Genomic DNA, 230686 nt, shown 5'->3' on the forward strand with positions numbered 1-230686 from the left:
TTTATTTAGCTGATTCAACGTCGATATCATCCAGCGTGCATTCCCCGCGACACAGTGCATGAAATTTTCTGGCATCAAGTCCCGCCTGGCGAGCCATAGATTTCAGCAGATCACGCGAGAAAGGCGCGTGATGCTTATCGACAGTAACCACCCATTTATTTGAATCCGTTTTTCTGATCCACTGCTCATGGGATGAACCGGTTTTGGGTTTCAACACAAATCCCATTAAACCCAGACCGAAAATCACCTCTTTATAAGTTAATGGGGAGAGCTTCTTCCTGAAAAACCCCATTGCTTGCGACTCTATGTGACAGTTTCACAGGGTTCGCGAAACAATTTACCGGGACCCGTATTGGCGCTAAAAAAGTTTCTAACCCCAATTTTCAGGTATTTAAACCACATCGAGGCAGGTGCCTTACGTTTAAGCAGGTGTTCTGTAAAAGCAGGCTCAGCATACGCCTCGGACAGGTAATCTTTGATTTGTTCTTCCAGCTTAGCCATCGCATCCTGCATCGTGTCGCCCTGTGCCGCTAACGACAGATCCAGACAAGCGGCAACAAAAACCCCACCTTCCTGATATGCCATGCAGCGAAGCGTTTTCTTCATGATTCCTCCTTTAACCAAGCGTGTCTCCTCCGGTTAACCGAACTCTACGACATCCTTAATAAAGATAAATCACGGGATCTGTTTTTTTCGGGAAAGCTCGCAAACGTCGCCGAGGCGTAAATTAAAAAGGGTATCCCGCGGATACCCTTCTCTCTGCTCACTACCCTGTCAGAAGCGGTAATCCATCGCCACAAAGTAACGACGACCATCTTCGTTATAGCTGTAATCTTCGCGGCTGAGATCTTTATCGCCGAGATTCAGCACGCCGGTACGCAGCTTAACGTTCCTGGTGGCCTGCCAGGCCGCGCCCGCGTTCCAGATCACGTAGCCGCCGGTGGCGGTGGTGGCTGTCGTGGTGGCGCGTTGCTCGCCGGTATAGTTACCCGATACATAGAACGACCAGTCTTCCAGCGGCGTCCAGTCCAGGGTGCCGTTGGCGGTATGGAACGGCAGCGATGACAGCGGCTTATTGCCACCGCCGCTCAGATCGCGCCCGTCGTTATAGGTATAGTTCAGGGTCAGTTTCCACTGGTCGTTGAACGGCACTTTCAGCTCGGTTTCCACGCCGCGGATCCGCGCTTTGTTGACGTTGTAATAGCGGAAAATCGGTTCGCCGTCGCTATTGAACCCCACAAAGTTGCTGTAGCTCGGCGCCAGCGTACGGCTTTGGGTGCGGTCGATATTGATCATGTCGTCAATATCGTTCTGGAAAGTGGTAACGCTGGCGGTTACGCCTTCCAGCCACCCTTCTTCCCCGGCGTAGTACAGGCCGAGCTCATAGCTTTCGCTGGTTTCCGGCTTCAGATCCGGGCTGCCGACGATTTCGCACGCGCCGCGGCAGGAGCCGGTGGTCCAGTCCGGGCTCAGTTGCAGCAGCGAAGGCGCTTTAAACGCGGTAGACCAGCCGCCCTTCACTGTCAGGGTGTCGGTGGCGTTGTACACCAGATAGGCGCGCGGGCTCCAGTGGTCGCCGTAGGTTTCGTGATCGTCCATACGCAGACCGGCGGTCAGCGCCAGCGGGTCGATAATCCGCCATTCGTCTTCCAGGAACAGCGCGTACTGATTGGCAGAGGTTTCGCTGCTGTTGCCGCCCGTCAGGTTGACCGGATCTTTCAGTTTGTCATGGCGGTATTCGCCGCCGAAGGTCACCAGCTGGTTGATCGCGCCAATCGGCAGCACGTATTTACCGTCCAGCGTGTTGCTTTCAGAGGTAATGGTGCCGGTGCTGGCAGGATCTTTGTTATCGAGTTTTTCGCCGTAGAAGCGCAGCTCGCTGTTGCCCAAATCCCAGCGTCCGTTGTGGCCGATGGCGTAAGTTTCGCGCTCGAGACGGTCTTTGGCGAGGGAATCGGAGTCACGATCCTGGCGGTCGCGGCCATAAGAGAAGTCGATGTCATGATTCTCGTTCGGCGTCCAGTTAAACTCCACATTGGCGTCGCGGCTGGTGAAGCCTTCAATACGCGGCGTTTCGCCCGTGCTGGTGGGTTGCTGGTCGTCTTTTTCACGCTTCGACAGGCTGCCATACACTTTCACGCCCAGCACGTCGTCAATCAGCGGGCCGCTGGTGAAGAACTGGCCGTTGTAAGTGTCGCCGCGATCGCGGTGCTCCTGGATAGTGGTGTCTACGGTGACGGAGCCATGCCAGCTTTTGCCGACTTTACGGGTAATGATATTTACCACGCCGCCCAGCGCATCGGAACCGTACAGCGAGGACATCGGGCCGCGCACCACTTCGATACGCTCAATGGCGTCTACCGGGATCCAGTTCAGGTCGAAATCGTTATGACGGAACACCGCGTTACGCGAGTTCACCCGCTTGCCGTCAACCAGGATCAGCGTATAGCTGCTGCTCAGGCCGCGAATGCTGACGCCCTGGCGGTTATCGCCTTCATTGGTCAACTGTACGCCCGGCACTTCTTTCAGCACCTCTTTGAGGTTCTGAACCGGTTTACGCTGCAAATCTTGTTGGGTGATCACGCTAATACTGGCAGGCGCATCTTTGAGGTTTTGTTCGGTAGACGATGCGGTCACAACCATCGTGTCTTCCGGATTGTCAGCCGCCATAACGGGCAAGGCCAGAGTCAACGCGGATGCGCACAGTCCGCCCCTGACCAAAGGATTCAACCTAAACATTCCTTATCTCCATGAGGTGAAATACAACAAATTCATCTCATCGCTCACACCGCTGCGCCCCCGCATCGAGGCGGGTAGCTTTTTACGCGGCTAACCATAAATCAAACGAGAATGCTTATCAATTAAATTGTTAAAATTTGTTGTTAAATGGAAAAATTATGGAGAAAGGGTAAGCAGGTTAGACGGGAGAAAAAGAAAAAGGCGCGGGAGCCGCGCCTTTAAGGGATTATTTTTTAAAGCGATCCGGGAATTCCATCTCGCTGTACTTCACGAAGTGCGAGCCCTTCACCAGCTTGTAGCCGAACCAGATAACCAGGAACAGCGGGATCCCGATATAGGTCGCCGCTACGCCGCCCCAGTCGATGGTGTCTGACAGGAAGGCTTCATAGTTCTGGCCGAGGGTAATGATCAGACACAGCACGAAGGCGAAGATCGGCCCCAGCGGGAAGAACCCGGAGCGGTACGGCAGATCGTTGATATCGTGCCCCTGCATCACGTAACCGCGACGGAAGCGATAGTGGCTAATGGCGATACCCAGCCAGGCGATAAAGCCGGTCATCCCGGAGGTATTCAGCAGCCACAGGTACACGGTCTGGTTGCCGAACATTGAGGTCAGGAAACACAGGCCGGCAATCACGGTGGTGGCATACAGCGCGTTACGCGGTACGCCGCCACGGGACAGCTTCGCGAAAATACGCGGCGCTTTGCCGTCGCAGGCCAGGGTGTACAGCATACGGGTTGAGGCGTACATGCCGGAGTTGCCCGCCGACAACACCGCCGTCAGGATCACCGCGTTCATAATTGCCGCCGCAGAGAGCAGGCCCGCGTGTTCAAACACCAGAGTGAACGGGCTGACGCTGATGTCTTTGACATCGTTACGCAACAGGCTCGGATCGGTGTACGGAATAATCAGGCTGATGATAAGGATTGCAAACACATAGAACAGCAGAATACGCCAGAACACCTGACGCACCGCGCGCGGAATGTTTTTCTCCGGGTTCTCAGATTCGCCCGCTGCAATGCCGATAAGCTCGGTGCCCTGGAAGGAGAAACCGACGATCATCGCCACGCCGATCATCGCGGCAAATCCGCCCGCGAACGGCGCTTCACCTACGGTCCAGTTGCTCCAGCCCGCCGGTTGCGCGCCCTGGAAGATGCCGAGGATCATCAGGATGCCGACGATGATAAACACAATCACGGTGGTCACTTTGATCAGCGAGAACCAGTATTCGGTTTCACCGAAACCGCGCACCGAAATATAATTAATCAGGAACATGATGGCGAGGAACAGGGCGCTCCAGATCCAGCCGGGAGTATCCGGGAACCAGTACGTCATCACCAGCTGGGCGGCCACCAGGTCAACGGCGATGGTCACCGCCCAGTTGTACCAGTAGTTCCAGCCCAGCGCGAAGCCGAAGCCCTCTTCCACGTACTTCTGGCCATAAGTCGCAAAGGAACCGGAAACCGGCATATAGGCGGCCAGTTCGCCGAGGCTGGTCATCAGGAAATAGACCATCAGGCCGATCAGAATATAAGAAAGCAGCGCGCCGCCGGGGCCCGCCTGGGAAATGGTCGCGCCAGAGGCGACAAAAAGCCCGGTGCCGATTGAGCCGCCAATGGCGATCATGGTCAGATGTCTCGCCTTTAATTCACGGCGTAAGCCAGGCGCTTGTGTGGTTTTCGTTTCGCTAACCATATAAAAATAATGCCCATCCATAAAATGAGGCGCGATTGTAGCAGAGCGTTTCCGGTTATCGTGGCAGAAAATCGCGGTTATAAGAGACCTTCATGATCCGGGGAGGATTATAAGTAAAGCCGTCAGGCAGGGATCGGCAAGACGGCTGTTCGGCGCTACGGCCCGCAATAGCCAATAAAGCGCTGCAACGCCCGGGACAGGTGCTTTTGCCGGTGATGGATGCGGTACAGCGTGCGCACCGGGCGGGAGAGCGGCAGTTCCAGTTCCACCAGCGTCCCTGCCGCCAACTGTTCGGCAATCACCCGGCGCGACAGGCAGCTAATGCCCAGACCGTGGCGTACCGCGTGTTTAATGGCTTCGGAATTGCCCAGCTCCATCTCAAGGTGGAAACGCGGCAGATGGGACAGCAATAAATAGTCGACGATTTCCCGGGTGCCGGAACCGCGCTCACGCAGGATCCAGGGCGCGGCCGCCAGGTTTTCCAGGGTTACCGGGCCGTTGACCAGCGCATTATCCGGCGCGGCAAAGACCACCAGTTCGTCATCCAGCCAGGGCTCGGTGACGATTTCCGCCATATGGCACGGCCCTTCGATAAACCCGACGTCGGCGCGAAAATCGATAATCGCGTTCACCACGTCCTGGGTATTCCCCACGCTCAGCTCCAGCGGCAGATCGGGGAAATCGCGGCGATAACGGGCGATGATCTCCGGCAGAATGTAGTTGCCGATGGTGCTACTGGCGTAAACCCGGATTGCGCCGTTGTCATTGCGGAACAGCTGTTCGATCTCCCCTGCCTGTTCCAGCAGCGCCACCACCCGCGGATAGAGCAGCCGGCCATGCTCATTGACCACCAGCCGCTTACCGACGCGGTCAAAAAACTGTACGCCGAGCTGGCCTTCCAGATCGGTGAGCGCCGCGCTGACGGCGGATTGCGATAACGCCAGCATTTGCGAGGCCTGGGTTGTTGAACCGCTTTTCAGCACTTCAGCAAAGACTTCTAACTGACGCAATGTGATATGCATAATGGTTCCTTTTCGGCAGCAGTGCCTCTGCTTACCACTTATAAAGATTGATTATAAATATATAATCAATTTTATTTTTAAGCTACCGCGCCGTAATCTTTTCCCGGACAAAGGAGAAGGTTATGGCAGAAATTACCTTACAGACTCATCGCCACACAATATGGCATTTCATCCCCGGCCTGGCGCTGTGCGCAGGCCTCACCGGCTTCGCCCTGTGGGCAGGCTCGATTCCCGCCGTTGCAGGCGCAGGTTTTAGCGCCCTGACGTTGGCAATTCTCGCGGGTATGGTGGTCGGCAACACCCTGTATCCGAAGATCTGGCAGCAGTGCGACGGCGGCGTATTATTCGCCAAACAGCATTTGTTGCGCCTGGGCATTATTCTTTATGGCTTCCGCCTGACATTTTCGCAAATTGCTGAAGTGGGCGTCAGCGGCATCGCGATAGATATTCTGACCCTGAGCAGCACCTTCTTGCTGGCCTGCTTCCTGGGCCAGAAAATCTTTGGGCTGGATCGCCAGACCAGTTGGCTTATCGGCGCGGGCAGCAGCATTTGCGGCGCGGCGGCAATCCTGGCGACCGAGCCGGTGATCAAAGCCGAGCCCAGCAAAGTCACGGTGGCGGTGGCAACAGTGGTGATATTCGGCACCCTGGCGATTTTTATCTATCCACTGATGTACCCGCTGCTGGCACACTGGTTCAGCCCGGAAAACTACGGGATTTTTATCGGCTCGACGATGCATGAAGTGGCCCAGGTGGTGGCGGCCGGTCACGCCATCAGCCCGGACGCGGAAAACAGCGCGGTCATCGCCAAAATGTTGCGCGTGATGATGCTGGCGCCGTTTTTGATCTTCCTGGCGGCGCGCGTCAAACAGCTGGCCCCGGCGGGTAGCGCCAAAACCGGCAAAATCACTATTCCGTGGTTTGCGGTGCTGTTTATCCTGGTGGCGATTTTTAACTCCTTCCACCTGTTGCCGGATGCGCTGGTACAGGCGTTGATTACCCTGGATACGGTACTGCTGGCGATGGCGATGGCGGCGCTCGGGCTTACCACCCATGTCAGCGCCCTGAAAAAGGCCGGAGCCAAACCGCTGGTGATGGCGCTGATGCTGTTCGGCTGGCTGATTATCGGCGGCGGCGCGATTAATCTGGCGGTGCACCATCTGCTGTAACCGGCGCTTTCCACACCGCAGCGGCTGTGATAAAAAGCGTGCTTTGCAGGTAACGCAGGAGAAAAAGATGAAATACATAGGCGCGCATGTCAGCGCATCCGGCGGCGTGGAGCAGGCCGTGACCCGCGCGGTAGAGATTGGCGCGAACGCTTTCGCCCTGTTTACCAAGAACCAGCGCCAGTGGCGCGCGGCACCGCTAAGCGGCGAAACCATCGATAATTTCAAGGCCGCCTGCGAACAGCACAATTTCAAGCCGGGGCAGATCCTGCCGCACGACAGTTACCTGATCAACCTCGGCCACCCGGTGGATGAGGCGCTGGAAAAGTCCCGCGACGCCTTTATCGACGAGATGGCGCGCTGCCAGCAGTTGGGTTTATCTCTGCTGAATTTCCATCCGGGTAGCCATCTCAAGCAAATTAGCGAAGAGGCCTGCCTGGCGCGCATCGCCGAATCTATCAATATCGCGCTGGCGAAAACCGAGGGCGTGACGGCGGTGATTGAGAATACCGCCGGACAGGGCAGCAACCTGGGGTTCCGCTTCGAGCATCTGGCGGCGATTATTGACGGCGTGGAAGATAAAACGCGCGTCGGGGTGTGCATTGATACCTGTCACGCCTTTGCGGCGGGCTACGATTTGCGTAGCGAAGCGGATTGCGAAAACACCTTTGCTGAATTCGAGCGCATCGTCGGGTTTAAGTACCTGCGCGGCATGCACCTGAACGACGCCAAAAGCGCCTTTGCCAGCCGGGTGGACCGCCATAACAGCCTCGGCGAAGGCAATATCGGCCACACGCCGTTTAGCTGGCTGATGCGCGATGCGCGCTTCGACGGTATCCCGCTGATCCTGGAAACCATTAACCCGGATATCTGGGCGCAAGAGATCGCCTGGCTGCGGGCGCAGCAGCACGAAGCCGTGGCTGTCTGAGCCGCTATCAAACGCAAAAAGGGCAGGTTCTCACCTGCCCTTTTCTCTTTCTCACTGCGCCGCTTACGCGGTTTTGGTGTTCAGCTCGGCTTCCGGACGTTTCAGGAAGGCATACGCCAGACCTGCCAACAGCGTACCGGCAACAATCGCCAGCAGATAACCCAGAACCGGGGTGATCGCACCCGGGATCAGCAGTACGAACAGGCCGCCGTGCGGCGCCATCAGTTTCGCGCCGATCGCCATGGAGATGGCCCCCGTCACCGCGCCGCCGACGATACAGCAAGGCAGAACGCGCATCGGGTCGCGGGCCGCGAACGGAATCGCCCCTTCAGAGATAAAGCACAGGCCGAGAACCAGCGCCGCTTTACCGCCTTCCTGCTGACCCTTGTCGAATTTACGACGGGCAACCATGGTCGCCAGCCCCATCGCCAGCGGCGGCACCATACCGGCTGCCATAATCGCCGCCATCGGCGCATAGGTTTGGGTACTCAGCAGACCGACGCCGAACGCATAAGCCGCTTTGTTCACCGGCCCGCCCATATCGGTACACATCATACCGCCGAGGATTGCGCCCAGCAAAACCGCGTTAGCCGTTCCCATGGTTTGCAGCCAGTGGGTCAGGCCCGCCAGGATGCCCGCAACCGGTTTGCCGATCAGGTAGATCATCGCCAGGCCAACCACCAGGCTGGAGAGCAGCGGAATAATCAGGATCGGCTTCAGCGCCTCCATGCTCGGCGGCAGCTTCAGCTTCGTGCTGATGGCTTTCGCCACGTAGCCCGCCAGGAAACCCGCCAGAATACCGCCGATGAAACCGGAACCGGTGCTCACCGCCAGCATGCCGCCAATCAGGCCCGGCGTCAGGCCCGGACGATCCGCGATGGAAAATGCAATGTAACCTGCCAGTACCGGCACCATCAGCGCAAACGCTGAACCGCCGCCGATCTGCATCAGCGCCGCTGCCAGGGTATCCGGGGTTTTAAAGGCTTCGATACCGAACGCGAAGGAGAGCGCGATACACAAGCCGCCCGCCACAACCATCGGCAGCATATAAGAGACGCCGGTCAGCAGGTGACGATACGCGCCTGCGCTCTGTTTTTTGCCTTCCTGAGAAGAAGCCGAAGCCGCCTGTTGGGCTTCATACGGTTTGGCTTCTGCCACCGCTTTGTCCAGCTCCTGGGCGGTTTTCTTCAGCGCCAGACCGGTAGAAGTGCGGTACATCGGTAACCCGGCGAATTTCGCCAGATCCACTTCGATATCCGCCGCCACAATCACCAGATCCGCCTGGGCGATCTCTTCCGGCGTGATGGCGTTGCCCGCGCCCACAGAGCCGCGAGTTTCAACCTTCACCCACCAGCCGCGTTTTTTGGCTTCGGTTTCAATGGCTTCAGCCGCCATAAAGGTGTGCGCCACGCCGGTCGGGCAGGCGGTGACGGCAACGATGCGTTTCGGGCCTTTCGCCAGGCTGGCCTGGGCTGGCGCTGCCGCCGCCACCGGCGCGCTGTACGGCGCGGCTTTGCCTTTGGCTTCGCTCAGGAACAGTTCCGGATGCAGCACGGCGCGATCGATATCGCCCAGATACACCTTTTTACCGTTCAGCGCGGTGTCAGCAGGGATTGCGTTGCCGACCACAATAGCCAGTTCCGCGTCGTTCGGGTTATCGATAATTTCCAGGTGCGCTTTGCGAGCCGCCGTGCCAAGCAGGGTTTTCGCCATGTATGCACGGGCCTGCCCGAGGCTGGGATCAATTATCAGCAGCGTTTTCATTATGTCTCTCCTGCTGTCAGTTAAAGGGTTGGAGGTCGACGCGCGCCATCATTGCGGCCAACTGGGGTCTGTCGGTGATACCGACGTTGCTCTGGCTTACGGCCAGCGCCGCCACGGCGGTTGCCAGACGTAATGTGTGTTCGCTGGATTCACGCATCAGCAGCCCGTAAATCAGGCCGCCCACCATGGAATCCCCGGCGCCTACCGTGCTGACGACTTCGCAAGACGGCGGTTTGGCGATCCATTCGCCGGAGGCGTTAACCCACAGCGCCCCTTCCGCACCCAGAGAAATCACCACGTGGGCGATACCCTGCTCGCGCAGCGCGTGAGCGGCGTCGATCACATCTTTCATTTCCGGCAGCTTTTTACCGGCCCAGATTTCCAGCTCGCGACGGTTGGGTTTGACCAGCCACGGCGACGCCTTGAGGCCAGCCACCAGCGCTTCGCGGCTGCTGTCGAAAATAATGCACGGGCACTGGCTGCGCAGTTTGGTCATCCAGTCGGTGAACGCTTCCGGGCTGACGCCGGACGGCAAACTGCCGCTGACGCAAACCATATCGAACTGGCCCAGCCAGCTCAGGGAATCATTCACAAAACGCTCCCAGTCGGCAGGGGTCACTTCAAAGCCCGAGAAGTTGAAATCGGTGACTTCGCCGTCTTTCTCGGTGAGTTTGACGTTGATACGGGTGCGACCCTGAACCACCTGGAAACGGTTGGCGATGCCCAGCTCGCTGAACAGTTGCTGAAAGCCGTCCTGGTTGTCTTTACCCAGGAACCCGCCCACGGTGACGTCGATACCTAAATCTTTGAGCACTTTGGCGACGTTAATCCCTTTACCCGCCGCATGCAGGCCGGTAGTACGTACCAGGTTTACTTCGCCGCGCTCGATGTCTGCGCAGTAGCCGACCAGGTCATAGGCCGGGTTGAGGGTAATGGTGGCGACACGTCTGCTCATGCTGCGCCCTCCCCAAGACCGGCGGCGATGGCGTCGCCAATCGCTTTCAGCGCCTGTTCAGCATCTTCGCCCTGGGCGGTGAAGCGCAGACGGTGGCCCTGCTTCACGCCCAGCGCTACCACTTTCATCAGGCTGCGGCCGTTTGCCGGTTTGCCGCTACCGTCGAGGTTGGTAACGGTAATCTCGCTGTTAAATTGTTTAACGGTGTTCACCAGAACGGTGCCAGGACGGGCATGCAGACCGTGCTCGTTACGTACCACGAACTCCGCGCTCAGCACGTCGTCCAGCGGCGCGTCGTCGCTGGTCAGCAGCGCCAGCAGGGTTGCGCCATCGGCTTTCACCAGACGGTCGGCTTTCTGGTTGATAATCAAATCGCTTACACGCTTCAGCACATTAACCGGCTGGCTGTCCGCCATAGCGACGGTCAACAGCATCGCCACGCTCTGCCCGTCGAACTCAAACGGCGTCGCGCTGCGGCTGACGGCGATGGCGCTCGTCAGGTTGCCTTCCGCGCTGTCGTTCAACCAGATGCCGTGGCCGAGATTGAGTGGGGTATCGTTGATAACATTGCTGACAAAGCGGCTGTCTACCGCGCCAACCGCTTTCAGGCGGCCCGCGTTCAGCGCCTGGAGCGTGGTCAAATCAGCGGCGACGACGTCGAGTTGCACGGTATCGTTATCCAGTTTCAATGAGGCCTGCTGTTTTTCACCCATCAGCAGAGCACGCAACTCTTCCGCGCTGGAGGCATTTTTCAGCTGTTCAGCCACGTCGTCATCGCTCAGCACGTGGGTAAGCTGACGCAGTAAACCCAGGTGCTCATCGGAGCTGGCGGCGATGCCGATGGCGACATACGCGGTCTGCCCTTCGCCCCACGCAATCCCCTGCGGGAACTGAAACACTTTGACGCCGGTTTTCAGCACCTGATCGCGCGTATCCGTGGTGCCGTGAGGAATGGCGATACCATTGCCTAAATAGGTGGACGTTTGCAGTTCACGGGCCAACATACCGTTGACGTAGCCGTCAGCCACGTTGCCGGCCTGCGCCAGCGCGGCCGCAACCTGGCGGATCGCCTCGTCTTTGCTCCCGGCGCTGGCGCCAGGGTGTATATCTTGCACAGATAACTGGAACATAACTCTCCTCGCTCGCTGAAATTGAATCGTTTCAGCCATCATGAGAAAAAATGCGCCCTCTCAATGTGGCAAGCCAATAAGACGACGCTGAAACGTTTCGCGAGTGTGGAGGCATCCGGGAAAACTGGCAAGAATTGTTGTTAACCGGATGTCAGATTTTTGAGTTTCCGCACATTTCAGCGCCTGAAAACTGAACTTAGCTGAAATTATTCTGGTAAGTTCAGCAGAACTTCAGCACGGTTTCAGCAGTGAAACTGCGGTTCAAAAAAGCAAGGAATTGACCTGACACCCTGTTTATTTGCTGCCGCTGAGCGTAAACTGCGCACCTTCCTTAAACCTGAAGCTCCCACATGTCTAACAACACCACCGCACTCCCCCCACGCACGTTTGATATCACGTCCGCGTCTTTCTTAATTGTGGCCTTTTTGACCGGAATTGCTGGCGCATTGCAAACGCCGACGCTGAGCCTGTTTCTTACCACCGAAGTTCATGCGCGTCCGGCGATGGTCGGGTTCTTCTTTAGCGGCAGCGCGATTATCGGCATTATGGTGAGCCAGTTCCTGGCGGGGCGTTCAGATAAGAAAGGCGACCGTAAATCATTGATTTTCGCCTGCTGCCTGTTGGGCGCGCTCGCCAGCCTGCTGTTCGCCTGGAACCGCAACTACTTCGTGCTGCTGTTTATCGGGGTGTTCCTGAGCAGCTTTGGCTCAACGGCTAACCCGCAGATGTTCGCCCTCGCCAGAGAGCATGCCGATAAGACCGGGCGCGAAGCGGTGATGTTCAGTTCGATTCTGCGCGCCCAGGTGTCGCTGGCGTGGGTGATTGGCCCGCCGATCGCCTATGCGCTGGCGATGGGTTTCGGTTTTGATGTGATGTACATCAGCGCGGCCTTCGCCTATGTGCTGTGCGGGGCGATAGTCTGGTTTTTGCTGCCGTCGATGCGCAAATCGCCGGTGCCGGTGAGTGGCAAACTCGAAGCGCCGCGTAGCAACCGCCGTGACGCCCTGCTGCTGTTCGCCGCCTGTACCCTGATGTGGGGCACCAACAGTCTCTATATCATCAATATGCCGCTCTACATCATTAACGAGCTGCACTATCCGGAAAAACTGGCGGGGATCATGATGGGAACGGCGGCCGGGCTGGAAATCCCAACCATGCTGATTGCCGGTTACTATGCCAGACGCTGCGGCAAACGCTTCCTGATGCGCATCGCCACCGTCGCCGGGCTGCTGTTTTATATCGGCATGCTGACGTTCCACCACCCCATCGTGCTGCTGGGGATGCAATTGCTGAACGCCATCTATATTGGGATTCTGGCGGGTATCGGTATGCTCTATTTTCAGGATTTAATGCCCGGTCAGGCGGGGTCCGCCACCACGCTTTATACTAATACCACCCGCGTCGGCTGGATTATTGCCGGATCGATGGCCGGGATCATTGCTGAAATCTGGAACTACCACAGCGTGTTCTACGTTGGGCTGGCGATGATCGTGCTGACGCTGTGGTGTTTGCTGCGGATCAAGGACGTTTAAGGCGCGGTCTGCGCCTCCAGCCAGATCAGGTACTGCATCGCCTGATGGCGCGCGTCGCCGCACATCTCCCGCGATGGTTTTAACCCCGCGCATACCGCCGGGCGCAGCGGCGACAGGAAGATTTTGCAGCGCTGATGTTCATCAAGCTGCACACAAGGGGTATTGGCCGGTTTGCCCTGAGGCATACCCGGAATGGGAGTGGAAATAGAGGGCGCGGTACAGCATGCGCCGCAATCTGGGCGGCATTCCATTCGGGGCTCCGGGTCAGTATCGAGCGGCGACTTTAACAGGCTGTCGCCCCTGGCACTATGACTTTTACAGCAAATACAAATCCGCTTGCCACAATCGCAAGCCACGAGTAGTTTGACGCGATCTTTTATAAGACCCTATTAACAGGATTTTCCCAATGCCAAGAGCAAACGAAATAAAGAAAGGTATGGTTCTCAATTACAACGGCAAGTTGCTGTTGGTGAAAGACATTGATATCCAGGCGCCGAGCGCCCGTGGTGCCGCCACACTGTACAAAATGCGCTTCTCTGATGTGCGCACCGGCCTGAAAGTGGAAGAACGCTTCAAGGGCGATGATATCGTCGATACCGTCAGCCTGACCCGCCGCTTCGTGAATTTCTCCTACGTAGACGGCAACGAATACGTGTTTATGGATGCGGAAGACTACACGCCGTTTATCTTCAACAAAGAGCAGATTGAAGACGAGCTGCTGTTTATTCCTGAAGGCGGTATGCCGGATATGCAGGTGCTGACCTGGGACGAACAGCTGCTGGCGTTGGAACTGCCGCAGACGGTGGATCTGGAAATCGTCGAAACCTCTCCGGGTATTAAAGGCGCGTCCGCCAGCGCCCGCACCAAGCCCGCTACGCTGTCCACCGGTCTGGTGATTCAGGTGCCGGAATACCTGAGCAATGGCGATAAAATTCGTGTGCATATCCCTGAACGCCGCTATATGGGCCGTGCCGATTAAGCATTCCCTCAGGGGCAGCAATGCCCCTGTTTGTTACTATCCCGTTATTAAATCGATTTAGCCTGCATTTTCCTTCAAAAGTTATTATACCAATTAACCTCAGCACTTTGCCTTTCTGTTCCCATGCCCGGCGTTATTGCATGATCCCCTTCACAGTCTACAGATTATCCCGGCACACCAATTCACATTGCTGTCGTATAACTTTACACTGGTGATGTTAATTAATGGTTAATCAGGTAAAGCAAACAATGAAAAACCTCGCCACCGCAACGCTTCCAGCCGACGTGCAGACGCCGGATTACGACCGCAGCGCGCTGAAAAGCCGCATTGTGCATCTCGGCTTCGGCGCGTTTCACCGCGCGCACCAGGCGTTACTGACGGACCGGGTGCTGCGCAAAAACGGCGGCGACTGGGGGATTTGCGAAATCAGCCTGTTCAGCGGCGATACATTGATGAGCGCGCTGCGCGAGCAGGATCATCTGTTTACCGTGCTGGAAAAAGGCGCTGACGGGAATACCGCGATTGTGGTTGGCGCAGTGAACGAATGTCTGAATGCGAAGCTGGACGGCCTTGAGGCCATTATTGAGAAGTTTTGCGAGCCGCAGGTGGCGATCGTCTCCCTGACTATTACCGAGAAAGGCTACTGCATCGACCCGGCCAGCGGGCAGCTTGATGCGACCAACGAACGCATTATCCACGATCTGGAAAACCCGCATGCCCCGCACTCTGCGCCCGGCTTGCTGGTGGAAGCGCTGGCGCGACGCCAGGCGCGCGGGCTTAATCCCTTTACCGTACTGTCATGCGATAACATTCCGGAAAACGGCCACGTGGTACGCCAGGCGGTGATCGGCATGGCGCAAAAGCGCTCGCCAGCGCTGGCGGAATGGATTGCGCAACACGTTTCCTTCCCGGCCACCATGGTGGACCGCATCGTTCCCGCCGCCACGCCGGAATCGCTACAGGAGATCAGCGATATTCTGGGCGTCAACGATCCATGCGCCATCAGCGCCGAGCCGTTTATTCAGTGGGTAGTGGAAGATAATTTCGTCGCAGGCCGCCCGGAATGGGAGGCCACTGGCGTTCAGCTGGTTGATGACGTGCTGCCCTGGGAGCAGATGAAGCTGAGAATGCTCAATGGCAGCCATTCGTTCCTTGCCTGGCTGGGCTATCTGGCGGGCTATAAACATATCTCCGACTGTATGCGAGACGAGAATTTCAAAACCGCCGCCCGCAAGTTGATGCTGACTGAGCAGGCCCCGACGCTGCACATTACCGGCGTGGATTTAACCGCCTATGCCGACAGCCTGATCGCGCGCTTCAGCAATCCGGCGTTAAAGCATCAGACCTGGCAAATCGCAATGGACGGCAGTCAGAAACTGCCGCAGCGTATGCTCGACAGTATTCGCTGGCATCTGGCCAACGGCGGCGACTGGTCATTGCTGGCGCTGGGCGTGGCGGGCTGGATGCGCTACGTCAGCGGCGTGGATGACAGCGGCGCGCCGATTGATATCCGCGATCCGCTGGTAGATAAAATCCGTGCGCAGGTCGAGAAAAGCAGCGAGGACACGCGCGTGGAGGCGTTGCTCAGTCTGAAAGAGATCTTCGGTCAGGATCTGCCTGCTAATCCGGTGTTTATCCATACCCTGAAAGCGGCCTGGCAGAACCTGTGCCGCAGCGGCGCGCGCGACGCCGTAGCACGCCTGGCGCGTCGTTAATCCCTGGTTTTGGGGAGCAAATGTGCTCCCCCTCTTCTCTTTGTCCTCGTTTTTCGCCAGGATGACCGGCTACACTTTGTTATCGCTTTTTGCGATTGAGTTTCGCCAGGAGTCCGCTGTGACTAAAACCAACCTCATTACCGGCTTTCTCGGCAGCGGTAAAACCACCACCATTCTTCATCTGTTAGCCAATAAAGACCCCGCTGAGAAATGGGCGGTACTGGTGAATGAATTTGGCGAAGTGGGCATTGACGGCGCCCTGCTGGCCGATAGCGGCGCATTGTTGAAAGAGATCCCCGGCGGCTGCATGTGCTGCGTAAATGGCTTACCGATGCAGGTCGGTCTTAATACCCTGCTGCGCCAGGGTAAACCCGACCGGCTGCTGATTGAACCCACCGGGCTGGGGCATCCAAAACAGATCCTCGATATTCTGACCGCGCCGGTTTACGAGCCGTGGATTGACCTGCGCGCCACGCTGTGCCTGCTGGATGCCCGTCAGTTGCTGGAGCCGCAATACGTCGATAATGATAACTTCCGCGATCAATTGGCCTCCGCCGACATTATTATCGCCAACAAGCAGGACCGCGCCGACGCCGCCGCGCTGCAGGCGCTGGAACAGTGGCAGGAAAGCCACGCTGATAACCGTCAGATCGTGGTCGCTACCCAGGGGCGCATTGACAACGCGCTGCTTGACGCGCCGCGCCGTAACACCCGCGAATTGCCCTCCAGCCCGGAGCACAGTCACGCCCATCCCTCATCGCGTGGTTTAGCGGCATTGAATTTAGCCAGCCACCAGCGCTGGCGACGTAACCTGAACCAGGGCCAGGGCTATCATGCCTGCGGCTGGATCTTTGACAGCGAAACGGTGTTCGATACCATCGGCCTGCTGGAATGGGCGCGTCTGGCGCCGGTGGACCGGGTCAAGGGCGTGATGCGTATTCCGGAGGGGCTGGTGCGAATTAACCGCCAGGGTCTGGATTTGCATATCGAAACCCAAAACGTCGCGCCGCCGGATAGCCGCATCGAGCTGATTCACCACGATCAAGCCGACTGGAATGCCCTGCAATCAAGTTTGTTGAAGATTCGTTTAAGTTAGCCCGACTAACGTGGCCCGGGTGTAATCTGCAACTGTGATAAAGATCATGAAAACGCGTCTCCCTCTTATCGTGCTATTGAATATCGCCGGCCTTGCGCTGTTTTTTTCGTGGATGCTGCCGGTAAACCACGGATTCTGGTTTCCCATTGATTCGGGAATATTCCATTATTTCAATAGCCTGCTGGTAGAGAGTCGCGCGTTTTTATGGTTGGTGGCGATCACCAACAATCGCGCCTTTGACGGGTTTTCGCTGGTGGCGATGGGGTTGCTGATGCTGTGGTACTGGCTAAAGCAGACGCCGTATGGCCGCCGCCAGATTGTCATCATGGGTGTGGTCATGTTGCTGACGGCGGTGGTGCTGAACCAGATCGGCCAACAACTGCCGGTACAGCGTCACAGCCCGACGCTGTTTTTCACCGATATCCATCGGGTCAGCGAGTTGCTCAACATTCCCACTAAAGACGCCTCGAAAGACAGTTTCCCGGGTGATCATGGGATGATGCTGATGATCTTTTGTGGATTCATGCTGCGCTATTTCGGCGCGCGGGCCTTTGCTATTTCCCTGGTTATTTTTGTGGTTTTTTCCCTGCCGCGCATGATGATTGGCGCGCACTGGTTTACCGATATATTCGTGGGATCGTTATCCGTAATTTTAGTAGGGCTTCCATGGGTACTATTAACGCCGCTAAGCGATAAAATAATCACGCAGTTGAACTATTATTTACCGGGTAAGAATAAACAGATTCCGAATAGTCAGTAAATTGTTCAGAAAATAAACCGCCATTTGCGGCTTTAGCAAGGGCGGTTTTTTATTGCGCATCGAAATTTAGCTTAAATAGTAAACGCAAAATTTGTCATGAAAATGAAATGCTTGCTTATTTTTACCGCAGAAATGTTACGTAATTGTTTAAATATAATTTTTGTTTTTTAACATCACAAATTCTTATAAAAAATCGGATAAAAGCTCTCGCCATGGGGGTGTTGATCGGGTAATCTCGGTTTCGCTTTGTTGGCAAACGGTTAAATAGTGGCTCATGAGTAATCTTAGTGTGCGTTAATCCACATTTTTGCACATCCGGAATTGTCTCATCCCGCCTCGCTAATTAGTCTCGTCACGTTTGGCATTTTTTATAACGATATTTGTCGTTAAGGACTTCAAGGGAAAATAAACAACATGGTCACATCTCAACCGATTGTGAGATATTTCTTGCGGGTAATCCCTGCGATTGCAGTTGCGGTACTGCTCTCCGCTTGTAGCTCCACCAACACCGCAAAGAATATGCATTCTGAGACGCATGCAGTTGGCAGTAACGATAGTTTTTTACTGCAAGCCTCTCAGGATGAATTTGAACAGATGGTTCGTTCAGTCGATATCAAATCGCGCTTAATGGACCAGTACGCTAGCTGGAAAGGCGTGCGCTATCGCCTTGGCGGCAGCACCCGTAGTGGCATTGATTGCTCCGGTTTTGTGCAGCGTACCTTCCGTGAACAGTTTGGTTTAGAGCTGCCGCGTTCAACTTACGAACAGCAGGAAATGGGTAAACATATTTCCCGCAACGGCTTACGTACCGGCGATTTGGTACTGTTCCGCGCAGGCTCTACGGGGCGCCACGTGGGTATCTATATCGGGAATAACCAGTTCGTTCATGCATCAACCAGCAGCGGCGTTGTGATTTCCAGCATGGATGAGCCCTACTGGAACAAGCGCTACAATGAAGCGCGACGCGTACTGACCCGCAGTTAATCTTGTTGCCAGCTTCCCTTGGCTGTCCCAACAGATATCATTCAACAAAAAACGCTGCCCCGGCAGCGTTTTTTGTTTGCCGTACACACCGCGCTCACGCCTTTCATTAACCAGGTTATAGTGTCAGGTAACACCTCCCCCTTACGATGAGCACAGAGAGCCTCGCAGGATGAGAGCAACCCCTATCTTTGAGGGCTATCTGACGACGCCACGGAAAATGATCATGACGAGCATGATCGTCGGCGTCGTCATAGCGATGATCACGTCCGCGCTTTACGCCTTGTGGCTGCACCACAAGCGTGAACAGGGCTATGACATACTGGCGCAGGGTGTACAGCGTTACATGCGCGATTACTTCAACGATCTCGAAGCGGTTGCCGATACGCTACAGCCGCTCACCCAGTCAGAATGTAATCACGTCTCCGCCGATCTTACGTCCCGTGCGGCGTTCAATATTAACGTCCGCGCCTTCGTGCTGGTCAATAACGACACGGCCTACTGTTCATCGGCGACGGGCAGTATGTCGGAACCCATGGCGAAGCTGGCGCCGGCAATCGATACCCATCAAAAGATTGATTTAGAAATCATGCCCGGTACGCCGATGATGCCCGGCAAACCGACTATCGCTATTTGGTATCAGGATCCCGCTAACGCGCAGCGCGGGATATTCACAACGTTGAATGTCAATTTAACGCCCTATCTGCTGTTCACGTCACGCCATCGCGATGCGGCAAGCGTGGCGCTGGCAATCGGCGATAAAGCCATTAGCACGGCGTCGCCCGGCGTTCACAGCGTTGCCAGCCTGGCATCGCCGCCCCTGCGTACCGTCACCCTGGCGGATTATCCCATCAAGCTATTTATTTACGGCAGAACCTGGTCCCGGGAGGATATTGCGCTGTCAGCCCTGGCCGGGATTTTGTCTGGCGCGCTCGGCGGATGCCTGTGCGGTTACCTGCTGTATGTCCGTCAGCGCTCCGGTAAGGAGATCCTGCAAGGCATACGCCGCAATCAGTTTTATATTGTCTGGCAACCGGTGGTGGAATCCAAAAATCTCACCATGACCGGCGCGGAAGTGCTGATGCGCTGGGAACACCCTACGGCGGGCGCTATCCCGCCCGACGCGTTTATTAACTTTGCCGAAGCCCAACAGCTTATTGTGCCGCTGACCCGCCATCTGTTTAAGCTGATCGCCAAAGAGGCCCCGCTGCTGATGGGTATCCTGCCCCGGGGCGCGAAACTCGGCGTGAATATCGCGCCAGGGCATTTGCATTCGCCGGGGTTTAAAGAGGATATCCGCCAGTTCGCCGCCTCACTGCCCGACGGCCATTTCCAGGTGGTTTTTGAAATTACCGAACGGGATATGATCCAGGAGAAAGAAGCGGTGTCGCTGTTTGAATGGCTGCACCAGCAGGGATTCGAGATCGCCGTGGATGATTTCGGCACCGGCCACAGCGCGCTGATCTACCTGGAGCGCTTTACTCTGGATTACCTGAAAATCGATCGCGGTTTCGTTAACGCCATCGGCACCGAAACGGTGACCTCGCCGGTGCTGGATGCGGTGATCACCCTCGCCCGCCGGTTAAACATGACCACCGTCGCCGAGGGGGTAGAAACCTGGGAACAGACCAAATGGCTGCGCGATCGCGGGGTGAATTACCTGCAAGGATTTTTCTTTTCCCGCCCGGTACGCGTGGCCCAGCTTATCGACTGGCAGCGCCAGCGATCGGGTAAATAACCGATTCCGCGAGAATGTCGGGACATTTATTTCACAATCTCGCGCCCCTCACTTATTATTCACAGACAACAGCTTAGCCCGGCGGCAGCGCCGGGATAACTACAGGATCACGCCATCGTATGCTTGCGCGCGCACTGATTTTACTGCTTAGCCTGATAAGCAGCGTGGGATATACACAAGAAATTAAAGAAAGCTATTCGCTGGCGGTGCTGGGCGAACCGAAATACGCCGTAGATTTCACCCACTTTGACTACGTCGACCCTGCCGCGCCCAAGGGTGGCAATATCACACTTTCTACTATCGGCACCTTTGATAACTTTAACCGCTACGCCCTGCGCGGCAATGCGGCGGTGCGCACCGAAAATCTCTACGACGCGCTGTTTACCACCTCCGATGACGAGCCGGCCAGCTACTATCCGCTGATTGCCGAACGGGTACGCTATCCGGATAACTACGCCTGGGCGGAAGTCGAAATGAACCCCCGCGCCCGCTTCCACGACGGCAGCCCGATTACTGCCGAAGATGTCGCTTTCACCTTCTCAAAATTTATGACCGAAGGCGTGCCCCAGTTCCGGATTTATTACAAAGGTGCGACGGTGAAAGCCATCGCGCCGCTGACGGTGCGTATCGAACTCGCCACGCCGGGCAAAGAGAACCTGCTGGGGCTGTTTTCCCTGCCGGTGATGCCGAAAGCGTTCTGGAAAGATCATAAGCTGAGCGATCCGCTCTCCACCCCACCGCTGGCGAGCGGTCCGTATAAAATCACCGCCTGGAAAATGGGCCAGTACGTGACCTATTCGCGGGTGAAGGATTACTGGGGTGCAAATCTGCCGGTAAACCGCGGACGCTGGAACTTCGATACTATCCGCTACGACTACTACCTCGACGATAATGTGGCGTTTGAAGCGTTTAAGGCGGGCGCGTTTGATTTCCGCAGCGAAGTCAGCGCCAAAAACTGGGCCACCCGTTATATCGGCAAAAATTTCGACAATAAGTACATTGTCAAAGATGAGAAGAAAAGCGAGGCGGCCACCGATACCCGCTGGCTGGCGTTCAATATCCAACGGCCCCAGTTTGCCGACCGCCGGGTGCGCGAGGCCATCACCCTGGCGTTTGATTTTGAATGGATGAACAAAGCGCTGTTCTATAACGCATACAGCCGCGCCAACAGCTATTTCCAGAATACCGACTATGCCGCGCGCGATTATCCCAAAGCCGATGAACTGGTCTTACTGGCCCCGATGAAAGCCGACCTGCCGCCAGAGGTGTTCACCTCAATCTATCAGCCGCCGGTTTCCAAAGGCGACGGTTTCGACCGGGACAATCTGCTGAAAGCCATCGAGTTGCTGAAACAGGCAGGATGGGAGCTGAAAAACCAACAGCTGATAAACGTGAAAACCGGCCAACCGTTCAGCTTTGAGCTGCTGCTCTCCTCTGGCGGCAATAACCAGTGGGTGCTGCCGTTCCAGCATAATCTTGAACGCCTGGGCATTACGCTGAATATTCGCCAGGTGGATAACTCACAAATCACCAACCGGCTACGCACCCGGGACTACGACATGATGCCGACGCTGTGGCGCGCCATGCCGTGGCCGAGCTCCGATCTGCAAATCTCCTGGGCATCGGAATACATTGATTCCACCTATAACGCGCCCGGCGTGAAAAGCCCGGTGGTGGATAAGCTGATCGCGCAGATTATGGCGCATCAGGGCGATAAAGATAAACTGCTGCCGCTGGGCCGCGCGCTGGACCGTGTCCTCACCTGGAATTTCTATATGCTGCCCATGTGGTATATGTCCTCCGACCGTTACGCGTACTGGGATAAGTTTTCCCATCCGGCGGTAGCGCCCATCTATTCCCTGGGTTTCGATACCTGGTGGTATGACGTTAACCGGGCGGAAAAACTGCCCGCCGCGCGGCGTTAAGGAGCGACAATGGGCGCGTATCTGATTCGTCGTCTGCTGCTGATTATCCCGACCCTGTGGGCGATCATCACGATTAACTTTTTCATCGTCCAGATCGCCCCGGGCGGGCCGGTGGATCAGGCGATTTCCGCTATTCAGTTTGGCCGCGGCGGCGGGATCCCGGGCGTCAGTGGCGAAGGGGGCGGCCTGGGCCATGCCCAGGCGGGCGTGCGCAACCCTGGCGATAGCCAGTATCGCGGCGCGCGTGGGTTAGATCCGGAGATTATTGAAGAGATCACCAAACGCTACGGTTTTGATAAACCGCTGCATGAGCGCTATTTCACCATGCTGAAGGACTATGTGCGTTTCGATTTCGGCAACAGCCTGTTTCGCAGCGCCTCGGTGCTGGCGCTGATCCGCGACAGCCTGCCGGTGTCTATCACCCTTGGGCTCTGGAGCACATTAATTATTTACCTGGTGTCGATACCGTTGGGTATCCGCAAGGCGGTACGGAACGGCAGCGCGTTTGATGTCTGGAGCAGCGCGCTGATCATTGTCGGCTACGCCATTCCCGCGTTTCTGTTCGCCATCTTGCTGATTGTGCTGTTCGCGGGCGGCACCTGGTTCGATCTGTTCCCGCTGCGCGGCCTGGTATCGGCTAATTTCGACAGCCTGCCCTGGTATAAACAGATTACCGATTATCTGTGGCATATCACGCTGCCGGTGCTGGCGACGGTGATTGGCGGTTTTGCGGCGTTAACCATGCTGACCAAAAACTCCTTTCTCGATGAAATCCGCAAACAGTATGTGGTGACAGCCCGGGCCAAAGGTTTGGGCGAAAAACAGATCCTGCGCGGCCACGTGTTTCGCAACGCCATGCTGCTGGTGATCGCCGGATTTCCGGCGGCGTTTATCAGCATGTTTTTTACCGGCTCGCTGCTGATAGAAGTGATGTTTTCTCTCAACGGGCTGGGGCTGTTGGGTTATGAAGCCACCGTGTCGCGGGATTATCCGGTGATGTTCGGCACGCTGTATATTTTTACGCTAATCGGCCTGCTGCTGAATATCCTGAGCGATATCACCTATACGCTGGTCGACCCACGTATTGATTTTGAGGGACGCGGATGAGTCGCTTAAGCCCCGTAAACCAGGCGCGCTGGGCGCGATTTCGCCGCAACCGCCGGGGGTTCTGGTCGCTGTGGATTTTCGTGGTGATTTTTATATTAAGCCTGGCCTCTGAACTGATTGCCAACGACCGCCCGTTAGTGGTGCATTATCAGGATCGCTGGTTTTTCCCGGCGCTGGTTAACTACAGCGAAAGCGATTTTGGCGGCCCGCTGGCCACCCGGGCAAACTATCAGGACCCGTGGCTGGCGCAGCGCATCGAACAGCACGGCTGGGTGCTGTGGGCGCCGATCCGCTTCGGCGCGAACTCGATTAACTATGCCACCGATCTCCCCTTCCCTTCGCCACCCTCGGCGCAAAACTGGCTGGGTACCGACGCCAACGGCGGCGATGTGCTGGCGCGCATCCTTTACGGTACGCGCATCTCGATTTTGTTCGGCCTGATGCTGACTCTATGCTCCAGCGTGATTGGCGTGACGGCAGGCGCGATCCAGGGCTACTACGGCGGGAAAGTCGATCTGTGGGGGCAGCGATTTATCGAAGTCTGGTCGGGAATGCCGACGCTGTTCCTGATCATTTTGCTGTCCAGCGTGGTGCAGCCCAACTTCTGGTGGCTGCTGGCGATCACCGTGATTTTCGGCTGGATGAGCCTGGTCGGCGTGGTGCGGGCGGAGTTTCTGCGCACCCGTAACTTTGACTATATCCGTGCCGCCCAGGCGCTGGGCGTCAACGATCGGGCCATTATGTGGCGGCATATGTTGCCCAACGCCATGGTGGCGACCCTGACCTTTTTACCGTTTATTCTTTGCGGTTCGATCACCACGCTGACCTCACTGGATTTTCTTGGTTTCGGTCTGCCGCTGGGATCGCCGTCGCTCGGCGAGTTGCTGTTGCAAGGTAAGAATAACTTACAGGCCCCATGGCTTGGCATTACCGCTTTTTTCTCGCTGGCGATTTTGCTGTCACTGCTTATTTTTATCGGCGAAGCGGTGCGCGACGCCTTCGACCCCAGTAAGGTAGCGTAATATGACGTCTCCCCTGCTCTCCATCGACGGGCTTTCCATTGCCTTTCGCCAGAACAACGTTGAACGCCAGGTGGTGGATAATCTGTCGCTCAGCATCAACGCGGGCGAAACCCTGGCGCTGGTGGGCGAATCCGGTTCTGGCAAAAGCGTCACCGCCCTGTCGATTCTGCGCCTGCTGCCGACGCCGCCTGCGCTCTATCCGCAGGGCGATATTCTGTTCCAGGGGCAAACGCTGCTGCATGCCAGCGAAGCGCAGCTGCGCAAGGTGCGCGGCAATAAAATCGCCATGATTTTTCAGGAACCGATGGTGTCCCTGAACCCGCTGCACACTATCGAAAAGCAGCTATATGAAGTGCTGTCGTTGCATCGCGGGATGCGCCGTGAACCGGCGCGGGCTGAAATACTCACCTGCCTGGAACGGGTGGGGATCCGCCAGCCTGCCAGCCGGTTAAATGATTACCCACACCAGCTTTCCGGCGGCGAGCGCCAGCGGGTGATGATCGCCATGGCGCTGTTGACCCGCCCGCAGTTGCTGATCGCCGACGAGCCCACCACGGCGCTGGACGTCACCGTGCAGGCGCAAATCCTCCAGTTGTTGGATGAGCTGAAACGCGAGCTGAATATGGGCCTGCTGTTTATCACCCACAATCTGAATATCGTTAAAAGGCTGGCGGACAATGTCGCGGTGATGCAAAACGGCCAGTGCGTGGAGCAAAACGCGACGCGCCCGCTGTTCAGCCAGCCGCATCACCCTTATACCCAAAAGCTGCTGGCGTCTGAGCCGGAAGGCGATCCGGTCGCCCTCCCCGCCGACAGCCCGGTGCTGTTACGGGTAGCGGATTTACAGGTCGCGTTTCCCCTACGGCGCGGGATTTTCCGCCGCACCGTAGGGCACCACTATGCGCTGCGTCATCTGAGTTTTGAACTGCGGGCCGGTGAAAGCCTGGGGCTGGTGGGCGAATCCGGTTCCGGTAAAAGTACTACCGGCCTGGCGCTGCTGCGGCTGATCCCTTCGCTGGGTGAAATCTGGTTTGACGGGCAGCCGCTGCATCAGTGGAACCGCAAGCAGATGTTGCCGGTGCGTCATCGCATCCAGGTGGTGTTTCAGGACCCGAACTCGTCGCTCAATCCCCGTCTGGATGTACTGCAAATTATTGAAGAGGGCTTACGGGTACATCATCCGGAATTGACCGCCCAACAGCGCGAAGCCCAGGTGATGGACGTGATGCAGGAAGTGGGGCTCGACCCACAAACACGCCACCGCTATCCGGCGGAGTTTTCCGGCGGCCAGCGTCAGCGCATCGCCATTGCCCGCGCCCTGATCCTGAAGCCGGACCTGATGGTGCTGGATGAACCGACCTCATCTCTCGACAGAACCGTTCAGGCGCAAATTCTGGCGCTATTGAAATCATTGCAGGCGAAGCACCGCCTGGCCTGGCTGTTTATCAGCCACGATCTGGAAGTGGTGCGTTCGCTGTGTCATCAGGTGGTGGTGTTGAAACAGGGAGAAGTGGTCGAACAGGGGCCGTGCGGGCAGGTGTTTGCCTCGCCGGCGGCGGAATATACCCGCCAGCTGCTTACGCTGCGCTGATCCTCAGAAGGGATTCTGGCCGGAAAAGGTTTCGGCAATGGCAACGCCAAAGTTTTTCAGACGGCAGGTCGCCGCGAATTCGTCCTGCCGGTCCACGAACAGGCATGGTTCGCCCTCGCACTCCAGCACCGCGCAATCCACTTCAATATCCGTTAACGCCTGGCTTAATTTGTTCATCACCTGCCATGCGTTATCCACCGGGCTGAGCAGCTTCAGGCCCACCAGGCAATCGTCTTCGCTTTGCGCGCATTGCGGAATCGGTTCAACTTTTGAACCTGCGAAACCCGTCAGCCAACGATAGCTATTGGGCAAACGATGGACGATGGAAAGTTGTAACGTATTCATAATACTTCCCCAGCAAGAGCAAAAAATCACAATCACTTTACATACAGGTTAACACAATGTTGACGAAACGTAACATGATCAACATAGAAAACGGTTACACTGTTGCAAAAATTTCGGTTACTCATTCATCGGTAACCGTTTATTTTTGTGCGGTACTTCTCATTTCGGCGCTATATGTAACCTGTAACGCGATCTAACTCAACCTTTTTTGACTACAAAAAAATGACTTTTTAAGACCTTTACATTTACATTCGCGAAACAAATTGTACGGAGCCGGGGAATTTATTCGTTGATATGGATTAAGAAAGGGGTAGTTTTCATACCCCTGGAGTGGCAGTTAGCGGTGTCTTTTTGGACGACTGGCGTAGAGATAAAAAAGAAGCGAACAGGTCGCGCAAAACGCAATAGAGCCGATCATCGGCCAGGCGGAATTAAAGGTGAACATTGAAAGCAGCGCGCCGGTAATCGCGCCAATGCCGAAGCGAAATGTCCCCGCCAGCGATGATGCCGTCCCGGCCATATGCGGAAACTCATCCAGAATGACCGCCATGGCGTTAGAGGCCACCATTGAAATACAGCCAACAAACGCCGCCACGCCCAGCACCAGCGCCCAGAAGCCGAAGTTAAACTGCGCGCTCACCACCATCCACACCGCCATCGCAAACTGAATAAACAGCCCGGTGCGGAACATGCGCAGCGCCCCAATACGCCGTACGAAGCGGCTGTTAAATATCGTCATCACAAACAGGAACACGATATTCAGCGCGAAGTAATAACCAAAATCCTGCGGTGAAACGTGGTTAATTTCGATATAGACAAACGGCCCGGCACTCAGGAAGGAGAACATCCCGGCGAAGCTGAAGCCGCTGGCGAGCATGTAACTGAGTACGCGCTTATGGCGAAACAGCGAGGCAAAGTTCCCCACCGTGGTGCGGAAGTGGAATTTTTGCCGCCGCTCGGCTGGAAGCGTTTCCGAAATCAAAAAGAAAATCATCGCCGAGGCGATCAGCGCCGCCACCGCCAGGATCCAGAAGATAGTATGCCAGCTGAACCACACCAGCACCGCCCCGCCTACCATCGGCGCCACCAACGGCGCAATGGTGGTGACCAGCATCACGAACGACATCATGCGCGAGAACTCCTCTTTGGGATAGATATCGCGCATCAGGGCGTTAATCACCACGCTTGCCGCCGCAGCCGCCAGGCCGTGCAGAAAGCGCATGGCGATCAGCTGGTCGATAGTCTGGGAGAGCGCGCAGGCTATCGCCGCCACGGCAAACACCAGGGTTCCGCCGAGGATCACCGGCTTGCGGCCCAGGCTGTCCGCCATCGGGCCGTAAAATAGCTGCCCCACCGCAAAGCCCAGAATATAGGTGCTGAGCGTCATCTGGGCGCTGCCGGCGGGCACGCCGAACTGCTGGGAAATCACCGGCAGCGCGGGCAAATACATATCGATAGACAGCGGCATCAGCATGGCTAACAGGCCAAGAATAATGACGATCCCCATCGAGGAATTTTGTCGGGTGGTCACTCCACTCTCCTGCATTTAGCGTGACGGCAAGCCGACACTGGCAATTTCGTCGTCAGTCAGCGGGCGGTATTCGCCCGGCGCTAAATCGTCATCCAACACAATCGCGCCAATACGTTCGCGGTGCAGCTCCACCACGTGGTTGCCCACTGCGGCGAACATGCGCTTCACCTGATGGTAGCGGCCCTCGCTGATGGTCAGACGCACCTCCGTCGGGGTGATCACTTCCAGCACTGCGGGTTTGGTGAGATCTTTTTCGTTATGCAGTTGAACACCCTTTGCGAACTGGTCAGCGGTATCATCCGCGACCGGCGACTCCAGCGTCACCCGATAGGTTTTCTCGCAATGATGGCGCGGCGACGTGATACGATGGGACCACTGGCCATCATCGGTCAGCAGCACCAGACCGGTGGTATCAATATCCAGACGCCCGGCGGCATGCAGTTTGTGCGCCAGCGGTTCATCCAGGAAATAAAGAATGGTGGGATGATCCGGGTCGTCAGTGGAGCAAACGTAGCCCTGAGGCTTATTGAGCATAAAATAGCGCGGGCCGCTCTGCTGCACGAGAGAGTTGCCTTCATAGGCCACATCATGTTCGGGTTTCAGTTTGAACGCGCTGTCTTTAACCGGTTCGCCATCAACGGTCACCCGGCTGGCGCGGATCTCACGCCCGGCAATAGCGCGGCTGATGCCTAGCTGCTGGGCGATAAATTTATCAAGTCGCATTGAAGTATTTTGCCTGTTTAACGCGGTCCAGCGTTGGCTGGTAAGGAAGAAATCATTAAGACCGGTGAGTATAGCGGGCTAATGGGCCCGCTCAAGATTAAAATGATATTTCGCACGCTAATGAATTTGAAAAGCACTGAATGCTAACGCTACGTCCCTATCAGCGCGAGGCGGTAGACGCCACCCTCGCCCACTTTCGCAAATCCGCTGAACCCGCTGTGATCGTCCTGCCGACCGGCGCGGGGAAAAGCATTGTTATCGCCGAGCTGGCGCGGGTAGCGCGTGGGCGCGTGCTGGTGCTGGCCCATGTCAAAGAGCTGGTAGAGCAGAACCACGCCAAATATTGCGCGCTCGGGCTGGAGGCGGATATTTACTCCGCCGGGCTGAAGCGCAAGCAGAGCCAGGCCAAAGTGGTATTTGGCAGCGTGCAGTCGGTGGCGCGTAATCTTGAGGAATTTCAGGGGGAGTTCTCGCTGCTGATTGTCGATGAGTGCCACCGCATCAGCGACGATGACGACAGCCAGTATCAGCAGATTTTGCGCCATCTGCGCCAGAGCAACCCGCGGCTGTGCCTGTTGGGACTCACCGCCACCCCTTTCCGGCTTGGCAAAGGCTGGATTTATCAGTACCACTATCATGGCATGGTGCGCGGCGACCAGAACGCGCTGTTTCGCGACTGCATCTATGAGCTGCCGCTGCGCTACATGATTAAACACGGCTACCTCACCCCGCCGGAACGGCTGGATATGCCGGTGGTGCAGTATGACTTCAGCCGCCTTCAGCCGCAGTCGAACGGCATTTTCAGCGAGGCGGACCTGAACCTCGAACTGAAAAAACAGCGCCGCATCACCCCGCATATCATCAGCCAGATTGTCGATTTCGCCGCTACCCGCATGGGGGTGATGATTTTCGCCGCCACCGTCGAACACGCCAGGGAGATCACCGGCCTGCTGCCTGCCGGCGAGGCGGCGTTGATCACCGGCGAAACGCCCGGCCCGGAACGCGACCTGCTGATAAACGATTTCAAAGCGCGTCGCTTCCGCTATCTGGTGAATGTGTCGGTGCTGACCACCGGTTTTGATGCACCCCATGTGGATGTGATCGCCATTCTGCGCCCGACCGAGTCGGTCAGTTTGTATCAGCAGATCGTCGGGCGCGGGCTGCGGCTGTTTGAGGGCAAAAGCGACTGTTTAATCCTCGATTACGCAGGCAACCCGCACGATCTGTTTACCCCGGAAGTCGGCGCGGCGAAAAAGGGGTCGGACAATGTGCCGGTGCAGGTGTTCTGCCCGGCCTGCGGTTTCGCCAATACTTTCTGGGGGAAAACCACCCCCGACGGTACGTTGATCGAGCATTTTGGCCGCCGCTGCCAGGGTGTGCTGGAGGATGACGACGGTAACCGCGAGCAGTGCGACTATCGCTTCCGCTTTAAAAACTGCCCGCAGTGCAATGCAGAAAATGACATCGCCGCCCGGCGCTGCCATGAATGCGATACCGTGCTGGTCGACCCTGACGATATGCTGAAAGCGGCGCTGAAGCTGAAGGACGCGCTGGTGCTGCGCTGTAGCGGCATGCAACTGCAAAGCGGCAGCGATGCGAAGGGCGAGTGGCTCAAGGTCACCTATTATGATGAAGATGGCGCGGACGTAAGTGAGCGCTTCCGCCTGCATACGCCCGCCCAACGCACCGCCTTTGAGCACCTGTTTTTACGCCCTCATACCCGCACTCCCGGCATACCGCTGCGCTGGATCACGGCGGCGGATATCGCGGCGCAGCCTGCGCTGCTGCGCCATCCGGATTTTGTGGTCGCGCGGATGAAAGATCGCTTCTGGCAGGTGCGGGAGAAGGTGTTCGATTACCAGGGCCGCTACCGCCGCGCCAACGAATTACGCGGTTAACGGCGGTTTTCATTGAAGCCGGGGGCGGTTATGGCTATAATCCCGCCCGCTTTTGCATCCGCAAAGCAGATAATCTGCCTGTCGCTGGGTCGCCTGCGACAGGAATTTAACAAGAGAAAAGTTAATGTTTACTATCAACGCAGAAGTACGTAAAGAGCAGGGTAAGGGTGCGAGCCGCCGCCTGCGCGCAGCGAACAAATTCCCGGCCATCATTTATGGCGGTAACGACGCTGCTATCTCCGTCGAACTGGACCACGACCAGGTTATGAACATGCAGGCTAAGCCTGAGTTCTACAGCGAAGTGCTGACTATCGCTGTTGACGGTAAAGAAGTAAAAGTTAAAGTTCAGGCCGTACAGCGTCACGCTTACAAGCCGAAACTGCAACACATCGACTTCGTTCGCGCGTAATTGCCGGGCTGGTCTGAAGAAACGCCGCGTAATGCGGCGTTTTTTTTGGTTTCAATAAAGCGCTATTTACCGGACGTGCGACGCTGAAGCTGGTCGCGCAGATTCGGCGGGGTGCCCTTGATGGTCAGCGTGTCGGTGGCCGGATCCCAGAAAATACGCTCACCCAGCAGCATGGCATCAAAATTAATCGTCAGCCCGCCGCCGCTACCGGCATATTTGGTTAACTGGCGCAACGTGCTGCGATCCGCCGGGAAACTCTCTTCCAGCTCATAGCCCTGCTCGGCGGTAAAGGCTTCAAAACTCACTTCGCTAACGCCGGACAGCTCTTTCGACAGCGAGGCCAGTTCAATCTCTTCCCCCGCCTGCAACTGCTCGTTGCAGTAGCTGTAAACCTGCTGACGCACATTCTGGCGCTCGGCTTTATCCAGTTGCGCCTCTGCCGTATAGTCATCCACCGCCTGCAACAGGCCGCGGTTTTGCGCTTTGGCGTTGAGACCTTCGCTGGCCCCGAGGAAATCCATAAAGAAATCGGCGACCTTGCGCCCTACCCGCCCTTTCAGAAAAGTCAGATAACGGGTGGACTCCGGGTTGGTTTCCCACTCGGTGAGATCGATACGCGCCACGATGTCGGCGTGATTGATATCGAGATAATGCGTTGAGCTGATATCCAGATTTTCATTAACCCGCATGCTGCTGAGATTGTTCAGCACCGCCACCAGCAGATACTCCACCGCCAGATAACGGTAGTGGCAAAACAGCACGATGCCACCGTCGGCGAACGGGTATTTCGCCAGCTCATCGCGCAGACGCCCGGTGGCGGCGCGGCTAAACCCCAGGAAATCCTCTTCGCCCTGACGGCACAGACGCAGCGACTGCGCCAGCTCGCTCTCTTCGGTAAACAAACCGTAGGCTTTGTTTTTTGCGCTGTACACGCGATGCAGTTCCGCCATCATCTCTTCCACGGCGGCATTCGGCTCCAGCAGAGAATCCCGGAGCACCAGCTCCAGATTCTGCTCATCGCGCTTGATTAACTGGTGTATTGCAATCTGGTCGATATCCAGACTCATGATAAACTCTCCTTTTAGACCGGGCGGTATTCAACCACTGACCGACGTCCGCTGCAACTCTGATAAAAATGGGGAAATATTACCGTTGCTACGGTAATATATCGGACTTTCTCGAACTTAACTGACGTAGATTTATGCCACAACTCTCCCGCTATAGTGATGAACGCGTTGAAGCGCTGCTTACAGAAATGGTGAATGTGCTGGAAAAGCATAAGGCGCCGACCGACCTGTCCCTGATGGTGCTCGGCAATATGGTGACCAACCTTATCAATACCAGTATCAGCCCGTCCCAGCGCCAGGCGCTTGCTCACTCGTTTGCCGAGGCGCTAAAGTCTTCGGTTCGTGAAGACGACGCGCACTAAGGAACACTGTTAATACGTTATGGTGACTAACCGTCAGCGCTACCGTGAAAAAGTCTCCCAGATGATCAGCTGGGGGCACTGGTTCGCCCTGTTTAATATTCTGATGGCGATGGCTGTTGGTAGCCGCTATCTGTTTGTCGCCGACTGGCCCACCACCCTGGTGGGGCGTGTTTATTCCTATATCAGCCTGGTCGGGCACTTCAGTTTTCTGGTGTTCGCCGGCTATTTGCTGATCTTGTTCCCGCTGACCTTTATCGTGATGTCGCAGCGGTTGATGCGCTTTTTATCCGCTATTCTGGCCACCACCGGCCTGACGTTGCTGCTGATTGACAGCGAAGTGTTTACTCGCTTCCATCTACACCTCAACCCGGTGGTGTGGGAGCTGGTGATCAACCCTGACCAGAGCGAAATGGCCCGCGACTGGCAACTGATGTTTATCAGCGTGCCGGTGATTTTACTGATTGAAATGCTGTTTGCGACCTGGAGCTGGCAGAAATTGCGCAGCCTGTCGCGTCGTCGACACTACGCGCGCCCGGTAGCCATTTTCTTCTTTGTGTCGTTTATCGTTACCCATGTGGCGTATATCTGGGCCGATGCGAATTTCTACCGCCCTATTACGATGCAGCGCGCCAACCTGCCGCTCTCCTACCCGATGACCGCGCGACGCTTTCTTGAGAAGCACGGTCTGCTGGATGCGGCGGAATATCAGCGCCGCCTGGTGGAGCAAGGCAACCCGGAAGCGGTGTCGGTGCAGTATCCGCTTAGCGAGTTGCGTTACCGCGATTTAGGCGCAGGCTACAACGTCCTGTTGATTACCGTCGACGGGCTCAACTATTCACGCTTCGAACAGCAGATGCCTGCTCTGGCGCAATTCGCCGCGCAGAACGTCAACTTTACCCAGCATATGAGCTCCGGCAACGCCACCGATAACGGCATTTTTGGCCTGTTCTATGGCATCTCGCCGGCGTATATGGATGGCGTGCTGTCGGCGCGTATTCCGGCGGCGCTGATCACCGCGCTGAACCAGCAGGGCTACCAGTTGGGCCTGTTCGCTTCAGACGGTTTTAATAGTTCGCTGTACCGCCAGGCGCTGCTGTCTGATTTCTCGCTGCCTGCGGCGCAGAACCAGTCCGATGAACAAACCGCCTCGCGCTGGATCAACTGGCTGAATCAGTATGCCTCTGAGGATAACCGCTGGTTCTCCTGGGTGGCGTTGAACGGCACTAACCTGCCTGCGGATACGCAACAAAAAGATTTCGCGCGTCGCTATGGCCGTGCCGTCAGCGATGTGGATGCGCAAATCCAGCGGATTCTGGCGTCGCTGCAAAGTAAGGGCAAGCTGGAAAATACCGTCGTGATCGTCACCGCGGGCCACGGCGTGCCGTTGGGCGAGCAGCGCGATAACTTCGACTGGTCGCGCTCGCATCTGCAAGTGCCGCTGGTGGTTCACTGGCCGGGCACGCCTGCCCAACGCGTCGGCAAGCTTACCGATCACCAGGACGTGATGACGACACTGATGCAGCGTCTGCTGCACGTGCGCACCAGCGCTAATGAGTATTCCCAGGGCGAAGACCTGTTTGCGCCAACGCGTAAGAATAACTGGGTGGTTAGCGCGGATGCCCTGACGCTGGCGATTACCACGCCGGAACAGACGGTCGTGCTGGAAAACAGCGGCAAATACCAGATCTATAACCCGACGGGTGAAAAAGTGAAGGAAACCAAGCCACAGCTAGGCCTGCTGTTACAGGTGCTGACCGACGAAAAACGGTTTATCGCTAACTGATTGATTAATTATAAATCACTCGGTAAGCCTGCCCTTGCAATCAGCGTGGAAACAGGTAGTATTAGCGACCACAAATCGGCACGTAGCGCAGCCTGGTAGCGCACCGTCATGGGGTGTCGGGGGTCGGAGGTTCAAATCCTCTCGTGCCGACCAAATTATTCACCGGTAAGTTTCTTTAACGACCGGTTACCCCTTAAGAACCCGCATTCTCTCTGAGTTTGCGGGTTTTTTAATGCCTGTCGGTATCGTTATCTGCCGTTTACAGACGGCGGATTTAGCTATACGGTTAGTTATAAATCCTCTGTATAACTCAAGGCCGGATAACTATGGCAGGTTCAACCAGCCCGTTCATCCATATGCAAATCCGGATAGCCCGTTCAGCAAAAAAAGAATTTTACCTGGGCCATTTATACCAGTGAGTCTGGATTGGGCTAACTGACCTGAAAATTGCTCTTCTTAATTGGTGTGAGGAGTAGGATTAACAAACAATCCAATAAACATTATAGGGATATTCTATGCCGGTTGATGAGCATGTTAGTGAAACATCAGGAACACGAATTAGCCCCGGTGGGGTAAGGCTGGGTAATAATGGCTTATCTGCCTATAGTGAGTATAACCCTGGCGAATCGGTTTATTCACTTCTTCAAAAATATCAGAAAGTAATGAAGGGATTTCCCAGATGAGAAGGTTAATCATCGTACCTTATCTATTCCTGCTTTCAGGTTGCCCCGGCGGTATACCCGCACCCCAGCCAGGAAGTACGTTTATTAACGGAGAGCATCTCTGTTTTAGTATTGATAGAAAAGATGTATTGAATTATTACCGTATTGAATCAAATCAGGGAAAGGGATACCACGTAGTTAAATATGCCGATAATTTAAGACTTTCCTATCCTGATGATTGCATTGATATGAAGTGGGAAGCTGGATATTCGTATTCGATATCATACGGATTGAATGGTAAGAATTATGTACATAATGTTTTTATTGATAACAACGGGCAAGTGAAAGATACAGAGTATTAAATATCTTATTGGTTGCTTTTTACGCCTGCGATTTGGCACTTATACTTCCCTTAAACACGGGAGGTCACTATGTGTGGACGTTTCGCCCAGGCGCAAACGCGTGAAGCTTACCTTAGCGAGCTGGCTGAAGAATTAGAACGCGATATTCCCTACGATCCTGAACCCATTGGCCGCTATAACGTCGCGCCCGGCACTAAAGTGCTGCTGTTAAACGAGCGCGAGGCGCAACTGCATCTCGATCCCGTCCATTGGGGCTACGCGCCAGGCTGGTGGGATAAACCGCCGCTGATCAATGCGCGCGTGGAAACCGCCGCCTCCAGCCGGATGTTTAAGCCGCTATGGCAGCATGGACGGGCGATTGTTTTCGCCGACGGCTGGTTTGAATGGAAAAAAGAAGGCGATAAAAAGCAGCCGTATTTTATCTATCGTCAGGACGGCAAACCGCTGTTTTTCGCGGCCATTGGCAGCACGCCGTTTGAGCGCGGCGATGAAAATGAAGGCTTTCTGATCGTTACCGCTGCCGCGGATAAGGGCCTGATTGATATCCATGACCGTCGCCCTCTGGTTCTGACACCCGAAGCGGCGCTGGCGTGGATGAGCCAGGATATCGGCGGCACAGAAGCAGAAGCGATAGCCAAAGACGGCGCGGTTCCGGCTGGCGATTTTAGCTGGCATCCGGTGACGCGCAGCGTCGGGGATATCAGAAACCAGGGAGCGGAGTTGATCGCGCCGCTGGAGGAATAGCGCTACTTATGGCTCCAGTACGCCATAAAGTTTACGCAGGCCCGGTCGAGATGACGCTCGCCGGTGAGATAGCGGCGCAGGTTTTTCATGGTGGAGGACTCCCCGGCCACCCAGGCATAGAACGGTTTTTTACCTGCGGCGCGCTCCCAGATGTCGTCTTCCAGTAGGCTGCTGGAGGCCAGCGATTGCGCCTGGCATTGCGCGTATGCGGGTATATCTACCGCCGCTTTGACTTCATCCAGTAGCGCTTCGCCATAGCGATCGGACTCACGCGCAATCCAGTGTACGCGAGCGAAACCAAACGCGCTGACGTCGTGAATGTCGCTTTCATGCGGTACTTCGATAAACGCCTGAACCTCTGGCGGATGCGCGGATTTCGCCAGCTGTTCAAGAATGCCCATTACGGCAGGCAGCGCGGTTTCGTCAGCGATCAGCAGTGCCTGATTAAGAGTGTCAGGCGGCAGCCACTCGTAGCCGCCGCTGTCGCCGTTAAACGCCGCGTCAGGCGCAACCACCAGCAGTCGCTCGCCGGGCGTAGCGTGAGTGGCCCAGCGCGATGCCGGACCGTTTTCCCCGTGCAAAACAAATTCAACGTCCATTTCCCGCGCGTCACGGCGCAACGCCCGCAACGTATAGGTACGCATCACTGGCCGGGTCTCTTTCGGCAGAGCCAGATAATCCTGATACCAGTTATCCCCCTTCCCTAACCCCTGCCCCAACGCGCCGTTTTCGCTGAACAGCAGTTTGATGCGCTGGTCCGGCGCTTCATGCTTCATCTGCGCTATCTCGTCGCCGGTAAACACGCAGCGCAGCAGCGATGGCGTGATCTGATGACGCGATTTCAAGGTGAGGTCAAAGAGTCGATAGCTGGCGGCCATAGCAATGGATCCTTGCAGAACAGATGAGCGGGCTGTAAACCCTTCAATAAATAAGGAAATATTGATGAAGATTTGCAAGCAAATATTGCAAAAACGCTTGTCTTTGTAAATGTAATAAATATCATTATGAGAATAATTACCAATTCAAAAACGTCTGCAACTGATTGTGCTGCGTCTTTTATCGGGGCAAAGCACCTAACTTAATGGAATAACAACTAATGATTGCCAACCGCCGTACCCGCTGGGTGCTGAACCCCGTGCTGCTTGCCATGCTCTCTACCCCTGCTCTCGCTGCTGATACCCAGGACGATACCCTGGTGGTGTCCGCTAACCGCGCGCACCGCAGCGCCACCGATATGGCGCAAACCACCTGGGTGATTGAAAAGCAGGAAATCGAACAGCAGATGCAGGGCGGCAAAGAGATCAAAGAGATCCTCGCTCAGCTCATTCCGGGGATGGACGTCAGCAGCCAGGGGCGCACCAACTACGGCATGAATATGCGTGGCCGTTCGATGATGGTGATGGTAGACGGCGTGCGCCTCAATTCATCCCGTACCGACAGCCGCCAGTTGGATGCCATCGATCCGTTTAATATTGAGCGAATCGAGGTCATCTCTGGCGCAACGTCGCTGTACGGCGGCGGCAGTACCGGCGGGTTGATTAATATCGTAACCAAAAAAGGCCAGCCGGAGCAGGAAGTGGAACTGCAACTGGGCGGTAAAAGCGGTTTTAACAGCCATAACGACCACGATGAAAACGTCGCGGCGGCAGTAAGCGGCGGTAACGATAACGCATCGGGCCGCATGTCGGTTTCGTATCAGCGTTTTGGCGGCTGGTATGACGGTAACGGCGATGAAGTCATTATCGATAATACCCAGACTGGCTTACAGTATTCTGACCGTCTTGACGTCATGGGTACCGGGACGATCAATATCAGTGATACCCAGCAGCTCCAGCTCACCACGCAGTACTACAAAAGCCAGGCGGATGGCGATCACGGTCTGTATCTGGGCCGTAACTTCTCTGCCGTTACCGGCCAGGGCAATGCCTATAACGCCAGCAATCTCGATTCCGATCGTATCCCGGCCACTGAACGTCACTTAATTAACCTGCAATATTCCAACACCGATTTTTGGGGTCAGGACCTGGTAGCGCAGATTTATTACCGTGATGAATCGCTGACCTTTTATCCGTTCCCGACGCTGGGCCGTACCGGCGTCACCAGCATTGGCGCCTCCCAGCAGAAAACCGATTTTTATGGCGGCAAGCTGACGCTCAACAGCACGCTGTTTGATAGCCTGAACCTGACTTACGGCGTGGATGCTGAACATGAAGCTTTCGACGCCAACCAGCAGTTCTTCGACCTGGCGAAAGCCCAGCAGTCCGGCGGGATGACGCTGGATAACAGCTACAACGTGGGGCGCTACCCGAGCTACAGCATCACCAACCTCGCGCCGTTCCTGCAAACCAGCTATGACATTAACGACATCTTTACCCTGAGCGGCGGCGTACGCTACCAACACACTGAAAACAAAGTGGATGATTTCGTCGGCTACGCCCAGCAGCAGGCGATTGCCACTGGCGCGGCAACCTCCGCCGACGCAGTGCCAGGCGGCAAAACCGATTACAACAACTTCCTGTTTAACGCCGGTCTGCTGGCGCACCTGACCGAACGCCAGCAAACCTGGTTTAACTTCTCCCAGGGTTTTGAAATCCCGGATCTGGCGAAGTATTACGGTTCCGGCACATACCGTCTGAACAACGGTCACTACCAGTTGCTGAACAGCGTTAACGTTAACGACTCCACGCTGGACGGCATCAAAGTGAACGCCTATGAGCTTGGCTGGCGCTATACCGGGGATAATCTGCGTACCCAGTTGGCGGCCTACTATTCTCTGTCTGACAAAACGATTTCCATCAACAAAACTGATATGACCATTAATCTCGACGATGACAAACGTCGTATTTACGGTCTTGAAGGCGCAGTGGATTACTTCTTTGCCGACAGCGACTGGAGCACCGGCGCGACCTTTAACGTGATCAAGTCGGAAACCAAACAGGACGGCAAGTGGGAAAAACTCACTGTTGACGCCGCCAGCCCGTCTAAAGCCACCGCGTATGTGGGCTGGGCACCGGGTGACTGGAGCCTGCGCGTGCAGACCCAGCAAACCTTCGACCTGACCGACAGCGCCGGGAAGAAAATCGACGGTTATAACACCATTGATTTGCTGAGCAGCTATAACCTGCCGGTGGGTAAAGTGAGCTTCAGCGTCGAGAACCTGCTGGACGAAGACTACACCACCACCTGGGGGCAGCGCGCACCGGGGCTGTACAGCCCAACTTACGGTGCTGCCGATCTGTACACCTATAAGGGTCGCGGACGGACGTTTGGCGTAAATTACTCGGTACTGTTCTAAAACCCAAAGGGAGCCGCAAGGCTCCCTGGTGTTAAGCGCAGCGCTTACTGCGTCATACTCAAAATCGTGCGGATATTGCGCGCGCTGGTGGCAATAATATCAATCGCCCCGGTGCGCAAAGCGCCCATAATCGACATCGCCTTGGTGTTCTCCGACGCAATCGCAATCACGCAGGGGATCTGGCGCAGCTCTTCCACGCTCAGGCCGATAACCCGGTCGTCCATTACGGTATTAACGTGTTTTCCCTGGGCGTTGAAGAAGTCATATCCCGCGATATCCCCGGTCACGCCCTGGTGCAGGCTGGCGTCGTTAATCTCCTGGGGAGTGAACCAGCCCAGCTTGACCATATAGCTGTTCTCGTTCATATCGCCGATGCCCACCAGCGCAATGTCCGCCTTGCGGGCGCGATCGAGGGTCTCTTTAATGGTGCCGTTGCGCATCAGCGCGGCTTTCAGTTCCGGGTTTTCCACATAGGCGGGCGCGTACAGCGACTCGCTGCTGCCGCCGAATTTTTTCGCCAGCAGGCGGCTGATGTGGTCAGCGTTAATCACGTCACCGGTACGGTGCGTGCCGCCGATCCCGCAAATAAAGCGGCAATCTTTGGCCTGAATCGGGCTGGTATATTCCGCCACCGCCGCCACATTGCGGCCCTGGCCGACGGTCACCACCATATTGTCACGCAGGTTATTAGCAAGATAACCGGATACCAGGGCAGCCACCTGGCGACGCTGTTCGTCTTCATCATTATGGTCGAGGGCGATTAACGCGCGGCTTATCGGGAAGCGCTCCTGCATTTGCTTTTCAAGCTGGGTGCTGAACACCGGATGGTAGCGAACATTGATTTCAACAATGCCCTCTTCTTTGGCGCGCTTAAGCAGGCGTCCAACTTTGATGCGGGAAAAACCAAAACGATTGGCGATCTCTTCCTGAGTCACCTCATCGCAGTAGTAGGCAATAGCGATCTCGGTGAGTAGTTCAAAATCCTGGCTCTGGCTGGATTTGTCCATGCGAGGCGCGTTCTCCATTGAGGGGGAAGTGATTAATTCTCTTACGATAGCCGCAAATTGTACCAAATCTAAAACATTATGCCGAAAACTATGCTCTGCCGCGCAAATTGCGGCAGAGCCTGTTGATTAACGCTTGATGCTATCGATTTTCAGCATCCGGGCAATCACTTTATCCAGTTCCTGCTCTTCAAAGATCACTTTCCAGTCCGGCTTAACGATTTTCTCACGGCCATACTCCATGGCGATCATGCAGGCGTCGGAGAACGGGTTGGTGGCGCGGAACGCCACGGCCAGGGCAATCTGGATATGGCCATACAGCATCGCTTTCGCCGCCTCTTCCGGCACGCCGCTGTGCTTGACGGTTTCATCCAGCGCTTCTTTCATAAACGCGCCGACCATGCAGGCCACGGTTTCCACCAGCGTCGGTTCCAGGTACGCCAGCTGTTTCACCGTCACCCAGTGCACCTGCTCTACCGGGCCGTACATGCAGCTGATCACCTTGCTCAGTTCGGCTTTTTGCGCGTCGCTGCCGGTTTCATAAGAGGCCGCCACGTGTTGCACCGCCGCCACGCCGCCAAACGCATCGGCGTGCTCTTCTTTGGTGTAACGCTGGAGGAACACCGAGGGATGGCACGGGTGCGCCACCGCGTACTCAATGCCGTCGCGCTGGGCGATGAGATTTGCGTAGGCCGCCGCCGGGTCGAGGGTCAGCAGTACCGCGCCGGGTTTCATCTGCGGTACCACAGCTTCAGACACTTTACCCAGCACAATATCCGGCACCGCCAGGATCACCACATCGCTCACCGGCACCACAGACTGCGCGTCGGACAGCTCGCGACCCTTGTCAGTAACCTGTTGCTGCGCGGCAGGCGAGTTTTCGCAATAAAACACGTGATAATCGCTTTTCTGGAAATTCGCCGAAATACGCATCCCCATTTTGCCGCCCGCACCGATTACGGTAATAGTTTTCAATTCAGTAGACATGATGTGACTCCCTGGATATCGTTGAAGAATGATTGGAGGTTTGTTTATCAAGCAGATACTTCATGTTGTGTTCAGTCCAGGCCGCTTCGACGCGGCAGGAACTTTCGCCGTCGCCCTGCCAGGGCAACCAGTGCTCAATAATCTGGTTAATGCCGCGGGTTTGCGGCTCGATGTGCTGGTAAATCTCGTCGTAGCGCAGCAGGCCTTCGCCGAGCTTCGCGCCCGCAAGAGTAAAGCCCACCCAGCCGTCGCGGCGCGAGAAAGCAAAATCTTTGACGTGCCAGTTCAGCACGTACGGCGCGGTTTTCGCCACCACGTCCACTGGCGACTCCAGGCTGGCGACACAGTTAGCCGGGTCGAGGCAAATGCCGACCAGCCCCGAGTTAATCGCTTTCACCAGCGCGATGTTGTCATCGGTGGGCACCTGTTCGTAGGTTTCCAGACAGATTGCCACGCCCTGGTTTTCAAACGCCGGCAGCACGCTTTCCACGCTGCGCTGGGCTTCACTGAGCGTCGGGCGGTGGTCAGGGCTGTAGATCATGGTGCGCAACAGCGCGCAATCCAGCTCGCCCGCAATCGCCAGGTAGCGTTGCAGATGCGCAGGCGTCACGCCTTTGGTGCCCAGTTCGAGCGTGATGCCCGCCCGCGCGGCATGTTGGGCCAGGCGCGCCCGTTCGCTGGATGACCAGTCGGTGATTTGCGGGTAATCGCAAATCTGGAACACCGTCGCGCCAAGCCGCGCGCTGTCGTCGATGGCCGCAAACAGGCTCATCGGTTTTGGCGCTTTTTCTGACAGTTGCCAGAAATAAGCGTAAGTACTGAGTCCGAGTTTCATGCGTGCTCCTTATTTTCGGCGTGGGTTAACAGGGTGTGGGCTTCATCGAGGATCGCCTGCATCGCGGCGGGCTGATGGGCAAAGCGCCCCAGAAACAGCCCGTCGACATGCGGCCACAGCTGGGTCAGCAGCCCCGGCCCGGCGCTGCCGCCGTAGATGACGCGGTGGTCGCCCGGTAGCGCCAGCAGATGCGCCCGCAGCCCTGCGCACACGGCCTGAATGTATTCGGGGGAAGCCGGTTGCGGCGCGCCGATGGCCCACTGCGGCTCCCAGGCAAAAATCAAATCCCCGGTGAGGGCGTGTTGATGCAAAAATTGAATAATCTGGTCCGCTTCCTGAATCGCGAAAGCGGTGGCGCTGTCGATGGCCATTTTTTCTGGTTCGCCGATGCAGATCACCGGCGTTAAGCCATTCTCCAGCGCTAACTGGACTTTGCGGCAAATCACCGCCTCATCCTCATGAAAATGACGGCGACGTTCGGCGTGGCCGATTTCAACAAACTTCCCGCCCATCTCGCTGACCATGGCCGCGCTGGTTTCGCCAGTCCACGCGCCGGGTTCGGCAGGCGCGATATTTTGCGCCCCAACCTGCATGGCGGTGCCGTCGAACACGCGCAGCGTGCCTGCAATCGCCGGCGCCGACGGGAAGGTAAACAGCGTGGCCTGCGGGCAGGCGCTGAGCAACGGATGCTGGCGCACGATGTCCGCCACCTGGCGGCTCCAGTCGAGAGTTTGCTGATAGCCGAAATACATCTTCAGGCTCACGCCAAGCGTCAGTTTTACTGACATACCGCCCCCTCTTTTGCGTTATCCGGGACGCAGCTAAAGCAGTGGCCCACCGCCGTGACGATCATCGCCAGCGAAACCGCGCCAGCGTCGGGCGTGCCCAGACTGCGCTCCGCCAGCGGACGGGCGCGGCCCATTTTCGGCAGCAGTTGCGCGGTCTCTTTGGCGCACTGCTCGGCGTGGCGGGCAGCGTTATTCCAGGCCTGAGCCAGCGGTAAGCCTTTATTCACCTCTTCAAGCAGCGCTTCGCTAAACGGCAGCAGCACATCCACCAGGGTTTTATCGCCAGGTTTGGCTTTGCCGAAATGCATCACGCCGTGAGCGGCGTCGTTTACCGCCCGGGCAACGGCCTGCGCATCCGGGCGCTGTTGATTGCCGATGCCGGTGCCGATGGTATTTAAAATCACACCCCAGATTGCGCCGGAGGTGCCGCCAGCCTGGTCGGCCCAGGCGTCGGCGGCCTGCTGTAAAACCGTACCTGCGCCAGCGCCCAGCGCCAGGCAGCGATGGGCGCTGTCCCGCGCCGCGCGTACGCCGCGCTCCATACCGATACCGTGGTCGCCATCCCCGGCGATGGCGTCGATACGGCCTAACTCGTCCACGTTCTGGATCACCACGTCGGCCAGCGCATCCACCATCGCGACCACGCGTACGGCGGCGTCACGGGAGGCGTCAGAGGCTTCTGACACCCTGTCCTGCTGGCATTCGCCGCTGTCGCTGGCCTGCCGCGGCTGCGCGGTAAGCACCGAGCCGCGTTTAAAGGCCGGGCTGTAGGCTGGCGCCAGCCACAGCGCTTCCAGCTCTTCGGTAAACCAGGCGAGAGTCAGCGACAGCCCCGCCATATCGAAGCTGGTGACGAATTCGCCTACCTGCACATCAGCCAACACCACGCCCTGTTCACTCAAGCGCTGCTGAACGCCGTGCCACACCACGAACAGCTCTTCATATTTCACCGAGCCGAGGCCGTTAAGGATCGCCCCGACGCGTGCGCCCTTGACGCTAACGCCGGGCGGTAAATCGTTGAGCAACTGTTCCACCAGCATATCCGCCAGTTGGCTGGCCCCCGGCACCGCCATTTCGCGGATGCCCGGCTCGCCGTGGATACCCATCCCGAAGCCCATCTGTCCTTCCGGCACGGTAAACAGCGGATGTTCAGCCCCCGGCAAGGTACAGCCGGAAAACGCCACGCCGATGGTGCGGGTGCGATCGTTTGCGCGTTTGGCGATGGCAAGCACCTCCTGCAACGACGCGCCCTGTTCGGCGGCGGCGGCGGCGGCTTTAAACACCACTAAATCCCCCGCCACGCCGCGGCGTTTTTCAATCTCGTTTTGCCCGGCGCTGGTGATGTCATCGGTCACGGCGATCAGCTCGCACGGGATGCCTTCGGCAATCAGCCGTTCCCGGGCCAGGCCAAAGTGCAGCACATCGCCCGCGTAGTTACCGAATGCTAACAGTACGCCCGCGCCGTTATTGGCGGCTTTCGCCACCGAGCAAATCTGCTGGGCCGACGGCGAGGCGAACAGGTTGCCCATCGCCGCGCCGTGCGCCAGCCCCTGTCCCACCAGCCCGGCGAATGCCGGGTAGTGGCCCGAGCCGCCGCCGATGACAATCGCCACCGTCCCTGGCTGACTTTGGGTATTACGAATAACCCCGCCCGGCACCTGCCGCACGATTTCAGCGTTGGCGCTGACGAAGCCAGCCACCATCTCTTTGGCGAATTCGGAGGGATTATTAAATAGCCATGTCATATTAGTGCTCTCCTGCTCGTTTCATCTTCACATCAGCGGCGGGTTTGCTGTGGGGAATGCGGCTTAACACCAACATCATAATGGCCGACAGCAGCATAAATCCGCCGACTACCATCATCGGCACCAGATAACTGTGCGTGGCGTCATGCAGCGCGCCGGTAATGTAGCCCGCCGAGAACCCGGCCACGTTGCCGAGGGTATTGATTAACGCCACCGCCGCTGCCGCAGAGGCACCCGACAGGAACTGGGTCGGTAAGGTCCAGAAGTTCGGCAGAGCCGCGAAGATAGCGCTGGCGGTTAATGAGATCACCACCATGGTGGCTAACGGCGTTTCCATATACAGCGCGGTAGGCACGGAGATCGCGCCGACCAGGGCGGGAATGGCGATATGCCAGGTTTTGCAGCCGCGACGCGAGACATCACGCGACCAGAAGAACATCACGATAGCTGCCACCAGGTACGGCGCGCCGGTGATCAACCCTTTCTGCATCACGCCGAAGGTGACGTTAAACTGGCTCTGGAAGCCGCCGATGATGGTCGGCAGGAAGAACGCCAGCGCATACAGGCCGTACACGAAGCCGAAGTAGATCAGGCACAGCACCCAGACGCGGGCGTTGGACATCGCCGAGCGCAGGCTGTGGTTAGCGGCGCTGGATTTCTGGGCGTCTTCACGCGCCAGCTCGCTGTTAAGCCACGCTTTCTCCTGCGACGTCAGCCATTTGGCGTCGTTCGGCTTATCGATCAGATAGAACCAGGCGATGATGCCCACCACAATCGCCGGCACCGACACGCCAAGGAACATCACGCGCCAGCCTTCCAGCCCGAACAGACCGTGCTGATTGATAAACCAGGCCGCCAGCGGCGCGCCGAACACCACAGTCAGCGGCTGCGCCAGATAAAACAGCGCCAGAATTTTGCTGCGGTGACGCGCCGGAACCCAGGCGCTTAAGAAGAAGATCGCCCCGGGGAAGAAGCCCGCTTCCGCCACGCCGAGCAGCAGGCGCAGGATATACAGCCCTTCGACATTACTCACCCAGGTAAATAACAGTGAAACAATACCCCAGGAAACCATGATACGCGCCAGCCAGCGACGCGCGCCGTAGCGGTGCAGCGCCAGGTTGCTGGGCACTTCCAGCAGGATATAGCCGATAAAGAAAATCCCGGAGGCCAGGCCGAACTGCGCGACCTGGATGCCCAGGTCATCCATCATGCCGTTAGGGCCCGCAAAGGAGATGGCCGTCCTGTCGAGGAAGTTAATAAAGAACATCAGAGCAACAAATGGCACAAGACGAATCGAGATCTTACGAATGGCTGACTTTTCTACATCAGTCGCGACGTTTTGATGAGTGCTGGTCACAGTGTCTCTCCTTCCGGGTAAATCGGGTTACCGGTGGGATCAGAGGAATAAAGGTGTTGTCTATAAACCGCGATTATGGATAAGCCCCGTTCCATACCTAATGTCGTTTCCTATTCACATTTTCGCTACATGACAAATGAACATTAACAGCTCATAAGATTTGTGCATATGAGCATCAAATGAAATTGTGATCGCCCTCAAAATGTCTCTCATCAGCGGTGCGGGGGCCTTTTCACCCTAAAAATGGGTAGCAAAGGCCAATTTTCACTGTTCATATGAAAATGTATTGAACTTATGTTTAATAAAAGCTACTTTTTATCCAGACAGAATTTGTTCAGATGAATAGAAAGCGTTCATTTGAACATCAAAACTTCCCCTGTACCCTGATGTGAGGAAACCACTATGTTAACTATTGCGATTGGTGCTGATAATGCAGCGACGGAGCTGAAGAATCTGGTGAAGTCCCATTTGCAGTCGAAAGGTATTGAAGTTGTCGACTTCAGCCATGACGTTGACAACAACGCGCTGATCTACCCGGATATCGCTTTCAACCTGGCCAGCGCTATTGGCGACGGGACGTATCCGCGCGGTATTTTGCTGTGCGGCACCGGTATTGGCATGGCCATTGTCGCCAATAAAGTTCCCGGCGTGCGCGCCGCCCAGTGCCACGACACCTATTCCGCCGAACGCGCGCGTAAAAGCAACGATGCGCAGGTGATGACCCTTGGCGCACGCGTAATCGGCCCTGAGCTGGCGAAAAACATTGTTGACGTGTGGCTGGCGTCGGAATTCGAAGGCGGGCGCTCTGCGCCGAAAGTCGAAAAAATCACGTATTACGAGAATCAGGGCAAGTCTGCGTAATTACCGGCTGCCGCTTAACCTCTGTGTTCTGAAAGGATCAAGATCATGAGTCAGTTAGATGAACTCAAACGTATCACTACCGTGGTGGCGGACAGCGGCGACATCGAGGCCGTTCGCCGTTTTAAACCGCAGGACGCCACCACCAATCCGTCGCTGATCCTCAAGGCGGCGGCCATTCCTCACTATCAGCCGCTGATCGACGATGCGCTTCATTATGCCATCACACAGGGCGGCAGCCGTGAAACGCAAATCATCAACGCCAGCGACAAACTGGCGGTGAATATCGGCCTGGAGCTGCTTAAGCATGTGCCGGGCCGCGTCTCTACCGAAGTGGACGCGCGCCTCTCTTTCGACCGTGGGCTGTGCGTCGCCAAAGCGCGCAAGCTGATCCGCCTGTACCAGCAGCAGGGCATCGATAAATCACGGATTCTGATTAAGCTCGCCGCCACCTGGCAGGGCATTCGCGCCGCCGAAGAGCTGGAAAACGAAGGGATCAACTGCAACCTGACGCTGCTGTTCTCATTTGCCCAGGCCCGCGCCTGCGCCGAAGCGGGGGTGTATTTGATTTCACCGTTCGTCGGGCGGATTTACGACTGGTATCAGCAGCATCAGCCGCAGGAAAATTATCAGGCGGAAAGCGATCCGGGCGTGGTATCGGTGCGTGATATCTACCATTACTACAAAGCGCACCGTTACCCGACGGTGATTATGGGCGCCAGCTTCCGTAAAACCGAGCAGGTGCTGGCGTTAGCCGGATGCGATCGCCTGACTATTTCCCCGGCCCTGTTAAGCGAGCTGGCATCGCGGGAAGGCAAGGTGGATGTGAAACTGAGCGCCGATGTACCGGCAGAAAACCGTCCGTCGCCGATTAGCGAAGCCGAGTTTTACTGGCAGCACCACCAGGATGCCATGGCGGTGGATAAACTGGCGGAAGGCATTCGCCTGTTCGCGCAAGATCAGGAAAAGCTGGAAGCCATGCTGGCCGCGCAACTGGCGCAGCAAACAGTTGCGTCATTAGCGGAATAACGCCCAGGGCCGCCGATGCGGCCCTTTTTTACAGCAAAAACAGCGTCGCCAGTCCGAGGAAAATAAAGAACCCGCCAGTATCGGTGATCGCGGTGATCATCACGCTGGAGCCAATGGCCGGGTCGCGCCCTAAGCGGGTCATGATCATCGGGATCAGCACGCCCATGATCGCCGCCACCAGCAGGTTGAGCATCATCGCCAGGGTCATCACCCCGCCCAGCGCCCGGTCGTCATACAGCCACCAGGTGACGCCGCCCATAATGCCGCCCCATACCAGCCCGTTAATCAGCGCTACGCCAATTTCGCGCAGCATCAGGAAGTGAATATTGCCCGGCTGGATTTGCCCCAGCGCCAGGGCGCGCACAATCATGGTAATGGTCTGGTTGCCGGTGTTGCCGCCGATGCCCGCCACAATCGGCATCAGCGACGCCAGCGCCACCAGTTGCGCGATGGTGTGTTCAAATCCGTCGATCACCCTTGAGGCGATAAACGCGGTACACAGGTTGATAGCCAGCCACGCCCAGCGGTTTTTTACCGCTTTGGCTACCGGCGCGAACACATCTTCTTCGGCGCTTAAGCCCCCCATACGACGCAGATCGTTATCGGTCTCTTCGTACACCACGTCAACGATCTCATCAATGGTCAGACGGCCTATTAACCTGCCCCGCTCGTTCACCACGGCGGCGCTGACCAGGTTGTCGCGTTCGAAAATACGCGCCGCCTCTTCATCGCGAAATTCCGGCGTCAGGATCACCGGGTTGGCGTCCATCACGTCGCACACCACCGCCTGCTGCGGGTTAAGCAAAATGGTGGTCAGCTCCAGCTCGCCAATCAGCGTATTATCCCGGTTCACCACAAACAGCTTATCGGTGTTGTGCGGCATTTTGCGCAGACGGCGCAGGTAGCGCTGCACCGTCGCCAGGGTGATCTCCGGGCGCACGGTGATCACCTCGAATTCCATGATCGCGCCGACGCTGTTTTTGTCGTACATCAGCATCTGGCGCGCCCGGGCGCGTTCGCGGGCCGGGAGCGAGGCCAGCAGCCGGCCCGTCAGATTACGCGGCAGGTGTTGAGCGATATAAATCTGTTCGTCAATATCCAGGGTGCTGATGGCGGCGATCAGCGCCTGATCGCTCATCTCGTCGATCAGATCGTCCCAGACGTTATCCGAGGCTTCGAGCAGCACGTGGCCGCGCTTTTCATCGCCCACCAGCCGCCAGATGGCGTGGCGCTCTTCCGAGGGCAGCGATTCCAGGGTATCGGCGAGATCCGGCGCGGGCAGGCGCTGTACCCGCAGGGCAATGTCATCAATGGCCTCAAGCACCTGCTCGGCGTCATGATGCCCCGGCGCGAGTTTGCCAAGAATGCCCTGGGTAACCGCTTTGTCCGTCGCCAGCAGCTTGAGAATTTGCAGCCGGTCTTCGGCGCGCTGTTTTACGTTATACGGGGTGATGGAAACCATAAGTCGCGCATTCCATGAAAAGAAATATCAACAGGGCTATCCCGCCCTTCGTCTGTTTGAGTTCTGTTAAGCATAGCGGGTGCCTGGTAAATTTTACTCAACGAGGCGGGCGAGCGGATAAAAAAAACCAGCATCGGATACCCATGCTGGTTTTAACGGCTTAGCTGCCGGTACGGGCGACCGCGTCGCGGCTGGCGCTGTCGCGCTCGTCGCCGGTCAGTTCGCTCAACTGCCCGTTGCGCATTTCCAGCAACCGGTCGGCGTGGATAAAGTAGTGATCGTCATGGCTGATGGCGAAAATGGTTTTACCCATTTGCTGCATCAGCGGCAGCAGCACCTGATAAAAATCACGGCGGAAGTGCGGGTCCTGATCGGCGGCCCACTCGTCCAGCAGGATAATATCGCGCTCTTCCGCCAGCGCCAGCAGCAGCGCCACGCGCTTTTTCTGGCCTTTGGACAGCTTCAGGTTAAGGATCTTGCCGTTATCCAGCTCCAGTTTGGAGGACATTTTCAGGCGTTCCAGCCACTGCTCCACCAGTTCAGGCCTGGCGGCCTGGCCCTGGGGGCCGAGCAGTTGGTCGAACAGCCAGACGTCGGTGAACACCGCCGAGAAGTGTTTGCGGTATTCATCCATGTTGTTGGCGCTGATTGGCTGGCCATCCAGCAGGATCTCGCCGGACACCGGCTGATACAGCCCGGTAAGCAGCATCGCCAGGGTGGATTTGCCGCTGCCGTTGCCGCCGATCAGGAACAGCAATTCGCCGCGATGAATCGTCAGGTTAATCGGCCCCACGGCAAACGAGTTATCGCCGTAGCGGAATTCCACATTGCGCAGTTCCAGGGTCTGCCACGGCGCGCGCGGCTGCGGATGGGCGAATTCTGGCTGGTACGGCGCGAGATGAAACTTGTTGAGCTTATTAAACGCCACCTGGGCGGTCAGCAAAGTGGGCAGCGCCCCAACGGCCGACAGCAGCGGAGTACGCAAAAACAGCAGCGTCAGGGAAAAGGTCGCCGCCACGTTGGTATCCGCCCAGCCGAGGCTGTTCGCCATCCAGAACACCAGGCCAATCGCGCCCAGCATCATAATGTTCGACCAGTTCACCGCGCTCAGGTGGAAGGTATCTGCACGCACGATGTGGTGACGATACGCTTTGGCATCCGGCTGGTAGACCTTATCGAAGATATACTCCGCCCGCTCGCGGTTCAGGGCCAACTCTTTGCGCCCTTCCAGCACGGTCTGGTAGTTGTTGTACAGTTTATCTTCGGTTTCACGCAGGATCGCCAGATGGCGGTAAACCCGCGCCACCAGCACAAAGCCGCCCCAGATGGTGATGGCCACCCAAACAGTGGTGACGACCAGCATTTTCGGCGACAGCACCGCCAGATACCAGGCGCAACCAATCGCCAGAATGATGCCCTGCACCAGTTCCGGCAACCGCACAAAGGCGATGGTGATATTACGGATATCGCTGGTCAGCCCCGCCAGCAGCGACGCGCTGCCGAGCTGCTCTACCCGCTCCACCGGGGTATCAAGAATACGTTTGATAAATTCGCCGCGCAGACGAAAGACAAAATGGTGGCCGAGGGTGGTCAGCGCCAGTTGCGATGCCAGCGTTACCGCCATCAGCAGCAGCAACAGGCCGAGAAACTCAGGCAATACCGCCAGGGAGATATCGACGTTTTCGATTAAACGTTGGTTTATAAAGGCAATGAGGCCAATGCCCAGCGCGGCACTGGCAAGGCTCAACGCCATTACCGACAAAAAAGGCCAGCGATACTGACGCCAGACGACCAGCAGGAGTTCCATAAATAGCAGCAATCCACAGCAGAAAATCAATCAGGCATGCAGTGTAAACGGCTGGCGGACGACGGCAAGAATAATTCTTATTTTTATTCGTAATGCCCTGCGGCCCGGAAAGTTAAGTTGTAACGATAGCCGCCGGTGAGGGGATGTTCGCCATCTTTCAGCGGTTGAATGCCGTGGTAAAACAGGCGCGACGGGCCGCCCCACACCACTACGTCGCCGTGCTCCAGCATTAAGCGCTGTAACGGCGCGCTGCGGGTCAGGCCGCCGAACTGAAATACCGCCGGTAATCCCAGCGAAACAGACACTATCGGCGCCGCCAGGTTGGGTTCGTCTTTATCCTGATGCAGCGACAGTTTGGCCCCCGGCTGATAGCGGTTGATCAGGCAGGCGTCGGGCGCAAAGTCCGGGTAGCCCGCCGCGCGGGACGCCGCATCGCACAGGCGTTGAAAGCTTTCCGGCATGGCAGGCCACGGGTTACCGGTTTGCGGATCGACAGGCGCATACAGATAGCCGCGCCGGTCGGTGGTCCAGCCTAACGTGCCGCAGTTGGTCATCGCCACCGACATGGTGTAACCGCCGGGTGTGACCATATGGCGAAACGGCGACCGGGCGGTAACCTCGTGGATCGCCGCCATCAGTTGCGGGCTGTCCTGACGGGCGAAGCGACGTAGTATCACCGCGCCGGGCGCCAGCGGCTCCTGCCAGGGTTCATCTTCGGCAAACAGATCGAGCATCAGGTCTCCTTGTTGGCTTCATGTTGCAGCAGCGCGGCTTTGCGCGCCACGCCCCAGCGGTAGCCGGAAAGTTGCCCATCCTGGCGGATCACCCGGTGACAGGGCACGATAATCGCCAACCGGTTGGCTCCGCAGGCGCTGGCCACGGCGCGCACCGCGTTGGGTTTGCCCACTTTCGCCGCCAGCGTCTGGTAGCTGACGGTCTCCCCGGACGGAATGGTGCGTAGCGCTTCCCACACCTGTTGCTGAAACAGGGTCCCCTGGAAATCCAGCGGCAGGTCAAGGCAGGTTTCCGGCGCGCGAATGCAGGCCACCACCTTTTCAAGGATATCGCTAAAATCGTCCTGCGCCAGATGGCGTTCAGCCAGCGGAAACAATCCGGCCAGCTGGGCTTCAAGCTCTGCGTCGTCATCGCCTAACAGCACCGCGCAGATCCCGCGCGGGCTTTGCGCCACCAGGCAGCGTCCAACGTGGCAATCCACCATGGCATAGCGCAGGCTGAGCTGTTTACCGCCGCTGCGGTACTGTTTCGCCGTCATACCCAGCATGCCGTCGGCGTCGCGATAAAAGCTGCTGCCCGAGGCAAATCCCGCCTGATACAGCGCGGACGTGACCGCTTCACCCTGCGTTAAGGCATCGCGCAGCCGCTGATTGCGCCGGGCGGTTTGCCAGGCCCGGGGCGTCAGCCCGGTGACCGATTTGAACAGACGATGAAAATGGTACGGGCTCATGGCCATTTCCTGCGCCAGAGCCTCGAGGGTGAGGGTCTCTTCGCTGGCGTCCAGCAATTCGCAGGCTTTGCGGATAAGCTCGACGCGCTGTTGGCGCAGTGGCGCTTTATCCGGCTGGCAGCGCTTGCAGGCACGAAAGCCCGCCGCCCGGGCGGCTTCGGCGCTTTGATAAAAGCGGACATTCTGGCGCAGAGGATGGCGCGCCCGGCACGACGGACGGCAGAAAATTCCGGTGGTGATAACGCCGAACACGAACTGCTCATCGGCCTGCGCATCGCGGCTTTCCACCGCCTGCCAGCGTGCGTCGTCGGTGTGATAAGTGTGCTGTTTCATGGCTCGCTCCTCTTTAAAGGTAGCCCTACTCTGCCAGCAGGGCTGCGCCAAAAAACTCAGTTTCTTGCTTTTTAATTTTTCTGCGTCAGCAGGAAGGTTGCAAACTGCGGCGACATCCAGGTGGAAAAGCCCTTCGGCTCTTTGACAATCAGATATACCGCCAGTTTTTGCTCCAGCGCCAGCGCTTTGGCCTTTTCCGGCCCCAGCACCATCAGCCCGGTGTCCCAGCCATCGGCTTCCAGCGCCGTGGGGGCGATCACCGTGGCAGAGACCAGCGTATGCTGGATTGGATGCCCGGTGGCCGGGTCAATCACATGCGACAGGCGCTTGCCGTCCAGCTCGTAGTAGTTGCGATAGCTCCCGGCGGTACTGATGCCGTGGCCGTTAATATCCACCACCGCTGCGACGGCGTTTTCCCGGTCCGTCGGCTGCTGGATAGCCACCCGCCAGGCGCGGCCTTCGGGATTGGTGCCCCTGCTCACCAGCGCGCCGCCTACCGAAACTAAATAGCGGCTGATGCCCTCCTGCTCCATCAGACGCGCCAGATGATCGGCGGCATAACCTTCGCCGACGGTGGAGAGATCGACAAACAGATCGGGGATCGCTTTTTGCAGATACTGCGCGCCTGCCGACTGGATCACTTTAAGATGCTCAATCCCGACGCGATTCTTCGCCTGCTCGATATCGGCGTCTGACGGCGTTTTCACCGGCTGTTTGTCCGGGCCGAACCCCCATAAATTCACCAGCGGCCCCACGGTGATGTCCATTGCGCCCTGGGTTTTATGACCAATACGCAGCGCCAGCGTCACGATATCGCTCATGGCTTCGCTCACCGGCCACGGGTCGGTGCTGGCGGAATGGTTGAACTGCATCAGCGCCGAATCATTTTTCCAGGTGGAGAGCAGCCGGTCGTCGCCATCCAGCTGGGCCTGAATTTTTTCGCGCAGCGCCGCTTCGCGCGATGATTCAACGCCCGCGAGGCTCACCCGCCAGAATGTGCCCATGGTTTTGCCTTCCAGCACCACGGCCCGCTGGGCAGGTTCAGCCGATTGTTGCGCGTTATCGCATCCTGAAAGCAGCAGAACGGCGGCCACCGTTGCGATGCAAAGTCCTGATAAACGTCTCATTACTCCCCCTCTGTTGAGGCCCGCAGGTTACAACAAAATTCGCGCATTGTCGGGACGCGGGATAAAAAAAGGGAGCCCGCAGGCTCCCTTGATACAACAGGTTGGGATTAGAACTGGTAAACCAGGCCCAGCGCAACGATATCGTCAGTGGCGATACGCGCGTCACGGGTGAAGCGGTTGTCGTCCAGCAGGTTGATTTTGTAGTCAACGTAGGTGGACATGTTTTTGTTGAAGTAGTAAGTCGCGCCTACATCAACATATTTCAGCAGATCCTGATCGCCGTAGTTGTTCACGCCGTTGGAGATGTCTTTACCTTTAGACTGCAGGTAAGCCACGGACGGACGCAGGCCGAAGTCGAACTGGTACTGAGCAACCACTTCGAAGTTCTGCGCTTTGTCAGCAAAACCGTAGGCAGCCGCGCTGGAGTCACCGCCGAAACGGGTGGCGTTGTAAGTCTGGGTGTACTGCGCAGCCAGGTACAGGTTGTTGGCGTCATATTTCAGGCCGCCAGTGTAGGTTTCCGCGTGGTCGCCGTTACCGTAGATACCCGCCAGGTTGTTCTGGTCAGCAGTACGTTTGGAGGAGGACAGCGCACCACCGATACCGAAGCCAGCGCCCAGATCGTAAGTGATGGACGCGCCGTAAGCGTCGCCGTTCTGTTTCAGCACGCCACGGCCGCCAAAGTCTTCGCCGCTGACGCTGCCGTTTTTGCCCTGGTACTGCAGAGCGAAGTTCAGGCCGTCAACCAGACCGAAGAAGTCGGTGTTACGGTAGGTTGCAACGCCGTTAGCACGGGATTGCAGGAAGTTGTCGGCACCGTAGGTGTCACCGCCGAATTCCGGCAGAACGTCGGTCCAGGAGGTCACGTCGTAAACCACGCCGTAGTTACGACCGTAGTCGAAAGAGCCTGCGTCACCCACTTTCAGACCGGCGAACGCCAGACGAGTCCAGGCGTCGTTTTCGCTTTCAGAGGTGTTACCCTGAACCTGGTATTCCCACTGGCCGTAACCGGTGATCTGATCGTTAACCTGGGTTTCGCCTTTGAAGCCGAGACGAATGTAGGTCTGATCGCCGTCAGAGCCATCGTCATCAGAGAAATAGTGCAGACCGTCTACTTTGCCGTACAGGTCTAATTTGTTGCCGTCTTTGTTATAAATTTCAGCCGCATTTGCAGCACCCGCGACTAACAGCGCCGGTACCAATAAGGACAGGACTTTAACTTTCATGTTATTAACCCTCTGTTATATGCCTTTATATATGCCTTTTCTTATTACCACTGCTTACTGATTAATCCTCTAATCAGTCGGCGAACCCATTGTCCAAAACAAATCCAGATTAATCCAATGCGAATATGATACTAAAACTTTTAAGGTGTTTCATTTTGCATGATAGGTGTAACAACATGTAAAAAACAGGGAACTTTTTTTAGCACGAATAGCTAAAAATAATCGCACTGATAATCAAAAAATATCATTATTTCATAAATAACAATGATTTACTATAAAATGATTTTTACCGCACTGAATGATAAAACCTTTTTCACTTTCATCTCTAAAATAGATATCGCTATCATCATTAACTTTATTTATTACCGTCATTCGATCCTGAATGTCAGTTTTACCCCTATTTCTACCGGATGCTCGCATCCGGTTTTTTTTACGCTTCTTTACGTTAGTTGAATAAAACTGTGCTATATGCCGCCGCGTTTGCGAATCGATTTACCCTGCGTAATTAACGCAAAATAAATCCTCCGCTTCGCTTTGTTTATTTGTGCGATTACCGTTGCGTTTACCTTCCTGTTTTACATATTTATTCCCATAACTTATTTCTCCTGTTGCGCGCTTATTTTCTCCACTGCTGGTTTGCTCAGTTCGCTCGCTTTCGCTTGTCTGGTCTGGAAAATCACGCTGTTCGCTTTATACTGCGGTGTCGGTATCTTCGCGCGCGCCTGCCGCCGGGTACGGTAATCGCGTCACGGAACCGACGCTATACGCTTTTTATTACGCCTTTAGCCAGCGGACAACACACGATAATGAGTCAGTCAGACACAATGATCCCCAACAAGTTTTCTTTGATGCCGGGCAGCATCACGCGCTTTTTTCTTCTGCTTATCGTGGTCTTACTGGTCACCATGGGGGTGATTACTCAGAGCGCCGTCAATACCTGGCTTAAAGATAAGAGCTACCAGATCGTGGATATCACCCATGCGCTGCACAAGCGTATTGATACCTACCGCTACGCCACCTGGCAGATTTACGACAATATCGCCCCGTCCACCTCGCCCGCGAATGAAGGGTTGCAGGAAACCCGTCTGCGTCAGGACGTCTATTACCTTGAGAAACCGCGCCGCAAAACCGAAGCGCTGATTTTCGGTTCTCACGACAGTTCGACGCTGGAGATGACCCAGCGGATCTCTAACTATCTGGATACCTTATGGGGTGCCGAAAACGTGCCCTGGTCGATGTATTATCTGAACGGCCAGGATAACAGCATGATCCTGGTTTCCACCCTGCCGCTGAAAGATCTCTCCACCGGCTTTAAAGAGGGGTCGATCAGCAATGTTGTTGATTCGCGCCGCGCGGAGATGCTGCAACAGGCGAACGCGCTGGACGAGCGGGAAAGTTTCTCCGCCCTGCGCCGCCTTGCCTGGCAGAACGGCCACTACTTTACCCTGCGCACCACTTTCAACCAGCCAGGCCATCTGGCGACAGTGGTGGCGTTTGATTTACCGATTAACGATCTGATCCCGCCAGGCATGGCGCTGGACAGCTTCCGTCTCGACCAGGACAATACGCAAAGCGTCCAGACCGGCAACGACCGGGAAGATCCGGACAGCGTAACCATTAACTTCAACAGCTCGCGTATTGAGATCACCTCGCCGCTCAACTCCACCCATCTGAAGCTGGTCTGGGAAGTGCCGTTTGGCACGCTACTGATGGAAACGCTGCAAAATATCTTATTGCCGCTGCTGCTGAATATTGGCCTGCTGGCGCTGGCGCTGTTCGGCTATACCACCTTCCGCAACCAGCCGACGCGCCAGGTGGAAAACAGCGCGCCCAACTCCTGGCAGGGAGAGATGAAAAAGCTGCGCGCGCTGAATGAAGAGATCGTCACGCTGCTGCCGCTTGGCCTGCTGGTACACGATCTTGAATCCAACCGCACGCTGATCAGCAACGGTATCGCCGATCACCTGTTGCCGCATTTAAACCTGCAAAACATTACCGCGATGGCCGATCAGCACCAGGGGGTGATCCAGGCGACCATCAATAATGAACTGTATGAAATCCGCCAGTTCCGCAGCCAGGTGGTTCCGCGCACCCAGATATTCGTGATCCGCGAGCAGGACCGGGAAATCCTGGTCAACAAGAAATTAAAACAGGCGCAGCGCCTGTATGAGAAAAACCAGCAGGGCCGCGCAGCCTTTATGCAGCATATTGGCGAAGCCCTGAAGACCCCGGTGATCAAGCTGGCGGAGCAGGCCGGGCTGGCGGCCAGCGCCGACAACCGCGCACTGATCAATCAGGCTGATGAGATCGTGCGGCTGGTGGATGAAATCCAGCTGTTAAACCTGCTGGAAACCGAAAGCTGGAAAACCATGCCGAGTGAGTTTTCTATCCAGGAAGTGATTGATGAAGTCGTGCCGCAGGTCCTGCCTGCCGCCAAGCGCAAAGGCCTGCAACTGCTGGTGAAAAATCAGCTGGCCGCGAATGAAAGCCGCTACGGCGATCGCGGCGCGCTGAAAAAAATCCTGTTGATGCTGTTGCAGTACGCGGTCACGACCACCGATATCGGCAAGATCACGCTGGAAGTCAGTCAGGAAGAGTCGGCAAGCGAACGCCTGACCCTGCGCATTCTGAATACCGGACAGGGGCTGACCGCGCAGGAAATCGACAATCTGCATTTCCCGTTCCTCAACGACACCTCCGCCGATCGCTTCGGTAAAGCCAATGGGCTAACCTTTTATCTGTGTAACCAACTGGCAAAACAGCTGGGCGGTTATCTGAATATTAAATCCCGCAACGAGCTTGGCACGCGTTATTCCCTGCATCTCAATATGGCGGTGGAATCGAAGGAAGAGGAGGACGAAGAGCGTCTGCTGGATGATGTCATCGCGATGGTGGACGTTACCTCTAATGAAGTGCGCGCGGTGGTGGTTCGTCTGCTGGAAAGCTGGGGAGCAAGTTGCATTACCCCTGACGAACGGTTGATAAGTCAAGAGTTTGATATTTTCTTAACTGATAATCCGTCAAATCTTACAGCAACCGGTCTGCTTTTAAGCGATGATGAAGATCGTGTACAGCGGTTAGCTCCGGGTAAACTGCGGGTTAATTTTAATATCAGCGCAGCTTTGCAGGAAGCAGTGCTACAACTTATAGAAGAGCAACTGGCGCAGGAAGCCAGTCCGGAATCTCCTCTGGGCGGCGATGAAAACGCGCAACTTCACGCCAGCGGCTATTATTCTCTGTTTGTCGACACAGTACCGGACGATGTGAAGAGATTGTATACTGAGGCAGCGACAAGCGATTTTGCTGCGCTGGCTCAGACGGCGCACCGCCTGAAAGGGGTGTTCGCCATGCTCAATCTTGTCCCCGGCAAGCAGTTATGTGAAACGCTGGAGCATAATATTCGCGAGAAGGATGCTCCAGGTATTGAAAAAGATATCAGTGACATTGACGCCTACGTCAATCGCTTGCTGTAGCAAGGTAGCCTATTACATGAACAATATGAACGTAATTATTGCCGATGATCATCCGATTGTACTGTTCGGTATTCGCAAGTCTCTGGAACAGATCGAATGGGTGAATGTTGTCGGCGAGTTTGAAGATTCCACAGCACTGATCAACAATTTGCCGAAGCTCGACGCGCACGTGTTAATCACCGATCTCTCGATGCCGGGCGATAAATACGGTGATGGCATAACGCTGATTAAGTACATCAAACGCCATTTCCCGAACCTGTCTATCATCGTGCTGACGATGAATAACAACCCGGCGATTTTAAGCGCGGTGTTGGATCTGGACATCGAAGGGATTGTGCTGAAGCAAGGCGCGCCGACGGACCTGCCGAAAGCGCTGGCCGCCCTGCAAAAAGGCAAGAAATTCACCCCGGAAAGCGTCTCCCGCCTGCTGGAGAAAATCAGCGCCAGCGGCTACGGCGACAAACGCCTGTCACCTAAAGAGAGCGAAGTGCTGCGTCTGTTTGCCGAAGGCTTCCTGGTGACCGAGATTGCTAAAAAGCTTAACCGCAGTATCAAGACCATCAGTAGCCAGAAGAAGTCGGCGATGATGAAACTGGGCGTTGATAACGACATCGCCCTGCTCAACTACCTCTCATCGGTGACGCTCGCGCCATCCGATAAAGAGTAATTATCACAATGCCCTCCGATGGAGGGCATTTTTTTATCTGCTTTATTTGCGCGCTTTGCGCACCCGCTCCGCGTACAGTGCCAGCGTCTGCTTCAGCACGTCGAGGGTGACCGGTTTCGACAAACAGCTGTCCATCCCGGATTCAATACAGCGCTGCTTCTCTTCCGCTAACGCATTCGCCGTCACACCCACCACCGGCAGGGACAACCCAAGCTGGCGGATACGCTGCGTCAGGCGATAACCGTCCATATTCGGCATGTTGACGTCGCTGAGCACAATATCGATAGAGTTCTTCGCCAGCACGCTGAGCGCGTCGACGCCGTCGTTGGCGGTTTTACACTGGTAGCCCAGCGATCCCAGCTGATCGGCCAGCAGGCGGCGGTTGATCGGATGATCGTCCACCACCAGGATCATCATGTCATCATTCTGCTCGCTGGCGCCGGTTGGTGCTGGCAGCGCGCCGTTTATCCCCGTCGCGCCGACATCAATACTGTAAATACGGCCCAGCAGGGCAATCAGATCGTGCGGCGCCGCCACGCTTTGCAGCCAAACGCCGGGGCTTTGTTCAAAGGGTACGCCAATATGGCGACGGCTAAAGACAATGGTCGCCCGCCCTTCCCACTCGCCGTCGAGCACATCGTCGGTAATCAACACGTCATCGACATCAGCCCGCTGCCCCTGATAACGCTGAGTGCGGATGCCGCTATGCTCCAGCAATGATTCCAGGTAGCTTTGCAGAGAGGCATTGCGCACCGCCAGCAAGCAGCGTTTATCCTTCAGACCCTCGACGCCATCCTCCGGCGCGGCCTGCGCTTTATACAGCGGGATACGCACCGTAAACTGGCTGCCGAGGCCTGGCTCGGTATCGATGGCGATATCGCCATCCATCATGGTGGTGAGCTTTTCACAAATCGCGAGGCCCAGCCCGGTGCCCTGGAAGTTTCGCTGCACGCCGGTTCCCACCTGGAAGAACGGATCGAACAGCTTCACCACCTCTTTCGCCGGGATGCCGACGCCGGTATCGCGCACCCGAAAGCGCAGATAGCCATCGGCCTGATCAACATGCAGCACAATGCAGCCAACGTCGGTAAATTTGATGGCGTTGCTCAGCAGGTTGGAAATCACCTGTTGGATGCGGATGGGATCGCCCTGTAGCTCCAGCGGCACGTCCGGCTCGATAAAGCAGTACAGGCCGAGCTGCTTGCGCACCACCAGCGGTAAATAGTTGGCGGTAACGTGGCTCATCAGCTCACGCGGCGAGAATTCGCGCGGCTCAATTTTCAACTGCTCGGATTCAATTTTCGAGAAGTCGAGAATATCGCTAATGATCTTCAGCAGCAGGCTGGAGGAGTTGTTCATCGCGGTGACCAGACGGTCCACGCCTTTCGGCAGGGCTTTGGTCTGCAGCAAATCGAGGTTGCCGATAATCCCGTACAGCGGCGTACGCAACTCATGGCTGACGGTGGCGAGGAACATGGATTTCGACTGGCTGGCCTGCTCCGCCGCCTGGGCCATATCCTGCAACGACTCTTCCATTTTGACGCGCGCCGACACGTCCACCAGCACGCAGATCGCCACGTTTTCGTTGCGATAGCGGGAATGCACAAAGCTAATTTGCAGATTGGTATTATTACTGGTCAACACGTCGACAAAGTTAACCTGCTGGCCGCAAATAATCTGCGTCAGCCGCTGCCGGTCCTCGTGGGTCAGCATATTGAGATAGTTGTGCGCCAGCTCGTTACTGAGGATATTCGACCCATCCTGGGTACGCAGAATACAGATCCCCACCGGCGCGGAGGCGACGATTTTGCGGTTAAACTGCTCATGCTCTTCCAGGCGCTGGGCATCCACTTCCGCCGGAATAAAAATCCGCCGCTCATACATCCGCGCCAGGGTAAACAGCACAATCCCCACCAGTACGTTGAGCAGCACGGCGTTCAAAATCAGCATCCGGATGCGCTCCAGCACCATATCCACCGGCACCGAATAGACGATGCTCAGGGAAGACGGCGGCAGGTTCTTTTTGAGGATCAGCTCCTTAAAGCCTGCGGTATAGCCAAACCAGGCGCGATCCTGCACCCAGCGCGGATCGGGGACAATGCGGGTTTCCGGGCCGGTCAACGAAATCAGCGGATGGCTGTTTTCATCCAGGATAGTCACGCCCATCGGCAGGCTGCCGGGGGTGAAAAAGTTCTCTACACGGATGGTCTGCTCGGTGCCTAACAAAGCCTGCAGGCGATTGGCGAGATAGACCGGGGTGATGGCGTAGAAATTGCCCACGCCGGGACGCGGCCCCTGCCCTATCCAGTACAGACCGTTGGTGCGCTCATCTTGTGGCTGGTTGCGGTATTTCACGATCCGGTCATGAAACGATTTCAGAATGCCGTCGCGCTCTACCGGGCGATCACGCAGGCCGAAATTCGCCATGCAAAGGTTTTCAGTGCCGATCAGGAACACGCGGTTTAAATCATAGGCCGCTGAAAAGTTATCCCGCCAGTAGCGTAAAAACCACGACATGGATTGCAGCGAGCCGCGCCACGCGTTGCTCATGGCGGTACAGTCGGAATCCGACCACAGCGGCATAAACGCCGGGATTTCCGCGCTGGCATCGCGCTTGCCCGCGCTTAACAGCGCCCCGTCCGGCGTATTGAGCCGGTTTTCGGCAATATACTTCAGCTCCTTCATCACATCCGAGGTGCGCTGAATATAGCGCTGGGCCTGATCGAAACTCAGGTTAAATTCCTGGCGGATTTCCGACTCTTTGTCATGCAGGGCGCTGACAATATAAAACACGGAAAACAGCATGATCAGCAGCCATAGCAATAACGCCAGGGCGCGAAACAGATAGCGAGAAACTTTCAGCGTGGTGCGAAAGGAGACGAAGTATTTCAAAGTGGTTCCGGTCGCTGTGGCAGGTAGTAAAAGAAATAATGCCGTTAAGGTAGCCGTAAAACGCCAGAGCCGCAATCTTCAGTGTTTGTCTGTATTTTGAACACCAGCCGGGAAACGGCGCGGAATTCCGATAATAATCGTTTTTTACTGCTCAGGGACAGGGATTTTTAGCCGTGCACTTTTCACACTTACGGAAGATTCTCAAGCCGCTGATTCCCCGTAAACTCCGTAACCAGCTTATTGTGATGGCCATTTGTATGGTTTCCATCCCTGTGCTGACCATGGGGTACGTGGTGGATAACGAAGGGCGGGCGGTATGGAGAACATGAGCCAGGCGCCGTATCTGTTAAATGCCAAAGCACGCTGGGGTTACCGGCTGGGCGACGGTGAGCTTTCGGATGTGATTCTGCGTGATGGCCTTATATGCGCCACTGAGGGCTACCATATGGGCATTACGGCGGAAAACGTCGCTAAAGCCCACGGCATCACGCGCGCGATGCAGGATCAAGCCGCGCTGCATTCCCAACAAAAGGCGCAGACTGCGATTGAATCAGGTGCATTCGCCCGGGAAATCATACCGGTGACGGTGAAAAACCGTAAAACGGAAATCCAGTTTGCCGTCGATGAGTTCCCCAAAGCGGGTACAACTCTGGATGGCCTGTCATCGCTGCGACCGGCTTTTGATAAAAGCGGCACCGTAACCGCCGGAAACGCCTCTGGAATTAACGACGGCGCGGCGGCGCTGGTGGTAATGGCGGAAGATGTCGCGCGGGCGGCGGGCTTAACGCCGCTGGCCCGTATTCGCGGCTATGCCAGCGGCGGCGTTGCGCCGTCGATGATGGGCCTCGGTCCAGTGCCTGCCACGCGAAACGTGTTGCAGCAAACCGGGTTGTCGCTGGCGGATATTGATTTGTTCGAGACCAATGAAGCCTTCGCCGCGCAGTCCTTTGCCGCCGGCCAGTTGCTGGATTTCGATATGGAGAAGGTTAATGTCAACGGCGGGGCGATCGCGCTGGGCCACCCTATTGGAGCCAGCGGCGCGTGCATTTTGGTTACCCTGCTCCATGCGCTGGCGGCGCGCGATAAAACTCTTGGTCTGGCGACGCTGTGCATCGGCGGCGGGCAAGGCATTGCAATGGTTGTTGAAAGGATGAATTAAATATCTTTCGGCAAAGCCGTAATGCTGATCACTTAAGTAAATAAGGCTGGATAATTCGGGCCTCTGATGAAGAGCAACAGGGCGGAAAACCTGATTCCTTAATTGCCCTTCTGAATATATTTATGAATTTATATACATTTAATATTTAACAAACTGGCGTTAAGCGTCCCCGTACCTTTATTAACTCTGCCAGGCAAGGTGCTTAATTGCTTTCCAGTGACTGTTATATCCAGGCCGGGCATCATTCTCCAACCTTTTTATTCCGCTTGTGAATCTTTTTATTTTATTTATTATTTTAATATATGAAATATATTTCGTAATACCCTGCCCTGCGTCATGAAATGGCACTTTAATTAATAATCTATAGGCGTATTATTTTTTGAGGGATCGTAATCGTTTATCAAAAGGATATTTTGTGATGGCAGGACAATCAGATACTGTTCAACAACAGAATACGTTAAACCGTTATTTACTGTATTTTCCCCAAAGCAAATTTGTTTTACCGGATGTTCACTCTTTTACCGGGGAAGAAGAACTCAGTAAGCCCTACCGCTACACCATCCGCTTTACCAGCCCAACACCGGACATTGCAGTCAACGATGTCCTCTATCAGATGGCGGAATTTATTCTGCGTGCCCCGAATCCGAAAGCAGGCTGGCACAATCAGCAGCCCTGGCTGCCGGTGCGCCAGATTAACGGAATAATCACGTCATTTTCCCGTCTGAAATCATCCGCTGATGAAACCCTGTATGAGTGTGTACTGGAACATGAGCTGGCATTGCTGGACCGGAATTACCGCTCGGCCGTGTACATGAATATCACTGTACCTGCACTCGTCAGTCAGTTGATGAAGGAGAGCGGGCATTTCGAAGGCTACAATATTGATTTTGACCAGCTGAATCGCAGTTACCCCAGCAGGGAAATGGTAATCCAGTGGAAGGAAACCGATCTTCAGTTTATCCGCCGTTTGCTGGCTGAGATCGGAATCTGGTTCCGCTTTGAAAACCACGACAAGGTACCGGGCGAAACGGTGGTGATTTTTGGAGATGGAGGGCACCGCTACGTTTTCAGCGATAAAAAGCTGCCATACGTCCGTAATTCTGGCATGACCGGTCATGAAGAGTACGTTACCGAACTCGAAGAGCACTACCAGCTTATTCCCGAAAACGTATTAGTCCGCACCTACAACTATCGCGATCCGTTTTCTCCGCAGGCGGATAAAACCATTACCGACAACGACATTCCTGACGGGATAACCAGCGGCAAACAGTATCATTACGCCGATCACTTTCTGACTGCTGGCGACTTTTATGGGCAGGAGGCGGAAACAGCCTCGTTTTACGCGCGCCTGCGCTATGAACGTTTGCTGAACAAACAGAGCGTGCTGGGGGTAACGACCAGCGATCCGGAACTGTTGCCTGGTGTGATGTTTCACCCGACCGGGAATATTCCTGCCGGGTTTAAACCTGGATTCGTTGTCACCATGATGACGCTCTCCGGCAGCCGCGCACAGCACTACCTCGCCATCCTGAAGGGCATCCCTTATCTGAACGGCTACAGCTACCGTCCGGACTATCTGCCGCGCCCGGTAATAGCCGGAACCGTGCCCGGCCGCGTGGCGGCCATCAATCACGATCACACCTATGCCGGAGTCGATGCGCAGGGCCGCTACCGCGTGAAATTTGATTTTGATCTCGATGAAAAACGTGACGGTTTTGAAAGTGCGCTGATGCGCCTGGGCAGACCCTACGGTGGGGATGTGTTTGGTTTTCACTTCCCGTTGCTGGACGGGACAGAGGTGGCAGTAGCCTTTGAAGGCGGCGACCCGGACAGGCCTTTTATTGCACATGTGATGCATGACGGCAGCCACCCCGATCTGGTCACAAACCGCAACGATACCCGCAACGTCATTCGCACGGCAGCCTCGAACAAAATCCGCCTTGAGGACCGCCGCGGTCAGGAACATATCAAGATTTCTACGGAGTACGGTAAGGGCCAGGTCAGCGTCGGCCACCTGGTCGATGCTACGGGGAAAAAGCGCGGGGAAGGCGTCGAAGCCCGCACCGATGACTGGATGGCGCTGCGTGCCGCCAAAGGAGTGCTCATTACCACAGAGGCCCAGCCCCGCGCGCAGGGTCAACAGCTGGATATGACGGCCGCCATCGCGCAGCTGGAAAAAGCATTGTTGCTGGCGATGACCCTGCAACAAAGCGCGGCAACGGCCGGGGCCGGGAATGTGGAAACCGATCGGCAAAACCAACTGGCCCAGGTGCTGAGCCAACTAACCGGGCCGGGCATTCTGGCGTATGCCGAAAAAGGAGCGGCGCACGTTAGTCCGCAAAGCCTGCAACTTTCCGCAGGCAAGGATTTGATCGCCACGGCAGGTCAGAATGCCAGCGTGAACGTGGTGAAAAAATTCTCGCTGGCCGTGGGGGAAAAACTTTCGCTGTTCGCCCGCAAGCTCGGCATTCAGATGATTGCCGGTGCCGGGGATATCACCACGCAGGCCCAGCGCGGCGCCATGCACATGCTCTCACAGAAAGATTTCACGATGGCAAGTACCGCCGGGCAACTGAACGGCAGCGCCAAACAGGGCATACAGCTGGTCTGCGGCGGTGGAGGGATCCGTATCAGCCCTAACGGACTGGTCACTCTCTTTTCGCCAACGGGAATCGAACTGAAAGGACCCAATCTGAAATATGACGGCCCGGAAAGCGCGCAGGTCACGGTCCCGCCGTTCAATAAGGGCGCGTTTAAACTCCGCTACCAGCTGCACGCCGGAGACGACCCGGAGCAAATTCTCGCGAACAAAAAATTCAGACTGACCAGTTCGACCGGAAACGTGGTTGAGGGTGTTACGGACAGCAACGGTCATTCATCGTTACTCGATGCCGATGACCTGGATACCTACAAAATGGAGTTACTGTAATGACGGAAGCCAGGAAAAGCCCGTATGCGCCACGGGTAATATCAGAAGGGGATATTCCTGTACACAGGGATTTAGGGGAAGTTGCTCAGACTCGCCGTGTGGGCGTACCGCGCCCGATGCCGGGGATCGTTATTCTGGTCCACGGCGTGAATGATGTAGGCGAAGCGTACCAGAACCAGGAGAAGGGCATTATCGCGGGCCTGAGTAAACGTCTTGGCCGCACAGACCTTTACACCCATGAATGGGGGGAGTACAGAATTACCCATCCCGGCCGCTCACCGGTTATCCCGTTTTACTGGGGGTATAAGCCGGTCACGCATGCGGATTATGTTGCAGATCAGAAGCGCTATCGTGATGAAGTGGGTAAGCTGAAGGACCAGACTCATCTGCCGTACGATGCTTATCAGGAAGATAACGGGGATAAAAAAGCCGATCTGGGTAATGACGGAAAAGGCGCGTTTAAGTACCAGAACGATAACTTTGGTAATGCGCTGGACGCTAACTTTGCCAAAGGGGGCGGCACCTTCGCGAACGCCACAACCAACATTCCCGATATGCTGGGACCGGGGGCGGGAGGTGTGGCTCTGGCGGCTGCGGGATTTGCATCACTGCATATGAATGACGGGGATTACACTCACCCCATCTATGAAAACCCTCACCGAATCTATCAGTTTTTTGCTGCCCAGCGCCTTGCTGATTTGATTATTCAGATCCGCCAGACGCAGGAAACCCGTGACGATGTAATCAATATCGTGGCGCACAGCCAGGGAACCATCATAACCATGCTGGCAAATATGTTGGTCAAGAAGGCAGATTATGAGCCGGTGAACTGTGTCATCCTGAATCATTCCCCGTATTCACTGGAATCCCGCACCGCGGAAAATATTCAGCCCGGCCATCACCAGACAGATAAAGCCCGGCAGGATACGTTTAAAAATTTCTGTCGGCTGATGGCAACGCATTATAAAGGCGGTGTGCTTGATGACGCTGCGCTGAAGGAAATGGAAGGGGCCTGCACGCTGCGTAAACCGTCCGATAATCCATTGCGCAAAGACGTCAGGTTTTGCCGGAATAATAACGGTAAGGTCTATAACTACTTCTGCCCTGATGATGGTGTTGTGTCTTTGACAAACGTTCAGGGTTTCGGCTGGCGGGGCATCCCCAAAACTATCGCTGGCGATATTCCAAATTTATATCAGCGGGTCTTTTATCAGCATGGTGAGGTAGGGCTGGCTCCGACAGGAGAAGAGTTTACTTTGCCTAAGCGCATGACGGGGGATGCGGATTACAGCAGCCTCGCGAATACCAGTTACCCCACGTCAGGATCAGGTGTTGTCGTGAACGGTGAAGAGCTGCCTGAGACGTTTATCTTTGCACTCCAGGGGCAAAATAATCATCCCGACAACGATCCGAAAACAAGCGATAAACCTTACACCGCTTACATCGATCCGGATAGTCCGGATGCCTACATTTCGTATTCTGCAAAAGCCCATGCCATCAAACTGACAGAGAGTGCCACCTATGCTGTCAGCCGTTACCAGGGCGTCTGCTGGAGTCACGGCCATATACTGACAAACGATGAGCTGAAGGTCGAAACACTCGGAATGAAAGAGCGTATCGGGTATGACACAAGGGTGATTCGTGGGGTGGTGACAGGAACGAAGGACTTTCTGAACGTCACGCTGACCTGGCTTCGTCCCCGCGACGAACTGGAAAAGGAATGGAAGAACGCAGATCCAGTCAGTTACAGCCAGCATTCTTCTATTGTGGCGAGCGAGTACGCCCCGTCTCATGCGATGGCGTTTGACCTGGCAATCGGCCAGTGCCGCGCGTTCGACTATAAAGCGGGTAAATTCTGGGAAGGCCTGCTGCACCGTGCGGACTGGCGTGACCCGCAGAATGGCAATGTTGATACCAAAGAATATTACCGGACAGGCAAGCTACCTGTTGCTGAAACGAAAAATTTCATGAACAAGCCAGAAGGTGCGTTACCTCCAGGCGATTTTGGCGTGGTCAACCAGTTTAACAATGCCACAAAAATCATCCCGTCCCGTGATTTAGCTGTGGGCAATCAGGAAGTCGCAAATCTGCAATGGGACATGCCGAAGGCAAAATCTGACCGGGAACTGGGGATTGCGGGTGCTAAAGAGTGGTGGGAATTGTGACAGGAAGACAAGAATGAAGATAAAACGTACAGCAGGTATTGCCCTGGCGTCATTGCTGGTGGCCGCAGGTTGCAAGGCTTCAGAGCCGCCGACGCAGGTTGTTTATCGTTTTGACGATCACCGTTATCTGGAGCTGAAAGGCTGGGACTGTGAAGGTGAGCTTTGGTACACGGATACGAAGAGAGGTATTCACTCACAGCCTTATTTTCAGTTTTATCGAATCTTTACCCGTAAGTTTATTCACCCATCAGAGCGCTATATCGCTATCCCAAACTGGGAGGTGGATGGGTTTCTTGTGTCGAAAGACTATGGTGAAACTTGGAGAGCCATAGGTTTTTCTCCATCGGGGAATGAGCCTAATGGCGATAACAGAGCACCCGCAGAAGACGCAGTGTCTTTCACAGTCGTCAATGATCAGGGTTTTTTACAGACGAAACACCGGCTGTATATGTCGTCAAAACCGTTTGATGACCCGCGTATTTTGCCTGGAGGGGCGGGTATTCAATATGAGCTTGAGGATGGAACAAAAAGAGATATAAAACCCGGAACTGCGGGGTGGGCTTGGGGAATGGTTTATATGACTAAACAAGGGCTCAAAGAGACCGTTCAGGAACTTCAGACCAGTTGGCAAAATCAGCCTGACAAAGTCCCGGAAGTAAAAGGCTACACCGGCTGGGACCATATGCGTTGCGATATGGATGCAGGAAGGAAAGGATACTAATGAACGGCGTAATTCGACTCAATGACCCGCTGGTAAGCGGCGGGAAAGTGATTAAGGCATCCGGCGCGCAATTTATGGGCCTGCCTGTGGCTCTGAAAGGCGACGAAGTGACGTGTATGGAGCATAAGGGGACGTTCCCTATCAACGAATGTCACCCGACCTGGACGATGCATGGCCGGGGTGTGGTGGTGGATGGCTGTAAAGCGGCGTGTGGTTGTGCTATCCGGACCACGCTACCTGTTGCGGGGGCTGTGTTATGAACTGGTGGTTGTACTCTAAGCAGGATGAATTTAAAGAAGACTATCCCTGGCTGGCGGTTTTTATTTTATATGTGATCGTCGTGGTTATTTGTATTGCTATCCGGGCTGTCACATGGCCGGGTAATAAACATGTCGATTTCGACTTTCTCATCCAGTCCGTGATCATACCTGTCGTAGTTGTGACCTTTCTAGTGCAGGCATTAAGTCTTACCTATCACGGGCTCAGGCACTACACCGAAACGCGGTTACTGATTGCCGCGCGTCAGGAATACAACGTTGTCAACTATGCCAGGCGCAATATTATTCTTGCTGGCTGGTCGTTGCTGACCCCGCCAAAGGCAACCAGAGAACTGGCGCTGAATATGCTGAAACTGGAAGGAGAATTTCCGCTGGCCGCCAAAATGCCGTTAAAGATCGAACTGGATGAATCGTTTGATTTCACACGGGCCGGGCAGGCATTCATTAGTGTGTTGGCACCGCTGGTAGACAAAATTGCTCTGTACCGGCAGCTTGAAACGCTCGTGTGGGTACGCGGTGGGGATGAGTACTGTGGCGATGAACTCCGTCGTGTGTTTCAACGACTGTCAATTACCGCCGAAAAAATAACGTTTTTGCCGGAGTGCCCGGACTTTACCCAGATAACGGAATGGATAGAGTGGGCAGGCACTTACGTTGTTCACCGCCTGCTTATCATAGTAGACCTACACCCGGATGAAGGGGAATCTACGTGGATGGAAAACGCCACGGCGCTGCTTCTCACGAACTATTACGTTGAAACGGAAGCAGCAAAACCGGTCTACCTTTACCAACCAATGACGGGCGTGACAGACGTTGAAAACAAAGTCCCTGTCTATCTGAGGACGGCAAACGTCGGCAAACCCCGGCGGCTTTGGTATACCGGATTATCCCGCACGGAGAAGTATCCGCTGCTGGAAGTACTGGATGAAAAAAAAGTGGTGTTGGACAAGCTGGAGCTTGAAATGTCGCTTGGAGAAAGTTCTGCCGGGTACCAGTGGCTGATGCTGGCGCTGGCGTCAGATGCGGTGACATACGCACAGGGCGACCAACTGGTCGCTGTATCAGAACAGAACAAATTTTCTATGACAGCATTACCATCCCGGTTAACCAGCCAGCCGGATTATCCCATGGAAAAAAGATATACGACGCCGTGGGAAGTTGGTGGCATTGCCGGATTGATGCTCCTTTTAGCTATTTTTTTGACTTGTTGTAGTTTCGGCGAGGAGGGTGAAGAAATATCAGGCTGGTTAACTATTTTACTGTTTGTAATATGCATAGGTTTTTTTCTTGGAATGGGCGCCTTTTTTACCTGGTTTTATGGTGACAAAGCGCGTGAACATATGGGGATCTGATAAGAGGTTTTTATAACTGGGTTAAAGCTGAAAGCTTTACGACCCTCCCGCCTGGCCGGGAGTTTTCAATAGACAAAAAAAGGGCCGGATTATCCGGCCCCTGTTGTTACTGGCTGCTAACGATTACTCTTCAGCGTCGTCAGCCGCATCGTCGTCGTTGTCCGCTTCCGGCGTGATTTCATCATCACCTTCCGCGACGCTGCCGTCGATGCTGTCCAGCTCTTCGTCATCCACCGGCTCGGCAACGCGTTGCAGGCCGACTACGTTTTCATCTTCCGCGGTACGGATCAGGATCACGCCCTGGGTGTTACGGCCCACCACGCTGATTTCCGATACGCGGGTACGCACCAGGGTGCCCGCATCGGTGATCATCATGATCTGGTCGCAATCATCGACCTGAACCGCGCCAACCACCGGCCCGTTACGCTCGGTGACTTTGATGGAGATAACGCCTTTGGTGGCGCGCGACTTGGTCGGATACTCATCCGCCGCCGTGCGCTTACCGTAGCCGTTTTGCGTCACGGTCAGGATAGCGCCTTCGCCGCGCGGTACGATCAGCGAGACCACGCTGTCGCCGTCCATCAGACGGATACCGCGTACGCCGGTGGCGGTACGGCCCATCGGACGCACCGCGTCGTCTTTAAAGCGCACCACTTTGCCTTGCGCGGAGAACAGCATCACTTCATCGCTGCCGGAGGTCAGATCCACGCCAATCAGCTCATCGCCTTCGTTAAGGTTAACGGCGATGATGCCCGCGGTACGCGGACGGCTGAACTCTTTAAGCGCGGTCTTCTTGACGGTGCCGCTGGCGGTCGCCATAAACACGTTGACGCCTTCAGCGTACTCGCGCACCGGCAGGATCGCGGTGATACGTTCGTTGGCTTCCAGCGGCAGCAGGTTGACGATCGGACGGCCACGCGCCCCACGGCTCGCTTCCGGCAGCTGGTAAACCTTCATCCAGTACAAACGGCCCCGGCTGGAGAAGCACAGGATGGTGTCATGGGTGTTGGCCACCAGCAGGCGGTCAATAAAGTCTTCTTCTTTGATGCGCGCGGCAGATTTACCTTTACCGCCGCGGCGCTGCGCTTCGTAATCAGACAGCGGCTGATACTTCACGTAGCCCTGATGCGACAGGGTAACGACCACGTCTTCCTGGCTGATCAGATCTTCGATATTGATATCGGCGCTGTTGGCGGTGATTTCGGTACGGCGGTTGTCGCCGAACAGATCGCGCACCTGCTCCAGCTCTTCGCGGATCACTTCCATCAGACGGTCGGCGCTGCCGAGAATATGCAGCAGTTCGGCGATCTGGGTCAGCAGCTCTTTGTATTCATCGAGCAGTTTTTCATGCTCAAGGCCGGTAAGCTTTTGCAGACGCAGGTCAAGGATCGCCTGGGCCTGCTGCTCGGTCAGCCAGTATTTGCCGTCGCGAATACCGAATTCCGGCTCCAGCCATTCCGGACGCGCCGCATCGTCGCCTGCGCCTTCCAGCATCGCTTTCACGTTGCCCAGATCCCACGCCTGGGCGATCAGGCCCGCTTTCGCTTCCGCCGGGGTCGGCGCACGGCGAATCAGCTCGATAATCGGGTCGATGTTCGCCAGGGCAATCGCCAGCGCTTCTAAGATGTGCGCACGGTCGCGCGCTTTACGCAGTTCGAAAATGGTACGACGGGTCACCACTTCACGGCGGTGGCGCACAAACGCCGACAGGATCTCTTTCAGGGTCATGATCTTCGGCTGGCCATGGTGCAGCGCCACCATGTTGATACCGAAAGAGACCTGAAGCTGAGTCTGGGAGTAGAGGTTGTTCAGCACCACCTCGCCCACCGCGTCGCGTTTGATTTCAATGACGATGCGCATCCCGTCTTTATCAGACTCGTCGCGCAGCGCGCTGATGCCTTCAACGCGTTTGTCTTTCACCAGTTCGGCGATCTTCTCGATCAGGCGCGCTTTGTTCACCTGATAGGGAATTTCATGAACGATGATGGTTTCACGGCCGGATTTCGCGTCCACTTCTACTTCCGCGCGGGCGCGAATATAGATTTTGCCGCGACCGGTACGGTACGCCTCTTCAATACCGCGACGACCATTGATAATAGCGGCAGTCGGGAAATCGGGGCCCGGAATGTGTTCCATCAGGCCTTCAACGCTGATGTCTTCATCATCGATATAGGCCAGGCAGCCGTTGATCACCTCGGTGAGGTTGTGCGGCGGAATGTTGGTCGCCATGCCCACCGCGATACCGGAGGAGCCGTTAACCAACAGGTTAGGAATTTTGGTCGGCATGACGTCAGGGATTTTTTCCGTGCCGTCATAGTTATCGACGAAATCGACCGTCTCTTTTTCGAGATCGGCCATCAGCTCATGGGCGATTTTCGCCAGGCGGATTTCGGTATAACGCATCGCCGCCGCAGAGTCGCCGTCGATGGAACCGAAGTTACCCTGGCCGTCGACCAGCATATAACGCAGGGAAAACGGCTGCGCCATACGAACGATAGTGTCATAAACCGCGGAGTCACCATGGGGGTGGTATTTACCGATGACGTCACCCACGACACGCGCGGATTTTTTGTAGGCTTTATTCCAGTCATTGCCCAAAACGTTCATGGCGTAAAGTACGCGACGGTGTACCGGTTTCAGGCCATCTCGGACGTCCGGAAGCGCGCGGCCGACAATAACCGACATCGCGTAATCCAGATAGGAGCTCTTCAGCTCTTCCTCAATGTTGACCGGTGTAATTTCTCTGGCAAGGTCGCTCATCTGACCGTTATCCCTCTACTGTGTCCCGGAATCAAAGGTCGGAAATTATAACACAGTGCGCCTGATTCCGGTAAGTCGAATGACCATTGCGGAGGGTTTATTAGCCGCCCTCGCCTGTTATACTCCGGAGAATTGAAACGAAAGGAGTAATAGCGCTGATGAATGCCGAAAAACCGCCGGTCGGGCATAACGTCGATCGGGGCGAAATCGCCAAATTTGAAGCCGTGGCCTCGCAATGGTGGGACACCGAAGGCGAGTTCAAGCCCCTGCACCGCATCAACCCGCTACGCCTCGGCTATATCACCGAGCGCGCAGGCGGCCTGTTCGGGAAAACCGTGCTGGACGTCGGCTGCGGCGGCGGCATCCTGAGCGAGAGCATGGCGCGCCAGGGCGCGAAAGTGACCGGGTTGGATATGGGCGCAGAGCCGTTGCAGGTGGCGCGTCTGCACGCGCTGGAAAGCGGCGTGGCGGTGGATTACGTGCAGGAAACCGTGGAAGAGCATGCGGCGGCGCACCCGCAGAAGTATGACGTGGTGACCTGCATGGAGATGCTCGAGCACGTGCCGGACCCGGCCTCGGTGGTTAACGCCTGCGCCCAACTGGTGAAGCCCGGCGGCCATGTGTTCTTTTCCACACTCAACCGCAACGGCAAATCCTGGCTGATGGCGGTAGTCGGTGCGGAGTACATTCTGCGCATGGTGCCGAAAGGCACGCACGATATTAAGAAATTCATCAAGCCAGCCGAACTGCTGAATTGGGTCGATCACACGCCGCTTCAGGAGCGCCATATGACCGGGTTGCATTTTAACCCGCTGACCAATCGCTTCAGCCTTGGCCCAGGGGTAGATGTGAATTACATGTTGCACACCCAGGCCAGGAATCAGATTTAGTCATAGCTTTTTGATCTCATGATTGCGCAGCATTGTGTTGCGCAATTTGCTGTAGCGGCCAGGAAATCGGCACTCGATCAAATTTTGAAATTTTTTTCTAAGTTATTGACAGTGCCCTTAGGCCTTATGGCACCTGTACTTAGCCAAAAACCAGGTTTCGTAACCGCAAATTAACATCAAAATCAACCCTTGTTCTGAAAAGATTCCCTACTAGAATACTCACCATATAGCGTCTCACTTATCTCATAGCCCCAACATATAGTATTTATCCACAGGTTTAATCACAAAAGCCGGATTGTGGATAAACGGGGGGTATATTTCTTTTTTCACGGACATTCACGGACAGGTAAACATGAATCAGAGTCTGCTGGTTACAAAACGCGACGGCCGCCAGGAGCGCATCAATCTGGATAAAATCCATCGCGTGCTCGACTGGGCTGCGGAAGGGTTAACGGACGTTTCGGTCTCGCAAGTCGAGTTACGTTCTCATATCCAGTTTTATGACGGCATCAAGACTTCCGATATCCATGAGACCGTCATCAAAGCCGCGGCGGACCTGATCTCCCGCGACGCGCCGGATTACCAGTACATGGCTGCCCGCCTGGCGATTTTCCACCTGCGTAAAAAAGCCTACGGCCAGTTCGAGCCGCCGAAACTTTACGACCACGTCGTGAAGATGGTTGAGCTCGGCAAATACGACAGTCATCTGCTGGAAGACTACACGGAAGAAGAGTTCCAGCAGATGGACGGTTTTATCGACCACTGGCGTGATATGAACTTCTCCTACGCCGCCGTGAAGCAGCTGGAAGGCAAATACCTGGTGCAGAACCGCGTCACCGGCGAAATCTACGAGAGCGCTCAGTTCCTGTATATGCTGGTGGCGGCCTGCCTGTTCTCCAACTATCCGCGTGAAACCCGTCTTGACTATGTCAAGCGTTTCTATGACGCGGTATCGCTGTTCAAAATCTCGCTGCCGACGCCGATTATGTCCGGCGTTCGCACCCCAACCCGCCAGTTCAGCTCCTGCGTGCTGATCGAGTGCGGCGACAGCCTGGATTCCATCAACGCCACCTCCAGCGCCATTGTGAAATATGTTTCCCAACGCGCCGGTATCGGTATCAACGCGGGCCGCATTCGCGCGCTGGGCAGCCCGATCCGCGGCGGCGAAGCTTTCCACACCGGCTGCATCCCGTTCTATAAACATTTCCAGACCGCGGTGAAATCCTGCTCGCAGGGCGGCGTGCGCGGCGGCGCGGCGACGCTGTTCTACCCGATGTGGCACCTGGAAGTGGAAAGCCTGCTGGTGCTGAAAAATAACCGTGGCGTGGAAGGCAACCGCGTGCGCCACATGGACTACGGCGTGCAGATCAACAAGCTGATGTACACCCGTCTGCTGAAGGGCGAAGAGATCACCCTGTTCAGCCCGTCGGATGTCCCGGGCCTGTATGATGCGTTCTTCGCCGATCAGGACGAGTTCGAGCGTCTGTACACCAAATACGAAAAAGACGACAGCATCCGCAAACAGCGTATTAAAGCGGTAGAACTGTTCTCCCTGATGATGCAGGAACGCGCCTCGACTGGCCGTATTTACATCCAGAACGTTGACCACTGCAACACGCACAGCCCGTTCGACCCGGTTGTCGCGCCGGTGCGCCAGTCTAACCTGTGCCTGGAAATCGCCCTGCCGACCAAACCGCTGGAAGATGTTAACGACGAAAACGGCGAAATCGCCCTGTGTACCCTGTCGGCGTTCAACCTCGGCGCGATCGACTCACTGGACGATCTCGAAGAGCTGGCGACCCTGGCGGTGCGCGCGCTGGATGCCCTGCTGGATTATCAGGACTACCCGATTCTGGCGGCTAAACGCGGCGCGATGGGCCGCCGTACTCTGGGCATCGGCGTGATTAACTTCGCTTACTACCTGGCGAAACACGGCGTGCGTTATTCCGACGGCAGCGCCAATAACCTGACGCACAAAACCTTTGAAGCCATTCAGTACTACCTGCTGAAAGCCTCAAACGAGCTGGCGAAAGAGCAAGGCGCGTGCCCGTGGTTCAACGAAACCACTTACAGCCAGGGCATTCTGCCGATTGATACCTATAAAAAGGATCTCGACGGTATTACCAACGAGAAACTGCATCTGGACTGGGAAGCCCTGCGCGAGTCGATTAAAACTCACGGTCTGCGTAACTCCACGCTTTCTGCGCTGATGCCATCTGAGACCTCGTCGCAGATCTCCAACGCCACCAACGGCATTGAACCGCCGCGCGGCCACGTGAGCATTAAAGCCTCCAAAGACGGCATTCTGCGTCAGGTGGTGCCGGATTACGAACTGCTGAAAGACAAATACGAACTGCTGTGGGAAATGCCGGGCAACGACGGTTACCTGCAACTGGTCGGCATTATGCAGAAGTTTATCGATCAGGCGATTTCGGCGAACACCAACTATGACCCGACGCGCTTCCCGTCAGGTAAAGTGCCGATGCAGCAACTGCTGAAAGACTTGCTCACCGCCTATAAATTCGGCGTGAAGACGCTGTACTATCAAAACACCCGCGACGGCGCGGAAGATGCGCAGGACGATCTGGCCCCGTCGATTCAGGACGACGGCTGCGAAAGCGGCGCGTGCAAAATCTAAAAAATCAGGGCGGGGTTTCCCCGCCTTTATTCCGTAAGACAGGACTCTTATTCATGGCATACACCACCTTTTCACAGACCAAAAACGACCAGCTACTGGAGCCGATGTTTTTTGGCCAGTCGGTTAACGTGGCCCGCTACGATCAGCAAAAATATGACATCTTCGAAAAGCTGATTGAAAAGCAACTCTCCTTCTTCTGGCGCCCGGAAGAAGTGGATGTTTCCCGCGACCGTATTGATTACCAGGCGTTGCCGGATCACGAAAAACACATTTTTATCAGCAACCTGAAATACCAGACGCTGCTGGACTCCATCCAGGGCCGCAGCCCGAATGTGGCGCTGTTGCCGCTGATTTCTATCCCGGAACTGGAAACCTGGGTAGAAACCTGGGCGTTCTCTGAGACCATCCACTCGCGCTCGTACACTCATATCATCCGCAACATCGTCAACGATCCGGCGATTGTGTTTGACGATATTGTGACCAACGACGAGATCTTAAAGCGCGCCAAAGATATCTCCGGTTACTATGACGACCTGATCGAGATGACCAGCTACTGGCATCTGCTGGGCGAAGGCACCCACACGGTTAACGGTAAAACCGTGACCGTTAACCTGCGTAACCTGAAAAAGCAGCTGTACCTGTGCCTGATGAGCGTAAACGCGTTGGAAGCGATTCGCTTCTACGTCAGCTTCGCCTGCTCCTTCGCCTTCGCCGAGCGCGAACTGATGGAAGGCAACGCCAAAATCATTCGCCTGATCGCCCGTGATGAAGCCCTGCACCTGACCGGCACCCAGCACATGCTGAACCTGATGCGCTCCGGCGCGGATGACCCGGAGATGGCGGAAATCGCCGAAGAGTGCAAACAGGAATCTTACGATCTGTTTGTGCTGGCGGCGCAGCAGGAAAAAGAGTGGGCGGACTACCTGTTCCGCGACGGCTCAATGATTGGACTGAATAAAGACATCCTGTGCCAGTACGTCGAGTACATCACCAACATCCGTATGCAGGCGGTGGGCCTCGATCTGCCGTTCAAAACCCGCTCTAACCCGATTCCGTGGATCAACACCTGGCTGGTGTCCGATAACGTGCAGGTTGCGCCGCAGGAAGTGGAAGTGAGCTCTTACCTGGTCGGCCAGATCGACTCGGAAGTCGATACCGACGATCTGAGCAACTTCCAGCTTTAAGATGGGCCGTATTACGCTTCGGCTCTCGGGCGCGCAGCTGCTGTGCCAGGAGGAACACCCTTCCCTGCTGGCGGCGCTGGAGTCGCATAAGATTGCAGTGGAGTATCAGTGTCGGGAGGGGTATTGCGGTTCGTGCCGTACCCGCTTGCATGCGGGTGAAGTCACCTGGCTGATTGAGCCGCTGGCGTTTATCGAACCGGGGGATATTCTTCCCTGCTGTTGCCGGGCGCAGGGCGATATTGAAATCGAACTGTAGAAAGCAAAAAGGCTGAACCCGCAGGTTCAGCCTTTTTTATTACCCGCGTGTGGCGAGCACTTCCTGGTGATGCTTACGCTCACCCATCATGACGACAATCAACAGCAGCACCGCTAAAATGCTACCGCCGATCATCACCATAAAGCCGCCGTCCCAGCCGAAGAAGTCCACGGTGTAACCGACGATGGCGCTGGCGGCAACCGAACCGCCGAGATAGCCGAACAGACCGGTGAAGCCCGCTGCGGTTCCCGCTGCTTTTTTCGGCGCCAGCTCCAGCGCATGCAGACCAATCAGCATGACCGGACCATAAATCAGGAAGCCGATCACGATCATACAGGCCATATCCACGTGCGGGTTGCCCGCCGGGTTGAGCCAGTAAACGATGGTCGCAATGGTCACCAGCGTCATAAAGAACACGCCGGTCGCGCCACGGTTGCCACGGAACACTTTGTCGGACATCCAGCCGCACAGCAGCGTACCCGGGATCCCTGCGTACTCATACAGGAAGTAGGCCCAGGAGGATTTATCCAGCGCGAAATGCTTCACTTCACGCAGATAGGTTGGTGACCAGTCGAGGATGCCGTAACGCAGCAGATAGACAAACACGTTGGCAATCGCGATATACCACAGCAGTTTGTTAGGCAACACATACTGCATAAAGATCTGCTTCGCAGTCAGTTCTTCTTCATGCTTATCGCTGTAGTCATCCGGATAGTCGTTTTTGTACTCTTCAATCGGCGGCAGGCCGCACGACTGCGGGGTATCGCGCATCAGCGCAAACGCGAACAGCGCCACGATGATGGCCCCGAAAGCCGGCATATACAGCGCCGCTTTCCAGTCGTTAAACCACGCCATGCCCAGCAGGAACAGCAGCGGAGGAATACCGCCGCCCACGTTATGGGCGCAGTTCCATACCGATACAATCCCGCCACGCTCCTTCTGCGACCACCAGTGCACCATGGTGCGTCCGCACGGCGGCCACCCCATCCCCTGGAACCAGCCGCACAGGAACAGCAGCACAAACATAATCGCAATGCTCGATGTCGCCCAGGGCACAAAACCCATAAACAGCATCACCGCCGCCGCCAGAATCAGGCCGGCGGGTAAAAATACCCGTGGGTTGGAGCGGTCAGACACCGACCCCATAATGAACTTCGAGAAGCCGTAAGCAATGGAGATGCCCGACAGCGCAAAACCCAGATCCCCGCGTGAAAATCCCTGTTCAATCAAATACGGCATCGCCAGCGCGAAGTTTTTCCGCACCAGATAATAGGCCGCATACCCAAAAAATATCCCCATGAAAATCTGCCAGCGTAACCGGCGATAAACGGGATCGATCTTTTCTGCAGGCAGTCTTGCCGTATGCGCCGCAGGTTTAAAAATACTTAGCATTGCTCTCTCCTGGCCCAGATAAATACTCAACGAAAATAGAAACATCTGAAATTTTCCTTTCCGAGCGTGATGGTAATCAAGATTTGCTGCAAATGCTGTGAAACATCGCACAATTTGTTTCACTTTTATTACAATCGCGCAAAAAGGTGCATTCAGGCTCACATAACTTTCGTTTTTCGTTCGAATTTGCTCGTTATCAAACAAACCACATCAATAATGTGGCTAAATAGTTAAAACAGCAGAGTACGGAGAGGACGAGGCGATGGGACCAGAACAAGCGGATGTGGTGATTATCGGCGGCGGCGCGACCGGCGCGGGTATTGCCAGAGACTGCGCGCGACGCGGCCTCAGGGCCATCTTACTGGAGCGCCACGACTTCGCCACTGGCGCGACCGGGCGCAACCACGGATTACTGCACAGCGGCGCGCGCTACGCGGTCAACGACCCGGAATCAGCAAAAGAGTGCATTGCGGAGAACCGCATCCTGAAGAAAGTGGCGCGCCACTGCATTGAACCCACCGGCGGGCTGTTTATCACCCTGCCCGAAGACACGTTTGAATGGCAGAGCCAGTTTATTCACGCCTGCCAGCAAGCGGGTATTGATACCGAATTACTCACCCCACAGGAAGCGCTGAAAATTGAGCCCAGCGTCAACCCGGCGCTGGTGGGCTGCGTGCGGGTGCCCGATGGCACCGTCGACCCGTTCCGTCTGACCACCGCCAATATGCTCGATGCGCGCGAACACGGCGCGCTGCTGTATACCTGGCACGAAGTCACCGGGCTGATCCGCCATAACGATCGCGTTCGCGGGGTGCGCGTTTTCGACCACCAACACGGTGAAACGCGCGAAATCTATGCTGAAGTGGTGGTGAACGCCGCCGGGATCTGGGGCGCGCATATCGCCGAGTACGCCGATTTGCGCATCCGCATGTTGCCCGCCAAAGGGGCGTTACTGATACTCGGCCATCGTATTAACCAGCATGTGATTAATCGCTGCCGCAAGCCCGCCGACGCCGATATTCTGGTGCCCGGCGACACCATTTCCCTGATTGGCACCACCTCCAGCCGCGTTGACTACGACCAAATCGACAATACTCGCGTCACCGCCGCTGAAGTGGATATCCTGCTGCGCGAAGGGGCGAAACTGGCCCCGCGTATGGCGCAAACCCGCATTCTGCGCGCTTATTCCGGGGTGCGCCCGCTGGTAGCCACCGACGACGATCCCAGCGGGCGCAACGTCAGCCGCGGCATCGTGCTGCTGGATCATGCCGAGCGCGACGGGCTGGAGGGGTTTATCACCATCACCGGCGGCAAGCTAATGACTTACCGGCTGATGGCGGAATGGGCCACCGACGCAGTGTGCCGCAAGCTGGGCAATACCACGCCCTGTACCACCGCCGATACGCCGCTGCCCGGTTCGCGTGAAGAACCTGAAGCCACGCTGCGTAAAGTGATCTCCCTGCCGACTATGCTGCGCGGCTCCGCCGTGTATCGCCACGGCGAACGCGCTGCCGTTTGGCTGAACGACGCGCGGCTTAATCAAAGCCTGGTGTGCGAATGCGAGGCGGTCACCGCCAGCGAAGTGCGCTACGCCGTGGAATCGCTCGCCGTCAACAAACTGGTGGATTTGCGTCGCCGTACCCGCGTCGGCATGGGCACCTGTCAGGGCGAGCTGTGCGCCTGCCGGGCCGCCGGATTATTACAGCGCTTCGGCGTGATGAACGGGATGCAGCCCTGCCGCGAACTGTCGCAGTTCCTCAACGAGCGCTGGAAAGGCATCGCCCCTGTGGCATACGGCGACGCGCTGCGCGAGGCGGAATTTACCCGCTGGGTTTACCAGGGATTATGTGGTCTGGAAAAGGAGCAGCGCCATGAAATTTGATAGCGTGATTATCGGCGGCGGCCTTGCGGGCTTGCTGTGCGGCATCAAGCTCGGGGAAGCGGGCCTGCGCTGCGCGATTGTCAGCCGGGGCCAGAGCGCCCTGCACTTCTCATCCGGCTCGCTGGATCTGCTAAGCCATCTGGCCGACGGCACGCCGGTTAGCGATATCGAAACCGGCCTGTGCCAATTAATCAGCCAGTCGCCGCAGCATCCGTATGCCCATCCGGGCGTGGCGGCGGTGCTGGATTATGCTGACCATACCGAAGCCCTGCTGGCCCGCGCCGGACTCACCTTACAGGGCCACTGGCGCTATGCCCATTCGCGCCTGACGCCGCTCGGAAAATGGCGCGCCGCGTGGCTGAGCCAGCAGGATGCGCCCTGCGCGCCGCTGACCGGCAAACGTATTTGCGTGGTGGGCATCGCGGGTTTCCTCGACTTTGAACCGCTGATGGTGGCCGACCAGCTCAAACAGCAGGGTATCGAGGCCGATACCGCCGAACTGGCGCTGCCGGTGCTGGACGTATTGCGCCAGAACCCCAGCGAATTCCGTTCGGTGAATATCGCCCGGATGCTGGACGATGCGCGCTACACGCCGGAGCTGCTTAAAGAGCTCACCGCCCTCGCGCCGGGCTACGATGCGCTGCTGCTGCCCGCCGTGGTGGGTCTCGAACAGCCCGACCTTCCGGCGCAATTACAGCAGGCCCTGCCCTGCGCGCTGAATTTTATCCCCACCCTGCCGCCGTCGGTGCCAGGGATGCGGATGCACAACGCGCTGGCGCGCTATTTCCGCCAGACCGGCGGCATCATTATGGAAGGCGACGCGGTAACCGGCGTCACGCGCAACGAGGCGGGGTTGCACCAGGTCTGGACCCGCAATCACGGCGATATCGCGCTCCAGGCGCGGCATGTGGTGCTGGCCAGCGGCAGTTTCTTCAGCAACGGGCTGGTGGCCGAACGCCAGCGGGTGCGCGAAGCGATTTTCGATCTGGATCTGCTGGATTACGCCGCTAACGGCGACTGGAGCCACCCGGACTTTTTCCACACCCAGCCATGGCAGTCTATCGGCGTGAAAACCAACGCCCGTCTCCGGCCATCCCACCACGGCGAAACGCTGGACGGCGTGTATGCCATCGGCACCGTGCTCGGCGGGTTCGATCCCATTACCCAGGGCTGCAGCGGGGGCGTATGCGCCATCACCGCCCTGCATGCCGCCCAACAAATTATTGATACAGGGAGCAGATTATGAGCCTGAGGGAGACCGGTTTCGAAAGCTGCATTAAATGCACCGTTTGCACCACCGCCTGCCCGGTGAGCCGTGCCAATCCGCATTATCCGGGGCCGAAGCAGGCCGGGCCGGACGGCGCGCGGCTGCGTCTTAAAGATCCGACTCTGTACGACGAGGCGCTGAAATATTGCACCAACTGCAAACGCTGCGAAGTGGCCTGCCCGTCGGACGTCAAAATCGGCGACATCATTCAGCGCGCCAGGGCGGAATATGCGCCGCATAACCCGTCGCTGCGCGATGCCCTGCTTAGTCATACCGACATCATGGGCTCGCTCTCCACGCCGTTTGCGCCGTTGGTCAACGCCGCTACCGGCATGAAACCGGTGCGCCAACTGCTGGACAAAGCATTAAAAATCGATCACCGGCGCAGCCTGCCGAAATACGCCTTCGGCACCTTCCGCCAGTGGTATCGCAAACAGGCGGCGGCCCAGGCGCAATTTGCCGATAAAGTGGCGTTTTTCCACGGCTGTTACGTCAATTACAACAATTCCGCTCTCGGCAAAGACCTGGTGAAAGTGTTCAACGCCATGAACATCGGCGTGGAATTATTAAGCAAAGAGAAGTGCTGCGGCGTACCGCTGATTGCCAACGGATTTGTCGATAAAGCGCGCAAACAGGCGCAGGTAAACGCCCGTTCGCTGGAAGAGGCCATTGTTGAGCGCCATTTGCCGGTGATCGCTACCTCGTCCACCTGCACGTTTACCCTGCGCGACGAGTACCCGCACGTGCTGGATGTGGATACCACCCCGCTACGCGACCGTATAGAACTGGCGACCCGCTTCCTGTGGCGGCGGCTGGAGGATGGCGCCACGCTTAATCTTAAGCCAACGCCGCTGCGCGTGGCCTATCACACGCCTTGTCATATGGAAAAAATGGGCTGGGCGATTTACACCCTGGAATTGCTGAAACGCATACCGGGCGTGGAAGTGCTGGTTCTGGATTCCCGCTGCTGCGGGATTGCCGGCACCTACGGCTTTAAATCCGAAAACTATCCGACCTCGCAAGCCATCGGCGAACCGCTGTTTAAGCAGATTGAAGCGAGCGGCGTGGATCTGGTGATCACCGACTGCGAAACCTGCAAATGGCAAATCGAGATGTCCACCAGCAAACGCTGCGAACATCCGATCACCCTGCTGGCGCAGGCACTGGGTTGAAACGCGCCGGGCGCGATGCCCGGCGGCGTTATTACTCAATAAACAGCGATTCCACCACGTTGATCCAGCCGTGATCGCTGGCGATATCTTTGCCATTCAGCCAGCGGCGCAGGATATTTAACGCCATCATGGCGCACACTTCCTGGCGTACCTGCACACTGTGGCGGGTAGTATTGAACTTCACTCGCAGGGCGTGGGTGCCTTCCGGAGTGGACAGCGCAAAATTCAGGTGATCTTCTTCCAGCCCTGAGACCGCCAGCGCCAGCCCGGCAAAATGATTAATCCGCCGCTCCGCCGTCCAGTGAGCGGTCTGACTCAGCGTCTCCTGCTGGGCAGGCACTACTTCACTGGCCAGTAGCGGCGCAGCCACGCGTGAAAGCTGCAACGCCAGCAGGCCGCTGGTGAACTGCTCGCTCAGGGTCAGGCTCAGCTGCCGCTCGTTAAGGTTGCGGGCGATTTGCGCCGGTAAACCTTCGGTGCCTTCAAAAATCACGCTTTCCCCCGCTATCTTGCGGATTTCCGGCCACAGCGCCTCCATTGCTGCGCGCTGTTCGCCTGGGCCGGTCAGTTTGAGCTCAATAATCGGCATCGAAGAGCGGTAACCGATGACCACATCCGGCGGCAGGCTAAGGCCGTCAAGGCTCTGGGCGAGATCGCTTTCCGAACGGCCAAAGGTGGTCAGGCGCAGGCACACCGGCGCGGAAGGCAGGGAAAACTGCTGTTGCAGGCGCGGCAGGATCTCCTGTTGCACCATCTGTTTGAATTCAGAGGGAACGCCCGGCGTGAAGAAAATCCGGCAGCGGTTGAGGGTGATGGCGAATCCGCAGGCGGTGCCTACCGGGTTATCAATCATTTCGCTGCTGGCGGGGATCAGCGCCTGTTTACGGTTGCTGGGGGCCATCACGCGGCCACGCTCGGAAAAGAAGCGCGCCATATGCTCCAGCCACGCTTCGTGCAGCACCAGCTCTTCGCCCAGCGCCTGCGCAGCGGCTTCGGCGCTCAGGTCGTCGCTGGTTGGGCCGAGGCCGCCATTAACGATAAGAATATCGGCATGCTGACTACGTTCGCGCAGCACGGCCACTAAATCTTCGAGTTTGTCGCCGACGGTATTGCGGCGGGAGAGCGGAACACCCTGGTTAAAAAAATAATCGGCCAGCCAGGCGGCATTGGTATCAACGATTTGACCGTGCAGCACTTCGTCGCCCGTTGACAGCATTTCTACTTTTAACATTATTTTCTCCGCGAGAAGGGAACGCCTTACTATAACGCAAGCGTGCGGAGGTTTTGTATTGAAGATGACGCGGCGCAATGCCGCGTCAGGACGGATTAGAAGTGCGCGCTAACGCCGACATACGGGCCGTCGGCCACTTTGCTGTCGGCATCGCTGTCTTTACCGGTCATGTTGATATAGCGGTAGCCCGCTTCCACGCTGATTGGGCGCATAATGGTGAAACGCGCGCCCGCGCTGGCTTCCTGATAGTCATTCACGCCGCTGGAGAGTGAATCGGGCGAATAGTAGTAATCGCCGAAGACGCTGAAACTGTCGCTCAGCCTCCAGCTCAAACCGCCGCCTGCCGCCAGCGCATAGCCTTCGTCACCCGCGTTCGGGTTGAGGTAAATACCTTTGCCGCCAACGGTTGCCATAAACGGTCCCAGCGGCAGATTCAGGCCCAGCCCTAAGCCAACAATATCGCCATGATCGTCGTTGTGCGCCCAGTTGCCGCTCAACGCCAGGCCGCTGCTATCGGTGCCCATGCCCACTGCAAGGTTGGTGTATTTTTCGCCCGCCTGGCCGCTGACGCTAATGGCGCTGGCAGACAGGGAAACCAACATCAATCCGGCTGCGCCGGCTAAAAATAATTTTTTCATTCCTTTTTCGCCCCACGGAATTGGTCCGCAAAAACTCCACGCAAACTGCGTAAAACGGCGCATTGTACCGTTATCGGCGCTCTAATCAATGTATCCATCTATTTCATTAATAGGTCAAGTGTAATTAATTGAAAATAAACATCATTTTAAGAGAAACGCCCGGGCCAATATTTGCAATAGGGAAGGACACATTGTTGTTGATCAAGGCGCGTTTTAAAAATTAGCGCCATGTTGATATCCAGTATCCGCATGGAAATAACGGTTATATTCATTCAGGAGATATAAGATGACCAAAAAAGGATTAACCACCGCCGCAGGCGCGCCGGTAGCCCATAACAATAACGTTGCGACCGCTGGCCCGCGTGGCCCGATGCTGCTACAGGATGTCTGGTTCCTTGAGAAATTAGCCCATTTCGACCGCGAAGTGATCCCCGAGCGCCGTATGCACGCCAAAGGCTCCGGCGCTTACGGCACGTTTACCGTTACCCACGACATCACCGCCTTTACCCGCGCTAAACTGTTTTCGCAAGTCGGTAAAAAAACCGATCTGTTTATCCGTTTCTCCACCGTCGCCGGTGAGCGCGGCGCCGCCGATGCCGAGCGCGATATCCGCGGGTTCTCCATCAAGTTTTACACCGAAGAGGGCAACTGGGATCTGGTCGGCAACAACACCCCGGTGTTCTATCTGCGCGATCCGCTGAAGTTCCCGGATCTCAACCACGTGGTAAAACGCGATCCGCGCACTAACCTGCGCAACAACACCTACAAATGGGATTTCTTCTCCCTGCAACCGGAATCGCTGCATCAGTTGACCATCGATTTCAGCGATCGCGGCCTGCCGTTCTCCTATCGCACCATGCACGGTTTCGGCAGCCACACTTTCAGTTTTATCAACGATAACAACGAGCGCTTCTGGGTGAAATTCCACCTCAAATCCCAGCAGGGCATCGCTAACCTGATGGACGACGAGGCCAAACGTCTGGTGGCGGAAGATCGTGAAAGCTCACAGCGCGACCTGTTCGATCATATCGAGAAAGGTGATTTCCCGCGCTGGAAGCTGTATGTACAGGTAATGCCGGAAGCGGAAGCCTCGCAAACGCCGTATAACCCGTTTGACCTGACCAAAGTCTGGCCGCACGGCGATTATCCGCTGATCGAAGTGGGTGAGCTGGAGCTGAACCGCAACCCGGATAACTATTTTGCTGAAGTCGAGCAGGTGGCGATGTCCCCGGCTAACGTGGTGCCCGGCATTGGCTTCTCGCCGGACCGCATGTTGCAGGGCCGTCTGTTCTCCTATGGCGACGCCCACCGCTACCGTTTAGGCGTTAACCATCACCAGATCCCGGTAAACAAACCGCGCTGCCCGTTCCATAACTATCACCGCGACGGCGCGATGCGTGTGGATGGCAACAGCGGCAACGGCCCCACCTATGAGCCGAACAGCTTTGGCGTGTTCCAGGAGCAGCCCGATTTCAGCGAGCCGCCGTTGACCCTTGAAGGCGCAGCGGACCACTGGAACCATCGCGAAGATACCGATTACTTCAGCCAGCCGCGTAAACTGTTTGAGCTGCTGAGCGAAGAGGAGCATCAGCGTATGTTCCAGCGTATCGCGGGCGATATCAAAGACGTGCCGGAATTTATACAACAGCGTCAAATTGGCCTGTTCAGCGAAGTCCACCCGGATTACGGCGCAGGCGTCGCTGCTGCGCTGGCTGCCATCAAAGCTGCAAAATAACCGTCAGGCGGGAGTTCAGACTCCCGCTTTTCTACCCGCCGCGTTACACTCATCCCCTTCTTACTAATAAGGATATGACTATGCGTCAACGGACTATTGTCTGCCCGCTGATTGAAAACCAGGGCGAGTATTTACTGTGTAAAATGGCCGATAACCGGGGCGTGTTCCCTGGCCAGTGGGCGCTTTCGGGCGGCGGCATGGAGCCTGGCGAAACCATGGAGCAGGCGCTGCGCCGCGAAATCGCTGAAGAGCTGGGCGAGCAGTTGGTGATTTCCCGCGTGACGCCCTGGACATTCAGCGACGACGTGCGGATGAAAACCTACGCCGACGGCAGCCAGGAAAAAATCTACATGATTTACCTGATTTTTGACTGCGTGGCGGCCAACCGGGATATCGTGCTGAACGAGGAGTTTCAGGACCATGCCTGGGTGAAGCCGGAAGATTTCCCGAATTACGATCTAAACGTGGCGACGCGCGCCACGCTCAGTAAGAAAGGCCTGCTCTGATTTACCCGCGGTCGCTATTGACCCACTGCTGCAACGCCCGGCGTGAGATTTTAATCCCGCCGTTTTTAAAATGCGCCGGCAGCGCCAGCCAGCGCACCGGCTGCTGAAAACGCGCCAGCTTGTCGCTAACCCATCCGGCAAGGCTGGTGAGATCCAGATCCGCCTCGCCTTCGACAATCGCCACCGGGCGATGGCCAAATTCGCTGTCCGCCAGCGGCACCACAAATACCTGGCTGATGTGCGGATGGGTGGCGATAACCCGCTCGACCTCTTCCGGCTGGATGCCCTCCCCCGCGCTGAAAAACAGGTTATCGATGCGGCCCAGCACCGTTAAGCGCCCGTCGTGAATTTCACCGCGATCGCGGGTCGCGAACCAGCCATCCTGATTCAGCAATGGGCGTAGCACAGCGTTGCGCCAGTAGCCGCTGGCGAGGCTGGCGGAGCGCAACCATACTTCACCGTCGACGATTTTAATCTCGCGTCCCGGCAGCGCCGTGCCGACGTCCGGTTTGCCGTCTGCCCGTTTAGCGCACACGGTGGACGCCGTTTCAGTCATACCGTAGCCGCACCAACAGGCGATACCGCGCTCGGTGGCCATATCGGTTAATTCCACCGGGATCGCCGCGCCGCCGAGCAGTACGGCTTTCAGGGTAAGCGGATGATGATCATTAAGCAGCCGCCATAACTGCGTCGGCACCAGCGAGGCATGAGTACAGCCACTTAATGCCTGATGCAGCGGCAGAGATTCGCGCACCGCCAGTTGCGCGCCCGCCAGCAGCCAGCGCCACAAAATCCCCTGACCGGAGACGTGAAACAGCGGCAGCGACAGCAACCAGCAGTCCTGCGGATGAAACGGGATCTCCGCCAGTACGCCCTGCGCGGAAGCCAGATGGGCCTGGGCGCTGTGCGCCGCCGCTTTCGGCAACCCGGTAGAACCCGAGGTCAGCGTCATTGAGACTATCCGGTTCGGCTGCCAGTCGCCTGTCTCAGTGGGCTCTCCCGGCGTCAGCGCCAGCGCGGGAAAGCGGCTTAAAAGCGCGTCGCAGCCCAGCTCCAGCGCGTAATCCATATTGAGTTCGGGCAGCAGTTCCTCAAGCAACGCCGACGGCAGTTGCGGATTGAGCGGCAGCACCCGGGCGCCGCACTGCATCAGCGCCAGCCAGGCCAGCACCATCTGCGGGCCGTTACGCCCGCGCAGCGCCACCCCCGCGCCTTCACTGACCCCCTGCTGCGCCAGGCCCGCCGCCAGCGCATCCACCTGCTGGCAAAGCTGCTGCCAGTTGAGCGGCTGGTCGTTGAGCGTGAGCGCAGTCGCGTCGCCGCGCCGCTGCGCCCAATGCTGCCAGGGGAATTGCGCGAAAATCACAGCAGCGGCTCCAGCGCGTCGGTGGACCAGATCGGCAGCGCGCTGTCCGGCCAGGCGCGCACCAGCTGCGCCTGCATCAGCGACAGGGTATCGAGGCCGGGGATCGTATCAGGCGTGAGCCACGCGGCGATGCGCGCCAGTTGGGTCAACCCGAGGCTGGATTCAATCGACGAGCTGATCACCGCCGTTAATCCCTGGGCATGGGCCGCCGCGACCTGCTCGCGGACGCGCGCCAGGCTGCCGGTGAGCGTTGGCTTGATCACCACCGCGCGCACCCCTGGCTCTGCCTGCATCACAAAATCCGCTTCGCGCAGGCTCTCATCCCAGGCGATGGCGATACCGGTCTGCGCCGCAAACTCGCGCGACTGGTCACGGGTTTTGCAGGGCTCTTCGAGAAACGCGATACGCGAACGGTGATCCGGATTGACGTATTTGGCGAACTGCCCGGCTTTCAGCGGCGTCCATCCCCGGTTGGCGTCAAGGCGCAACGACAAATCCGGGATCGCTTCCAGCAGCAGGTTCACCACCATGCCGTCGCGCACCGCTTCATACAGGCCGACCTTGATCTTGGCGACTTTCTCGCCCGGCATGGCGCTGAGTAGCGCGAACAGCTCATCGGGATCGCCGGTACACAGCGGCGCGGCGCGGTAGTCGGCGGCATCCGGCAGCGCGCCGGTGAGTTCCGCCTGCGCGCAGCTCAGGCCAAACGCCGCCGAAGGCAGCGCTGGCAATGCGGTATCGTCGCCCTGCCGCCAGGCGTTGAGCCACGCCAGCGCGGCGTCCGTCGCGTCTTCCAGCGATTCGGCGCTAAAGCCCGGTAACGGGGCGATTTCGCCCCATCCCTGCGCCCCGTTCTCTTCAAGGCGCACCAGTAAACCGTCGCGGGTTTTCAGTCGACGGTCGCGAAGCACAACGCCTGCGTCCATCGGTATCTGATACCGCCAGAGTTGTGCCTGTCGCATTACGGGTTCCGTTTGAATTTGCTGAAGTCCGGGTGACGTTTTTCGTTAAACGCGTTACGCCCTTCCTGCCCTTCTTCGGTCATGTAGAACAGCATGGTGGCGTTACCCGCCAGCTCCTGCAGGCCTGCCTGACCGTCGCAGTCGGCGTTGAGCGCGGCTTTCAGGCAACGCAGCGCCATCGGGCTGTTTTGCAGCATTTCGCGACACCAGCGCACGGTCTCTTTTTCCAGATCGGCAATCGGCACAACCGTGTTCACCAGACCCATATCCAGCGCTTCCTGCGCGTTGTACTGGCGGCACAGGAACCAGATTTCACGCGCTTTCTTCTGGCCGACGATGCGCGCCATATAGGATGCGCCCCAGCCGCCGTCGAACGAGCCGACTTTCGGGCCGGTCTGGCCGAAAATGGCGTTTTCCGCCGCGATGGTCAGATCGCACATCATATGCAGCACGTGGCCGCCACCGATGGAGTAACCCGCTACCATCGCCACCACCGGTTTCGGGCAGGTGCGGATCTGGCGCTGGAAGTCCAGCACGTTAAGGTGATGCACGCCGGAGTCGTCCTGGTATCCGCCGTAGTCGCCACGCACTTTCTGGTCACCGCCGGAGCAGAACGCTTTATCGCCTTCGCCGGTCAGGATGATCACGCCGACGCTGTCGTCATAGCGGGCATCCGCCAGCGCCTGGATCATCTCCTTCACGGTAATCGGACGGAAAGCGTTACGCACCTGCGGGCGGTTGATGGTGATTTTGGCAATCCCTTCCGGCGACTTGTGATAGCGAATATCGGTGTAGCCTTCAGAGCAGTCCTGCCATTCAATCGGGGCGTTCAGCATCTGTTCATCGAGATGGAGCATGGTGATTCCTTAGTCTGGTTGAGGCAAAAGTGGCGACAGGCTTTGCGCAAAGGCCAGCGGCGCTTCGCGATGGGCGTTATGGCCCGCAGCCGTAATCAGGCGGCAGGGCACGTTAAGCGTTGTGGCGATGCCACGAAACTTGCTGTCCTGCTCGCCGCAGAAATAGATAAAGGGGTGCGGCAACCGGCTGAGTTGGCCGCGTAAATCCGCCTGGCGGCCCAGGGAGGTAGCCTCCAGCATCGCGGCCAGCGCCTGCGGATGGTTACGCCGCCGCAGCGCGACCAGTTCGGCGCGCGCCGTAGCGCTGAGGTTGGCAAAAACCGGCTGCTGATACCAGGCATTCAGCACCTGTTCGAGGGGCGCTTCACGAAATTTGCTGGCCCAATGGCTGTCCGAGGCGATGCGCGCCTCGCGCTCCTGCGGGTCAGTCAGTCCCGGATGGCTGCCTTCGACAATCAGCCCCAGCAACCCGTGGCGCGGTTTACCACAGGCGTAGTGCATGGCGATGCGCCCGCCCAGCGAGTAGCCGATCAGCCAGTATTGCGTGACGGCATGATGCGCCAGGGTGGCGTCGAGCAGCGCGCAGGTCTCCTCGAAACTGGCGACGCGCACATCGGCGCTGCCGCCGTGGCCCGGCAAATCGATAAACAACTGCGGGTAATCGCTGAACTGTTCGGCCACCTGCTGCCACTCCTGCTGGCTGCCGAGAAAACCGTGCAGCCAGATTAACCAGGGCAGCGAGGCGGCGTTACCGGGACGCGCGGTGGCATTCAGGATCATGCCTGGCTGACCGCCGCCAGCAGGTTTTGCAGAGTGTGCGTCCCGTCGGTTGAGGGCACGTTAATCTCCACCACGGTGGTATGAGGCTGCTGCCAGCCTTCGCTTACGACGGTTTGTAGCGCTTCCCATGTGGTTGGGTTGCGGTACTCAAGGCCAAACATCGCCGCGCCGTGCTTAAACGACACGTTTTGCGGCATGCAGTAGAAGCGCTCGCGCTCGCTCACCGGCGTGGGCAGCAGCGAGAAGATTTGCCCGCCGTTGTTGTTCACCACAATCAGCACCAGCGGCGCAGACACGTGGCGCAACAGCGCCAGGGCGTTTAAATCGTACAGCGCCGAGAGATCCCCGACGATAGCCAGCGTCGGGCGCGCAGTGCCGCGCTGCACCCCGGCGGCGGTAGAAATCAGCCCGTCGATGCCACTGGCTCCGCGATTGCTCAGCACCGGATAGCCCTGGGGCATCTGCGCCAGCGCGTCCACCAGACGCACCACCAGGCTGTTGCCGACGAAAAGCTGACCGTTTTCCGGCAACAGCGCTGGCAGGCGATGGGCCAGTTGCGCTTCGCCAAATGGCTGGGTGGCGGCGTCCGTCAGTTCCCAGGCGGTTTGCGACAGCGCGGTTAATTCTTCAGCCCAGGGCACGCGCTGCTCAGCGGGGTGACGTTCCAGCCATTCGCTGATGCGCGCCGTTAACCGACGCCCGCGGTGATGGGCCGGATCGAGCCGCCCGATCAGCGAGTCCACCAGCCAGAACTCCTGCGGCTGGCAGTTAGCCTGCCATTGCAGTAAGCGTTTGCCGGTCAGGCTGCTGCCGAACTGGATAACGATCTGGGCTTGCGCCAATAACGCCTGGGCGCGGGGATTCGCCAGCCATAAATCGGCGCAGGGCAGCGGCTGCCCGGTTTGCGACAGCACGTCGCTAATCAGCGGCCAGCCGAGGGTTTGCGCCCAGGCCGCCAACTGTTTGCCCTCCTGCGGCGACATCCGCCCGGCAATGATGACGCCTTTTTTACGCCGCCATGCGCCCCAGTCGTGTTGCAGCGCCGCATGGTGATCTTCTGCCGCCAGCAGCCAGGGTTGGGCGCCCTGCCACCAGTCGCCCAGCGACTCCTGCCAGGCGAGGCCGGTATCGTCCAGCTCGCCGTACAGCGGCTCGGCAAACGGGCAGTTGATATGTAATGCGCCGCCGCGCTGCTGCCCTAACAGCAAATCAATGGACGACACCAGCCATTTAGCGGGCGTCTCCGGGCTGGGCTTGGGTAAATCCAGCGCCGCGGTGGGATGGGAAGAAAAAATACCTTGCTGGCGGATCGCCTGGTTGGCCCCGCAGTCAATCAGTTCCGGCGGGCGGTCGGCGGTGAGCAGGATTAACTTTTCGCCAGTCAACCCGGCCTCAATCACCGCCGGATAGAGATTGGCGACCGCCGTGCCGGACGTGACGATCACGGCGACCGGCTCGCCGCTGGCTTTGGCAAGCCCAAGGGCCAGATGCCCTAATCCACGTTCGTCAAAATGGGTATGGTGAATCAGGTTGCGATTATCCGCCGCCGCCAGCGTCAACGGCGTCGAACGCGAGCCAGGCGCAATGCAAATATGGCGCACGCCGTGGCGGGTTAATGCTTCGAGGATCACCGTCGCCCAGCGGCGGTTGAAAGTACTAGTTGACATAAGTTGTCCGGTATCAATTTTGCCGCTCCATTATAAAGCGCGCGACATTCACTGTTTTGATATGAGTCGGGATTCTGGCGTTAGCTCACCAGTAAAGTGCGTAAACCCGCCGCTTTATTGGTGATCTCCTGCCACTCTTCCTCAGGCTGCGAGCCCGCGACAATACCCGCGCCCGCATACAGCCGCACCGTCTGTTGAGTCACCCGGGCGCAGCGCAGGGCGACACAAAATTCAGTCTGTTTTAACGAGAGATAACCCGCGGAACCGGCGTACCACTCGCGGACAAAGGATTCATGGGTAGCGATAAACCGGCGCGCCGGTTCACGCGGCAGGCCCGCCACCGCCGCCGTGGGCTGAAGCTGGTGCAGGCAAAGGCTGTCGTCGGGCTGGTGCAGTTCGGTCCAGATGCAGCGGCGCAGGTGCTGCACTTTGCGCAGCCTGACGATTTGCGGCGGCAGAACGTCCAGCGAACTGACGGCGTTTTGCAGGCGCTGGCAGATATCTTCGACCACCAGCATGTTTTCCCGCTGGTTTTTATCGTCTTTCATCAGCCAGTCGCCCAGCGCCTGGGCCTTCGCTTCGTCGGGATGATTCGCCACGGTGCCCGCCAGCGCTTCGGTACGTAAGGCGCTGTCGATGCGCCGCCATAAGCGCTCCGGGCTGGAGCCTAAAAAGGCATCGTCCGGCGCAAACGCCATAAAGTAGTGATAGCAGTGAAGATTGACGCGGCGGCTGGCCGCCATAAACGCCGCCGCGCTCACCGGCGATGAAAATTGCAGGTCGCTGGCGCGGGCGGCAACCACTTTCTCAAACTGCCCCGCTGCGATGGCGTCTGTCGCCTGGTTGATCAATTGGGTCCAGCCTGCACGATCGGGGAAATGGCGTTCGCCTATGCAATCAAGCGGTGCGGTGGGCAGCGGTTGGCCGGGAGTAAGCGCATCAATAAACGCCAGCGCGGCGCGGGCGTCGTCGGCCAGCGAATGGTCGCTACACACCGTCAGCGCCAGGGTCACGCCGCCGCCGTGTCGCCGCCATTCCAGGCGCGGCAGAAACAGGGCGCTGCGCTCGGTATCAAAGGCGTTTAAACCCCAAATCCGCAGCGCGGGGTCGGACTGGTTTGCCAGGAACGCCTGGGCGGCATCGAAGGTAGAAAAATGGCGGCTCGCGCCCAGCGCCGCGACCTCTTCGTCGCCGTTACGCTGCTGCCAGTAAAACTGCGGGTAAACCGGCTGGCTGGCAAGCCAGGCGAGCGGGTCAGTTTGATTCAGGGAGACCGGTACAGCGAAGCGCCGTACACCGGGGGAGACAGGAAATTCTGCGCGCAATTGTTGCGCGATTTGCTGCAACGCGGTGGAGATGGAATGCACGTGTACCTCGTTTCCCTGAAAAACCCCGCATTATACGTGGTCTGGTGGGTAAACAAAATTACACTCATTGGGGGATATCGCCTCACCCCTGCATCAGGGGTGAGGTAGCCGCGTTTAGCGGCGGGCCAGCAGGATACCCAGCACCAGACCGGCGGCAGCGCCAATACCGATACCTTTCCACGGCTGCTCATGAACGTAATCGTCGGCACGATACACCGCTTTTTTGGCCCGATAGTAATAATTATCGGACGCGTTGGACACGCGAGCCTTAACATCATGGAGTGCCTGCTCGGCACGGGCTTTTAGTTCGATGTATTTCTGATCCGCCGGATCGCCCGACGAGCGCAGTACTTCTTCAAGCGTTTCGCTAAGCAGTGACAAATCATCATCAATCCGGGTATTGAACTGTTCGTTATTCTGAGTCATCGCTTCTCTCCATCAGGATTTAACATACGTCAGCTAAATATAGACAAGGGAAGCGCTTTTTGCCGCTTATTCTCTTGCCATTCCAATATGGGGAATGCCGTCTTCATCGTACACCTCGGTGACCGGCGCAAAGCCAAAGCGCTGATAAAACGCCTGTAAATGCGCCTGCGCGCCAAGGTACAATGCCTTGTCAGGCCAGTGATGTAGGCATGAGGCGAGCGTTTGGCTCATCAACTGCTGGCCAAGTTTTTCGCCGCGCAGGCTGGCGTCGACAATCACCCGGCCAATCACTACCGGCTCAAAATCATTATCGCTTTTCAGAATCCTCGCATAAGCCACCAGCCTGCCGTCGTGCCAGCCCAGAATATGGCGGTTCTCTCCCACCAGATCGTCACCGTCGATATCCTGATAGGCGCAGGTTTGCTCAACCACAAACACCGCACAACGCAGTTGCAATACCGCATACAGCGTTGGGACATCGAATTCTGAATGGTGAAGATCTTGCCAGTGAATCATAGAGCGCTCCTGTATGGTGCATAATGGTCGTTCTGATAGTAAAACATTCATAAGGAAAACGCGGGATGGAATTGACATTTTTAGGCACCTCAGCAGGCGTGCCCTGCAAAACCCGCAATGTGACGTCGATGGTATTTAACCCGATGAATAACCAACCGCAGTACTGGCTGTTTGACTGCGGCGAGGGCACCCAGCATCAAATGCTGCATACGGCGTTTAATCCCGGCAAGCTCAGCAAGATTTTTATCACCCACCTGCACGGCGACCATATTTTTGGCCTGCCGGGGCTGTTATGCAGCCGCTCGATGGCGGGCAATGAAAACCCGCTGACGGTGTATGGCCCGCAGGGCATACGGCAGTTTATTGAAATGGCGTTGCAGCTCAGCGGCTCCTGGACCGGGTTTCCGCTGGAGATTGTTGAGATTACCGCGGGCGAGGTGTTTTGCGACGCCGAATTCCGCGTAACGGCGTATCCCCTCACCCATCCGGTGGAATGCTATGGCTACCGCATCGAGCAGCACGACAAACCCGGCGCGCTCAATGCCGCACGCTTAAAGGCGGAAGGCGTTATGCCAGGCCCGCATTTTCAGCACCTTAAGCGTGGCGAAACCGTCACGCTTGAAGATGGTCGCGTCATCCACGGCCAGGACTATTTAGGCCCTATGCAGAAAGGCAAAACCCTGGCGATTTTCGGCGATACCGGGCCGACGCCTGACGCCGTCGCGCTGGCGCAGGGTGTGGATTTGATGGTCCATGAAACTACCCTGGAAGCCGCGATGGCGGAAAAAGCCAACAGCCGGGGGCATTCGACCACGGTACAGGCCGCCGAAGTCGCCAAAGCCGCAGGCGTCGGGCGATTAGTGATTACGCATTTCAGTTCGCGTTATGACGAGACAGGCTGCGATGCGCTACTGCGCGAGTGCCGGGAAATCTTCCCTGACACCCTCGCCGCAGCAGATTTTTTGACGGTACAGATATAAAAAAAACCGCCAACAAGTGGCGGTTATGGCTATCAACACTATTTTTCCAGTTTCCCGGACAGTTTTACCAACTGGATAAATTCAGCCCGGTATCCGTTAGTGTCTTCGCCGCGCGCCGCGCTTGCCCATTGGGCGATTTGCTCCCAGGAAGTGGCGGCAAGGTAGCTGGAACCACGCAGTTTCTGCCCCCAGGCTGCCACAGCGCTCTGGAAACGCATCTCCTGTGACGCGGAGTCAAACGCGGTACTAAGCCGTGCCGCCGTCACCGGTTCGCTCATTAACTGGCTATCGCCGCCTTGCGGGGCTTTCCAGCGCAGATTAATAAACGCAAGCTCATCGGATTTTCCTTGCGCCGGATTTTGCTTACCGTAACGCAGCGGGTTAACTGACGGTTTCTGTCCGGCTAACGTCAGCTCAAACAGGACGGTAACGCGTTTACCGGCGCCGATATCCCCGGCGTCTACCGCGTCATTATTGAAATCTTCATCCCGCAACTGGCGTTTTTCATAACCAATCTGACGATACTCAATCACACGCTGTGGATTGAATTCAATTTGCGCTTTGACATCTTTCGCGACGGTGATCAGCGTTTGGTGCATTTCATCATTAAGCACCTTTTTCGCTTCGGACAGCGAATCGAGGTAGCTGTAGTTGCCGTTACCCACATCGGCGACTTTGACCATCATGGCTTCGTTGAAATTATCGCTACCTACGCCAAGGGTCGAGAGCGTAATGCCGGTGTCGCGCTTTTGTTTAATCAGGGCTTCAAGTTGTTTGGTATCGCTGATCCCGACGTTAAAATCGCCGTCGGTGGCCAGTAAAATTCGGTTCACACCGTTTTTAATAAACCCTTTTTCCGCCTGCTGATAAGCCAGGCGAATACCCGCTTCGCCGCTGGTCGCGCCGCTGGCATTCAGCCCCTCAATAGCATGGCGAATGGTTGATTTGTCACTGCCGGAGGTCGAAGGCAGCGCCACACGCTCTTCTCCGGAATAAGTGACAATCGCCACGCGATCCTGGTCGCGTAATTCGTCGACCAGCAGTTTCAACGAGGATTGGAGCAGCGGCAGTTTGGCCGGTTCATCCATCGACCCGGACACATCCACCAGGAACACTAAGTTGGCGGGGGGCAGTTCGGCGGTTTTGATGTCTTTCGCCTGAATATTCACCCGCAGCAGCGTGCGTTCGCGGTTCCAGGGCGCAGGGGCCAGTTCATAATCAACCACAAAGGGCTGGCTATTGTGGCTTTTGTCGGAAATGGGCTTCGCCTCTGCGGGGAAATAATTCATCATCTCTTCCACGCGTACCGCATCTTCTGGCGGGTAAATGCCGTCATTCAGGAAACGCCGTACATTGGCATAGCTGCCGGTATCCACATCCAGACTGAACGTCGCCAGCGGCTGTTGACTAACCTGTTTAACTGGGTTGTCATCGTAGTGTTCGTAGCGCGCGGTATTAGCTATCGGCGCGGGTGCTGCGCGTCCCCGTAATTCATAACTTGCCTGATGCGGATAATGAGGGTTACTGCATCCTGCCGCCAGTAATCCCATCACCACTGTCAATTTCACTGCTTTGCTAAACATAAACACTCCTTTGTTTTCGACGGTTAACCCTATCGCTTAATACTTGCCCTTCCCACCCAACTGAATCTGAAATACTGCACCCATAAAAAAACCGCCAACAAGTGGCGGTTTCGTTCAGGTCATTAGCTGTTACATCAGCGGTTCGGCTAACTGTACCAGGCTAATCAGCGGCTGCGGCCATACGCCCAGCACCAGCACCAGCAGTGCGGAGATCAGCACCACGATACCGCCTGCGCTGTACTGCCAGTTAGACGGCGCATCGCGGTTCAACTGCTGCGGCGCGTTCAGGTACAGGCTCACCGCTACGCGCAGGTAGTAGTAAAGACCAATCGCAGAACCCACCACCACGGCGGCAACCAGCCACCACAGGCTATCCTGCACACCGACCGCCAGCACGTAGAATTTACCGATAAAGCCCAGCGTCATCGGGATACCCGCCAGCGACAGCATCATCACCGTCATCACCGCCGACAGGATCGGACGGTGCCAGAACAGGCCACGGTAGGAGTACAGCGAGTCGGCGTCCGGGCCACGGTACGGGCTGGACATCAGGCTCACCACGCCGAACGCGCCGAGGCTGCTGAACAGGTAACCGGCCAGATACACGCCCACGGTTTCCATCGACATCTGGCCGCTTTGCAGCGCAATCAGCGCCACCAGCAGATAGCCCAGGTGAGAGATGGAAGAGTAACCCAGCAGACGTTTAATGTTGGTCTGGCTGAGCGCCATCAGGTTACCGAAGATAATCGACACGAACGCGATAATACCCAGCACCACGCGAATCGCTTCGCTGTCGCCCACCGGCGCGTACAGGAACAGACGCATCACCACGCTGAAGATGGCGATTTTGCTGGCGGTCGCCAGGAAGGTGGAGACCGGCGCAGGCGCGCCCTGATACACATCCGGCGTCCACAGGTGGAACGGCACCAGAGAGAGTTTGAAGCCCAGACCGACGATCATCATCCCCAGGCCCGCCAGCAACAGCGGCTCGTGCAGCATATTGTCCGCCAGGCTCTTGCCGAGGCTGACAAACGACAGGCTGCCGGACTCCGCATACACCAGCGCCATACCGAACAGCAGGAACGATGAGGCCGCCGCCGACAGAATGGTGTACTTGATACTGGCTTCCAGCGAACGTTTCTGGCGATATGCATAGCCGATCAGGCCAAACAGCGGCAGGGAGATCAGCTCGATACCCAGGAACAGCGAGGCCAGGTGGTTGGCGTTAGCCAGCAGAATGCCGCCCAGCGCCGCGATCAACACCAGAAGATAGAACTCTTCTTTGTTGTCGTAATAGCCCTCTAACCACGGGTAAGCGAAGGTACAGGTGGCGAGGCTCGCCAACAGCACCAGGCCGGTGTAGAACATGGCGTAGCCGTCAACGCGCATCAGCGGCGTGACGTCCATCGCCCCCGCCTGGCCGACAAACCAGAGGGAGATTAACGCGGCGTTAAGGCCGACCACCGAGATTGTGGCATTCACAAAGTGGTTGCGTCGCCACGCAATGGAGAGCATCACCACCACTACCGTAAAGCCCACGACGAGCAGCGGTAGCAGCGCGATCAGTTGTTGTGGAGTTATTGTCATGGCGAATTACGGCCTTGTAGTAGAAACAGAATTAACAAACCACTGCTGGATGTTGCCCATAGCAGAATGCGAGGTATCCAGAATCGGCTGCGGATAGAAGCCAAGCAGCACCAACAGCGCTACCAGCAACAGAATAATAAACAGCTCGCGCAGTGACATCCCTGGCAGATCCTGGTTGCTCAACTGGCTTTTCGCTTTACCGAAGTAAGCGCGATGCAGCATCGCCAGCGAGTAAACCGACGCAAACACCAGACCGAAGGTAGAAATCACGGTGATCACCGGCACAACCTGGAAGCTGCCGAACAGGATCATGAATTCACCGACGAAGTTACCGGTGCCCGGCATACCCAGCGTCGCCACCGCGAAGAACATCGACAGCGCAGGCAGCCACTTAATTTTGCTCCACAGGCCGCCCATCATCCGCATATCACGGGTGTGCAGACGCTCATACAGCTGGCCGCAGATAATAAACAGACCCGCCGCCGACAAGCCGTGAGCGATCATCTGGATCACTGCGCCCTGGTAAGCGAGCTGGCTGCCGGTGTAGATGGCGATCAGCACGAAGCCCATATGGGAAACGGAGGTGTAAGCGATCAGGCGTTTGATGTCGTATTGGGTAAAAGCCATCCACGCGCCGTAGAAAATACCGATCACGCCCAGCCACATGGCAATAGGGGCAAACTCCGCAGAGGCGTTCGGGAACAGCGGCAGCGAGAAGCGCAGCAGACCATAGGCCGCGGTTTTCAGCAAAATCCCCGCCAGGTCGACAGAACCCGCCGTCGGCGCCTGGGAGTGCGCATCCGGTAACCAACCGTGCAGCGGCACTACCGGCATTTTTACTGCGAAGGCGATGAAGAAACCAAGCATCAGCAACCATTCAACGTTATGAGACATCGGCGTTTTCAGCAGTTGCTCATAGTTGAAGGTCCAGACGTCGGTGGCGTTGTAGTGCACAAACACCAGCGACAGAATGGCAATCAGCATCACCAGGCCGCTTGCCTGGGTGTAGATGAAGAATTTGGTGGCCGCCGTGATACGCGTTTTCCCGTCAGAGGCTTTATGCCCCCACAGCGCGATGAGGAAGTACATCGGCACCAGCATCATTTCCCAGAAGAAGAAGAACAGGAACATATCGATGGCAAGGAACACACCGATAACGCCGCCCAGGATCCACATCAGGTTAAGGTGAAAGAAGCCCTGATATTTCTCGATCTCGTTCCAGGAACAGAGCACAGCCAGCACGCCCAGCAGACCGGTCAACACCACCATCAGCAGTGAAAGGCCGTCGATTGCCAGGTGAATGGTGATCCCGAAGCGGGGGATCCATTGCATCACAAACTCAGACTGCCACTGCGGCAGGCCCGCTGCTTGCGTTAATCCGTACCCGCCCTGCAACCACAATTGCAAAGAGAGCGCCAGCGTCAGTCCCATTGTGATCAGCGCGATCCAGCGCGGAACCTTCACGCCGAAGCGTTCGGTCTGCCAGCACAGAAAGCCGCCGATAAAGGGAATCAGTATTAGCCAGGGTAGTAACATGGCGATTTGCATTCCTTTTTAAGGCCCTCAGAAAGGGCCTGATTTTCAACGAATTCTTTTAAAATTCACTTATCAATCAACGCAACACCATCAGCAGGCCGAGAACCACGACCGCGCCGATGCTCATTGACGCCACGTACCAGCGCAGGTAGCCGTTTTCGCTAAACAGCAGGCCTTTACCTGCGAAGCGCGACAGCACCGCCGGGGTGTTCATCAGGGCGTTCAGCGGATCGCGCTTAATCAGCCAGGCGATACCGAGGAACGGTTTTACGAAGATCATGTCGTACAGCCAGTCAAAGCCCCAGGCGTTATACCACCAGGTGCCCAGCAGACGGCCCGGCGCGCTGTTGGCGATGGATGTCACCAGCGTGCGTTTGCCCAGCCACAGCCACGCGGCGATCACGATGCCCGCGATAGCGACCACGCCGGAAGCGATTTCCAGGGTCAGCATACGGCCATGCTCAAGCTCGGTGGTATCCGGCAGTACGCCCTGCAACGGCGGCACAATCAGCGCGCCGATGAAGGTCGACAGAACCAGCAGTACGATCAGCGGCAGGTGATGGGTAATCCCCTTCCCTGCGTGAGCGTGAATTTGCTCTTTGCCGTGGAACACGATGAAAATCATACGGAAGGTATACAGCGAGGTCATAAACGCCCCCGCCAGACCGGCGATCATCAGATTGATATGACCGTTAGCCATGGCACCCGCCAGAATTTCGTCCTTACTGAAGAAGCCTGCGGTAATCATCGGCAACGCCGCCAGCGCCGCGCCGCCTACCAGGAAGCAGACGTAGACCAGCGGAATCGACTTACGCAGACCGCCCATTTTGAAGATGTTCTGTTCGTGGTGGCAGGCCAGGATCACCGAACCGGACGACAGGAACAGCAGCGCTTTAAAGAACGCGTGGGTCATCAGGTGGAAAATCGCCGCATCCCACGCCTGCACGCCCAGCGCCAGGAACATGTAGCCAATCTGGCTCATGGTGGAGTAAGCAAGTACGCGTTTGATGTCGGTCTGCACCAGCGCCGCAAAACCTGCCAGCACCAGGGTGACCGCACCCACGATACCCACCAGATGCAGCACTTCCGGCGTCAGCAGGAACAGGCCATGAGTACGGGCGATCAGGTAGACGCCCGCGGTAACCATGGTTGCGGCGTGGATCAGCGCGGAGACCGGCGTCGGGCCAGCCATCGCGTCCGCAAGCCAGGTCTGCAACGGCAGCTGCGCCGATTTACCCACCGCGCCGCCCAGCAGCATCAACGTCGCCCACTGGATCATGGTGTTGCCGTCAGCGAAGTGCTGCGGAGCCAGCTCTACCATCTCGCGGAAGTTCAGGGTGCCCAGTTCGTTGTAAAGAATGAACAGCGCGAACGCGAGGAACACGTCACCGACACGGGTTACCACGAAGGCTTTCATCGCCGCCGCACCGTTTTTCGGATCGGTGTAGTAGAAGCCGATCAGCAGGTAAGAGCACAGGCCCACGCCTTCCCAGCCGAGATACATCAACAGCAGGTTGTCGGCCAGCACCAGAACCACCATGCTGGCGATAAACAGGTTGGTGTACGCGAAGAAGCGCGAATAACCCTCTTCACCACGCATGTACCAGGAAGCGAACATATGGATCAGGAAACCGACGCCGGTCACCACCGACAGCATGGTGAGCGACAGCCCGTCCAGCACCAGGTTGAAGCCGATGTTGAAATCACCGACCGCCATCCAGGTCCAGAGCGGCTGAACGAACGGCTCGCGGCCGCTGTTCAGGAAATCGATACCCACATACGCCGTGACCAGCGCGGCCAGGCCCACAGAGCCCATACCGATGGTCGCAGATAAATTCTCAGACCAGCGTCCGCGCGAGAACGCCAGCAATACATAGCCAATCAATGGCAGAAAAATGGTTAACCAAAGGAGGTTCATCCACGCATCTCACTTACTGAATCGATATTCAGATTCTGGCGGCGACGATGGAGCTGTAGTAACAGCGCCAGGCCAATACTGGCTTCTGCGGCAGCCAGGCTGATAGCCAGGATGTACATCACCTGCCCGTCCGTCTGCCCCCAGTAGCTCCCCGCGACGACAAACGCCAGCGCGGCAGCATTAATCATGATTTCCAGTCCAATCAGCATAAACAGCAGATTGCGACGGATCACCAGGCCCGTCAGCCCAAGCACAAACAATATGGCCGCGAGGATCAGCCCGTGTTGTAAGGGGATCATGCGTGCTCCTCCGATTTTCTTTTCGCACGGTCATCTGCGCGATTGCTCAGCACTTCGCCAGGGCGATCTTCACGCCCAACGTGGAAGGCGACAACCAGGCCCGCCAGCAGCAGCATAGAAGCCAGCTCCACCGCCAGAACGTAAGGACCAAACAGCGTAATCCCCACTTCTTTGGCAAACACCGGCGTACCGTCGATACCCTGATCGTTGACGCTCATGATGGCGTAAACCAGTACCGCCAGCAGCACGGCGGACAACAGGCCCGGACCGATCCATACCTGCGGTTTCAGCCACTGGCGCTCCTGTTCGATCTCGGAGCCGCCAAGGTTGAGCATCATCACCACGAACACGAACAGCACCATGATGGCACCCGCGTAGACGATGATTTCCAGCGCACCGGCAAAGTAAGCGCCCAGCGAAAAGAACACGCCCGAAATCGCCAGCAGCGAAATGATCAGATACAGCAGCGCGTGTACCGGATTGGTGTGCGTGATAACCCGTAAGGTGGCGAGTATTGCCACAAGGGCACATATGTAAAACGCGAATTCCATTGCCACTCTCCTTACGGTAACAGGCTCTTGACGTCGATAGGCTTGGCTTCGTTCTCTGCTTCGCCTTTGTCTTTTCCGTCGATTGCCATACCTGCCATCCGGTAGAAGTTGTACTCCGGGTATTTGCCCGGACCGGAAATCAGCAGATCCTCTTTCTCGTACACCAGATCCTGACGTTTGAACTCGCCCATTTCAAAATCCGGCGTCAGCTGGATTGCTGTGGTCGGGCAGGCCTCTTCACACATGCCGCAGAAAATGCAGCGTGAGAAGTTGATGCGGAAAAATTCCGGATACCAGCGGCCATCCACAGTCTCTGCTTTCTGCAGCGAGATACAGCCTACCGGGCAAGCTACCGCGCACAGGTTACAGGCAACGCAGCGCTCGGAACCGTCCGGGTCGCGCGTCAGCACGATGCGGCCACGGTAGCGCGGCGGCAGGTAAACCGGCTCTTCCGGATACATGCGGGTTTCGCGTTTGGCAAAGGCGTGCAAGCCAATCATCCAGATACTACGGACCTGGGTGCCGAAACCCACCACTATCTCTTTCAATGTCATGGTTTTTTCACCCCTTATTGCGCCTGCCACAAAATGACAGCCGCCGTTGCCAACAAGTTGATAAGCGTCAACGGCAGGCACACTTTCCAGCCGAAGGACATTACCTGGTCATAACGCGGACGCGGTAATGAGGCGCGAATCAAAATAAACAGCATCATAAAGAACGCGGTTTTCAGCGCGAACCAGATGAAAGGAGGCAACCATGGGCCATGCCAGCCACCGAAGAACAGCGTTACCATCAGTGCCGACACGGTAACAATACCGATGTACTCGCCCACGAAGAACAGACCGAATTTCATACCGGAATATTCGATGTGGTAACCATCCGCCAGTTCCTGCTCGGCTTCCGGTTGGTCAAACGGGTGACGGTGACACACCGCCACGCCAGCAATCGCAAAGGTCACAAAACCAAAGAACTGCGGGATGACGTTCCAGATGTCCGCCTGACTGTTGACGATGTCGGTCATGTTAAATGAACCGGCCTGCGCCACCACGCCCATCAGGGAGAGGCCTAAAAACACTTCGTAGCTCAGGGTCTGCGCAGACGCACGCATCGCCCCCAGCAGGGAGTATTTGTTGTTGCTCGACCAGCCAGCGAACAGCACCGCGTATACCGCGAGGCCTGCCATCATCAGGAAGAACAGGATGCCGATGTTGAGATCGGCCACCACCCAGCTCGGGCTGACCGGTACAATCGCAAAGGCCAGCAGCAGCGAGGTAAAGGCGATCATCGGCGCCAGAGTAAAGATGACGCGGTCAGTAAAGCGCGGGACCCAGTCTTCTTTAAAGAACATCTTGATCATATCCGCCACCAGCTGGAGCGAACCGCCCCAGCCAACGCGGTTCGGTCCGTAGCGGTTCTGGAACAGGCCCAGAAGGCGGCGTTCGCCGAAGCTCATGAACGCCCCGCAGGTCACCACCACCAGCAGAATGACAACCGCTTTCAGAATGGTCAGCAGAATCTCAATAACATCCGGTGTTAACCAACTCATTGTTGAGCCTCCTGCAGATTCTCAAGACGCGCACCGGCCAGCACTGGCGCGATACCCGGCATGCCCATCGGTAAGCCGACCTGCCCTGCCGTCAGCCCTTCGGAGATCACCAACGGTAAAGTCACGGTTTGGCCGTCGTAATTGAAGGAGATGTTTGCCCCCGCGTTAACGCCAAGCTTCGCGGCATCCGCCGGGTTGAGCTTGATGTACGGCTGCGGCATACGGCTTTGGAATACCGGCGAACGCTGGGACATTTCATCGCTGCCAAACAGGTGGTAGTACGGCGCGATACGCCATTCACCGTCCTGCGCAGTGAAGCTTGCCGGTACGTCGCTGAAGTAATCCAGACCGCTTTCCGAGGCTTCGATCAGGCGCACGCCCGGATCACCGTGGCGCAGTTTCCCACCCACTTCGTCCTGGAATTTGTTCCAGGCCTGCGGGGAGTTCCAGCCCGGCGCCCAGGCGAACGGCACCTGAGAACGCGGCGCGTCCGGATGGTTGTTCCCTTCCATGGAGAAGGCGAACATGGTGTCTTTATCCTGCGGCTGGCGCGGCTCATGCACGCTGATGTTGGCGCGCATCGCGGTACGGCCGCTGTAGCGGTGCGGTTCACGGGCCAGTTTCTGACCGCGAATACGGAAAGAGGCGTCCGGCGCGGCGTTTTTAATGCCCGCGAGCTGCGGCAGTTGCTCAACCACCGCGTCGATGACATGGTCAAGCTGCGTCCAGTCCACTTCACGGCTTTTCACGGTGCTGTGCAGAGAGTGCAGCCAGCGCCAGCTTTCCAGCATGGTGATGCTGCTGTCGTAGTAAGACGGCTCATACACCTGGAAGAAACGCTGTGCGCGGCCTTCGTTGTTGATAACCGTACCGTCGCTCTCGGCGAAGCTCGCGGTGGATAGCACCAGATGGGCTTTGTCCATGATCGCAGTGCGCTGATGATCGATAACCATCACCAGCGGCGCTTTGCTGAGCGCTGCGTCAACGCGCGCTGCGGAAGCGTGGCGGTGCAGATCGTTTTCCAGCACCACAACTGCATCGGCGGCACCGGTTTCCAGTTCGGTCAGCGCGTCGTCAAGCGAACCGCCGCCGATCATGCCGAGGCCAACGCTGTTCACCGCACGGGCGATCATGGTGATGCCGACATCCGCGCCACGGCCTTTCAGGGCTTTCGCCACGTTAGCCGCTGCGTGGATCACGTCAGCGCTGCCGGCGTTAGTACCGGAGATGATCAACGGTTTTTTGGCGCCCGCCAGCGCCTGTACGATCACGTCGATCTTGTTTTGCAGATCGCGATCGATGCCGTCAACCGCCGGGGCGCTGTTATCCAGGCCATGGGCGATGGCGAAACCTAAACGCGCCTGATCTTCAACCGGCGCGCGGTAGGTCCATGCGGCGATGTCGTCCAGACGGGTGTTATCGACGTTCGTGACGAACAGCGGGTGTTTAGCGCGCTGGCCGATGTTGAGGATCGCGGCAATCTGCCAGTCGGCCACTTTCTGAGCCGCCGCCATTTCGCGCGCTTTGCCTTTCACCGCCTGACGCACCGCCAGGGCAGCGCGTGCGCCGGTCTGGGTCAGGTCTTCGCCAAGGATCAACACCGCGTCGTAAGATTCGATTTCACGCAGCGCCGGAGTATGAATACCGCTGTTGCGCAGCACGTCCAGCATCAGTTGCAGGCGCTGTTGTTCGCCCGCCGCAATGCCGGTATAGAAGTTTTCCGCACCCACCAGTTCGCGCAGCGCGAAGTTGCTCTCCACGCTGGCGCGCGGGGAACCGATGCCGATCACTTTCTTCGACTGGCGCAGAATATCCGCCGCTCCTTGCATCGCCTGCTCGGCGTTGAGGGTGATCCAGTCATCGCCACGGCGCTGAACCGGCTGACGCGGACGGTCTTTCAGGTTGACGTAGCCATAGCCGAAACGACCGCGGTCACACAGGAAGTAGTGGTTCACGGTGCCGTTGTAGCGGTTTTCGATACGGCGCAGTTCGCCATAGCGTTCGCCCGGGCTGGTGTTGCAACCCAGCGAGCACTGCTGGCAGATGCTCGGCGCGAACTGCATATCCCATTTACGGTTATAGCGTTCGGAGTGGGTTTTATCGGTGAATACGCCGGTCGGGCAGATTTCCACCAGGTTACCGGAGAACTCGCTTTCCAGCGTGCCGTCTTCCGGACGACCAAAGTAGACGTTGTCGTGCGCCCCATAGACGCCCAGATCTTCGCCGTCGGCATAGTCTTTGTAGTAACGCACGCAGCGGTAGCAGGCGATACAGCGGTTCATCTCGTGGGAGATAAACGGACCGAGATCCTGATTGCGGTGAGTACGTTTGGTAAAACGATAGCGGCGGAAGCTATGACCGGTCATCACCGTCATATCCTGAAGGTGGCAGTTACCGCCCTCTTCACAGACCGGACAGTCGTGCGGGTGGTTAGTCATCAACCACTCCACAACGCTTTCGCGGAACTGCTTCGCTTCTTCGTCATCGATAGAAATAAAAGTGCCATCGGTTGCCGGTGTCATACAGGACATCACCAGGCGACCGCGGGTATCTTCCGCGTTCTGATATTGCTTCACCGCACACTGGCGGCAAGCTCCAACGCTCCCCAGCGCTGGATGCCAGCAAAAATAAGGAATATCAAGACCCATAGAGAGACAAGCTTCTAACAGGTTGTCCGCTCCATTGACCTCGTATTCTTTGCCGTCTACATGAATCGTAGCCATAGTCAGCATGCTTCCAGTTATCTCAGTTCAAGACTGAGCGTTAATCAAATTTTATATATCGCCACTTTCGCGTCTTTTGCTCGTAAGACGGCAGGATCACCAGCGTGCTTTTAGCAGGTTCGGCTGAATCCCATTAATCAGATGGGTATTGCTGAACGGCTGTTTGATCCCGGCTTCGAATTCGTCGCGGAAATATTTAATCGCACTCTGAAGCGGCTCGACTGCACCCGGCGCATGGGCGCAGAAGGTTTTGCCTGGGCCCAGGAAGCGGCACAGTTGTTCAAGGGTTTCGATATCCCCTGGCTGCCCTTCCCCACGCTCCAGCGCGCGCAGAATTTTCACGCTCCACGGCAAACCGTCGCGGCATGGCGTACACCATCCGCAGGATTCCCGTGCGAAGAACTCTTCAAGGTTGCGTACCAGCGACACCATGCCGATTTCATGGTCTACGGCCATCGCCAGCGCGGTGCCGAGACGGCTGCCCGCTTTACCAATGCTTTCGAATTCCATCGGCAGGTCAAGATGCGCTTCAGTCAGGAAGTCAGTACCCGCACCGCCTGGCTGCCAGGCTTTAAACTTCAGGCCATCGCGCATGCCGCCCGCATAGTCTTCAAGGATTTCGCGCGCGGTGGTGCCGAACGGCAGTTCCCACAGACCCGGGTTTTTCACGCGGCCTGAGAAGCCCATCAGCTTGGTGCCGGCATCTTTGCTTTTCGAGATGTTCTGGTACCACTCCACGCCGTTGGCGAGGATCGCCGGCACGTTGCACAGGGTTTCGACGTTGTTTACGCAGGTCGGTTTACCCCATACACCGGAGCTTGCCGGGAACGGCGGCTTGGAGCGCGGGTTAGCGCGGCGGCCTTCCAGCGAGTTAATCAGCGCGGTTTCTTCCCCGCAGATATAACGGCCCGCACCGGTGTGCACGAACAGCTCAAAATCAAAGCCGGAACCGAGAATATTTTTACCCAACAGACCCGCTTCGGTGGCTTCGGCGATAGCGCGACGCAGACGATCCGCCGCTTCAATGTATTCACCGCGCAGGAAGATGTAGCCACGGTACGCTTTCAGCGCGAACGCGGAGATCAGCATGCCTTCCACCAGCAGGTGCGGCAGCTGTTCCATCAGCAGGCGGTCTTTATAGGTGCCCGGCTCCATTTCATCGGCGTTACACAGCAGGTAACGGATGTTCATGGATTCGTCTTTCGGCATCAGGCTCCACTTCAAACCGGTGGAGAAGCCTGCGCCGCCGCGCCCTTTCAGGCCCGAATCTTTTACCTGGTTGACGATTTCGTCCGGCGACAAACCGGTCAGGGCCTTACGCGCGCCCTCGTAACCGTTTTTGCTGCGGTATTCGTCAAGCCACACTGGCTGTTCATCATCGCGCAGACGCCAGGTCAGCGGATGGGTTTCTGGAGTGCGAATGACGGTTTTCATTTGTACTGCTCCAGCAGGTCAGGGATTTTCTCCGGCGTCAGGTAAGCATGGGTATCTTCATCGATCATCATGCTCGGCCCTTTGTCGCAGTTGCCCAGGCAGCAGGTCGGCAGCAGGGTGAAACGGCCATCAAAGGTCGTCTGGCCTGGCTTGATCTGTAGATGCTTTTCAATCGCCGACTGAATGCCCTGGTAACCGGTGATATGGCAAACCACGCTGTCGCAATAGCGGATCACATGGCGGCCAACCGGCTGGCGGAAAATCTGGCTGTAGAACGTAGCCACGCCTTCGACGTCGCTCGCCGGGATGCCCAGAACATCGGCGATGGCGTAGATTGCGCCGTCCGGCACCCAGCCACGCTGTTTCTGTACGATTTTCAGCGCTTCAATGGACGCCGCACGCGGGTCTTCGTAGTGGTGCTTTTCGTGCTCAATTGCCTCACGCTCTGCCGCACCCAGCTCAAAAGCCTCGGTCTGTGGTTGTTGATTCTCGTGCATAATTAGCGATCCACATCAGACATAACAAAATCGATACTACCCAGATAGACAATCAGGTCGGACACCAGGCTGCCGCGGATCGCAGACGGGATCTGCTGCAGGTGCGGGAAGCTCGGGGTACGAATACGCGTGCGGTAGCTCATGGTGCTGCCGTCGCTGGTCAGGTAGTAACTGTTAATACCCTTGGTTGCCTCAATCATCTGGAAGGATTCGTTGGCCGGCATCACCGGGCCCCAGGAAACCTGCAGGAAGTGAGTAATCAGGGTTTCGATATGTTGCAGCGTGCGCTCTTTCGGCGGCGGCGTGGTCAGCGGGTGATCCGCTTTGAACGGGCCTTCCGGCATGTTCTTGTAGCACTGCTCAAGAATACGCAAGCTCTGGCGCAGCTCTTCAACTTTGAGCATCACGCGGGTGTAGCAGTCGCTGACGCCACCGCCTACCGGCACTTCAAAGTCAAAGTTTTCATAACCGGAATACGGACGCGCTTTACGCACGTCGAAGTTAATGCCGGTCGCGCGCAGCGCCGCGCCCGTGGTGCCCCACTCCAGCGCTTCTTTCGCGCCGTAAGCGGCAACGCCCTGGGAACGGCCTTTCAGGATAGTGTTGCGCAGCGCCGCTTTCTCATAGGAATCGAGACGCTTCGGCATCCAGTCAAGGAATTCGCGCAGCAGACGTTCCCAGCCTTTCGGCAGATCGTGGGCGACGCCGCCGATGCGGAACCAGGCCGGGTGCATACGAAAGCCGGTGATGGCTTCAACTAAATCATAAATTTTCTGGCGGTCAGTAAAGGCAAAGAACACCGGCGTCATCGCGCCAACGTCCTGAATAAACGTCGAAATATAGAGCAAGTGGCTGTTGATGCGGAATAGTTCGGAGAGCATTACGCGGATCACGTTAACGCGATCCGGTACGGTAATCCCCGCGAGTTTTTCTACCGCCAGCACGTAGGGCATTTCATTCACGCAACCGCCGAGATATTCAACGCGGTCGGTATACGGGATGTAGCTGTGCCAGGACTGGCGCTCGCCCATCTTCTCAGCGCCACGGTGGTGGTAGCCGATGTCCGGTACGCAGTCGACAATCTCTTCGCCGTCCAGTTGCAGGATGATGCGGAAGGCACCGTGCGCGGACGGGTGGTTCGGCCCGAGGTTCAGGAACATGAAATCTTCATGCTCGGTCCCGCGTTTCATGCCCCACTCTTCCGGTTTGAAGGTCAACGCCTCCATTTCCAGATCCTGCTTCTGCTTCGTCAGTTCGAACGGGTCGAATTCGGTCGCGCGCGCAGGGTAGTCTTTACGCAGCGGGTGGCCTTCCCAGGTGTTCGGCATCATGATGCGCGTCAGGTGCGGGTGCCCGGTAAAGGTAATACCGAACATCTCCCAGGTCTCACGCTCATACCAGTTGGCGTTCGGGAACAGGTTGGTGAGCGTCGGCACGTTCAGATCGTTTTCTAAAAATGCCACCTTCAGCATGATGTCACGGTTGCGATCAAAAGAAATCAGGTGGTAGAAAACGGAAAAATCCGCGGCCGGTAAACCGTCGCGGTGGGTGCGAAGACGCTCATCCATGCCATGCAAATCGAACAGCATGACGTAGGGCTTAGGGAGCCGCTTGAGGAAATCCACTACTTCCAGTAATTGTTCACGCTTTACCCACACCACCGGTACGCCGGTGCGGGTCGCCTGAACAGTAAAGGCATCCGGCCCAAAACGGTTACGCAGTTCACCGATTACCGGATCATCGAGGTGATCGCGGGTTTGCCATGCTGGCAGTACGGCGTCTTGCGCGGTTAAATCGGTCATATTTTTCACCATTGCAAATGGTTCTTTGGTGACTGTCGGATGTGGCTTCGCGCTATTGTTTATTGATATGCGAAGGCTGTTCCACGTCCAACAGGCGCAAATTAAATCTCGTCTGGTGTACGCAAGTTGGTTACAGCAATGCGTTCGCCACGTTTACGGTCGCGTTCTGACTGCATGTTGGCGCGGTATACGCCCTGATCGCCAACCACCCAGGACAAAGGACGACGCTCTTTGCCGATAGACTCTTGCAGCAGCATCAACGCCTGCATGTAAGCCTCCGGACGAGGCGGGCAGCCAGGAATGTACACATCCACCGGAATGAATTTATCCACGCCCTGCACCACGGAGTAGATGTCGTACATACCGCCAGAGTTTGCGCAAGCGCCCATGGAGATAACCCATTTAGGCTCAAGCATCTGGTCATACAGACGTTGGATAACCGGCGCCATTTTGGTAAAGCAGGTGCCAGCCACCACCATCAGGTCAGCCTGACGCGGGGACGCACGCAATACTTCCGCGCCGAAACGCGCTACGTCATGGACCGCGGTAAACGACGTCACCATTTCCACGTAGCAGCAGGAAAGGCCAAAGTTATAAGGCCAGATTGAGTTTTTACGACCCCAGTTCACCATGTCGTGTACGGCATTCTCGAGTTTGCCCATGTACACACTACGATGAACGTGCTGCTCCAGGGGATCGGTTACGATCTCCTGTTTTTGCAGGGGGTAACGGTCATTCTCACCGTTCGGATCTATGCGGGTGAGCGTATAATCCATCTTAATGCCTCGCTGTTACTGCGGATGACGATTAGTGTGACTGCCAGGTTCAGGGTTAATTTGGCTACGACGCGAGCGAGCGGGCGTCCAGTCCAGCGCACCGATGCGTGCCAGATAAACCAGACCAGCCAGTAACACTAAAATGAAAATTGCGGCCTCGACAAAGCCAACCCACCCGCTTTCACGGATAGACGTCGACCATGCGAAGAGATACAGGGCTTCCACGTCGAAGATGACGAAGAACATCGCCACCAGATAAAACTTAGCGGAAAGACGCAGACGAGCGGTGCCGACGGAGTCGATCCCTGATTCGAAAGGAGTATTTTTCTGACGACCGCGCGCGCGACCACCCAGAAAGAAAGCTCCCGCCAACATCAGGCAACACAGACCGATGGCGATGATGAGAAAGATAGCGAATGCCCAATGATGAGCGATGACTTCAGTGGATGTAGACATACTCATTGCTTAACTCTAATGGTGACGATGTTAGTCTCTGCTCTTACTGGCAGATGAACGTCACATTGATTCATGGGGAGGAATAAAAAAACCGTACAACCACTACCAAAACAGGGCTCAAGCAGCGAATTGATGGGCATTTTTACTCCTTTATATAACCTTTTGTCAACTTTAACAAAAGTATCCTCACATTAATTTACATCAGCAGCACATCATTAACATTTAATGCCTTTAACCTGCTTTTCGATGGCAACAGATCAGAGTTTTCATGTTGTTGAATCGTGTCCGTTGTGCAAGCTGTGTAAAAACGCCCCTTTATTTTGGCAGGAATTCTCAACTATTCATCCCCCCTGGTAAGGGTATTTTCTTGATCTGAGACACGGTTCTGTTAATTGACAGGAAAAAAAAACAACAAAAATGCTGATTTTTTAACATTAAGTGCCGTTCCAATCATTTTGAAAGGCTGTTTCGCTTCTGGCACGGCTTTCACTTCACCCTACCGGAATGAAATACTGGAACATTTTGCCGCTTTACCGTCCCTGTTTTGTGCAAAAAACAAGCCCCCGATGCCATTATAAGCATCAGGGGCTTGTTTCTCACAATTATCCTTTGGGAGGAGGCTAATCCAGCTGATCTTCGATAAATACACTGCTTCCCTGCGTCGAGGCCATTTCGTACCCCCACGGATTATAGTGGGTCTGCATCGCCTGGAAGATTACTTGCGTCAGCTCGTTGCCGCTCTGCGGATTACGGCACAGCAGATATTCGGTTTCCGGCAGCATCGGCAGCCCTTCGCTGATACCCAGCACACGCAGCTCCGGGCTCATCATTTCTACCGGGCGGGCCGTCACGCCGAGACCCGCTTTCACCGCTGCGCGCACCGCGGCAAGCGTTGAGGCCATATACGAGATCCGCCAAGGGATATTTTCGCTATTAAGATGCGAAATAATGACGTCACGGTAGGGACTGGGTTCGTCCAGCACCACCAGCGGTACGGGCTCCCCTTTGGGAAGAACAAAATCCGCCGCGCAATACCATAATGTCGGGGAGGTTCTCAGCACCATGCATTCGGCGTTATCCGGCTGGGTGGTAGTGACCACCAAATCGACTTCATGCTGCATCAGCATCTCAATCATGTAAGGGTTACGTTTTACTCTTACATCAAGTGAAATCTTCGGATAAACCGAACTAATGCGATTTAAAATAAAAGGCAGGATGGTATCCGCTGATTCATCGGAAGCGCCGATAGTCAGGCAACCCTGAAGGCTACTAAACATTAGCGATGTACATGCTTCATCATTGAAGCGCAAAATTTTGCGGGCATAGCCCAGGAGTTGGATACCATGCTCGGTAAGTAATTTGTTACGGCCATGGCGAGCAAAAAGCTCTTTGCCGACGAGCTGCTCCAGCCGCTGCATTTGCTGGCTAACGGCTGATTGAGTCCTGCAAACTGCCGCTGCTGCCGCCGCAAAGGTGTTCAAATCGGCAACGGCGACAAACGTTCTCAGCAGATCGAGGTCGAGATTCAAGATCGGACGATTCGCATTTATCATATTGTTATTCACTATCAGGTTGCTCATAGGGAGCTGCCCCGGATCTGTTGCTATGTGTTATCGAAGCTCCAGCAATTCCATTTGAAGCACGCATCCTTTCAGTTAAATCCGCTGGAGAAGATTTCCAGCGTTATCATTTTTCAATTATTCCTTTAAGTCATACATATAGCTGACTTTAGTTCGCCAGATAATATCTACAGATATAACATACAAATCCTGAAAAAAAATTGCCAGTATCCAGAAGTTGCGTAAGGGAATAATTTTTTTATTCGTTTCGGTTAAGCGCTTCGCGAACCCTACAGCAAGAGTTTCACGCACTTATCATTGTCAGACAATACTTTTTATTACAAATAAAAGAAGCAATACAAACAATAAGTTATAAACATTAAACGAGCGTAATAACACGGTCAAAACGATGAAACACCATGAAGAGTCAGATGCAACCGAACGATAATATCCTAAACTAAGATTTTTTTTAAGTCTCGTTGCGATTATTCTTAAGGGAAAACTTTATAAGCCATAATTAACCTCATTCAGCGAATCTGTTTGAAAAGCCTCACTTACAACTAATAATTAAATTTACTTAATAATTACAAATAAGATTTCGTTTATCTTTAACATCATCCACACAGTAAGCGCAGCATTGAAAAGAGAGTGCAACACCTGTATCTCTATATATGAACATTCATTTTTTCTGAGTATTTGTGCAAGGTAATTTGTTAAAGAATCTCTTTACGCAGCAAATAATTCACATAAAAAGCATAAAGACCCCAACATAATCCAATGCGTCACAATTAAAATCTATTCATTTGTTAAATAGCAGATTTTAATTTTACGATTGCATCATAATCCACTGTAATCCTCGATGAACACTGTAATAAACGTAACAGCGGATACCTTCAAAACCGGTCATCAGAAGAGTACATTGTGCGCATCCGCTTCCACGGCAGGAAGCAACGCACACAAAAAGGTTTGATGAATGTCCCCCATCGAAAAATCCAGCAAGCTCGATAATGTCTGTTATGACATCCGCGGCCCCGTTCTTAAAGAAGCGAAACGTCTTGAAGAAGAAGGGAACAAAGTCCTCAAATTGAACATCGGCAACCCTGCCCCGTTTGGCTTCGACGCCCCGGACGAGATCCTGGTTGATGTGATCCGTAACCTTCCCACCGCGCAAGGTTACTGCGATTCCAAAGGGCTTTACTCGGCGCGCAAAGCGATTATGCAGCACTACCAGGCGCGCGAGATGCGCGACGTCACGGTTGAAGACATTTATATCGGCAACGGCGTGTCGGAACTGATCGTGCAGGCGATGCAGGCGCTGCTGAACAGCGGTGACGAAATGCTGGTTCCGGCGCCAGACTACCCGCTGTGGACCGCCGCCGTGTCGCTGTCGAGCGGTAAAGCGGTGCATTACCTGTGCGACGAATCCGCCGGCTGGTTCCCGGACCTGGACGATATTCGTGCCAAAATTACGCCGCGCACCCGGGGCATTGTGGTGATCAACCCTAATAACCCAACGGGCGCGGTGTATTCAAAAGAGCTGCTACTGGAGATCGTCGAGATCGCCCGCCAGCACAACCTGATTATTTTCGCCGACGAAATTTACGACAAGATCCTTTATGACGAAGCGCAACATCACTCCATCGCCGCGCTGGCTCCCGATCTCCTGACCGTCACCTTTAACGGATTGTCTAAAACCTACCGCGTGGCGGGTTTCCGTCAGGGCTGGATGGTGCTGAACGGGCCGAAGAAACATGCTAAAGGCTACATTGAAGGGCTGGAGATGCTGGCTTCGATGCGTCTTTGCGCCAACGTTCCAGCGCAGCATGCGATCCAGACCGCACTGGGCGGCTACCAGAGCATCAGCGAGTTTATCACCCCTGGAGGCCGCCTCTATGAGCAACGCAACCGGGCATGGGAGTTGATTAACGATATTCCGGGCGTCAGTTGCGTGAAGCCGCAGGGCGCGTTGTATATGTTCCCGAAAATCGACAGCAAGCGCTTTAACATTCACGACGACCAAAAAATGGTGTTGGATTTCCTGTTACAGGAAAAAGTGCTGTTGGTACAGGGCACCGCCTTTAACTGGCCGTGGCCGGATCATGTGCGCATCGTGACGCTGCCGCGCACGGACGATCTGGAAATGGCGATTAACCGTTTCGGCCGCTTCCTGTCGCACTACCATCAGTAATACCCTGTGGGGGAAGGTTTGCATCTTCCCCCAACACCTCGCACAATGGCACTCTGTCGTAGCCAGAGACCGCCTGAAATGAATCAAAGCCACTTCTTCGCCTATCTATCTCGTCTTAAATTAATTAACCGCTGGCCCCTGATGCGCAACGTGCGCACTGAAAACGTCTCCGAGCACAGTTTGCAGGTGGCGATGGTTGCCCACGCCCTGGCGGCGATTAAAAACCGTAAATTCGGCGGTACGCTGAATGCCGAGCGCATCGCGCTGCTCGCCATGTACCACGACGCCAGTGAAGTGTTAACCGGAGACTTGCCAACGCCGGTGAAGTACTTCAATAACCAAATCGCCCATGAATACAAAGCGATCGAAAAGATCGCCCAGCAAAAACTGGTGGATATGGTGCCTGAGGAATTGCGCGATATCTTTATGCCGCTGATTGACGAGCACTACAGCAGTGACGAAGAGCGCGCCATTGTGAAGCAGGCCGACGCACTGTGCGCCTATTTAAAATGTCTGGAAGAGCTGTCGGCGGGCAATAACGAGTTTGTTCTGGCGAAATCGCGCCTCGAAAAAACCCTTGAGGCGCGACGCAGCGAAGAGATGGATTATTTCGTGCAGATGTTTGTTCCGAGTTTCCACCTTTCGCTGGATGAAATCAGTCAGGATTCGCCGCTGTAAGCTTAAAACGGGAACAGCAGCGGGATCAGGATCACGCACACCACCATCACGATCAGCGTAAACGGCACCCCAATCTTCACGAAGTCGCTGAACCGGTAATTCCCTGGGCCGAGTACCAGGGTATTTACCGGTGAGGAAACCGGCGTCATAAACGCCGCCGAGGCGGCCATCGCCACCATCATGGCAAACGGATACGGCGAAACGCCCATAGACTTCGCCGCCGCCAGGGCGATGGGCGCCATCAGCACCGCCGTCGCGGTATTGGAGATAAACAGCCCGATGGTGGCGCACATCACAAACAGGCAGACCAGCATTAAGTACGGCCCGTAGCCGCCCCCTAACTGCATCAATCCCTGAACGATAAGCTCCACGCCGCCGGTTTTTTGTAGCGCCAGCGCGAACGGCATCATCCCGACAATCAAAATAATGCTCGGCCAGTGAATCGCTTTCCAGGCGCTTTCCGCATCGATGCAGCGAAATTTGCCCATTAACAGACAGGCGATAATCGCGGCGATGGGGTTAGGGATTTCATCGGTGAGCATTAACGCGACCATCAGCGCCAGGCAGAAAATCGCGTGGGGAGCCTGGCTGTGGGCTGGCGACGCATCGCCCTCCTCCACCGGCAAGTTCAGCACCAGAAAATCGCGTTTTTTCTGGCTAAGCTGGGCGATAAGCTTCCAGTCACCCACCACCAGCAAAATATCACCCAGCTCCAGCGGCTCGTTGACGATCCCCTCCTCCAGTGCCTCGCCGTTGCGGCGCAAACCTACCACGTTTAAGCCGTAACGGGTTCGAAAACCAATTTCCCGCACCGTTTTCCCGACGATTTCCGAATCCGGGATCAGGGACACCTCCGCCATACCCACGTCCAGCGCCTGATCGGAGAAGTATTCCCCGCGCAAAATCATCGGCTCCAGTAGTTGCTCACTGCAAAACTGGCGCAAATCGACGTCAGACGCGGACATATCAATCAGCAATACGTCCTGCGCGCGGAATTCGGTAACGCCGTGGACGTTGACGATCACCCGGCGAAAACGCCGCCAGCGCTCAAGGCCGATCACATTCGCGCCATAGCGTTCGCGCAATTTTAAATCGTCAAGACGTTGGCCAATCATCGGCGAACCCGGACGGATCGCCAGACGCCGCGCCCTGCCCGCCAGGCGGTATTCTTTAATCAACTCGCGAAAGGTACGCCGCCGCCAGGTATCCGCGCCTTCATCCTTACCGCTACTGGTTAACGCGCCACGTATCACCAGCATATAGACGATGCCCAGCAGCAAAATCACCAGCCCCAGCGGCGTAACGCTGAAAAAGTGAAAGCCCGCCAGCCCTTCGCGCAACAGTTCACTGTTGATCACCAGGTTAGGCGGCGTGGCGACCAGCGTCATCATGCCGCTGATCAAGCCTGCGAAACTGAGCGGCATCATCAGGCGCGACGGCGAGGTTTTCATGCGCATCGACACGCTGAGCACCACTGGAATAAAAATCGCCACCACGCCGGTGGAGCTCATAAACGCGCCGAGGCCCGCCACGGTCAGCATCAGCAATACCAGCATACGCGTTTCGCTGCTGCCGGCCATATCCACCAGCCACGACCCCATATGGGTGGCGACGCCGGTACGCACCAGCCCGTCGCCTATCACAAACAGGGCGGCGATAAGGATCACGTTGGGATCGCTAAAACCGGAAAAGGCTTCGCTCAGGGTGAGGGTACCGCTTAACACAAAAGCCACAATGACCATTAATGCCACCGCATCCATGCGGATTTTGCCGGTGGCAAATAACAGTACCGCCACAGCCAATAAAGTCAGAACCCATATCAGTTCGCTGTTCACTCGCTTTCCTTGTCGTTGACGCTGGCCTCGGGTAAGTGATGCAACAATTGACGAAGCATTTGAAATACTTCGTCAATCAGCAAGTGGGAACATACTAACGCTTTTTGAGTAAAGCGTGGCGGGGTGACATCATGAAAGCGAGCGTTTTGCGTAGCGGATCGCACCGTCGGGCTGTTTTTCTACCGTCAGATCGGTGAGCGTATCCAGCCGCAGATCCACCTCATCAAGACGGGGCGTCGTATCCGGCGCATTAACGGCGATAACCTCGCTGCCTGCCGCCAGCCCGGAAAGAATGCCCGCAGGCGCATCTTCCACCACCACGCACTCGTCTGGCTTCAGCCCCAGCAGTTGCGCGCCGAGCAGATAGGCATCCGGCTCCGGCTTACCGCGCGCCACGCGTTCCGCCGTGACAAACACTTTCGGCTCCGGCAAACCGGCGGTAGCGCGCCGCGCCGAGGCGACGGGTATCGAACCGGAAGTGACAATCGCCCAGGGGATGCCCTGCTCATTAAGATGGTTTAACAGCGCTACCGCGCCAGGCAGCGCGGTGACGCCGTCGGTATCGGTGGCTTCAATCTGTTCCAGACGCAGAAATTCCGCCTGGATCTCCTCTTCGCTGCGCCCGGCCATAAAATGACGCAGCGAGGTAATGGCCTGTTTGCCGTGGATAAAATCCAGCACCTCGTCATGATCAATGCCAAAACGGTCGGCCCAGCCGCACCAGGCGCGTTCCACTACCGGCAGCGAATCCACCAGCGTTCCGTCAAGATCGAACAAAAATCCTTTAATCACAGCGCGCTCCCGTCAGGCGTTAACAATCTGGGTGATTTCGTTCGGGCTCAGGTGGTACTGGCGCGGGCAGGAATGCCACACTTTCAGCATCCGCTGGTATTTTTCCCACATCGGGGTCTGGGCGTTAAAACCGTGGGTACCGGCGTCGAAGTGGGTGTAGCGGCCTTCGATATTGACCATAAAGCGTACATAGCCGAGATAGCGCGCTTCCGTGGCGGCATCAAAACCTAAGAAAGTGACGCGGCGCTCATCAATACCGGGATTGTCTTTCAGGTTGGTCCAGGAGACGTTCAACGCGTGGTACATCTCCATCACGTCGATGATAATGCGGCAGGTTTCTTCTTTCAGCTCACCGAATTCCCGATCCAGCTCGCGCATTTGCAGGCCGTAGCCCCGTTCGATAATGGTTTGCAGGCGACGATAGCGCTCGGCGTTATCCGGGTCGAGCATGGTCATCATTTTGTACTGATTCGAGAGGATCAGACGTTGAGCGTTGGTCATTTCCATTTTTGACTCCTGTTACGCATAGGCGCGTTAAGCTACTCAGATGCCCTCTTTATATGCGCAACAGGGGGCAAATTACAAATCATCCAGGAAAGTTTTGTCTAACTGGCGAAACGCGCGCTTTAACGTATCAGCTAATGCCTGGTAATCCGGCTTACCCGGTACCGGCGCCAGGCTCTGGCCCGCCTCTTCCAGTTTAGAGCGCACTTCATAGAACCAGTGCAGGATAGAGGGCGGCAGCGGCGTGACCGAACGTTTCCCCAGCCACCACAGGCCCTGCATCGGCAGGCTGATGGCGAACAGCGCAGTGGCGACCGCCGGGCCGAGTTGGCCGCCGAGCGCGATTTGCCAGGTTAAGCTAAATACCGCGATCGGCGGCATAAAGCGAATGGCGAAGCGGGTGGCGCGGATCACGCGATTTTCCACAAACATCGGGGCGAGGCGTTTTTCCATAGGCCACGTCTTGGCATAGTGCTGTCCCCGGCGGAATAAGCTAAAAAAGCTAACGGGGGAATTCTCGGGAGTGGACATGGCTTTACCTCAACTTCACATATAAAGAATCAAAATTTCGTGCAAGATAACAACAGTTCATATCACCATTCAAAATCTTTTTCAAAAACCCGCACTATCAGGTATCCTGTGCCAGCTTTTGATGGCGTAGACCTTAGGGTACACCCTGTCAACATTGATTCGCCTCGCTTTGGCTTCCAGCCTTCAACCAGGCGATAATGCTAAGAATTTCCTTCGTGATGGCGAATTTTATCCCTGCCATGACGTTAATCATAAATGTCAGCGTCATCATGCGCTACGCTGATAGACTCACTGACGTTTTTTTAGCCACGTATCAATATAGGTACTTCCATGTCGAGTAAGTTAGTACTGGTTCTGAACTGCGGTAGCTCCTCACTGAAATTCGCGATCATCGACGCGGCAAATGGTGAAGAGTACCTCTCTGGTTTAGCCGAATGTTTCCATCTTCCTGAAGCCCGTATCAAATGGAAAATGGATGGCGGTAAACAAGAAGCGGCTTTGGGTGCAGGCGCCGCTCACAGCGAAGCACTGAACTTTATCGTTAATACTATTCTGGCACAAAAACCTGAGCTGTCCGCACAGTTGACCGCGATTGGTCATCGTATCGTACACGGCGGCGAAAAGTACACCAGCTCTGTGGTTATCGACGAATCCGTCATCCAGGGCATCAAAGATTCCGCGTCCTTCGCACCGCTGCATAACCCGGCTCACCTGATCGGTATCGCAGAAGCGCTGAAATCCTTCCCGCAGCTGAAAAACAAGAACGTTGCCGTGTTCGACACCGCGTTCCATCAGACCATGCCGGAAGAGTCTTACCTGTATGCCCTACCGTACAACCTGTACAAAGAGCACGGCGTTCGCCGCTACGGTTTCCACGGCACCAGCCACTACTATGTGACTCAGGAAGCCGCGAAGATGCTGAACAAGCCGGTGGAAGAAGTGAACATCATCACTTGCCACCTGGGTAACGGCGGTTCCGTTTCCGCGATCCGCAACGGCGAATGCGTGGACACCTCTATGGGTCTGACCCCGCTGGAAGGCCTGGTGATGGGTACCCGTACCGGCGACATCGATCCGGCGATCATTTTCTTCCTGCACGACAATCTGGGCATGAGCGTTGACCAGATCAACAAAATGCTGACCAAAGAGTCTGGCCTGCTGGGCCTGACCGAAGTCACCAGCGACTGCCGTTATGTTGAAGACAACTACGCAACCAAAGAAGACGCTAAGCGCGCGATGGACGTTTACTGCCACCGCCTGGCGAAATACATCGGCTCTTACACTGCGCTGATGGATGGTCGTCTGGACGGCGTGGTATTCACCGGCGGTATCGGTGAAAACGCCGCGATGGTTCGCGAACTGTCGCTGGGCAAACTGGGCGTGCTGGGCTTCGACGTCGATCACGAACGCAACCTGGCTGCTCGTTTCGGCAAATCCGGCTTCATCAACAAAGAAGGCACCCGTGCTGCGATGGTCATTCCGACCAACGAAGAACTGGTGATCGCTCAGGATGCGAGCCGCCTGACCGCTTAATCCCCCGCCGCCAGCCTCTGCTGGCGGTGTTGTTTTTTGTGCCAGAAAATTTCTGGCCGCCGTGTATAAGAGGATAAACCGTGTCCCGTACAATTATGCTTATTCCAACCGGAACCAGCGTCGGCCTGACCAGCGTCAGCCTTGGCGTGATCCGTGCTATGGAACGTAAAGGCGTTCGTCTGAGCGTCTTCAAACCGATCGCGCAGCCGCGCGCTGGCGGCGATGCGCCGGACCAGACCACCACCATCGTGCGCACCAATTCCAATCTTCCGGCCGCTGAGCCGCTGAAGATGAGCCACGTTGAGTCTCTGCTCTCCAGCAATCAGAAAGATGTGCTGATGGAAGAGATCATCGCGCGCTACCACGAGAACACCAAAGACGCGGAAGTAGTGCTGGTTGAAGGCCTGGTGCCGACCCGTAAGCACCAGTTCGCGCAGTCGCTGAACTTCGAAATCGCCAAGACCCTGAACGCGGAAATCGTGTTCGTGATGTCTCAGGGCACCGATACCCCGGAGCAGTTGAAAGAGCGTATCGAACTGACCCGCAGCAGCTTTGGCGGCGTGAAAAACACCAGCATCACTGGCGTCATCATCAACAAGCTGAACGCCCCGGTTGATGAGCAAGGCCGTACTCGCCCTGACCTGTCTGAAATCTTTGATGATTCCAACAAAGCCAAAGTAATCAACATCGACGCGCAACAGCTGCAAGCGGTAAGCCCGCTGCCGGTGCTGGGCGCGGTGCCGTGGAGCTTCGATCTGATCGCCACCCGTGCAATCGATATGGCGCGCCACCTGAAAGCGACCGTGATCAACGAAGGCGACATCAAAACCCGCCGCGTGAAATCCGTGACCTTCTGTGCGCGCAGCATTCCGCACATGCTGGAACACTTCCGCGCAGGCTCCCTGCTGGTGACCTCTGCTGACCGTCCTGACGTGCTGGTTGCCGCAAGCCTGGCCGCGATGAACGGCGTGGAAATCGGCGCGGTGCTGCTGACCGGCGGTTACGAAATGGACGCCCGCATCAGCAAACTGTGCGAGCGCGCATTCGCCACCGGCCTGCCGGTATTTATGGTGAACACCAACACCTGGCAGACCTCTCTGAGCCTGCAGAGCTTCAACCTCGAAGTGCCGGTGGATGACCACGAGCGTATCGAGAAAGTGCAGGAATACGTTGCCAGCCACATCAACGCGGACTGGATCGAATCCCTGACCGCCAGCTCCGAGCGCAGCCGTCGTCTGTCTCCGCCAGCATTCCGCTATCAGTTGACTGAACTGGCGCGTAAAGCCGGTAAACGCGTGGTTCTGCCGGAAGGCGACGAGCCGCGTACCGTGAAAGCGGCAGCCATCTGCGCAGAGCGCGGCATCGCGACCTGCGTACTGTTAGGCAACCCGGATGAAATCACCCGCGTTGCGGCGGCACAGGGCGTTGAACTGGGCGCCGGCATTGAAATCGTCGATCCGGAAGTGGTTCGCGAAAGCTATGTCGCCCGTCTGGTTGAGCTGCGTAAGAGCAAGGGCATGACCGAAGCGGTTGCTCGCGAGCAGCTGGAAGACAACGTGGTGCTGGGCACCCTGATGCTTGAGCAGGATGAAGTTGACGGCCTGGTATCCGGCGCGGTTCACACCACCGCCAACACCATCCGCCCGCCGTTGCAGCTGATTAAAACCGCACCGGGCAGCTCGCTGGTGTCTTCTGTGTTCTTTATGCTGCTGCCGGAACAGGTTTACGTGTACGGCGACTGCGCCATCAACCCGGACCCGACCGCAGAACAGCTGGCTGAGATCGCTATCCAGTCCGCTGATTCCGCCGCTGCGTTTGGTATCGACCCGCGCGTGGCGATGCTCTCCTACTCTACCGGCACCTCCGGTGCGGGTAGCGATGTCGAGAAAGTTCGTGAAGCGACCCGTATCGCGCAGGAAAAACGTCCGGATCTGGTGATCGACGGTCCGCTGCAGTATGACGCCGCAGTGATGGCTGACGTGGCCAAATCTAAAGCGCCGAACTCCCCGGTTGCCGGTCGTGCTACCGTGTTCATCTTCCCGGATCTGAACACCGGTAACACCACTTACAAAGCGGTACAGCGTTCTGCCGACCTGATCTCCATCGGGCCGATGCTGCAGGGTATGCGCAAACCGGTTAACGACCTGTCTCGTGGCGCGCTGGTAGACGATATCGTCTACACCATCGCTCTGACCGCGATCCAGTCCGCTCAGCAGCAGTAATCTACCGCTGGCTTGAGCCTCTTAAATCCGGAAACAGCGCCTGTTTCCGGATTTTTTTATCTTTAAAATCAGCCATTAGCAACATCAGATTTGTTAATTTTCCTGTTCGCCGTCAATGAATAGCTATTCGTGTGTTTGCATAATTACCGCTTTGCCAGGCAACAGGGATAGTGTGTTATATCTGCAGTCACCGAGTCTCACTCTCAGCCAGCCAGAAAATGGGCAATGCCCGATACACTGGTCATTATTTTTATCGTCGCCATCCTGACCAGCTTTGCTACCTGGGTTGTCCCGGTCGGCATGTTTGATAGCCAGGACGTGCAGTACCAGGTCGATGGCCAGACCAAAAACCCGCAAAGTTGTCGATCCGCACTCGTTTCGTATCCTCACCGATGACGCGGGTGAACCGCAGTATCATCGGGTACAGTTTTTCAGCACCGGCGATGAGCGTCCCGGCCTGATGAATTTTCCTTTCGAAGGCTTAACGTCTGGCTCCAAATTCGGTACTGCCGTGGGGATCATCATGTTTATGCTGGTGATTGGCGGCGCGTTTGGCATTGTGATGCGTACCGGCACCATCGATAACGGCATCCTGGCGCTGATCCGCCACACCCGGGGTAATGAAGCGCTGTTTATTCCGGTACTGTTTATCCTGTTTTCGCTGGGCGGCGCGGTATTCGGTATGGGTGAAGAGGCGGTGGCGTTCGCGATTATCATTGCGCCGCTGATGGTCCGGCTCGGGTATGACAGCATCACCACGGTGCTGGTGACCTACATCGCCACCCAAATTGGTTTCGCCAGTTCGTGGATGAACCCGTTTTGCGTGGTGGTAGCTCAGGGCATTGCCGGTTTACCGGTGCTTTCCGGTTCAGGGTTGCGCATTGTGGTGTGGGTCGTTTCCACGCTGATTGGGCTGCTGTTCACGCTGGGCTACGCCGCGCGGGTGAAGAAAAATCCGCACCTGTCGCGGGTCTACGAATCCGATCGGTTTTTCCGCGAGCAGCAGGAGGACGTGGTTAAACGCCCTTTCACCCTCGGTGACTGGCTGGTGCTGCTGGTGCTAACCGGCGTGATGGTCTGGGTGGTCTGGGGCGTTATTGTCAACGCGTGGTTTATCCCGGAGATCGCCAGCCAGTTTTTCACGATGGGGCTGGTGATTGGCCTGATTGGCGTGGCGTTCCGGCTCAATGGCATGACGATTAATATCATGGCCTCCTCGTTCACCGACGGCGCGAAAATGATGATCGCCCCTGCCCTGCTGGTCGGCTTTGCTAAAGGCATTCTGCTGTTGGTCGGCAGCGGCGAGGCGGGAGAGGCCAGCGTGCTGAATACCCTGCTCAGCAGTATTGCGCACGGTATCAGCGGGCTGGATAACGCCGTTGCCGCCTGGTTTATGCTGCTGTTCCAGGCGGTGTTTAATTTCTTCGTCACGTCAGGCTCAGGCCAGGCGGCGTTGACCATGCCGCTGCTGGCGCCGCTGGGCGATTTGGTGGGCGTAAACCGTCAGGTCACCGTGCTGGCGTTCCAGTTCGGGGATGGATTCAGCCATATCATCTACCCTACGTCAGCCTCGCTGATGGCGACGCTTGGCGTTTGCCGGGTGGATTTCCGTCACTGGATAAAGGTGGGCGCAACGCTGCTGGGGCTGCTGTTTATCATGTCCAGCGTGGTAGTGATTGGCGCGCAGGTGATGGGCTACCATTAAATGGGGATTGGATTGCCCTCGCCAGATCTTGCGAGGGCGTCACGCGAGGGGACTATTCGGTCTCTTCCTGCTGCTCTTTTTTAGCCGATTCATTTTTGGCGTTGCGGGTCATCCACAGCGCCAGCGCTTTCAGGGAATCCGGGGTGAACTCATCGCAGCGCGCGGTGATCTCCTCCGGCTCCATCCAGCTGACTTCGCTGACTTCTTCTTCCTGAAGCGCGAAGGGGCCGTGGGAGACGCAGCTAAACAAACCGCCCCACACCCGGCAATGCTCATCTTCAAAATAGAACATACCGTGCTCGGCAAACGGCACGCCCGCAATGCCCAACTCCTCTTCGGCTTCGCGACGCGCGGAATCCAGCATCGCTTCTTCTGACTGCACCACGCCGCCCGCAGTGGCATCCAGCATGCCGGGCAGAAAATCTTTGTTTTCGGTACGGCGCTGCACCAGAATTTTGCCCATTCCGTCATGCACCACGATATAGGTGGCACGATGTCTCAGGCGTTCAGCACGCATCTGCTCACGACTGCACTGGGCGATCACTTCATTGTCTTCACTGACAATATCGACCCATTCCGTCCCCGCCAAATGATTCTGCTCAACCATTAGAAAACCTTTTAGAGAAGCGCTCTCGCGGCGCATATGTAGTAAGTGGGTAAATTACGGGGTAATTGCCATCTGCGCAATAACCCGGCAATCATCCAGCGTCTGAACGCTCAGAACACCATCATCCAGCATGCCGAAGCTGGGGGCAAAACCCCCTTTGGGTATGCTCACCGACCCCGGATTGAACAACAGACAGCTTTCGCCCTGTTGCGCCACCGGGATATGAGTATGACCATACACAAACACATCACGTTCACTTAAGGGTGGCAGATTTTCCGGCTGCCAGAGGTGCCCGTGGGTTAAAAAGAGCCGTTGCTGCGCCAGCAGCACCTGCTGCCAGGGGGCGGTAATCGGAAAATGGAGCAGCATCTGGTCCACTTCGCTGTCGCAGTTACCGCGCACCGCGATGATCCGCGATGCATACGCATTAAGTTTTTCCGCGACCTGCGCCGGCGCGTAACCGTCGGGCAGCGCGTTGCGCGGGCCGTGATTCAACAGATCGCCCAGTAAAATCAACCAGCTTGCGCCGCTCTGTTCAAACAGCGCCAGTACGCGTTCCGTGGCGGGTAGAGAACCATGAATATCTGATGCGAACATCAGTTTCATCATTCACCTCATAAGCAAAATTTCCGTATCAGCATCATAGCCGATCCCGTAACGCTTATCAGCCCACACGCTTAGCAGAGAGTGCCACATAACGCTGTACCGATGCCCGCTGCCACTGGAAGGTGGCGTAGTCCGCCAGCGCTTCCGGCACCGTATCGCCATTCAGCACCAGCCGGTTGAGCATCAGCGCCAGATCGGCATCGGCGATGCACCATTCGCCAAACAGGTTTTGCCGGCCGTCGCGCAACAGAGAACCGGCGATGGCAAACAGCTTCTGCGCCGCGGCCTGCCCCGCCGGGCTTAACGGGGGACGTTTCGCCCCGGCGAACACCACGTCGGTCGCGCGCTCTTCGCGGATCGGCATCAGATCGCTGCGCAGCCAGGCCTGCACCTGGCGCGCCTGGGCGCGTTTTTCCAGATCGTGCGGGTAGATACGCTCCCACACCGGCGGCGCGAAGCGTTCTTCAAGATATTCATCAATGGCGGAGGATTCGCTGAGCAGGAAGCCGTCAATCTCCAGCAGCGGCACGCGGCGGGTCAGATTGAACCCCTGCCAGTCGGCCTGCTGGTGCTGTCCGCTATCCAGATCGACGGTTTTCAGAGAGAAGTTGAGCCCCTTTTCCTTCAGGGCGACATACACAGACATCACGTACGGGCTGAAATAATTGGCATCGGACCAAAGTGTTATCACGGGCTGGCTCATAATTCCTCGCATCTTCTGGACGTTTAACCAAAAACTATCCTGGAAATACCCGTCTGTCATCTGATGAAAATGCCTGCTGTCACTATACTTTTTAGTTGAGCCATTCATGACGTCATTTCGGGAGCGGTTATGATCGATCTGTTTTATGCCCCAACGCCAAACGGCCACAAAATTACCCTTTTTCTTGAGGAAGCGGGCCTGGAGTATCGGCTGCATCGGGTGGATATCGGCAAGGGTGAGCAGTTTCGCCCGGAGTTTCTGGCGATCTCGCCGAACAATAAAATCCCGGCCATTGTCGACCATAATCCGGCGGACGGCGGCGCGCCGCTCAGCCTGTTCGAATCCGGCGCGATTTTGCTGTATCTCGCCGAAAAAACCGGCAAATTCCTGAGCGGAGAACTGCGCGAACGGGAGGCCACGCTACAGTGGCTGTTCTGGCAGGTAGCAGGATTTGGCCCGATGCTCGGCCAGAATCATCACTTCAACCATTTTGCGCCGCAGCCGGTGCCCTACGCCATTGAGCGCTACCAGGTAGAAACCCAACGTCTGTATGGCGTCCTGAACAAGCGGCTGGAAAAATCCCCGTGGCTGGGCGGCAACCACTACAGCATTGCCGATATCGCGACCTATCCGTGGGTGGCGTCGCACGAGCGCCAGCGCATCCCATTGGAGAATTATCCGGCGGTGAGCAACTGGTTCGAACGCATCCGCAACCGCCCCGCGACGCTGGCGGCATGGAAAAAAGCGGAGGTGGTCTAACTCTGACGCAGCGCGCGTGGGCGAGACGGCGGCGGCAAGGTATGATAGCGAGGCAGAATCATTATGGAGAGAGTTTCATGTCACAGCCGGACGCCATCATCCGCATCAAAAACTTACGCCTGCGCGCCTTTATCGGCATCAAGGAAGAAGAGATCGCCAACCGGCAGGATATCGTCATCAATGCGGCGATCCACTACCCCGCCGAGAAGGCGCGGACCAGCGAAGACATTCAGGACGCGTTAAATTATCGCACCCTAACCAAAGCCATCATTCAGCACGTCGAGAATAACCGATTCTCTTTGCTCGAAAAATTAACTCAGGATGTGCTCAATATCGTACGGGAACATCACTGGGTCACCTATGCTGAAGTGGAGATCGATAAACTTCACGCGCTACGCTATGCCGACTCGGTGTCGATGACCATGAGCTGGCGGAGCTAAGCGCAACCGGGAGGTTGCATGAATATTCTGGTTACCGGCGGCACCGGCCTGATTGGCCGCCATCTGGTGCCACGGCTGTTGGCGCTGGGGAATAACGTGACGGTCGTGACGCGCGATCCGGAAAAAGCGCGCACCCGGCTCGATCAGCGTGTCAACATCTGGAAAGGCCTGTCCGACGCCCAGGATCTGGATGAGTTCGACGCCGTGATTAACCTGGCGGGCGAGCCCATCGCCGATAAACGCTGGACTGCGGCGCAAAAACAGCGGCTGTGCCAGAGCCGCTGGCAAATCACCCAGCGTCTGGTCACGCTGATTAAAGCCAGCGATAACCCGCCATCGGTGCTGATTTCCGGGTCGGCCACCGGTTATTACGGCGATCTCGGCGAAGTGGTGGTGACGGAAGAGGAACCGCCGCATAACGAATTTACCCATAAGCTGTGCGCCAAATGGGAGCAGATCGCCTGCCAGGCGCAAAGCGATAAAACCCGCGTCTGCCTGTTGCGCACCGGCGCGGTGTTCGCCCCGGAAGGCGGAATGCTGGGGAAAATCGTGCCGCTGTTCCGCGCCGGTTTGGGTGGGCCGATGGGCAACGGGCGTCAGTATCTGGCCTGGATCCACGTCGACGATATGGTCAACGGCATTCTCTGGCTGCTGAATAACGATTTGCGCGGGCCGTTCAATATGGTGTCGCCGTACCCGGTACGCAACGAGCAGTTCGCGCATACCCTGGGCCATGTCTTAAGCCGTCCGGCAATTCTGCGCGCTCCGGCTACCGCCATTAAGCTGATGATGGGCGAATCCGCCGTGCTGGTGCTTGGCGGGCAGCGGGCGTTGCCGAAAAAGCTTGAGGAATCAGGGTTTGGCTTTCGCTGGTTCGATTTAGAAGAAGCGCTGCATGATGTGGTGCGGTGAATAACAGGGGCCGCCATGGCGGCCCCTGAAGATTAAATACGCTGTTGCGAATAGCCGTCTGAAGCCTCCACCGCTTTCGCGGCCCGTTTGGGCTGCGGCACCTTGATGATAAAGGTCAGCACGCCAGCGAAGAGATACAAACCGGTGTACGCCCATACCACGCCGACAATATCGAAAAACGGCAGGATCAGCGATGCGATAGCAGGTGCGACAAAGTTACTCATGCCCGCCGACAGGTTATAAATTGAAACCGCAGCGCCTTTATGGTGCGGCTCAAGCGTAGGAAACACCGCCGTCATCGGCACAAAGGCGGCGACGAAAATCCCCAGCAGTACCGCCGGGATCAGCGCTATCGCAAAATTGTGGCCCGCCCACATCGGCAGGTAATAAAACGACAGGCTGGCGATGGCCATGCCCAGACAGCCGAACCACCGTACCTGGCGGATCCAGCCGATATACTCGCCCATAATTCCCCAAAAGATATTGGTGAAGATGGTGACAAAGAAGAACACCGCCCAGATTTGCAGCCATTCCGAGATGGTGAACCCCAGGCGATCGACAAACAGCAGCGGCATGACAATCGCGAAGCCGAACAGCGACAGCGTGTTGATAATGCGAATAAGGCAAGCGTAGAACACGTTCCGGTTGGTAAACAGGATCGTCACCGCCCGGGAAAGCTCGGTCATTTTCTCTTTCATCGGCAGATTCACCCGCGAGCGATCCACCGGCACGTTGCGCAGGCTGATCAGCGCAATGACGCCACCCATAGCCACCCAGCCAATCGCCATCCACAGCGTGCCGGTTTCTCCCATCATTGGAATGGTAAAGCTCGGCAAGTAGCTGCCGACCACGCCGATACCCACCGAGTACATTGCCCAGAACCAGCCGGTCGCCGCCGCCAGTTTCTCACGCGGCAAGACCTGCACCAGCATCATCATGAATGAGTAGATGAACAGCGGATAGGCCAGGCCGCGAATACCGTAAAACAGCAGCATCAGCGGATAATTGCGCATCCCGAGCCCCAGCGCCATAAACAGCGCGTGCATCACGCACCACAGCACAAAGCCGATCGCCATGGCTTTTTGCGGAGTGATCAGTTCCGCCACGACGCCGGAAGCCCAGGCCGCCAGCGCGGCGGCAAAACCGTAAACAGCAAATACCATCGCCGACTGTGCCGGACTGAATCCCATATCGGTAATGTGTTTTGACAGAAACGCCATCTCAAAACCATCGCCGCTCATAAAAATGGCGATAGCGATAAAACCCCACAGCAGATATTTGGGTAAACCAAACCAGTATTGTTGCGATTGCATCACAATCTTCCTCTTCACAGGGTACAGGGGCCAGGCGTCGGTGTCCGCGCCTGGCATTTATCATCATCAATCAGGGTAAGAGCGCGCGAGCCTGACGCTGCTGCTGATACAGCAGACGGAACAGCGCGAGGCGTTTTTCCAGCCAGCCCTGACGCGCGCTGGCGGGTTCGAACGTTTGCTGAACGGGCGGTTTACGGCAGACCGTTTGCTCATCAGCGCCGCAGGCCAGCCAGGCTAACCGCGCCGCGCCTAAGGCCCCCGATGAGCTGGCCGGATGGGTGACAACGGTGACGTCGAGTACGTCGGCTATCAACTGCGCCCAGAGCGTGCTGCGCGCGCCGCCGCCGGTCAGGCTGCAACGGGTGATGGTTTCCCGGGCGTCGCCCAGCACATCCATACCGTCCGCCAGGCCGAACGCCACGCCTTCAATCACCGCATAGCCCAGCAGCGCACGGCGCGTTTCATGGCGCAGGTTGAAGAAACTGCCGCTGGCCTCGGGGTCGTTATGCGGTGTCCGCTCGCCGCTCAGGTAAGGTAAGAACAGCGGCGCGCGCTGTTTCTCCTCTTCGGTTAACAGCGCCATCTCGTCCATGAGCTGGCTTTCCGTTACCCCAAGCAGATTGCATACCCAGCGCAGGCAACTGGCGGCGCTGAGCATCACGCTCATCTGATGCCAGCGTCCAGGCAGCGCGTGGCAAAAAGCGTGCACGCCCGAGGAGGGATCGGCCTGGAGCGCGTCATTGACCACAAATATCACCCCAGAGGTGCCAAGTGAGATCAGCGCATCGCCAGGATTAACCGCGCCAACGCCTACCGCCGAGGTGGCGTTGTCGCCGCCACCGCCAGCAATCACCACGTCCGCGCTCAGGCCCCATTCGCTCGCCAGCGCCGCATCCAGGGTGGCGCTGGCTTCGCTGCCTTCCACCAGGCGCGGCATCTGCTCGCGACGCAAATCCGTTGCCGCCAGCAATGCGTCAGACCAGTCGCGTTTTGCCACGTCAAGCCATAGCGTGCCTGCCGCGTCGGAGGGATCGCTCACGAACTCGCCGGTTAAACGCCAGCGCAGATAATCTTTCGGCAACAGCACCTTATCGATCTGTTGAAAAATATCGGGTTCATGGCGCGCCACCCAGGCCAGTTTCGGCGCAGTAAAGCCCGGCATGATCATATTGGCGCTGAGGGTCATGATCTCCGGATGGCGCTCGCGCAGATCGTCGCACTCCCGGTGACTTCGCGTGTCGTTCCACAGGATGCAGGGGCGCAGCACCTCGCCCTGTTTATCCAGCAGCACCGCGCCGTGCATCTGGCCGGACAGGCCAATGGCGCGGATCGCCGCCCAGGCTTCCGGCGCCTGCTGGCGCAGCGCCGCCACAACCTGACAGGTAGCCTGCCACCAGGCGTGCGGATCCTGTTCCGCCCAGAGGGGATGCGGGCGCTGCACGGTCAGCGCGGCATGTTGCGCAGCGACAATCTCCCCCTGCTCATTAATCACCAGCGCTTTCAGTTCTGATGTGCCGATATCGATTCCCAGATACATAGCGCCCCCGTTACGCAGTCAGCGGTTGTGCGGTGGTTTCGTTCACCCAGGCTTCCATCCGGGCGACGGTACGCACCATCAGCGCATGAAACGCGTCGTTACCCGCCAGCTCCGCGAATAACGCCTCATCCGAGGTAAAGGCTTTCAACGGATCGGAACCGGCAAACAGCGCGCGGAGAGTGTCGGGCTGCATGACGCCATCCTGATACTCATACGGCAATTCCCCCTGCGCCCAGCGTTGCAGGAACAGGTAAAACAGCGCCGGGAGTACCGCGCTGGCCTGCGGCTCGCTGCCGCGCGCGTAGCACTGGATTAACGTCGGCGTGACCATGCCGGGGATTTTTGACAGCCCGTCGGCGGCGACGCGCTGGTTGGTATCTTTGATATGCGGATTGCTAAAGCGCGCCAGCACCACATCGCGATAGTCGCCTAAATCAAGCGGGCTGGGGGTCAGGGACGGGATCACGTCCTGAGACACGTATTCCCAGGCCAGCTGGCGGATCACCGGATGGCGGGTGCTGTCGTCGATGTAAGAGAGCCCAATCAGCGTTCCCGCCCAGGCGATGCAACTGTGGGTGGCGTTAAGGATGCGGATCTTGGCCTCTTCCCAGGGCAGTACCGAATCGACCAGCTCTACGCCGACCGTCTCCAGCGCCGGGCGTCCGGCGATGAAATTATCTTCAATCACCCACTGAATAAACGACTCGCCCATGACCGGCACGGCGTCCTGGATACCCGTTGCCGCCGCGACGCGTTCCGCCACGTCCGGCGTCGGGCGCGGCGTGATGCGGTCAACCATAGTGTTGGGCGAGGTGGTATTGGCGCTCACCCAGTCATACAGCGCCGTTTCCTGCTTTGCTTTCAGGAATGAAAGGAAGCCGTGGCGAAAGCGCTCGCCGTTATGACGCAAGTTATCGCAGTTCAGCAGAGTGACTGGCGCGCCGCCCATCTCAACGCGGCGTTTCAGGATGCGGGTGAGCGCGCCGTAAAGGGTACGAATACCGCCCGCTAAATCTGCTTTCACGTCTGCCTGAGTGAGATCCAGTTCATGTTCTGGCGTCAGGTAATAGCCGCTTTCGGTGACGGTAAATGCGATAACGCGGATTTGTGGATTTGCGCCCTGCTCTACCAGCGCGCTGATTTGCACGTCCCACGGCAGCACGGTCTTAATAGAGGAAATCTGTTCGTAGTGGCGTTCGCCCTCAGGCGAAACGGTTTCCAGCACATAAGCGCCCTGCTGCTTGTCCAGTTGCGTAAGCAGGGCGCTGGCGTCATCGCGAATATTCCCCAGCGCAATACTCCAGCTATCGTCGCCCTGCTCGCGCAGTTTGTGTAAGTACCACGCCTGATGAGCCCGATGGAAAGAACCGGCACCAATATGCATCCACACGCTTTGATTATTCATACACACCCCGAACTGAGTATTTGCCAATTGAATGAGCATTTGCCCGTTTTAAGTATGTTAGTCGCCAGTACGCGATCCGTTCCGGGAGTCGCGTCACAAAATCAGTCTTTTGCCCAATTCAATGGCAATTGCCCATTTTTGATATTTGCGCCGGCGCGATACACTACGCACAGTTGAATCAGGGATTACGCTATGAGCAGAGAAGAGAAAAAACAGGAACAGGCTGCGCGGGCTGCATGGATGTATTACGTGGCGGGGCTGACTCAGCAGGAGATTGCCAAAACCCTGGGGTTATCCAGGCAGGTGGCGCAACGCCTGATCTCCTCGGCGCGCGAACAGGGCATGGTGAGCGTGAAAATCGCCCATCCCGTTACGCACTGCCTGAAGCTGGCAGCGGCATTGCAGGAAAAATTCGGCCTGTCGCTGTGCCGGGTGGTGCCCTCCGCCTCGCTGGATAACGAGGCTATCCAACAGATGCTGGCGGTCGAAGGCGCGGAAGTGATGTCGCAATATATTGCTGACGAGCAGCCACAAGTATTTGGCATCGGTTCTGGCAAAACGCTGCGGGCGATCATTGATGCTCTGCCCTGGACCGAACGGCCACAGCATCACTGCGTTTCCATGATCGGAGCCATCGCGCGCGACGATTCCGGTACCCGCTATGACGTCCCGCTGCGCATGGCGGAAAAGATGCAGGGCAAATATTTTTTCATCCCCGCGCCGCTGTATGCGGATAATCCGGATGATAAAAAAATGTGGTGCCAGCATCAGGTTTATCAGCGCGTCGCCGCGCGGGCGCTGGATGCCCACGTCGCTTTTCTTGGCATCGGCGACGTCTCTGTCGGCTGCCCGCTGAATGCGGAAGGATTTATCACCGACGAGCAGGTACACAGCCTTGAGAAACGCGGTGTGGCAGGTGAAATGCTGGGCCATTTTTTCGATCATAATGGCGAGCGTATCATCGGCGAACTGGATGCGCTATTAACCAGCGTGCCGCTGGAAAGCCACACCACGCGCTCGATCATTGGCTTTGCCGGCGGCGAAAAGAAATATCCCGCCATCAGGGCGGCGCTGCGCGGTGGCTGGGTGTCCGGATTAGTAACCGACGAAGCCAGCGCGCTCAAGCTGCTGGACGAATAGCGCATGAACGGGAAAGCGCCGGATACGGGCTTTCCCGTTAACAGACAGGCGTTACTTCAGTGAGCCTTTCAGGAACTGTTGCAGGCGCGGGCTTTGCGGATTGTTAAACAGCTCGTCCGGCGCGCCCTCTTCTTCGATTTTCCCCTGATGCAGGAAGATCACATGGCTGGAGACGTGGCGGGCAAACTCCATTTCATGGGTCACCACCACCATGGTTTTGCCCTCTTCCGCCAGCTTCTGCATGATGCGCAACACTTCACCCACCAGCTCCGGATCCAGCGCGGAAGTCGGTTCATCGAACAGCAGTACTTCCGGCTCCATGGCTAACGCGCGGGCGATGGAAACGCGCTGTTGCTGGCCGCCAGAAAGATGCACCGGATATTTCCCCTGGGCGCGGGCATCGATACCCACTTTCTCAAGGTATTTCACTGCGCGCTCGCGGGCTTCCTGCTTGCTCAGCCCCAGCACCTGCACCGGCGCTTCCATGACATTTTCCAGCACCGTCATGTGGCTCCACAGGTTGAAGTGCTGGAACACCATGGTCAGACGGGTACGCAGCAGGCGCAGCTGGTTTTTATCCGCAACCTTCAACTGACCGTCTTTGTCGCGCACCAGGCCGATATTCTGGTTATTCACCACGATGGTGCCTTCGCTCGGTTTTTCGAGGAAGTTGATGCAGCGTAAAAAGGTACTTTTACCCGAGCCTGAGGAACCGATGATGCTAATCACATCCCCGGCGTTGGCCTTAAGCGAGACCCCTTTAAGCACTTCATGCTCGCCGTAGCGTTTGTGCAGGTCGGTAACGTTTAATTTATTATCAGACATTCGTGGGCCACTCAGTGCGTAGAAGCAGGTTTAACATGCCCTAACCAGCGACGCTCCGCGCGGCGGAACAGGCTAATCAGAACATAGGAAATAATCAGGTACAGTACCGCCGCGATGCCGAAGGCGGTAAACGGCTGGTAGGTCGCCGAGTTAATATCGCGGGCGATTTTCAGCAGATCCGGCACGGTGGCGGTAAACGCCAGCGCCGTGGAGTGCAGCATCAAAATCACTTCGTTGCTGTAGGCCGGCAGCGCGATACGCAGCGCCGATGGCAGAATAATGCAGCGGTACATCTTAAAGCGCGAAAAACCATAGGCGCGCGCGGCTTCGATTTCACCGTGCGGTACCGAGCGGATCGCCCCGGCGAAAATCTCGGTGGTGTAGGCGCAGGTGTTGAGCGTCAGCGCCAGCACGGTACAGTTCAGGCCGCTGCGGAAAAACGCGTTCAGCAGTTCGGTGCCCTTCACCACTTCCAGGGTGTACATCCCGGAGTAAAACACCAGCAGTTGCACGTACAGCGGCGTACCGCGGAATACATAGGTGAACAGCCAGATGGGGAACTGGATAAATTTATTGCTGGAAACGCGGCCAATGGCGAGAAACACCGCCAGGATACCGCCCATCACCACCGAAGAAATCAGCAGCCACAGGGTGATCGCCACCCCGGTAAAACGATAACCGTCGGTCCACAGCAGGGATTTCCAGTATTCCTGAATAATCTCGATCACAGGTCAGCCCTCTTCACACCCACGGTATAACGACGCTCCAGCAGCAGCAGGACGCCGTTGGAAACGGTGGTAAACACTAAATAGATCACACCGCAGACCACGGCGAAATAGAACGGCTCCCAGGTACTTTTCCCGGCAAGCTGAGTCGCCTTAACCACGTCCTCCAGCCCCAGCAGCGAGACCAGCGCGGTGGCTTTAAGGATCACCTGCCAGTTATTGCCGATCCCCGGCAGCGCAAAGCGCATCATCGCCGGGAATAGAATGCGGCGGAAAGTCTGCGCGTTGGTAAATCCAAAGGCGGTAGCGGCTTCGATATGGCCTTTCGGCACCGCCATAAACGCGCCGCGAAAGGTTTCGGTGAAGTAAGCGCCGTAGATAAAGCCCAGCGTGATAATACCGGCAACCATCGGATCGATATCAAACTGCGCCAGACCCAGCGCGTCGGTCACGGTATTCAGGGCGATTTGCAGCCCGTAGAAAATCAGCAGCATCAGCACCAGGTCGGGAACGCCACGGATCAGCGTGGTATAGGCTTCAAACAGCAGCCCCAGCGCGCGGTTGCGTGACAGCTTTCCCGCCGCACCCGCCAGGCCAATGAGCACCGCCAGCACAACGGAGCTCAGCGCCAGTTCAAGCGTGACAATAGCCCCTTGTAAGATAACTTGTGAAAACCCATACAGCATGGTGCTTATCCTGTGATCAATGTCTGTCTTATATGAGAGCCTGACGGGTTAACCCTTATAACGCCCCGGCAAGCCGGGGCGCGGCACTCTTTGTTGGCGATTAACCGCCGTATACGTCAAAGTCGAAGTACTTCTTAGCCAGTTTTTCGTAAGTACCGTCGGCGCGCATCTCGGCAAAGGCTTTGTTCAGCGCTTCGCGCAGTTCGTTGTCTTCTTTACGAATACCCATGCCGGTGCCGACGCCGAACAGCTTCTCGTCTTTGATGGACGGGCCGCCGAACTTGTAATCTTTACCAACCGGCTGTTTCAGGAAGCCTTCGCTTGCCGCGACTTCATCCTGGAATGCCGCCTGGATACGCCCTGCGGTCAGGTCAGAATAGATATTGTCCTGGCCCTGGTAGGAGACGATTTCCACGCCTTTCGGGGCCCAGTGTTCGTTGCCGTAGGTTTCCTGGGTGGTGCCCTGCAATACGCCGACGCGTTTGCCTTTCAGCTTCTCAAGCGTCGGTTCGATATCGGAATCTTTTGCCACCACCAGGCGGGAGTCCGCCGCGTAGAGTTTGTCAGTGAAAGCGATTTCCTGCTGGCGTTTTTCCGTAATAGAAAGCGATGACATGATGGCGTCGATTTTCTTCGCTTTTAAAGACGGGATCAGCGCGTCCAGCGGGTTTTCAACGAAGGTACATTTGGTCTGGATGCGTTTGCACAGCTCTTTCGCCAAATCGATATCAAAACCCACCAATTCCCCCTGCGCATTCTTCGATTCGAAGGGTGCATAAGTGGGATCGGTGCCGATACGGAGATTTTGTGGAATCGCGGCGAACGCGGTGGAAACACTGGAAAACGCCAGTACCAGAGAAAGGGATAACACCAACTTTTTCATAGCAATCCTCGGTGAGTTGTCTTTTTGTGTTGTAGTGCTCTAAACATCGAGACAGCACGTATCGTGCCACTGTTATGCGCATTTAGGCAAAAGAATATGGCCGCCCGCGCGGATTTTTTTCGCTTACGATGCTTAATTATTCACTCGACGCGCTAAAACAGTGCGCTCCATGCACCATAACGCAACATCGTCGGTAAATTGCACCAATAAAGTGAGGCGCTATGGAATAACCGTTCACAAAAGCCGCGCCCAGGGGTGCCTGAGCGCGTCCTGTTTTAGTCACCGTAGACGTTAAAGTCGAAGTATTTCTTCGCCATTTTGTCGTAAGTGCCGTCTTTACGCAGCTCGTCAAACGCTTTATCAAAGGCGGCTTTGAGTTCGGCATCATCTTTACGCAGACCGATACCGGTGCCGTCGCCAAAGTATTTTTTATCTTTTACCGACGGCCCCGCAAAGGCGAACTCTTTACCCGCTGGTTGTTTCAGGAAGCCTTCGCTGGCGGCGACTTCATCCTGGAATGCGGCATCGAGACGGCCTGCCGCCAGGTCGGAATAGATCAGATCCTGGTTCTGATAGGCCACCACATCAACGCCTTTGTTACGCCAGTTGTCGTTGGCAAAGCCTTCCTGGGTAGAACCCTGCAAAACGCCGACGTGCTTGCCTTTCAGCGACTCGATAGTCGGCTGGATCGGCGAACCTTTTGAGGCGATCAGGCGCGAATCCGCCGCGTACAATTTCTCCGAGAAGGCAATTTCCTGCTGACGCTTTTCGGTGATCGACAGTGAAGAGATAATCGCGTCGATTTTCTTGGCTTTCAGGGACGGGATCAGCGAATCGAAGTCACTGCCAACCCAGGTACATTTCACCGCCATCCGCTTGCACATCTCGTTACCGAGATCGATATCGAAACCCACGAAATCGCCTTTGGCGTCTTTAGACGAGAAAGGTGCGTAAGTAGCATCCGTACCAATACGAACCGTCTGCGGCAGCGCGGCGAACGCGCTGGTGGCCGCGGAAAGCCCCAGCAGCAATGACAGAGCAATAGCCTTCTTCTTCATACGTTACCCTCAAGTGGTCTTTTTTATGTTGTGTATATTGTTGTGTTGCTACTTTGCATTGCACTTCCTGTGCCAGTTTTCGCGGAACGGGCGAACCCCGGCAGATGTTAAGTAAAAGTTACAATAAAGTAGATGTAGTGAAAGATAGCATTACGAAGGGGAATGTCTGCAGCGGAAATGCGTGAACGGGGATTATATTTCCAGGATTTGATCGCGGTTACAAAAATGCCCCAAAATGAGGCGTTCACATTTAAACGCACTGTAACAATGCGTCAGGCTCCCTGCCAGCGATGGAAAAGATCTTCCGGCAGGTCAATATCCAGTTGATCCAGTACCCGGTTCACCGTCTGGTTAATCACGTCATTCAGCGTCGCGGGCTGATGATAAAACGCGGGCATCGGCGGCATAATCACCGCGCCTAATTCGGCGGCTTGGGTCATCAGGCGCAGATGACCGATGTGCAGCGGCGTTTCCCGTACGCATAACACCAGAGGACGGCGCTCTTTAAGCACCACATCTGCGGCGCGGGTCAGCAGCCCATCGGTGTAGCTGTGCACAATGCCGGAAAGGGTTTTGATGGAGCACGGTAGGATCACCATGCCGGAGGTGCGAAACGACCCGGAAGAAATGCTGGCGGCGATATCACGTGCGTCGTGCACCACATCGGCCAGCGCCTGCACATCGCGCAGCGATAGCGAGGTTTCCAGCGCCAGCGTCTGGCGCGCGGCCTGGCTCATGATCAGATGGGTTTCGACGTCAGGCACCGATTGCAGTACCTGTAACAGACGAACCCCATAAATCGCCCCGCTTGCCCCGGAAATGCCCACGATGAGTCGTTTCATTACGTTTTACCTGAACGGAAAATAGGTGGGCAAACTTTGCCGCAATGGCGAGGGATATGCAAGTTGGCAGGCGTTGAACAAGGGTCGAATGGAGCAAGGAAAATCCCTTCCGGCGGTCCGGAAGGGATCGAGGATTTACCCTTCGTTATGCATCTCTAAATTTTCCACTTCGTTCTGACGCTGCACCGCTTTGGCGTCGTCATTACGCAGGGATTCGAGATACTCAAGGTATTTTTGATCGACGTCTTTGGTGACGTAAACGCCGTTAAACACTGAACATTCAAACTGCTGGATATCCGGGTTCTCGGCGCGTACCGCGTCAATCAGATCGTTGAGATCCTGGAAAATCAGCCCGTCTGCGCCGATGATCTGGCGGATTTCGTCGACTTCACGCCCGTGGGCAATCAGCTCATTGGCGCTCGGCATATCGATGCCGTACACGTTCGGGAAGCGAATTTCCGGCGCGGCGGAGGCCAGGTAAACCTTTTTCGCGCCCGCTTCACGGGCCATCTCGATAATCTGCTCAGAAGTGGTGCCACGCACGATGGAATCATCCACCAGCAGGACGTTCTTGTCGCGGAACTCGGCGCGGTTGGCGTTGAGCTTGCGGCGTACCGATTTACGGCGCAGATGCTGGCCCGGCATGATAAAGGTGCGGCCCACATAGCGGTTTTTCACAAACCCCTGGCGGTACGGCTTATTCAGGATATGGGCGATCTCCAGGGCGATATCGCAGGAGGTTTCCGGGATCGGGATAACAACGTCGATATCCAGGTCTTCCCATTCACGGGCAATCTTCTCGCCGAGCTTTTTACCCATGCCGACGCGGGCGCTGTAGACGGAAATCTTGTCGATAAACGAGTCAGGGCGCGCAAAGTAGACATACTCGAACAGGCAGGGGTTGCTGGCCGGGTTATCAGCGCACTGGCGAGTAAACAACTGGCCTTTTTCAGTGATGTAAATGGCTTCACCGGGCGCGACGTCGCGTAAGAACTCGAATCCCAGGGTATCAAGCGCCACGCTCTCAGAGGCCACCATATACTCGGTGCGGCCATCGCCGATATCGCGCTTGCCCAGCACCAGCGGACGAATACCGTTCGGATCGCGGAAAGCGACCATGCCGTGGCCGATAATCATCGCAACACAGGCGTATGCGCCGCGGATCAGGCGGTTAGTGGCGGCAATGGCGGCGAAAATGTTGTCGGCTTCCAGCGGGTAGTGGCGGAAGTTATCCAGCTCGCTGGCGAAGACGTTGAGCAGAACCTCGGAATCCGAGGTGGTGTTGATATGGCGGCGCTTCTCTTCAAACAACATCCGGCGCAGCTCGTGCGCGTTAGTCAGGTTGCCGTTGTGCGCCAGCGTGATCCCGTACGGGGAGTTCACATAAAAGGGTTGTGCTTCGGAGGCGCTGGAGCTGCCTGCTGTCGGATAACGCACATGGCCGATACCCATATTGCCTTGCAGACGCTGCATATGGCGGGCTTCGAATACATCACTCACCAGGCCGTTGGCTTTGCGCAGGCGAAAGCCGTTGTTTGCATCAATGGTGATGATGCCTGCGGCATCCTGCCCACGGTGCTGAAGCACCGTTAACGCGTCATAAATCGACTGGTTTACCGGCATAACACCGGCGATACCGACAATACCGCACATGTTGTCTTTTCCTCATTAAGAGACTGCCCCCGGCACAATTACCGGGGTAAGAAACTTGACGAGCTTTGCAGATAGTCAAAAAACCATCTGATGATGAAACTGAATTGCGGGATAAGCTGCGATTTTTGCCAGTCGTCGCTTTTGGAGAAGCCGGTAAAGGTATCAAGAAAGAACAGAATGGCGGAGACGATAAGCGCGCCGCGCAGCGCGCCAAAACAGATCCCCAACACCCTGTCTGTACCCGACAGGCCGGTTTTCTCCACCAGCGCGCCAATCACATAATTGACAATCGCGCCGACAATCAGCGTCGCAACAAACAGCACTGCGATCGCTATCCCATTACGTACCAGTTCGTCTTCAAAGCCAGTGAACCAAACTGCCAGGTAAGTGTAGTAGTGGCTGGCGACAAAGAAGGCACAGCCCCAGGTTACCAGCGATAACGCTTCACGCACAAAGCCGCGGATCAGGCTAACCAGACAGGAAAAACCGATAACCGCAATGATGGCGTAATCTATCCAGACCATGAATGTGTCCTGTGATAAATCGCCCTGACGTCCAGTTCGGGGCGCATTCTAACAGAAAAAGAAAACGTTTGCGTAGGGATTTCCTTTCCCTGGCTCAATAAAAAAAGGCGTTGAAAAAATCTTCAACGCCGTGCTTTTTTTCCCGGTTTCCGCTGCGCTTAACGAGAAAACTGGCGCTTTATTCGTTGGTAATCAACGCTTAAGGCCGCTTTCCCTGGTCTATCAGTTTACGGAATAATTCATTACCACGCCGTTTAACCCGGAAAGCTGGTTAAGCTCGCTAAGCGATCCTTTTAACTTATCGCGCGAGGCGTCGGGCCCAACCAGAATGCGGGTGATTTTACCCTGTACCGGCGTTGTCGGCGACGTGTAAACCCGGTAACCCGCGCCGCGCAGTTTACCAACAATTTCATTTACTTTGTCGGCATTTTTGAGCGCGCCTAACTGCACAACATAGGCTTTACCCGCAGGCGTATCCGGTTTAGCCGGTTCGGCTTTTTTCGGCGGCGCTTCTTCGCTCAGCATCGCCAACTGTTCGTCAGTTTTATCTTTTTGCGGTTTGGTCTGCGGCTTTTTCGGCGCGTCCTGCGCTTTCGGTTTCGTCGGCGGCGCTGGTTCCGGTTCCGGCAACGGATCGAGATTATTGGCGTTATTGGCCAGCCGATCGGTATCAATCGCCGACGCTGCCGCGTTGGCCGCCCTCACCTCTTCCGCCGCGCCCTCCGGCGGCTGCGCAGGCAGCGCCTGTGTGGCGGCTGGCAGCATATCCGGCTCGTCGGTATCCCCAGGCTTCGGCACCAGCGGGATCGCCGCAAACTCATCCTGATAATGCTTTTTCTGGCCGTCCAGCAGCCCTGGCAGCAAAATCACGCCCAGCGCCACCAGCACAATCGTGCCCACTAATCGGTTTTGAAATTTACTCGCCACCTCGCCTCCTCGCCTCCATCGCTTCCATTACATGCGCTACGGTATGAAACGAACCGCACACCAGCACAGTATCTTCCGGTTGAGCCTGCGCCATGGCGGCATCCCAGGCCTGCACAACGCTCGGGTAGCGCTCGCCCTGCTTCAGGTGCGCCGTCAGTTGCTCAGCCGTGGCGCCACGCGGGCCCTCAAGTGGGGCACAATACCAGCTATCCACTACCGGCTCCAGACAGGCCAGCGTGCCCGCAATATCTTTATCGTGCAGCATGCCGATTACCGCAAGCACTTTCCCGCCGGCGGGTAAACGCTGCATCTGGCTCGCCAGATACGCCGCCGCATGCGGGTTATGCGCCACATCCAGAATCACGCGCGGTGACTCGCTGACGCACTGGAAGCGCCCCGGCAGCAGCGCGCTTTCGATGCCCTGACGAATTGCGGCGTCGCTCACCGTCAGCCCGCTGGCACGGATCGCCGCCAGCGCCGTCGCGGCATTGGGCTGCGGTACGTGAGGCAGCGGCAGATCGCGCAGTTCACCCAGCGCATCGCGGAAATGCCAGCCGGTCTCGCTCGCCTGGTAATGCCAGTCTACGCCGCGCCGCGCCAGCCGCGCGCCTGTTTCCTGAGCCACCGCCGCGATGGAGGCGGGCATATCCGGCTCGCCGACGATAGCCGGTTTCCCGGCGCGGAACACGCCCGCTTTTTCGCGGCCAATACTTTCGCGATCCGGTCCCAGCCAGTCGGTATGATCAAGGGCGATACTGGTAATAACCGCCACATCGCAGTCCACCAGATTGGTGGCGTCCAGACGCCCGCCGAGCCCCACTTCCAGAATCACCACGTCCAGCGCCGCCTGCTTAAACAGCCACAGCGCAGACAGGGTGCCGTATTCGAAATAGGTCAATGACGTATCGCCGCGCGCGCTTTCAATGGCGCTGAACGACGCGGTATGGTCAGATTCCGCCAGCTCCGCGCCCTGAATGCGCACCCGTTCGGTATACCGCACCAGATGCGGTGAACTGTAGACGCCCACCCGCAGCCCGGCCGCCATCAGAATGGCTTCGAGGGTGCGGCAGGTGGTGCCTTTGCCGTTGGTACCGGCTACGGTAAACACAAACGGCGCGGGCTTTTGAACCTGCAGGGTCGCCGCCACGCGCGATACGCGCTCCAGCCCCATGTCGATGGTTTTACTGTGCAGGTTTTCCAGATAAGAAAGCCACGTAGCCAGGGGCGACGTGGCGTGGGGGATACGATCTGTTTCCATGATGCCCGTACGTGTTAGCGATGGATAAACAAAAAGGGCAGCGCCGTTATGGCCCTGCCCTTCATGACGATCAGGCCTCTTGTTCCTGGTCTGGCGCTGGCGGAACCACGATGGTTTCCTGCGGCGCATCCGGCCCTGGTGCCGGGAGATTCATCATTTTCGCCAGCAGACTGGCCAGCTTCAGGCGCAGCTCAGGACGACGGATAATCATATCGATCGCCCCTTTCTCGATTAAGAACTCACTGCGCTGGAAACCGGCTGGCAGTTTCTCGCGCACGGTCTGTTCGATAACGCGCGGGCCGGCAAAGCCAATCAGCGCTTTCGGCTCGGCGATGTTCAGATCGCCCAGCATCGCGAAGCTGGCAGAGACGCCGCCCATGGTCGGGTCAGTCAGCACGGAGATATACGGCAAGCCGCGCTCCTGCATTTTCGCCAGCGCGGCGCTGGTTTTCGCCATCTGCATCAGCGACATCAGCGCTTCCTGCATACGCGCGCCACCGGACGCGGAGAAGCAGATCAGCGGGCAGTTGTCTTCCAGCGCCTGCTCAACGGCACGCACAAAACGCGCGCCGACCACGGAGCCCATAGAGCCGCCCATAAAGGAGAACTCAAACGCCGCCGCCACTACCGGCATATCGTGCAGGGTGCCTTTCATCACCACCAGCGCGTCTTTTTCGCCGGTTTCTTTCTGGGCGCTCGCCAGACGATCTTTATACTTTTTGGAGTCTTTGAACTTCAGCACGTCTTTCGGCTCAAGCTCGCTGCCCAGTTCCACCATCGAGCCTTCGTCTAACAGGCTGTGCAGACGGTCGCGCGCCGCCATACGCATATGATGATCGCACTTCGGGCAAACCCCCAGGTTACGCTCCAGCTCGGCGCGGTAGAGAACCTGGCCGCAGCTGTCGCATTTGGTCCACACCCCTTCAGGGATGCTCGCCTTACGGGTGGGGGTGATATTGCTCTTATTGAGAATTCGTTCAATCCAGCTCATTGATGACCTTTCTGCCTGAACCTGGTCGATGCCAGTTTTTCTGTCGGCAGCGGATAAATTCTGACCGCCGACAGACCATAAATGGTGCTCATTAAAACATAACAAACCGCGAGTTGGGATAAAAAAGTGGTCTAACCGCGCGATCCTGCTCTTGTTTCATGAACGTGAGAGTTATCTTCCGCTACGGGCCGCGGCTCGCTTGTGGCGGATAATTTCCACGACGCCCGGCAATACCGACAGGACGATGATCGCCACAATCAGCAGCTTCAGGTTTTCCTGCACGATCGGTAAATCGCCGAACAGATAGCCCGCGTAGGTAAACAGCAGCACCCACAGCAGCGCGCCGATCACGTTATAGGCCGCAAAATGGCGATAGGACATATGGCCCATCCCGGCGACAAACGGCGCGAAGGTGCGCACGATCGGCACAAAGCGCGCGAGGATAATGGTCTTCCCGCCGTGACGCTCGTAAAACGCGTGGGTTTTATCCAGATAGCTGCGGCGGAAAATTTTCGAGTTCGGGTTACTGAACAGCTTTTCACCGAACAGCCTGCCGATGGTGTAATTCACCGCGTCGCCGACAATCGCCGCCACAATCATCAGCGCCACCATCAGGTGGACATTCAAATCGTTGGTCGGCAGCGCGGAGATCGCCCCGGCAACGAACAGCAGCGAATCGCCCGGCAGAAATGGCGTGACCACCAGCCCGGTTTCACAAAACAGAATCAAAAACAGGATGGCGTAAACCCAAATTCCATAATCGGCGACCAACTCCGCCAGATGCACATCAATGTGCAGGATGAAATCGATCACAAAGCGAATAATGTCCATACTGCGTTACGTCCTCAACAGCCTTTAGTCAGCTAAAAAAAGTGGGCCCATCGGCGTCTTCGGCAGCTCGAAACGGTCAGGATAATCCACGCTGACCAGATAGAGCCCTTCCGCTTTCGCCGTCGCTGCCGCAAGCGTACGATCCTTCGCCGCCAGCAAGTCGTCAATCCAGCTCTCCGGCTGGTTGCCGCACCCTACTTCCATCAGGCTGCCAACAATATTCCTGACCATATGATGTACAAAGGCATTCGCTTTGATATCGACCACCACGTACGCCCCGAATCGCGCCACATTAATGTGCATCAGATTGCGCCACGGCGTGCGCGACTGACATTGCACGGCGCGAAACGAGGTAAAATCATTTTCACCGATTAAGCACTGGGCCGCGCGATGCATGCGTTCAGCATCCAGCGGCTGGTGATAATGGGTGACGCCCTGCTGCAAAACCGCAGGACGCAGACGATGATTGTAGATGACATAGCGGTAACGGCGAGCCGTGGCGCTAAATCGGGCATGAAAATCGTCCGGCACATCTTTCACCCAGCGCACCGCAATGTCACCAGGCAAATTCGCATTTACACCCAGCGTCCAGGCGGCGTCTTTACGGATCGCCTGGGTTTCAAAGTGCACCACCTGGCCGGTGGCGTGAACCCCCGCATCGGTACGCCCGGCGCAAAACACGTTAACCGGCGCATTCGCCACCTGGGTTAAGGCCTTTTCAAGCTTTTCCTGCACGCTGCGGACTTCATTCTGGCGCTGCCAGCCGTAATATTTACTGCCGTCGTACTCAATGCCGAGTGCGATTTTGCGCACCGGCATATCCTGAAGCTCAGACATCAGTACAAATACTCCTGCACTAATTTCTCCGCCACTTTCACCGCCATCAGCGCGCCGCCGAAGCGCACATTGTCCGCTACAGACCAGAACTGGATCTGCTCCGGCATCCCGTAATCATTACGCACGCAGCCGACAGACAACTGGGCGTTGCCCGACGCGTCGCCCACCTGGGTAGGGAATTCATTGGCGGGGGATAACTCCACCTCTTCACCACGGCCAAAAGCATCGCGCGCCTCTTCAAATGACAGCGGGCGCATGGCTTCAAAATTGACCATCTGGGCATGGCCGTAAAACACCGGCGACTGAACGCAGGTGGCGGAAATCATCAGCATATCGTCTTGCAGGATTTTACGCACTTCATCAACGATGCGGCGCTCTTCGCGCACGCTGCCTTCGCTGTCCGGCAGCATCGGCAGAACGTTAAACGCCAGCTGGCGACCAAAAAAATCGTCTTCATCAATCGGAATGCCGTTGAGCAGTTTGGCGCTCTGGCCCGCCAGGGCATCAACCGCCACTTTGCCTTTCGCCGACGCGGAGAGCAGGCTGGTGACCTGAATACGCGCCAGGCCGCCTTCATCGATCAGCGGTTTTAACGCCACCAGCAGTTGGCTGGTCAGGCTGTCGGGGATGGCGACCAGATTACGGTTGCGGTAATCCGCCAGCACGAATGGGTTCACTTCCGGCACGACCAGCGGGACATCCGGCTCCAGCGCGTACAGACCGCTGGTATCGATTACCAGACAGCCGGCGTTGGCGGCATCGTCCGCGTACTGCGCGGTGGCGTGCTGGCCGGCCACAAAAAACGCGAGCTGCGCCTGGGTCCAGTCAAATTCGGCGGCATCCTGCACCATCACGCTTTTACCCGCAAAACGCAGGGTTTCGCCCGCGCTTTCGCTGCGCGCCAGGGCAAACAGTTCGCCCACCGGGAATTGACGCTCTGCAAGTTGCTCAAGCAGGGCTTCGCCCACAGCGCCCGTCGCGCCCAGTACGGCAATATTCCAGCCTTCAGACATGGTGGTTTACTCCAGAAAATAGAACAGCGTCCCTGCCCCAAAAGGCAGGGAACGAAAAGAAGATGATTAACGCGCCGAATGGTGTACGGCGTTAAACCCGAGCGCAGAGAGCAGCTTCGCCGCCGCCGCGTCATCACACTGAATAAACAGGGACGACCATTCGCGGCGCTCAAGATAGTGCTTACGCAGCTTATCGAACTCGCCCGGTACGCCAGCCACTTTACGCAGCGGCGCGTCATCGCGGCGCACATCATACACCAGATGCACCAGTCTTTTCAGCGTCGGCTGATCTAACGGGCCATGCAGGGTAATGCGGCCAAACTCCGGCGCGGGCAGCAGCGAGTCCAGCGCGATCTGCTGCGGCTTGCCGATAAACGCGCTATAGGCTTCAAACACCTGGGTGGTGCCGCGCGCTTTGCCTTCAAGGGTGTAACCGGCGATATGCGCGGTGCCGATATCAACTTTATCCAGCAGCGCCACGTTGAGATCCGGCTCCGGCTCCCAGACGTCCAGCACGGTGCTGAGTTTCTGCCCGGCGTCGAGGCATTTCAGCAGCGCGGCGTTATCCACCACCGCGCCACGGCAAGCGTTGATCAAAATCGTCCCCGGTTTGAGGCGCGAGATCAGCGCTTCATCCGCCAGATGCCAGGTTTTGTACGGGCCATCTTTGTACAGCGGGGTGTGGAAGGTGAGGATATCGGCTTCCTCAACCAGTTTATCCAGCGGCTGGAAATCGCCCGGTTCGCCGTTATCGGCGCGCGGCGGATCGCACAATAGCGTGCGCACGCCCAGCGCTTCCAGGCGCTTGTGCAAGCGCCCGCCGACGTTGCCGACGCCGACAATACCCACGGTGCGGTCGGTCAGTTCGAATCCGTCACGCTCCGCCAGCATCAACAGCGCGGAAAACACATACTCCACGACGGCAATGGCATTACAGCCGGGCGCCGCGGAAAACGCGATCCCCGCCTGGTGTAAATAATCCTGATCGACGTGATCGGTGCCTGCCGTCGCGGTGCCGACGAAGCGGACACCTTTACCGTCCAGCAACTGACCGTTGACTTTGGTCACCGAACGCACCATCAACGCATCGGCATCATCCAGTTCGGCCACCGGAATCGGCCGCCCCGGCACCGCTTTGACCTCGCCCAGACGGGCAAACAGTTCGCGGGCATAAGGCATATTTTCATCAACGAGAATTTTCACGTTACAGTACCTGTTAATGTGCGGGAGATGGGCGGTAAGTGTGCCATAATCTCGCCCTCTGTTACACACGGTATAACCGCGAACGAAGGCGAAGTCAGGATTTACTATGATGCAACCAGTCCAGGGCGCACCCGCCCGCCCTCCGGGAGAGCCTCCCTCCCCGCAGACCACTGCCGGTGAACTCCCGCTCTCCTCCCAACAGCGCACCCAGCTTGAGCGGCTGATTACCCGCATCATCGCGCTGACGCAGCAGCAGAGCAGCGAAGTCTGGGCCAGCCTGCGCCACGACCTGGGCCTGAAACAAGAGATGCCGTTGCAGTCGCGCCATTTTCCCGCCGCCGAGCAAAATCTTCATCAACGCCTGACCAGCGCGGAAAGCACCCATTCCGGCAGGCAATTGCTGTCGCAACTGACCGAGCTGCTGAACGTCGGCAACAACCGCCAGGCGGCGAGCGATTATATTCGCCAGCAGTTCGGCCAGACCGCCCTGAGCCAACTGTCACCCGAGCAGTTAAAGAGTGTGCTGGTGCTGCTGCAAAAGGGCCAGATGGCTATTCCGCAGCCGCAGCAGCGCCCGGCGACCGAGCGCCCGCTATTGCCCGCCGAACACAATACGCTCAACCAACAGGTGATCAAACTGGCCGCCGCTACCGGCGAATCGCCGAAGCTGATTTGGCAGTCGATGCTGGAACTGGCAGGCGTTAAAACCGGCGAACTGATCCCGGCTAAGCATTTCGCCCCGCTGAATACCTGGCTACAGGCGCGCCAGACGTTAGTACAGCAGGCGGCGCCGACGCTGATTTCCCTGCAAACCGCCCTGCGCCAGCCGATGGCGTCGCACGAATGGCAGGAGATTGTCGATTACACCCAGCAGCGCTGGCAGGCCACGCCGCAGACGGTGCTGACCACGGCGCAAATCCAGGATGTGTTAAATCAGGTGTTCGCCCTGCGGGTTAACAATATCGCGTCGCCGCTGGAAACCCGCGATATCCAGCCGATTTACAGCCCGCTGTTCCCGGCGTTGATGGAGCCGCTGCGCCAGCTTTCCGCCCGTCCGGGCCTGGCGCTGTTCGCGCTGGTGGTGGCGATTGTGGTGATGTTGATGGTGCTGTAGCCACCGTTCAGAAATGCAAAAAGGGCCAAAAGAGGCCCTTTTTTTCTGTCGCTGCGATTACGCCTTGTACTTGCGCATCACCAGCGTGGCGTTGGTGCCGCCGAAGCCGAAGCTGTTGGACATCACGGTAGTGAGTTCACGCTCGGTGGTTTCGGTGATGACGTTCAGCCCTTCCGCCTGCGGATCCAGATTCTCAATGTTGATGCTCGGGGCGATAAAGCCGTGTTCCAACATCAGCAGGGAGTAAATGGCTTCCTGCACGCCTGCCGCACCCAGAGAGTGACCGGTCATGGCTTTGGTGGCGGACAGCGCCGGGGATTTATCGCCGAACACTTCGCGGATGGCGCCCAGTTCTTTCACATCGCCAACCGGCGTGGAAGTCCCGTGGGTGTTCAGGTAGTCGATCGGAGTGTCAACGCCGTGCATCGCCATCTGCATGCAACGCACTGCGCCTTCGCCAGACGGCGCCACCATGTCTGCGCCATCAGAGGTCGCGCCGTAACCGACGATTTCCGCATAGATGCGCGCGCCACGCGCCAGCGCGTGTTCCAGCTCTTCGACCACCACCATACCGCCGCCGCCTGCGATCACGAAACCGTCGCGGTCGGTGTCATAGGTACGGGACGCTTTGTCCGGGGTCTCGTTGTATTTGGTCGACAGCGCGCCCATGGCGTCGAACTCACAGGCCATTTCCCAGCACAGCTCTTCGCCGCCGCCAGCAAACACAATGTCCTGTTTGCCCAGTTGGATCTGCTCAACCGCGTTGCCGATGCAGTGCGCGGAAGTGGCGCAGGCGGAGCTGATGGAGTAGTTCACGCCGTGGATTTTAAACGGGGTCGCCAGGCAGGCGGACACACCGGATGCCATAGATTTGGTAACCACATACGGGCCGACCGCTTTCAGGCCGCGCGGGCTGCGCATTGCGTCGGCGCCGAACACCTGGTAACGCGGAGAGCCGCCGCCGGAACCGGCGATCAGACCCACGCGCGGGTTGTTCTGGTAGGCTTCGTCAGAAAGACCGGCATCCTGAATGGCCTGCTCCATCGAGAGGTATGCATAAATCGACGCATCGCTCATAAAGCGCACCACTTTGCGGTCAATCAGACCGGTGGTGTCCAGTTTTACGTTGCCCCACACGTGGCTACGCATACCAGAATCTTTCAGCTCTTGAGAGAAAGTAATACCTGAGCGCCCTTCACGAAGGGATGCCAGGACTTCCTGCTGGTTATTACCGATGCTGGATACGATACCCAGGCCAGTAATCACTGCACGTTTCATTTAATACCTCTGTCAGTAGCACGAATAATAAGAGTCGAGTGGCACAATAGCGTACAGTTGTACGCCGAACAAGTCCGATCAGACGATTTGCCGGTAAATTTGCGCCGCCCGCCCCACATCGCTAAGATCGTGCCACTGCCTGTCAGACGAGTAACTTACGTGAAACCTTCCACCATCAAACCTGCCACCCTTGACTTCAATAATGAGGGTACACCTGTTTCCCGAGATTTTGACGACGTTTACTTTTCCAATGACAACGGTCTGGAAGAGACCCGCTACGTCTTTTTAGGTGGGAATCAGTTGCCGGCGCGCTTTGCGCAGCACCCGCGCACGCTGTTTACCGTGGCGGAAACCGGCTTCGGCACCGGGCTCAATTTTCTTACGCTCTGGCAGGCGTTTGACGCGTTTTGCACCAACCATCCCGACGCGACGCTGAACCGGCTGCACTTTGTCAGCTTCGAAAAATTCCCGCTTCAGGTGGAGGATTTAGCGCGCGCCCACGCCGCGTGGCCGCAACTGGCGCCCTGGGCGGAAAAACTGCATCGTCAGTGGCCGCCGCTGCTGCCGGGCTGCCAGCGCCTGCTGTTCGATAACGGACGCGTGACGCTGGATTTGTGGCTGGGCGATGTCAATGACCTGATCCCCGAGTTAGATGACGCGCTCCAGGGCCAGGTAGACGCATGGTTTCTTGACGGTTTCGCGCCGGCCAAAAACCCGGATATGTGGACGCCGCAGCTGTTTAACGCCATGGCGCGGCTGGCCTGGCCCGGCGCTACGCTTGCGACCTTTACTTCCGCCGGTTTTGTGCGCCGCGGGTTGCAGGACGCCGGGTTCACCATGCAGAAAAGCAAGGGCTTTGGCCGTAAGCGCGAAATGCTCACCGGCGTGCTGGAAAACGCCCTGCCCGCGCGTTCGCTGACGCCCTGGTATCAGCGTCAGGCCGCGCAAGGGGATGACGTGGCGATAGTCGGCGGCGGCGTCGCCAGCGTTTTACTGGCGTTAGCCTTGCTGCGGCGCGGTAAGCAGGTGACGCTGTATTGCGAGGACGATGCCCCGGCGCAGGGCGCATCCGGCAACCGTCAGGGGGCGCTGTACCCGCTAATCAGCCACAGCAATCCTGCGCTGACGCGCTTTTTCCCGGCGGCCTTTAGCTTCGCCCGTCGCCTGTATGACGCGCTGCCTGTTGCATTCGATCATGACTGGTGCGGCGTCACACAGCTGGGTTGGGATGAAAAAAGCGCCGCGAAAATCGCAGAAATGCTGGCGCTGGATCTGCCGGAAAACGTAGCGCGCGGCGTGGATGCGCACGCGGTACTGGCCCGCAGCGGCGTTGAGACCGGTTGTGGGGGGATTGAATACCCGCTCGGCGGTTGGCTGTGCCCGGCGCAGCTCACGGCGGGGGCGATGACTCTGGCCGAACAGCAGGGCTTAACGGTGCATTATCGCCGTGCCGTTAAGCAACTTCTGCATGATGAGCGCTGGCAGGTGATCTGCGCCGACGGGCAGCAGGCCGCGCATGACGCGGTGGTATTAGCCAACGGCAGCAAACTGAATCAGTTTGAGCAAACCGCGATGCAACCGGTATACGCGGTGGCGGGCCAGGTGAGCCATATCCCCACTTCGCCGCTGCTGTCAGCGCTGCGTCAGGTGCTGTGCTATGACGGCTACCTGACGCCAGTAAACCCGCAAAACCAGCATCACTGCATTGGCGCCAGCTATCATCGCGGGATGGAGAACGCGCAGTACAGCGAGGATGACCAGCAGCATAACCGCCAGCGGTTGATCGACTGTTTCCCGGATCACGCCTGGCCGCGCGAGGTGGATGTGAGTGCGGGCGAGGCGCGGGTCGGGGTGCGCTGCGCCACGCGCGATCATATGCCGATGGTGGGTAACGTTGCCGATTACCCGGCCCTGCTGGAACAGTACGCGTTATTATCTCGCACCAGTGACATGCCGGAAAAGGTGCCTGCCGCGCCGGTGCATCCGAATCTGTTTATGCTGGGCGCGTTAGGCTCGCGCGGGCTGTGCAGCGCCCCGCTGGCGGCGGAAATCCTCGCCGCACAGATGTGCGATGAGCCGCTGCCCATGGACGGTTCGACGCTGGCGGCGCTTAATCCAAACCGGCTGTGGGTGCGAAAATTGCTGAAAGGAAAAGCGGTGAATTCCATTAAATAAAGGCAACGGCGGATGCGGTTTAACGCATCCGCCGCTGTTTACGCAGTAGCCTGCGCGAACGCCGCGCGCAGCTCATCAATCGGCAGATAGCGCCCGATAATCACCAGCCGCGACCGGGGCGTTTCATCCTCACGCCAGGGTGAACCGTAATCAAAACCTACGACTTTATGCACGCCCTGGACAATCAGGCGTTGGGGGTTTCCGGCAATCGCCAGCACCCCTTTATAGCGCAGCATGTCATTGCCGTAGCGCTCCACGCACTGCTCCATAAACGCTCCGGCCTTATGCAAATCCATCCAGCCCGCTTCAAACACATGCGCTTGAATAGCGTCATCCCAGGAGCGTTTGGTTTCTTTAAACGGCGTAAAGCGCGGCGCGGATTGATCGGCTGGGCGGATGGCGTGGAAGCCTTTGGTCAGGCTGTTGGCGTCGCTCAGTTCAAACGCGTTGATATCCAGCCACAGATCCGCCGGGCAGACGCCGTTTTCGATCTGGTAGATCTCGGCTTTGTTGTTGATCTGGTGGATGCGCGCCAGCGCCTCGCTGTGCTGCTGTTCGTCACAGGTATCCGCTTTGGTCAGCAAAATGCGATCGGCAAAACCCAACTGCGAGGCGGCAACCGGGTGCTCATCCAGTTGGCGGGAAATATGGTGGCAATCCGCCAGGGTAATCACCGCGTCCAGCCGTAGCGCCTCACGCAGCGCCTCTTCAACAAAAAAGGTCTGGATAATCGGCGCCGGGTCGGCAAGGCCGGTGGTTTCAACAATCAGCCGATCAAAGGTGAGTTCGCCGCGCTGGCGCTGGGCCAGCAGTTCAGTCAGCGCGGCGGTAAATTCACCGCGCACGCTGCAACAGACGCAGCCGTTGGACAGTTCGACCACGTTAACGTTATCGCCGCCGCGCAGCAGCGCGCCGTCAATATTCACCGCGCCGAATTCGTTTTCCAGAATCGCCACCGACGCGTCGGCGTGGTGGGTGAGAAAATGGTTAATCAGAGTGGTTTTACCGGCCCCTAAAAATCCGGTTAACAGGGTCACTGCGACAACATCGTTCATCTCGTTTCCTTAACAGCAGCGGGCTCCGCCTTTCCCGCCGTAGCGCGCGTCCTGGCGTTCGCGGAAAAACTCTTCATAGGTCATCGGCGTTTGATCGGGATGATTAAGCCGGATGTGCTGAACATAGTTATCGTAATCCGGTACGCCGACCATTAATTTCGCCGCCTGGCCCAGATATTTACCGGCTTTGGCTAAGGTATCAAACATACCGTCTCCTCCTGTATTTAACGCCAAAAACTCCCCAGCCGTTAAGCCGGGGAGTCGATTACTTAACCCTCATTCAACCGTTAGTGGGCGCTTTTCGCCTGGGTCACGATATCCTGATAGTTTTCCGGCATCGGCTCGTAAGGCACCTCTTTCGCGGTGGGCTTATCGACTTTCAGCGCCGCCAACGCCGTCTTAATGGAGAACAGCGCAATCACGACTACGACCACCATAAAGAAGATAGTCAGGCCCGCATCCAGACGGTTGTTAAACACCAGGCGAGCCAGCTGTGCCTGAGTGTACTGCGCCGGGATGTTGCCGCTGTCGATCATCGTCTGGAATTTGTTAGCGATAGCCAGGAAGCCGACTTTGGCATCCGGGCTAAACGCTTTCTGCCAGCCCGCCGTCATGGTGCAAATCAGCAGCCATGCGGTAGGCACCAGCGCAACCCATGCGTAGCGTTGGCGTTTCATCTTGAACAGGACCACCGCGCAGAGCATCAGCGCCATCCCTGCCAGCATCTGGTTGGCAATACCAAACAGCGGCCACAGGGTATTGATGCCGCCCAGCGGGTCAACCACGCCCTGATGCAGGAAGTAACCCCACGCCAGTACGCACAGCGCTGTCGCCAGGATATTGGCCGGCAGCGAGTCGGTACGCTTCAGGCCCGGGGAGATCACGCCCAGCAGATCCTGCAACATAAAGCGCGCGGCACGGGTACCGGCATCCACCGCCGTCAGGATAAACAGCGCTTCGAACAGGATTGCGAAGTGGTACCAGAAGGAGACATCCATCAGGCCGCCCAGCGCGCCGTGCAGAATATACGCCATCCCCACCGCCAGGGTCGGCGCGCCGCCCGCACGGGAGATAATTGATTGCTCGCCCACTTCGTTAGCGATTTGCGTCAGGGTGTCCGGGGTGATCTGGAAGCCCCAACCGCTGACCACTTGCGCCGCAGAGGCCACCACGTCGGTGGTGCCCGCCGGAGCCAGCACCGCCATCGGGCTGTTCATGGCGAAGTACACGCCCGGGTCGATGACGCATGCCGCCACCAGCGCCATGATCGCCACAAACGATTCCATCAGCATGCCGCCGTAGCCAATCAGGCAGGCCTGATTTTCGTTAGCCAGCATTTTCGGCGTGGTGCCGGAGGAGATCAACGCGTGGAAACCTGACACCGCGCCACAGGCGATGGTGATAAACAGGAACGGGAACATGTCGCCGGACCAGACCGGACCGGTCCCGTCGATAAACTTAGTGATCGACGGCATGGTCAGGGTCGGACGCATAATCAGGATGCCGATAGCCAGCCCGACGATGGTGCCGATTTTCAGGAACGTCGACAGGTAGTCACGCGGCGCGAGCAGCAGCCATACCGGCAGTACCGCCGCCACAAAGCCGTAGCCTACCAGCATCCAGGTTAGCTGTACGCCGGTAAAGTCGAAGTACGGAGCCCAGGTCGGGCTTTCCGCCACCCAGCCGCCGGAAATAATCGCGAAAATCAGCAGCACCAGACCAATCACCGACACTTCGCCGATGCGCCCCGGGCGCAGATAGCGAATGTAGACGCCCATAAACAGCGCCAGCGGAATGGTAAAGGCCACGGTGTAGGTGCCCCACGGGCTGTGGGTCAGCGCTTTCACCACGATCATCGCCAGTACCGCGAGGATAATCACCATGATCATGAAACAGGCGATCAGCGCGATCACCCCGGCAGTGTTGCCCATCTCCTCTTTCACCAGCTCACCAAGGGAACGACCATCGCGGCGGGTAGAGACAAACAGCACCATAAAGTCCTGCACGGCACCGGCAATCACCACGCCAGCGAGGATCCACAGCATGCCCGGCAGATAGCCCATTTGCGCAGCCAGCACCGGGCCGACCAGCGGACCTGCCCCGGCGATGGCCGCAAAGTGGTGGCCGAACAGCACTTTTTTATCGGTAGGCACATAGTCCAGACCATCGTTATGACGCACCGCAGGCGTCATACGCGTTGAGTCAACGACCAGAACCCGTTTAGCAATAAACAGCCCGTAGAAACGGTAAGCGATCAGATAAACACAGACTGCGGCAACCACAATCCACAGCGCGTTAATCTGCTCTCCCCGGTTCAGAGCGATGTATCCCAAAGCAAATGCGCCCACTACAGAGAGCACTGCCCAGAGGAGGTATTTCCCTGAGTTGTTCATCATGTTTTCCATGTTATATGAGGTATGAGGAGCGACCAGAACATTACAATTTGTTTCTAGAACAATCCGCACAATTTAACAACCTCACAACCCGGGAAAAGCCGCCCTGCGATCGCTCTTTGTTTCAGTTTGTTAACAAGATCACCTTAACAAGGCAAACCGGTTGCAACCTTTCCGGCAGGGTCTCGGTGAAGTCACGCAAAGGGGTAGCGCAGCGCTAAGCAGATAAAAAGTCAGCAAAAGCAGGGAGAGCGACATGCCATCCCGGGAAAGGATGGCATCAAGGGAGCGGATTAGTTGGCCTGGGCTTTCTCGAACAGCGATTGCCACATGCCGGACACCAGCGCCTGGTCGCGCGGGGTCAGTTCGCCTGCGCCAATGGCTTTTTGCAGGCTTTCCGTAACTTTGTGGTGCAGGGCTTCGGCAGAGTGATCGTCGCCCCCTTCCAGTTCCGCCACGGCAAGCGTCAGGTGCCCGCGCAGGTAGCCGCTGGCGAACAGCTCGTCATCACTGGCATGTTCAACCATGTCATCAATCAACGCCAGAATGCGTGCTTCGAATGCTGCGATCATCGTCTTTCCTCAATTACCCGTCATATCATGTGGTTCAACTACAAAAAGCATGGCTCAGGACAGGTCTTCTGGCCACGGAAAACGGTCCGCCGTCAGCGGCGGCGTCTGGTAATAGTCCTGAAGCGCGGCGATAAACCGGGCCGGACGCGCCGGGATGCCCTGCTCCAGCCACGTCATTACCTGGGCGTGAACCCGGCGCTGAAACGCAATGCGATCCGGTTCGAAGTCCCCTTCCAGGTTGTCGCAGCTGACGTTGAACGGGAAGCCCGCCGCTTCGCAAAACAGCCAGTCCAGCGCCTGAGGTTTGATCTCTACATCTTCAAACTGGCACTGGGTCTGGGCGTCACGCCCGTCCGGGCAATACCAGTAGCCAAAATCCACCTGCTCGCGGCGCGCTTTCCCGGCGATGCACCAGTGGGAAATTTCATGCAGCGCGCTGGCGTAAAAGCCGTGGGCAAACACAATCCGGTGATACGGGGCATCCGCGTCTGCCGGAAGATAGATCGGTTCGTCGTCGCCTTTAATCAGACGGGTATTAAATTCGTTAAAAAAGCAGCTTTCGAAAATATCGACCAGTTGCTGATAATGGTGTGCAGTGCTCATTAATGTATCCCAAGCCACTGAAGGAGCGCCGCGCCATGGCTGTCGAACAGTAGTTTGGCGCTCATCACAGCGGAAACAATCACAATCATCGGACGGATAAGCTGCTGGCCTTTGCTGAGCACCAGACGTGAACCTAACCGCGCCCCTATAAACTGGCCGGCCATCATCAGAAACCCGGTGGCCCACACCACTTTTCCGCCAATGATAAACAGCAACAGCCCGCCAACGTTCGACGTGGCGTTGAGAACTTTGGCATGAGCGGTGGATTTCGCCAGATTAAACCCACATAGCGTGACAAACGCCAACGCGTAAAACGAACCTGCGCCAGGGCCGAAGAAGCCGTCGTAAAAACCGACGCAGCCGCCCGCCACCAGGGCAAACGGCAGGCCATACAGGCGGCGTTGCCGATCCTCTTCACCCAGCTTAGGCATTAACAGAAAGTAAAGACCAATCCCGATCACCAGGATCGGCAGGATCTGGCGCAAAATGTCTGACTTCACGAACTGCACCAGCAGCGCGCCGCTGGTGGAGCCGATAAAGGTCATCAGGATATTGAGCTTTTGATCCTTCAGGTTCACCACTTTACGGCGAATAAAATAGATCGAAGCGGAGAGCGAACCGCCGCAGGCCTGAAGTTTATTGGTGGCTAACGCCTGAGCGGGCGACATCCCCGTCGCCAGCAGCGCCGGGATAGTGAGCAATCCGCCCCCACCCGCCAGCGCATCGATAAACCCCGCGAGCATGGCGATGAAGAACAGACCCACCATCACCAGCGGGGAAAGCATAAACAGATCCACGAATTAATCCTTAAAGTACGTGTTCATCCAGCAGAGCCTGACAGGAAGGCGGTGGTGGCGGAGGCGTTTTCTTCTCAGTTGATTGACTACCCGGTTTCGCCGGTTTGAACCAGCTTTGCAACTCTTCGCCACAGCCATCACCCGGCGGCGGCGGCGCTTGCTCGATACATTCAAGGCTATCCGCCGGGCAGCGCAGGCGGACATGCATATGGGCGCGATGGGCAAACCACGGACGCACTTTATTGAGCCAGTCGCGGTTGGTGCCCGCGTCCAGACACAGCTGCTGCTTGATCGCCGGGTTGACGAAAATGCGCGTCACTTCGTCATCCAGCGCCGCCAGCTTGATCATGTTATAGATCTGCGGGCTCCAGCGGCTCGCCACCACCGTTTTCCCGTTGGGCGCAACCAGATCCAGCGCCTGCGGGCGCAACAGTTGCGCAGCGGTCCAGCGGGTTTTCGGCAGTTGCAGGAAGATATCCACGTCCAGCCCGGTTTGATGGCTGGCGTGTCCGGTGGCGAAGCGCCCGCCTGCGGCCATACCCATATCGCCCACCAGCACCGTTCCCATACCTAAGTCGTTCACCTGGGAACTAAAGCGCTGGATGAAATTCACCAGCTCCGGGTGGCCGAAATAGCGGCGCTGATCGGTACGCATCACCTGATAGTGATCGGAGGCCAGCGGCAGCGCCTGCGCCCCCACGATGCAACCGTTAGAGAACGCGCCGATAGACTGCGGCGCGCCAGGGATCGGGTTAGGCACTTTCTGCCAGGGCGTGGCGGCCAGCGTGGCGCAACTCGCCAGCAGCGCCGCCAGGGCGATAAGGGAACGTTTCATACTGTTTACCAACGGGGGAGCGTGGTGCTGACGTCGGCGTTTTGCGCGCGCTGACGCAGCAGGTGATCCATTAATACAATCGCCAGCATCGCTTCGGCGATCGGCACGGCGCGGATCCCGACGCAGGGATCGTGACGCCCACGGGTGACCATTTCCACTTCTTCGCCGAAACGGTTTACCGTGCGCCCCGGCACCATAATGCTGGAAGTGGGTTTCAGCGCCATATGCGCCACAATTTGCTGGCCGCTGCTGATGCCGCCCAGCACGCCGCCCGCGTGGTTGCTTTGAAAACCGTCTTTGGTGATTTCGTCGCGGTTCTGGCTGCCGCGCAGTTGCACCACGCCGAAACCGTCGCCGATTTCCACGCCCTTCACGGCGTTAATGCTCATCAGCGCGTGGGCGATATCGGCGTCCAGGCGGTCAAAGACTGGCTCGCCAAGCCCGGCGGGCACACTGTCGGCCACCACAGTCACTTTCGCGCCGATGGAGTCGCCCTCTTTTTTCAGGGCGCGCATCAGCTCATCCAGCGCCTCGATTTTATCCGGGTCCGGGCAGAAGAACGGGTTCTGTTCCACCTGATCCCAGTCTTTGATTTCCAGCGGAATGTCGCCCATCTGGGTCAGGCAGCCACGAATCACCACACCGAATTTCTGCGCCATATATTTTTTGGCAATCGCGCCTGCCGCGACGCGCATGGCGGTTTCACGGGCGGATGAACGTCCGCCGCCGCGATAATCGCGCAGGCCATATTTCTGTTCGTAGGTGTAATCCGCGTGCCCCGGACGGAACACGTCTTTAATGGCGCTGTAATCCTGGGAGCGCTGATCGGTGTTCTCAATCAGCAGGCCAATACTGGTGCCGGTGGTGACGCCCTCAAACACGCCAGAGAGAATTTTCACCTGGTCCGGCTCGCGGCGCTGGGTGGTATAGCGCGAGGTGCCGGGACGGCGGCGGTCGAGATCGTGCTGAAGATCGGCTTCGGTCAGCGGGATGCCGGGCGGTACGCCATCGACGATGCAACCCAGCGCCACGCCGTGCGATTCCCCGAAGGTGGTCACACGGAAGAATTGTCCAATACTGTTTCCTGCCATCACGGCTCCGTTGTCGTTGTTGTGTTTTTGAGCGATGTGAAACGGGCCGCAGCCCGTTGGATTAATCTTTATAAATGCTGAAGTGCTCGCGCGCCGCGATCAGCTGCGCTTTGGTCAGCATGAAGACGCCGTCACCGCCGTTATCAAACTCCAGCCAGGTGAACGGCACATCCGGATATTGCTCCATCAGATGTACCATGCTGTTACCCACTTCACAAATCAGAATCCCCTGGTCGGACAGGTAGTCCGGGGAGCAAGCCAGGATGCGGCGCGCCAGTTTCAGGCCGTCGCTGCCCGCCGCCAGCCCCAGCGCCGGCTCGTGGCGATACTCATTTGGCAGGTCGGACATATCTTCCTCATCCACATACGGCGGGTTGGTGACGATAATGTCGTACTGCACTTTTGGCAGATCGCGGAACAGGTCGGAGCGGATTGGCGTGACGTGATGGATCAGGCCATGCTCTTCAATGTTGTGCTCGGTGACCGCCAGCGCGTCGGCGGAAATATCCACCGCGTCCACTTCAGCCTCCGGGAAGGCATACGCGCAGGCAATCGCGATACAGCCGCTGCCGGTACACATATCCAGAATATGTTCAGGCTGGCCGTCGAACAGCCCAGCGAAACGGTTGTTGATCAGCTCGCCAATCGGCGAACGCGGCACCAGCACGCGCTCATCAACATAAAACTCATGACCGCAGAACCAGGCTTTATTGGTCAAATAGGCGACCGGGATACGTTCGTTGACCCGGCGGATCACGCGCTCGACAATGCGGTGGCGTTCGCTGGAGGTTAAGCGCGCGGTGCGCATATCTTCAGGAATATCCAGCGGCAGATAAAGCGATGGAAGCACCAGTTGTACCGCCTCATCCCACGGGTTATCGGTGCCATGACCATACCAGATGCCCGCCGCGCTAAAACGGCTGACTGACCAGCGCAGCATATCCTGAATGGTATGCAGTTCATTGACTGCTTCATCGACGAAAATTTTATCCACTATTCCTCCGGCGCGCGCGACGCGTTAAACACGGCGGCTAGTTTGCCACGATAGCGGCGATAAATCAGCATTCCCCCTTCTGTGCCAGCGTGAAAACGCGTTTTATTTAGCACTCGCCCGGGAGTCAGGTACACTGCCTGGGATAAGAATGACGGAGAAGAGAATGAAAAAGAAAAATTCGCTTAACGAGGAGGACCAGACGCTGTTCCGGGAACTGATGCGCGGCACCCGTAAAATTAAGCAGGACACCATTGTCCACCGCCCGCAGCGTAAAAAAGCGAATGACGTGCCGGTTAAGCGCCTGATCCAGGAGCAGGTGGACGCCAGCCACTATTTTTCCGATGAGTTCCAGCCGCTGCTGGCGGCGGAAGGCCCGGTGCGCTACGTGCGCGAAGGCACCAGCCATTTTGAGCTGAAGAAATTACGGCGCGGCGACTACTCGCCGGAGCTGTTCCTCGATTTACACGGTCTGACCCAGCTTCAGGCCAAGCAGGAATTAGGCGCGCTGATTGCCGCCTGTCGGCGCGAGCACGTGTTTTGCGCCTGCGTGATGCACGGCCACGGCAAACACATTCTGAAGCAGCAAACCCCGCTGTGGCTGGCTCAGCATCCGCATGTGGTGGCGTTTCATCAGGCATCGAAAGAGTATGGCGGCGATGCCGCTTTGCTGGTGCTGATAGAGGTGGAAGAGTTCAGGCCGCCGGAACTGCCTTAAAAACAAAAAAGCCGCTTTACGCGGCTTTTTGACGTTTACCCATTACTGGCTTTCGCCATTTTCAGATTGCAGGGGCTCATCTGCCAGTTAAACACGCCCTTATCGGTTTGCGGATCCAGCGTTACGCTGGCGATGGCGGAGGTTGAGAACATTGGCGGCGTTTCTTCCGGGCAAAGTTCTGAAACCAGGTAGCCGACTAACGGGAGGTGAGAAATCACCAGCACCGATTTAACGCCTTCGTCCGCCAGCGTCTGAAGGTCGGCACCGACCATTCGTACATCGCCGCAGGGCGTCAACTCCGGCAGGACATCGACGTTTTCCGGCAAAGTAAACACTTCCCGGACCACATCCAGCGTCTGCCCGGCACGCAGATAGGGGCTGACAAGAACACGCTCGATATCCACCTTTTGACCTTTTAACCAGGTCGCCATTTGACGGGATTCGTCACACCCACAGAGGGTTAAGGGACGAACCGCATCGCTGGCGGCATCAAGAGCTGCGTCACCGTGACGCATAATGAAAACTTGCATAGTGCACCGCTTTTGTTAACCAGAATCGCCACGTTCCCCAACAGGCCCAAAGCCTGTGGGGAGATCATCGCGGTCGGGCATTGTGCCTTATCCCGACGTCGAATGAAACGTTGTGTTTTACCTTAATGGCGTAAGTATAGTCAATCGCCGTTTAACATTTAACCAACCCCCGACGTGCCGGTAAAAACCGGTTAATCAGCGGTCACCGTTGCAGGCTCAACATCTGCCTGACTTTGCCAGAATTTTTGCTGGGTTTGCGCCATTGCCAGCAGCCGCTCGCAGGGGGCGAAGCGCTCGCCGTAGCGGCTTTCCAGACGTTGCAGCCGGGCGACCACCTCTGGCGCGCCGAGGCTGTCCATATAGCGGAACGGCCCCCCCAGGAAAGGCGGGAAACCGATGCCGAATACCGCGCCGATATCGCCGTCTCTGACTGAACGCACCACGCCTTCATCTAACGCCCGCGCCGCCTCGTTCAGCATCATCATCACGCAACGTTCTGCCAGCGCGTCCGCCGCCATTTTTTGCCCGGGCTTGACGCCAATAAGCGTATAAACCGCAGGGTCGACCTGCTTCTTGCTTTTACGCCCTTTTACCGGATAAAGATAGAAACCGCGGCCATTTTTTCTGCCTTTGCGATCGTCCTTCAATATTGCTGCAACGGCCTCATTCGGCGCGCTGAAACGCGCCCCGTAAGCCCGCTCCAGCACGGGGATAATTTTAGTGCCTACGTCTATTCCAACCTCATCCAAAAGTTGGATCGGCCCCACCGGGAAGCCAAACTTCACCAGCGCGTCGTCAATATGCTCAATCGGTTCACCTTCCAGCAGGCAGCGCATGGCTTCATTGATATAAGGGGCCAGGATGCGGTTAACGTAAAAGCCCGCGCAGTCCGCGACCACGATCGGCGTTTTACCCTGTTTTTTCGCCAGCGCCACGGTGGTAGAGATGGTTTGCGCGCTGGTTCCCGCATGGGGAATAACCTCGACCAGCGGCATTTTGTCGACCGGGCTGAAATAGTGCAGGCCAACCACCAGCTCCGGGCGCGCGGCGTTTTGCGCGATATCGCCAATCGGCAATGAGGAGGTGTTAGAGGCAAAAATCGTGTCCGGCGCGGCGTACTGCTCCACCTCGGCGACCATCTGGCGCTTCAGTTCCAGATCTTCAAACACCGCTTCCACCACGATATCCCGCTGATGGAAGCCGCGATAATCGGTAGAACCGCTAATCAGCGCCATCTGGCTGTCGCGCTCCACCGCTTTTAAATGGCGGCGGCGCACTTTTTTATCCAGTAAATCCCAGCTGTATTTCAGCGCGTGGTTAATGCCTTTATCGTTGATGTCTTTCAGCCGTACCGGCAACTTGCCTTTGGTGGCGGTGACATACGCAATCCCGCCGCCCATCAGCCCGCCGCCGAGGATCCCCACGGCGCGCAGCGGTTTCGGCGGCGCTTCGCTACCCTGATCCTTTTTCAGCTCGGTGCTGGCAAAGAAAATATTACGCAGCGCGGCAGACTGCGGCGTCATGGCGAGTTCACCAAAGGCTTTCGCTTCCGCGTCGTACCCGCTGGCGCTGCCCTGCTCCAGCCCGATGCGCACCACATCGATAATCCGCGTCGCCGCCGGGTAGTTGCCGTGGGTTTTTTGCAGGGTTTGCTTCGTGACCATGCGGAACAGAATCGAGCGTCCCAGCGGCCCGGTCAGCACACGTTCACGCACCGGCAGACGACGCGAGGCCGGACGGCCCTGTTTAGCCAGTTCCACCGCCGCGTCCAGCAGGATTGATTTTGGCACCACATCATCCACCAGCCCTACTTTCAGCGCCTGGCGCGGACGCAGCTGTTTGCCCGCCAGCATCATTTCCAGCGCGGTGCTGACGCCAATCAGGCGCGGCAGGCGTTGAGTACCGCCGGAGCCAGGCAACAACCCCAGTTGCACTTCCGGCAGCCCAAGCACCGTTTTGCCATCATCGGTACAGACCCGGCGATGACAGGCCAGCGCCAGCTCCAGCCCGCCGCCGAGGCAAGGCCCGTGGATCGCCGCTACCACCGGGATAGAGAGCGCATGAATATCGGCCATGATCTGCTGGCCCTGCTTCGCCAGCGCTTCGGCCTGCTGGGCGGTCTGGCAGCTGGCGATCATATTAATATCCGCGCCCGCGATAAAATTGTCCGGCTTACCGGAGATAAACACCACGCCCTGAAGCTGCTTGTTGTCGTGGATCTGCTTGAGGATGGCGCGCACTTCGCCGCCAAACTCAGCCTTCAGGGTGTTCATTTTTTCGTCGGGCACATCGATGGTAACGATAGCGATATTATCCAGACGAACGTGCATGTGAAATGCGGATTGCCCTTCCATTATTCTGCCTCCAGTACCATTGCCGCCCCTAACCCGCCTGCCGCGCAGGCCGTCACCAGACCGAATCCGCCGCCGCGACGGCGCAGTTCATTCAGGGTCTGGACGATCATCCGCGCGCCGGTGGCGGCAAACGGGTGACCGTAGGCGATGGAGCCGCCCATCACGTTAAAGATGGCGTCGTCCACGTCGCCGGTGGCGTGGGCACGGCCCAGCACATCCCGGGCAAACCGCTCGCTGGAGAGCATTTTCAGGTTGGCCAGCGTCTGAGCGGCGAAGGCTTCATGCATATCAAACAGGGTCAAATCCGCGAGAGTGATCCCGGCGCGATCCAGCGCCAGCGGCGTGGCCCAGGCGGGCCCCAGCAGCATATCCTGCCATACGTCGATGGCGGTAAACGCGTAGCTGCGCAGATAGCCGAGCGGCGTCAGCCCCAGTTCTTTGGCGCGCGATTCCGTCATCATAATCAGTGCGGCGGCGCCGTCGGTGAGCGGCGTGCTGTTTGCCGCCGTCACGGTACCGTGTTTGCGGTCAAACGCCGGGCGCAGTTTGGCGTAATCGGCCTGAGAACTGTTTTTACGAATGTTGTTGTCTTCGCTGAAGGGCTCGCGATAAGGCGGGACGAAGGCGGTCATCACTTCATCGGCGAATTTCCCCTCCTGCCAGGCCTTGGCGGCCCGCACGTGGGAGCGGTGCGCCAGCGCATCTTGCTGTTCACGAGTGATTGCATGGGTTTTGGCCATTTGCTCGGCGGTATCGCCCATGCGTAAACCGGTGGAATACTCCGCTACAGCGGGTGGCACAGGCATCAGATCGCGCAGGCGCAGACGGGAAAACAGTTTCAGGCGCTGCCCGGTAGTACGGGCTTTGTTGACGTCCACCAGCACGCGGGCCAGCTTTTTGCTGACGCCAATCGGCAGCACCGATGAGGAATCGGCCCCACCCGCGATACCGGCGCGGATGGTTCCCGCCATCAGGCTTTCCGCCACGTTCGCCACCGCCTGAAAGCTGGTGGCGCAGGCGCGGCTGACGCTATAGGCGTCGGTATGCACATTCATACCGGTGCCGAGCACGATTTCACGCGCGATGTTGGGCGCTTCCGGCATCTGCACCACCTGGCCAAACACCAGTTGCTCAATCACCTCGGGTGAAATTTCGCTGCGCGCCAGCAGTTCGCTGACCACCATTTTGCCGAGATCGACGGCCGGAATGCCGTGAAAAGCGGTCGCCTGGCGTGCGAAAGGGGTTCGCAACCCGCTGATGATGGCAATTCGATCGCCCGGACGGGCAAGACGCGGTAACGCCTGACTCATAACACTCCCCTGTAAAAATGGACATACAACGTAAAAGTGGTCGGACCTGACGATAGTCTTAACCAAATTTTTACATTTAGCCAACCGGGGAAATGCAAAAGTGCGAAGAGTTACACGAATTTACGGACAGATGACGCCTCCCCGGAACAGGAAGGCGTCGACAGGATTAACGCAGGCCCAGCTGGAAAATCATGGTTTCTGCCTGGCAGGCAAAAACGAAGTCGATATCCAGGCGCACGCCATCGCTTTCTTCAGTGAAGTTCGCGTTGATCTGGCACGGCTCGGATTCCACTTCGCGGGCTTTGGCGCTCAGGGCAGCCAGGGTTTCTTCAGCCTGGGCGCGGTCCGGGAAAACGCGGCTGTAGGACGCGGTGCAATCGGTGTTGTCCATAATGGTCCCAACATCAATACAGCAGCAAACCGGGGTTTCATCAGCACTGCATTTACTCATTGTGATTTCCTCTGTACATCGCACCTGGGGTGCAGTTAGCAATCACGTTATTTTACGCCCCGATTGGAGCCTGCTCCACCCGAGATTTTCGACAAATCCTGACAGATTTAGAAATCAGCGATAAAAATGATCTGAAACAAAAATCACCCTGTTCGCTGAGAGACATCGGCCCCAAATTTGCCACGGCGATCTCGTTTCGATGATCAATTTATAAATTTTCTATAAACATACTTGCAACATTCACGCTGGTCGGACCTATACTCACGCCACTGGTCTGATTTGTAAGCCGTAACTCAGACCCTACACTTCGCGCTCCTGTTACGGTAAGTAACATTATTTAAATAAAAATAAATGGATGAGGTTATGGTCATGAGCCAGAAAACCCTGTTTACCAAGTCTCTTCTCGCAGTCGCAGTGGCAATCGTCTCTTCTCAAGCCTGGTCCGCAGGTTTTCAATTAAACGAGTTTTCTTCCTCTGGCCTTGGCCGCGCCTATTCAGGGGAAGGCGCCATCGCCGACAACGCCGGTTCCGCCAGCCGTAACCCGGCAGCAATCATGATGTTTGACCGCCCGACGTTTTCCGGCGGCGCTATCTTCGTGGATCCGGATGTGAATGTGTCCGGCCGTTCGCCTTCAGGCCGTAGCCTGGACGCCGACAATATCGCGCCAACCGCGTGGGTGCCAAACCTGCATTTTGTTGCGCCGATTAACGAACAATTTGGTTGGGGGGCGTCTGTAACCTCCAACTACGGTCTGGCGACCGAATTTAATGATGACTACGCAGCAGGCTCCATGGGCGGTAAAACCGACCTGGAAACCCTTAACCTCAACCTGAGCGGCGCGTACCGTCTGAATAACCACTTCAGTTTTGGCCTGGGCTTTAACGCGGTATACGCGAAAGCCAAACTGGAACGTTACGCTGGCGACCTGGGTCAATTGACCGCAGCCCAGCTTAGCCGTAACCCGGCTTTCCGCACCAACACCCCGCAAGGTGCGCAGCTTCGCGCGCTGGCGGGCTATGCCAACTCGCTGGACAGCAATACCCAGATCGCGCGCCTGAAAGGCGACGAGTGGGGCTACGGCTGGAACGCCGGGATCATGTATGAAGTTGACCAGGATAACCGTTACTCACTGACCTATCGTTCAGAAGTCAAAATCGATTTCGAAGGCGATTATAAGAGCGACCTGAGCAGCAGCCCGGCCATCAACGCCGCGCTGTCCAGCCAGGGCCTGCCTTACGGCACAGGCGGTAGCACCATCGGCGGCAACCTGACGCTGAACCTGCCGGAAATGTGGGAACTGTCGGGTTACAACAAAGTTGCGCCCCAGTGGGCCATCCACTACAGCCTGGCGTACACCAGCTGGAGCCAGTTCCAGGAGCTGAAAGCCACCAGCAACAACGGCCAGACGCTGTTCTATAAAGATGAAAGCTTCCGCGATTCTTACCGCATCGCGTTAGGGACCACTTACTTTATGGATGATAACTGGACGCTGCGTGCCGGTATCGCCTTCGATGACAGCCCGGTGCCTGCCGACCACCGCTCCATCTCCATCCCGGATCAGGACCGCCTGTGGCTGAGCACCGGCGCGACCTACGCATTTAATAAAGATGCTTCCGTGGATGTGGGCGTGTCTTATATGCACGGCCAGCACGTTGAATTTACCGAAGGCCCGTACACCTTCCGTTCTGAAGGTAAAGCCTGGCTGTACGGCGCGAACTTCAACTACGCGTTCTAATCGGCTTCTCAAAAAGCAAAAAGGTGAGCCACAATGGCTCACCTTTTTTATTGCCGCTTTTCAGCGGCGTTATTCTGAATCAATCTCTTTTAAATCATCCTGAATCGCCTGGGCGTTCGGGTTTTCTTCCGGCTTCAACTGGCCGCCGTTGGCAATAAAGTCGTTACGCTGGAAGTAGGCTTCGCGCACCAGGATATACGGGTCGGAAGACTGGCGCAGCAGGCCGTCGGAATCCAGCAGCTGGGCGCGGGTTTCAACGCCTTCAATCGCCCACTTGCCAATCGACATCGGCCAGGTCAGCCAGGAGAGCGCCGGATAGAGCGAATCCACCGCATCGCCGCCTTCCTGACGCAGCGTAAAGCTGCCATAGAACGGCAGTTGCAGGTACGGACCGTAGCCCACGCCATAGTGCCCCAGGGTGCTGCCGAAACGATGCGGCTCAACGCGCTGCAGTTTCGGGTTTGACATGCTGGCGACGTCGATAAAGCCGCCCATCCCCAGCAGGGTATTCAGGAAGAAGCGCGTAAAGTGCACCATCCCCTGGTACGGGTCGCCCTGAAGGAAGTAGTTCACCATGACAGCAGGTTCTTCAAGGTTGCTGGTGAAGTTGCTGATCCCATTGCGCGCTGGCTGCGGCACATAATCCCGCCAGACGACCGCGACCGGACGAACAACATAGGGATCCAGTACGTTAAAGTTGAAGTTGTACATGGTCCGGTTAAACCCTTCGAACGGGTCCGAGCGTCCCTGTTGTTCTCCCGAGCTGGCGCAACCCATCAGTAAAGTTGTCGCCAGCGCAATGCCGGTCAGGCGAAAATTCATCTCTGTCTCCCTGTTATTGATATCCGCTGTCAGGGCTGACGGGATGAAATCATCACCTCCGTCGGATGGGCCGGGTCAAATTTAATCAGCGCGCTTTGACCAACCCAGTCCCCTGACTGCACAGCAGGTGTGCCATCCTGTGAGATATGCACTTTAATCCAACCCTGATGCAATGAAGAGAGTGAACCTCCCGGCATCATGGTATTTGAGTCATCTATATTGAGTGTCATCGGAAACTGACCAACCGGCAACTTTTTCACCGCCACGGGAACCGGCGAGGATTCCCCTACCACGGTAACAAAGACGGTGCCACTGGCAACGATGCCCTGCTGAGCTTCCGGCGAAAGCGTGATTTTAACAGCCAGCGGCGTATTGTCCACGCTGGTCTGGGCTTGCGCCTGAGCGATACTACGCTCAATTACCGCCCGACGCTTATCGTTTTGCGGCAAGACACGCAGCATCATCTGCCACGCCGCGACCGCATCGCCAAAGCGCTGTTGCTCAAAGGAACTGAACGCCAGCAGACTCAGGGCGCGAATATTGGTATGCGACGCCGCTACCGCTTCACGCAATAATTTATCGCCCAACTGGTTGTCATTCTGATCGGATGAACGAATCAATACTTCAGCATAGTCGAGTTTGGCATCGATATTATCCGGGGCCAGTTTCCAGGCGTGTTCAAATGCATCGGTGGCGGTGGTGGCGTTATTCAGCGCCATGCCGATACGGCCCAGCATCATCCAGCCTTCAATATTATTCGGATCGTCCTGCAACCGGGTGCGCAGACCCAGGCCCAGGCGCGCCATCTCTTCCATGGTCAGCGCGGGCGCGTTCGGGTCCATGACGCGGTTTAGCAGTTCCGGCGTCTGGCGGGTGACCTCCTGCCATTCAAGCACGTTTTTCAGATCGACGGTTTTCCAGAACACCCCGACGCTGACAATCACCAGCGCCGCCACGCCGGGTGCGAGCACCCAGCGGCTCAGCGGTTTCTGGGCGCTTTCGCTGTGCTGAGGAATGTCATCGAGCAGATTGTGCTGAAGCTCGGCCACCATCTCCTCGCGTTCGGCGCTGTTTTCGCGTTCCAGCTCGCGCAACCGGGACTGGTAAAACGCCCGGTTCAGCACATCGCGCGAGACGCTGCGGTTGCCGGACCAGGGAACAAACAACAGGCCCGCAGTGATAATCAGCAACGCCACCATGGCGCTAATCAGCAGCGTTAACGTCATTTTTTCTTCTCGCTTAGCAACTGCTTCAGGCGTTGCTGTTCCAGATCGTTTAGCGGTTGGGCGGCGGCCTGCTGCCCTGTTCTGGCGCGGCGTACCACCACGATTATCCCGCCGAGGATAAACAGCGCCGGCAGCAGCCACAGCACAATCGTCCCCGGCGTGATGGGCGGTTCATAGGTCACGAAGTTGCCGTAACGCGCCACCATATAGTCGATGATCTGCTGTTGAGTCTGGCCCTGCTGCTGGAGCTCATACACCTTCTGGCGCATATCCGAGGCGATCATAGCGTTGGAATCGGCGATGCTGTTGTTCTGGCATTTCGGGCAGCGTAGTTGCGCCGTCAGCTCGCGGAACTGCTGCTCCTGAGCTTCATCTTTAAACTGGTAAGTGTCGATGGCGGCAAACACCGAAAACGACAGCAACAGCGCGGCGAGCAGCGTCAGAATACGGGTCATGCTCCCGCCCCCTGATTGTTGTATTTATCCCACAGGGGTTTGATTTCGTTCTGCCAGACCTGCTCGTTGAGATCCCCGGCGTGGCGGTAGCGGATAATGCCCTTGCCGTCGATCAGGAAGGTTTCCGGCGCGCCGTATACGCCCAGGTCGAGGCCCAGCATACCGTTGCCGTCGAACAGGCTCATGGCGTACGGGTTGCCCAGTTCATTCAGCCAGGTAATGGCCTTTTGGCGATCGTCTTTATAGTTCATCCCGACCACCCGCACGCCCTGGGCGGAGAGGCGGTTAAGGTACTGATGCTCGGCGCGGCAGGTGGGGCACCAGGTCGCCCAGACGTTCAGCAGTACCGGTTTGCCGCTGGTTAGCGCCGCCTGATCGTAGGTTTTTCCCGGCTCATCCAGCGATTCGAGTTTAAATACCGGCACCGGCTTGCCAATCAGCGCCGATTCCAGGGTGGTGGGGTCGTCGCCGTTAGCGTTGCGCACCAGTTGCCACAACAGCGCGGCGGCCAGCAGTAAAAAAAGGATTAATGGAATAAACAACACATTACGTTTCATTATGCCTCCTGCAATGCTTTACGCAGGCGATAGCGAGGATCGAACATACTCAACAAGCCGCCCAGCGCCATTAATGCCCCGCCGTACCAAATCCAGCGAACAAAGGGTTTGTAATAAAGCCGCACCGCCCAACTGCCATCGTCCAGCTCTTCACCCAGCGCCGCGTACAGATCGCGGGTGACGCCGCCGTCAATGGCCGCTTCGGTCATCATCATCATATTGCTGTTATAGAAGCGCTTCTCGGCATGGAGAGTGGCTTCCGGCTTGCCGTTGCGCAGCACGTCGATCACGCCCACGCCACCGCGCCAGTTCGGCCCGCTGACCTCGCGCACCTCTTTGAAAATAAACTGGTACTGATGGATATCGACGCGATCGCCCGCCTTCATGCGCACGTCACGCTCCACGCTGTAGCTCTGGCTAAAAGCGATCCCGACCACCGTTACCGCCAGGCCAACGTGGCCCAATACCATGCCCCACTGGCTGCGGGAGAGTCTGGTCAGGCCTTTCAGGAACGCATGACGATGGGTGGCGCGCTCGTGCAACTCCATCAGCGCCAGCACAAACACCCAAATCGCCATCATCAGCCCGACCACCGTCATGGCTTCAATACGGTCCTGCATCAGCCACGGCAGCAGTAGCGCGCCCGCCAGGGTAATCACCACCGCAATGCCCAGCCGCTTAAGCACTTTTCCTGGCTCATCGCGACGCCAGCGCACCAGCGGCCCGATACCCAGCAGCAGCGCGAACGGCACCATCATGGCGGTGAACATCATATTAAAGAACGGCTCGCCGATAGAGATGCTGCCGAGACCCAGCTGTTTATGCACCAGCGGCAACAGCGTACCGAGCAGCACCACCAGCATGGCGGCCATCAGCAAAATGTTATTGCCGAGCAGGAAAGTCTCCCGCGACCAGAGATCGTTTTTTACTCTGGCGCGCACTTTGTTGCCTTTAACCGCATACAGCAGCAGCGAACCGCCGATGGCGATCACCAGCAGGGCGAGGATAAACATGCCGCGCGCCGGGTCCGAGGCGAAGGAGTGCACCGACACCAGCACACCGGAACGCACCAGGAAGGTGCCCAACAGGCAGAGGGAAAAGGCGGCAATCGCCAGCAGTACGGTCCAGGCCTTAAAGCTGCCGCGCTTCTCGGTTACCGCCAGGGAGTGCATCAGCGCAGTGCCCGCCAGCCAGGGCATCAGGGAGGCGTTTTCCACTGGATCCCAGAACCACCAACCGCCCCACCCCAGCTCGTAATAGGCCCAGGCGGAGCCCAGCACGATGCCGAGCGTCAGGAAAATCCACGCGGCCTGGGTCCACGGGCGTGACCAGCGCGCCCAGGCGGTGTCCAGACGCCCCGCCATCAGCGACGCGATAGCAAACGCAAAGGCCACGGAGAAGCCGACATAGCCCATATACAGCAGCGGCGGATGGAAAATCAGCCCGACATCCTGCAACAGCGGATTCAGATCGCGCCCGTCGATAGGGTACTCCGGCAGCGTGCGGGTAAACGGGTCGGAGGTGAGCAGAATAAACAGCAGGAAGCCGAAGTTAACCATGCCCATCACGGAAAGCACCCGCGCCACGGAATCCAGCGGCATCCCACGGCTCAGCACCGCCACCGCGAAGGTCCAGGCGCTCATCAGCAGCACCCACAGCAGCAGCGAACCTTCATGCGCGCCCCACGTCGCGGCGACGCGATACCACACCGGCAACTCGGCGTTGGAGTTACTGGCGACGTACATAATGGTGAAGTCGTTCACCACAAAGGCATAAATCAGAATTAAAAACGCCGCGAAAACGCTTAAAAATAGCGCCCAGGAGAGTGGACGCCCCAGCGCCATCAGCCGAACGTCCTGACGCGCCGCGCCCCATTGCGGGTAGACGCTGAGCAGTAATGAAATCCCTAACGCCAGGCACAGCAGGAAATTACCCAATTCCGGCATCATGAGCGGTTATCCTTATAGGCGTCTGCCGGACGGTGATGATTCTCTTCCATTGCCGCTTTCACTTCCGGCGGCGTATAGTTTTCGTCGTGCTTCGCCAGCACTTCTTTGGCGACAATCACATTGCCTGGCTCCAGTACTCCCTGCGCGACCACGCCCTGCCCCTCGCGGAACAGATCCGGCAGAATGCCCTCATAGCTGACATCCACCACGCCGCGGGCGTCATAGATCTTAAAGCTCACTTTCAGGGACTGATTATCGCGCTTGACGCTGCCCGGCATCACCATGCCGCCGACGCGCAAACGCTGGCCCGGCTCCGGCTTCACCTGGGTTTCGTTTTTGCCGTTGATGATTTCGCCCGGCGTATAGAACAGGTCGATATTGGCGCGCAGCGCATACAGCGTGAGTGTAATCGTGATGCCAATCCCCATTAACACCATCACCGCCAGCCAGAGTCGATTTTTACGACGCGGATTCATCCGGTCACCTCCTGTGTGGGATGTTGGGCATTTTTAATCCGGCGCTCCCGTCCCTGCTGGCGGCGGACATCCGCCAGCAGCGCTTTACGCTGCCACAGGGTATGGGCCAACAGCAACGCCAGCGGAATAAAGGTAAAAGCCACGGCCAGCCAGACATAGAAGGCGTAACCGCCCATGGCGAAAAATTCACTCAGGCTACCAAAGGCGACGTTCATGACAGGCTCCTTCCTTTATTAGCAATCTCTTCAACCCAGGGACGACGGCGATCCTGCATCAGGATCAGGGTGCGCAGGCGCATTAAGGCCAGGGTAACGAACAGGCCGAGGAACCCGAAAATCGACCAGCGCAGCGGAATACGCATCGAAGGATCGATGGATTTCTGCATGTTGGTCGACCCCTGGTGCAGGGTATTCCACCATTCAACAGAGAAGTGAATAATCGGCAGGTTAACCACGCCGACCAGCACCAGGATCCCTGCGGCGCGCCCGGCGAGGCGGCGGTCATCGAAAGCGTTGTACAGCGCGATCACCCCAACGTACAGGAACAGCAGCACCAGCTCCGAGGTTAAACGGGCGTCCCAAATCCACCAGGTGCCCCACATCGGCTTGCCCCAGGCGGACCCGGTCACCAACGCGATAAAGGTATACACCGCACCTACCGGGGCCATGGCCGCCACCGCCAGATCGGACATTTTGATCTGCCACACCAGGCCGATAAACGCGGCAATCGCCATCCAGGCGTAAATCCCCATCGACCAGATGGCCGCCGGGACGTGGATGTACATGATGCGATAACTTTGTCCCTGCTGATAATCCGCCGGCGCCCAGACAAATCCCCAAATCACGCCGACTAACAGCATCACAATGCTGATGACGGCAAACAGAGGAACCAGACGCCCGCAGAGGTGGTAGAGTCGCTCTGGTTTCGCAAGCTGATGCAAGAATTTCCACATAGTTATTGGCTCACAAAGCTAAGTTAGCGCCCACTTTTGCGGGCAATTATTGAATACTGATCCGCAGCGCCGCCGCGGTGGCAAACGGGCATAGCGTGGCGCTCGCCGCCAGGAACGCGCCCAGAATCGCCATGTATCCTTCAACCGGTAACGCCATTGAGGCGGCATCCATCGCCGCCGTCGCGAAAATTAACAGCGGAATGGTGAGCGGCAGCACCAGCAGGCTCAGCAGCACGCCGCCGCGACGTAATCCCACGGTCAGGCCAACGCCCACCGCGCCGAGAAAACTCAGGGTCGGCGTGCCCAACGTCAGCGTCAGGGCCATCACCCACCAGGTATGCACATCGAGCCCTAACAGCATCGCCGCCAGCGGAGACAGCACGATCAGCGGCAGGCCGGTGACCACCCAGTGAGCGGTCACTTTCGCTAACACCACGGCGGGCAAAGGCAGCGGCAGCAGCATGAGTTGTTCGAGGGAGCCGTCCTGCCAGTCGTCGCGGAACAGCCGTTCCATGCCCAACAACGCAGCCAGCAGCGCCGCCACCCACACCACGCCGGGGGCGATACGCGCCAGCAATTGCGGCTCAGGGCCGATACCCAGCGGGAACAGCGTGATAACAATCAGGAAAAACCACAGCGGGTTAACGATCTCCGCCCCTTTGCGCAGGGCCAGATGTATTTCTCGGGTGAATATTTGCCACATCATGACACCACCCCTTGCGGCAGCGTCAGCTTGCGAAAAGCACAACTCACCGGACGCAGCGGCTGATGGGTGGTCAGCAGCACGCTGCCCCCTTGTGCGGCATGGGCTTCGAGACGGCAGGTCAGCTTTTCGATACCCGCCGGATCCAGCGCGGTAAAAGGCTCATCCAGAATCCACAACTTTGCAGCGCTCAACCACAGCCGCGCCAGCGCCACGCGCCGCTGTTGCCCGGCGGAAAGCTGGCCTACCGCGATATCCTCATAACCCAGCAGGCCAATCGCCGCGAGGGCGTCCCAGCGCGCTTTCATTGCCGAATCCGCATGGAAAAAGCGCAGGTTTTCATCCGCCGTCAGCACCGCCTTGATACCCGGTTGGTGCCCCAGCCACAGGAGCTGGTGATGGAAACTGTCACGCGCCCGTTTGATTAATTCGCCCTGCCATTTCACCTCGCCCTCTTCCGGCGTGGCGAGGCCGCTAAGTATGCGTAACAGCGAGGTTTTCCCCGCGCCATTGACCCCAGCGATTTGGAAAATTTCACCCGGATTGAGGGAAAATGACAGCCCGCGAAACAAAACGCGTTCATCACGAATACATGAGAGATTGAGGACGTCGAGCATCCAGACAGCTCCTTCTGAAATGGCAAGGAATCATAACACAGAGTGATTGCAGGCCTTAAATGCCAGACGGCAGAAATGCTACCCCAAAAGGAGTAATGATGCCTGCCAGATCAAAAAGACACCGAATTATCGGGAAATGGCCGTTGGTTTTCCCAAAACCGCTACGCTTAAAGGACATTCACTGCGAGGCAAAGACATCATGGACAAACTCAAAGAAGACAAAATTGAGGATGAAAAAATTGGCGAATCCGGTGAAGAGCTGGAAGTAGAGAGCGAAGAGAAGAAGAGCGGAAAAGATATCGAACTGGATGAAGAACGCCTGCCCTCCCGGGCGATGGCCATCCACGAACATATCCGCCAGGATGGGGAAAAGGAGATGGAACGCGACGCCATGGCGCTGCTGTGGTCGGCTATCGCCGCCGGGCTTTCTATGGGCGCGTCGCTGCTGGGCAAAGGGATTTTTCACGTTCATCTGGAAGGCGTACCGGGCGGTTTTTTACTGGAAAATTTCGGCTACACCCTGGGGTTTATTATCGTGATCATGGCGCGTCAGCAGCTGTTCACCGAGAACACTGTCACCGCCGTTTTACCGGTCATGCAAAACCCCACCGGCAGCAATTTTTTACTGTTGCTGCGGCTGTGGAGTGTAGTGCTGTTAGGTAACCTGATCGGCACCGGGCTGGCGGCGTTGGCCTTCGAATTTATGCCAATTTTTGATGAAACGACCCGCGAGGCGTTCGTTAATATCGGCCTGAAAGTGATGGAAAACACGCCGGGCGAGATGTTCGCCAATGCGATAGTCTCCGGCTGGCTCATCGCCACCATGGTGTGGATGTTCCCCTCGGCAGGGCCAGCGAAAATTTTTGTGATCATCATTATGACCTGGCTTATCGCGCTGGGCGATACCACCCATATCGTAGTGGGCACCGTGGAAATCCTGTATCTGGTGTTCAACGGCGACATTCACTGGACCGAGTTCGTCTGGCCTTTCGCCCTGCCGACCCTGGCCGGCAATATCTGCGGCGGTACCTTTATCTTTGCGCTGATGAGCCATGCGCAAATCCGTAACGATATGAGCACCAAGAAAAAAGCGGAAGCCAAAGCGCGGCAAAAAAAACAGGAGCAGCGTCAGAAAAAACAGCAGGCTTCGCAGCAGTAATGGCGATGGAATGAGCAATCAGGCGGCTAAGCCCTTAACGCAGCACTAAAAACGAGTATACTAACGCCGCCTTGTCCCCTTAGTTAAATGGATATAACGAGCCCCTCCTAAGGGCTAGTTGCAGGTTCGATTCCTGCAGGGGACAAATCCTCCAAATCAAGCTCCTTTATCAACCCCCCCCCACCGGATAAGGCGTTAAACCGCAAATCCTCTCCCTGGTTATTAACTGAATAATATTTACAGAATCTGATTTCTTATCAGTCAGCATTTTTCTACCTCATCTCATCCCGAAAAGGAGTTAAGAAGTTTTTTTGACCCTAAAAGGTGGCCTTAAGTGATAAGAGAAATGAACGACATAGATCGGGGCGGATTACGGTTACTGACGCTGGGTGAAATTAACCTGGCGCGCACACTTTACGCTTTTAGCATCCGTTATAACGAAGTCTGGATCCACCGCAGCAGCTATCTACCGTTTAACCTACAAAAGAACAATTACGCCATGACGCCAAACGGCGAACTTTACTTTCAGGAAGGTTCTTATGAGCCTGATTTTTCGCAGCCACATACAAATAATGATCGTGTGGGCGGACAGCATCTATTTTTACATGAAATGATGCATGTCTGGCAGCACCAACGTGGAATGATGGTGAGAACCCGGGGATTGTTCTCCTGGGCCGTTGATTACGAATACTCACTGGATAAAGCTACTCTTTTGGATTATGGATTGGAGCAGCAGGCCGCATTGGTTGCTGATTATTGGCTACTTAAAACGTATGGATTTGGCAACCGGACGGATTTGTACCGCTTGAAAGATTACAACCCTTCTGAGTCTGCTCTTAGTCTCATGGCCCGCTACAAAAAAGTATTGGGGAGATTTCCGCATTGAAACGATACCTATTGATCCCTGTCTTGCTTGTGCTGACTGGATGTGGCGCAGGAGACCGGTTGCCCGCATGGCGTAGCTTTCCCATACTGAACGATTTACTTTGCTTCTCCGTGAATAAATCAGATGTTCTAAGCCGCTACGGCGTCTATTCAGAGCAGGGTAGCGACTACAAGACATTAGCGGAAAAGTCGCGCGTAACGCTCTCCTATCCTGAATCATGCGTAAAATTACCGCTAACCCCTGGCTACATCTATGCCACGTCATACACGCTGAACGGAGAGAACTACCGCTACAACTTCTTTATCGACAAAAACGGACAAGTACTCAGTACTCAAGCAGGAGAGCAATGATGTCATTACCAGCCTACATGTATATTTATGACGAGAATGGGCAACAGATTAAAGGCAGTTGCCAGGCGCTGGGTCGTGAAGGCGCAATTGAGATTATGAATAGCGGGTACAGCATGTACCAGGTGACTTGTTCCAACACTGGCAAGCTTATGGGAGCTCGTCAGCACAATGGATTTAAACTGCACAAAGAGATTGATAAAACCTCACCATTTTTTGCCGTGGCGTTGTGCCAGAGCCGCCGATTGCAAAAGGCCGTGATCCACTATTATGACATTAACGACGCAGGGATTGAATACGAAATTTACCGCGTTACGCTGACCAGCATTGTTATCATGAGCCTTGATGCTGCGCACGCATATATGCCAGGTTCTCATACCCCCGGTATGATGGAAAATATTGTCATTTCTTATGCGGGTATTGAGTGGTTTTACATTGCAGGGAATATTAAATATGACGACGACTGGAGTCGTCCCGTTGGCTACAACCGACAACAGCAGGTACGCTGAGTAGATATTATAACCAAAAACGCTCATGTTTATTTTCTCAAAATGGCGTTCCTTACCTTACCGGCCGCCATTTTTCTTCTACTTTACACACCCGCTACTTTCCCGTTCCATTTTTACTTAAGTCGCAATCAAATTCACTAATATATTCTCAATTTGGAAAGGCTAAGCAAAACCCTGATTGCACCATAAGAGTATAAATGTATAGTTATTATACATTTGACAGAAAGGGATTTAATTTGAATGAACGCAATCGATAATAAATTGATAATCTTCACCACCAAAAAAAGATTCAATGACAGAAATACCGATGATATGCAAAGCGGCGATATTAATACTGCTATACTAAAAAATCATTACCATCTCGGGCAAGTATCAACATTCATTGACTGGACAACTTATAGTCCATCTTATAAACATCCCTACCTAAATTCAATCCCTGCCGTAAGCCGAGAAAAAGCCATTGCGATTCTCTATGACGAGTTAAGAATTCAATCGTATATATTTTCTTTCCATGGCTCTTATCAGGGGGTGATCAAAGATCTTTTCCAGGATCTGGTTTGTCCTTCAGCGAGCAAAGCATCTAGCTCAAAAACCATTTTTCACTAATTTTGAAGCTAATATAACATTGACAGGAGAAACCAATGTTAAATTATAAAAGGATTGGAGCTATTTTAGTTATTTTTATAACTGCATACTGCATATGGATTATTTTCAGACCAACAAAAATAGTCAGAGTGGATAATGGTACGGTTTTTGTAGAACATTTGCCAATGACAACACAAGGGAAATTAAAATGGTGGGTGAAAAACAAGGAATTACTTCAGCGAAAATATCAAATTATTAATGTACCTTATAACTTCACTGTTGCCATCATGAACTTTGATGGTTATGAAGAATTACCAAAAGGAACAAGGGATGGTTCTATCGATGATTATACCTGCTTTGATGATATTAATGGGAAGCATGAAAAATGTGTGTATAAAAATATAGCGATAATTGTTAGGGGTAACCTTAATGGTAAACAATTCATAAATATTAACGGTGAAACTTATGTCCAGACAAGTGGTACCCCCCCCATTTTTAACGGAGGTAATAAGTAGAATCAGGTCATGCGTTGAATATGCTGCATCTGCGTGAAACCACTCAGTGCCATATTCGGTCGTTCGTGATTCTTGTCGGCACTTTACACGTCTTACAGTTAGGGGATTCAAAAATGATGAATGACTTGTTGCCCTCTTTTTGAACGACAATATTTCTGGCCCCAAGGCTGGTTAATTTCTGTAATACAGCTAACTGCCCTAATTCTGCTGTGTTCATAAATTCCTCTTGAACGATTAAAAAAATCTCAGTAAACGCTGCAAATTTACAGCGGTGAGATAACCGCCTCAAACAACACAACCTCTAATAAAAAATACTGTGTATTTAGAGTTGATGTTTACCAAACCACTTTTATCAGGTCGGTCTTTCTTTTAACCGACCTCATTCCAGCCTCTCTTACTCAGCCCGTTCAGTATCCCAGCGTAAAAAAACACGCTTTAGTTTCTCGATAGTATGTCGCCATTTCGGCGTAGTAGGTTTACATACCGTGTTCTGATTACCAAAGAAACCGACCTCGTTCACGGCCTCTTGCTCACCGCGGGTTTCCAGCCATTTCACGGGGACAAAATACTCGGACTTGTCGGGGTCATCCGCATTCCGGTGATAGAGATCGCTGTATTTAAGCACATCCATCGCCCGCTTTTCGCCGTCGTCAGTGTTGATGGTGAAGCTACTGGCAGGCTCAACGGCGCTCTGTACAATACCGACGCCGACGTAACCGGTCGCCGGGATTTTTACCCATACACGATTGCCAGGCTGAAGCTGTTTTAACGTCTGACTGTACCAGCTTCCGCCCCCCGCGCTGATAAACCCATAGCGGCGCGCCTCTTCCCAGACGCGACCGTTTGAATTGCCAAACGAGACGTAAAACTCGCCGTTCCAGGGTTCTTTCGCGTTGGCGCTGGTAGCCGTGGCCTGTGCGGCATTGGTTTGCGTTTCGCCAGGATCGATAAGCCAGGTTCGGCTCAGGAACTGCTCGTCACCATACTGGAACACCTTGAAGAACAGGACGTTAATCGAGATTCCGTATTTACTCAAATAGTCGACGATGCGTTCGGTAGAAGGGTCCAGCTCTGCCGCGACGATGATTATCTGGTGTGACTTGTTGATGGCGTCGTCTTCAAGTTCAGCATTGAAGCGTTGCTGAAATGCATCTCCCAGATTGCCGCCGCCGGAGAATTTTTCATAAATTTGCGACAAACGATCGGCGGTTAAATCATCCACCCAGGAGGCGTAATCCAGCGCCTGAGCAACCACTTCACGCGGCGTGCGATCGCGCTTAAGCTCAATCAGGATCAGCGAGGCATCCGGCGCGATAGCCAGCAGATCGATACGCCCTTTATCGAGGGTATTTTCCTGATGCCCAATAATCATCCACTGATCGGAGAGGATAGTGGGATCGTTTAAAATCATCTTCTCCAACAGTTGCTCGCTGGCGAGTTTGCTGATGGTCAGCGGCTGGGGAGTCTCTCCTATCCGCCAGATAGCATGATGAACCGGCATCATCTGTTCCTTAGTTTAATGCTGCGTCTGTGAGTGTATCCGCCATGTGGAGCTGGGTTTGTTGGGCGGATTGCAGACGAGATTTGAGGGTATCACACAACTTCATCATTCCATTGACTCTATTAGTGATACGTAATTGCTCCTCTAAGGGGGGGAGCATAAAAGGATGGGAAGCAAACTCATCGAATAACAGACTTTCGACAGTTGTACCAACCTTAGTAAGGTTCTTCAGTATATGTGTTTCAAATCCACGTATCATCAGGAAGATATAACTATTAATATTTAAAACAAAAGGTGTTAAAACTTTTATATCTTGATTAACGGTGCATTCAATCGCTGTTATTGCAACAGGAAATGTCCTTCTCAGAATTCCACTTCTTGCTACAAATAACAAACTACCCGGAGAGAATTTGCTCAAACCATCTTCAATTGCCAAATCAGTAACAAAGTCCTCTGAAGTGGTTATTAACGGCGTTTTCATATCCTTTGGTGTTACCCAAGGGATATCACCTTCCCAATAATCACCTCTCATCTTGCTAGGGGTTTTACCACCGGCAAAAGAACCTAAATGCGAAAGCGTGGCCCACTCCCAACCCTCTGGCAACTCAAAAAGTTTTTCTTGATCACTCACTGACGGCAACGGTTTTTGTTTTTTAATTTTACCTTCTTTCACCAGTTGCGCTTTTTCCTGCTCTATACGTTTAAGCAGTTCAGATGCCGGTTCATCGTTAGGATCCTGCGGCACCAGTTTTCCCATAACTGCCAGTTGCAGAATCGTTTGTTTAAGTGCATCGATACTCGCTTCGGTGGTAAACAGCGTGTTGAAATGCTGGCTGATTCGCGCCCAGTTTTCGGCGAGTTCTTCTGCGTTTTGGCTATCGGTTAGCGTTGACAGTAGGTTTTCAACCAGTTGCTGATGCGCGTCCAAGCTGGTCAGGGATTGCTGTTCCAGTTGTTCGCAGAGGAACATTAACTCCTCTACTTTCTTTACGATACTTCTCTGTTCTTGGTATGGTGGAATTGCAACAACTATAGGATATATTTTCTTTCCAGAAATCACAGGTTGGGCAGTAGCATTCTCATTTTCTTTGAGGTTCGTTATCGTAAGTAATACTCTCAGAAAATCCAAATATAGATTCACCTCAGAGAATTCTGTTTTGAAAGCATTATCTGTGACCCATGCTCGGCTTGGCGTTACATGAATAGACCCACAATAAAATCCTACTCTTCCAATTACTAAGGTTCTTTTACTTACATTAAATGAATCATGGTAACCATTGATTCCATTTCCACCGTATACAGGAATATCACCTGACACTTCCATTTGACTTGATGTCAATCCATCACCTGACGATACTTTTACAATATCCCCTAACCTTGTCCACTCCCACCCCTCCGGCAATTCAAACGGCTTCTCATCCTCGCTAATTTCAGATAGCGGCTTCTGCTTTTTAATTTTCCCCTGCTTGACCAGTTCCGCTTTCTCATCAGCAATACGCTTTAACAACTCAGACGCCGGTTCATCATTCGGATCCTGAGATACCAGTTTGCCACGCACCGCCAACTCCAGAATCAGCTCGCGCAGTTTCTTAATGCCATACAGGTCGATTTTGCCATTGCTACCACGCCCGACCGTGGAGCGGGTTTGCAGCGCAGAAGACCAGATATCGATATGGTCGGTAATTAGCTTCTCAACGCTCATCAGTTCGCCCCCTTGTTACCCGCCAGAGCCGCACCAAGAATATCGCATAACTGATTACGCAGCTCGCTGATTTCCGCCTGCTGTTTCTGGTACTGTGCCAGCAGCTCATCCGGATCGTGGCTGATGGTTTCACCCTGGTACGGGTTCTTAATATCAAGGTTGAAGTTACGGGCGATGATGTCTTCGATGCTGACTTTCCACGCCTGATTGTTCTCTTCGCGGCTGGCAAAACCATCGGCTTCGTGACCCCACCAGTCGATTTCTGCCTGGAACTCTTCAAACTTCATCGGTTTGGTTTTGCTGTAGTTCTTCACGCCGTCCGGGTACGGATGCTCATAGAACCACACCTCTTTGGTTGGCTGACCTTTGGTGAAGAACAGAATATTGGTTTTGATGCCGGTGTACGGGTTAAACACGCCGTTCGGTAACCGCACAATGGTGTGCAGGTTGCACTCTTCGGTGAGCAGTTTTTTGATTTTCGTTTTTACACCTTCACCAAACAGCGTACCGTCTGGCAATACTACCGCCGCGCGGCCTTTGTCGGCCAGCACTTCGATAATCAACTGCAGGAACAGGTCGGCGGTTTCGCGGGTCTGCATCTCTGCAGGGAAGTTTTTTTCAATGCCGTCTTCTTCGGTACCGCCAAACGGTGGGTTGGTGACAATCACATCAACCTGATCATCCCAGGAGGAAAGTGGCTTGTTGAGCGTGTTGTCATGACGGATTTGCACCGGCACTTCAATGCCGTGCAGCAGCATATTGGTGGTACACAGCAAATGCGGAAGCTGCTTTTTCTCTACACCATAGATCTGCTGTTGCAGCGTTTTATGGTCTTCGGTGGTGTTGACGTAATGCTCTTTCACATGGTCGAACGCGCAGGCAAGAAAGCCACCGGTACCACATGCCGGGTCCATAATCGACTCGCCCAGTTTCGGATCAATACGGTTGACCATAAAACGCGTCACGGCACGTGGGGTATAGAACTCACCCGCATTACCGGCGCTTTGCAGGTCGCGCAGGATCTGTTCGTAGATATCGCCAAACAGATGGCGTTCCTGGCTGCTGCTGAAGTCGATTTCGTTAAGCTTGTTGATCACCTGGCGCAGTAACGTGCCGTTTTTCATGTAGTTGTAGGCATCGCTGAACGCTTGTTTGACCACAAAGCCACGCGGGTTTTTATCGATCGGCGCGGTGAGGTTTTTCAACGTCGGGAACAGGTCGTCGTTGACAAATTCCAGTAACGCATCACCGGTGATGCCTTCGCTGTTCGCCGCCCAGCTACGCCATAAATAGCGCTGGGGGATCGGGAACTGGTAGTCATCCTGCTCCAGTTCCAGCTCTTCTTCCTGGGTATCAAAAATCTTCAAAAACAGCAGCCATGAAAGCTGCCCCAGACGCTGGGCATCGCCGTCAACACCGGCGTCTTTACGCATAATGTCCTGAAGGGATTTAATCACTGAACTAATCGACATGTTTTCTTTCCATACTTAAAAAAGGATGCCACCGGTCGCAGACGCGGCCAGTGGCACTGTATTTACAGGTTATCAGGCTAAGCGCGGGGGTAGCTGGTAGATTTCGTTTTCCAGTTCGTTAACGGCTTGCTCATACGATTTCTTGTCACCAAAACGGGTTTTGATAATCTCAAGTGGGCGGCCCAGGGTGTCGAACGGCTTCAGTTTCAGCACCTGCACGTCTTCAATTTCCTGCACACCTTCATCGGCGTATTTGTCCAACAATGTGCTAAGAACCTGCTGCGCCGGTTCGGCGTATTTGGTGAAGTAGTTACGCTTACGCACATTCGCCGCGCGCTCCTGACGGGTTAACGGCGGCTGACCGTACACCACATGGCAGAGCAAATCAAACGGGTCGAGATCTTTACCTACCTCTTCGGCCAGCACATCCCACAGAATCCCCAGTTGCTCCAGTTCTTCGATGATGACCTGTTTGCGTGGCGCATCCTGCCATTTGCGCACGAAGCTATCCAGCGAAGCGTATTCACTGTCTTTGAGCATCGTTTTACGGGTGTAATCCTGAAAAGACTCGGTCACCAGTTTGCCGTCAGAATCGTAATACTGAACGCGCTTAGCCAGTACTTTTACATCCACGCCATTCACATAGAATTTGCGAACTTTGTTTTCATCATCGTCATGGAACTCACCGTTGCCCGCTTGCTTATCACGATTAACCTGATAGTCAGCGACGTCTTCTCGCGCTTCACTGGAATTTTTATCACCGTCATCCGCGTTATTCTCTGCATCCAGTTGTTCATTGAAGTCTGAATCTTTGTCAGAAATATCGCCGGGTTTCACCACCAGCACTTTTTCTGGCAGGCCATCAAAGCGGGGGTCGGCAAACAGTTCAGTCGCTTTTTTGAAATCGTGAATAGTGAACCACAGCTTGCCGTGTTTTTCGTTGATGCGTGTGCCGCGCCCAATGATCTGTTTAAACTTGGTCATCGACTGAATGTTTTGATCCAGTACCACCAGCTTACAGGTCTGCGCATCAACGCCGGTGGTCATCAACTCTGACGTTGTCGCAATAACAGGGTAAGCTTTTTTAGGATTGATAAAGTTATCCAGTTGCGCCTTGCCGATATCATCGTCGCCGGTGATCTTCATCACGTACTTTTCGTTCTTCAACACCTGCTCAGGATTGAGCACCACCAGCGCATGGCGCATTCGATCGGCGTGATCGATGTCGTTGCAAAAAACGATGGTTTTATCCATCGGGTTGGTACGTTTCAGGTAATCGGTAATGGTCTGCGCCACCAGCATGGTGCGCTCATCAATCACCAGCGTGCGGTCAAAATCTTTCAGGTTGTAGATACGGTCTTCAATCTCTTCGCCGTATTTATCTAACTGGCCTTTAATAGGTCGCCAGCCCTGGACGTCAACGTCGATATCAACGCGCACGACTTTGTAAGGTGCGAGAAAACCGTCTTCAATGCCCTCTTTCAGCGAATAGGTGTAAACTGGCTCACCGAAATAGTCGATATTAGAAACGTCTTCCGTTTCTTTTGGCGTTGCCGTCAGTCCAACCTGAGTGGCGCTGCCGAAATACTCCAGAATCTCTCGCCAGGCAGAATCTTCAGACGCGCTGCCGCGATGGCATTCGTCAATCACAATCAGGTCAAAGAAATCCGGTGCCACCTGTTTATAGGCTTTTTGATGTTCTTCCGGCCCGGTAATGGCCTGATACAGCGCCAGATGCACCTCATAAGCCGGATCGATGGTACGTCCGGTAACTTTAGTCATCGCATTACCGAACGGCTGAAAGTCGTTACGTTTAGTTTGATCAACCAGAATGTTGCGGTCCGCAAGGAATAGAATGCGTTTTTTGTTTTTGGCCTTCCACAGCCGCCAGATTATCTGGAATGCGGTATACGTTTTGCCCGTACCGGTTGCCATGACCAGCAGAATACGATTCTTTCGAGCCGAGACGGCATCCACCGTTCGGTTAATCGCCTGCATTTGATAATAACGCGGAGACTTCCCGCTGCCGTCGTCGTAATAGTCCTGGCTAATAACCGGCAACTGCTCCTGAGTGAATCCTTTCCAGATACAGTATTTTTGCCAGAGTTGTTCAGGTGTTGGGAAATCGCTGAGCGAAATTTCAGATTCGAGCTGCTGCGGATTGGTTTTATCGTGAAAGACAAACCCATCACCGTTGGAGGCAAATACAAAGGGAACATCGAGCAGACTGGCGTAGTCCAGCCCCTGCTGCATCCCTTTGCTGATGGCGTGCTTGTTAGCCTTGGCTTCGATAACTGCCAGTGGCAAGTTAGGCTTGTGATACAGCACGATATCGGCAGATTTAACTTTGATACGTGAGGCCAATTTGCCACGCACGACAATCTTGCCATCACGCAGTTTTACTTCCTGACGAATTTGCGCCAAATCATCCCAGCCTGCCTCCTTAACCGCAGGAAGGATAAATTTGCTGATGATATCCGTTTCAGTCAGGTGCGTTTTGTTCACGCCAGCCATAGCAGGGCACTCCACGAAATTGGGTTAGCTCTGATTTTACACAGAATAGTGCCTGACGTAATGATCTGAAACGATGTTTTGGGTAGCTACCGATAAGCTACGTTTTTGGCAGAACAATTGCTGTTGCTTCCCTGCCAAAGATTTTTTTATCTTTTGTAATTCCTGAAATTCGCTTCAGAAACGAAATAAATGTTTTCCCTGAATCGCCACCGATAATCTATATACTTTCGTTCGAACAAATTGCCATCAGCGTTGAGTTGAGAAATCGATAGTCCTATAGTGACAGCATAAACGTCCGTCACGTTGAGAACTTATTTATGCCTGTCATACTAAGGTTCAAAGGATATCGTTTCTTTTTCTATTCAAACGAAGGCGATCCCCGTGAACCTGCGCATATTCATGTGCGTGGTGTAGAAGAGGAAGCTAAATTCTGGTTAACACCTGGGGTGCTTTTAGCACGTAACGACGGTTTTAATGCCCGAGATCTGAAAGAATTGCTCGGTGTCGTTGAAGAAAACCACACTATGCTGATGGAGGCCTGGAATGACTATTTCGGCTAAGAACGTAAAATTTGACGAGTTCCATATGTGGGTCGAGCTCAGCGATGCCCGTACGTTGGGCGTGCCTCTGGCATGGTTTCCCAGGCTGCTGCGAGCCAGCCCGCAAGCGCGAAGTAATTTTGAATTAAGTCCCCGGGGTATTCACTGGGATGAACTTGATGAAGATATCTCTGTGGAAGGGCTGCTGGCGGGACAGGGTGATATAACGTTTAAACCCCATAGCGCCGCATAACTATTTCGCAAACATGGCGTCATTTTTTTGCAAGCGACGCCATTCCCCTCTCCTCTTCACCCCAGCTACTTTCACGTTTCAGTTTTGCTTAAGTCACAAACAAATCCCCTGATTTAACATAAGGTTACACCGCACAAAACCCTGCTCGAAAAAAAGACGTTTTTCCGCCCTTGCCGGCTTGTTAACCCTGAAAATTAAGCGTAGATTAGCGCCCGGATGTGAGGCACATCCCCAAATCCAGGCGAAGCGGCAGGCACACCAGGGATTTGTCCCAAAGTGAAATGCGTGCGGTTTTACCTTTCTATAATGAGACCTGACGTTAATTGTGGCGTGTCATGCGATGCGCGGAGTGAGTGACGTGAAATATTTATTTATGGGCGTTTCAGTAATGGTCGTTCTCTGGGCCGGTACTTTTGCGCTGATGATTTAGTCTGAAGCCTGAGCCGGTCAAAAAACAGGAGCCATTTGGCTCCTGTTGTCGTTTTTATGGCTGATTTTCCAACGTATTTTTAGTCGATACCGGCAGCAGCCCGTCGGCGCGGAACATCGCTTTGATGCCCCTCACCGCCTGACGGATACGATCGCGGTTTTCAATCAGCGCGAAACGCACGTGGGTGTCGCCGTAATCACCGAAGCCGATGCCCGGCGATACGCACACTTTGGCGTCCTGTAGCAATTTTTTGGCGAATTCCAGCGAGCCCATCGCCGCGTAGGGCTCGGGGATTTTGGCCCATACGTACATTGACGCTTTCGGCATTTCCACCATCCAGCCCGCTTCGTGCAGACCTTTCACCAGCACATCGCGGCGGCGTTTGTACTGTTCGGCAATATCACGCACGCACTGCTGATCGCCTTCCAGCGCCGCGATGGCCGCGACCTGTAACGGGGTAAAGGTGCCGTAATCGTGATAGCTTTTGATCCGCGCCAGGGCGCTGACCAGTTCCTGATTGCCCACCATAAAGCCGATGCGCCAGCCCGCCATGTTGTAGCTTTTTGACAGGGTGAAAAACTCCACCGCCACATCGCGCGCGCCCGGCACCTGCATAATCGACGGCGCTTTCCAGCCGTCGTAGACGATGTCCGCATAGGCCAGATCGTGCACCACCAGCACGTCATAGCGTTTCGCCAGCGCCACCACTTTCTCAAAAAACTCCAGCTCCACGCATTGCGACGTCGGGTTCGACGGGAAGCCCAGAATCATCATTTTCGGTTTCGGATAGCTCTCACGAATGGCGCGTTCCAGTTCGTTAAAGAAGTCCACCCCTTCCACCAGCGGCACCGAGCGCACCTGCGCGCCGGCAATCACCGCGCCGTAAATATGAATCGGGTAACTGGGGTTCGGCACCAGCACCGTATCGCCGTGATCCAGCGTCGCCAGCATCAAATGCGCCAACCCCTCTTTGGAGCCAATCGTCACGATGGCTTCGCTTTCCGGATCGATATCCACCTGATAGCGATCCTGATACCAGCGGGAAATCGCCCGGCGCAAACGCGGAATGCCGCGCGAGGTGGAATAACCGTGCGTGTCGGGGCGCTGGGCCACGGTGCAGAGTTTCTCGACGATATGCGGCGGGGTCGCGCCATCGGGGTTGCCCATACTGAAATCGATAATATCTTCGCCGCGCCGACGCGCAGCCATTTTCAGTTCAGCGGTAATGTTAAAAACGTACGGGGGAAGACGATCGATACGCGAAAAACGGCGTTTGGGACTGAAGTCAGCCATAGATTCCTCGAAGTTACGTAAGCGCCCGGACCGTCCGAGCGACGCTGCCACTGATGTGGCCTGTAAAGAAAATAGCCTGAAAAATTTTGTTCTGTCGAGAGGCTTTTTAAAAAATAATTGAGGAGGAAAAAACCGGAACCTTCATTTGAAACTCATCCCTGTTTTATTCGATTATCCGGCTATATATTAACCCTGTCGCAACAAAACAATAACCTCTCATTCTCTTCAGCCGGAGTCATCATCATGCCCCTACACATTGACGATCTTCCCACCGCCATTCGCGAGATAAAACAACAGCTTCGTCGCGATCTGCCGCACTATCAGCAGGTGTTCCAGCAACTGGAAGCCGATATTTCACGTCAGATCGACGCGATCCGCGCTGAGCAGGCGCGTGGTGAAAACCCGGTGCCGCAGATCCATGCCGATGATATTGTCGCTGACCGCATTTCTGAGCAGCAAAAAGCCCTTATTCGCCAGCGCGGTTGCTGCGTTATCAAAGGCGTCTTCCCGGAACAGACCGCCCGGGCATGGAATGACGAAGTGGGCAACTATCTGGAACGCAATAACTTTGTCGAAAAGCTCAAGAATGCGGCGGAAGATAACTATTTCGGCACGCTTGCCGACAGTAAACCGCAAATTTACGGCATTTACTGGTCGAAGCCTCAGGTGGAAGCCCGTCAGGATGCGCGCATGAAAGCGGCGCAGGTGTTTCTCAATAATCTCTGGCAGACCGAAAGCAACGGCAAACAGCATTTTGACCCGAACCGGGTGGTGAGCTATGCGGATCGTACCCGCCGCCGTCCGCCCCGCTCTGGCTCGTTAGGCCTGTCACCACACGTGGACGGCGGTTCGGTAGAGCGCTGGCTTGATGAGAATTTCCGTCACGTTTACCGTCACGTATTCAGCGGCGAATGGCAGCGCTACAATCCGTTTGATGCAGAAGGCCGTACCGAAGCGCGTGAAATCCCCTCCCCGGCGGTGTGCTCGATGTTCCGCACCTTCCAGGGCTGGACCGCGCTCTCCGAACAGCGTAAACACGCCGGTACTCTTACCCTGCTGCCAGTGGCCAACGCCATGGCGTATATTTTACTGCGCGCATTGCAGGACGACGTGCCGGACGATTCGCTGTGCGAAGCTAAACCTGGCCGGGCACTTTCTATTAACCCCACCTGGCATCCCCTTTTATTAACCGGGATATCCTCAATTCCGGATATGGAGCCGGGCGACACGGTTTTCTGGCACTGCGATGTGATCCACGCAGTGGAAAATGAGCATAACGGCGAGTTCGACAGCAACGTCATGTATATCGCTGCCGCGCCCTGGTGCGAAAAAAACGCCGCCTATCTGAAGCGTCAATGGCCGGCGTTTGTGGAGGGTAAATCGCCGCCGGACTTCGCCGCCGACGATTTTGAAGTGGATTTTGATGGCCGCGCCACCGAAGCCGATCTCACTCCTGCCGGTAAGCAACAGCTACAGGGCTAACCACTGATTCACCCTGGCGTCTGTTCATCAGGCGCCAGGTTTTCTATCATAGTCACTCTGCTTGTCATCTGAGTTCCCCCCGTGCACGAAATTTTTAATATGCTCCTGGCGGTTTTTGACCGCGCCGCACTGATGCTGATCTGTCTGTTCTTCCTGATCCGCATCCGATTGTTCCGTGAACTGCTGCATAAAAGCGCCCACACGCCGCGTGAACTGCTGGCGGTCACCGCCATCTTTTCAATGTTCGCGCTGTTCAGCACCTGGTCCGGCGTGCCGGTGGAAGGCTCGCTGGTCAACGTGCGCATCATCGCGGTGATGGCGGGCGGCATTCTGTTCGGCCCATGGGTGGGCATCATTACCGGCGCGATTGCCGGCGTGCACCGTTACCTGATCGATATCGGCGGCATTACTTCTATTCCCTGTTTGATTACCAGTATCATCGCCGGTTTTCTTTCCGGATGGATCCATATGCGGGTACCGAAAGCACAGCGCTGGCGCATCGGGATCGTCGGCGGCATGGTGTGCGAAACCCTGACCATGATCCTGGTGGTGGCGTGGGCCCCAACCACCGAACTGGGATTAGATATCGTGTCGAAAATCGGCATCCCGATGATTCTGGGTAGCGTGTCGATTGGCTTTATCGTCCTGCTGGTGCAGAGCGTGGAGGGGGAAAAAGAGGCCAGCGCCGCACGCCAGGCCAAGCTGGCGCTGGATATCGCCAACAAAACCCTGCCGCTGTTCCGCCACGTTAACAGCGATGCGCTGCGCCAGGTGTGCCAGATAATCCGCCGCGACATTCATGCCGACGCGGTGGCCATCACCAATACCGATAATGTGCTGGCCTATGTGGGCGTGGGCGAGCATAACTATCAGGAAAATGATGATGGCATCAGCCCGACCACCCGCCAGGCGATTAATGACGGGAAGATCATCATCAAAAACAATGATGAGGCCCATCGCACCCCGGAAATTCACTCGATGCTGGTGATCCCGCTGTGGGAGAAAGGCATCGTGACCGGCACGCTGAAGATTTATTACTGCCATGCCCACCAGATCACCTCATCGCTCCAGGAGATGGCGGTGGGCCTGTCGCAGATTATCTCTACGCAGCTGGAAGTGTCCCGCGCCGAACAGCTACGTGAGATGGCCGATAAAGCAGAGCTGCGCGCGCTGCAAAGCAAAATCAACCCGCATTTCCTGTTTAATGCGCTGAACGCGATTTCGTCGTCTATCCGGCTTAATCCGGACACCGCGCGCCAGCTGATTTTCAATCTCTCGCGCTATTTGCGCTACAACATTGAATTAAAAGATGACGAGCTGATTGATATCAAAAAAGAGCTGTACCAGATTAAAGATTACATCGCCATTGAACAGGCGCGCTTCGGCGATAAGCTGACGGTGATTTATGACATCGACGAAGAGGTGAACTGCGTGGTGCCGAGCCTGCTGATCCAGCCGCTGGTGGAAAACGCGATTGTGCATGGTATCCAGCCCTGTAAAGGCAAAGGCGTGGTAACGATTAGCGTGACCGAGTCCGGTAGCCGGGTGCGCATCGCGGTGCGCGATACCGGGCACGGTATTGACCCTGACGTGGTGGCGCGGGTCGAGGCGGACGAGATGCCGGGCAATAAAATCGGCCTGCTGAACGTGCATCACCGGGTGAAACTGCTCTACGGCGAAGGGCTGCAAATCCGCCAGCTTAACCCCGGCACCGAGATCGCTTTCTACGTACCCAACCAGCCGCTGGCGCGCCCTGCCGTCGCCGCGCAATTTTCCTGAGGAGGAGCGATGAAAGCCATCATCGTGGAAGATGAAATTCTGGCCCAACAGGAGCTGAGCTGGCTGATTAATCATCACAGCAAAATCGAGATTGTCGGCACCTTCGACGACGGGCTGGATGTGCTGAAGTATCTCCAGCACCACACCGTCGATGCCATTTTTCTCGATATCAATATTCCGTCGCTGGATGGGGTGCTGCTGGCGCAAAATATCAGTAAATTCGCCAATAAACCGTTCATCGTGTTTATTACCGCATGGAAAGAGCATGCCGTGGAGGCGTTTGAACTGGAGGCGTTTGATTACATCCTCAAACCCTGGCAGGAGTCGCGGATCATCAGCATGCTGCAAAAGCTGGAGGCCGCCGGGCAGCAGCAGGCCAGCCCGCACAGCGCCGCCCCGGCCAGCCGGGAAAACGCCACTATCAATTTGATCAAAGACGAGCGGATCATCGTCACCGACATCAACGACATCTACTATGCCGAAGCCCACGAAAAAATGACTTTCGTGTACACCAAACGCGAAGCCTATGTGATGCCGATGAATATCACCGAGTTTTTTAGCCGGTTGCCGGAGGGGCATTTCTTCCGCTGCCACCGCTCATACTGCGTGAATCTGAATAAAATCCGCGAGATAGAGCCGTGGTTTAACAATACCTACATGCTGCGGTTGCGGGATCTGGATTTCCAGGTCCCGGTCAGCCGCAGCCGGGTAAAAGAGTTTCGCCAGTTAATGCGGTTGTAAAAAAAGCGCCTTGCGGCGCTTTTTGTCAGAGAACCTGTCCGAGGATCTGGCGTAAATGCGCGCCAGCGCCCAGCAGACCAGGCTGATCGTGAACGATCAGATACACCGGAATATCCTGCACGTAAGCCTTGAAACGCCCCTTGTCTTCAAAACCGCCGCGGAAGCCCGACGCGCGGAAGAAATCCAGGAAACGCGGCACAATCCCACCGGCAATATACACGCCGCCGAAGGTTGCCAGGTTCAGCGCCAGGTTGCCGCCAAAGCGCCCCATGATCACGCAAAACAGCGATAGCGCGCGACGGCAGTCGATACAGGCATCGTCGAGCGCCCGCTCGGTGACGTCCTTCGGCTGAAGGTTTTCCGGCAAGCGGCCGTCGGATTTGACAATCGCACGGTAGAGGTTCACCAGCCCCGGACCGGACAGCACGCGCTCGGCTGAAACGTGGCCGATTTCCGCACGCAGCTCCTCAAGGATAATGCCCTCTTCTTCGCTGTTGGGCGCGAAGTCCACATGGCCGCCTTCGCCCGGCAGGCTGATCCAGCGCTTATCGACATGCACCAGATGCGACACGCCAAGGCCGGTGCCTGCGCCATAAACCGCGATAGGTTTGCCTTCCACCGGCTCGCCGCCGCCGAACTGGATCAGGTGCTCTTTTTTCAGCATCGGAATCGCCATAGAGACGGCGGTGAAATCGTTGATGATTTCCAGATGATCGAAGCCGAGGTTTTTACGCATCTCTTCGGTGGAAAACGCCCAGGTGTGGTTGGTCATCGCCACCCAGTCGCCGGTGATTGGGCAGGCAATGGCGATACAGCCTTCGGTGACCGTCGCGTCATGCTCGGTCAGATAAACCCGCACCACCGCCTCAAGCGTCGGGTAATCCAGCCCGGAATAGGTCTTCGCGCGCTCGATTGCGCCGGTTTCAAGGTTACAGAGCGCTAAGCGTGCGTTGGTGCCGCCTACATCTCCCACCAATGCAAATTTGGTCATTATTCAACAGCTCCGCTAAAGTCAAAATAAGTCTTCGGCACACTCTAAATACAAGGCATCAGCACCACAATGTCCTTTATGCTGATGACCCGTGATTATTGAGGCGTGTCACAGATTACGTTTACCGTTTCAGCACCTTTGCAATCAGCACAGTAATCTGCTGGTCAGTAAAGCGCCAGCCTTTTCATTCATAAGGATTATTCAATGCTTCATCCCCGCGCCAGAACCATGTTGATACTCGCCTTGCCGGCGCTGCTTATCGGCATCGCCAGTAGTTTAATTTTACTGTTTATGATGCGGGTCGCGGGGATTTTACAGACCTTTCTGTGGCAGACGCTGCCCGCGACGTTCGGCGTTTCCCTGTTCGCTCCCGGCTGGATTATCACCATTCTGACGCTGACCGGCATCGCGGTTGGCCTGGTGATCCGCTACTTTCCTGGCCATGGCGGACCTGACCCGGCCAACGAGCCGCTGATCAGTACCCCGGTGGAAAGCCGCGCCCTGCCAGGCCTGGCGCTGGCGATGATCCTCGGTCTGGCAGGCGGCGTCAGCCTGGGGCCGGAGCACCCGATTATGGCGATCAACGTCGCGCTGGCGGTGGTGCTGGGCGGCAAGCTATTTCCACGCGTTAACTCGCTCGACTGGACGATTCTGGCGGCGGCAGGCACCATCGGCGCGCTGTTTGGTACGCCCGTGGCGGCAGCGCTGATCTTCTCTCAAACCCTCAACAGCACTAACGACGTACCGCTATGGGACAAGCTGTTCGCCCCGCTGATGGCGGCGGCGGCAGGCGGCGTGACCACCGGGCTGTTTATCCATCCAAATTTTTCGCTGCCCGTCGCCCACTATTCGCAACTGCACCTGGCGGATATTTTCAGCGGCGCGGTGGTGGCGGCCATCGCCATTGCGTTAGGTATGGTGGCGGTGTGGTGTTTACCGCGCCTGCACACACTGATGCACAGAATAAAAAACCCGGTGCTGCTCCTCGGCGCGGGCGGTTTTGTGCTCGGGTTGCTGGGCGCGCTGGGCGGCCCGCAAACCCTGTTCAGAGGCGTCAATGAGATGCAGCAACTGGCGTTCGGCCAGACCTGGACTGTGAATGACTATTTCTTGTTTGCCGTGATCAAACTCGCGGCGCTGGTGATTGCCGCCGCCTGCGGCTTTCGCGGCGGGCGCATTTTCCCGGCGGTATTCGTCGGGGTGGCGCTGGGGTTGATGCTTCATGAGCACGTTGACGCCGTCCCGGCGGCGGTGACGGTCTCCTGCGCGGTATTGGGCATGGTACTGGTGGTGACGCGCGATGGGTGGATGAGCCTGTTTATGGCGGCAGTGATCGTGCCGGATACCCAGCTGCTGCCGCTGCTGTGCATCGTCATGCTCCCGGCCTGGCTGCTGCTGGCCGGGAAGCCGTTAATGGTAGCCGGACCGAAAGACTAACCCTGCCCGCCGTTACGCTCACCAAGCGATTGGGTGACGGCGGCCAGCAGTTCCGGGAGATCCTGTTTCGGCAGCATCACTTCCAGCAGCGACAGCCGCGCCGGATGCGCCAACCGCGCCAGCACCTCCTGAAGCTGCACAGTTTCGCTGACCTGCCAGCATTCGGCTTTACGATGGATATCCAGCGCGTGGGGCAGCGCCGTCCAGTCCCAGGGGGCGATATCGTTGTAGCGCTGCTCCGCGCCATGGATCGCCCGCTCCACCGTGTAGCCGTCGTTATTCAGCACGATAACCACCGGGCGCAAATCGTCTCGCAGCATTGAGCCCAGTTCCTGAATGGTTAACTGCGCCGCGCCGTCTCCGGTGATCAGCACCAGCCGCCGCGTCGGGCAGGCGGTTTGCGCGCCGAACGCCGCCGCCAGCGCGTAGCCTATCGAGCCCCACAGCGGCTGGACGATAAATGTCACGTCATCCGGCAGCGTCAGGGTTGCCGCGCCAAACGCGGCGGTACCCTGATCGACCACCACAATATCCCCGGGCCGCAGCCAGGCCTGAATCGCCAGCCAGAACGCATGCTGATCCAGCCCGGCGTCACCCTCCGGCAGCGGAGCGGGTTTGATGGTCGGTAACGTGAGTTGATGGCGGATCTCGCGCACTTCCTGGTAGAGAATATCCACCGCTTGCGCCATTGGCAGGCCGCTGAATCCGCGATTGCCAATGCGTACACCATCGGGCATCACCTCAATGGTTTGCTCGCGGGTGAGATGCTGGCTAAATCCGGCGGTAGTGGTATCGGTAAATTTCACGCCCACGCAGATAACGACCTCGCTCTGTTCAATCGCCTCGCGCTGCGCCAGGGCAGTGGCGGCGCCGCTGTAGGTGCCGGTAAAACCTGCGCCGCTTTCGTTAAAAATCCCTTTGCCCATCAGCAACGAGCTGTGCGCCAGCGGGATCTCGCGCACCCATTGTTGCAGGGCGTGCTTCAGGCCAAAACGTTGCGCCAGGTAATCCGCCAGCAACGCAATGTGCTTAACGCCGCAGAGCCGTTGCTGAACCGCCTGGCGAAACGCCTCCAGCAGAGCGGGATCGGCACTTTGCACCGCCCTGGTGAGAGCGTTTTCAGGGCGAATGGCAGGCTTTTTTGCCACGTCTGCTGGCAACATCAGGTAACCGGGACGCGAGGCTTCCCGCATCTCGCGCATCACCCGGTCGATTTCTTTACAGGCGTTGTCCGCCGTCAGTACCGCATGGGCGGCGCATAACTCGCTGGCGATACGCACAAAATGGCGAAAATCGCCATCGCCGACCGTGTGATGCATCAGTTCGCCACGCTGCTGCGCGCCAGATGCGGGGGCGCCGACGATGTGCAGCACCGGGACGTGTTCGGCGTAACTGCCCGCCACGCCGTTAAGCGCGCTGAGTTCGCCCACGCCAAAGGTGGTTAATAAGGCTCCCGCGCCTTTGCAGCGGGCGTAGCCGTCGGCAGCATAGGCCGCGTTAAGTTCGTTGGCGCAGCCCACCCAGGCCACTTCCGGGTGCGCGATGACATTATCGAGAAACTGCAGGTTATAGTCGCCCGGTACGCCGAAAAGATGGGTGATTCCACTTTGCGCCAGCCGGTCCAGTAGATAATCCGCTACACAATAACTCTGAGCCATGGAACATTCCTTTTTATCAGGAGCCTGATTGAAGTATTAAGGAACTGCGATCCCTGTCCAGGTATCCGATCGAAAAGTGCGTGGCACGCGAGATTTACAGCGCGATGCGGTGTAGGGTGCAAAGGCGCGAGTTTTGTGTAAACGTATACACGCTGAAAATTTCCTAACTGATGAGGCTACACGCATGGTTTATCAGGCAGATCCCGCACGCTATCAAACGATGGAATTTCGCCGCTGCGGACGAAGCGGGCTGAAGCTTCCCGCTGTTTCTCTGGGGCTTTGGCATAACTTTGGCGACACCACGCTGTTGGATAATAGCCGCCAGCTGTTGCGCCGGGCGTTTGACCTTGGCGTCACCCATTTCGATCTTGCCAATAACTATGGGCCGCCGCCGGGCTCCGCCGAACACAATTTCGGGCGGATTTTTAAACAAGACTTTCTGCCCTGGCGCGATGAGCTGATTATCTCCAGCAAGGCGGGCTACACCATGTGGGACGGGCCTTATGGGGACTGGGGTTCGCGCAAGTATCTGATATCCAGCCTGGACCAGAGCCTGAAACGCATGGGACTGGAATACGTGGATATTTTTTATCACCACCGCCCGGACCCGGAAACGCCGCTTGAGGAAACGATGCGCGCGCTGGATCATATTGTGCGTCAGGGAAAAGCGCTGTACGTGGGGCTGTCGAATTACCCTGCCGCGCTGGCCCGGGAGGCGATTGAGATCCTCAACGATCTCGGCACGCCATGCTTAATCCACCAGCCGAAATACTCAATGTTTGAGCGTTGGGTGGAAGCGGAACTGCTGGACCTGTTGCAGGAAAAAGGCGTCGGCAGCATCGCGTTTTCGCCCTTAGCGGGCGGGCAGTTGACCGACCGCTACCTGAACGGCATCCCGTCAGATTCGCGCGCCGCCAGCGGCAGCCGCTTCCTCAATCCGGATCAGCTCACCGACGAGAAACTGGCGAAGGTGCGTAAGCTAAATGAACTGGCGCAGCAGCGCGGTCAGAAGCTGTCGCAAATGGCGCTGGCCTGGGTATTACGTGACGATAAAGTTACCTCGGTGTTAATCGGAGCCAGTAAGACCAGCCAGATTGAGGATGCCGTCGGCATGCTGGCGAACCGCCAGTTTAGCGCCCAGGAGTGCGCGGCCATTGACGCGATCCTCTCCTGACGGCAAATCAACGGGTAACAGGTATTTTTAGCATTTTGTGCTATCCGAAATGAATTAGGAGTTGTGGCGAAGATGCGGGGCTTTACCACCCGTAATATTGCTGTAACAGGCCGGCCACGGCCCCGATCGTGAAGGAGAAGACTATGTTCAGGTCACTGTTGCTTGCAGCCGTTCTGTTGGCGGGAGCGCCAATGATGGCAACTGCAGGCGAAATCACCCTGTTACCCTCAATAAAATTACAAATTGGCGATCGTGATAATTACGGTAACTACTGGGACGGCGGTCGCTGGCGCGATCGGGATTACTGGCACAGCCATTATGAGCGTCGCGGCGGTTACTGGCGTAAACACGATAATGGCTACCATCGCGGCTGGTATAAAGACCGCAACGCCTACGAGCGTGGCTACCGTGAAGGTTGGCGCGATCGTGACGACCATCGCGGGCGCGGTAAACATCATCACCGCCACTAATGAATTTCCAAAAGGAGCCTGCGGGCTCCTTTTTTGATCGCCTGTCCTTCCGTCAAGTTAATAATGTGATCGCCCCTGCAATTTCTTATGGGCAATTTTTGCGCCCTGCTTCAGACATTATTTGACCTTGAGCTCCCCTCCTCTAACCGTGTTTGATAATACGATGTCTTATCGGGGATATTGTCATGAACGCGAATTTTAAAAACGAAATACAGACGTTCGGCCGCTCGTTACTGTTACCTATTGCCGTATTAGCGCCGGTGGGGATGGTGATGGGCATCAGCAGCGCGCTGGGCCAAAATTACATGATTGAAAAACTGCCCTTCCTGGGGAATGCCGGTTTTAAAGCGGTGCTCTCTTCGCTGGGCTTAATCAGCAGCGTGGTATTCCAGAATATCCCGTTGCTGTTCGCCATGGGCGTGGCCTACGGGATGTCGAAAAAAGAGAAAGGCATCGCGGTATTTGCCTCGGTCATCGCCTATTTAACGCTGTTAATTTCCATGCACGTGCATCTGAAATTAACCGGGCAACTGGCGAAAGGCGATTTGGCGCTGGTCGGCCAGGGCATGGTGCTCGGGGTGCAAACCTTAAAGATAGAGGCCGTCGGCGGGATTATTGCCGGGTTGCTTGCCGCCAAAGTCACCGACCGCTATTACCGGCTGCAATTGCCGCTGGCGTTTGCTTTCTTTAGCGGGAAGAAATCGGTGGCGATATTAGCCATCGCCTTTGCAATCCCCATCGGGCTAATTATTCCGTTTATCTGGGATCTGTTTACCGCCGGGATGAAAAGTATTTCCACCATTTTGATGGCGCCTAATATCGGGGCCGGGATTTATATGACCCTGAACCGGTTATTGATTCCCTTCGGCCTGCATCACGTTCTGAGCTCCACGGTGCGTTTCACTGAAGCGGGCGGCACCTATTTAATTGACGGGCAAACTTACGTCGGCATTTTACCCGCCATTAATAAAATCCTGTTCGAGCTGGGGCCAAACCATCCGGCGTGGGATCAATATATGCCGACGCTGACCAGCTATCTGGCCTCAACCCAAATGCTGACTACCCTGTTCCGCGTCCCGGCGATTGGCCTGGCGATGTATCACATGGCGTACTTTAAGAATAAAAAGTTCGCCAAAGGGATGATCCTGACGGTGGTGCTCACCGCGGTGCTGGGGAATATTACCGAGCCGCTGGAATTCTCGTTCCTGTTTATCGCGCCGAAGCTGTTTATCGTTTATGCCCTGCTGTGCGGCCTGATGGCTATACCGCTCCAGCTGTTGGATGTTTCCGTTGGCTATATTCGCGGCACCATTTTCGACTTCGGTATTTTCGGCCTGATGTATGAACACACCCGCTGGCTGAACCTGATCCTGTTAGGCATCGCCAACTTCGTGGTGTTCTATTTCGTGTTCCGCTACGCCATTGGCAAATTCGATATTAAAACGCCGGGACGCGAATCTGAGATTGCCGACAGCACGCTGTTGAATAACAAAGAGTACGACAAAGTCGCCGAACTGGTGATTGAAGGTCTGGGCGGTAAAACCAACATCAAACGCGTGGAAAACTGCGTATCGCGCCTGCGCATTGATTTAAACGATCAGAAAAAACTCGATATGAGCATTCTCAAAGATGCCGGGTCGATGGGGACCTTTATCCCCTCCAGCAACCATATTCATGTGGTGTTTGGTCCCCACGTCGAGTTTGTCCGTAACGCCGTCGACGACGCCTTAGCCGGTCATAAATAAGAGGAAGCATGATGCGAGCCCTGTACGATTCAAAAAGTAAAACCATTGACGATCGCGGCATGAAAGCGCTGTTTAGCCAGGAAGCGCGCGTCCAGTCCTGGCTGGACGTGGAGGCCGCGCTGGCGCTGGCTCAGGCGCAAGCGGGCATGATCCCGGAGACGGCGGCGCAAAACATCGCTGAAAACTGCCACCTGTCGCGTATCGATTTACAAGAGATGGAGCGGCTGCTGCGGGAAATCGGCCACGGCTTTGTACCGACCATCAAAGTGCTGGTCAAAGCCTGCTCCCCGGAAAGCGGCAAATATGTGCACTACGGCGTAACCACCCAAAATATCCAGCAAACCGCGCAACTGCATCTCGCCTGGCAGTGCCAGCAAATCATCAACGGCTTTGTGGATGACATTCTGCGTAACCTGGCGCGCATGGCGGAGCAGCATAAAGATACCTTGATGGCCGGACGTACCCACGGCAAGCACGCCCTGCCGATCACCTGGGGTTATAAAGTCGCGGTGTGGATCGATGAACTGCTCAACAGCCGCGAGCGCATGAAACAGGCCGAAAGCCGCGTGTTTACCGTGATGATGGGCGGCGCGGTGGGGGCGTTTCACGCCACCGGCGAAACCGGGCGCCAGGTGCAGGAGAGCGTGGCGCAGCATCTGGGGATGCATTCGATGCGGGTGCCGTCGCGCAGCGCCCAGGTGTACCGCACCGAGTTCATCAGCAACCTGTGTTTGCTGGCGACGACGCTGCAAAAAATGGCCGAAGAGGTGTATCTCACCTCGGGCGAAGAGTATGGCGAAGTCTCGGAAGCGTTTAAAAAAGGCACCGTCGGCAGCAGCACCATGCCGCAAAAGGTGAACCCGAAACTGGCGAAAGGGATTATCGCTAATGCGCAAAAACTCTACTCGGTGCTGACGTCGTCGCTGTACGTCTGCCCGCGCCCGTTCGAGGCCGACAGCTCCGCCTATTTCATCTTCGACGCTAACCTGCAGGAGAGCATGGAGTTGATGGCGGAAATCGTGATGCGCGCCGAAGAGTTAAGCCGCACGCTGGTGATTAATCCAGAGCGGATGAAGCAGAACGTGGGCATCACCCACGGGCTGATCAACAGCGAGAAAATCATGATGGCGCTGGTGGAGCGGCTGGGCAAAGATCCCGCCCATGAGCTGGTGTATGAGATGGCGATGCGCAGCACTCATGAAGGCATCGAATACGGGCAGGTACTGCGCGAACAGCCGCTGATCCGCGCCAGTTTTGATGACCATGAGATTGAGACCCTGCTCGACCCGGCCTGCTACACCGGCCTGTGCGCGCAAATCGCCCAGGAGATGGCGCAGCGGGTCAGGAGGGAAATCGATGACGATTAACGCGTTTCGCTCGACGCGCATCGTGACGCCTGGAGGGTTACGGAGCGGCGTGCTGGTGGTAGAAAATGGCAAAATCGCCGCGCTGACTGACGACTATCACGGCGAGGCGACGGATTACGGCGATGGTTATCTGATGCCCGGCTTTGTGGACATTCACGTCCACGGCTGGGGGCGCGGCTCTTTTGCCTGGAAAGGCACCCGCGAATCGGTACAGGCCATGAGCCGGGATTTGATTCAGGCGGGCGTCACAGCGTATCTCGCCACCAGCGCCACCATGCCGCAGGATTTTCTCGAGCGTTCCTTGCAGGCGGCGGCGGAGTATATAGAAACCGCGCCGCCGGGCGATGGCGCAGAAGCGGTGGGCATCCATATGGAAGGCCCGTATATCAACAAAAAGTACCTGGGGATGCAGCGTGAAGATAGCCTGCAACCGCCCTCCATCGCCGGGTTTCAGCATTTTAACCGGCTGGCGAACGGGCATATTCGCCTGATGACGCTGGCACCTGAACTTGATGGCGCACTTGAGCTAATCCGCTATCTGCACAGCCAGGGCATTACCGCCTCGGCAGGCCACACCGACGCCACTTTCGACCAGATGACCGCTGCCATCGACGCTGGCCTGACGCATGTGACCCACGCGTTTAGCGCCATGCGCGGTTTGCACCACCGGGAACCCGGCGTGGTGGGCGCAGTGATGTACTATCGTGACCTGTATGCCGAAGTGGCGAAGCAGACCGGCATCACCCTGCGGCCAGAGGTGTTCGATATTCTTTATCGCATCAAGGGCGACCGGCGGCTGGTGATGATGAGCGACTGCCTGGGCTATGTGGATTTCCCGGAGGGGTACCAATTTCACCACTATTTGCGCCAGGAAACCTTCAGGATTGCCGCCGGAAAATTGCAGATCAGCGGCAAGGACGGGGCGACGCGCAGCATTGCGCCGGATGACTGGGATGGCGTGCGCCAGCTGGAGATGAGTTTTCTCGATTCGATCAAAGCGGTGGTGGATCGGCTGGAAAACGGCCTGGTCTCCGCCGCGCACATCGCCTGTCTGAATCCGGCGCAGCTGGCGGGTGTCGCCGACCGCAAAGGCAGCCTTGAAGCGGGTAAAGACGCCGATTTTCTGGTGCTGGACGAGGCGTTAAATCTTAACGCCGTGTGGTGTCGCGGCGTTAAGCAACCGCTTGACGGCGTTAAATAAAAATTCCTGGGTAGTTTTGCGCCACAAATGCGCGCAATTGTTGTTCATTCATCCCGGCCGCCTGTTGAGCAAACTGCGCTGCCGGGATTTTTTTCTTCGCCCGCGACAACCCCTGCTGGCGCAGCAAGGTAATATCGTCCTGAGTAAGATGGAAATTCACCTTGATATAATCCAACTGATAATATTTCAAATAGCTGGATATTTTATTGGTGAAGGTGATCAGCAAATCAAAGGGAATGCTTTTCAGCTGGTGCAGTTCATTAATATTCACGCAGGCGACGATATCAATATGAAACCAGGCGTGAAGCACTTCTTTAAAATAGCCAATTTTACTTTCCGACGAGTTAGTCACGATAATAATCCGCTTACGGGGTTCGCTGACCAGCCGGTTTTGCAGCTCATATTTTTTGACGATCAGCAGTAGCGTCGCCAGATGCACGCCGGAAAACTGGATCGCGTAATGCTGTTCTATTGCGGCCAGCGCCTGCTTCACACTTTCCCACAGTTGCGGATAGCTGGCGCGCACGCCCTGCAATTTTTTATCTTCAAACCACAGGTGAAATTTATTCTGAATGATCGCCGAGCAAATAAACTGGTACACCTCGGCAAAATACGCCTGCCGGTTGTGAATCGTCGTCACCAGCGCAGGCGCGATACGATCGACAAACCGCCCCACCGCCTCAACGAGCGGCCGATCGTAAAGCGTGAAGGCTCGCCAGGTAGCGCTGAGTGACGATACCAGCAGATCGAGAAAGCCGTTTTCATTTGCTGACTCAAACAGCCCAAACGGCACCGTGGCAATAAAGTCCAGCGCTGAGATATCGTTAATTTCATGGCCGCGCTTCAGGCGATGCATCGCCAGGCTCAGATAAACCAGGAAATATTTTTTGCCGTTGTAGCCAAGACGCAGCGTCGGTTCGATGCGTTGGGTGTAAAGCCGCGCGGCGGCGGCGATCTCTTCATTGCACTGGCTGAGAAAACGCGTCGCCACCGAGCGGTTTACCGGATCGTTGGCTTTATGGGCGATTAGCCGGTGGTCTTCGCCTATTTCCACGGTTTTTAGAATCGTCAGGCACACCGCAATACGCAGCGCGATTTCGTCGCCGAACAACGCCGAGCCTTTGCGGTGAATACTTTGCAGGGTTAACTGCTTATCTTGTAAGAATTGGTTTAATACCGGGGCATCATTTTTCAGTGTGCTGGCGCTGACGAAAAACCGTTGGTAGTACTCGCTTTTATTCACCACGTCATTCAGACACAGCGCGACAAATAAATCGCGGGTGCGCTCTTGCGGGCTGGTGATATAGCGGTTGAACTTTATTTTCTCCAGTAGCTCAATATATTCGCCGTAACCCATGGCGGTGGTGATCAGTTGATTATCAACGTGCAGATGAAATTGCTCCGGCAACAGCGCGTTAATCTCTTTCATGGTGCGCTTTAACGTTGAGAGCGTTTTGCCAAATCGTTGGGTCACATCGCTTATCGCAACCGGACTGTGTTCCTGCACGTATTTTACGAAAACCAGATCAAATCCATTCATGGAAAATATTGAGCCATTGGCGTAAAGGGGAATAGGCCAGTTTAGCGGATCATCATCGGGAAAACCGTGACAGATGGCCTGTCACGGTCGGGTTTACAGGCCAAACAGCGTGCCAATCAGCAGCCACAGGTTGAGCGCCACCACCAGCACCACAATCCCCCAGCCGATAATCCGTACCCGTGGCGTGTTAACCAGCGAGCCCATGAGGTTGGCGTCGCTGGTAAAACGCAGCAGCGGCACTAACGCCAGCGCAATACCGAAGCTCAGCAGTACCTGGCTCATCACCAGAATGCGCGTCGGATCGAGGCCCATCAGGATCACGATAAAAGACGGCGCCATGGTGATGCTGCGGCGCACCCACAGCGGAATATGAAAACGCACGAAACCCTGCATCACCACCTGGCCGGCGAGCGTACCCACCACTGTGGAGGAGAGGCCCGCCGCCACCAGGCTGAGGCCGAAAATCGTCGCCGCCGCGTGGCTTAATAAAGGCTCAAGGGTTAAATAGGCCTGGTCGAGGTCGGCGACCCCGGTATGGCCGGAGAAATGAAACGCCGCCGCCGCCGTCGCCATCATCGCCAGATTGACAAATCCGGCGATGGTCATGGCAATCGCCACATCCCATTTGGTGGCGGAATAGCGCTCGGCGCGCGAGCCGTCATGCAAATTTTGGGTGAGCGACGAATGCAGGTAGATGACGTGCGGCATAATGGTGGCGCCCAGCACGCCTGCGGCGAGAAACACCGCTTCCGAAGTCGGCAGGCTGGGGATAATCATCCCTTTACCCAGTTCACTAAACTGCGGCTGGGAAAAAATCAGCTCGACGATATAAGCGACGGCGACAAACAGCAGCAGGCCGCCAATCACCCTTTCCAGCGGTTTCTGACCACGGCTTTGCAGCATCAGGATCAGAAAGGTCGCCACGCCAGTGAGTATCGCCCCCTGTAACAGGGAAACGCCAAGGATCAGCTTAAAGCCAATCGCCGCGCCAATAAATTCGGCAAGGTCGGTGGCCATGGCGATAATTTCCGCCTGGATCCAGTAAAACCAGACCAGCGGGCGCGGATAGTGGTCGCGGATCTGTTCTGCGAGGTTTTTGCCGGTGGCGATGCCCAGCTTGGCGGACAACACCTGGATCAGCATCGCCATCAGGTTAGCCCACACCACCACCCACAGCAGTTGGTAGCCAAAGCTGGCTCCCGCCTGGATATTGGTGGCGAAGTTACCGGGATCGATATAGCCAATCGCCGCGATAAACGCGGGCCCCATCAACGCCAGCCTGAGTTTACGCGCCGTACGGCCATTACTGTTATCAACGCGACTGCTGGTCATTTTTTGCCTCAAAATATAGCCTTTGCTATGTTTTATGCTAACAAAATGAGAATGATTATCAAGTTCATTCACAAGGGGAGCGTACGATTACTTTGATAGCTAAAAACGATGTTGGAAGAGCAGAGTGCGTCGCGCCGCGTTTTAATCCCGCGTGTCACGAAGTGTTAAAAGTATAGCCAGAGAACGTAACCTTTCAGTTCTTTACGTAACATATCAGAAATGTCTGGTGGATCACTATTTTTGCGGTTCGTCACAAGACCTTACTATAGTGAGCGTTAGATCTCGTTTTATTACGCCTCGTTGCATAGAATGTGCAAGGAAATTAAACCTGCCTCATATTCGGAGCACACATGTCCCGCGTTCTGCACTTTGTTCTGGCGCTCGCCGTTGTTGCGCTGCTTGCTTTGCTGGTCAGCCGTAACCGCAAAGAAATTCGTATCCGCTTTGTAATTCAATTATTAGTGATAGAAGTCATTCTTGCCTGGTTCTTCCTGAACTCTGAGGTTGGCCTCGGATTCGTGAAAGCCTTCGCAGGCATGTTCGATAAACTGCTCGGCTTTGCACGCGAAGGGACAAACTTCGTCTTTGGCGGTATGAACGATCAGGGTCTGGCCTTCTTCTTCTTACAGGTTCTCTGCCCTATCGTGTTCATTTCTGCGCTGATCGGTATTCTGCAGCATATTCGCGTGCTGCCGATTGTGATCCGCGCTATCGGTACCGTGCTCTCCAAAGTGAACGGCATGGGTAAACTGGAATCCTTTAACGCCGTGAGTTCGCTGATTCTGGGCCAGTCGGAAAACTTTATCGCCTATAAAGATATTCTCGGCAAAATGTCCCGTAACCGCATGTACACCATGGCGGCCACGGCGATGTCGACGGTATCCATGTCCATCGTCGGCGCCTACATGACCATGCTGCAACCGCAGTACGTGGTGGCGGCGCTGGTGCTCAACATGTTCAGCACCTTTATCGTGCTGTCGCTGATTAACCCGTACCGCGTTGAAAAAGAAGATGAGAACCTGCAGATGTCCAGTCTGCATGAAGGTCAGAGCTTCTTCGAGATGCTGGGCGAATACATTCTGGCCGGTTTCAAAGTGGCGGTGATCGTTGCGGCGATGCTGATTGGCTTTATCGCGCTGATCGCCGGTCTGAACGCGCTGTTCGCCGCCGTTCTGGGCATCTCCTTCCAGGGTATCCTGGGCTACGTGTTCTACCCGATTGCCTGGGTGATGGGTGTACCGGCAAGCGAAGCGTTGCAGGTGGGGAGTATTATGGCGACCAAACTGGTCTCCAACGAATTTGTGGCGATGCTGGATCTGCAGAAAATCGCCCAGTCCGCGACCCCGCTGTCTCCTCGCGCCGAAGGTATCCTTTCTATCTTCCTGGTGTCGTTCGCTAACTTCTCGTCTATCGGTATTATCGCCGGTGCGATCAAGGGCCTGAACGAAGAGCAAGGCAACGTGGTATCCCGCTTCGGTCTGAAGCTGGTGTACGGCTCTACGCTGGTGAGCGTGCTGTCTGCGTCCATCGCCGCGCTGATGCTGCCGTAAGGTTTGCCGGAAACAAAAAACCCGCTTCCTGAAGCGGGTTTTTTTATGGTTACGATAAGCTGCTTAGTGGTATCGGCCTGCCGGTAAGATAGCCTTGCAGGTAGTTAACCCCTAAATCCAACAGCAGCTGGCGCTGCGCTTCGGTTTCGACATACTCCGCCACCACCGAAAAGGATTTGGCTTTCGCCAGTTCGCAAATCGATTTCACGATCATGTTATCCAGCGAGTCGGTGAGGATATCTTTAATAAAGCAGCCGTCGATTTTGATGATATCCGCCTGCAGGCGCTTCAGACGTTCGAAGTTTGCATACCCGGTGCCGAAATCATCAATCGCGATACGAAAGCCGTTCTCACGCAACAGGGTAATGTTCTGAGTACTGGTTTCCGAATCCGAAAAGGCCTGCTCTTCCGTGACTTCAATAATGACCCGGCTTACCGGGACTGAATAATCGTTGAACAGTTGGATGATCTGCCTGGCGACGCCTTTTTGCATCAGCGTCAGAGGCATAAGATTCACGGAGAAACGTGGGCATGAGGCCGCCGAAGGATGCTGGCGAAGAAACGTCAGTAGCCCGGTCAGCACCTGTAAGTCGAAACGCACACTGAGGTTAAAATGCGCCACGATGGGAATGAACTTATCCGGCGTGATAAATTCCCCGTCGCAGTGCATCCGCGCCAGGATCTCGTGATATCCCTTACCCTGTGCATCGACGATTGGCTGTGCATAGAGCTCAATCTTCTCTTCTTCAAGTACCTGTTTGACCTGTTTAAGCAAGGTGATCCGCTCGGTCGTTTCGCCGGATATGGTCACCTTACTGTTTTGATTAAGCGGCAATACCGGTTCATCCGCCGTAACCTGCTCGGCCAGATAGCTCAGTTGGCTAATGACCCGGTACAGCTCCTCTTCGTGATAATCAATGGTCGACCAGGTCGCGCCATAGTCAATGTCCAGTTGGATATTGTTCCACGGGATACGTTTGCTGTTCAGTAAGTCGACCATATGGCGGAGCCGCGCCGCTGGTTCCGGCCCCTGGAGAAAAATCAGCAAATCGCTGCCGGGCAGCTGGAATACCATTTCGCCGCGCTGCAACCAGGGTTTAACCAGGCCAGATATTATTTGCTTCGCGTGGACACGCATCATCAGCCCGTAATGCCGGCTTAAAAAATCCATATTATTCAGCCGCAGGCAGCACAGGACGCCGTTACGTTCCTTTTCGATGATTTTTTCCAGCGCGCGTAAATTCGGCATGCGGGTTAACGGATCGGTTTGCGACAGAGTGTAATACTGGCGCTTCATTCGCTCATTACGCTGAAATATCACCGTCATAAACAGCACCGATACCGTAAATGCGATAAAGACTGACAATACGAATGCCAGTGAATAAGCCGAGTTGCCATATAAAAAGCTGTCGTTCCAGCTCAGCAGCATCCACGCGGATATCGACCATAATATGCTGATGAGCCGAGGGCCGATTTTAAATACGCCAATGGTGAAGAGCACAAAAACAATAGGTACCAGATAACCGGATATCCAGTCAGTCTCATAAGGTCCGCAACAAATAACCAGTAAAGCCACTACCACCACCAGCCAGCAGAAAGTAAAAATCCGCCGCCTGCGTGAAAACGCCGGAATGATGCAGTTGCGCAAAAATGCACGCGCAAAGGCCCGGCTCAATAGCATTCTCACGGGATAATAAAACATGCCGCTGAGAACTAATGCCGCTGCTACGGTATTCTGCGTATCAACGATGTTAAACATGGTCGAGCTGTGGCCAAAAAAGGGCTCAACGGCAGAGGGGAAGGCCATATAATGCCCAAGGACATAGCGCAACAATTTACTGAGCAGCGGCGCAGCAAATCCCATCCATAAAATACGGTGCCCCACGCCTTTGCCGGTCAGGTTATAGCGCCAACGGCGGCCCAGGAAGGCCTGACAAATCGCGGCGCAGAGAATAAACGGTGCCATAAAGCAAAACAGAAATGCGCTGAGCTGGAATCCACTGATGTTGTAACGGTGGTAATAGGAAGAGGCAAACACAATAATCAGCGGGGCGATGGCATAGCGGCCAAATAACAGCAGCATGGCTACCATAACGCTTAACGGCAAATAGGCGAGATAAAGCGCCTGCCCGTCAACAATAGCTCGAGGAGAAATATAACGCGCCATCGGCACCAGTAAAAAACACAACACTAATGCTACAAAAAAACGCTTTATATTAATTCTATTTAACATGGATATATATAATTTACTTGTTAATTTGGCACGTAAAATAAGCAGCGCTAATAATATGGTCACCCTTTATCCGGCGCAAGTTATAACAAGAGTAATCACCTCTGGATAAACAAGGGATTAACGAATTACTACAAAATGACATAAATAAAATTAAATCAGGGGTCGGCTAAAGAGAAAAAATCCGGGCTCAGAAACGAAAAACCCCCGCCGAAGCGAGGGTTTGAAATGTGGTGGAGCTAAGCGGGATCGAACCGCTGACCTCTTGCATGCCATGCAAGCGCTCTCCCAGCTGAGCTATAGCCCCACGATTTTTTGTTTGCACCAAACTTGTGGGATGAAGTTTGGTGGAGCTAAGCGGGATCGAACCGCTGACCTCTTGCATGCCATGCAAGCGCTCTCCCAGCTGAGCTATAGCCCCTACGCAAAATCGTTGTCGTGTTGACGGCCCGAATAATATGAATTCCATCCTGGACTGTCAACGCGAAATTCACCGATTGGATTCAACCGCTGAAAAAGCCAGCAACATGCCACCTGTCTCGCACTTTCCTGAACTCGCTAGTTATTCACGTCACAGTTTCCAGTAAAATAGTGCTATAAGATGAACAACTAATAACCTTATAAATCACTGGAGTAATCATGCTCAAGGAACGAATGACGCCAGAAGAATTGGCAATGCTAACGGGTTACAGCAGGCAAACCATAAATAAATGGGTGCGCAAAGAGGGATGGGAAACCTCGCCCAAACCTGGGGTGCAGGGCGGTAAAGCAAGATTGATCCACGTTAATGAACAAGTCCGGCATTTTATTCGCAGCGCCCAGCGCGCCACTGAACCCCACGCATCCTATAGCGCCCCGCAGGCTGAAACGCCGCTCGAAAGTTTGCTGATTAATTCACTAAAAGAAATGACGCCATCCGAACAAAAACAGATGACCTCTTTACTCCTGAGAGAAGGAATTTCCGGGATGTTGCAACGACTCAGTATCCGTCACGATGACTAGCCTATGATGATTTTCAAACCAAGGATGACCCCAGCGGAACTCGCTGAATTAACGGGCTACAAAGCGCAGACCATTAATCGTTGGGTAACCGACCAGCAATGGCAAACCGTTCCTTTAAAAGGTGTAAAGGGTGGAAAAGCGCATCTGATTATTGTCGATGAGCGGGTGCGGGAATATGTCTCCGGCACCCGCAAAATGCAATCCAGAACGGATGGTCACCACGCAGCGGAACCAGCGGTGGTCTATGGGGACGATGCCGCACAGCTGGAAACCCAGTTACGCCAGGTCGCCCAGGCGATGACGCCCCATGAGCGTCAACAGCTTTCAGCCCTGATTTTGCGCGAGGGCATTAGCGGGCTGTTAAAACGGCTCGGCATTAAAGATGAATAGCAGCCAAAAATAAAGCCGGTATTAACCGGCTTTATTCGTTAACAGCAGGATTACTGCTGGTTTTCACGCTCGGCGATAAACGCCAGCGCTTTATTAATGCGCTCTACCGAACGGCTTTTGCCGATTGCATGCACGGTAACGTCCAGGCCCGGCGACTGCCCTGCCCCGGTAACCGCCACGCGCAGCGGCATACCTACTTTACCCATACCGACTTCCAGCTCATCTGCCGTCGCCTGAATGGCCTGGTGAACGTTTTCCGCCGTCCAGGTGGTGATAGCGGCTAATTTATCACGCACCACTTCCAGCGGCTGACGCGCCACCGGGCGCAGGTGTTTCTTCGCTGCGTCAGCATCAAATTCTGCGAAGTCTTCATAGAAATAGCGGCAGGTGGCGGCCATCTCTTTCAGCGTCTTGCAGCGCTCGCCAAGCAGTTTCACCAGAGCCGCCAGTTCCGGGCCGTTGCGGGTATCGATATTTTCCTGCTCGATATGCCATTGCAAGTGAGTCGCCACATACTCCGGCGCGAGCGTATTGATATAATGATGGTTCAGCCACTGCAGTTTTTCAGTGTTGAAGGCGCTCGCGGATTTACTGACCGCATGCAGATCGAACAGCTTAATCATCTCTTCGCGGCTGAAAATTTCCTGATCGCCGTGAGACCAGCCCAGGCGCACCAGATAGTTCAGCAGCGCTTCCGGCAGATAGCCGTCATCGCGGTACTGCATTACGCTCACCGCGCCGTGGCGTTTGGAGAGTTTTTTACCGTCGTCGCCGTTGATCATGGAGACGTGGGCATACAACGGCACCGGCGCGTTCAGCGCTTTCAGAATGTTGATCTGGCGCGGGGTGTTGTTGATATGGTCTTCGCCGCGGATCACGTGGGTGATTTCCATATCCCAGTCATCAACCACAACGCAGAAGTTATAGGTCGGAGAACCGTCGGTACGGCGGATGATCAGATCGTCCAGCTCTTGGTTGCTGAATTCGATCGGCCCGCGGATCTGATCGTCAAAAATCACCGACCCGTCCTGCGGGTTGGCAAAACGCACCACGCACGGCTCATCGGCGGCATGATGTTCGTGACCATGACGGCAACGTCCGTCGTAACGCGGCTTTTCGCCTTTCGCCATCTGCTCTTCGCGCAGTGCGTCAAGGCGCTCTTTGGAGCAGTAGCATTTATACGCCGTGCCCGCTTCGAGCATCTCATCAATCACCGCGTTATAGCGATCAAAGCGCTTAGTCTGATAGTACGGGCCCTCGTCCCACTGCAGGCTCAGCCAGTTCATACCGTCCATAATGGCTTCGATGGCTTCCGGCGTTGAACGCTCCAGATCGGTATCTTCAATGCGCAGGACAAATTCACCGCCAAGGTTGCGAGCAAAAAGCCAGGAATAAAGAGCAGTACGAGCGCCACCAACGTGCAGATAGCCGGTTGGACTCGGTGCGAAGCGGGTTTTGATTTTCATTAATTGGCCTTACGTTTGTAAAGGTGCCGGAAAACGGCAAATGCCTGGGAATGCTAAGTGGGCAATATTCTACCACCGTCAACCGATTCCTCAATGTTCAACCCTGTTGTTGAAGGTTAATGGGATAAACTGACGACAAATCAAGCGCCAACGAAGAATAATCGATCGCATTGGCTAAATTTAAGACGAGCGATTAAAAACTTATGAAAATGCGTTGACTCATTTTCAACTCTCCCTATAATGCGACTCCACACAGCGGGGGTGATTAGCTCAGTTGGTAGAGCATCTCCTTTACACGGAGGGGGTCGGCGGTTCGAGCCCGTCATCACCCACCATCTTTAAGATGGTCTCCCGTTAAGCAGTACGACAAGCGATTTCGATGTGGGTGATTAGCTCAGTTGGTAGAGCATCTCCTTTACACGGAGGGGGTCGGCGGTTCGAGCCCGTCATCACCCACCATATCGAAAAGCGTGTTGCGAAGTACCCGGTAATACCGAAATGGGTGATTAGCTCAGTTGGTAGAGCATCTCCTTTACACGGAGGGGGTCGGCGGTTCGAGCCCGTCATCACCCACCATTTCGGGTCGTTAGCTCAGTTGGTAGAGCAGTTGACTTTTAATCAATTGGTCGCAGGTTCGAATCCTGCACGACCCACCAATGTAAAAAAGCGCCCTAAAGGCGCTTTTTTGCTGTCTGCGATATACAAGATTCGAACCTGCCGCAGGTTCGGGTCGAACGAAGTGAGACAACGGAGCCGCTTGCGGCGACGGCCCGAAGGGCGAGCGAAGCGAGTCATCCTGCACGACCCACCAATGTAAAAAAGCGCCCTAAAGGCGCTTTTTTGCTATCTGCGATTTATCAGTGTTCTCAAGTTCTTATTAAACCTGCCGATATCACCGTATTGGCAACAAAAGGAGAACACAATGACCACCATTTCCACCACAACCTCGATGATGCAAACCAGTAACGGCGGTACAGCACAAGGCAATAGCCTTGCGGCGCAAATTACCCGTCTCACCCAGCAAATCACCAAACTGACCCAGCAGTTGAAAGATATCGCCAGCGGCAGCGGTAGCGCTGAACAGAAGCAAAAGCAGCAGGAGCTGATCCAGACGCAGATTAAAATGCTACAGGCTCAGCTGGCGCAGTTGCAGCGACAGCAGGTGGAAGAAGCCCAGAAGAAGCAGGAGCAGCAAAGCAGCACCGCGAGCGTTAACGCGCCGGGCAGCGACCATCAGATTGATGTGTACGTTTGATCGTCTGGTACGTTAAACAGCGGATCGTGGATACGCGCCTCGGTCAGGCAGTAGGCCTGTGCGCGTACCACCTCCCAAATCGCCTGCGCCGCCCCGGACAGCGATCGTTTCTTGCGTTGCACCAGCATTAACTGGCGCTCGATTACCGGCGTCAGCGGCTTGACCACCAGATGGCACCCCTGCGGCAAAGGCAGCGCCAACGCGGGCAATACGCTAATCCCTATCCCCGCCTCCACCATGGGAAATAGCGTCGCCGGATGACCAATCTCCTGAACAATATTGGCTTCAATAGCCTGGCGCGCCAGCGCCGCATCGATTAACGGACGGCTCCCCGACGCATAATCTTGTAAAACCAGCGGCTGCCCGTGTAACGCCTGCCAGGGAACATCACGCTGTTGGCTGAACGGGTGATCCTCGCGGCATAACAATAAAAATGGCTCTGATAACACCACCTCACACTGCAAATCGCTTACCGGGCCGGGATCGATAACGATGCCAAAATCCACTTCTCCCTGACGAATGCTTTCCAGCACCCACTGCTGCGGCCTGTCGTGCAGCACAAAATCGATTTCCGGGTAGTCGCGGTTGCTGTGCGCAATGCACTGCGGAATTAAATGCGCGGATATGGTCTGGCTGGCCGCAACGCGCACCGTCCCCGATAACTGCTGCCCTACCCGCCCGGCATCGCGCAGGGTGCTGTTCAGTTCATCCAGCAGGCGTTCCAGCCGCGCCGCTAACTGGTGCCCGGCCTCGGTCATCACCACTTCCCGGGTGGTGCGATCAAACAGCCGCACGCCGCACTGGCGCTCCAGCTCTTTAACACTGTGACTTACGGCGGATTGACTTAAGCCGATGATGTCCCCGGCGCGGCTGAAGCTTTTGGCTTGCGCGACGGTAACAAAGGTGCGCAACTGACGCAGTGAAACATTCATATATTTCCTTCATGAATGGATGCAATAAATCAATTTTATTTCTCAAAATGAAAAACGCAAAATAACGTTTCGACTCAGGAGAGATTATGAAAATTTTGCGTATCCTCGATCCCTTTACCCTCACGCTGATTACTGTGGTATTACTGGCTTCGTTCTTACCGGCTCGTGACGGGTTCGTTCCGTTTTTCGAAGGGCTTACCACGGCGGCCATTGCCTTGCTGTTCTTTATGCACGGCGCGAAGCTGTCGCGTGAAGCGATTATCGCAGGCGGCAGCCACTGGCGGTTACATCTTTGGGTGATGTGCAGCACCTTCATTCTCTTCCCGGTGCTGGGCGTGCTGTTCGCCTGGTGGGCACCGGTTAATGTCAGCCAGGAGTTGTATACCGGCTTCCTCTATCTGTGTATTTTGCCTGCCACCGTGCAGTCGGCGATCGCCTTTACCTCGCTGGCGGGCGGCAACGTTGCAGCGGCTGTCTGCTCCGCTTCGGCGTCGAGCCTGCTGGGGATTTTCCTGTCACCGCTGCTGGTCGGCCTGGTAATGAATATGCATGGCGCGGAGGGCAGCCTGGAGCAGGTCGGCAAGATTATGCTGCAACTGCTGCTGCCGTTTGTGCTGGGCCATCTGTCGCGTCCGTGGATTGGCGGTTGGGTGGCGCGCCATAAAAATTTGATCTCGAAAACCGACCAGACGTCTATTCTGCTGGTGGTCTATACCGCCTTCAGCGAAGCCGTGGTCAACGGCATCTGGCATCAGGTCGGCCTGGGTTCGCTGGTGTTTATCGTTGTCGTCAGCCTGGTGCTGTTGGCGATTGTGATTGCGGTGAACGTGCTGGTGGCGCGTAAGTGCGGTTTCAGCAAAGCCGATGAGATCACCATCGTGTTCTGCGGCTCGAAGAAAAGCCTGGCCAATGGCATTCCCATGGCCAATATTCTGTTTCCAACTTCGGTGATTGGGATGATGGTGCTGCCGCTGATGATTTTCCACCAGATCCAGTTGATGGTCTGTGCGGTGCTGGCGCGGCGGTATAAACACCAGACTGAACAGTTGCAGGCGCAGGAAAATGCCCGCGCCGCAAAAGTCTAAGGCTATTTCTTGAGGGGCTGCACCAGATGGGTCAGCCCCTCGGTTTTGATAAGCAGAGTTATCGACATCAGCTCGCCCAGCCGCCCGGCAGGGAACTCATCTTTACGGGCGAACCACAGCAGATACTCTTCCGGTAAATCAATCAGCCTACGGCCTTTGTATTTCCCAAACGGCATCTCGGTGTTGGCAATGGCGATGAGCTGCTCTTTTTCCATGTTATTCACCCAGCAGACGCATCATTTCGTCTTCGTCGATCACGGCGATCCCCAGTTCCTGCGCCTTCGCCAGTTTTGACCCCGCCGCTTCCCCGGCTATCACCAAATCGGTTTTTTTCGAAACGCTGCCCGCCACTTTGGCACCCAGCGCCGTGAGGCGCGCTTTGGCGTCATCGCGCGACAACTGGCTAAGCGAGCCGGTCAGCACCACGGTTTTCCCGGCAAACGGGCTGTCGATCTCTTCCGCCTTAATCACCAGCGGTTCAGGCCAGTGAATGCCGACATCCTCCACCAGTTGGCGGATCACTTCACGGTTGCTCTCTTCCTCGAAGAAATTGTAAACGTGAGTCGCCACCACAATCCCGACATCGGGAACTTTTTGCAGCTCTTCGATGCTGGCTTTGGTCAGCGCATCCAGATTGCCGAAATAAGAGGCCAGGCCCGCTGCCGTGGCCTCGCCCACTTCACGAATGCCCAGTGCGTACAGGAAGCGCGCAAAGGTGGTGGTTTTGGCTTTCTCGAGGGCGTCGACTACGTTCTGCGCCGATTTTGGCCCCATGCGATCCAGGCCGGTGAGTTTCCCGGCAGTTAACCGGAACAGATCCGCAGGGGTATGAACGTACTCTTTCTCTACCAGCTGATCGATAATCTTGTCGCCCATACCGTCAACGTCCATCGCCCGACGTGACACAAAATGCTTCAGGGATTCTTTACGCTGCGCGCCGCAAATTAACCCGCCGGTGCAGCGCGCCACGGCCTCGCCTTCAACGCGCTCAACGTCGGAGCCGCAAACCGGGCAGTGCGTCGGGAAGGTGACTTCACGGGTTTCTTCCGGACGCTCGGAGAGCACCACGTTGACCACCTGCGGGATCACATCCCCGGCGCGGCGGATCACCACCTTATCGCCGATGCGCAGGCCGAGGCGTTCAATTTCGTCGGCGTTATGCAGCGTGGCGTTGCTGACCAGCACGCCAGCAACCTGCACCGGTTCGAGACGTGCGACCGGCGTGATGGCGCCGGTACGTCCAACCTGAAATTCCACATCACGCACAAAGGTCATCTGCTCCTGAGCGGGGAATTTGAAGGCCACCGCCCAGCGCGGCGCGCGCGCCACAAAACCCAGCTGCTCCTGCAACGCCAGCGAATCCACTTTGATCACCACGCCGTCGATGTCAAATCCCAACTGCGGGCGATCGGCCTCAACCTGGTGATAAAACGCCAGCACCTCTTCCGGGGTCTGGCAAATGCGGGTGCGATGACTTATCGGCAGGCCCCATTTGGCAAACTGTTGCAGACGCTGGTAATGGCTGGCCGGCAGTTCGCCGCCTTCCAGCAGGCCGATGCCGTAGCAGTTAAACGTTAACGGACGCTTCGCCGTAATGCGCGGATCGAGCTGGCGCAGCGATCCTGCCGCCGCGTTGCGCGGGTTAGCAAACACTTTCCCGCCGGTGCGCCGGGCCTCTTCGTTGATCTTTTCAAATCCGGCCTGGGGCAGGAACACCTCGCCGCGCACTTCCAGACGCGCAGGAATATTGTCGCCGCGCAGTTTCAGCGGGATCGCCCGCACGGTACGAATATTAGAGGTAATGTCTTCCCCGGTGGTGCCGTCGCCACGGGTGGCGGCGCGGACCAGCAAACCGTTTTCATACAGCAGACTCACCGCCAGGCCGTCGAGCTTGAGCTCGCAGCACCAGGTCAGGGCATCGCTGCTTTTTAACCTGTCCTGTACGCGTTTATTGAAAGCCAGAAAGCTGCTTTCATCGAATACGTTATCCAGCGACAGCATCGGCACTTCATGGCGGATTTGGGTAAACGCCGTCAGCGGCGCGGCACCCACACGCTGGGTCGGGGAATCCGGGGTAATCAGCGTTGGGTTGTCTGCTTCCAGAGCACGCAATTCATTCATCAACCGGTCGTATTCGGCGTCCGGGATCTCAGGGGTATCCATCACATGATACAAATATTCATGATGGCGAAGCGTGGTTCTAAGTTCAGTCAGTTTTTGTTCTATCGAGTCCATATCACACCACCAATGAAAAAAACCCCCGACGATGCGGGGGCTTAGAGTATGTTGTTCACCGCACGCAGATTATGCGTTAGCGTCTTTGACTTCGCGGATTCGATCCTGATATTCACGCAGTTTTTGCGGCGTCATCATGCGACGCTGGTCATCCAGCACCACACCGCCCACTTCATCGGCAATGTGCTGTGCAGATTGCAGCATCAGCTTGAAGTTCTGGATCTCGTCGCCGTAGGAAGGCACCTGCATAAAGATGGTAACGCCCGGCGTCGCGAAGGTATGCATATTTTCCGGATCGAACGACCCCGGCTTCACCATATTCGCCAGGCTGAACAGTACCGGTCCGCTACCGTCCGGGCTCAGGTGACGATGGAAAATATTCATTTCACCGAAGGTAAAGCCTGCCTGCTGGATGCTATTGAGCAGCACGTCACCGTTCAGTTGGCTACCGGCATGCGCCGAAACGTTCATGACGATGACCGTCTCTTTCAGGCGCGGTTTTTCAGGTGCCGGTGCGGCGGGCGCAGGTTCAGGTTGCGCGACAGGTTCAGGCTGCGGCGCTGGCGCCACAGGCTGCGGCTGATGTTGCGGCGCGGCAGGCTGCGGTTGTTGCGGCCTCACAACAGGTTGCGCAGGCGGCACAGCGGCAGGCGCCTGTTGAACAGGTTGCTGTTGTTGCACCGGCGGGCGTTGCTCAGGTTCCTGAGGACGAGCCGCAGGCTGGCGCGGTTGCGAAGACGCGTAAGGAGGCTGGTAATTATGCTGCGGCGCTTGTGGCTGGCGAGGCGGCTCGTCTTCCCGTGAGACGCTGTCATGATCGGGCGCAACGCGGCGTACACGCACTTCGCCGACACCTTCGTCTTCTTCCATGTCGTCGCCATCATCATCAGAATCGTCATCACGCCTCGACTTCATCCGCTTAATCGGACGGTCGCGAAACACAGAAGAGCGTTCCTTACGGCTGGTCCACAGGCCGTGCACCAGTAAGGCTATTATGGCGATTGCGCCAACAATGATTAATATCAGACGCAAATCCTGCATCATTATATTCTCTGTTGTTCTAACACCTTGCCACTGCGGCAAACATTTACTCACTAAGAGTATTTGCCCATCTGCTCAAGTGCAAGTCCGCGCACGTTTTTCTCCGCATAAAGATGAAATAAAACGTGTTTTTTGCTGGTTTTTCGACCATTTCCGAACTGGCGATATTTCCGGGCTCGGTTAAGATAGCCTGCGTTGACCCTGGCTGACATTAAAGGAGTAAGCCTCAATATGGTTTCACAATCCGGCGCCACGCCGCGTAGCGGTCTGTATTATTTCTCTCAGGGCTGGAAACTGGTCACGCTGCCAGGCATTCGCCGGTTCGTTATCCTGCCATTATTGATCAATATCGTGCTGATGGGTGGCGCATTCTGGTGGCTATTTTCTCAATTTGACGTCTGGATCCCCGAGCTGATGTCCCATGTGCCGGACTGGCTGCAATGGCTGAGCTATGTGATTTGGCCATTGGTGGTGATCTCGGTGCTGCTGATCTTCGGTTATTTCTTCTCAACCCTGGCGAACTGGATTGCCGCGCCGTTCAACGGCCTGCTGGCGGAACAACTCGAAGCGCGCTTAACCGGCGCTACCCCACCGGACACCGGGGTTTTTGGCATCCTCAAAGACCTGCCGCGCATTATGAAACGCGAATGGCAAAAGCTGGCCTGGTATCTGCCGCGCGCCGTGGTCCTGCTGCTGCTGTACTTTATTCCCGGCATCGGCCAGACCGTCGCGCCGGTACTGTGGTTTTTATTCAGCGCCTGGATGCTGGCAATCCAGTATTGCGACTATCCTTTCGATAACCACAAGGTCCCGTTTAAAACGATGCGCATCGCTCTGCGCGAACGCAAGTTTACCAATATGCAGTTCGGCGCGCTGGTGAGCCTGTTTACGCTGATTCCGTTTTTAAATCTGGTGATTATGCCGGTCGCGGTATGCGGCGCTACCGCCATGTGGGTGGACTGCTATCGCAGCAGACATGCGCTGTGGCAGTAAAAGCCGGGAACTGAAACGAGACGGCTTATGCCGTCTCTTATTCCATAGTGGTCATCATTATTTCTCATCAGCATATAGATATGCGAATTACTTACTTCCCCCAGTGGGGGAAGTGCGTATGCTAACTCTGTTTCCCAAATTTCATACAGTTAAGGACAGGCCATGAGTAAGATTTTTGAAGATAACTCGCTGACTATCGGTCATACGCCGCTGGTTCGACTGAACCGTATCGGTAACGGACGCATTCTGGCGAAGGTAGAATCACGCAACCCAAGCTTCAGCGTCAAATGCCGTATCGGTGCCAATATGATTTGGGATGCCGAAAAACGTGGCGTACTGAAACCGGGTGTGGAACTGGTTGAACCGACCAGCGGCAACACCGGTATCGCGCTGGCCTATGTCGCCGCCGCGCGTGGTTATAAACTGACCCTGACCATGCCGGAAACCATGAGCATCGAGCGCCGCAAGCTGCTGAAAGCGTTGGGCGCGAACCTGGTGCTGACCGAAGGCGCGAAAGGCATGAAGGGCGCCATCCAGAAAGCGGAAGAAATTGTCGCCAGCGATCCGGCGAAATATCTGCTGCTTCAGCAGTTCAGCAACCCAGCTAACCCGGAAATCCACGAAAAAACCACCGGTCCGGAAATCTGGGAAGACACCGATGGCCAGGTTGATGTGTTTATCTCCGGCGTGGGTACGGGCGGTACGCTGACCGGCGTGAGCCGTTACATCAAGAACACCAAAGGTAAATCTGAGCTTATCACCGTGGCGGTTGAACCGACCGATTCTCCGGTTATCGCGCAGGCGCTGGCGGGTGAAGAGCTCAAACCCGGCCCGCATAAAATCCAGGGTATCGGCGCTGGCTTTATTCCGGGCAACCTCGATCTGAAACTGATCGACAAAGTTGTGGCCATTACTAACGATGAAGCTATCTCCACGGCGCGTCGTTTGATGGAAGAAGAAGGCATCCTGGCGGGCATCTCTTCCGGCGCTGCGGTTGCGGCCGCGCTCAAACTTCAGGAAGACGAAGCCTTTACCAATAAGAATATTGTGGTTATCCTTCCCTCTTCAGGTGAGCGTTATCTGAGCACCGCATTGTTTGCCGATCTGTTTACAGAAAAAGAATTGCAACAATGATGCCAGATTGTTAATTTCGGATAAAAAAGCACCTTTCAGGGTGCTTTTTTGTGTTCTGCTTCAAACTTTCACCGCTCCTGGCATTGCCTCATCTCGCTGGCTCTGGTATTTAAGCATCAATTTATTTCGATGCGTGAAATTAATCATTGTTGGATTAGTATCGGCTGAATCGATTTAATGATTTGGTTAAGCTTTGTTATTAGCTGCATAATGATTGATGACGAGCGAAACGCGGGTCGCGTAACGGCACCGTGCGATTTCGCAGTTCTGGCATTCTGTGCCGCGTTGCCTTGAACGCCGGTACAACTTTAAGGCTAAAGTGTGGCCGCCAGGCTAGACTTTAGTTCCACAACACTAAACCTATAAGTTGGGGAAATATAATGTTCCAGCAAGAAGTTACCATTACCGCTCCGAACGGCCTGCATACCCGCCCTGCTGCTCAGTTTGTTAAAGAAGCGAAAGGCTTCACGTCTGATATCACTGTGACTTCCAACGGCAAAAGCGCCAGCGCAAAAAGCCTGTTCAAACTGCAAACTCTGGGTCTGACTCAGGGTACTGTAGTTAGCATCTCCGCTGAAGGCGAAGACGAACAGAAAGCTGTTGAGCATCTGGTAAAACTGATGGCTGAACTCGAGTAAGTTCCGGGTTCTTATTAATATCAGTCACAAGTAAGGTAGGGTTATGATTTCAGGCATTTTAGCATCCCCGGGTATCGCTTTCGGCAAAGCACTGCTGCTGAAAGAAGATGAGATTGTCATCGACCGGAAAAAGATTTCTGCCGATAAGGTTGATCAGGAAGTTGAGCGTTTCCTGAGTGGGCGCGCCAAGGCCTCTACGCAGTTAGAAGCGATCAAAGTCAAAGCCGGCGAAACTTTCGGTGAGGAAAAGGAAGCCATCTTCGAAGGCCACATCATGTTGCTGGAAGATGAGGAGCTAGAGCAGGAAATCATAGCCCTGATTAAGGACAAGCTCATCACTGCCGACGCGGCAGCTTATGACGTCATTGAAGGCCAGGCGACTGCGCTGGAAGAGCTCGATGACGAATACCTGAAAGAGCGTGCGGCTGACGTGCGCGACATCGGTAAGCGCCTGCTGCGTAACATTCTTGGCCTCGCCATTATCGATTTAAGCGCAATTCAGGACGAAGTGATCCTGGTTGCCGCCGATCTGACGCCGTCTGAAACCGCACAGCTGAACCTGAAAAAGGTGCTGGGTTTCATCACCGATATCGGTGGCCGCACTTCCCACACCTCTATCATGGCGCGTTCTCTGGAACTGCCTGCCATCGTGGGTACCGGCAGCGTCACTTCTCAAGTGAAAAACGGCGACTATCTGATCCTCGACGCGGTAAACAACAAAGTTTACGTCAACCCGAGCGATGAAGAGATCGAAACCCTGCGCAATATCCAGACCCAGGTTGCCGAAGAAAAAGCGGAACTGGCAAAACTGAAAGACCTGCCGGCCATCACCCTTGACGGCCACCAGGTTGAAGTTTGCGCCAACATCGGCACCGTGCGCGACGTCGCTGGCGCTGAGCGCAACGGCGCGGAAGGCGTGGGCCTGTACCGTACTGAATTCCTGTTTATGGATCGCGACGCACTGCCGACCGAAGAAGAGCAGTTCGCTGCTTATAAAGCCGTGGCGGAAGCCTGCGGTTCTCAGGCTGTGATTGTTCGCACCATGGACATCGGCGGCGACAAAGAGCTGCCGTACATGAATTTCCCGAAAGAAGAGAACCCGTTCCTGGGCTGGCGTGCCGTGCGTATCGCCATGGACCGCAAAGAGATCCTCCGCGATCAGCTACGTGCTATCCTGCGCGCCTCCGCTTTCGGAAAACTGCGCATTATGTTCCCGATGATCATTTCCGTTGAAGAAGTCCGTGTGCTGAAAAAAGCCATCGAGACCTTCAAGCAGGAACTGCGCGATGAAGGCAAAGCCTTTGACGAATCAATTGAAGTTGGCGTGATGGTGGAAACACCGGCTGCGGCGACCATTGCCCGTCATTTAGCCAAAGAAGTGGATTTCTTTAGTATCGGAACGAACGATTTAACACAGTACACCCTGGCAGTTGATCGCGGTAATGATATGATTTCACATCTTTACCAGCCGATGTCGCCGTCTGTACTGACTCTAATTAAGCAAGTGATTGATGCATCTCATGCAGAAGGTAAATGGACCGGAATGTGTGGTGAGCTTGCAGGCGACGAACGTGCTACACTTCTGTTGTTGGGGATGGGTCTGGATGAATTCAGTATGAGTGCCATTTCTATCCCGCGTATCAAGAAGATAATTCGTAATACGAATTACGAAGATGCGAAGGTGTTAGCAGAGCAGGCTCTTGCTCAACCGACAACGGACGAGTTAATGACGCTGGTTAACAAGTTCATTGAAGAAAAAACAATCTGCTAATCCACGAGATGCGGCCCAAATTACTGCTTAGGAGAGAAGGCTAATGGGGTTATTTAGTAAACTGTTCGGTGACAAAGGCAATAGCGACACCGGAACCATTGAGATCGTTGCTCCACTGTCTGGCGAAATCGTTAATATTGAAGACGTGCCGGATGTAGTGTTCGCGGAAAAAATCGTTGGTGATGGCATCGCTATCAAACCAACCGGTAACAAAATGGTTGCACCGGTTGACGGCACCATCGGTAAAATCTTCGAAACCAACCACGCCTTCTCTATCGAATCCGATAGCGGCATTGAGCTTTTCGTTCACTTCGGTATCGATACCGTTGAGTTGAAAGGCGAAGGCTTCAAACGTATCGCTGAAGAAGGTCAACGCGTGAAAGTTGGCGATCCGGTTATCGAATTCGATCTGCCGCTGCTGGAAGAGAAAGCCAAATCCACGCTGACGCCGGTTGTGATCTCCAATATGGACGAGATCAAAGAGCTGATTAAGCTGACGGGTAGCGTGACCGTGGGTGAAACCCCGGTTATCCGCATTAAGAAGTAATGCTGCTTGAGTAAAAATGGCGCCGAAAGGCGCCATTTTTTTTATCCATCGTCAGAAATTAAATTGCGTTTTGATAGTCAGAGAAATGACTCATTCGGTAATGGTATTGATCAGGGAAATTGTCTATGAAAAAGAAGGGAATCATCATATTTTTGTGCACGCTATTGGCCGCCCCCGCTTTCGCTAAACTCAGCTCGCATGAAGAAGCGAGAATTGAAGCGTTGCTAACGGCATTGCGTCAGGAAAAAGATCTGACATTTATTCGTAACGGCAGCGCCCATAACAGCGAAGAAGCGGCCTCTCATCTCCAGCTTAAACTTAGTAAAACGCGTAATCGGCTCGATACTGCCGAGCAATTTATCGACAACGTTGCCTCTACCTCATCGATTTCAGGCCAGCCTTACACGGTAAAAATCGATGGGAAAGAACAAAAAGCGCAGGTTTATTTACATCAGTTAATTGAGCAAACGGACAAGACGGTAAAATAACGCGTGATTGCGCCGGGGGATTGCCCGGCGCAAGACTATGGATGCTCCGGCAACGCCAGTTCATCAAACCCCAGCGCCAGGGTGTGGCGCATCACATCAACAACCCGGTCGCTCGCCCCTTTCACCGCCTCGGGAAGGCTCGCGCCCTGTAGCAGTTTACCGGCCAGCGCCGAGCAGAACAGATCCCCCGTCCCTTTAAGCTCCGCATCGACGCGCGGATGAACGAACACCTCGACATGTTGCGTCGTCACCAGAGCCACCTGCATACGGTCTGCGGGCAAATCGTCCCCTGGCGCGCTGGTCACCGCCACCCATTGGGTGCGCCCGGTGAGCAACGTTCTGGCGGCGTCTACCGCCTGCGCTAAAGTGGGGCTGGCGCGGCCCGTCAGGCGCTCCAGTTCAAAGGCGTTCGGCGTGATGCCGGTCGCCAGCGGTAACAGCCGCTCACGATAGGCCTGCGGCAGCTCCTGCTTGACGTAAATCCCACTGTCGGTATCGCCCATCACCGGATCGATGATCACCCACAGATGCGGATAGCGTTCGCGCACCTGCTCAAGCCAGCCCGCCAGAATCTCTGCCTGCCCCACACTGCCGAGATAGCCGGTGATAATTCCCTTCACATGCCGCACTGCGTCACGCTCCAGCAGGCCGGTGAGATAGCCTTTAAACCAGTCGTCGGGAATGGCCCCGCCGTACAGGCTGGGGTAGTGGGGCGTATTGCTGAGCAGCACCGTCGGCACGGCCATGGCCCGAAAGCCAGCCTGTTGCAGTGTGGGGATCGCGATACTGTTACCCACGCTGCCGTACACCACCTGCGACTGGACGGAAATAATATCCGTGCGCAGCGCCCGCTGCCCGTCGCCAAATAAGATTGCGGTCATCCTTTTATCCTTCCCTGGTCATCAGGGCATGCTATCCGCGAACGGAGAGCGGCTTTAAATGCCCGCTCCCTGCGCGTAGCTCTCTTCACCAAATACGCCGGTCGAGAGATAACGGTCGCCGCGATCGCAGATAATCGCTACAACAATTGCGCCTGGGTTTTCACGCGCCACCCGCAAAGCGCCAGCCACGGCTCCGCCGGAACTCACGCCGCAGAAGATGCCTTCGCGGCTGGCTAACTCGCGCATGGTATTTTCCGCTTCTCGTTGATGAATATCCAGCACAGCATCCACCAGGTCAGCATTATAAATTCCCGGCATATATTCTTCCGGCCAACGCCGGATGCCCGGAATGCTGCTGCCCTCTTCCGGCTGCAGGCCAACGATGGTCACCGGTTTCGCCTGCTCGCGCAGAAAACGGCTAACGCCGGTAATGGTGCCGGTAGTGCCCATGCTGGAGACAAAATGGGTGAGGCGCGCATCGGTCTGACGCCAGATTTCCGGGCCAGTGGTGCGGTAATGCGCAAGGGGATTATCGGGGTTGTTGAACTGATCAAGAATATAGCCTTCACCGCGATCCGCCATGGTCTGGGCCAGGTCGCGCGCCCCTTCCATGCCCTGCTCTTTGGTCACCAGCACCAGATCCGCGCCGTAGGCGCGCATCGCGGCGCGGCGCTCCATGCTCATGTTGTCCGGCATCAGCAGCTTCATACGGTAGCCTTTCAGCGCCGCGATCATCGCCAGCGCGATGCCGGTATTGCCGCTGGTGGCTTCGATTAACGTGTCGCCGGGTTTGATGTCGCCGCGCTTTTCCGCTTCGACAATCATCGATAGCGCCGCGCGATCTTTTACCGAACCCGCCGGGTTATTGCCTTCCAGTTTTAGCCAAATTTCACTGCCGTTATCCGGCCCCATACGCTGCAATTTCACCAGCGGCGTATTGCCAATGGTTTGTTCTAATGTATTCACGTCAGTCTTTCCAGAGCATAAAAAAAGCGGCTACGAAGCCGCTTTCACATCGTCGATCGCAACAAACTATCAGGCGGATTCGGCCAGGGCAATACTCTCAATTTTCTCATTGCCGTTGTACAAACGGGCGTGTTGCAGGCCAACAAACAGGCGCTCGCCGCGATGCGGGACATAATCTTCCCGTAAAACAACGGTTAAGGTTTCGTCGTACCAGCCGAGCGGTTGTACCACCAATTGCATATAGTGGCCACGCGGGCTCACTTCCAGCACCTGTACCGGCAGCGGGGATTCCAGGCTGGTGCGGCGGCTGACGTCCACTTCCCAGGGGCGCAGGAACAGATCGACCGGCCCCTGGTGCGCAGGCGCGTAGCCCAGCGGCCAGCGGTGCGCGCCGACGTGGAACTGGCTGCCGCGAATGGTGCCGTGCAGGCGGTTCACTTCGCCGAGGAACTCCAGCACGAAGCGGGTTTCCGGCTCGCGCCAGACGCGCTCCGGCGCATCGGCCTGCTCGATATGGCCCTGGCTCATCACCACCACCCGGTCCGCCACTTCCATGGCTTCTTCCTGATCGTGTGTCACGAAGACGCTGGTGAATTTCAGTTCTTCAT

201 protein-coding genes, 8 tRNA genes, 1 other RNA gene and 3 pseudogenes (1 of these 213 cut by a window edge) are annotated in these 230686 nt (G+C 56.1%); 90 read left to right on the top strand and 123 right to left on the bottom strand.

What is annotated here, in order from left to right; genetic code table 11:
- Position 1: 1 nt before the first annotated feature.
- The 5 genes from FHW74_RS03850 to yieE form a co-directional block, all read right to left on the bottom strand.
- Complete coding sequence (locus FHW74_RS03850) at positions 2–292, bottom strand: type II toxin-antitoxin system HicA family toxin (protein WP_183169224.1); 291 nt, start codon at positions 290–292, stop codon at positions 2–4.
- An 11-nt stretch (positions 293–303) separates the two neighbouring features.
- Entirely contained in the window at positions 304–606 is a 303-nt protein-coding gene (locus FHW74_RS03855; protein WP_183169225.1) for a DUF1902 domain-containing protein, read from the bottom strand.
- Between the two features lie 168 nt (positions 607–774).
- Complete coding sequence (gene cirA, locus FHW74_RS03860) at positions 775–2739, bottom strand: catecholate siderophore receptor CirA (RefSeq protein WP_183169226.1); 1965 nt, start codon at positions 2737–2739, stop codon at positions 775–777.
- A 226-nt stretch (positions 2740–2965) separates the two neighbouring features.
- Positions 2966–4435, bottom strand: coding sequence for a lysine-specific permease (lysP, locus tag FHW74_RS03865; protein ID WP_183169227.1), 1470 nt, complete (start codon positions 4433–4435; stop codon positions 2966–2968).
- Positions 4436–4590: 155 nt separating this feature from the next.
- On the bottom strand, positions 4591–5457 hold the full coding sequence (yieE, locus tag FHW74_RS03870) for a DNA-binding transcriptional regulator YeiE (RefSeq protein ID WP_183169228.1): 867 nt from the start codon (positions 5455–5457) through the stop codon (positions 4591–4593).
- Between the two features lie 122 nt (positions 5458–5579).
- Here yieE and FHW74_RS03875 point away from each other — a divergent pair, with 122 nt between their 5' ends.
- Both FHW74_RS03875 and nfo read left to right on the top strand, forming a co-directional pair.
- Positions 5580–6626, top strand: a complete 1047-nt coding sequence (locus tag FHW74_RS03875) for a YeiH family protein (RefSeq protein WP_183169229.1) — start codon at positions 5580–5582, stop codon at positions 6624–6626.
- A gap of 67 nt (positions 6627–6693) precedes the next feature.
- Positions 6694–7551: a deoxyribonuclease IV gene (gene nfo / locus FHW74_RS03880; RefSeq protein ID WP_183169230.1), complete on the top strand. Its 858-nt coding sequence runs from the start codon at positions 6694–6696 to the stop codon at positions 7549–7551.
- Positions 7552–7614: 63 nt separating this feature from the next.
- Here the strand turns inward: nfo and fruA are convergent, their stop codons facing one another.
- The 3 genes from fruA to fruB are packed head-to-tail and all read right to left on the bottom strand — an operon-like array spanning position 7615 to position 11400.
- Positions 7615–9315 carry a PTS fructose transporter subunit IIBC gene (gene fruA / locus FHW74_RS03885; protein WP_183169231.1) on the bottom strand — a complete coding sequence of 567 codons (1701 nt, stop codon included), beginning with the start codon at positions 9313–9315 and terminating at the stop codon, positions 7615–7617.
- A gap of 16 nt (positions 9316–9331) precedes the next feature.
- On the bottom strand, positions 9332–10270 hold the full coding sequence (gene fruK / locus FHW74_RS03890; protein ID WP_183169232.1) for a 1-phosphofructokinase: 939 nt from the start codon (positions 10268–10270) through the stop codon (positions 9332–9334).
- A complete protein-coding gene (fruB, locus tag FHW74_RS03895) occupies positions 10267–11400 on the bottom strand; it encodes a fused PTS fructose transporter subunit IIA/HPr protein (RefSeq protein ID WP_183169233.1) in 1134 nt (377 codons plus the stop codon). The genes fruK and fruB overlap by 4 nt, the downstream gene beginning before the upstream one ends.
- Positions 11401–11750: 350 nt before the next feature.
- On the opposite strand from fruB, the gene setB reads away from it, so the two are divergent.
- Positions 11751–12932, top strand: a complete 1182-nt coding sequence (setB, locus tag FHW74_RS03900) for a sugar efflux transporter SetB (RefSeq protein WP_183169234.1) — start codon at positions 11751–11753, stop codon at positions 12930–12932.
- Here setB and FHW74_RS03905 read toward each other — a convergent pair.
- Positions 12929–13183 (bottom strand): YkgJ family cysteine cluster protein, encoded by a 255-nt coding sequence (locus FHW74_RS03905; RefSeq protein ID WP_183169235.1) that lies wholly within the window; start codon positions 13181–13183, stop codon positions 12929–12931. The genes setB and FHW74_RS03905 overlap by 4 nt on opposite strands.
- Positions 13184–13338: 155 nt before the next feature.
- On the opposite strand from FHW74_RS03905, the gene yeiP reads away from it, so the two are divergent.
- From yeiP to yejF, 10 genes are all read left to right on the top strand, one after another.
- Positions 13339–13911, top strand: coding sequence for an elongation factor P-like protein YeiP (gene yeiP / locus FHW74_RS03910; RefSeq protein ID WP_161660417.1), 573 nt, complete (start codon positions 13339–13341; stop codon positions 13909–13911).
- Between the two features lie 248 nt (positions 13912–14159).
- Positions 14160–15626, top strand: a complete 1467-nt coding sequence (locus tag FHW74_RS03915) for a mannitol dehydrogenase family protein (protein ID WP_183169236.1) — start codon at positions 14160–14162, stop codon at positions 15624–15626.
- Positions 15627–15744: 118 nt separating this feature from the next.
- A complete protein-coding gene (locus tag FHW74_RS03920; protein WP_183169237.1) occupies positions 15745–16722 on the top strand; it encodes a GTP-binding protein in 978 nt (325 codons plus the stop codon).
- Positions 16723–16768: 46 nt separating this feature from the next.
- A complete protein-coding gene (locus FHW74_RS03925; RefSeq protein ID WP_183169238.1) occupies positions 16769–17482 on the top strand; it encodes a phosphatase PAP2 family protein in 714 nt (237 codons plus the stop codon).
- A gap of 414 nt (positions 17483–17896) precedes the next feature.
- Positions 17897–18466 carry a bifunctional murein DD-endopeptidase/murein LD-carboxypeptidase gene (mepS, locus tag FHW74_RS03930; protein WP_183169239.1) on the top strand — a complete coding sequence of 190 codons (570 nt, stop codon included), beginning with the start codon at positions 17897–17899 and terminating at the stop codon, positions 18464–18466.
- Positions 18467–18635: 169 nt separating this feature from the next.
- Complete coding sequence (locus FHW74_RS03935) at positions 18636–20201, top strand: cyclic di-GMP phosphodiesterase (RefSeq protein WP_183169240.1); 1566 nt, start codon at positions 18636–18638, stop codon at positions 20199–20201.
- Positions 20202–20320: 119 nt separating this feature from the next.
- Positions 20321–22126, top strand: coding sequence for an extracellular solute-binding protein (locus tag FHW74_RS03940; protein ID WP_183169241.1), 1806 nt, complete (start codon positions 20321–20323; stop codon positions 22124–22126).
- A gap of 9 nt (positions 22127–22135) precedes the next feature.
- A complete protein-coding gene (locus FHW74_RS03945) occupies positions 22136–23233 on the top strand; it encodes a microcin C ABC transporter permease YejB (protein ID WP_183169242.1) in 1098 nt (365 codons plus the stop codon).
- On the top strand, positions 23230–24255 hold the full coding sequence (locus FHW74_RS03950) for a microcin C ABC transporter permease (protein WP_183169243.1): 1026 nt from the start codon (positions 23230–23232) through the stop codon (positions 24253–24255). The genes FHW74_RS03945 and FHW74_RS03950 overlap by 4 nt, the downstream gene beginning before the upstream one ends.
- A 1-nt stretch (position 24256) precedes the next feature.
- Positions 24257–25846: a microcin C ABC transporter ATP-binding protein YejF gene (gene yejF / locus FHW74_RS03955; RefSeq protein WP_183169244.1), complete on the top strand. Its 1590-nt coding sequence runs from the start codon at positions 24257–24259 to the stop codon at positions 25844–25846.
- 3 nt (positions 25847–25849) lie between these two features.
- Here yejF and FHW74_RS03960 read toward each other — a convergent pair whose 3' ends face one another.
- From FHW74_RS03960 to rsuA, 3 genes are all read right to left on the bottom strand, one after another.
- Positions 25850–26191, bottom strand: a complete 342-nt coding sequence (locus FHW74_RS03960; protein ID WP_125291609.1) for a YejG family protein — start codon at positions 26189–26191, stop codon at positions 25850–25852.
- Between the two features lie 337 nt (positions 26192–26528).
- Positions 26529–27722 (bottom strand): Bcr/CflA family multidrug efflux MFS transporter, encoded by a 1194-nt coding sequence (locus FHW74_RS03965; protein WP_183169245.1) that lies wholly within the window; start codon positions 27720–27722, stop codon positions 26529–26531.
- 15 nt (positions 27723–27737) lie between these two features.
- Complete coding sequence (gene rsuA, locus FHW74_RS03970; protein WP_183169246.1) at positions 27738–28445, bottom strand: 16S rRNA pseudouridine(516) synthase RsuA; 708 nt, start codon at positions 28443–28445, stop codon at positions 27738–27740.
- Positions 28446–28585: 140 nt separating this feature from the next.
- Here rsuA and FHW74_RS03975 point away from each other — a divergent pair, with 140 nt between their 5' ends.
- Entirely contained in the window at positions 28586–30343 is a 1758-nt protein-coding gene (locus tag FHW74_RS03975) for a DEAD/DEAH box helicase (RefSeq protein ID WP_183169247.1), read from the top strand.
- A 124-nt stretch (positions 30344–30467) separates the two neighbouring features.
- Positions 30468–30752, top strand: a complete 285-nt coding sequence (gene rplY, locus FHW74_RS03980; RefSeq protein WP_183169248.1) for a 50S ribosomal protein L25 — start codon at positions 30468–30470, stop codon at positions 30750–30752.
- 62 nt (positions 30753–30814) lie between these two features.
- On the opposite strand, the gene yejK is transcribed toward rplY, so the two are convergent.
- Positions 30815–31819, bottom strand: coding sequence for a nucleoid-associated protein YejK (gene yejK, locus FHW74_RS03985; protein ID WP_161660431.1), 1005 nt, complete (start codon positions 31817–31819; stop codon positions 30815–30817).
- A gap of 134 nt (positions 31820–31953) precedes the next feature.
- Between yejK and FHW74_RS03990 the strand changes: the two genes are divergently transcribed.
- The 5 genes from FHW74_RS03990 (at position 31954) to FHW74_RS04010 (ending at position 35732) form a co-directional block, all read left to right on the top strand.
- On the top strand, positions 31954–32181 hold the full coding sequence (locus FHW74_RS03990; protein ID WP_125291603.1) for a YejL family protein: 228 nt from the start codon (positions 31954–31956) through the stop codon (positions 32179–32181).
- A 19-nt stretch (positions 32182–32200) separates the two neighbouring features.
- Entirely contained in the window at positions 32201–33964 is a 1764-nt protein-coding gene (yejM, locus tag FHW74_RS03995) for an LPS biosynthesis-modulating metalloenzyme YejM (RefSeq protein ID WP_183169249.1), read from the top strand.
- Positions 33965–34040: 76 nt separating this feature from the next.
- Positions 34041–34117, top strand: a tRNA-Pro gene (locus FHW74_RS04000).
- Positions 34118–34643: 526 nt separating this feature from the next.
- Positions 34644–34988, top strand: a complete 345-nt coding sequence (locus FHW74_RS04005) for a putative T6SS immunity periplasmic lipoprotein (RefSeq protein ID WP_183169250.1) — start codon at positions 34644–34646, stop codon at positions 34986–34988.
- Between the two features lie 69 nt (positions 34989–35057).
- The gene (locus FHW74_RS04010; protein WP_183169251.1) at positions 35058–35732 is read left to right on the top strand and encodes an SOS response-associated peptidase; all 675 of its coding nucleotides are present in this window, start codon (positions 35058–35060) and stop codon (positions 35730–35732) included.
- A 2-nt stretch (positions 35733–35734) separates the two neighbouring features.
- Here FHW74_RS04010 and FHW74_RS04015 read toward each other — a convergent pair whose 3' ends face one another.
- Positions 35735–36610, bottom strand: coding sequence for a siderophore-interacting protein (locus FHW74_RS04015; protein WP_183169252.1), 876 nt, complete (start codon positions 36608–36610; stop codon positions 35735–35737).
- A 218-nt stretch (positions 36611–36828) separates the two neighbouring features.
- Between FHW74_RS04015 and FHW74_RS04020 the strand changes: the two genes are divergently transcribed.
- Entirely contained in the window at positions 36829–39027 is a 2199-nt protein-coding gene (locus tag FHW74_RS04020; protein ID WP_183169253.1) for a TonB-dependent siderophore receptor, read from the top strand.
- 44 nt (positions 39028–39071) lie between these two features.
- On the opposite strand, the gene FHW74_RS04025 is transcribed toward FHW74_RS04020, so the two are convergent.
- The 6 genes from FHW74_RS04025 to FHW74_RS04050 all read right to left on the bottom strand — a co-directional run bounded on the left by FHW74_RS04025 (position 39072) and on the right by FHW74_RS04050 (position 45743).
- The gene (locus tag FHW74_RS04025; protein WP_183169254.1) at positions 39072–40034 is read right to left on the bottom strand and encodes a sugar-binding transcriptional regulator; all 963 of its coding nucleotides are present in this window, start codon (positions 40032–40034) and stop codon (positions 39072–39074) included.
- Between the two features lie 126 nt (positions 40035–40160).
- A complete protein-coding gene (locus FHW74_RS04030; RefSeq protein WP_183169255.1) occupies positions 40161–41018 on the bottom strand; it encodes a phosphogluconate dehydrogenase C-terminal domain-containing protein in 858 nt (285 codons plus the stop codon).
- The gene (locus tag FHW74_RS04035) at positions 41008–41853 is read right to left on the bottom strand and encodes a sugar phosphate isomerase/epimerase (RefSeq protein WP_183169256.1); all 846 of its coding nucleotides are present in this window, start codon (positions 41851–41853) and stop codon (positions 41008–41010) included. The genes FHW74_RS04030 and FHW74_RS04035 overlap by 11 nt, the downstream gene beginning before the upstream one ends.
- Complete coding sequence (locus FHW74_RS04040; protein ID WP_183169257.1) at positions 41850–42641, bottom strand: triose-phosphate isomerase family protein; 792 nt, start codon at positions 42639–42641, stop codon at positions 41850–41852. The genes FHW74_RS04035 and FHW74_RS04040 overlap by 4 nt, the downstream gene beginning before the upstream one ends.
- Positions 42632–44386, bottom strand: coding sequence for a dihydroxyacetone kinase family protein (locus tag FHW74_RS04045; RefSeq protein ID WP_183169258.1), 1755 nt, complete (start codon positions 44384–44386; stop codon positions 42632–42634). The genes FHW74_RS04040 and FHW74_RS04045 overlap by 10 nt, the downstream gene beginning before the upstream one ends.
- Before the next feature lies 1 nt (position 44387).
- On the bottom strand, positions 44388–45743 hold the full coding sequence (locus tag FHW74_RS04050; protein ID WP_183169259.1) for an MFS transporter: 1356 nt from the start codon (positions 45741–45743) through the stop codon (positions 44388–44390).
- A gap of 402 nt (positions 45744–46145) precedes the next feature.
- On the opposite strand from FHW74_RS04050, the gene rpiB reads away from it, so the two are divergent.
- Entirely contained in the window at positions 46146–46604 is a 459-nt protein-coding gene (gene rpiB / locus FHW74_RS04055; protein ID WP_183169260.1) for a ribose 5-phosphate isomerase B, read from the top strand.
- Positions 46605–46649: 45 nt separating this feature from the next.
- Positions 46650–47630 carry a transaldolase gene (gene tal / locus FHW74_RS04060; protein WP_183169261.1) on the top strand — a complete coding sequence of 327 codons (981 nt, stop codon included), beginning with the start codon at positions 46650–46652 and terminating at the stop codon, positions 47628–47630.
- 28 nt (positions 47631–47658) lie between these two features.
- On the opposite strand, the gene mgtE is transcribed toward tal, so the two are convergent.
- The 6 genes from mgtE to FHW74_RS04090 all read right to left on the bottom strand — a co-directional run bounded on the left by mgtE (position 47659) and on the right by FHW74_RS04090 (position 55050).
- Positions 47659–49092, bottom strand: coding sequence for a magnesium transporter (gene mgtE / locus FHW74_RS04065; protein WP_183169262.1), 1434 nt, complete (start codon positions 49090–49092; stop codon positions 47659–47661).
- A 160-nt stretch (positions 49093–49252) separates the two neighbouring features.
- Positions 49253–50899 (bottom strand): multidrug ABC transporter permease/ATP-binding protein, encoded by a 1647-nt coding sequence (locus FHW74_RS04070; RefSeq protein WP_183169263.1) that lies wholly within the window; start codon positions 50897–50899, stop codon positions 49253–49255.
- A gap of 83 nt (positions 50900–50982) precedes the next feature.
- Complete coding sequence (gene alkB / locus FHW74_RS04075; protein WP_183169264.1) at positions 50983–51633, bottom strand: DNA oxidative demethylase AlkB; 651 nt, start codon at positions 51631–51633, stop codon at positions 50983–50985.
- Positions 51633–52697 carry a bifunctional DNA-binding transcriptional regulator/O6-methylguanine-DNA methyltransferase Ada gene (gene ada / locus FHW74_RS04080; protein WP_183169265.1) on the bottom strand — a complete coding sequence of 355 codons (1065 nt, stop codon included), beginning with the start codon at positions 52695–52697 and terminating at the stop codon, positions 51633–51635. Before ada ends, alkB begins: the two co-directional genes overlap by 1 nt.
- A gap of 71 nt (positions 52698–52768) precedes the next feature.
- Complete coding sequence (apbE, locus tag FHW74_RS04085; RefSeq protein WP_183169266.1) at positions 52769–53824, bottom strand: FAD:protein FMN transferase ApbE; 1056 nt, start codon at positions 53822–53824, stop codon at positions 52769–52771.
- Positions 53825–53931: 107 nt separating this feature from the next.
- Positions 53932–55050 carry a porin OmpC gene (locus FHW74_RS04090; RefSeq protein WP_183169267.1) on the bottom strand — a complete coding sequence of 373 codons (1119 nt, stop codon included), beginning with the start codon at positions 55048–55050 and terminating at the stop codon, positions 53932–53934.
- Positions 55051–55856: 806 nt separating this feature from the next.
- On the opposite strand from FHW74_RS04090, the gene rcsD reads away from it, so the two are divergent.
- Positions 55857–58523, top strand: coding sequence for a phosphotransferase RcsD (gene rcsD / locus FHW74_RS04095; protein WP_183169268.1), 2667 nt, complete (start codon positions 55857–55859; stop codon positions 58521–58523).
- 16 nt (positions 58524–58539) lie between these two features.
- Entirely contained in the window at positions 58540–59190 is a 651-nt protein-coding gene (gene rcsB, locus FHW74_RS04100) for a response regulator transcription factor RcsB (protein ID WP_002463361.1), read from the top strand.
- A 42-nt stretch (positions 59191–59232) separates the two neighbouring features.
- On the opposite strand, the gene rcsC is transcribed toward rcsB, so the two are convergent.
- Positions 59233–62082, bottom strand: coding sequence for a two-component system sensor histidine kinase RcsC (gene rcsC, locus FHW74_RS04105; RefSeq protein WP_183169269.1), 2850 nt, complete (start codon positions 62080–62082; stop codon positions 59233–59235).
- Positions 62083–62389: 307 nt separating this feature from the next.
- On the opposite strand from rcsC, the pseudogene FHW74_RS04110 reads away from it, so the two are divergent.
- The 6 genes and pseudogenes from FHW74_RS04110 to FHW74_RS04135 all read left to right on the top strand — a co-directional run.
- A pseudogene (locus FHW74_RS04110) lies at positions 62390–63241 on the top strand (acetyl-CoA C-acyltransferase); the annotation flags it as partial.
- Between the two features lie 418 nt (positions 63242–63659).
- Positions 63660–66170, top strand: a complete 2511-nt coding sequence (locus tag FHW74_RS04115; RefSeq protein ID WP_183169270.1) for a type VI secretion system Vgr family protein — start codon at positions 63660–63662, stop codon at positions 66168–66170.
- The gene (locus FHW74_RS04120; protein WP_183169271.1) at positions 66170–68335 is read left to right on the top strand and encodes a hypothetical protein; all 2166 of its coding nucleotides are present in this window, start codon (positions 66170–66172) and stop codon (positions 68333–68335) included. The genes FHW74_RS04115 and FHW74_RS04120 overlap by 1 nt, the downstream gene beginning before the upstream one ends.
- Positions 68336–68348: 13 nt before the next feature.
- A complete protein-coding gene (locus tag FHW74_RS04125) occupies positions 68349–69056 on the top strand; it encodes a hypothetical protein (protein ID WP_183169272.1) in 708 nt (235 codons plus the stop codon).
- Entirely contained in the window at positions 69056–69316 is a 261-nt protein-coding gene (locus FHW74_RS04130; protein WP_183169273.1) for a PAAR domain-containing protein, read from the top strand. The genes FHW74_RS04125 and FHW74_RS04130 overlap by 1 nt, the downstream gene beginning before the upstream one ends.
- Positions 69313–70686 (top strand): hypothetical protein, encoded by a 1374-nt coding sequence (locus tag FHW74_RS04135; RefSeq protein WP_183169274.1) that lies wholly within the window; start codon positions 69313–69315, stop codon positions 70684–70686. The genes FHW74_RS04130 and FHW74_RS04135 overlap by 4 nt, the downstream gene beginning before the upstream one ends.
- 123 nt (positions 70687–70809) lie before the next feature.
- On the opposite strand, the gene gyrA is transcribed toward FHW74_RS04135, so the two are convergent.
- Complete coding sequence (gyrA, locus tag FHW74_RS04140; protein WP_183169275.1) at positions 70810–73446, bottom strand: DNA topoisomerase (ATP-hydrolyzing) subunit A; 2637 nt, start codon at positions 73444–73446, stop codon at positions 70810–70812.
- 158 nt (positions 73447–73604) lie between these two features.
- On the opposite strand from gyrA, the gene ubiG reads away from it, so the two are divergent.
- The 4 genes from ubiG (at position 73605) to yfaE (ending at position 78414) form a co-directional block, all read left to right on the top strand.
- Positions 73605–74336 (top strand): bifunctional 2-polyprenyl-6-hydroxyphenol methylase/3-demethylubiquinol 3-O-methyltransferase UbiG, encoded by a 732-nt coding sequence (ubiG, locus tag FHW74_RS04145; RefSeq protein WP_183169276.1) that lies wholly within the window; start codon positions 73605–73607, stop codon positions 74334–74336.
- 352 nt (positions 74337–74688) lie between these two features.
- Positions 74689–76974, top strand: a complete 2286-nt coding sequence (nrdA, locus tag FHW74_RS04150; RefSeq protein ID WP_183169277.1) for a class 1a ribonucleoside-diphosphate reductase subunit alpha — start codon at positions 74689–74691, stop codon at positions 76972–76974.
- 53 nt (positions 76975–77027) lie between these two features.
- Positions 77028–78158 (top strand): class Ia ribonucleoside-diphosphate reductase subunit beta, encoded by a 1131-nt coding sequence (gene nrdB / locus FHW74_RS04155; RefSeq protein WP_125291573.1) that lies wholly within the window; start codon positions 77028–77030, stop codon positions 78156–78158.
- 1 nt (position 78159) lies between these two features.
- A complete protein-coding gene (yfaE, locus tag FHW74_RS04160; RefSeq protein WP_183169278.1) occupies positions 78160–78414 on the top strand; it encodes a class I ribonucleotide reductase maintenance protein YfaE in 255 nt (84 codons plus the stop codon).
- A gap of 39 nt (positions 78415–78453) precedes the next feature.
- On the opposite strand, the gene glpT is transcribed toward yfaE, so the two are convergent.
- Positions 78454–79806 (bottom strand): glycerol-3-phosphate transporter, encoded by a 1353-nt coding sequence (gene glpT / locus FHW74_RS04165; RefSeq protein WP_183169279.1) that lies wholly within the window; start codon positions 79804–79806, stop codon positions 78454–78456.
- Positions 79807–80068: 262 nt separating this feature from the next.
- Here glpT and glpA point away from each other — a divergent pair, with 262 nt between their 5' ends.
- The 3 genes from glpA to glpC are packed head-to-tail and all read left to right on the top strand — an operon-like array spanning position 80069 to position 84127.
- Entirely contained in the window at positions 80069–81688 is a 1620-nt protein-coding gene (gene glpA / locus FHW74_RS04170) for an anaerobic glycerol-3-phosphate dehydrogenase subunit A (protein ID WP_183169280.1), read from the top strand.
- Positions 81678–82934, top strand: coding sequence for a glycerol-3-phosphate dehydrogenase subunit GlpB (glpB, locus tag FHW74_RS04175; RefSeq protein WP_183169281.1), 1257 nt, complete (start codon positions 81678–81680; stop codon positions 82932–82934). The genes glpA and glpB overlap by 11 nt, the downstream gene beginning before the upstream one ends.
- Positions 82931–84127, top strand: a complete 1197-nt coding sequence (gene glpC, locus FHW74_RS04180) for an anaerobic glycerol-3-phosphate dehydrogenase subunit GlpC (protein ID WP_183169282.1) — start codon at positions 82931–82933, stop codon at positions 84125–84127. Before glpB ends, glpC begins: the two co-directional genes overlap by 4 nt.
- A gap of 31 nt (positions 84128–84158) precedes the next feature.
- Here glpC and FHW74_RS04185 read toward each other — a convergent pair whose 3' ends face one another.
- Both FHW74_RS04185 and FHW74_RS04190 read right to left on the bottom strand, forming a co-directional pair.
- Entirely contained in the window at positions 84159–85358 is a 1200-nt protein-coding gene (locus tag FHW74_RS04185) for a nicotinamide mononucleotide deamidase-related protein YfaY (RefSeq protein WP_183169283.1), read from the bottom strand.
- Positions 85359–85453: 95 nt separating this feature from the next.
- Positions 85454–85996, bottom strand: coding sequence for a YfaZ family outer membrane protein (locus tag FHW74_RS04190; protein WP_183169284.1), 543 nt, complete (start codon positions 85994–85996; stop codon positions 85454–85456).
- A gap of 286 nt (positions 85997–86282) precedes the next feature.
- Between FHW74_RS04190 and katA the strand changes: the two genes are divergently transcribed.
- Positions 86283–87731, top strand: a complete 1449-nt coding sequence (gene katA / locus FHW74_RS04195) for a catalase KatA (protein WP_183169285.1) — start codon at positions 86283–86285, stop codon at positions 87729–87731.
- A gap of 80 nt (positions 87732–87811) precedes the next feature.
- Positions 87812–88237: a nucleoside triphosphatase NudI gene (nudI, locus tag FHW74_RS04200; RefSeq protein WP_183169286.1), complete on the top strand. Its 426-nt coding sequence runs from the start codon at positions 87812–87814 to the stop codon at positions 88235–88237.
- Between the two features lies 1 nt (position 88238).
- Here nudI and menE read toward each other — a convergent pair whose 3' ends face one another.
- From menE to FHW74_RS04240, 8 genes are all read right to left on the bottom strand, one after another.
- On the bottom strand, positions 88239–89603 hold the full coding sequence (gene menE, locus FHW74_RS04205) for an o-succinylbenzoate--CoA ligase (protein WP_183169287.1): 1365 nt from the start codon (positions 89601–89603) through the stop codon (positions 88239–88241).
- Entirely contained in the window at positions 89600–90565 is a 966-nt protein-coding gene (gene menC, locus FHW74_RS04210; protein ID WP_183169288.1) for an o-succinylbenzoate synthase, read from the bottom strand. Before menC ends, menE begins: the two co-directional genes overlap by 4 nt.
- Entirely contained in the window at positions 90565–91422 is an 858-nt protein-coding gene (menB, locus tag FHW74_RS04215) for a 1,4-dihydroxy-2-naphthoyl-CoA synthase (RefSeq protein WP_144130285.1), read from the bottom strand. Before menB ends, menC begins: the two co-directional genes overlap by 1 nt.
- A 9-nt stretch (positions 91423–91431) precedes the next feature.
- Complete coding sequence (gene menH / locus FHW74_RS04220; RefSeq protein WP_183169289.1) at positions 91432–92202, bottom strand: 2-succinyl-6-hydroxy-2,4-cyclohexadiene-1-carboxylate synthase; 771 nt, start codon at positions 92200–92202, stop codon at positions 91432–91434.
- Positions 92199–93869 (bottom strand): 2-succinyl-5-enolpyruvyl-6-hydroxy-3-cyclohexene-1-carboxylic-acid synthase, encoded by a 1671-nt coding sequence (gene menD, locus FHW74_RS04225; protein WP_183169290.1) that lies wholly within the window; start codon positions 93867–93869, stop codon positions 92199–92201. The genes menH and menD overlap by 4 nt, the downstream gene beginning before the upstream one ends.
- Before the next feature lie 80 nt (positions 93870–93949).
- Positions 93950–95236: an isochorismate synthase MenF gene (gene menF / locus FHW74_RS04230; protein ID WP_183169291.1), complete on the bottom strand. Its 1287-nt coding sequence runs from the start codon at positions 95234–95236 to the stop codon at positions 93950–93952.
- Between the two features lie 114 nt (positions 95237–95350).
- Positions 95351–95662, bottom strand: a complete 312-nt coding sequence (gene elaB, locus FHW74_RS04235; protein ID WP_183169292.1) for a stress response protein ElaB — start codon at positions 95660–95662, stop codon at positions 95351–95353.
- A 66-nt stretch (positions 95663–95728) separates the two neighbouring features.
- Entirely contained in the window at positions 95729–96178 is a 450-nt protein-coding gene (locus FHW74_RS04240; protein ID WP_183169293.1) for a GNAT family N-acetyltransferase, read from the bottom strand.
- 65 nt (positions 96179–96243) lie between these two features.
- On the opposite strand from FHW74_RS04240, the gene rnz reads away from it, so the two are divergent.
- Positions 96244–97158: a ribonuclease Z gene (rnz, locus tag FHW74_RS04245; RefSeq protein ID WP_183169294.1), complete on the top strand. Its 915-nt coding sequence runs from the start codon at positions 96244–96246 to the stop codon at positions 97156–97158.
- Positions 97159–97196: 38 nt separating this feature from the next.
- On the opposite strand, the gene FHW74_RS04250 is transcribed toward rnz, so the two are convergent.
- The 15 genes from FHW74_RS04250 to lrhA form a co-directional block, all read right to left on the bottom strand.
- Positions 97197–98708, bottom strand: coding sequence for a von Willebrand factor type A domain-containing protein (locus tag FHW74_RS04250; protein ID WP_370527965.1), 1512 nt, complete (start codon positions 98706–98708; stop codon positions 97197–97199).
- A gap of 162 nt (positions 98709–98870) precedes the next feature.
- Positions 98871–100328 (bottom strand): NADH-quinone oxidoreductase subunit NuoN, encoded by a 1458-nt coding sequence (gene nuoN / locus FHW74_RS04255; RefSeq protein ID WP_144130274.1) that lies wholly within the window; start codon positions 100326–100328, stop codon positions 98871–98873.
- 6 nt (positions 100329–100334) lie between these two features.
- On the bottom strand, positions 100335–101864 hold the full coding sequence (nuoM, locus tag FHW74_RS04260; RefSeq protein WP_183169296.1) for an NADH-quinone oxidoreductase subunit M: 1530 nt from the start codon (positions 101862–101864) through the stop codon (positions 100335–100337).
- A gap of 76 nt (positions 101865–101940) precedes the next feature.
- Positions 101941–103782, bottom strand: a complete 1842-nt coding sequence (nuoL, locus tag FHW74_RS04265) for an NADH-quinone oxidoreductase subunit L (protein WP_183169297.1) — start codon at positions 103780–103782, stop codon at positions 101941–101943.
- Positions 103779–104081 (bottom strand): NADH-quinone oxidoreductase subunit NuoK, encoded by a 303-nt coding sequence (nuoK, locus tag FHW74_RS04270; protein ID WP_002463445.1) that lies wholly within the window; start codon positions 104079–104081, stop codon positions 103779–103781. Before nuoK ends, nuoL begins: the two co-directional genes overlap by 4 nt.
- Positions 104078–104632, bottom strand: coding sequence for an NADH-quinone oxidoreductase subunit J (gene nuoJ, locus FHW74_RS04275; RefSeq protein ID WP_183169298.1), 555 nt, complete (start codon positions 104630–104632; stop codon positions 104078–104080). Before nuoJ ends, nuoK begins: the two co-directional genes overlap by 4 nt.
- Positions 104633–104643: 11 nt before the next feature.
- Positions 104644–105186, bottom strand: a complete 543-nt coding sequence (gene nuoI, locus FHW74_RS04280) for an NADH-quinone oxidoreductase subunit NuoI (RefSeq protein WP_002463447.1) — start codon at positions 105184–105186, stop codon at positions 104644–104646.
- Between the two features lie 14 nt (positions 105187–105200).
- A complete protein-coding gene (gene nuoH, locus FHW74_RS04285) occupies positions 105201–106178 on the bottom strand; it encodes an NADH-quinone oxidoreductase subunit NuoH (protein ID WP_183169299.1) in 978 nt (325 codons plus the stop codon).
- Positions 106175–108901: an NADH-quinone oxidoreductase subunit NuoG gene (gene nuoG / locus FHW74_RS04290; RefSeq protein WP_183169300.1), complete on the bottom strand. Its 2727-nt coding sequence runs from the start codon at positions 108899–108901 to the stop codon at positions 106175–106177. Before nuoG ends, nuoH begins: the two co-directional genes overlap by 4 nt.
- 96 nt (positions 108902–108997) lie before the next feature.
- Complete coding sequence (nuoF, locus tag FHW74_RS04295) at positions 108998–110335, bottom strand: NADH-quinone oxidoreductase subunit NuoF (protein WP_125291542.1); 1338 nt, start codon at positions 110333–110335, stop codon at positions 108998–109000.
- Complete coding sequence (gene nuoE, locus FHW74_RS04300) at positions 110332–110832, bottom strand: NADH-quinone oxidoreductase subunit NuoE (RefSeq protein ID WP_183169301.1); 501 nt, start codon at positions 110830–110832, stop codon at positions 110332–110334. Before nuoE ends, nuoF begins: the two co-directional genes overlap by 4 nt.
- A 2-nt stretch (positions 110833–110834) precedes the next feature.
- Positions 110835–112646 carry an NADH-quinone oxidoreductase subunit C/D gene (nuoC, locus tag FHW74_RS04305; RefSeq protein WP_183169302.1) on the bottom strand — a complete coding sequence of 604 codons (1812 nt, stop codon included), beginning with the start codon at positions 112644–112646 and terminating at the stop codon, positions 110835–110837.
- Between the two features lie 89 nt (positions 112647–112735).
- A complete protein-coding gene (gene nuoB / locus FHW74_RS04310; protein WP_165459984.1) occupies positions 112736–113410 on the bottom strand; it encodes an NADH-quinone oxidoreductase subunit NuoB in 675 nt (224 codons plus the stop codon).
- Between the two features lie 15 nt (positions 113411–113425).
- Positions 113426–113872, bottom strand: coding sequence for an NADH-quinone oxidoreductase subunit NuoA (gene nuoA / locus FHW74_RS04315; RefSeq protein ID WP_125291540.1), 447 nt, complete (start codon positions 113870–113872; stop codon positions 113426–113428).
- 614 nt (positions 113873–114486) lie between these two features.
- Positions 114487–115419, bottom strand: coding sequence for a transcriptional regulator LrhA (gene lrhA, locus FHW74_RS04320; protein ID WP_183169442.1), 933 nt, complete (start codon positions 115417–115419; stop codon positions 114487–114489).
- A 979-nt stretch (positions 115420–116398) separates the two neighbouring features.
- Between lrhA and alaA the strand changes: the two genes are divergently transcribed.
- Together alaA and yfbR are read left to right on the top strand one after the other, a co-directional pair.
- Positions 116399–117613, top strand: a complete 1215-nt coding sequence (gene alaA / locus FHW74_RS04325) for an alanine transaminase AlaA (protein WP_183169303.1) — start codon at positions 116399–116401, stop codon at positions 117611–117613.
- Between the two features lie 78 nt (positions 117614–117691).
- The gene (yfbR, locus tag FHW74_RS04330; RefSeq protein WP_183169304.1) at positions 117692–118291 is read left to right on the top strand and encodes a 5'-deoxynucleotidase; all 600 of its coding nucleotides are present in this window, start codon (positions 117692–117694) and stop codon (positions 118289–118291) included.
- A gap of 2 nt (positions 118292–118293) precedes the next feature.
- On the opposite strand, the gene FHW74_RS04335 is transcribed toward yfbR, so the two are convergent.
- The 4 genes from FHW74_RS04335 to yfbV all read right to left on the bottom strand — a co-directional run bounded on the left by FHW74_RS04335 (position 118294) and on the right by yfbV (position 121953).
- Complete coding sequence (locus FHW74_RS04335) at positions 118294–120126, bottom strand: SLC13 family permease (protein WP_183169305.1); 1833 nt, start codon at positions 120124–120126, stop codon at positions 118294–118296.
- A gap of 129 nt (positions 120127–120255) precedes the next feature.
- On the bottom strand, positions 120256–120918 hold the full coding sequence (locus tag FHW74_RS04340) for a sugar phosphatase (RefSeq protein WP_183169306.1): 663 nt from the start codon (positions 120916–120918) through the stop codon (positions 120256–120258).
- A gap of 12 nt (positions 120919–120930) precedes the next feature.
- Positions 120931–121425 carry a YfbU family protein gene (locus FHW74_RS04345; protein WP_183169307.1) on the bottom strand — a complete coding sequence of 165 codons (495 nt, stop codon included), beginning with the start codon at positions 121423–121425 and terminating at the stop codon, positions 120931–120933.
- Between the two features lie 72 nt (positions 121426–121497).
- Positions 121498–121953 carry a terminus macrodomain insulation protein YfbV gene (gene yfbV, locus FHW74_RS04350; RefSeq protein WP_183169308.1) on the bottom strand — a complete coding sequence of 152 codons (456 nt, stop codon included), beginning with the start codon at positions 121951–121953 and terminating at the stop codon, positions 121498–121500.
- Between the two features lie 330 nt (positions 121954–122283).
- Between yfbV and ackA the strand changes: the two genes are divergently transcribed.
- The 3 genes and pseudogenes from ackA to yfcC all read left to right on the top strand — a co-directional run bounded on the left by ackA (position 122284) and on the right by yfcC (position 127413).
- The gene (ackA, locus tag FHW74_RS04355) at positions 122284–123486 is read left to right on the top strand and encodes an acetate kinase (RefSeq protein ID WP_183169309.1); all 1203 of its coding nucleotides are present in this window, start codon (positions 122284–122286) and stop codon (positions 123484–123486) included.
- Between the two features lie 80 nt (positions 123487–123566).
- Complete coding sequence (gene pta / locus FHW74_RS04360; protein WP_183169310.1) at positions 123567–125708, top strand: phosphate acetyltransferase; 2142 nt, start codon at positions 123567–123569, stop codon at positions 125706–125708.
- A gap of 177 nt (positions 125709–125885) precedes the next feature.
- A pseudogene (gene yfcC / locus FHW74_RS04365) lies at positions 125886–127413 on the top strand (putative basic amino acid antiporter YfcC).
- Between the two features lie 52 nt (positions 127414–127465).
- On the opposite strand, the gene yfcD reads toward yfcC, so the two are convergent.
- The 3 genes from yfcD to yfcF are packed head-to-tail and all read right to left on the bottom strand — an operon-like array spanning position 127466 to position 129329.
- Entirely contained in the window at positions 127466–128020 is a 555-nt protein-coding gene (gene yfcD / locus FHW74_RS04370; protein ID WP_183169311.1) for an NUDIX hydrolase YfcD, read from the bottom strand.
- Between the two features lie 54 nt (positions 128021–128074).
- On the bottom strand, positions 128075–128626 hold the full coding sequence (yfcE, locus tag FHW74_RS04375; RefSeq protein ID WP_183169312.1) for a phosphodiesterase: 552 nt from the start codon (positions 128624–128626) through the stop codon (positions 128075–128077).
- A gap of 58 nt (positions 128627–128684) precedes the next feature.
- Positions 128685–129329, bottom strand: coding sequence for a glutathione transferase (gene yfcF / locus FHW74_RS04380; protein ID WP_183169313.1), 645 nt, complete (start codon positions 129327–129329; stop codon positions 128685–128687).
- Between the two features lie 129 nt (positions 129330–129458).
- Between yfcF and yfcG the strand changes: the two genes are divergently transcribed.
- The 3 genes from yfcG (at position 129459) to FHW74_RS04395 (ending at position 131440) form a co-directional block, all read left to right on the top strand.
- The gene (gene yfcG, locus FHW74_RS04385; RefSeq protein WP_183169314.1) at positions 129459–130088 is read left to right on the top strand and encodes a GSH-dependent disulfide bond oxidoreductase; all 630 of its coding nucleotides are present in this window, start codon (positions 129459–129461) and stop codon (positions 130086–130088) included.
- Between the two features lie 77 nt (positions 130089–130165).
- Entirely contained in the window at positions 130166–130528 is a 363-nt protein-coding gene (folX, locus tag FHW74_RS04390) for a dihydroneopterin triphosphate 2'-epimerase (RefSeq protein WP_183169315.1), read from the top strand.
- A gap of 18 nt (positions 130529–130546) precedes the next feature.
- Entirely contained in the window at positions 130547–131440 is an 894-nt protein-coding gene (locus FHW74_RS04395) for a TIGR01777 family oxidoreductase (RefSeq protein WP_183169316.1), read from the top strand.
- A 32-nt stretch (positions 131441–131472) separates the two neighbouring features.
- Here the strand turns inward: FHW74_RS04395 and FHW74_RS04400 are convergent, their stop codons facing one another.
- From FHW74_RS04400 to dalD, 3 genes are all read right to left on the bottom strand, one after another.
- Positions 131473–132753, bottom strand: a complete 1281-nt coding sequence (locus tag FHW74_RS04400) for an MFS transporter (RefSeq protein WP_183169317.1) — start codon at positions 132751–132753, stop codon at positions 131473–131475.
- Between the two features lie 70 nt (positions 132754–132823).
- A complete protein-coding gene (gene xylB, locus FHW74_RS04405) occupies positions 132824–134290 on the bottom strand; it encodes a xylulokinase (RefSeq protein WP_183169318.1) in 1467 nt (488 codons plus the stop codon).
- Between the two features lie 10 nt (positions 134291–134300).
- Entirely contained in the window at positions 134301–135695 is a 1395-nt protein-coding gene (dalD, locus tag FHW74_RS04410; RefSeq protein WP_183169319.1) for a D-arabinitol 4-dehydrogenase, read from the bottom strand.
- 192 nt (positions 135696–135887) lie between these two features.
- Between dalD and FHW74_RS04415 the strand changes: the two genes are divergently transcribed.
- A complete protein-coding gene (locus FHW74_RS04415) occupies positions 135888–136835 on the top strand; it encodes a sugar-binding transcriptional regulator (protein ID WP_183169320.1) in 948 nt (315 codons plus the stop codon).
- A gap of 51 nt (positions 136836–136886) precedes the next feature.
- Here the strand turns inward: FHW74_RS04415 and hisP are convergent, their stop codons facing one another.
- The 15 genes from hisP to pdxB all read right to left on the bottom strand — a co-directional run bounded on the left by hisP (position 136887) and on the right by pdxB (position 151091).
- Complete coding sequence (hisP, locus tag FHW74_RS04420; RefSeq protein ID WP_183169321.1) at positions 136887–137660, bottom strand: histidine ABC transporter ATP-binding protein HisP; 774 nt, start codon at positions 137658–137660, stop codon at positions 136887–136889.
- Between the two features lie 11 nt (positions 137661–137671).
- On the bottom strand, positions 137672–138388 hold the full coding sequence (gene hisM / locus FHW74_RS04425; protein WP_183169322.1) for a histidine ABC transporter permease HisM: 717 nt from the start codon (positions 138386–138388) through the stop codon (positions 137672–137674).
- Complete coding sequence (locus FHW74_RS04430; RefSeq protein ID WP_183169323.1) at positions 138385–139071, bottom strand: histidine ABC transporter permease HisQ; 687 nt, start codon at positions 139069–139071, stop codon at positions 138385–138387. The genes hisM and FHW74_RS04430 overlap by 4 nt, the downstream gene beginning before the upstream one ends.
- A 100-nt stretch (positions 139072–139171) precedes the next feature.
- Complete coding sequence (gene hisJ / locus FHW74_RS04435; protein ID WP_183169324.1) at positions 139172–139954, bottom strand: histidine ABC transporter substrate-binding protein HisJ; 783 nt, start codon at positions 139952–139954, stop codon at positions 139172–139174.
- A 275-nt stretch (positions 139955–140229) separates the two neighbouring features.
- Positions 140230–141012: a lysine/arginine/ornithine ABC transporter substrate-binding protein ArgT gene (gene argT, locus FHW74_RS04440; protein WP_183169325.1), complete on the bottom strand. Its 783-nt coding sequence runs from the start codon at positions 141010–141012 to the stop codon at positions 140230–140232.
- A 272-nt stretch (positions 141013–141284) separates the two neighbouring features.
- Positions 141285–141854 (bottom strand): UbiX family flavin prenyltransferase, encoded by a 570-nt coding sequence (locus tag FHW74_RS04445; RefSeq protein ID WP_183169326.1) that lies wholly within the window; start codon positions 141852–141854, stop codon positions 141285–141287.
- Positions 141855–141989: 135 nt separating this feature from the next.
- A complete protein-coding gene (gene purF / locus FHW74_RS04450) occupies positions 141990–143507 on the bottom strand; it encodes an amidophosphoribosyltransferase (RefSeq protein WP_183169327.1) in 1518 nt (505 codons plus the stop codon).
- A gap of 38 nt (positions 143508–143545) precedes the next feature.
- Complete coding sequence (cvpA, locus tag FHW74_RS04455) at positions 143546–144031, bottom strand: colicin V production protein (protein WP_002463492.1); 486 nt, start codon at positions 144029–144031, stop codon at positions 143546–143548.
- A gap of 222 nt (positions 144032–144253) precedes the next feature.
- Positions 144254–144958 carry a cell division protein DedD gene (gene dedD / locus FHW74_RS04460; RefSeq protein ID WP_183169328.1) on the bottom strand — a complete coding sequence of 235 codons (705 nt, stop codon included), beginning with the start codon at positions 144956–144958 and terminating at the stop codon, positions 144254–144256.
- Positions 144948–146216, bottom strand: coding sequence for a bifunctional tetrahydrofolate synthase/dihydrofolate synthase (folC, locus tag FHW74_RS04465; protein ID WP_183169329.1), 1269 nt, complete (start codon positions 146214–146216; stop codon positions 144948–144950). The genes dedD and folC overlap by 11 nt, the downstream gene beginning before the upstream one ends.
- 70 nt (positions 146217–146286) lie before the next feature.
- The gene (gene accD, locus FHW74_RS04470; RefSeq protein ID WP_002463495.1) at positions 146287–147207 is read right to left on the bottom strand and encodes an acetyl-CoA carboxylase, carboxyltransferase subunit beta; all 921 of its coding nucleotides are present in this window, start codon (positions 147205–147207) and stop codon (positions 146287–146289) included.
- A gap of 171 nt (positions 147208–147378) precedes the next feature.
- A complete protein-coding gene (locus tag FHW74_RS04475; protein ID WP_183169330.1) occupies positions 147379–148038 on the bottom strand; it encodes a DedA family protein in 660 nt (219 codons plus the stop codon).
- Positions 148039–148062: 24 nt separating this feature from the next.
- Positions 148063–148875 (bottom strand): tRNA pseudouridine(38-40) synthase TruA, encoded by an 813-nt coding sequence (gene truA / locus FHW74_RS04480; protein WP_183169331.1) that lies wholly within the window; start codon positions 148873–148875, stop codon positions 148063–148065.
- A complete protein-coding gene (locus tag FHW74_RS04485) occupies positions 148875–149888 on the bottom strand; it encodes an aspartate-semialdehyde dehydrogenase (protein ID WP_183169332.1) in 1014 nt (337 codons plus the stop codon). The genes truA and FHW74_RS04485 overlap by 1 nt, the downstream gene beginning before the upstream one ends.
- Before the next feature lie 66 nt (positions 149889–149954).
- Positions 149955–151091, bottom strand: coding sequence for a 4-phosphoerythronate dehydrogenase PdxB (gene pdxB, locus FHW74_RS04490; RefSeq protein WP_183169333.1), 1137 nt, complete (start codon positions 151089–151091; stop codon positions 149955–149957).
- 109 nt (positions 151092–151200) lie between these two features.
- Here pdxB and flk point away from each other — a divergent pair, with 109 nt between their 5' ends.
- The gene (gene flk, locus FHW74_RS04495; RefSeq protein ID WP_183169443.1) at positions 151201–152205 is read left to right on the top strand and encodes a flagella biosynthesis regulator Flk; all 1005 of its coding nucleotides are present in this window, start codon (positions 151201–151203) and stop codon (positions 152203–152205) included.
- 57 nt (positions 152206–152262) lie between these two features.
- On the opposite strand, the gene fabB is transcribed toward flk, so the two are convergent.
- The gene (gene fabB / locus FHW74_RS04500; RefSeq protein ID WP_183169334.1) at positions 152263–153483 is read right to left on the bottom strand and encodes a beta-ketoacyl-ACP synthase I; all 1221 of its coding nucleotides are present in this window, start codon (positions 153481–153483) and stop codon (positions 152263–152265) included.
- A 159-nt stretch (positions 153484–153642) separates the two neighbouring features.
- Here fabB and mnmC point away from each other — a divergent pair, with 159 nt between their 5' ends.
- A complete protein-coding gene (mnmC, locus tag FHW74_RS04505; RefSeq protein WP_183169335.1) occupies positions 153643–155658 on the top strand; it encodes a bifunctional tRNA (5-methylaminomethyl-2-thiouridine)(34)-methyltransferase MnmD/FAD-dependent 5-carboxymethylaminomethyl-2-thiouridine(34) oxidoreductase MnmC in 2016 nt (671 codons plus the stop codon).
- A gap of 38 nt (positions 155659–155696) precedes the next feature.
- Here the strand turns inward: mnmC and FHW74_RS04510 are convergent, their stop codons facing one another.
- The 9 genes from FHW74_RS04510 to prmB form a co-directional block, all read right to left on the bottom strand.
- Positions 155697–156713 carry a GTP-binding protein gene (locus FHW74_RS04510; RefSeq protein WP_183169336.1) on the bottom strand — a complete coding sequence of 339 codons (1017 nt, stop codon included), beginning with the start codon at positions 156711–156713 and terminating at the stop codon, positions 155697–155699.
- A 9-nt stretch (positions 156714–156722) separates the two neighbouring features.
- Positions 156723–156920: a YbdD/YjiX family protein gene (locus FHW74_RS04515; RefSeq protein ID WP_002463504.1), complete on the bottom strand. Its 198-nt coding sequence runs from the start codon at positions 156918–156920 to the stop codon at positions 156723–156725.
- 80 nt (positions 156921–157000) lie between these two features.
- On the bottom strand, positions 157001–159106 hold the full coding sequence (gene cstA, locus FHW74_RS04520) for a pyruvate/proton symporter CstA (RefSeq protein ID WP_183169444.1): 2106 nt from the start codon (positions 159104–159106) through the stop codon (positions 157001–157003).
- A 293-nt stretch (positions 159107–159399) separates the two neighbouring features.
- Complete coding sequence (locus tag FHW74_RS04525) at positions 159400–159678, bottom strand: YfcL family protein (RefSeq protein ID WP_183169337.1); 279 nt, start codon at positions 159676–159678, stop codon at positions 159400–159402.
- A gap of 54 nt (positions 159679–159732) precedes the next feature.
- Positions 159733–160281, bottom strand: coding sequence for an elongation factor P hydroxylase (locus FHW74_RS04530; RefSeq protein WP_183169338.1), 549 nt, complete (start codon positions 160279–160281; stop codon positions 159733–159735).
- Positions 160281–161066, bottom strand: a complete 786-nt coding sequence (locus FHW74_RS04535; protein ID WP_161660600.1) for a sulfite exporter TauE/SafE family protein — start codon at positions 161064–161066, stop codon at positions 160281–160283. Before FHW74_RS04535 ends, FHW74_RS04530 begins: the two co-directional genes overlap by 1 nt.
- Positions 161067–161088: 22 nt before the next feature.
- Entirely contained in the window at positions 161089–161913 is an 825-nt protein-coding gene (mepA, locus tag FHW74_RS04540) for a penicillin-insensitive murein endopeptidase (RefSeq protein ID WP_183169339.1), read from the bottom strand.
- 5 nt (positions 161914–161918) lie between these two features.
- Positions 161919–163004 (bottom strand): chorismate synthase, encoded by a 1086-nt coding sequence (aroC, locus tag FHW74_RS04545; RefSeq protein ID WP_183169340.1) that lies wholly within the window; start codon positions 163002–163004, stop codon positions 161919–161921.
- Between the two features lie 61 nt (positions 163005–163065).
- On the bottom strand, positions 163066–163998 hold the full coding sequence (prmB, locus tag FHW74_RS04550; RefSeq protein WP_183169341.1) for a 50S ribosomal protein L3 N(5)-glutamine methyltransferase: 933 nt from the start codon (positions 163996–163998) through the stop codon (positions 163066–163068).
- A gap of 163 nt (positions 163999–164161) precedes the next feature.
- Here prmB and smrB point away from each other — a divergent pair, with 163 nt between their 5' ends.
- A complete protein-coding gene (smrB, locus tag FHW74_RS04555; protein ID WP_161660524.1) occupies positions 164162–164713 on the top strand; it encodes an endonuclease SmrB in 552 nt (183 codons plus the stop codon).
- Between the two features lie 35 nt (positions 164714–164748).
- Here smrB and sixA read toward each other — a convergent pair whose 3' ends face one another.
- From sixA to FHW74_RS04575, 4 genes are all read right to left on the bottom strand, one after another.
- Positions 164749–165243, bottom strand: coding sequence for a phosphohistidine phosphatase SixA (gene sixA / locus FHW74_RS04560; RefSeq protein WP_125291496.1), 495 nt, complete (start codon positions 165241–165243; stop codon positions 164749–164751).
- Between the two features lie 191 nt (positions 165244–165434).
- A complete protein-coding gene (gene fadJ, locus FHW74_RS04565) occupies positions 165435–167597 on the bottom strand; it encodes a fatty acid oxidation complex subunit alpha FadJ (protein ID WP_183169342.1) in 2163 nt (720 codons plus the stop codon).
- Positions 167597–168907, bottom strand: coding sequence for an acetyl-CoA C-acyltransferase FadI (gene fadI, locus FHW74_RS04570; protein WP_183169343.1), 1311 nt, complete (start codon positions 168905–168907; stop codon positions 167597–167599). The genes fadJ and fadI overlap by 1 nt, the downstream gene beginning before the upstream one ends.
- 166 nt (positions 168908–169073) lie before the next feature.
- Positions 169074–169358: a YfcZ/YiiS family protein gene (locus tag FHW74_RS04575; protein WP_125291493.1), complete on the bottom strand. Its 285-nt coding sequence runs from the start codon at positions 169356–169358 to the stop codon at positions 169074–169076.
- A gap of 369 nt (positions 169359–169727) precedes the next feature.
- Here FHW74_RS04575 and fadL point away from each other — a divergent pair, with 369 nt between their 5' ends.
- The gene (gene fadL / locus FHW74_RS04580) at positions 169728–171095 is read left to right on the top strand and encodes a long-chain fatty acid transporter FadL (RefSeq protein WP_183169344.1); all 1368 of its coding nucleotides are present in this window, start codon (positions 169728–169730) and stop codon (positions 171093–171095) included.
- A 69-nt stretch (positions 171096–171164) separates the two neighbouring features.
- On the opposite strand, the gene mlaA is transcribed toward fadL, so the two are convergent.
- From mlaA to ccmA, 10 genes are read right to left on the bottom strand one after another with little or no spacing between them, the layout of a single operon-like run.
- Positions 171165–171917 carry a phospholipid-binding lipoprotein MlaA gene (gene mlaA, locus FHW74_RS04585; protein WP_183169345.1) on the bottom strand — a complete coding sequence of 251 codons (753 nt, stop codon included), beginning with the start codon at positions 171915–171917 and terminating at the stop codon, positions 171165–171167.
- Positions 171918–171946: 29 nt separating this feature from the next.
- The gene (gene ccmI, locus FHW74_RS04590) at positions 171947–173143 is read right to left on the bottom strand and encodes a c-type cytochrome biogenesis protein CcmI (protein WP_183169346.1); all 1197 of its coding nucleotides are present in this window, start codon (positions 173141–173143) and stop codon (positions 171947–171949) included.
- Entirely contained in the window at positions 173140–173598 is a 459-nt protein-coding gene (locus FHW74_RS04595) for a cytochrome c-type biogenesis protein (protein ID WP_183169347.1), read from the bottom strand. The genes ccmI and FHW74_RS04595 overlap by 4 nt, the downstream gene beginning before the upstream one ends.
- Positions 173595–174155: a thiol:disulfide interchange protein DsbE gene (dsbE, locus tag FHW74_RS04600; protein WP_183169348.1), complete on the bottom strand. Its 561-nt coding sequence runs from the start codon at positions 174153–174155 to the stop codon at positions 173595–173597. Before dsbE ends, FHW74_RS04595 begins: the two co-directional genes overlap by 4 nt.
- The gene (locus FHW74_RS04605) at positions 174155–176104 is read right to left on the bottom strand and encodes a heme lyase CcmF/NrfE family subunit (protein WP_183169349.1); all 1950 of its coding nucleotides are present in this window, start codon (positions 176102–176104) and stop codon (positions 174155–174157) included. Before FHW74_RS04605 ends, dsbE begins: the two co-directional genes overlap by 1 nt.
- Entirely contained in the window at positions 176101–176580 is a 480-nt protein-coding gene (gene ccmE, locus FHW74_RS04610; protein WP_183169350.1) for a cytochrome c maturation protein CcmE, read from the bottom strand. The genes FHW74_RS04605 and ccmE overlap by 4 nt, the downstream gene beginning before the upstream one ends.
- Positions 176577–176795: a heme exporter protein CcmD gene (gene ccmD, locus FHW74_RS04615; protein WP_183169351.1), complete on the bottom strand. Its 219-nt coding sequence runs from the start codon at positions 176793–176795 to the stop codon at positions 176577–176579. The genes ccmE and ccmD overlap by 4 nt, the downstream gene beginning before the upstream one ends.
- Complete coding sequence (locus FHW74_RS04620; RefSeq protein ID WP_183169352.1) at positions 176792–177532, bottom strand: heme ABC transporter permease; 741 nt, start codon at positions 177530–177532, stop codon at positions 176792–176794. Before FHW74_RS04620 ends, ccmD begins: the two co-directional genes overlap by 4 nt.
- Positions 177533–177578: 46 nt before the next feature.
- Entirely contained in the window at positions 177579–178238 is a 660-nt protein-coding gene (ccmB, locus tag FHW74_RS04625; RefSeq protein ID WP_183169353.1) for a heme exporter protein CcmB, read from the bottom strand.
- Complete coding sequence (gene ccmA / locus FHW74_RS04630; RefSeq protein WP_183169354.1) at positions 178235–178852, bottom strand: cytochrome c biogenesis heme-transporting ATPase CcmA; 618 nt, start codon at positions 178850–178852, stop codon at positions 178235–178237. The genes ccmB and ccmA overlap by 4 nt, the downstream gene beginning before the upstream one ends.
- Before the next feature lie 199 nt (positions 178853–179051).
- Here ccmA and FHW74_RS04635 point away from each other — a divergent pair, with 199 nt between their 5' ends.
- From FHW74_RS04635 to FHW74_RS04665, 8 genes and pseudogenes are all read left to right on the top strand, one after another.
- Positions 179052–180011: a formate/nitrite transporter family protein gene (locus FHW74_RS04635; RefSeq protein WP_183169355.1), complete on the top strand. Its 960-nt coding sequence runs from the start codon at positions 179052–179054 to the stop codon at positions 180009–180011.
- 73 nt (positions 180012–180084) lie between these two features.
- Positions 180085–180156, top strand: a tRNA-Arg gene (locus FHW74_RS04640).
- Between the two features lie 201 nt (positions 180157–180357).
- Positions 180358–180897 (top strand): DUF4157 domain-containing protein, encoded by a 540-nt coding sequence (locus FHW74_RS04645; RefSeq protein WP_221192216.1) that lies wholly within the window; start codon positions 180358–180360, stop codon positions 180895–180897.
- An 11-nt stretch (positions 180898–180908) separates the two neighbouring features.
- Positions 180909–181247, top strand: coding sequence for a putative T6SS immunity periplasmic lipoprotein (locus tag FHW74_RS04650; RefSeq protein WP_370527967.1), 339 nt, complete (start codon positions 180909–180911; stop codon positions 181245–181247).
- Positions 181244–181753, top strand: coding sequence for an Hcp family type VI secretion system effector (locus tag FHW74_RS04655; protein WP_370527948.1), 510 nt, complete (start codon positions 181244–181246; stop codon positions 181751–181753). The genes FHW74_RS04650 and FHW74_RS04655 overlap by 4 nt, the downstream gene beginning before the upstream one ends.
- Before the next feature lie 312 nt (positions 181754–182065).
- Positions 182066–182234 (top strand): annotated as a pseudogene (locus FHW74_RS22980) (hypothetical protein); the annotation flags it as partial.
- A 69-nt stretch (positions 182235–182303) separates the two neighbouring features.
- Positions 182304–182408, top strand: a complete 105-nt coding sequence (locus FHW74_RS22810) for a DUF3289 family protein (RefSeq protein WP_370527969.1) — start codon at positions 182304–182306, stop codon at positions 182406–182408.
- Positions 182395–182853: a DUF943 family protein gene (locus FHW74_RS04665; protein WP_183169358.1), complete on the top strand. Its 459-nt coding sequence runs from the start codon at positions 182395–182397 to the stop codon at positions 182851–182853. Before FHW74_RS22810 ends, FHW74_RS04665 begins: the two co-directional genes overlap by 14 nt.
- A 394-nt stretch (positions 182854–183247) precedes the next feature.
- Here the strand turns inward: FHW74_RS04665 and FHW74_RS04670 are convergent, their stop codons facing one another.
- From FHW74_RS04670 to hsdR, 4 genes are all read right to left on the bottom strand, one after another.
- Positions 183248–184354: a nuclease gene (locus tag FHW74_RS04670; RefSeq protein WP_183169359.1), complete on the bottom strand. Its 1107-nt coding sequence runs from the start codon at positions 184352–184354 to the stop codon at positions 183248–183250.
- Positions 184355–184364: 10 nt separating this feature from the next.
- The gene (locus FHW74_RS04675; RefSeq protein WP_183169360.1) at positions 184365–186056 is read right to left on the bottom strand and encodes a restriction endonuclease subunit S; all 1692 of its coding nucleotides are present in this window, start codon (positions 186054–186056) and stop codon (positions 184365–184367) included.
- Positions 186056–187528 (bottom strand): N-6 DNA methylase, encoded by a 1473-nt coding sequence (locus FHW74_RS04680; RefSeq protein ID WP_183169361.1) that lies wholly within the window; start codon positions 187526–187528, stop codon positions 186056–186058. Before FHW74_RS04680 ends, FHW74_RS04675 begins: the two co-directional genes overlap by 1 nt.
- A gap of 72 nt (positions 187529–187600) precedes the next feature.
- A complete protein-coding gene (gene hsdR, locus FHW74_RS04685; protein ID WP_183169362.1) occupies positions 187601–190042 on the bottom strand; it encodes an EcoAI/FtnUII family type I restriction enzme subunit R in 2442 nt (813 codons plus the stop codon).
- A gap of 317 nt (positions 190043–190359) precedes the next feature.
- Between hsdR and FHW74_RS04690 the strand changes: the two genes are divergently transcribed.
- The 3 genes from FHW74_RS04690 (at position 190360) to ypdK (ending at position 191264) form a co-directional block, all read left to right on the top strand.
- Entirely contained in the window at positions 190360–190602 is a 243-nt protein-coding gene (locus tag FHW74_RS04690; RefSeq protein WP_183169363.1) for a DUF4160 domain-containing protein, read from the top strand.
- Positions 190586–190834, top strand: a complete 249-nt coding sequence (locus tag FHW74_RS04695; RefSeq protein ID WP_183169364.1) for a DUF2442 domain-containing protein — start codon at positions 190586–190588, stop codon at positions 190832–190834. Before FHW74_RS04690 ends, FHW74_RS04695 begins: the two co-directional genes overlap by 17 nt.
- 340 nt (positions 190835–191174) lie before the next feature.
- The gene (gene ypdK / locus FHW74_RS22985; RefSeq protein WP_203122160.1) at positions 191175–191264 is read left to right on the top strand and encodes a membrane protein YpdK; all 90 of its coding nucleotides are present in this window, start codon (positions 191175–191177) and stop codon (positions 191262–191264) included.
- A 54-nt stretch (positions 191265–191318) separates the two neighbouring features.
- Here ypdK and alaC read toward each other — a convergent pair whose 3' ends face one another.
- Positions 191319–192557 (bottom strand): alanine transaminase, encoded by a 1239-nt coding sequence (gene alaC, locus FHW74_RS04705; protein WP_183169365.1) that lies wholly within the window; start codon positions 192555–192557, stop codon positions 191319–191321.
- A gap of 240 nt (positions 192558–192797) precedes the next feature.
- Here alaC and FHW74_RS04710 point away from each other — a divergent pair, with 240 nt between their 5' ends.
- The 3 genes from FHW74_RS04710 to FHW74_RS04720 all read left to right on the top strand — a co-directional run bounded on the left by FHW74_RS04710 (position 192798) and on the right by FHW74_RS04720 (position 196559).
- Positions 192798–194039, top strand: coding sequence for a DUF1479 domain-containing protein (locus FHW74_RS04710; RefSeq protein WP_183169446.1), 1242 nt, complete (start codon positions 192798–192800; stop codon positions 194037–194039).
- Between the two features lie 81 nt (positions 194040–194120).
- Entirely contained in the window at positions 194121–195818 is a 1698-nt protein-coding gene (locus FHW74_RS04715) for a sensor histidine kinase (RefSeq protein WP_183169366.1), read from the top strand.
- A 9-nt stretch (positions 195819–195827) separates the two neighbouring features.
- A complete protein-coding gene (locus FHW74_RS04720) occupies positions 195828–196559 on the top strand; it encodes a LytTR family DNA-binding domain-containing protein (protein ID WP_183169367.1) in 732 nt (243 codons plus the stop codon).
- Positions 196560–196584: 25 nt separating this feature from the next.
- Here FHW74_RS04720 and glk read toward each other — a convergent pair whose 3' ends face one another.
- On the bottom strand, positions 196585–197550 hold the full coding sequence (gene glk / locus FHW74_RS04725) for a glucokinase (protein WP_183169368.1): 966 nt from the start codon (positions 197548–197550) through the stop codon (positions 196585–196587).
- 204 nt (positions 197551–197754) lie between these two features.
- On the opposite strand from glk, the gene FHW74_RS04730 reads away from it, so the two are divergent.
- Complete coding sequence (locus tag FHW74_RS04730) at positions 197755–198987, top strand: ion channel protein (RefSeq protein ID WP_183169369.1); 1233 nt, start codon at positions 197755–197757, stop codon at positions 198985–198987.
- Here FHW74_RS04730 and FHW74_RS04735 read toward each other — a convergent pair.
- Positions 198984–200645: an alpha-keto acid decarboxylase family protein gene (locus tag FHW74_RS04735; protein ID WP_183169370.1), complete on the bottom strand. Its 1662-nt coding sequence runs from the start codon at positions 200643–200645 to the stop codon at positions 198984–198986. The two genes, FHW74_RS04730 and FHW74_RS04735, sit on opposite strands and share 4 nt — an antisense overlap.
- A 184-nt stretch (positions 200646–200829) precedes the next feature.
- Between FHW74_RS04735 and mgrA the strand changes: the two genes are divergently transcribed.
- The 5 genes from mgrA (at position 200830) to nagA (ending at position 206602) form a co-directional block, all read left to right on the top strand.
- Positions 200830–201819 carry an L-glyceraldehyde 3-phosphate reductase gene (gene mgrA, locus FHW74_RS04740; protein WP_183169371.1) on the top strand — a complete coding sequence of 330 codons (990 nt, stop codon included), beginning with the start codon at positions 200830–200832 and terminating at the stop codon, positions 201817–201819.
- A 143-nt stretch (positions 201820–201962) separates the two neighbouring features.
- Positions 201963–202289 carry a DUF2502 domain-containing protein gene (locus tag FHW74_RS04745; protein ID WP_161660544.1) on the top strand — a complete coding sequence of 109 codons (327 nt, stop codon included), beginning with the start codon at positions 201963–201965 and terminating at the stop codon, positions 202287–202289.
- Positions 202290–202474: 185 nt separating this feature from the next.
- Positions 202475–204034 carry a PTS transporter subunit EIIC gene (locus tag FHW74_RS04750; RefSeq protein WP_183169372.1) on the top strand — a complete coding sequence of 520 codons (1560 nt, stop codon included), beginning with the start codon at positions 202475–202477 and terminating at the stop codon, positions 204032–204034.
- An 11-nt stretch (positions 204035–204045) separates the two neighbouring features.
- The gene (locus FHW74_RS04755) at positions 204046–205401 is read left to right on the top strand and encodes an adenylosuccinate lyase family protein (protein WP_183169373.1); all 1356 of its coding nucleotides are present in this window, start codon (positions 204046–204048) and stop codon (positions 205399–205401) included.
- The gene (nagA, locus tag FHW74_RS04760; RefSeq protein WP_183169374.1) at positions 205391–206602 is read left to right on the top strand and encodes an N-acetylglucosamine-6-phosphate deacetylase; all 1212 of its coding nucleotides are present in this window, start codon (positions 205391–205393) and stop codon (positions 206600–206602) included. The genes FHW74_RS04755 and nagA overlap by 11 nt, the downstream gene beginning before the upstream one ends.
- Here nagA and FHW74_RS04765 read toward each other — a convergent pair.
- Positions 206595–208142, bottom strand: a complete 1548-nt coding sequence (locus FHW74_RS04765) for a helix-turn-helix domain-containing protein (RefSeq protein WP_183169375.1) — start codon at positions 208140–208142, stop codon at positions 206595–206597. The genes nagA and FHW74_RS04765 overlap by 8 nt on opposite strands.
- A gap of 93 nt (positions 208143–208235) precedes the next feature.
- Positions 208236–209474: an Nramp family divalent metal transporter gene (locus FHW74_RS04770; RefSeq protein ID WP_183169376.1), complete on the bottom strand. Its 1239-nt coding sequence runs from the start codon at positions 209472–209474 to the stop codon at positions 208236–208238.
- A gap of 350 nt (positions 209475–209824) precedes the next feature.
- Here FHW74_RS04770 and FHW74_RS04775 point away from each other — a divergent pair, with 350 nt between their 5' ends.
- On the top strand, positions 209825–211024 hold the full coding sequence (locus FHW74_RS04775) for a NupC/NupG family nucleoside CNT transporter (RefSeq protein WP_183169377.1): 1200 nt from the start codon (positions 209825–209827) through the stop codon (positions 211022–211024).
- Positions 211025–211073: 49 nt separating this feature from the next.
- On the opposite strand, the gene FHW74_RS04780 is transcribed toward FHW74_RS04775, so the two are convergent.
- The 3 genes from FHW74_RS04780 to FHW74_RS04790 all read right to left on the bottom strand — a co-directional run bounded on the left by FHW74_RS04780 (position 211074) and on the right by FHW74_RS04790 (position 213675).
- Positions 211074–213257, bottom strand: coding sequence for an EAL domain-containing protein (locus FHW74_RS04780; protein WP_183169378.1), 2184 nt, complete (start codon positions 213255–213257; stop codon positions 211074–211076).
- A gap of 228 nt (positions 213258–213485) precedes the next feature.
- A tRNA-Ala gene (locus tag FHW74_RS04785) sits at positions 213486–213561 on the bottom strand.
- Between the two features lie 38 nt (positions 213562–213599).
- A tRNA-Ala gene (locus FHW74_RS04790) sits at positions 213600–213675 on the bottom strand.
- A 218-nt stretch (positions 213676–213893) separates the two neighbouring features.
- Here FHW74_RS04790 and FHW74_RS04795 point away from each other — a divergent pair.
- Positions 213894–214256 (top strand): YfeC-like transcriptional regulator, encoded by a 363-nt coding sequence (locus tag FHW74_RS04795; protein ID WP_183169379.1) that lies wholly within the window; start codon positions 213894–213896, stop codon positions 214254–214256.
- Between the two features lie 3 nt (positions 214257–214259).
- Positions 214260–214646: a YfeC-like transcriptional regulator gene (locus FHW74_RS04800; protein WP_238406707.1), complete on the top strand. Its 387-nt coding sequence runs from the start codon at positions 214260–214262 to the stop codon at positions 214644–214646.
- Between the two features lie 50 nt (positions 214647–214696).
- Here FHW74_RS04800 and gltX read toward each other — a convergent pair whose 3' ends face one another.
- On the bottom strand, positions 214697–216112 hold the full coding sequence (gltX, locus tag FHW74_RS04805; protein WP_183169380.1) for a glutamate--tRNA ligase: 1416 nt from the start codon (positions 216110–216112) through the stop codon (positions 214697–214699).
- A 259-nt stretch (positions 216113–216371) separates the two neighbouring features.
- Here gltX and FHW74_RS04810 point away from each other — a divergent pair.
- The 6 genes from FHW74_RS04810 to FHW74_RS04835 all read left to right on the top strand — a co-directional run bounded on the left by FHW74_RS04810 (position 216372) and on the right by FHW74_RS04835 (position 217367).
- Positions 216372–216447: transfer RNA gene (locus tag FHW74_RS04810), tRNA-Val, on the top strand.
- A 48-nt stretch (positions 216448–216495) separates the two neighbouring features.
- Positions 216496–216571: transfer RNA gene (locus FHW74_RS04815), tRNA-Val, on the top strand.
- Positions 216572–216612: 41 nt separating this feature from the next.
- Positions 216613–216688: transfer RNA gene (locus tag FHW74_RS04820), tRNA-Val, on the top strand.
- Positions 216689–216692: 4 nt separating this feature from the next.
- Positions 216693–216768: transfer RNA gene (locus FHW74_RS04825), tRNA-Lys, on the top strand.
- Positions 216769–216797: 29 nt separating this feature from the next.
- Positions 216798–216923: non-coding RNA, RtT sRNA (locus FHW74_RS04830), on the top strand.
- Positions 216924–217034: 111 nt separating this feature from the next.
- Entirely contained in the window at positions 217035–217367 is a 333-nt protein-coding gene (locus FHW74_RS04835; RefSeq protein WP_183169381.1) for a FlxA-like family protein, read from the top strand.
- Here the strand turns inward: FHW74_RS04835 and FHW74_RS04840 are convergent.
- Complete coding sequence (locus FHW74_RS04840) at positions 217346–218299, bottom strand: LysR family transcriptional regulator (RefSeq protein WP_183169382.1); 954 nt, start codon at positions 218297–218299, stop codon at positions 217346–217348. The genes FHW74_RS04835 and FHW74_RS04840 overlap by 22 nt on opposite strands.
- Before the next feature lie 86 nt (positions 218300–218385).
- On the opposite strand from FHW74_RS04840, the gene FHW74_RS04845 reads away from it, so the two are divergent.
- Positions 218386–219384, top strand: a complete 999-nt coding sequence (locus FHW74_RS04845) for a bile acid:sodium symporter family protein (protein WP_183169383.1) — start codon at positions 218386–218388, stop codon at positions 219382–219384.
- A 2-nt stretch (positions 219385–219386) separates the two neighbouring features.
- Here the strand turns inward: FHW74_RS04845 and FHW74_RS04850 are convergent, their stop codons facing one another.
- The 3 genes from FHW74_RS04850 to zipA form a co-directional block, all read right to left on the bottom strand.
- Entirely contained in the window at positions 219387–219599 is a 213-nt protein-coding gene (locus FHW74_RS04850) for a DUF3820 family protein (protein ID WP_125295650.1), read from the bottom strand.
- Between the two features lies 1 nt (position 219600).
- Positions 219601–221619, bottom strand: coding sequence for an NAD-dependent DNA ligase LigA (ligA, locus tag FHW74_RS04855; RefSeq protein ID WP_183169384.1), 2019 nt, complete (start codon positions 221617–221619; stop codon positions 219601–219603).
- A 69-nt stretch (positions 221620–221688) separates the two neighbouring features.
- Positions 221689–222663, bottom strand: coding sequence for a cell division protein ZipA (gene zipA, locus FHW74_RS04860; protein ID WP_183169385.1), 975 nt, complete (start codon positions 222661–222663; stop codon positions 221689–221691).
- Positions 222664–222891: 228 nt separating this feature from the next.
- Between zipA and cysZ the strand changes: the two genes are divergently transcribed.
- The 6 genes from cysZ (at position 222892) to FHW74_RS04890 (ending at position 228231) form a co-directional block, all read left to right on the top strand.
- The gene (gene cysZ / locus FHW74_RS04865; protein ID WP_183169386.1) at positions 222892–223653 is read left to right on the top strand and encodes a sulfate transporter CysZ; all 762 of its coding nucleotides are present in this window, start codon (positions 222892–222894) and stop codon (positions 223651–223653) included.
- A 162-nt stretch (positions 223654–223815) separates the two neighbouring features.
- The gene (gene cysK, locus FHW74_RS04870) at positions 223816–224787 is read left to right on the top strand and encodes a cysteine synthase A (RefSeq protein ID WP_161660562.1); all 972 of its coding nucleotides are present in this window, start codon (positions 223816–223818) and stop codon (positions 224785–224787) included.
- A 380-nt stretch (positions 224788–225167) separates the two neighbouring features.
- Positions 225168–225425: a phosphocarrier protein Hpr gene (gene ptsH, locus FHW74_RS04875; RefSeq protein WP_002463574.1), complete on the top strand. Its 258-nt coding sequence runs from the start codon at positions 225168–225170 to the stop codon at positions 225423–225425.
- A 43-nt stretch (positions 225426–225468) separates the two neighbouring features.
- Entirely contained in the window at positions 225469–227196 is a 1728-nt protein-coding gene (gene ptsI / locus FHW74_RS04880; RefSeq protein ID WP_183169387.1) for a phosphoenolpyruvate-protein phosphotransferase PtsI, read from the top strand.
- A gap of 43 nt (positions 227197–227239) precedes the next feature.
- Positions 227240–227743, top strand: a complete 504-nt coding sequence (gene crr / locus FHW74_RS04885; protein WP_002463576.1) for a PTS glucose transporter subunit IIA — start codon at positions 227240–227242, stop codon at positions 227741–227743.
- A gap of 125 nt (positions 227744–227868) precedes the next feature.
- Positions 227869–228231, top strand: coding sequence for a YfeK family protein (locus FHW74_RS04890; RefSeq protein ID WP_183169388.1), 363 nt, complete (start codon positions 227869–227871; stop codon positions 228229–228231).
- Positions 228232–228266: 35 nt separating this feature from the next.
- On the opposite strand, the gene pdxK is transcribed toward FHW74_RS04890, so the two are convergent.
- The 3 genes from pdxK to cysA form a co-directional block, all read right to left on the bottom strand.
- Positions 228267–229112, bottom strand: a complete 846-nt coding sequence (gene pdxK / locus FHW74_RS04895) for a pyridoxine/pyridoxal/pyridoxamine kinase (RefSeq protein ID WP_183169389.1) — start codon at positions 229110–229112, stop codon at positions 228267–228269.
- Between the two features lie 54 nt (positions 229113–229166).
- Complete coding sequence (cysM, locus tag FHW74_RS04900; protein ID WP_183169390.1) at positions 229167–230078, bottom strand: cysteine synthase CysM; 912 nt, start codon at positions 230076–230078, stop codon at positions 229167–229169.
- 69 nt (positions 230079–230147) lie between these two features.
- Positions 230148–230686 carry the 3' portion of a sulfate/thiosulfate ABC transporter ATP-binding protein CysA gene (cysA, locus tag FHW74_RS04905; RefSeq protein ID WP_183169391.1) on the bottom strand. It continues 547 nt past the right edge of the window, so only the last 539 of its 1086 coding nucleotides appear in the window; the start codon falls outside the window, past its right edge; it ends in the stop codon at positions 230148–230150.

The sequence above is a fragment of the Atlantibacter sp. RC6 genome (assembly GCF_014193285.1).
Lineage (GTDB): Bacteria > Pseudomonadota > Gammaproteobacteria > Enterobacterales > Enterobacteriaceae > Atlantibacter.

Coding starts and splice junctions, on each gene's coding strand:
- FHW74_RS03850 (WP_183169224.1), bottom strand. CDS start 292: ATGGGGTTTTTCAGGAAGAAGCTCTCCCCATTAACTTATAAAGAGGTG.
- FHW74_RS03855 (WP_183169225.1), bottom strand. CDS start 606: ATGAAGAAAACGCTTCGCTGCATGGCATATCAGGAAGGTGGGGTTTTT.
- cirA (WP_183169226.1), bottom strand. CDS start 2,739: ATGTTTAGGTTGAATCCTTTGGTCAGGGGCGGACTGTGCGCATCCGCG.
- lysP (WP_183169227.1), bottom strand. CDS start 4,435: ATGGTTAGCGAAACGAAAACCACACAAGCGCCTGGCTTACGCCGTGAA.
- yieE (WP_183169228.1), bottom strand. CDS start 5,457: ATGCATATCACATTGCGTCAGTTAGAAGTCTTTGCTGAAGTGCTGAAA.
- FHW74_RS03875 (WP_183169229.1), top strand. CDS start 5,580: ATGGCAGAAATTACCTTACAGACTCATCGCCACACAATATGGCATTTC.
- nfo (WP_183169230.1), top strand. CDS start 6,694: ATGAAATACATAGGCGCGCATGTCAGCGCATCCGGCGGCGTGGAGCAG.
- fruA (WP_183169231.1), bottom strand. CDS start 9,315: ATGAAAACGCTGCTGATAATTGATCCCAGCCTCGGGCAGGCCCGTGCA.
- fruK (WP_183169232.1), bottom strand. CDS start 10,270: ATGAGCAGACGTGTCGCCACCATTACCCTCAACCCGGCCTATGACCTG.
- fruB (WP_183169233.1), bottom strand. CDS start 11,400: ATGTTCCAGTTATCTGTGCAAGATATACACCCTGGCGCCAGCGCCGGG.
- setB (WP_183169234.1), top strand. CDS start 11,751: ATGTCTAACAACACCACCGCACTCCCCCCACGCACGTTTGATATCACG.
- FHW74_RS03905 (WP_183169235.1), bottom strand. CDS start 13,183: ATGGAATGCCGCCCAGATTGCGGCGCATGCTGTACCGCGCCCTCTATT.
- yeiP (WP_161660417.1), top strand. CDS start 13,339: ATGCCAAGAGCAAACGAAATAAAGAAAGGTATGGTTCTCAATTACAAC.
- FHW74_RS03915 (WP_183169236.1), top strand. CDS start 14,160: ATGAAAAACCTCGCCACCGCAACGCTTCCAGCCGACGTGCAGACGCCG.
- FHW74_RS03925 (WP_183169238.1), top strand. CDS start 16,769: ATGAAAACGCGTCTCCCTCTTATCGTGCTATTGAATATCGCCGGCCTT.
- mepS (WP_183169239.1), top strand. CDS start 17,897: ATGGTCACATCTCAACCGATTGTGAGATATTTCTTGCGGGTAATCCCT.
- FHW74_RS03935 (WP_183169240.1), top strand. CDS start 18,636: ATGAGAGCAACCCCTATCTTTGAGGGCTATCTGACGACGCCACGGAAA.
- FHW74_RS03940 (WP_183169241.1), top strand. CDS start 20,321: ATGCTTGCGCGCGCACTGATTTTACTGCTTAGCCTGATAAGCAGCGTG.
- FHW74_RS03945 (WP_183169242.1), top strand. CDS start 22,136: ATGGGCGCGTATCTGATTCGTCGTCTGCTGCTGATTATCCCGACCCTG.
- FHW74_RS03950 (WP_183169243.1), top strand. CDS start 23,230: ATGAGTCGCTTAAGCCCCGTAAACCAGGCGCGCTGGGCGCGATTTCGC.
- yejF (WP_183169244.1), top strand. CDS start 24,257: ATGACGTCTCCCCTGCTCTCCATCGACGGGCTTTCCATTGCCTTTCGC.
- FHW74_RS03960 (WP_125291609.1), bottom strand. CDS start 26,191: ATGAATACGTTACAACTTTCCATCGTCCATCGTTTGCCCAATAGCTAT.
- rsuA (WP_183169246.1), bottom strand. CDS start 28,445: ATGCGACTTGATAAATTTATCGCCCAGCAGCTAGGCATCAGCCGCGCT.
- FHW74_RS03975 (WP_183169247.1), top strand. CDS start 28,586: ATGCTAACGCTACGTCCCTATCAGCGCGAGGCGGTAGACGCCACCCTC.
- rplY (WP_183169248.1), top strand. CDS start 30,468: ATGTTTACTATCAACGCAGAAGTACGTAAAGAGCAGGGTAAGGGTGCG.
- yejK (WP_161660431.1), bottom strand. CDS start 31,819: ATGAGTCTGGATATCGACCAGATTGCAATACACCAGTTAATCAAGCGC.
- FHW74_RS03990 (WP_125291603.1), top strand. CDS start 31,954: ATGCCACAACTCTCCCGCTATAGTGATGAACGCGTTGAAGCGCTGCTT.
- yejM (WP_183169249.1), top strand. CDS start 32,201: ATGGTGACTAACCGTCAGCGCTACCGTGAAAAAGTCTCCCAGATGATC.
- FHW74_RS04005 (WP_183169250.1), top strand. CDS start 34,644: ATGAGAAGGTTAATCATCGTACCTTATCTATTCCTGCTTTCAGGTTGC.
- FHW74_RS04010 (WP_183169251.1), top strand. CDS start 35,058: ATGTGTGGACGTTTCGCCCAGGCGCAAACGCGTGAAGCTTACCTTAGC.
- FHW74_RS04015 (WP_183169252.1), bottom strand. CDS start 36,610: ATGGCCGCCAGCTATCGACTCTTTGACCTCACCTTGAAATCGCGTCAT.
- FHW74_RS04020 (WP_183169253.1), top strand. CDS start 36,829: ATGATTGCCAACCGCCGTACCCGCTGGGTGCTGAACCCCGTGCTGCTT.
- FHW74_RS04025 (WP_183169254.1), bottom strand. CDS start 40,034: ATGGACAAATCCAGCCAGAGCCAGGATTTTGAACTACTCACCGAGATC.
- FHW74_RS04030 (WP_183169255.1), bottom strand. CDS start 41,018: ATGTCTACTGAATTGAAAACTATTACCGTAATCGGTGCGGGCGGCAAA.
- FHW74_RS04035 (WP_183169256.1), bottom strand. CDS start 41,853: ATGAAACTCGGACTCAGTACTTACGCTTATTTCTGGCAACTGTCAGAA.
- FHW74_RS04040 (WP_183169257.1), bottom strand. CDS start 42,641: ATGTCAGTAAAACTGACGCTTGGCGTGAGCCTGAAGATGTATTTCGGC.
- FHW74_RS04045 (WP_183169258.1), bottom strand. CDS start 44,386: ATGACATGGCTATTTAATAATCCCTCCGAATTCGCCAAAGAGATGGTG.
- rpiB (WP_183169260.1), top strand. CDS start 46,146: ATGTTAACTATTGCGATTGGTGCTGATAATGCAGCGACGGAGCTGAAG.
- tal (WP_183169261.1), top strand. CDS start 46,650: ATGAGTCAGTTAGATGAACTCAAACGTATCACTACCGTGGTGGCGGAC.
- mgtE (WP_183169262.1), bottom strand. CDS start 49,092: ATGGTTTCCATCACCCCGTATAACGTAAAACAGCGCGCCGAAGACCGG.
- FHW74_RS04070 (WP_183169263.1), bottom strand. CDS start 50,899: ATGGAACTCCTGCTGGTCGTCTGGCGTCAGTATCGCTGGCCTTTTTTG.
- alkB (WP_183169264.1), bottom strand. CDS start 51,633: ATGCTCGATCTGTTTGCCGAAGATGAACCCTGGCAGGAGCCGCTGGCG.
- ada (WP_183169265.1), bottom strand. CDS start 52,697: ATGAAACAGCACACTTATCACACCGACGACGCACGCTGGCAGGCGGTG.
- apbE (WP_183169266.1), bottom strand. CDS start 53,824: ATGAGACGTTTATCAGGACTTTGCATCGCAACGGTGGCCGCCGTTCTG.
- FHW74_RS04090 (WP_183169267.1), bottom strand. CDS start 55,050: ATGAAAGTTAAAGTCCTGTCCTTATTGGTACCGGCGCTGTTAGTCGCG.
- rcsD (WP_183169268.1), top strand. CDS start 55,857: ATGAGTCAGTCAGACACAATGATCCCCAACAAGTTTTCTTTGATGCCG.
- rcsB (WP_002463361.1), top strand. CDS start 58,540: ATGAACAATATGAACGTAATTATTGCCGATGATCATCCGATTGTACTG.
- FHW74_RS04115 (WP_183169270.1), top strand. CDS start 63,660: ATGGCAGGACAATCAGATACTGTTCAACAACAGAATACGTTAAACCGT.
- FHW74_RS04120 (WP_183169271.1), top strand. CDS start 66,170: ATGACGGAAGCCAGGAAAAGCCCGTATGCGCCACGGGTAATATCAGAA.
- FHW74_RS04125 (WP_183169272.1), top strand. CDS start 68,349: ATGAAGATAAAACGTACAGCAGGTATTGCCCTGGCGTCATTGCTGGTG.
- FHW74_RS04130 (WP_183169273.1), top strand. CDS start 69,056: ATGAACGGCGTAATTCGACTCAATGACCCGCTGGTAAGCGGCGGGAAA.
- FHW74_RS04135 (WP_183169274.1), top strand. CDS start 69,313: ATGAACTGGTGGTTGTACTCTAAGCAGGATGAATTTAAAGAAGACTAT.
- gyrA (WP_183169275.1), bottom strand. CDS start 73,446: ATGAGCGACCTTGCCAGAGAAATTACACCGGTCAACATTGAGGAAGAG.
- ubiG (WP_183169276.1), top strand. CDS start 73,605: ATGAATGCCGAAAAACCGCCGGTCGGGCATAACGTCGATCGGGGCGAA.
- nrdA (WP_183169277.1), top strand. CDS start 74,689: ATGAATCAGAGTCTGCTGGTTACAAAACGCGACGGCCGCCAGGAGCGC.
- nrdB (WP_125291573.1), top strand. CDS start 77,028: ATGGCATACACCACCTTTTCACAGACCAAAAACGACCAGCTACTGGAG.
- yfaE (WP_183169278.1), top strand. CDS start 78,160: ATGGGCCGTATTACGCTTCGGCTCTCGGGCGCGCAGCTGCTGTGCCAG.
- glpT (WP_183169279.1), bottom strand. CDS start 79,806: ATGCTAAGTATTTTTAAACCTGCGGCGCATACGGCAAGACTGCCTGCA.
- glpA (WP_183169280.1), top strand. CDS start 80,069: ATGGGACCAGAACAAGCGGATGTGGTGATTATCGGCGGCGGCGCGACC.
- glpB (WP_183169281.1), top strand. CDS start 81,678: ATGAAATTTGATAGCGTGATTATCGGCGGCGGCCTTGCGGGCTTGCTG.
- glpC (WP_183169282.1), top strand. CDS start 82,931: ATGAGCCTGAGGGAGACCGGTTTCGAAAGCTGCATTAAATGCACCGTT.
- FHW74_RS04185 (WP_183169283.1), bottom strand. CDS start 85,358: ATGTTAAAAGTAGAAATGCTGTCAACGGGCGACGAAGTGCTGCACGGT.
- FHW74_RS04190 (WP_183169284.1), bottom strand. CDS start 85,996: ATGAAAAAATTATTTTTAGCCGGCGCAGCCGGATTGATGTTGGTTTCC.
- katA (WP_183169285.1), top strand. CDS start 86,283: ATGACCAAAAAAGGATTAACCACCGCCGCAGGCGCGCCGGTAGCCCAT.
- nudI (WP_183169286.1), top strand. CDS start 87,812: ATGCGTCAACGGACTATTGTCTGCCCGCTGATTGAAAACCAGGGCGAG.
- menC (WP_183169288.1), bottom strand. CDS start 90,565: ATGCGACAGGCACAACTCTGGCGGTATCAGATACCGATGGACGCAGGC.
- menB (WP_144130285.1), bottom strand. CDS start 91,422: ATGCTCCATCTCGATGAACAGATGCTGAACGCCCCGATTGAATGGCAG.
- menH (WP_183169289.1), bottom strand. CDS start 92,202: ATGATCCTGAATGCCACCGCGCGTCCCGGTAACGCCGCCTCGCTGCCC.
- menD (WP_183169290.1), bottom strand. CDS start 93,869: ATGTCAACTAGTACTTTCAACCGCCGCTGGGCGACGGTGATCCTCGAA.
- elaB (WP_183169292.1), bottom strand. CDS start 95,662: ATGACTCAGAATAACGAACAGTTCAATACCCGGATTGATGATGATTTG.
- FHW74_RS04240 (WP_183169293.1), bottom strand. CDS start 96,178: ATGATTCACTGGCAAGATCTTCACCATTCAGAATTCGATGTCCCAACG.
- rnz (WP_183169294.1), top strand. CDS start 96,244: ATGGAATTGACATTTTTAGGCACCTCAGCAGGCGTGCCCTGCAAAACC.
- FHW74_RS04250 (WP_370527965.1), bottom strand. CDS start 98,708: ATGGGATTACTGGCGGCAGGATGCAGTAACCCTCATTATCCGCATCAG.
- nuoN (WP_144130274.1), bottom strand. CDS start 100,328: ATGACAATAACTCCACAACAACTGATCGCGCTGCTACCGCTGCTCGTC.
- nuoM (WP_183169296.1), bottom strand. CDS start 101,864: ATGTTACTACCCTGGCTAATACTGATTCCCTTTATCGGCGGCTTTCTG.
- nuoL (WP_183169297.1), bottom strand. CDS start 103,782: ATGAACCTCCTTTGGTTAACCATTTTTCTGCCATTGATTGGCTATGTA.
- nuoK (WP_002463445.1), bottom strand. CDS start 104,081: ATGATCCCCTTACAACACGGGCTGATCCTCGCGGCCATATTGTTTGTG.
- nuoJ (WP_183169298.1), bottom strand. CDS start 104,632: ATGGAATTCGCGTTTTACATATGTGCCCTTGTGGCAATACTCGCCACC.
- nuoI (WP_002463447.1), bottom strand. CDS start 105,186: ATGACATTGAAAGAGATAGTGGTGGGTTTCGGCACCCAGGTCCGTAGT.
- nuoH (WP_183169299.1), bottom strand. CDS start 106,178: ATGAGTTGGTTAACACCGGATGTTATTGAGATTCTGCTGACCATTCTG.
- nuoG (WP_183169300.1), bottom strand. CDS start 108,901: ATGGCTACGATTCATGTAGACGGCAAAGAATACGAGGTCAATGGAGCG.
- nuoF (WP_125291542.1), bottom strand. CDS start 110,335: ATGAAAACCGTCATTCGCACTCCAGAAACCCATCCGCTGACCTGGCGT.
- nuoE (WP_183169301.1), bottom strand. CDS start 110,832: ATGCACGAGAATCAACAACCACAGACCGAGGCTTTTGAGCTGGGTGCG.
- nuoC (WP_183169302.1), bottom strand. CDS start 112,646: ATGGTGAAAAATATGACCGATTTAACCGCGCAAGACGCCGTACTGCCA.
- nuoB (WP_165459984.1), bottom strand. CDS start 113,410: ATGGATTATACGCTCACCCGCATAGATCCGAACGGTGAGAATGACCGT.
- nuoA (WP_125291540.1), bottom strand. CDS start 113,872: ATGAGTATGTCTACATCCACTGAAGTCATCGCTCATCATTGGGCATTC.
- lrhA (WP_183169442.1), bottom strand. CDS start 115,419: ATGATAAATGCGAATCGTCCGATCTTGAATCTCGACCTCGATCTGCTG.
- alaA (WP_183169303.1), top strand. CDS start 116,399: ATGTCCCCCATCGAAAAATCCAGCAAGCTCGATAATGTCTGTTATGAC.
- yfbR (WP_183169304.1), top strand. CDS start 117,692: ATGAATCAAAGCCACTTCTTCGCCTATCTATCTCGTCTTAAATTAATT.
- FHW74_RS04345 (WP_183169307.1), bottom strand. CDS start 121,425: ATGGAAATGACCAACGCTCAACGTCTGATCCTCTCGAATCAGTACAAA.
- yfbV (WP_183169308.1), bottom strand. CDS start 121,953: ATGTCCACTCCCGAGAATTCCCCCGTTAGCTTTTTTAGCTTATTCCGC.
- ackA (WP_183169309.1), top strand. CDS start 122,284: ATGTCGAGTAAGTTAGTACTGGTTCTGAACTGCGGTAGCTCCTCACTG.
- yfcD (WP_183169311.1), bottom strand. CDS start 128,020: ATGGTTGAGCAGAATCATTTGGCGGGGACGGAATGGGTCGATATTGTC.
- yfcE (WP_183169312.1), bottom strand. CDS start 128,626: ATGAAACTGATGTTCGCATCAGATATTCATGGTTCTCTACCCGCCACG.
- yfcF (WP_183169313.1), bottom strand. CDS start 129,329: ATGAGCCAGCCCGTGATAACACTTTGGTCCGATGCCAATTATTTCAGC.
- yfcG (WP_183169314.1), top strand. CDS start 129,459: ATGATCGATCTGTTTTATGCCCCAACGCCAAACGGCCACAAAATTACC.
- folX (WP_183169315.1), top strand. CDS start 130,166: ATGTCACAGCCGGACGCCATCATCCGCATCAAAAACTTACGCCTGCGC.
- FHW74_RS04395 (WP_183169316.1), top strand. CDS start 130,547: ATGAATATTCTGGTTACCGGCGGCACCGGCCTGATTGGCCGCCATCTG.
- FHW74_RS04400 (WP_183169317.1), bottom strand. CDS start 132,753: ATGCAATCGCAACAATACTGGTTTGGTTTACCCAAATATCTGCTGTGG.
- xylB (WP_183169318.1), bottom strand. CDS start 134,290: ATGTATCTGGGAATCGATATCGGCACATCAGAACTGAAAGCGCTGGTG.
- dalD (WP_183169319.1), bottom strand. CDS start 135,695: ATGAATAATCAAAGCGTGTGGATGCATATTGGTGCCGGTTCTTTCCAT.
- FHW74_RS04415 (WP_183169320.1), top strand. CDS start 135,888: ATGAGCAGAGAAGAGAAAAAACAGGAACAGGCTGCGCGGGCTGCATGG.
- hisP (WP_183169321.1), bottom strand. CDS start 137,660: ATGTCTGATAATAAATTAAACGTTACCGACCTGCACAAACGCTACGGC.
- FHW74_RS04430 (WP_183169323.1), bottom strand. CDS start 139,071: ATGCTGTATGGGTTTTCACAAGTTATCTTACAAGGGGCTATTGTCACG.
- hisJ (WP_183169324.1), bottom strand. CDS start 139,954: ATGAAAAAGTTGGTGTTATCCCTTTCTCTGGTACTGGCGTTTTCCAGT.
- argT (WP_183169325.1), bottom strand. CDS start 141,012: ATGAAGAAGAAGGCTATTGCTCTGTCATTGCTGCTGGGGCTTTCCGCG.
- FHW74_RS04445 (WP_183169326.1), bottom strand. CDS start 141,854: ATGAAACGACTCATCGTGGGCATTTCCGGGGCAAGCGGGGCGATTTAT.
- purF (WP_183169327.1), bottom strand. CDS start 143,507: ATGTGCGGTATTGTCGGTATCGCCGGTGTTATGCCGGTAAACCAGTCG.
- cvpA (WP_002463492.1), bottom strand. CDS start 144,031: ATGGTCTGGATAGATTACGCCATCATTGCGGTTATCGGTTTTTCCTGT.
- folC (WP_183169329.1), bottom strand. CDS start 146,216: ATGGAAACAGATCGTATCCCCCACGCCACGTCGCCCCTGGCTACGTGG.
- accD (WP_002463495.1), bottom strand. CDS start 147,207: ATGAGCTGGATTGAACGAATTCTCAATAAGAGCAATATCACCCCCACC.
- FHW74_RS04475 (WP_183169330.1), bottom strand. CDS start 148,038: ATGGACATTATTCGCTTTGTGATCGATTTCATCCTGCACATTGATGTG.
- truA (WP_183169331.1), bottom strand. CDS start 148,875: ATGTCTGAGCTTCAGGATATGCCGGTGCGCAAAATCGCACTCGGCATT.
- FHW74_RS04485 (WP_183169332.1), bottom strand. CDS start 149,888: ATGTCTGAAGGCTGGAATATTGCCGTACTGGGCGCGACGGGCGCTGTG.
- flk (WP_183169443.1), top strand. CDS start 151,201: ATGCAACCAGTCCAGGGCGCACCCGCCCGCCCTCCGGGAGAGCCTCCC.
- fabB (WP_183169334.1), bottom strand. CDS start 153,483: ATGAAACGTGCAGTGATTACTGGCCTGGGTATCGTATCCAGCATCGGT.
- FHW74_RS04510 (WP_183169336.1), bottom strand. CDS start 156,713: ATGAACGATGTTGTCGCAGTGACCCTGTTAACCGGATTTTTAGGGGCC.
- FHW74_RS04515 (WP_002463504.1), bottom strand. CDS start 156,920: ATGTTTGATACCTTAGCCAAAGCCGGTAAATATCTGGGCCAGGCGGCG.
- cstA (WP_183169444.1), bottom strand. CDS start 159,106: ATGAACAACTCAGGGAAATACCTCCTCTGGGCAGTGCTCTCTGTAGTG.
- FHW74_RS04525 (WP_183169337.1), bottom strand. CDS start 159,678: ATGATCGCAGCATTCGAAGCACGCATTCTGGCGTTGATTGATGACATG.
- FHW74_RS04530 (WP_183169338.1), bottom strand. CDS start 160,281: ATGAGCACTGCACACCATTATCAGCAACTGGTCGATATTTTCGAAAGC.
- FHW74_RS04535 (WP_161660600.1), bottom strand. CDS start 161,066: ATGCTTTCCCCGCTGGTGATGGTGGGTCTGTTCTTCATCGCCATGCTC.
- mepA (WP_183169339.1), bottom strand. CDS start 161,913: ATGAAACGTTCCCTTATCGCCCTGGCGGCGCTGCTGGCGAGTTGCGCC.
- aroC (WP_183169340.1), bottom strand. CDS start 163,004: ATGGCAGGAAACAGTATTGGACAATTCTTCCGTGTGACCACCTTCGGG.
- smrB (WP_161660524.1), top strand. CDS start 164,162: ATGAAAAAGAAAAATTCGCTTAACGAGGAGGACCAGACGCTGTTCCGG.
- sixA (WP_125291496.1), bottom strand. CDS start 165,243: ATGCAAGTTTTCATTATGCGTCACGGTGACGCAGCTCTTGATGCCGCC.
- fadJ (WP_183169342.1), bottom strand. CDS start 167,597: ATGGAAGGGCAATCCGCATTTCACATGCACGTTCGTCTGGATAATATC.
- fadI (WP_183169343.1), bottom strand. CDS start 168,907: ATGAGTCAGGCGTTACCGCGTCTTGCCCGTCCGGGCGATCGAATTGCC.
- FHW74_RS04575 (WP_125291493.1), bottom strand. CDS start 169,358: ATGAGTAAATGCAGTGCTGATGAAACCCCGGTTTGCTGCTGTATTGAT.
- fadL (WP_183169344.1), top strand. CDS start 169,728: ATGAGCCAGAAAACCCTGTTTACCAAGTCTCTTCTCGCAGTCGCAGTG.
- mlaA (WP_183169345.1), bottom strand. CDS start 171,917: ATGAATTTTCGCCTGACCGGCATTGCGCTGGCGACAACTTTACTGATG.
- ccmI (WP_183169346.1), bottom strand. CDS start 173,143: ATGACGTTAACGCTGCTGATTAGCGCCATGGTGGCGTTGCTGATTATC.
- FHW74_RS04595 (WP_183169347.1), bottom strand. CDS start 173,598: ATGACCCGTATTCTGACGCTGCTCGCCGCGCTGTTGCTGTCGTTTTCG.
- dsbE (WP_183169348.1), bottom strand. CDS start 174,155: ATGAAACGTAATGTGTTGTTTATTCCATTAATCCTTTTTTTACTGCTG.
- FHW74_RS04605 (WP_183169349.1), bottom strand. CDS start 176,104: ATGATGCCGGAATTGGGTAATTTCCTGCTGTGCCTGGCGTTAGGGATT.
- ccmE (WP_183169350.1), bottom strand. CDS start 176,580: ATGAATCCGCGTCGTAAAAATCGACTCTGGCTGGCGGTGATGGTGTTA.
- ccmD (WP_183169351.1), bottom strand. CDS start 176,795: ATGAACGTCGCCTTTGGTAGCCTGAGTGAATTTTTCGCCATGGGCGGT.
- FHW74_RS04620 (WP_183169352.1), bottom strand. CDS start 177,532: ATGTGGAAATTCTTGCATCAGCTTGCGAAACCAGAGCGACTCTACCAC.
- ccmB (WP_183169353.1), bottom strand. CDS start 178,238: ATGATGTGGCAAATATTCACCCGAGAAATACATCTGGCCCTGCGCAAA.
- ccmA (WP_183169354.1), bottom strand. CDS start 178,852: ATGCTCGACGTCCTCAATCTCTCATGTATTCGTGATGAACGCGTTTTG.
- FHW74_RS04635 (WP_183169355.1), top strand. CDS start 179,052: ATGGACAAACTCAAAGAAGACAAAATTGAGGATGAAAAAATTGGCGAA.
- FHW74_RS04645 (WP_221192216.1), top strand. CDS start 180,358: ATGAACGACATAGATCGGGGCGGATTACGGTTACTGACGCTGGGTGAA.
- FHW74_RS04655 (WP_370527948.1), top strand. CDS start 181,244: ATGATGTCATTACCAGCCTACATGTATATTTATGACGAGAATGGGCAA.
- FHW74_RS04665 (WP_183169358.1), top strand. CDS start 182,395: ATGTTAAATTATAAAAGGATTGGAGCTATTTTAGTTATTTTTATAACT.
- FHW74_RS04670 (WP_183169359.1), bottom strand. CDS start 184,354: ATGCCGGTTCATCATGCTATCTGGCGGATAGGAGAGACTCCCCAGCCG.
- FHW74_RS04675 (WP_183169360.1), bottom strand. CDS start 186,056: ATGAGCGTTGAGAAGCTAATTACCGACCATATCGATATCTGGTCTTCT.
- FHW74_RS04680 (WP_183169361.1), bottom strand. CDS start 187,528: ATGTCGATTAGTTCAGTGATTAAATCCCTTCAGGACATTATGCGTAAA.
- hsdR (WP_183169362.1), bottom strand. CDS start 190,042: ATGGCTGGCGTGAACAAAACGCACCTGACTGAAACGGATATCATCAGC.
- FHW74_RS04690 (WP_183169363.1), top strand. CDS start 190,360: ATGCCTGTCATACTAAGGTTCAAAGGATATCGTTTCTTTTTCTATTCA.
- FHW74_RS04695 (WP_183169364.1), top strand. CDS start 190,586: ATGACTATTTCGGCTAAGAACGTAAAATTTGACGAGTTCCATATGTGG.
- ypdK (WP_203122160.1), top strand. CDS start 191,175: ATGCGCGGAGTGAGTGACGTGAAATATTTATTTATGGGCGTTTCAGTA.
- alaC (WP_183169365.1), bottom strand. CDS start 192,557: ATGGCTGACTTCAGTCCCAAACGCCGTTTTTCGCGTATCGATCGTCTT.
- FHW74_RS04720 (WP_183169367.1), top strand. CDS start 195,828: ATGAAAGCCATCATCGTGGAAGATGAAATTCTGGCCCAACAGGAGCTG.
- glk (WP_183169368.1), bottom strand. CDS start 197,550: ATGACCAAATTTGCATTGGTGGGAGATGTAGGCGGCACCAACGCACGC.
- FHW74_RS04730 (WP_183169369.1), top strand. CDS start 197,755: ATGCTTCATCCCCGCGCCAGAACCATGTTGATACTCGCCTTGCCGGCG.
- FHW74_RS04735 (WP_183169370.1), bottom strand. CDS start 200,645: ATGGCTCAGAGTTATTGTGTAGCGGATTATCTACTGGACCGGCTGGCG.
- mgrA (WP_183169371.1), top strand. CDS start 200,830: ATGGTTTATCAGGCAGATCCCGCACGCTATCAAACGATGGAATTTCGC.
- FHW74_RS04745 (WP_161660544.1), top strand. CDS start 201,963: ATGTTCAGGTCACTGTTGCTTGCAGCCGTTCTGTTGGCGGGAGCGCCA.
- FHW74_RS04750 (WP_183169372.1), top strand. CDS start 202,475: ATGAACGCGAATTTTAAAAACGAAATACAGACGTTCGGCCGCTCGTTA.
- FHW74_RS04755 (WP_183169373.1), top strand. CDS start 204,046: ATGCGAGCCCTGTACGATTCAAAAAGTAAAACCATTGACGATCGCGGC.
- nagA (WP_183169374.1), top strand. CDS start 205,391: ATGACGATTAACGCGTTTCGCTCGACGCGCATCGTGACGCCTGGAGGG.
- FHW74_RS04765 (WP_183169375.1), bottom strand. CDS start 208,142: ATGAATGGATTTGATCTGGTTTTCGTAAAATACGTGCAGGAACACAGT.
- FHW74_RS04770 (WP_183169376.1), bottom strand. CDS start 209,474: ATGACCAGCAGTCGCGTTGATAACAGTAATGGCCGTACGGCGCGTAAA.
- FHW74_RS04775 (WP_183169377.1), top strand. CDS start 209,825: ATGTCCCGCGTTCTGCACTTTGTTCTGGCGCTCGCCGTTGTTGCGCTG.
- FHW74_RS04780 (WP_183169378.1), bottom strand. CDS start 213,257: ATGTTAAATAGAATTAATATAAAGCGTTTTTTTGTAGCATTAGTGTTG.
- FHW74_RS04795 (WP_183169379.1), top strand. CDS start 213,894: ATGCTCAAGGAACGAATGACGCCAGAAGAATTGGCAATGCTAACGGGT.
- FHW74_RS04800 (WP_238406707.1), top strand. CDS start 214,260: ATGATGATTTTCAAACCAAGGATGACCCCAGCGGAACTCGCTGAATTA.
- gltX (WP_183169380.1), bottom strand. CDS start 216,112: ATGAAAATCAAAACCCGCTTCGCACCGAGTCCAACCGGCTATCTGCAC.
- FHW74_RS04835 (WP_183169381.1), top strand. CDS start 217,035: ATGACCACCATTTCCACCACAACCTCGATGATGCAAACCAGTAACGGC.
- FHW74_RS04840 (WP_183169382.1), bottom strand. CDS start 218,299: ATGAATGTTTCACTGCGTCAGTTGCGCACCTTTGTTACCGTCGCGCAA.
- FHW74_RS04845 (WP_183169383.1), top strand. CDS start 218,386: ATGAAAATTTTGCGTATCCTCGATCCCTTTACCCTCACGCTGATTACT.
- FHW74_RS04850 (WP_125295650.1), bottom strand. CDS start 219,599: ATGGAAAAAGAGCAGCTCATCGCCATTGCCAACACCGAGATGCCGTTT.
- ligA (WP_183169384.1), bottom strand. CDS start 221,619: ATGGACTCGATAGAACAAAAACTGACTGAACTTAGAACCACGCTTCGC.
- zipA (WP_183169385.1), bottom strand. CDS start 222,663: ATGATGCAGGATTTGCGTCTGATATTAATCATTGTTGGCGCAATCGCC.
- cysZ (WP_183169386.1), top strand. CDS start 222,892: ATGGTTTCACAATCCGGCGCCACGCCGCGTAGCGGTCTGTATTATTTC.
- cysK (WP_161660562.1), top strand. CDS start 223,816: ATGAGTAAGATTTTTGAAGATAACTCGCTGACTATCGGTCATACGCCG.
- ptsH (WP_002463574.1), top strand. CDS start 225,168: ATGTTCCAGCAAGAAGTTACCATTACCGCTCCGAACGGCCTGCATACC.
- ptsI (WP_183169387.1), top strand. CDS start 225,469: ATGATTTCAGGCATTTTAGCATCCCCGGGTATCGCTTTCGGCAAAGCA.
- crr (WP_002463576.1), top strand. CDS start 227,240: ATGGGGTTATTTAGTAAACTGTTCGGTGACAAAGGCAATAGCGACACC.
- FHW74_RS04890 (WP_183169388.1), top strand. CDS start 227,869: ATGAAAAAGAAGGGAATCATCATATTTTTGTGCACGCTATTGGCCGCC.
- pdxK (WP_183169389.1), bottom strand. CDS start 229,112: ATGACCGCAATCTTATTTGGCGACGGGCAGCGGGCGCTGCGCACGGAT.